The 227285-nt window shown below is 68.4% G+C and carries 221 protein-coding genes, 1 tRNA gene and 4 pseudogenes (2 of these 226 only partly in view); 102 read left to right on the top strand and 124 right to left on the bottom strand.

All coding sequences use genetic code 11. The features are described from left to right. A protein-coding gene (locus ACQEU1_RS04900) for a DinB family protein (RefSeq protein WP_433211328.1) crosses the window boundary here: on the bottom strand, positions 1-405 show its 5' portion. The gene continues 90 nt to the left of window position 1, outside the view; 405 of the gene's 495 nt are visible here — the first part of the coding sequence; the start codon lies at positions 403-405; its stop codon lies off the left edge, out of view. Between the two features lie 772 nt (positions 406-1177). Between ACQEU1_RS04900 and ACQEU1_RS04895 the strand changes: the two genes are divergently transcribed. From ACQEU1_RS04895 to ACQEU1_RS04875, 5 genes are all read left to right on the top strand, one after another. Beyond that, positions 1178-2155 carry a tyrosine-type recombinase/integrase gene (locus ACQEU1_RS04895; protein WP_433196648.1) on the top strand — a complete coding sequence of 326 codons (978 nt, stop codon included), beginning with the start codon at positions 1178-1180 and terminating at the stop codon, positions 2153-2155. Positions 2156-2284: 129 nt separating this feature from the next. After that, positions 2285-3109 carry a Ku protein gene (locus ACQEU1_RS04890; protein ID WP_433196646.1) on the top strand — a complete coding sequence of 275 codons (825 nt, stop codon included), beginning with the start codon at positions 2285-2287 and terminating at the stop codon, positions 3107-3109. Next, the gene (ligD, locus tag ACQEU1_RS04885) at positions 3110-4552 is read left to right on the top strand and encodes a non-homologous end-joining DNA ligase (protein ID WP_433196644.1); all 1443 of its coding nucleotides are present in this window, start codon (positions 3110-3112) and stop codon (positions 4550-4552) included. Further along, a complete protein-coding gene (ligD, locus tag ACQEU1_RS04880) occupies positions 4542-5414 on the top strand; it encodes a non-homologous end-joining DNA ligase (protein ID WP_433196642.1) in 873 nt (290 codons plus the stop codon). Before ligD (ACQEU1_RS04885) ends, ligD (ACQEU1_RS04880) begins: the two co-directional genes overlap by 11 nt. 1 nt (position 5415) lies before the next feature. Beyond that, positions 5416-5952, top strand: a complete 537-nt coding sequence (locus ACQEU1_RS04875; RefSeq protein WP_433196640.1) for a GrpB family protein — start codon at positions 5416-5418, stop codon at positions 5950-5952. Here ACQEU1_RS04875 and ACQEU1_RS04870 read toward each other — a convergent pair. Next, positions 5930-6901, bottom strand: a complete 972-nt coding sequence (locus ACQEU1_RS04870) for a GlxA family transcriptional regulator (RefSeq protein ID WP_433196638.1) — start codon at positions 6899-6901, stop codon at positions 5930-5932. The two genes, ACQEU1_RS04875 and ACQEU1_RS04870, sit on opposite strands and share 23 nt — an antisense overlap. A 62-nt stretch (positions 6902-6963) precedes the next feature. On the opposite strand from ACQEU1_RS04870, the gene ACQEU1_RS04865 reads away from it, so the two are divergent. Beyond that, positions 6964-7344, top strand: a complete 381-nt coding sequence (locus ACQEU1_RS04865) for a cupin domain-containing protein (RefSeq protein WP_433196636.1) — start codon at positions 6964-6966, stop codon at positions 7342-7344. Between the two features lie 31 nt (positions 7345-7375). On the opposite strand, the gene ACQEU1_RS04860 is transcribed toward ACQEU1_RS04865, so the two are convergent. Then, on the bottom strand, positions 7376-9484 hold the full coding sequence (locus tag ACQEU1_RS04860) for a choice-of-anchor P family protein (RefSeq protein ID WP_433196634.1): 2109 nt from the start codon (positions 9482-9484) through the stop codon (positions 7376-7378). A gap of 164 nt (positions 9485-9648) precedes the next feature. Between ACQEU1_RS04860 and ACQEU1_RS04855 the strand changes: the two genes are divergently transcribed. Continuing rightward, on the top strand, positions 9649-12369 hold the full coding sequence (locus tag ACQEU1_RS04855; protein ID WP_433196632.1) for a BTAD domain-containing putative transcriptional regulator: 2721 nt from the start codon (positions 9649-9651) through the stop codon (positions 12367-12369). Positions 12370-13055: 686 nt separating this feature from the next. Here the strand turns inward: ACQEU1_RS04855 and ACQEU1_RS04850 are convergent. Genes ACQEU1_RS04850 through ACQEU1_RS04835 form a run of 4 tightly spaced genes read right to left on the bottom strand, consistent with a single transcriptional unit; the run spans position 13056 to position 18080 of the window. Then, entirely contained in the window at positions 13056-14579 is a 1524-nt protein-coding gene (locus ACQEU1_RS04850) for an ATP-binding cassette domain-containing protein (RefSeq protein WP_433196630.1), read from the bottom strand. Between the two features lie 4 nt (positions 14580-14583). Further along, entirely contained in the window at positions 14584-15429 is an 846-nt protein-coding gene (locus ACQEU1_RS04845; protein ID WP_433196628.1) for an ABC transporter permease, read from the bottom strand. Further along, positions 15426-16376, bottom strand: coding sequence for an ABC transporter permease (locus ACQEU1_RS04840; RefSeq protein ID WP_433196626.1), 951 nt, complete (start codon positions 16374-16376; stop codon positions 15426-15428). Before ACQEU1_RS04840 ends, ACQEU1_RS04845 begins: the two co-directional genes overlap by 4 nt. Continuing rightward, complete coding sequence (locus ACQEU1_RS04835) at positions 16377-18080, bottom strand: ABC transporter substrate-binding protein (protein WP_433196624.1); 1704 nt, start codon at positions 18078-18080, stop codon at positions 16377-16379. 95 nt (positions 18081-18175) lie between these two features. Here ACQEU1_RS04835 and ACQEU1_RS04830 point away from each other — a divergent pair, with 95 nt between their 5' ends. Next, a complete protein-coding gene (locus ACQEU1_RS04830) occupies positions 18176-19003 on the top strand; it encodes a M55 family metallopeptidase (RefSeq protein ID WP_433196622.1) in 828 nt (275 codons plus the stop codon). Positions 19004-19072: 69 nt separating this feature from the next. Next, positions 19073-20359, top strand: a complete 1287-nt coding sequence (locus ACQEU1_RS04825; RefSeq protein WP_433196620.1) for a M20/M25/M40 family metallo-hydrolase — start codon at positions 19073-19075, stop codon at positions 20357-20359. A 219-nt stretch (positions 20360-20578) separates the two neighbouring features. On the opposite strand, the pseudogene ACQEU1_RS04820 reads toward ACQEU1_RS04825, so the two are convergent. The 6 genes and pseudogenes from ACQEU1_RS04820 to ACQEU1_RS04795 form a co-directional block, all read right to left on the bottom strand. Continuing rightward, positions 20579-20839 (bottom strand): annotated as a pseudogene (locus ACQEU1_RS04820) (pyridoxamine 5'-phosphate oxidase family protein); the annotation flags it as partial. A 62-nt stretch (positions 20840-20901) separates the two neighbouring features. Continuing rightward, positions 20902-21477 (bottom strand): pyridoxamine 5'-phosphate oxidase family protein, encoded by a 576-nt coding sequence (locus ACQEU1_RS04815; protein WP_433196618.1) that lies wholly within the window; start codon positions 21475-21477, stop codon positions 20902-20904. A 197-nt stretch (positions 21478-21674) separates the two neighbouring features. Next, a pseudogene (locus ACQEU1_RS04810) lies at positions 21675-22217 on the bottom strand (DinB family protein); the annotation flags it as partial. Between the two features lie 41 nt (positions 22218-22258). Continuing rightward, positions 22259-22441 (bottom strand): hypothetical protein, encoded by a 183-nt coding sequence (locus ACQEU1_RS04805; RefSeq protein ID WP_433211325.1) that lies wholly within the window; start codon positions 22439-22441, stop codon positions 22259-22261. A gap of 97 nt (positions 22442-22538) precedes the next feature. After that, positions 22539-22850 (bottom strand): annotated as a pseudogene (locus ACQEU1_RS04800) (DUF664 domain-containing protein); the annotation flags it as partial. A 13-nt stretch (positions 22851-22863) separates the two neighbouring features. Beyond that, positions 22864-23586 (bottom strand): class I SAM-dependent methyltransferase, encoded by a 723-nt coding sequence (locus tag ACQEU1_RS04795; protein ID WP_433196616.1) that lies wholly within the window; start codon positions 23584-23586, stop codon positions 22864-22866. A gap of 104 nt (positions 23587-23690) precedes the next feature. Between ACQEU1_RS04795 and ACQEU1_RS04790 the strand changes: the two genes are divergently transcribed. Continuing rightward, a complete protein-coding gene (locus ACQEU1_RS04790) occupies positions 23691-25352 on the top strand; it encodes a M14 family metallopeptidase (protein WP_433196614.1) in 1662 nt (553 codons plus the stop codon). A 13-nt stretch (positions 25353-25365) separates the two neighbouring features. On the opposite strand, the gene ACQEU1_RS04785 is transcribed toward ACQEU1_RS04790, so the two are convergent. Beyond that, positions 25366-26577 carry an FAD-dependent monooxygenase gene (locus tag ACQEU1_RS04785; protein ID WP_433196612.1) on the bottom strand — a complete coding sequence of 404 codons (1212 nt, stop codon included), beginning with the start codon at positions 26575-26577 and terminating at the stop codon, positions 25366-25368. An 85-nt stretch (positions 26578-26662) separates the two neighbouring features. Between ACQEU1_RS04785 and ACQEU1_RS04780 the strand changes: the two genes are divergently transcribed. Beyond that, complete coding sequence (locus ACQEU1_RS04780) at positions 26663-27202, top strand: TetR/AcrR family transcriptional regulator (RefSeq protein WP_433196610.1); 540 nt, start codon at positions 26663-26665, stop codon at positions 27200-27202. Between the two features lie 17 nt (positions 27203-27219). On the opposite strand, the gene ACQEU1_RS04775 is transcribed toward ACQEU1_RS04780, so the two are convergent. Continuing rightward, the gene (locus tag ACQEU1_RS04775) at positions 27220-28038 is read right to left on the bottom strand and encodes a sulfite exporter TauE/SafE family protein (RefSeq protein ID WP_433211322.1); all 819 of its coding nucleotides are present in this window, start codon (positions 28036-28038) and stop codon (positions 27220-27222) included. A gap of 433 nt (positions 28039-28471) precedes the next feature. On the opposite strand from ACQEU1_RS04775, the gene ACQEU1_RS04770 reads away from it, so the two are divergent. Continuing rightward, complete coding sequence (locus ACQEU1_RS04770) at positions 28472-29236, top strand: alpha/beta fold hydrolase (protein ID WP_433196608.1); 765 nt, start codon at positions 28472-28474, stop codon at positions 29234-29236. Here the strand turns inward: ACQEU1_RS04770 and ACQEU1_RS04765 are convergent. The 4 genes from ACQEU1_RS04765 to ACQEU1_RS04750 form a co-directional block, all read right to left on the bottom strand. Beyond that, a complete protein-coding gene (locus tag ACQEU1_RS04765; RefSeq protein WP_433196606.1) occupies positions 29233-29790 on the bottom strand; it encodes a TetR/AcrR family transcriptional regulator in 558 nt (185 codons plus the stop codon). The two genes, ACQEU1_RS04770 and ACQEU1_RS04765, sit on opposite strands and share 4 nt — an antisense overlap. An 8-nt stretch (positions 29791-29798) precedes the next feature. Next, entirely contained in the window at positions 29799-30884 is a 1086-nt protein-coding gene (locus tag ACQEU1_RS04760) for an agmatine deiminase family protein (protein ID WP_433196604.1), read from the bottom strand. 81 nt (positions 30885-30965) lie between these two features. Then, entirely contained in the window at positions 30966-31754 is a 789-nt protein-coding gene (locus ACQEU1_RS04755; RefSeq protein WP_433196602.1) for a pentapeptide repeat-containing protein, read from the bottom strand. Positions 31755-31760: 6 nt separating this feature from the next. Continuing rightward, positions 31761-32165: a winged helix-turn-helix domain-containing protein gene (locus ACQEU1_RS04750; RefSeq protein WP_433196600.1), complete on the bottom strand. Its 405-nt coding sequence runs from the start codon at positions 32163-32165 to the stop codon at positions 31761-31763. Positions 32166-32209: 44 nt separating this feature from the next. Here ACQEU1_RS04750 and def point away from each other — a divergent pair, with 44 nt between their 5' ends. From def to ACQEU1_RS04735, 3 genes are all read left to right on the top strand, one after another. Beyond that, entirely contained in the window at positions 32210-32794 is a 585-nt protein-coding gene (gene def / locus ACQEU1_RS04745; RefSeq protein ID WP_433196598.1) for a peptide deformylase, read from the top strand. Positions 32795-33133: 339 nt separating this feature from the next. After that, entirely contained in the window at positions 33134-34528 is a 1395-nt protein-coding gene (locus ACQEU1_RS04740) for a hypothetical protein (protein ID WP_433196596.1), read from the top strand. 150 nt (positions 34529-34678) lie between these two features. After that, positions 34679-35056: a hypothetical protein gene (locus ACQEU1_RS04735; protein WP_433196594.1), complete on the top strand. Its 378-nt coding sequence runs from the start codon at positions 34679-34681 to the stop codon at positions 35054-35056. 69 nt (positions 35057-35125) lie between these two features. On the opposite strand, the gene ACQEU1_RS04730 is transcribed toward ACQEU1_RS04735, so the two are convergent. Further along, positions 35126-36220, bottom strand: coding sequence for a hypothetical protein (locus ACQEU1_RS04730; protein WP_433196592.1), 1095 nt, complete (start codon positions 36218-36220; stop codon positions 35126-35128). A gap of 285 nt (positions 36221-36505) precedes the next feature. Continuing rightward, positions 36506-37765, bottom strand: coding sequence for an ArgE/DapE family deacylase (locus tag ACQEU1_RS04725; RefSeq protein ID WP_433196590.1), 1260 nt, complete (start codon positions 37763-37765; stop codon positions 36506-36508). A 103-nt stretch (positions 37766-37868) separates the two neighbouring features. Between ACQEU1_RS04725 and ACQEU1_RS04720 the strand changes: the two genes are divergently transcribed. Beyond that, positions 37869-38306: an Lrp/AsnC family transcriptional regulator gene (locus ACQEU1_RS04720; RefSeq protein WP_433196588.1), complete on the top strand. Its 438-nt coding sequence runs from the start codon at positions 37869-37871 to the stop codon at positions 38304-38306. Here ACQEU1_RS04720 and ACQEU1_RS04715 read toward each other — a convergent pair whose 3' ends face one another. Next, a complete protein-coding gene (locus tag ACQEU1_RS04715; protein ID WP_433196586.1) occupies positions 38307-39227 on the bottom strand; it encodes a helix-turn-helix transcriptional regulator in 921 nt (306 codons plus the stop codon). It lies immediately after the preceding gene. Positions 39228-39290: 63 nt separating this feature from the next. On the opposite strand from ACQEU1_RS04715, the gene ACQEU1_RS04710 reads away from it, so the two are divergent. Next, entirely contained in the window at positions 39291-39659 is a 369-nt protein-coding gene (locus ACQEU1_RS04710; RefSeq protein WP_433196584.1) for a VOC family protein, read from the top strand. A gap of 40 nt (positions 39660-39699) precedes the next feature. Here ACQEU1_RS04710 and ACQEU1_RS04705 read toward each other — a convergent pair whose 3' ends face one another. Then, on the bottom strand, positions 39700-40269 hold the full coding sequence (locus ACQEU1_RS04705) for a TetR/AcrR family transcriptional regulator (RefSeq protein ID WP_433196582.1): 570 nt from the start codon (positions 40267-40269) through the stop codon (positions 39700-39702). Positions 40270-40336: 67 nt separating this feature from the next. Here ACQEU1_RS04705 and ACQEU1_RS04700 point away from each other — a divergent pair, with 67 nt between their 5' ends. Continuing rightward, positions 40337-40828 carry an FBP domain-containing protein gene (locus ACQEU1_RS04700; RefSeq protein ID WP_433196580.1) on the top strand — a complete coding sequence of 164 codons (492 nt, stop codon included), beginning with the start codon at positions 40337-40339 and terminating at the stop codon, positions 40826-40828. A gap of 3 nt (positions 40829-40831) precedes the next feature. Here ACQEU1_RS04700 and ACQEU1_RS04695 read toward each other — a convergent pair whose 3' ends face one another. The 3 genes from ACQEU1_RS04695 to ACQEU1_RS04685 form a co-directional block, all read right to left on the bottom strand. Next, entirely contained in the window at positions 40832-41008 is a 177-nt protein-coding gene (locus ACQEU1_RS04695; protein WP_285639828.1) for a hypothetical protein, read from the bottom strand. Between the two features lie 109 nt (positions 41009-41117). After that, entirely contained in the window at positions 41118-41276 is a 159-nt protein-coding gene (locus tag ACQEU1_RS04690; protein ID WP_433196578.1) for a DUF397 domain-containing protein, read from the bottom strand. Next, the gene (locus ACQEU1_RS04685; protein WP_433196576.1) at positions 41239-42117 is read right to left on the bottom strand and encodes a helix-turn-helix domain-containing protein; all 879 of its coding nucleotides are present in this window, start codon (positions 42115-42117) and stop codon (positions 41239-41241) included. The genes ACQEU1_RS04690 and ACQEU1_RS04685 overlap by 38 nt, the downstream gene beginning before the upstream one ends. A gap of 127 nt (positions 42118-42244) precedes the next feature. On the opposite strand from ACQEU1_RS04685, the gene ACQEU1_RS04680 reads away from it, so the two are divergent. Continuing rightward, positions 42245-42811 (top strand): TetR/AcrR family transcriptional regulator, encoded by a 567-nt coding sequence (locus tag ACQEU1_RS04680; protein ID WP_433196574.1) that lies wholly within the window; start codon positions 42245-42247, stop codon positions 42809-42811. Positions 42812-42813: 2 nt separating this feature from the next. Then, on the top strand, positions 42814-44259 hold the full coding sequence (locus ACQEU1_RS04675; RefSeq protein WP_433196572.1) for a carboxylesterase/lipase family protein: 1446 nt from the start codon (positions 42814-42816) through the stop codon (positions 44257-44259). Here the strand turns inward: ACQEU1_RS04675 and ACQEU1_RS04670 are convergent. Continuing rightward, positions 44256-45062: an NAD(P)-binding domain-containing protein gene (locus ACQEU1_RS04670; RefSeq protein WP_433196570.1), complete on the bottom strand. Its 807-nt coding sequence runs from the start codon at positions 45060-45062 to the stop codon at positions 44256-44258. The genes ACQEU1_RS04675 and ACQEU1_RS04670 overlap by 4 nt on opposite strands. On the opposite strand from ACQEU1_RS04670, the gene ACQEU1_RS04665 reads away from it, so the two are divergent. The 3 genes from ACQEU1_RS04665 to ACQEU1_RS04655 are packed head-to-tail and all read left to right on the top strand — an operon-like array spanning position 45063 to position 46627. Continuing rightward, positions 45063-45440 carry a hypothetical protein gene (locus ACQEU1_RS04665; protein WP_433196568.1) on the top strand — a complete coding sequence of 126 codons (378 nt, stop codon included), beginning with the start codon at positions 45063-45065 and terminating at the stop codon, positions 45438-45440. It begins immediately after the preceding gene. Positions 45441-45497: 57 nt separating this feature from the next. Beyond that, a complete protein-coding gene (locus ACQEU1_RS04660; RefSeq protein WP_433196566.1) occupies positions 45498-46094 on the top strand; it encodes a DsbA family protein in 597 nt (198 codons plus the stop codon). After that, a complete protein-coding gene (locus ACQEU1_RS04655) occupies positions 46091-46627 on the top strand; it encodes a vitamin K epoxide reductase family protein (protein ID WP_433196564.1) in 537 nt (178 codons plus the stop codon). Before ACQEU1_RS04660 ends, ACQEU1_RS04655 begins: the two co-directional genes overlap by 4 nt. Here the strand turns inward: ACQEU1_RS04655 and ACQEU1_RS04650 are convergent. Further along, complete coding sequence (locus tag ACQEU1_RS04650; protein WP_433196562.1) at positions 46606-47433, bottom strand: SDR family NAD(P)-dependent oxidoreductase; 828 nt, start codon at positions 47431-47433, stop codon at positions 46606-46608. The genes ACQEU1_RS04655 and ACQEU1_RS04650 overlap by 22 nt on opposite strands. 102 nt (positions 47434-47535) lie before the next feature. Here ACQEU1_RS04650 and ACQEU1_RS04645 point away from each other — a divergent pair, with 102 nt between their 5' ends. Next, positions 47536-48342 (top strand): helix-turn-helix transcriptional regulator, encoded by an 807-nt coding sequence (locus ACQEU1_RS04645; RefSeq protein WP_433196560.1) that lies wholly within the window; start codon positions 47536-47538, stop codon positions 48340-48342. On the opposite strand, the gene ACQEU1_RS04640 is transcribed toward ACQEU1_RS04645, so the two are convergent. Next, positions 48319-48864, bottom strand: coding sequence for an HAD-IA family hydrolase (locus tag ACQEU1_RS04640; protein ID WP_433196558.1), 546 nt, complete (start codon positions 48862-48864; stop codon positions 48319-48321). The two genes, ACQEU1_RS04645 and ACQEU1_RS04640, sit on opposite strands and share 24 nt — an antisense overlap. Then, positions 48861-49598 (bottom strand): DeoR/GlpR family DNA-binding transcription regulator, encoded by a 738-nt coding sequence (locus ACQEU1_RS04635; RefSeq protein WP_433196556.1) that lies wholly within the window; start codon positions 49596-49598, stop codon positions 48861-48863. Before ACQEU1_RS04635 ends, ACQEU1_RS04640 begins: the two co-directional genes overlap by 4 nt. Positions 49599-49672: 74 nt before the next feature. On the opposite strand from ACQEU1_RS04635, the gene ACQEU1_RS04630 reads away from it, so the two are divergent. From ACQEU1_RS04630 to ACQEU1_RS04605, 6 genes are read left to right on the top strand one after another with little or no spacing between them, the layout of a single operon-like run. Next, positions 49673-50833: an MFS transporter gene (locus ACQEU1_RS04630; protein ID WP_433196554.1), complete on the top strand. Its 1161-nt coding sequence runs from the start codon at positions 49673-49675 to the stop codon at positions 50831-50833. A gap of 10 nt (positions 50834-50843) precedes the next feature. Beyond that, positions 50844-51515, top strand: a complete 672-nt coding sequence (locus ACQEU1_RS04625; protein ID WP_433196552.1) for an RraA family protein — start codon at positions 50844-50846, stop codon at positions 51513-51515. 4 nt (positions 51516-51519) lie between these two features. Next, positions 51520-52098, top strand: a complete 579-nt coding sequence (locus ACQEU1_RS04620; protein WP_433196550.1) for a TIGR03086 family metal-binding protein — start codon at positions 51520-51522, stop codon at positions 52096-52098. A gap of 45 nt (positions 52099-52143) precedes the next feature. Then, entirely contained in the window at positions 52144-52542 is a 399-nt protein-coding gene (locus ACQEU1_RS04615) for a VOC family protein (RefSeq protein ID WP_433196548.1), read from the top strand. Between the two features lie 5 nt (positions 52543-52547). Then, the gene (locus tag ACQEU1_RS04610; protein ID WP_433211319.1) at positions 52548-52958 is read left to right on the top strand and encodes a YciI family protein; all 411 of its coding nucleotides are present in this window, start codon (positions 52548-52550) and stop codon (positions 52956-52958) included. 5 nt (positions 52959-52963) lie between these two features. Further along, positions 52964-53866 carry an AAA family ATPase gene (locus tag ACQEU1_RS04605; RefSeq protein WP_433196546.1) on the top strand — a complete coding sequence of 301 codons (903 nt, stop codon included), beginning with the start codon at positions 52964-52966 and terminating at the stop codon, positions 53864-53866. 36 nt (positions 53867-53902) lie between these two features. Here ACQEU1_RS04605 and ACQEU1_RS04600 read toward each other — a convergent pair whose 3' ends face one another. The 3 genes from ACQEU1_RS04600 to ACQEU1_RS04590 form a co-directional block, all read right to left on the bottom strand. Further along, complete coding sequence (locus tag ACQEU1_RS04600; RefSeq protein ID WP_433196544.1) at positions 53903-57055, bottom strand: S8 family peptidase; 3153 nt, start codon at positions 57053-57055, stop codon at positions 53903-53905. An 88-nt stretch (positions 57056-57143) separates the two neighbouring features. Further along, on the bottom strand, positions 57144-57845 hold the full coding sequence (locus tag ACQEU1_RS04595; protein ID WP_433196542.1) for an aspartate/glutamate racemase family protein: 702 nt from the start codon (positions 57843-57845) through the stop codon (positions 57144-57146). A 4-nt stretch (positions 57846-57849) separates the two neighbouring features. Continuing rightward, positions 57850-58404: a TIGR03086 family metal-binding protein gene (locus tag ACQEU1_RS04590; RefSeq protein WP_433196540.1), complete on the bottom strand. Its 555-nt coding sequence runs from the start codon at positions 58402-58404 to the stop codon at positions 57850-57852. Positions 58405-58471: 67 nt separating this feature from the next. Between ACQEU1_RS04590 and ACQEU1_RS04585 the strand changes: the two genes are divergently transcribed. Next, positions 58472-59239, top strand: a complete 768-nt coding sequence (locus ACQEU1_RS04585) for a DUF6597 domain-containing transcriptional factor (RefSeq protein ID WP_433196538.1) — start codon at positions 58472-58474, stop codon at positions 59237-59239. Here ACQEU1_RS04585 and ACQEU1_RS04580 read toward each other — a convergent pair. After that, the gene (locus ACQEU1_RS04580; RefSeq protein WP_433196536.1) at positions 59232-59669 is read right to left on the bottom strand and encodes a VOC family protein; all 438 of its coding nucleotides are present in this window, start codon (positions 59667-59669) and stop codon (positions 59232-59234) included. The two genes, ACQEU1_RS04585 and ACQEU1_RS04580, sit on opposite strands and share 8 nt — an antisense overlap. Before the next feature lie 108 nt (positions 59670-59777). Between ACQEU1_RS04580 and ACQEU1_RS04575 the strand changes: the two genes are divergently transcribed. After that, positions 59778-60368: a LysE family translocator gene (locus ACQEU1_RS04575; protein ID WP_433196534.1), complete on the top strand. Its 591-nt coding sequence runs from the start codon at positions 59778-59780 to the stop codon at positions 60366-60368. Positions 60369-60469: 101 nt separating this feature from the next. Here the strand turns inward: ACQEU1_RS04575 and ACQEU1_RS04570 are convergent, their stop codons facing one another. The 5 genes from ACQEU1_RS04570 to ACQEU1_RS04550 form a co-directional block, all read right to left on the bottom strand. Next, complete coding sequence (locus tag ACQEU1_RS04570; protein WP_433196532.1) at positions 60470-61714, bottom strand: RNA polymerase sigma factor; 1245 nt, start codon at positions 61712-61714, stop codon at positions 60470-60472. Between the two features lie 7 nt (positions 61715-61721). Next, positions 61722-61952 carry a hypothetical protein gene (locus ACQEU1_RS04565; RefSeq protein WP_433196530.1) on the bottom strand — a complete coding sequence of 77 codons (231 nt, stop codon included), beginning with the start codon at positions 61950-61952 and terminating at the stop codon, positions 61722-61724. Between the two features lie 59 nt (positions 61953-62011). Continuing rightward, entirely contained in the window at positions 62012-62848 is an 837-nt protein-coding gene (locus ACQEU1_RS04560) for an NAD(P)H-binding protein (protein WP_433196528.1), read from the bottom strand. Beyond that, the gene (locus ACQEU1_RS04555; protein ID WP_433196526.1) at positions 62845-63600 is read right to left on the bottom strand and encodes a TetR/AcrR family transcriptional regulator; all 756 of its coding nucleotides are present in this window, start codon (positions 63598-63600) and stop codon (positions 62845-62847) included. Before ACQEU1_RS04555 ends, ACQEU1_RS04560 begins: the two co-directional genes overlap by 4 nt. A gap of 66 nt (positions 63601-63666) precedes the next feature. Next, complete coding sequence (locus ACQEU1_RS04550) at positions 63667-64293, bottom strand: SGNH/GDSL hydrolase family protein (protein ID WP_433196524.1); 627 nt, start codon at positions 64291-64293, stop codon at positions 63667-63669. 182 nt (positions 64294-64475) lie between these two features. Between ACQEU1_RS04550 and ACQEU1_RS04545 the strand changes: the two genes are divergently transcribed. Next, entirely contained in the window at positions 64476-65474 is a 999-nt protein-coding gene (locus ACQEU1_RS04545) for an IS481 family transposase (RefSeq protein ID WP_433211316.1), read from the top strand. Here the strand turns inward: ACQEU1_RS04545 and ACQEU1_RS04540 are convergent. From ACQEU1_RS04540 to ACQEU1_RS04515, 6 genes are all read right to left on the bottom strand, one after another. Next, complete coding sequence (locus tag ACQEU1_RS04540) at positions 65471-66160, bottom strand: hypothetical protein (RefSeq protein ID WP_433196522.1); 690 nt, start codon at positions 66158-66160, stop codon at positions 65471-65473. The two genes, ACQEU1_RS04545 and ACQEU1_RS04540, sit on opposite strands and share 4 nt — an antisense overlap. Positions 66161-66229: 69 nt before the next feature. After that, a complete protein-coding gene (locus ACQEU1_RS04535; RefSeq protein WP_433196520.1) occupies positions 66230-66451 on the bottom strand; it encodes a hypothetical protein in 222 nt (73 codons plus the stop codon). Next, positions 66448-66957, bottom strand: coding sequence for a general stress protein (locus ACQEU1_RS04530; protein WP_433196518.1), 510 nt, complete (start codon positions 66955-66957; stop codon positions 66448-66450). Before ACQEU1_RS04530 ends, ACQEU1_RS04535 begins: the two co-directional genes overlap by 4 nt. A 39-nt stretch (positions 66958-66996) precedes the next feature. After that, a complete protein-coding gene (locus ACQEU1_RS04525; protein WP_433196516.1) occupies positions 66997-67695 on the bottom strand; it encodes an arylamine N-acetyltransferase family protein in 699 nt (232 codons plus the stop codon). Positions 67696-67750: 55 nt separating this feature from the next. After that, positions 67751-68260 carry a GNAT family N-acetyltransferase gene (locus ACQEU1_RS04520; RefSeq protein ID WP_433196514.1) on the bottom strand — a complete coding sequence of 170 codons (510 nt, stop codon included), beginning with the start codon at positions 68258-68260 and terminating at the stop codon, positions 67751-67753. Next, positions 68257-69876 carry an MFS transporter gene (locus ACQEU1_RS04515; RefSeq protein ID WP_433211313.1) on the bottom strand — a complete coding sequence of 540 codons (1620 nt, stop codon included), beginning with the start codon at positions 69874-69876 and terminating at the stop codon, positions 68257-68259. Before ACQEU1_RS04515 ends, ACQEU1_RS04520 begins: the two co-directional genes overlap by 4 nt. A gap of 306 nt (positions 69877-70182) precedes the next feature. Here ACQEU1_RS04515 and ACQEU1_RS04510 point away from each other — a divergent pair, with 306 nt between their 5' ends. Next, a complete protein-coding gene (locus tag ACQEU1_RS04510) occupies positions 70183-70614 on the top strand; it encodes a hypothetical protein (protein ID WP_433196512.1) in 432 nt (143 codons plus the stop codon). On the opposite strand, the gene ACQEU1_RS04505 is transcribed toward ACQEU1_RS04510, so the two are convergent. After that, the gene (locus tag ACQEU1_RS04505) at positions 70592-71854 is read right to left on the bottom strand and encodes a hypothetical protein (RefSeq protein WP_433196510.1); all 1263 of its coding nucleotides are present in this window, start codon (positions 71852-71854) and stop codon (positions 70592-70594) included. The genes ACQEU1_RS04510 and ACQEU1_RS04505 overlap by 23 nt on opposite strands. Then, on the bottom strand, positions 71851-72429 hold the full coding sequence (locus tag ACQEU1_RS04500) for an RNA polymerase sigma factor (protein WP_433196508.1): 579 nt from the start codon (positions 72427-72429) through the stop codon (positions 71851-71853). Before ACQEU1_RS04500 ends, ACQEU1_RS04505 begins: the two co-directional genes overlap by 4 nt. Positions 72430-72543: 114 nt before the next feature. Between ACQEU1_RS04500 and ACQEU1_RS04495 the strand changes: the two genes are divergently transcribed. After that, positions 72544-72789 carry a hypothetical protein gene (locus ACQEU1_RS04495; protein ID WP_433196506.1) on the top strand — a complete coding sequence of 82 codons (246 nt, stop codon included), beginning with the start codon at positions 72544-72546 and terminating at the stop codon, positions 72787-72789. A gap of 488 nt (positions 72790-73277) precedes the next feature. Beyond that, positions 73278-74009 (top strand): SDR family oxidoreductase, encoded by a 732-nt coding sequence (locus tag ACQEU1_RS04490; RefSeq protein WP_433196504.1) that lies wholly within the window; start codon positions 73278-73280, stop codon positions 74007-74009. On the opposite strand, the gene ACQEU1_RS04485 is transcribed toward ACQEU1_RS04490, so the two are convergent. Both ACQEU1_RS04485 and ACQEU1_RS04480 read right to left on the bottom strand, forming a co-directional pair. Next, complete coding sequence (locus ACQEU1_RS04485) at positions 73991-74494, bottom strand: DUF2087 domain-containing protein (RefSeq protein ID WP_433196502.1); 504 nt, start codon at positions 74492-74494, stop codon at positions 73991-73993. The genes ACQEU1_RS04490 and ACQEU1_RS04485 overlap by 19 nt on opposite strands. A gap of 63 nt (positions 74495-74557) precedes the next feature. Next, positions 74558-75034: a hypothetical protein gene (locus tag ACQEU1_RS04480; RefSeq protein ID WP_433196500.1), complete on the bottom strand. Its 477-nt coding sequence runs from the start codon at positions 75032-75034 to the stop codon at positions 74558-74560. Positions 75035-75083: 49 nt separating this feature from the next. On the opposite strand from ACQEU1_RS04480, the gene ACQEU1_RS04475 reads away from it, so the two are divergent. Continuing rightward, positions 75084-76049: a helix-turn-helix transcriptional regulator gene (locus ACQEU1_RS04475; RefSeq protein WP_433196498.1), complete on the top strand. Its 966-nt coding sequence runs from the start codon at positions 75084-75086 to the stop codon at positions 76047-76049. Here the strand turns inward: ACQEU1_RS04475 and ACQEU1_RS04470 are convergent. The 5 genes from ACQEU1_RS04470 to ACQEU1_RS04450 are packed head-to-tail and all read right to left on the bottom strand — an operon-like array spanning position 76037 to position 80985. After that, positions 76037-76696 (bottom strand): DUF3626 domain-containing protein, encoded by a 660-nt coding sequence (locus ACQEU1_RS04470; RefSeq protein ID WP_433211310.1) that lies wholly within the window; start codon positions 76694-76696, stop codon positions 76037-76039. The genes ACQEU1_RS04475 and ACQEU1_RS04470 overlap by 13 nt on opposite strands. Positions 76697-76726: 30 nt before the next feature. Then, on the bottom strand, positions 76727-77380 hold the full coding sequence (locus tag ACQEU1_RS04465; RefSeq protein ID WP_433196496.1) for a DUF2238 domain-containing protein: 654 nt from the start codon (positions 77378-77380) through the stop codon (positions 76727-76729). Beyond that, a complete protein-coding gene (locus ACQEU1_RS04460; RefSeq protein ID WP_433196494.1) occupies positions 77370-77909 on the bottom strand; it encodes a sugar O-acetyltransferase in 540 nt (179 codons plus the stop codon). Before ACQEU1_RS04460 ends, ACQEU1_RS04465 begins: the two co-directional genes overlap by 11 nt. Further along, a complete protein-coding gene (locus tag ACQEU1_RS04455; protein ID WP_433196492.1) occupies positions 77906-78664 on the bottom strand; it encodes an SWIM zinc finger family protein in 759 nt (252 codons plus the stop codon). Before ACQEU1_RS04455 ends, ACQEU1_RS04460 begins: the two co-directional genes overlap by 4 nt. Further along, positions 78664-80985 (bottom strand): DEAD/DEAH box helicase, encoded by a 2322-nt coding sequence (locus tag ACQEU1_RS04450; protein ID WP_433196490.1) that lies wholly within the window; start codon positions 80983-80985, stop codon positions 78664-78666. Before ACQEU1_RS04450 ends, ACQEU1_RS04455 begins: the two co-directional genes overlap by 1 nt. 41 nt (positions 80986-81026) lie before the next feature. Between ACQEU1_RS04450 and ACQEU1_RS04445 the strand changes: the two genes are divergently transcribed. From ACQEU1_RS04445 to ACQEU1_RS04415, 7 genes are all read left to right on the top strand, one after another. Further along, positions 81027-81782, top strand: coding sequence for a TetR/AcrR family transcriptional regulator (locus ACQEU1_RS04445; RefSeq protein WP_433196488.1), 756 nt, complete (start codon positions 81027-81029; stop codon positions 81780-81782). 106 nt (positions 81783-81888) lie between these two features. Next, positions 81889-83130: a hypothetical protein gene (locus ACQEU1_RS04440; RefSeq protein ID WP_433196486.1), complete on the top strand. Its 1242-nt coding sequence runs from the start codon at positions 81889-81891 to the stop codon at positions 83128-83130. Then, the gene (locus tag ACQEU1_RS04435) at positions 83127-84083 is read left to right on the top strand and encodes a glutamate ABC transporter substrate-binding protein (protein WP_433196484.1); all 957 of its coding nucleotides are present in this window, start codon (positions 83127-83129) and stop codon (positions 84081-84083) included. The genes ACQEU1_RS04440 and ACQEU1_RS04435 overlap by 4 nt, the downstream gene beginning before the upstream one ends. Before the next feature lie 13 nt (positions 84084-84096). Then, positions 84097-86223 carry a tetratricopeptide repeat protein gene (locus ACQEU1_RS04430; RefSeq protein ID WP_433196482.1) on the top strand — a complete coding sequence of 709 codons (2127 nt, stop codon included), beginning with the start codon at positions 84097-84099 and terminating at the stop codon, positions 86221-86223. Then, positions 86223-87191 carry a PP2C family serine/threonine-protein phosphatase gene (locus ACQEU1_RS04425; RefSeq protein ID WP_433196480.1) on the top strand — a complete coding sequence of 323 codons (969 nt, stop codon included), beginning with the start codon at positions 86223-86225 and terminating at the stop codon, positions 87189-87191. Before ACQEU1_RS04430 ends, ACQEU1_RS04425 begins: the two co-directional genes overlap by 1 nt. A gap of 20 nt (positions 87192-87211) precedes the next feature. Beyond that, the gene (locus ACQEU1_RS04420; RefSeq protein WP_433196478.1) at positions 87212-87961 is read left to right on the top strand and encodes a dienelactone hydrolase family protein; all 750 of its coding nucleotides are present in this window, start codon (positions 87212-87214) and stop codon (positions 87959-87961) included. A gap of 45 nt (positions 87962-88006) precedes the next feature. Beyond that, the gene (locus ACQEU1_RS04415) at positions 88007-88780 is read left to right on the top strand and encodes an alpha/beta hydrolase (protein WP_433196476.1); all 774 of its coding nucleotides are present in this window, start codon (positions 88007-88009) and stop codon (positions 88778-88780) included. On the opposite strand, the gene ACQEU1_RS04410 is transcribed toward ACQEU1_RS04415, so the two are convergent. Then, positions 88770-89801: a LacI family DNA-binding transcriptional regulator gene (locus tag ACQEU1_RS04410; RefSeq protein WP_433196474.1), complete on the bottom strand. Its 1032-nt coding sequence runs from the start codon at positions 89799-89801 to the stop codon at positions 88770-88772. The two genes, ACQEU1_RS04415 and ACQEU1_RS04410, sit on opposite strands and share 11 nt — an antisense overlap. Before the next feature lie 135 nt (positions 89802-89936). Between ACQEU1_RS04410 and ACQEU1_RS04405 the strand changes: the two genes are divergently transcribed. Genes ACQEU1_RS04405 through ACQEU1_RS04395 form a run of 3 tightly spaced genes read left to right on the top strand, consistent with a single transcriptional unit; the run spans position 89937 to position 92711 of the window. Continuing rightward, positions 89937-90950, top strand: a complete 1014-nt coding sequence (locus ACQEU1_RS04405) for a sugar ABC transporter substrate-binding protein (RefSeq protein ID WP_433196472.1) — start codon at positions 89937-89939, stop codon at positions 90948-90950. Between the two features lie 4 nt (positions 90951-90954). Then, the gene (locus ACQEU1_RS04400) at positions 90955-91953 is read left to right on the top strand and encodes an ABC transporter permease (protein ID WP_433196470.1); all 999 of its coding nucleotides are present in this window, start codon (positions 90955-90957) and stop codon (positions 91951-91953) included. Next, a complete protein-coding gene (locus tag ACQEU1_RS04395) occupies positions 91950-92711 on the top strand; it encodes an ATP-binding cassette domain-containing protein (protein WP_433196468.1) in 762 nt (253 codons plus the stop codon). The genes ACQEU1_RS04400 and ACQEU1_RS04395 overlap by 4 nt, the downstream gene beginning before the upstream one ends. Here ACQEU1_RS04395 and ACQEU1_RS04390 read toward each other — a convergent pair. After that, complete coding sequence (locus ACQEU1_RS04390) at positions 92680-93039, bottom strand: YybH family protein (protein ID WP_433196466.1); 360 nt, start codon at positions 93037-93039, stop codon at positions 92680-92682. The two genes, ACQEU1_RS04395 and ACQEU1_RS04390, sit on opposite strands and share 32 nt — an antisense overlap. 24 nt (positions 93040-93063) lie before the next feature. Between ACQEU1_RS04390 and ACQEU1_RS04385 the strand changes: the two genes are divergently transcribed. After that, the gene (locus ACQEU1_RS04385; protein WP_433196464.1) at positions 93064-93405 is read left to right on the top strand and encodes a winged helix-turn-helix transcriptional regulator; all 342 of its coding nucleotides are present in this window, start codon (positions 93064-93066) and stop codon (positions 93403-93405) included. Here ACQEU1_RS04385 and ACQEU1_RS04380 read toward each other — a convergent pair. Genes ACQEU1_RS04380 through hrpA form a run of 3 tightly spaced genes read right to left on the bottom strand, consistent with a single transcriptional unit; the run spans position 93366 to position 99252 of the window. Further along, positions 93366-94787 carry an amidase gene (locus tag ACQEU1_RS04380; RefSeq protein ID WP_433196462.1) on the bottom strand — a complete coding sequence of 474 codons (1422 nt, stop codon included), beginning with the start codon at positions 94785-94787 and terminating at the stop codon, positions 93366-93368. The genes ACQEU1_RS04385 and ACQEU1_RS04380 overlap by 40 nt on opposite strands. Positions 94788-94829: 42 nt before the next feature. Continuing rightward, positions 94830-95339 (bottom strand): hypothetical protein, encoded by a 510-nt coding sequence (locus ACQEU1_RS04375; protein ID WP_433196460.1) that lies wholly within the window; start codon positions 95337-95339, stop codon positions 94830-94832. 46 nt (positions 95340-95385) lie between these two features. Beyond that, a complete protein-coding gene (gene hrpA / locus ACQEU1_RS04370) occupies positions 95386-99252 on the bottom strand; it encodes an ATP-dependent RNA helicase HrpA (RefSeq protein ID WP_433196458.1) in 3867 nt (1288 codons plus the stop codon). A gap of 214 nt (positions 99253-99466) precedes the next feature. Here hrpA and ACQEU1_RS04365 point away from each other — a divergent pair, with 214 nt between their 5' ends. The 3 genes from ACQEU1_RS04365 (at position 99467) to ACQEU1_RS04355 (ending at position 101449) form a co-directional block, all read left to right on the top strand. Continuing rightward, on the top strand, positions 99467-100048 hold the full coding sequence (locus ACQEU1_RS04365) for a DUF4240 domain-containing protein (protein WP_433196456.1): 582 nt from the start codon (positions 99467-99469) through the stop codon (positions 100046-100048). Between the two features lie 532 nt (positions 100049-100580). After that, entirely contained in the window at positions 100581-101123 is a 543-nt protein-coding gene (locus ACQEU1_RS04360) for a DUF4240 domain-containing protein (protein WP_433196454.1), read from the top strand. Further along, positions 101123-101449: a hypothetical protein gene (locus ACQEU1_RS04355; protein ID WP_433196452.1), complete on the top strand. Its 327-nt coding sequence runs from the start codon at positions 101123-101125 to the stop codon at positions 101447-101449. Before ACQEU1_RS04360 ends, ACQEU1_RS04355 begins: the two co-directional genes overlap by 1 nt. On the opposite strand, the gene add is transcribed toward ACQEU1_RS04355, so the two are convergent. Further along, positions 101359-102393, bottom strand: coding sequence for an adenosine deaminase (gene add, locus ACQEU1_RS04350; RefSeq protein ID WP_433196450.1), 1035 nt, complete (start codon positions 102391-102393; stop codon positions 101359-101361). The two genes, ACQEU1_RS04355 and add, sit on opposite strands and share 91 nt — an antisense overlap. A gap of 301 nt (positions 102394-102694) precedes the next feature. Beyond that, positions 102695-103447 carry an alpha/beta hydrolase gene (locus tag ACQEU1_RS04345; protein ID WP_433196448.1) on the bottom strand — a complete coding sequence of 251 codons (753 nt, stop codon included), beginning with the start codon at positions 103445-103447 and terminating at the stop codon, positions 102695-102697. Positions 103448-103659: 212 nt separating this feature from the next. Between ACQEU1_RS04345 and ACQEU1_RS04340 the strand changes: the two genes are divergently transcribed. From ACQEU1_RS04340 to ACQEU1_RS04325, 4 genes are all read left to right on the top strand, one after another. Further along, positions 103660-104031, top strand: coding sequence for a DUF4180 domain-containing protein (locus ACQEU1_RS04340; protein ID WP_433196446.1), 372 nt, complete (start codon positions 103660-103662; stop codon positions 104029-104031). Between the two features lie 81 nt (positions 104032-104112). Next, complete coding sequence (locus ACQEU1_RS04335; protein WP_433196444.1) at positions 104113-105159, top strand: threonine aldolase family protein; 1047 nt, start codon at positions 104113-104115, stop codon at positions 105157-105159. Then, positions 105156-106274, top strand: coding sequence for a site-specific integrase (locus ACQEU1_RS04330; RefSeq protein ID WP_433196442.1), 1119 nt, complete (start codon positions 105156-105158; stop codon positions 106272-106274). Before ACQEU1_RS04335 ends, ACQEU1_RS04330 begins: the two co-directional genes overlap by 4 nt. 365 nt (positions 106275-106639) lie before the next feature. Next, the gene (locus ACQEU1_RS04325) at positions 106640-108151 is read left to right on the top strand and encodes a M4 family metallopeptidase (protein ID WP_433196440.1); all 1512 of its coding nucleotides are present in this window, start codon (positions 106640-106642) and stop codon (positions 108149-108151) included. A 135-nt stretch (positions 108152-108286) separates the two neighbouring features. On the opposite strand, the gene ACQEU1_RS04320 is transcribed toward ACQEU1_RS04325, so the two are convergent. Continuing rightward, entirely contained in the window at positions 108287-108736 is a 450-nt protein-coding gene (locus ACQEU1_RS04320; protein WP_433196438.1) for a YybH family protein, read from the bottom strand. 103 nt (positions 108737-108839) lie between these two features. Between ACQEU1_RS04320 and ACQEU1_RS04315 the strand changes: the two genes are divergently transcribed. After that, the gene (locus ACQEU1_RS04315; protein WP_433196436.1) at positions 108840-109214 is read left to right on the top strand and encodes a YciI family protein; all 375 of its coding nucleotides are present in this window, start codon (positions 108840-108842) and stop codon (positions 109212-109214) included. After that, a complete protein-coding gene (locus ACQEU1_RS04310; RefSeq protein ID WP_433196434.1) occupies positions 109211-110386 on the top strand; it encodes an RNA polymerase sigma factor in 1176 nt (391 codons plus the stop codon). Before ACQEU1_RS04315 ends, ACQEU1_RS04310 begins: the two co-directional genes overlap by 4 nt. On the opposite strand, the gene ACQEU1_RS04305 is transcribed toward ACQEU1_RS04310, so the two are convergent. From ACQEU1_RS04305 to ACQEU1_RS04295, 3 genes are read right to left on the bottom strand one after another with little or no spacing between them, the layout of a single operon-like run. After that, positions 110358-111044: a histidine phosphatase family protein gene (locus ACQEU1_RS04305; protein WP_433196432.1), complete on the bottom strand. Its 687-nt coding sequence runs from the start codon at positions 111042-111044 to the stop codon at positions 110358-110360. The genes ACQEU1_RS04310 and ACQEU1_RS04305 overlap by 29 nt on opposite strands. Before the next feature lie 10 nt (positions 111045-111054). Continuing rightward, positions 111055-111882, bottom strand: coding sequence for an undecaprenyl-diphosphate phosphatase (locus tag ACQEU1_RS04300; protein WP_433196430.1), 828 nt, complete (start codon positions 111880-111882; stop codon positions 111055-111057). Next, positions 111879-112928 carry an LLM class F420-dependent oxidoreductase gene (locus ACQEU1_RS04295; RefSeq protein WP_433196428.1) on the bottom strand — a complete coding sequence of 350 codons (1050 nt, stop codon included), beginning with the start codon at positions 112926-112928 and terminating at the stop codon, positions 111879-111881. Before ACQEU1_RS04295 ends, ACQEU1_RS04300 begins: the two co-directional genes overlap by 4 nt. A 72-nt stretch (positions 112929-113000) precedes the next feature. Between ACQEU1_RS04295 and ACQEU1_RS04290 the strand changes: the two genes are divergently transcribed. The 3 genes from ACQEU1_RS04290 to ACQEU1_RS04280 all read left to right on the top strand — a co-directional run bounded on the left by ACQEU1_RS04290 (position 113001) and on the right by ACQEU1_RS04280 (position 115069). Further along, positions 113001-113966 carry an aldo/keto reductase gene (locus tag ACQEU1_RS04290; RefSeq protein ID WP_433196426.1) on the top strand — a complete coding sequence of 322 codons (966 nt, stop codon included), beginning with the start codon at positions 113001-113003 and terminating at the stop codon, positions 113964-113966. A gap of 261 nt (positions 113967-114227) precedes the next feature. After that, positions 114228-114860 carry a YncE family protein gene (locus ACQEU1_RS04285; RefSeq protein ID WP_433196424.1) on the top strand — a complete coding sequence of 211 codons (633 nt, stop codon included), beginning with the start codon at positions 114228-114230 and terminating at the stop codon, positions 114858-114860. After that, the gene (locus ACQEU1_RS04280; protein ID WP_355296552.1) at positions 114857-115069 is read left to right on the top strand and encodes a DUF5703 family protein; all 213 of its coding nucleotides are present in this window, start codon (positions 114857-114859) and stop codon (positions 115067-115069) included. The genes ACQEU1_RS04285 and ACQEU1_RS04280 overlap by 4 nt, the downstream gene beginning before the upstream one ends. Here the strand turns inward: ACQEU1_RS04280 and ACQEU1_RS04275 are convergent. Further along, entirely contained in the window at positions 115062-115994 is a 933-nt protein-coding gene (locus ACQEU1_RS04275; protein WP_433196421.1) for an aldo/keto reductase, read from the bottom strand. The two genes, ACQEU1_RS04280 and ACQEU1_RS04275, sit on opposite strands and share 8 nt — an antisense overlap. Positions 115995-116215: 221 nt before the next feature. Here ACQEU1_RS04275 and ACQEU1_RS04270 point away from each other — a divergent pair, with 221 nt between their 5' ends. The 3 genes from ACQEU1_RS04270 to ACQEU1_RS04260 all read left to right on the top strand — a co-directional run bounded on the left by ACQEU1_RS04270 (position 116216) and on the right by ACQEU1_RS04260 (position 121258). Then, a complete protein-coding gene (locus ACQEU1_RS04270) occupies positions 116216-116938 on the top strand; it encodes a helix-turn-helix domain-containing protein (RefSeq protein WP_433196419.1) in 723 nt (240 codons plus the stop codon). A 46-nt stretch (positions 116939-116984) separates the two neighbouring features. Next, complete coding sequence (locus tag ACQEU1_RS04265) at positions 116985-120626, top strand: hypothetical protein (RefSeq protein ID WP_433196417.1); 3642 nt, start codon at positions 116985-116987, stop codon at positions 120624-120626. 188 nt (positions 120627-120814) lie between these two features. Next, positions 120815-121258 (top strand): hypothetical protein, encoded by a 444-nt coding sequence (locus ACQEU1_RS04260; protein ID WP_433196415.1) that lies wholly within the window; start codon positions 120815-120817, stop codon positions 121256-121258. On the opposite strand, the gene ACQEU1_RS04255 is transcribed toward ACQEU1_RS04260, so the two are convergent. The 9 genes from ACQEU1_RS04255 to ACQEU1_RS04215 all read right to left on the bottom strand — a co-directional run bounded on the left by ACQEU1_RS04255 (position 121239) and on the right by ACQEU1_RS04215 (position 129504). Next, complete coding sequence (locus tag ACQEU1_RS04255; protein WP_433196413.1) at positions 121239-122336, bottom strand: hypothetical protein; 1098 nt, start codon at positions 122334-122336, stop codon at positions 121239-121241. The genes ACQEU1_RS04260 and ACQEU1_RS04255 overlap by 20 nt on opposite strands. Before the next feature lie 16 nt (positions 122337-122352). Continuing rightward, positions 122353-123186 (bottom strand): alpha/beta fold hydrolase, encoded by an 834-nt coding sequence (locus ACQEU1_RS04250; protein ID WP_433196411.1) that lies wholly within the window; start codon positions 123184-123186, stop codon positions 122353-122355. Positions 123187-123250: 64 nt separating this feature from the next. After that, positions 123251-124039 (bottom strand): SDR family oxidoreductase, encoded by a 789-nt coding sequence (locus ACQEU1_RS04245; protein WP_433196409.1) that lies wholly within the window; start codon positions 124037-124039, stop codon positions 123251-123253. A gap of 12 nt (positions 124040-124051) precedes the next feature. After that, positions 124052-125377, bottom strand: a complete 1326-nt coding sequence (locus ACQEU1_RS04240; RefSeq protein ID WP_433196407.1) for a M20/M25/M40 family metallo-hydrolase — start codon at positions 125375-125377, stop codon at positions 124052-124054. Positions 125378-125396: 19 nt separating this feature from the next. Further along, complete coding sequence (locus tag ACQEU1_RS04235; RefSeq protein WP_433211307.1) at positions 125397-126287, bottom strand: glutaminase; 891 nt, start codon at positions 126285-126287, stop codon at positions 125397-125399. Between the two features lie 27 nt (positions 126288-126314). Next, complete coding sequence (locus tag ACQEU1_RS04230; RefSeq protein ID WP_433196405.1) at positions 126315-126908, bottom strand: DUF6801 domain-containing protein; 594 nt, start codon at positions 126906-126908, stop codon at positions 126315-126317. A gap of 143 nt (positions 126909-127051) precedes the next feature. Further along, positions 127052-128209, bottom strand: a complete 1158-nt coding sequence (locus tag ACQEU1_RS04225) for a PucR family transcriptional regulator (RefSeq protein ID WP_433196403.1) — start codon at positions 128207-128209, stop codon at positions 127052-127054. Positions 128210-128284: 75 nt separating this feature from the next. Next, a complete protein-coding gene (locus ACQEU1_RS04220; protein ID WP_433196401.1) occupies positions 128285-128953 on the bottom strand; it encodes a GAP family protein in 669 nt (222 codons plus the stop codon). Further along, positions 128950-129504: a TetR/AcrR family transcriptional regulator gene (locus tag ACQEU1_RS04215; protein WP_433196399.1), complete on the bottom strand. Its 555-nt coding sequence runs from the start codon at positions 129502-129504 to the stop codon at positions 128950-128952. Before ACQEU1_RS04215 ends, ACQEU1_RS04220 begins: the two co-directional genes overlap by 4 nt. A gap of 91 nt (positions 129505-129595) precedes the next feature. Between ACQEU1_RS04215 and ACQEU1_RS04210 the strand changes: the two genes are divergently transcribed. Together ACQEU1_RS04210 and ACQEU1_RS04205 are read left to right on the top strand one after the other, a co-directional pair. Beyond that, on the top strand, positions 129596-130000 hold the full coding sequence (locus tag ACQEU1_RS04210) for a hypothetical protein (RefSeq protein ID WP_433196397.1): 405 nt from the start codon (positions 129596-129598) through the stop codon (positions 129998-130000). 18 nt (positions 130001-130018) lie between these two features. Continuing rightward, positions 130019-130900: a LysR family transcriptional regulator gene (locus ACQEU1_RS04205; RefSeq protein ID WP_433196395.1), complete on the top strand. Its 882-nt coding sequence runs from the start codon at positions 130019-130021 to the stop codon at positions 130898-130900. Between the two features lie 12 nt (positions 130901-130912). Here the strand turns inward: ACQEU1_RS04205 and ACQEU1_RS04200 are convergent, their stop codons facing one another. Together ACQEU1_RS04200 and ACQEU1_RS04195 are read right to left on the bottom strand one after the other, a co-directional pair. After that, positions 130913-133489, bottom strand: coding sequence for a hypothetical protein (locus ACQEU1_RS04200; RefSeq protein ID WP_433196393.1), 2577 nt, complete (start codon positions 133487-133489; stop codon positions 130913-130915). Then, a complete protein-coding gene (locus ACQEU1_RS04195) occupies positions 133486-135819 on the bottom strand; it encodes a helix-turn-helix transcriptional regulator (protein ID WP_433196391.1) in 2334 nt (777 codons plus the stop codon). The genes ACQEU1_RS04200 and ACQEU1_RS04195 overlap by 4 nt, the downstream gene beginning before the upstream one ends. Positions 135820-136037: 218 nt before the next feature. Between ACQEU1_RS04195 and ACQEU1_RS04190 the strand changes: the two genes are divergently transcribed. From ACQEU1_RS04190 to ACQEU1_RS04175, 4 genes are read left to right on the top strand one after another with little or no spacing between them, the layout of a single operon-like run. Beyond that, positions 136038-136922 carry an ABC transporter ATP-binding protein gene (locus ACQEU1_RS04190; RefSeq protein WP_433196389.1) on the top strand — a complete coding sequence of 295 codons (885 nt, stop codon included), beginning with the start codon at positions 136038-136040 and terminating at the stop codon, positions 136920-136922. Then, a complete protein-coding gene (locus tag ACQEU1_RS04185; RefSeq protein ID WP_433196387.1) occupies positions 136919-137626 on the top strand; it encodes an ABC transporter permease in 708 nt (235 codons plus the stop codon). The genes ACQEU1_RS04190 and ACQEU1_RS04185 overlap by 4 nt, the downstream gene beginning before the upstream one ends. Then, the gene (locus ACQEU1_RS04180) at positions 137599-138765 is read left to right on the top strand and encodes a sensor histidine kinase (protein ID WP_433196385.1); all 1167 of its coding nucleotides are present in this window, start codon (positions 137599-137601) and stop codon (positions 138763-138765) included. Before ACQEU1_RS04185 ends, ACQEU1_RS04180 begins: the two co-directional genes overlap by 28 nt. Further along, complete coding sequence (locus tag ACQEU1_RS04175) at positions 138762-139367, top strand: response regulator (protein WP_433196383.1); 606 nt, start codon at positions 138762-138764, stop codon at positions 139365-139367. The genes ACQEU1_RS04180 and ACQEU1_RS04175 overlap by 4 nt, the downstream gene beginning before the upstream one ends. Here ACQEU1_RS04175 and ACQEU1_RS04170 read toward each other — a convergent pair. Then, positions 139364-140290, bottom strand: coding sequence for a squalene cyclase (locus ACQEU1_RS04170; protein ID WP_433196381.1), 927 nt, complete (start codon positions 140288-140290; stop codon positions 139364-139366). The genes ACQEU1_RS04175 and ACQEU1_RS04170 overlap by 4 nt on opposite strands. Positions 140291-140421: 131 nt before the next feature. On the opposite strand from ACQEU1_RS04170, the gene ACQEU1_RS04165 reads away from it, so the two are divergent. After that, positions 140422-140507: transfer RNA gene (locus tag ACQEU1_RS04165), tRNA-Leu, on the top strand. Here ACQEU1_RS04165 and ACQEU1_RS04160 read toward each other — a convergent pair. The 5 genes from ACQEU1_RS04160 to ACQEU1_RS04140 all read right to left on the bottom strand — a co-directional run bounded on the left by ACQEU1_RS04160 (position 140486) and on the right by ACQEU1_RS04140 (position 145717). Beyond that, positions 140486-142234, bottom strand: a complete 1749-nt coding sequence (locus tag ACQEU1_RS04160; protein ID WP_433196379.1) for a recombinase family protein — start codon at positions 142232-142234, stop codon at positions 140486-140488. The two genes, ACQEU1_RS04165 and ACQEU1_RS04160, sit on opposite strands and share 22 nt — an antisense overlap. A gap of 150 nt (positions 142235-142384) precedes the next feature. Beyond that, positions 142385-144463, bottom strand: coding sequence for a cell division protein FtsK (locus ACQEU1_RS04155; RefSeq protein ID WP_433196377.1), 2079 nt, complete (start codon positions 144461-144463; stop codon positions 142385-142387). Further along, entirely contained in the window at positions 144460-145053 is a 594-nt protein-coding gene (locus ACQEU1_RS04150; protein ID WP_433196375.1) for a hypothetical protein, read from the bottom strand. Before ACQEU1_RS04150 ends, ACQEU1_RS04155 begins: the two co-directional genes overlap by 4 nt. Next, on the bottom strand, positions 145050-145223 hold the full coding sequence (locus ACQEU1_RS04145) for a hypothetical protein (protein ID WP_433196373.1): 174 nt from the start codon (positions 145221-145223) through the stop codon (positions 145050-145052). The genes ACQEU1_RS04150 and ACQEU1_RS04145 overlap by 4 nt, the downstream gene beginning before the upstream one ends. Before the next feature lie 155 nt (positions 145224-145378). Beyond that, complete coding sequence (locus tag ACQEU1_RS04140) at positions 145379-145717, bottom strand: WhiB family transcriptional regulator (RefSeq protein ID WP_433196371.1); 339 nt, start codon at positions 145715-145717, stop codon at positions 145379-145381. Positions 145718-146065: 348 nt separating this feature from the next. Between ACQEU1_RS04140 and ACQEU1_RS04135 the strand changes: the two genes are divergently transcribed. The 3 genes from ACQEU1_RS04135 to ACQEU1_RS04125 all read left to right on the top strand — a co-directional run bounded on the left by ACQEU1_RS04135 (position 146066) and on the right by ACQEU1_RS04125 (position 148490). Continuing rightward, on the top strand, positions 146066-146449 hold the full coding sequence (locus ACQEU1_RS04135; protein ID WP_253325605.1) for a helix-turn-helix domain-containing protein: 384 nt from the start codon (positions 146066-146068) through the stop codon (positions 146447-146449). Between the two features lie 128 nt (positions 146450-146577). Then, positions 146578-148143, top strand: coding sequence for a transcriptional regulator (locus ACQEU1_RS04130; RefSeq protein WP_433196369.1), 1566 nt, complete (start codon positions 146578-146580; stop codon positions 148141-148143). Continuing rightward, the gene (locus tag ACQEU1_RS04125) at positions 148140-148490 is read left to right on the top strand and encodes a signal peptidase I (protein ID WP_433196367.1); all 351 of its coding nucleotides are present in this window, start codon (positions 148140-148142) and stop codon (positions 148488-148490) included. The genes ACQEU1_RS04130 and ACQEU1_RS04125 overlap by 4 nt, the downstream gene beginning before the upstream one ends. Here the strand turns inward: ACQEU1_RS04125 and ACQEU1_RS04120 are convergent. Then, the gene (locus ACQEU1_RS04120; protein ID WP_433196365.1) at positions 148479-150029 is read right to left on the bottom strand and encodes a transcriptional regulator; all 1551 of its coding nucleotides are present in this window, start codon (positions 150027-150029) and stop codon (positions 148479-148481) included. The two genes, ACQEU1_RS04125 and ACQEU1_RS04120, sit on opposite strands and share 12 nt — an antisense overlap. 205 nt (positions 150030-150234) lie before the next feature. On the opposite strand from ACQEU1_RS04120, the gene ACQEU1_RS04115 reads away from it, so the two are divergent. The 8 genes from ACQEU1_RS04115 to ACQEU1_RS04080 all read left to right on the top strand — a co-directional run bounded on the left by ACQEU1_RS04115 (position 150235) and on the right by ACQEU1_RS04080 (position 156294). Then, entirely contained in the window at positions 150235-150420 is a 186-nt protein-coding gene (locus ACQEU1_RS04115; RefSeq protein ID WP_433196363.1) for a hypothetical protein, read from the top strand. Further along, complete coding sequence (locus ACQEU1_RS04110; protein ID WP_433196361.1) at positions 150417-150545, top strand: hypothetical protein; 129 nt, start codon at positions 150417-150419, stop codon at positions 150543-150545. The genes ACQEU1_RS04115 and ACQEU1_RS04110 overlap by 4 nt, the downstream gene beginning before the upstream one ends. 75 nt (positions 150546-150620) lie before the next feature. Continuing rightward, positions 150621-151499 carry a helix-turn-helix domain-containing protein gene (locus ACQEU1_RS04105; RefSeq protein ID WP_433196359.1) on the top strand — a complete coding sequence of 293 codons (879 nt, stop codon included), beginning with the start codon at positions 150621-150623 and terminating at the stop codon, positions 151497-151499. 112 nt (positions 151500-151611) lie between these two features. Continuing rightward, positions 151612-152484 carry a DUF5753 domain-containing protein gene (locus ACQEU1_RS04100; RefSeq protein ID WP_433196357.1) on the top strand — a complete coding sequence of 291 codons (873 nt, stop codon included), beginning with the start codon at positions 151612-151614 and terminating at the stop codon, positions 152482-152484. Positions 152485-152712: 228 nt separating this feature from the next. Next, on the top strand, positions 152713-153201 hold the full coding sequence (locus ACQEU1_RS04095; protein ID WP_433196355.1) for a hypothetical protein: 489 nt from the start codon (positions 152713-152715) through the stop codon (positions 153199-153201). Positions 153202-153321: 120 nt separating this feature from the next. Continuing rightward, positions 153322-154275: an ABC-three component system protein gene (locus ACQEU1_RS04090; protein WP_433196353.1), complete on the top strand. Its 954-nt coding sequence runs from the start codon at positions 153322-153324 to the stop codon at positions 154273-154275. Continuing rightward, positions 154262-154501 (top strand): ABC-three component system middle component 8, encoded by a 240-nt coding sequence (locus ACQEU1_RS04085; protein WP_433196351.1) that lies wholly within the window; start codon positions 154262-154264, stop codon positions 154499-154501. The genes ACQEU1_RS04090 and ACQEU1_RS04085 overlap by 14 nt, the downstream gene beginning before the upstream one ends. Before the next feature lie 71 nt (positions 154502-154572). Then, complete coding sequence (locus ACQEU1_RS04080; RefSeq protein ID WP_433196349.1) at positions 154573-156294, top strand: DUF2326 domain-containing protein; 1722 nt, start codon at positions 154573-154575, stop codon at positions 156292-156294. Between the two features lie 94 nt (positions 156295-156388). Here ACQEU1_RS04080 and ACQEU1_RS04075 read toward each other — a convergent pair whose 3' ends face one another. The 6 genes from ACQEU1_RS04075 to ACQEU1_RS04050 all read right to left on the bottom strand — a co-directional run bounded on the left by ACQEU1_RS04075 (position 156389) and on the right by ACQEU1_RS04050 (position 164844). Next, positions 156389-157171, bottom strand: coding sequence for a Shedu anti-phage system protein SduA domain-containing protein (locus tag ACQEU1_RS04075; RefSeq protein ID WP_433196347.1), 783 nt, complete (start codon positions 157169-157171; stop codon positions 156389-156391). A 983-nt stretch (positions 157172-158154) separates the two neighbouring features. Beyond that, a complete protein-coding gene (locus tag ACQEU1_RS04070) occupies positions 158155-158508 on the bottom strand; it encodes a Pepco domain-containing protein (RefSeq protein WP_433196345.1) in 354 nt (117 codons plus the stop codon). Further along, positions 158509-159750, bottom strand: coding sequence for a CHAT domain-containing protein (locus ACQEU1_RS04065; RefSeq protein ID WP_433196343.1), 1242 nt, complete (start codon positions 159748-159750; stop codon positions 158509-158511). After that, positions 159743-161692, bottom strand: a complete 1950-nt coding sequence (locus ACQEU1_RS04060) for a hypothetical protein (protein WP_433196341.1) — start codon at positions 161690-161692, stop codon at positions 159743-159745. The genes ACQEU1_RS04065 and ACQEU1_RS04060 overlap by 8 nt, the downstream gene beginning before the upstream one ends. A 170-nt stretch (positions 161693-161862) precedes the next feature. Continuing rightward, the gene (locus ACQEU1_RS04055; RefSeq protein WP_433196339.1) at positions 161863-162972 is read right to left on the bottom strand and encodes a DUF3644 domain-containing protein; all 1110 of its coding nucleotides are present in this window, start codon (positions 162970-162972) and stop codon (positions 161863-161865) included. A gap of 1386 nt (positions 162973-164358) precedes the next feature. After that, on the bottom strand, positions 164359-164844 hold the full coding sequence (locus ACQEU1_RS04050; protein ID WP_433196337.1) for a hypothetical protein: 486 nt from the start codon (positions 164842-164844) through the stop codon (positions 164359-164361). A 292-nt stretch (positions 164845-165136) separates the two neighbouring features. On the opposite strand from ACQEU1_RS04050, the gene ACQEU1_RS04045 reads away from it, so the two are divergent. After that, positions 165137-165964, top strand: coding sequence for a deaminase (locus tag ACQEU1_RS04045; protein ID WP_433196335.1), 828 nt, complete (start codon positions 165137-165139; stop codon positions 165962-165964). A gap of 342 nt (positions 165965-166306) precedes the next feature. Here ACQEU1_RS04045 and ACQEU1_RS04040 read toward each other — a convergent pair whose 3' ends face one another. The 12 genes from ACQEU1_RS04040 to ACQEU1_RS03985 form a co-directional block, all read right to left on the bottom strand. Next, the gene (locus ACQEU1_RS04040; RefSeq protein WP_433196333.1) at positions 166307-167269 is read right to left on the bottom strand and encodes a hypothetical protein; all 963 of its coding nucleotides are present in this window, start codon (positions 167267-167269) and stop codon (positions 166307-166309) included. 26 nt (positions 167270-167295) lie between these two features. Continuing rightward, positions 167296-170709, bottom strand: a complete 3414-nt coding sequence (locus ACQEU1_RS04035; protein WP_433196331.1) for a tetratricopeptide repeat protein — start codon at positions 170707-170709, stop codon at positions 167296-167298. Between the two features lie 16 nt (positions 170710-170725). Next, the gene (locus ACQEU1_RS04030) at positions 170726-171376 is read right to left on the bottom strand and encodes a hypothetical protein (RefSeq protein ID WP_433196329.1); all 651 of its coding nucleotides are present in this window, start codon (positions 171374-171376) and stop codon (positions 170726-170728) included. Beyond that, positions 171373-171744 carry a hypothetical protein gene (locus ACQEU1_RS04025; RefSeq protein ID WP_433196327.1) on the bottom strand — a complete coding sequence of 124 codons (372 nt, stop codon included), beginning with the start codon at positions 171742-171744 and terminating at the stop codon, positions 171373-171375. The genes ACQEU1_RS04030 and ACQEU1_RS04025 overlap by 4 nt, the downstream gene beginning before the upstream one ends. After that, positions 171741-173051, bottom strand: a complete 1311-nt coding sequence (locus ACQEU1_RS04020) for a CHAT domain-containing protein (RefSeq protein ID WP_433196325.1) — start codon at positions 173049-173051, stop codon at positions 171741-171743. Before ACQEU1_RS04020 ends, ACQEU1_RS04025 begins: the two co-directional genes overlap by 4 nt. A gap of 216 nt (positions 173052-173267) precedes the next feature. Continuing rightward, positions 173268-178757, bottom strand: a complete 5490-nt coding sequence (locus ACQEU1_RS04015; RefSeq protein ID WP_433196323.1) for a DEAD/DEAH box helicase — start codon at positions 178755-178757, stop codon at positions 173268-173270. A gap of 18 nt (positions 178758-178775) precedes the next feature. Beyond that, positions 178776-179696, bottom strand: a complete 921-nt coding sequence (locus ACQEU1_RS04010; protein WP_433196321.1) for a hypothetical protein — start codon at positions 179694-179696, stop codon at positions 178776-178778. Continuing rightward, positions 179686-181791: a hypothetical protein gene (locus ACQEU1_RS04005; protein ID WP_433196319.1), complete on the bottom strand. Its 2106-nt coding sequence runs from the start codon at positions 181789-181791 to the stop codon at positions 179686-179688. Before ACQEU1_RS04005 ends, ACQEU1_RS04010 begins: the two co-directional genes overlap by 11 nt. A 400-nt stretch (positions 181792-182191) precedes the next feature. Then, entirely contained in the window at positions 182192-183406 is a 1215-nt protein-coding gene (locus ACQEU1_RS04000; protein WP_433196317.1) for an HNH endonuclease, read from the bottom strand. Between the two features lie 19 nt (positions 183407-183425). Further along, the gene (locus ACQEU1_RS03995) at positions 183426-183725 is read right to left on the bottom strand and encodes a DUF4760 domain-containing protein (protein WP_433211304.1); all 300 of its coding nucleotides are present in this window, start codon (positions 183723-183725) and stop codon (positions 183426-183428) included. Between the two features lie 954 nt (positions 183726-184679). Beyond that, positions 184680-185297 (bottom strand): hypothetical protein, encoded by a 618-nt coding sequence (locus ACQEU1_RS03990; protein WP_433196315.1) that lies wholly within the window; start codon positions 185295-185297, stop codon positions 184680-184682. A gap of 1032 nt (positions 185298-186329) precedes the next feature. Next, positions 186330-186662 carry a hypothetical protein gene (locus ACQEU1_RS03985; RefSeq protein WP_433196313.1) on the bottom strand — a complete coding sequence of 111 codons (333 nt, stop codon included), beginning with the start codon at positions 186660-186662 and terminating at the stop codon, positions 186330-186332. Between the two features lie 252 nt (positions 186663-186914). Here ACQEU1_RS03985 and ACQEU1_RS03980 point away from each other — a divergent pair, with 252 nt between their 5' ends. Continuing rightward, on the top strand, positions 186915-187631 hold the full coding sequence (locus ACQEU1_RS03980) for a hypothetical protein (protein ID WP_433196311.1): 717 nt from the start codon (positions 186915-186917) through the stop codon (positions 187629-187631). A 1511-nt stretch (positions 187632-189142) separates the two neighbouring features. On the opposite strand, the gene ACQEU1_RS03975 is transcribed toward ACQEU1_RS03980, so the two are convergent. Next, positions 189143-189391, bottom strand: coding sequence for a hypothetical protein (locus tag ACQEU1_RS03975; protein WP_433196309.1), 249 nt, complete (start codon positions 189389-189391; stop codon positions 189143-189145). Between the two features lie 288 nt (positions 189392-189679). On the opposite strand from ACQEU1_RS03975, the gene ACQEU1_RS03970 reads away from it, so the two are divergent. Beyond that, a complete protein-coding gene (locus ACQEU1_RS03970; protein WP_433196307.1) occupies positions 189680-190303 on the top strand; it encodes a hypothetical protein in 624 nt (207 codons plus the stop codon). Further along, the gene (locus ACQEU1_RS03965; RefSeq protein ID WP_433196305.1) at positions 190291-190608 is read left to right on the top strand and encodes a DUF7669 domain-containing protein; all 318 of its coding nucleotides are present in this window, start codon (positions 190291-190293) and stop codon (positions 190606-190608) included. Before ACQEU1_RS03970 ends, ACQEU1_RS03965 begins: the two co-directional genes overlap by 13 nt. A gap of 861 nt (positions 190609-191469) precedes the next feature. On the opposite strand, the pseudogene ACQEU1_RS03960 reads toward ACQEU1_RS03965, so the two are convergent. Together ACQEU1_RS03960 and ACQEU1_RS03955 are read right to left on the bottom strand one after the other, a co-directional pair. Beyond that, positions 191470-191802: pseudogene (locus ACQEU1_RS03960) on the bottom strand (zinc-binding dehydrogenase); the annotation flags it as partial. A gap of 102 nt (positions 191803-191904) precedes the next feature. Continuing rightward, entirely contained in the window at positions 191905-194619 is a 2715-nt protein-coding gene (locus ACQEU1_RS03955) for a helix-turn-helix transcriptional regulator (RefSeq protein ID WP_433196303.1), read from the bottom strand. Positions 194620-194746: 127 nt separating this feature from the next. Between ACQEU1_RS03955 and ACQEU1_RS03950 the strand changes: the two genes are divergently transcribed. Genes ACQEU1_RS03950 through ACQEU1_RS03940 form a run of 3 tightly spaced genes read left to right on the top strand, consistent with a single transcriptional unit; the run spans position 194747 to position 196934 of the window. Beyond that, positions 194747-195430, top strand: a complete 684-nt coding sequence (locus tag ACQEU1_RS03950; protein WP_433196301.1) for an alpha/beta hydrolase — start codon at positions 194747-194749, stop codon at positions 195428-195430. Between the two features lie 47 nt (positions 195431-195477). Next, the gene (locus tag ACQEU1_RS03945; protein ID WP_433196299.1) at positions 195478-196293 is read left to right on the top strand and encodes an alpha/beta fold hydrolase; all 816 of its coding nucleotides are present in this window, start codon (positions 195478-195480) and stop codon (positions 196291-196293) included. Positions 196294-196349: 56 nt separating this feature from the next. After that, a complete protein-coding gene (locus ACQEU1_RS03940) occupies positions 196350-196934 on the top strand; it encodes a TetR/AcrR family transcriptional regulator (RefSeq protein ID WP_433196297.1) in 585 nt (194 codons plus the stop codon). A 4-nt stretch (positions 196935-196938) separates the two neighbouring features. On the opposite strand, the gene ACQEU1_RS03935 is transcribed toward ACQEU1_RS03940, so the two are convergent. Further along, on the bottom strand, positions 196939-197571 hold the full coding sequence (locus ACQEU1_RS03935; protein WP_433196295.1) for a MerR family transcriptional regulator: 633 nt from the start codon (positions 197569-197571) through the stop codon (positions 196939-196941). A gap of 153 nt (positions 197572-197724) precedes the next feature. Between ACQEU1_RS03935 and ACQEU1_RS03930 the strand changes: the two genes are divergently transcribed. Continuing rightward, positions 197725-198690 carry a hypothetical protein gene (locus ACQEU1_RS03930; protein WP_433196293.1) on the top strand — a complete coding sequence of 322 codons (966 nt, stop codon included), beginning with the start codon at positions 197725-197727 and terminating at the stop codon, positions 198688-198690. On the opposite strand, the gene ACQEU1_RS03925 is transcribed toward ACQEU1_RS03930, so the two are convergent. The 6 genes from ACQEU1_RS03925 to ACQEU1_RS03900 are packed head-to-tail and all read right to left on the bottom strand — an operon-like array spanning position 198691 to position 205429. After that, a complete protein-coding gene (locus tag ACQEU1_RS03925; RefSeq protein WP_433196291.1) occupies positions 198691-199413 on the bottom strand; it encodes an ABC transporter ATP-binding protein in 723 nt (240 codons plus the stop codon). Then, positions 199410-201125, bottom strand: coding sequence for a branched-chain amino acid ABC transporter ATP-binding protein/permease (locus ACQEU1_RS03920; protein ID WP_433196289.1), 1716 nt, complete (start codon positions 201123-201125; stop codon positions 199410-199412). The genes ACQEU1_RS03925 and ACQEU1_RS03920 overlap by 4 nt, the downstream gene beginning before the upstream one ends. Beyond that, positions 201122-202006 (bottom strand): branched-chain amino acid ABC transporter permease, encoded by an 885-nt coding sequence (locus ACQEU1_RS03915; RefSeq protein WP_433196286.1) that lies wholly within the window; start codon positions 202004-202006, stop codon positions 201122-201124. Before ACQEU1_RS03915 ends, ACQEU1_RS03920 begins: the two co-directional genes overlap by 4 nt. A 1-nt stretch (position 202007) precedes the next feature. Then, positions 202008-203231 carry an amino acid ABC transporter substrate-binding protein gene (locus ACQEU1_RS03910; RefSeq protein WP_433196284.1) on the bottom strand — a complete coding sequence of 408 codons (1224 nt, stop codon included), beginning with the start codon at positions 203229-203231 and terminating at the stop codon, positions 202008-202010. A 27-nt stretch (positions 203232-203258) separates the two neighbouring features. Next, the gene (locus ACQEU1_RS03905; RefSeq protein WP_433196282.1) at positions 203259-204365 is read right to left on the bottom strand and encodes a DUF5624 domain-containing protein; all 1107 of its coding nucleotides are present in this window, start codon (positions 204363-204365) and stop codon (positions 203259-203261) included. Beyond that, complete coding sequence (locus ACQEU1_RS03900; protein WP_433196280.1) at positions 204362-205429, bottom strand: hypothetical protein; 1068 nt, start codon at positions 205427-205429, stop codon at positions 204362-204364. The genes ACQEU1_RS03905 and ACQEU1_RS03900 overlap by 4 nt, the downstream gene beginning before the upstream one ends. A 97-nt stretch (positions 205430-205526) precedes the next feature. On the opposite strand from ACQEU1_RS03900, the gene ACQEU1_RS03895 reads away from it, so the two are divergent. Genes ACQEU1_RS03895 through ACQEU1_RS03880 form a run of 4 tightly spaced genes read left to right on the top strand, consistent with a single transcriptional unit; the run spans position 205527 to position 208119 of the window. Continuing rightward, positions 205527-206297, top strand: coding sequence for an HpcH/HpaI aldolase family protein (locus tag ACQEU1_RS03895; protein ID WP_433196278.1), 771 nt, complete (start codon positions 205527-205529; stop codon positions 206295-206297). After that, positions 206294-207139: an amidohydrolase family protein gene (locus ACQEU1_RS03890; RefSeq protein WP_433196276.1), complete on the top strand. Its 846-nt coding sequence runs from the start codon at positions 206294-206296 to the stop codon at positions 207137-207139. Before ACQEU1_RS03895 ends, ACQEU1_RS03890 begins: the two co-directional genes overlap by 4 nt. Further along, entirely contained in the window at positions 207136-207708 is a 573-nt protein-coding gene (locus ACQEU1_RS03885) for a TetR/AcrR family transcriptional regulator (protein ID WP_433196274.1), read from the top strand. Before ACQEU1_RS03890 ends, ACQEU1_RS03885 begins: the two co-directional genes overlap by 4 nt. 24 nt (positions 207709-207732) lie before the next feature. Then, positions 207733-208119 (top strand): limonene-1,2-epoxide hydrolase family protein, encoded by a 387-nt coding sequence (locus ACQEU1_RS03880; RefSeq protein WP_433196272.1) that lies wholly within the window; start codon positions 207733-207735, stop codon positions 208117-208119. On the opposite strand, the gene ACQEU1_RS03875 is transcribed toward ACQEU1_RS03880, so the two are convergent. Beyond that, entirely contained in the window at positions 208088-209641 is a 1554-nt protein-coding gene (locus ACQEU1_RS03875; protein ID WP_433196270.1) for a CocE/NonD family hydrolase, read from the bottom strand. The two genes, ACQEU1_RS03880 and ACQEU1_RS03875, sit on opposite strands and share 32 nt — an antisense overlap. Positions 209642-209697: 56 nt before the next feature. On the opposite strand from ACQEU1_RS03875, the gene ACQEU1_RS03870 reads away from it, so the two are divergent. Then, positions 209698-210600 carry an RNA polymerase sigma factor gene (locus tag ACQEU1_RS03870; RefSeq protein WP_433196268.1) on the top strand — a complete coding sequence of 301 codons (903 nt, stop codon included), beginning with the start codon at positions 209698-209700 and terminating at the stop codon, positions 210598-210600. A 70-nt stretch (positions 210601-210670) separates the two neighbouring features. Then, positions 210671-211516, top strand: coding sequence for an alpha/beta fold hydrolase (locus ACQEU1_RS03865; protein WP_433196266.1), 846 nt, complete (start codon positions 210671-210673; stop codon positions 211514-211516). Here ACQEU1_RS03865 and ACQEU1_RS03860 read toward each other — a convergent pair. Beyond that, a complete protein-coding gene (locus ACQEU1_RS03860) occupies positions 211497-211856 on the bottom strand; it encodes a TetR/AcrR family transcriptional regulator C-terminal domain-containing protein (RefSeq protein ID WP_433196264.1) in 360 nt (119 codons plus the stop codon). The two genes, ACQEU1_RS03865 and ACQEU1_RS03860, sit on opposite strands and share 20 nt — an antisense overlap. Before the next feature lie 177 nt (positions 211857-212033). Here ACQEU1_RS03860 and ACQEU1_RS03855 point away from each other — a divergent pair, with 177 nt between their 5' ends. Then, positions 212034-212741: a TetR/AcrR family transcriptional regulator gene (locus tag ACQEU1_RS03855; RefSeq protein WP_433196262.1), complete on the top strand. Its 708-nt coding sequence runs from the start codon at positions 212034-212036 to the stop codon at positions 212739-212741. Between the two features lies 1 nt (position 212742). On the opposite strand, the gene ACQEU1_RS03850 is transcribed toward ACQEU1_RS03855, so the two are convergent. From ACQEU1_RS03850 to ACQEU1_RS03835, 4 genes are read right to left on the bottom strand one after another with little or no spacing between them, the layout of a single operon-like run. Beyond that, positions 212743-213567 carry a PhzF family phenazine biosynthesis protein gene (locus ACQEU1_RS03850; protein WP_433196260.1) on the bottom strand — a complete coding sequence of 275 codons (825 nt, stop codon included), beginning with the start codon at positions 213565-213567 and terminating at the stop codon, positions 212743-212745. A 17-nt stretch (positions 213568-213584) separates the two neighbouring features. Further along, entirely contained in the window at positions 213585-214424 is an 840-nt protein-coding gene (locus ACQEU1_RS03845) for a fumarylacetoacetate hydrolase family protein (protein WP_433196258.1), read from the bottom strand. Further along, a complete protein-coding gene (locus ACQEU1_RS03840; RefSeq protein ID WP_433196256.1) occupies positions 214421-215707 on the bottom strand; it encodes an amidohydrolase family protein in 1287 nt (428 codons plus the stop codon). Before ACQEU1_RS03840 ends, ACQEU1_RS03845 begins: the two co-directional genes overlap by 4 nt. Positions 215708-215736: 29 nt before the next feature. Beyond that, entirely contained in the window at positions 215737-216900 is a 1164-nt protein-coding gene (locus ACQEU1_RS03835) for a trans-sulfuration enzyme family protein (protein ID WP_433196254.1), read from the bottom strand. A gap of 145 nt (positions 216901-217045) precedes the next feature. On the opposite strand from ACQEU1_RS03835, the gene ACQEU1_RS03830 reads away from it, so the two are divergent. Next, positions 217046-217492 (top strand): Lrp/AsnC family transcriptional regulator, encoded by a 447-nt coding sequence (locus tag ACQEU1_RS03830; protein WP_433196252.1) that lies wholly within the window; start codon positions 217046-217048, stop codon positions 217490-217492. A gap of 28 nt (positions 217493-217520) precedes the next feature. Here the strand turns inward: ACQEU1_RS03830 and ACQEU1_RS03825 are convergent, their stop codons facing one another. Continuing rightward, a complete protein-coding gene (locus tag ACQEU1_RS03825; RefSeq protein ID WP_433196250.1) occupies positions 217521-218396 on the bottom strand; it encodes a LysR family transcriptional regulator in 876 nt (291 codons plus the stop codon). 107 nt (positions 218397-218503) lie between these two features. Here ACQEU1_RS03825 and ACQEU1_RS03820 point away from each other — a divergent pair, with 107 nt between their 5' ends. Beyond that, the gene (locus ACQEU1_RS03820; protein WP_433196248.1) at positions 218504-218935 is read left to right on the top strand and encodes an EamA family transporter; all 432 of its coding nucleotides are present in this window, start codon (positions 218504-218506) and stop codon (positions 218933-218935) included. A gap of 39 nt (positions 218936-218974) precedes the next feature. Beyond that, on the top strand, positions 218975-219451 hold the full coding sequence (locus ACQEU1_RS03815; RefSeq protein ID WP_433196246.1) for an EamA family transporter: 477 nt from the start codon (positions 218975-218977) through the stop codon (positions 219449-219451). Between the two features lie 20 nt (positions 219452-219471). Here the strand turns inward: ACQEU1_RS03815 and ACQEU1_RS03810 are convergent, their stop codons facing one another. Next, complete coding sequence (locus ACQEU1_RS03810; protein WP_433196244.1) at positions 219472-219945, bottom strand: Lrp/AsnC family transcriptional regulator; 474 nt, start codon at positions 219943-219945, stop codon at positions 219472-219474. A 112-nt stretch (positions 219946-220057) separates the two neighbouring features. On the opposite strand from ACQEU1_RS03810, the gene ACQEU1_RS03805 reads away from it, so the two are divergent. Continuing rightward, on the top strand, positions 220058-221404 hold the full coding sequence (locus ACQEU1_RS03805) for an aspartate aminotransferase family protein (RefSeq protein WP_433196242.1): 1347 nt from the start codon (positions 220058-220060) through the stop codon (positions 221402-221404). 77 nt (positions 221405-221481) lie between these two features. Then, positions 221482-222270 carry a hypothetical protein gene (locus ACQEU1_RS03800; protein ID WP_433196240.1) on the top strand — a complete coding sequence of 263 codons (789 nt, stop codon included), beginning with the start codon at positions 221482-221484 and terminating at the stop codon, positions 222268-222270. Positions 222271-222814: 544 nt separating this feature from the next. On the opposite strand, the gene ACQEU1_RS03795 is transcribed toward ACQEU1_RS03800, so the two are convergent. Then, a complete protein-coding gene (locus tag ACQEU1_RS03795) occupies positions 222815-223066 on the bottom strand; it encodes a hypothetical protein (protein WP_433196238.1) in 252 nt (83 codons plus the stop codon). On the opposite strand from ACQEU1_RS03795, the gene ACQEU1_RS03790 reads away from it, so the two are divergent. Continuing rightward, a complete protein-coding gene (locus ACQEU1_RS03790; RefSeq protein WP_433196236.1) occupies positions 223065-223208 on the top strand; it encodes a hypothetical protein in 144 nt (47 codons plus the stop codon). The genes ACQEU1_RS03795 and ACQEU1_RS03790 overlap by 2 nt on opposite strands. 104 nt (positions 223209-223312) lie before the next feature. On the opposite strand, the gene ACQEU1_RS03785 is transcribed toward ACQEU1_RS03790, so the two are convergent. The 3 genes from ACQEU1_RS03785 to ACQEU1_RS03775 all read right to left on the bottom strand — a co-directional run. Further along, positions 223313-225130: an amino acid transporter gene (locus ACQEU1_RS03785; protein ID WP_433211301.1), complete on the bottom strand. Its 1818-nt coding sequence runs from the start codon at positions 225128-225130 to the stop codon at positions 223313-223315. Between the two features lie 277 nt (positions 225131-225407). Further along, a complete protein-coding gene (locus tag ACQEU1_RS03780) occupies positions 225408-226067 on the bottom strand; it encodes a potassium channel family protein (RefSeq protein WP_433196234.1) in 660 nt (219 codons plus the stop codon). Then, positions 226057-227285 carry the 3' portion of a TrkH family potassium uptake protein gene (locus ACQEU1_RS03775; RefSeq protein ID WP_433196232.1) on the bottom strand. Its footprint extends 97 nt past the window's final position, so the window shows 1229 of its 1326 coding nt (coding positions 98-1326); its start codon lies beyond the right edge, outside the window — the gene reads right to left on this strand; its stop codon occupies positions 226057-226059. Before ACQEU1_RS03775 ends, ACQEU1_RS03780 begins: the two co-directional genes overlap by 11 nt.

Below are 227285 nucleotides of genomic sequence, written 5' to 3'. Positions count from 1 at the left end.
CAACACGTTGAACAACATCACGTCAGGACGCGGCCACCACGGCACATGGCCGGGGGAGTCCACCGCCAAACCCTCGATCGTCGCGTCCGAATGCGCCCACGCCCGCCGATAACGAGCAACGACGTCCTCACGCGACTCGAACTCGTCAGCCCGCATGTCCAGACCACGCGCCGACAGATCGTCCCAGCGCGGCAACGGCTCCGGGAACGGCCGCCCGAACACCTCACCGAAGTACCGCGCCTCGGTCAGCGTCAGATGCTTCACCAGACCCAGCAGGTTCGTCCCGGACGCCACCAGCGGGCGCCGCACGTCGGCCTCCGGCAACCCGTCCAGCTTCCACACCAACACCTCGCGCAACTCACGCAGATCGCCGTGCAGGTACGCCTTCGCGAAGTCATCGATCACGAGCAGACAGCCTGCCACGCGCACACCTAACGCCACGGTGACGAAAGCAGTCGTGCGAGCGCGCAAGAGAGGCGACGGCCCACAGGAACCCGGCGACCGCGCCAGACGACGGATCCGGGACGACGCCGCGCGGGCAAACGTCAGCAGAAGCCGTCTGAGCGAACCAACGCGCACACGCCGACGTACGAACGGCCGCAACGAGGCTCAGGAGATCGCCGGGAGACATCCGCGGGGCAGACCCAGATCCACGTTACTTGACATAATGTAGATTATCGGCGAAACGGCGACCTGCGAAGATCGTCTCAGAAGGGGCCGCAACGCCCGTGTTGGCGCGTCTGCAAGTCACAGCCAACGGGCAGGCCGGCTGCGCTTGCAGACGCCACAACATCAGATCCACGGCGATGTCGGAGCGCGGTCGACACCGACGTGTCGTCAGTGAGACGTACGTGGCGGGGCGCCATTACGCTCACGATCCCCGACAAGTGACGCCGCCTGGTCCAGTGCCTCTGTGCGCCGTTTCCGAATCCGGCCAACCCGGATGAAACGGACATTTCATGCATAATCGCCATTATCCAGCACGGCACAAGGGGAGAAACGGCTCGCTCGCCGCCGCGCGTCATCGCGGGTCCCACGCCTGATCAGGACGGGTGACACTGCCCCGCCCCGGAGCGGCAGTGATCATCGACGACGGCCCGTCCGTCCCCGTTTGAGCAGCTCAGGACGTTGTGAGCGGCACCGCTCCCCTCCCCCTGCGGCGAGGATTGTCGGTGCCGTGCGGTACAAGATCCATATGCACGTGTTCGCCGCCCAGGACGCCTTCTTCCTCGCCCGCCGGACTCGCAAGGACTCGCCGCACACGACGGCCGCCTACCAGCGAGATCTCGCCGGCGTGAACGCTCTCCTGGCCGAGACGCTCGGCACGCCCGCCGAGGACCTGACGATCGGGCATCTGACGGGTGGCAACCTGCGGCAGGCGTTCGGGTTGTTCGCGGACACGCACGCCAAGAGCTCGGTGTTGCGGGCGTGGTCGACGTGGAACCAGTTCCTGACGTTCTGCGTGGCGGAGGACCTGATCGCGGGCAATCCGATGGGGGCGGTGGCGCGTCCGAAGACGCCTCCGCTGGTGCCCAAGCCGTTGAGGGGTGAGGACACGCCGGAGCAGTTGCTGACGGCCGCGGCGGAGGGTGCGCGGAAGGGGCGTGACCCGTGGCCGGAGCGGGACGTGCTGGTGATCGCGCTGGGGCTGGTGGCGGGTCTGCGGAGCGCGGAGATGCGGACGTTGACGCTGGCGTCGGTCGTGGGGCGTGAGGGTGACAAGAGGCTGCACGTGAAGGGCAAGGGGAACCGGGATCGGAGTGTGCCGATCGAGCCGCCGATGGAGCGGATCGTGGAGGCGTACCTGACGAGTTGCCGGCAGCGGTTTCCGCAGGGCAGGTTCGATCGGGAGAGCGCGTTGTTGCGGGATCGGCATGGTGAGCCGATCGGGCGGGGTGGGTTGGAGTACCTGGTGAAGCAGTGCTTCCGGTGGGCCGGGTTGAACGACCGGGTGCCGACGGGGGCGAATCTGCACGCTCTCAGGCACACGTTCGCGACGAGGCTGGCGGAGGACGGGGCGAGCGCGAGCGAGATCATGGCGTTGCTGGGGCATGCGAGTCTGGCGACGAGTCAGAACTACATCGAGGCGACGGCGCGGGAGCGGCGGGCTGCGGTGGCGAGCAATCGGACGTATCGGGCGCTCAAGGACATCTAGCGGTGTTCCACTGGGATGCGGCACTCTCGGCTGCAGGACGTGGGCCGGGGGTCGCTCAGTTGCCGGATCGTTAGGCCAAGTGGGTGACCTGATAGTGCGAAAACCGCATTTCAGGGGTACCCAATGAGAATGAGATCCGTGTGGCGTGGGGCCATCTCCTTCGGGTTGGTGACGATCGCCGTGCGCCTTTACTCGGCTGTCGAGGAGCACGACTTCCGTTTCAACCAGGTGCATCGGGCGGACGGTGGGCGCATCAAGTACAAGCGCGTCTGTTCGGTGTGCGGCGAAGAGGTCGAGTACGGCGACATCACCAAGGGCTACGAGCTGGACGACGGCCGGATGGTGATCATGGAGAACGAGGACTTCGACAAGTTGCCGGTGAAGACCGACAAGTCGATCGACGTTCTGGAGTTCGTGCCGGCGGAGGAGATCGATCCGATCTACTTCCAGAAGACGTACTACCTGGAGCCGGACAAGGCGGCGGCACGACCGTACGTGCTGCTGCGGGACGCGCTGGTGAAGACGGGTCAGCTGGCGGTCGTGAAGATCACGATCCGGCAGAAGGAGACCCTGGCGACGATCCGGGCGCGTGATGACGTGCTGGTGATGCACACGATGTTGTGGCCGGACGAGATCCGCAAGGCGGAGTTCGACTTCCTGGACCAGGCGGTCGAGGTGCGGCCGCAGGAGTTGAAGATGGCGACGTCGCTGGTGGAGTCGATGGCGGGTGACTTCGATCCGGACACGTTCACCGACGACTACCGGGATGCGTTGGAGAAGGTCATCGCGGCCAAGGCGGAGGGTGCGGAGCTGCCTGAGCAGCCGGAGGCCGAGGACAAGGGTGACGTGATCGATCTGATGACGGCGCTGGAACGCAGTGTGGAGAAGGCGAAGGCGGGGCGGAAGGGCGCGGAGAAGAAGTCGGCGCCGAAGAAGAAGGCCTCGTCGGCGTAGATGGCCGGGCTCGACGAGTACCGGCGCAAGCGGGATCCGGCCAGGACGCCGGAGCCCGTTCCTGCTGCTGATGAGTTGCCGAAGGGCAACAACGACACGTTCGTGATTCAGGAGCATCACGCGTCCAGCCTGCATTGGGATGTGCGGTTGGAGCGTGATGGCGTGTTGGTGTCGTGGGCGGTGCCGAAGGGGTTGCCGTCCACGACTGATGTGGTGCGTCTGGCCGTGCACACCGAGGATCACCCGCTGGAGTACGCGCAGTTCTCGGGTGAGATCCCGAAGGGTGAGTACGGCGGCGGCGAGATGTTCATCTGGGACCGCGGCCGCTACGAGACGGTGAAGTGGTCGGACCGCGAGGTCGACGTGGTGCTGCACGGGCATCGGACGCAGGGTCAGTTCGTGTTCTTCCGGTCGGGCAAGGACGAGAAGAACTGGATGATGAAGCGGCGGCACTCGGCGGTGCGGCCGGACTGGAAGCCTGCGCCTGAGCAGGTGAAGCCGATGCTGGCGGTGCCGGGGCCGCTCCCCCACGACGATGACGATCAGTGGGCGTACGAGTTCAAGTGGGACGGTGTCCGGGCGCTTCTGCGGGTCGAGGGTGGCCGGGTGCAGGCGTGGTCGCGGCTGGGCAACGACATCACGGTCGCCTACCCCGAGCTGCAGGGTGTCGGTGAGCAGCTGGGGTCGACGGAGGCGCTCCTCGATGGGGAGATCGTCGCGCTGCAGAACGGTGTGCCGAGTTTCAGCGCTCTGCAGAACCGGATGCACGTCACGAAGTCCGAGGCCGCGCGACGAGCCGCCCGGCAGTTCCCCGTCACGCTGCTGCTGTTCGACCTGCTGCACCTCGACGGCAGCTCCACTCTCCAGCTCCCGTTCCGGCAGCGTCGTGAGCTGCTCAGAGGCCTGGAGCTCAAGGGTCCGAACTGGCTGACTCCCCCGTCGTACGACGAGGACGGGGCGGCGGTGCTGGCGGCGAGCCGGGAGCAGGGTCTGGAGGGCGTGGTCGCGAAGCGCCTGGATTCGGCGTATCAGCCGGGGACGCGGAGCCCGGTGTGGCGCAAGATCACCGATCTGCTGGCGCAGGAGGTGGTGATCGGCGGCTGGCGGATGGGTGAGGGCAAGCGCGCGGGTGTGGTGGGGGCGCTGTTGCTGGGTATTCCGCAGGACGGTGGGCTGGCGTTCGCGGGGTCGGTGGGCACGGGGTTCAACGACGCGGAGCTGGCGGTGCTGACGCCGCGGCTCCAGGCGCTGGCCCGGAAGGCGTCGCCGTTCGTGACGGAGATGCCGCGGGAGCGGTCGAAGGGTGCGAGGTGGGTGGAGCCGGAGCTGGTGGCGGAGGTGGTGTTCCGGCAGTGGACGCCGGACGGGCGGATGCGGTTTCCGGCGTGGCGCGGGTTGCGGCCGGACAAGACTCCTGGGGAGGTGCGTCGGGTTGTCGAGTGACGCGACCGTGAAGGTCGAGGGCCGGGTGCTGAAGCTGACGAACCTGGACAAGGTGCTGTACCCGGAGTTCGGGTTCACCAAGGGTGAGGTGATCGACTACTACACCCGGATCGCGCCGGTGCTGCTGCCCCATCTGAAGGATCGTCCGGTGACGTTGAAGCGCTTCCCGAACGGGGTGGACGGGAAGTGGTTCTTCGAGAAGAACGCGCCGGAGCACCGTCCGGAGTGGGTGCGGACGATGCGGCTGGACTCGCCCGGTAGCTCGAAGGGCAACGAGACGGTCAACTACGTGATGGTGGACGAGTTGGCGACGTTGGTGTGGCTGGCGAACCTGGCGGCGCTGGAGTTGCACGTGCCGCAGTGGACGGTGGGGCCGCGCGGGGGCAAGCGGGATCCTGATCTGCTGGTGTTCGACCTGGATCCGGGGGCGCCGGCGACGATCGTGGAGTGTGCGCGGGTCGCGGAGGCGGTGCGGGTGGTGCTCGACGACGACGGGGTGGACTCGTGGGCGAAGACGTCGGGCAACAAGGGGATGCAGGTGTACGCGTACGCGCCGGCGAAGGACACGGCGGAGTACGCGAAGGCGGTGGCGCAGCGGTTGGCGCAGGAGCAGCCGAAGTTGATCGTGTCGACGATGGCGAAGGCGCAGCGGACCGGGAAGGTGTTCATCGACTGGTCGCAGAACAACCCGGCGAAGACGACGGTGGCGCCGTACTCGTTGCGGGCTCGGGAGCGTCCGGCGGCGTCGACGCCGTTGACGTGGGACGAGGTGGAAGACTGCGAGGCCGTGGAGGATCTGGTGTTCCTGGCCGACGAGGTGCTCGAGCGGGTGGACGAGGCCGGGGACCTGTTCGGGGGTTGATGTGGCGGATGTCGAGTACGTGACGGAGGAGCCCGCGCACAACGCGCCGGTGACGCTGGAGGACTACAACGCGCAGTGGCCGCGCTGGTACGAGCGCGAGGAGGCGAAGATCCGGGGCGCGCTGGGTGAGCGGGTGGTGCTGGTGGAGCACTGCGGGTCGACGTCGGTGCCGGGGCTGGCGGCGAAGCCGTTGATCGACATCTTGCTGGTGGTGCCGGATTCGCGTGATGAGGACGCTTATGTGCCGGCGTTGGTGGGGGCGGGGTACTACCTGCGGTTGCGGGAGCCGGGCTGGTACGAGCACCGGCTGGTCAAGGGCACGACGCCGAACGTGAACATGCACGTCTTCTCCCCCGGTTGTGTGGAGGTGGAGCGGATGCTGGCGTTCCGGGACCGGCTGCGGGCGCGTCCTGAGGAGCGTGCGGAGTACGAGCGGGTGAAGCGGGAGCTGGCGGTGCGGACGTGGGCGCGGGTGCAGGACTACGCGGACGCGAAGTCGCAGGTCGTGGAGGGGATCATCGCGCGGGCGCTGGGCTGAACCGGCGGCGGTACTGCGTGGGGGTGAGGCCGGTGTCGCGGCGGACGAGGGCGCGGACGTTGGCGGCGGTGCCGAGGCCGGTGCGGCGGGCGATGACGTCGAGGCGCTGCTCCCCCAGTTCGAGCAGGCGGCAGGCGAGGGTGACGCGTTCGCCGGTGAGCCAGGCGAGTGGTGTGGTGCCGAGTTGGGCTTGGAAGCGGCGGTGCAGGGTGGCGGGGCTGACGGCTGCCTTCTTGGCCAGTTCGGTGATGGTGATGGGCGTGTCGAGGTGTTGTTGAGCCCAGTGCAGGACCGGGGCGAGTGACTCGTCGGGGATCCGCGGTACGGGGCGTTCGACGAACTGGCGCTGGCCGCCGTCGCGGTGGGCGGCGAAGACGAGGCGGCGGCTGACGGAGGTGGCGGTCTGGGCGCCGTGGTCGCGGCGGACGAGGTGCAGGCCGAGGTCGAGGGCGGCGGCGCTGCCGGCGGAGGTGAGGATGTCGCCGTCGTCGACGAAGAGCACGTCGGGTTCGAGGGTGACCTGTGGGAACCGGGTGCGGAACTCGTCGGCCCACTGCCAGTGGGCGGTGGCGCGGCGGCCGTCGAGGACGCCTGCTTCGGCGAGGGTGAACGCGCCGGAGCAGAAGCCGACGAGGCGGGCGCCGCGGGTGTGGGCGCGGCGGATGGTGTCGAGGACGTCCGGGCGGCGTGGTGTCTCGACGTTGGGCCGGTTGGGCACGATCAGGGTGTCGGCGTGTTCGGCGGCTTCCAGGTCTGCGACGCCGGTGAGGGTGAAGAAGCCGTCGCGCATGGCGGTGTCCGGGGTGGGTGAGCTGAGGCGGAAGTCGTAGAGGTGGCCGCCGAGCTCGGGGCGGTGCAGGCCGAAGACCTCGGTGGCGCAGCCGAGTTCGAACGGGTTGGAGTTCTCGTCGACGATGACGACGACCCGGTGCGAGGATTCTTGCGGCATGTGCGATTCCTAGCACTCACGGCCGGGGCGTGTCAGCGGCGAGGCTGGGCCTTGTGACTGAGATGCCTGTTGTTCTGGACGAGGCGCTGGCCTCGTTCGACGCTCTGTGGAGTCCCCGGATCGTCGGCCGTGTGAACGACTACGACGTGCGGGTGGCGAAGGTCGAGGGTGAGCACGTGTGGCACGTGCACGACGACACCGACGAGTTCTTCCTCGTGCTGGACGGTGAGCTGCGCATCGATCTGCGTGCACCGGATCGCACGGTCGTGCTCGTGCAGGGTGCCGTGTTCACCGTGCCGCGCGGGACGTTCCACAAGCCGTCGGCGCCGCACGGCGCGCGGATCCTGATGTTCGAGCCGTCCGGCACGTCGACCGTGGGTGATCGGCACGACGAGGTGCCGGCGCACGTGGACGCGACGACGGGGCACGTGCTGGGGAGCTAGCGCGGTGCTCCCCAGCACGTGCCGGCGGATGTCAGCCCAGACGGCAGGCCGACAGGATGATCTCCTGGCCGAGCAGGGTGCGGACGCGGACGGCGTTCTGGATCAGCTGGCCGTTCGGTCCTGTCGCGGTCTCGTTGACGTGGACGGTCGCGACACCGGGGACGCCGATGGTGGCGGGGCCGGTGCCGATGGGCTGGCCGTTGAGCGTGCCGACCTTCGATGAGCCGACGACGCCGTTGGCGTCGCTCTCACACTTGGCCTCGATGGCGTTGAGCGTGATCGCGCCACCGAGCAGTGAGGCTCCCTCCACCCGTGCGCTGGCCACGGTGCGGCCGGTGTTCGGGTCGAGGGTGCAGTCGGCGTGCAGGGCGTTCACCGTGGCGAGTCCCAGCACGTTGACGGTCGCGACGGTCTTGTCCTCGTTGGGGGGACATTGCGCGTGCGGGGTCTTGGCGACGTTGATGAGGCCCGTGGCGTTGAGTGCCCACGCCTCACCGCGCAGGTAGACGACGACCTTGAGCACCGCGGTGGCGGAGCCTCCGTCGTCGTCGGTGACCTTGACCAGGACGTTGTGCGCGCCCAGGGCGGTGAAGGTGCGGGAGCCGGTGCACTTGCCCTGGTTGACGGTGCCGTTGACGATCGGCGAGCCGTCGTCGAAGTCGAACGTGCAGGTGTGGGTGTCGTTGGCGCCGATGTCGGTGAACGGCGCGGTGAAGTTGACCGTGGTGCCGCGCGTGACGAGGGTCTTGTCGGCGCTCAGCGTGGTCTGCGGGGCGACGTTGGTCAGGGTGAGGGTGGTGGTGGCGACGACGGCCGCGTTGACGCCGTCGTTGGCGGTGAGCTTGAGCTGCCACACGCCGTCGTCGGTGCACTTGACGGTGGTGGTCTGCGCGGCGGCGTTACCGAACGCGCAGGTGGCGCCCGCGTCGACGCCGGACTGCGGGGTCGCGGTCCAGGCCGTGGTCAGTGACGGGCCGTCCGGGTCGGTCACGGTGCCGGCGAGGCCGACGTCGGTGCCTTCCTGTCCGGAGTGCGGGCCGCCGGGTTTGACCACGGGCGGGGCGTTGATCTTGACGGTGACGCATTCGGTGACGTCACCGGCGCCTCCGCCGTCGGTGCCGCGGGCGGTGACGCACAGCTGGTGGTCGCCGGGCGCGAGGGCCGGGGTGGTGACGGTGTAGTCGACGGTGGCGGGGCCGTCCTGCGGCAGGCCCGGGGTGATCGAGGTGATCGGCAGGTCAGCGCCGCCGTCGACCTTGAGCGTCAGCGCGGTGAGCTTGGAGGCGATGACGCCGGGCACGACGTCGGGTAGCTGGGAGACGTCCGGGACCTCGGTGCAGGTGCCGCCGGTGGTCTCGGCGATCTTGCGCAACGAGTTGGTGCCCGCGATGTCGCAGCCGACGCTGCTGGACACGGCGAAGGTGAAGATCTTGACGCCGGCGGCGATCGCCTGCTGCAGCGCGGGGTCGACGTTGCCCGAGCCGGCGCCGTCGGACAGGAACACCATCAGCTTGCGCGACTCGGGCGCGGCGGTGGCCGAGGACAGACCGGCGGTCAGTGCCGCGACGTAGTTGGTGCCCCCGCCGGAACCGCGGTTGGTGAACAGGCCGACGCCGCTGAAGGTGACGCTGCCCAGCACCTCGGAGATGTCGTTGACGGCGTTGGCGTTGGCGTCGGCGGTGGGGGTGGTGGTCTTCTGGTCGCCGGCGGCCGGTCCGACGTCGGCGGTCGTGCCGTCGGAGCCGAACACGGCGACGCCGACGCTGCCGACGACGGTGTTCGGGACCGCGGCCTTGGCGTTCAGCGCCCTGGCCGCGGCGATCTCGCAGTCGAGGATCGAGGCGGGGTTGCCGTCGCCGTTCTGGTCTCCGCCGCAGCCCGCCGCCACCCCGGTCTGGGTCGAGCCGGACACGTCGAGCACGTAGGTCAGCGCGGTGTCCACGACGGCGACACCCGTGCCGATGGTGGCCTTGCCGGCGACGTTCACCGTGCCCGGCGGGTGGACGCTGTTGTTCGCGGGGCTCGTGATGGTGACGCCGATGCTGGTGCCGCCCGGCAGGTTCCCGGTGGCCGCGTGCGCGGGTAGTGCGAGAGCCACGGTGGTCACCAGCGCGGTGCCGACCGTGATCATGGGTCTCATGCTGTGCCTTCTCCGCTCGTGAGTTCGTCCCCGACCGAACGGAAGGAGACCGCACGTGGCCACACGGATACGGCTGGTCACCTAAATGCATAGATAGTCGACCTAAGTGGAGCAGTGCGGGTTCCGGCCTCGTGGATCTTGGGACTGCGGGAGAATCGTGTCTCGTGAGGTTCGGGGTGCTCGGTCCGGTGCAGGTGGACGGCGTGGAGGTCGCGGCGCCGCGGCAACGCGCGTTGCTGGCGATGCTCGTGCTCGACGCTGGGCGGATCGTGGGCCACGACCAGCTGATCGGCGGCTTGTACTCGCAGCCTCCGGCGGGGGCGGCCAACGCGCTGCAGTCCCAGGTGTCGCGGTTGCGCCGCGCGGTGCCGGGGCTGGTGATCGAGCACCACCCCGCGGGGTACCGGCTGGTCGCCGACCCCGCCGAGGTGGATCACCTGGTGTGCTCGTCGTTGCTGGACGCCGGGCGGGCCGCGGAGGCGCTGGCGTTGTGGCGCGGGCCCGCCCTGGCCGATGTCGAGGCGCCGTTCGTGCAGGTGGCGCGGCAGAACCTGACTGAGGTGCTCATCACCTGCGCGCTGTCCGGCGGGAACGAGAAACACCACCGCGACCTGCTCGCCGAGCACCCGTTGCGGGAGGACCTGCGGGCGGCGCTGATGCTGTCGCTGCACCGCGCGGGACGGCAGACCGAGGCGCTGGAGGTGTTCGCGCGCGGCCGGGAGCTGCTGGCGCGGGAGCTCGGCGTCGACCCCTCCCCCGTGCTGGCGGACGCGCACCTCCAGGTGCTGCGGGCGGGCTCGCCGCACCGGGGTGTGCCGGCGCAGCTGACCAGCTTCGTCGGGCGCGACGAGGACCTGCGGCGGGTGTCGAAGTGGCTGCGGGAGAGCCGGCTGGTCACGTTGATCGGGCCCGGCGGCACCGGGAAGACGCGGCTGGCCGTCGAGGTCGCCCACCGGGAGGCCGGTGAGGTGGCGTTCGTCGACCTGAGCGCGACCGCCGACGTGGTGCGGGCGTTGCTCGACGGAGCCGGGGTGCGCGAGGCCGGGATGTTCACGGGCGGGCCGGGCGCCGAGCAACGGCTGCGGGAGGCGCTGGCGGTGCGCGACGTCGTGCTGGTGGTGGACAACTGCGAGCACGTCATCGACGAGGCCGCCCGCGTGCTCGGCGGGATCCTGGCCGCGTGCCCGGACGTGCGGGTGCTCGCGACCAGCCGCGAACCGCTCGGGATCACCGGGGAGACGCTCAGCCCGGTCGGCGCCCTGGACTCCGAGGCGGCGGTGCGGTTGTTCCTCGACCGGGCGCAGGCGGTGAAGCCCGGTTTCCACGCCGACCCCGAGCTGATCGCGGAGGTGTGCCGGCGGCTCGACGGGATCGCCCTCGCCGTCGAGCTCGCCGCGGCGCGGGTGCGGTCGCTGCCGCTGGCCGAGATCGCGGCCCGGCTGGACGACCGGTTCCGGTTGCTGTCGAAGGGCTCCCGCACGGCCGCGCCCCGGCACCGCACGCTGCACGCCGTCGTGGAGTGGAGCTGGGACCTGCTCAGCGACGCCGAACGCGACCTCGCCGCCCGGTTCACCGTGTTCGCGGGCGGCGCGCGCCTGGACGCGGTGACGGCGGTGTGCGAGTCCGCCGTGGACACGCTGGAGTCGTTGGCGGACAAGTCACTTGTGGAGGTGGTCGACGACCGGTACCGGATGCTCGACACCATCCGGGCGTTCTGCGCCACCCACGCGCCGGACCTGGCCGAACGGCACGCGCGGTGGTTCCTGCGCCTGGCCCAGGACGCCGAACCGCACCTGCGCGCGCACGAGCAGATCGAATGGCTGCACCGGCTCTCTGCCGACCACGACAACCTCGTCGCCGCCGTCGGCTGGGCCACCCGCCACGACCACGCGCTGGCATTGGAGCTCGTGGCGGCGCTGGCGACCTACTACTGGTGCCGCGGGCTGCGCACCGAGGCCGCCCAGCTGGCCGAGGCGGTGCTGCACGCGTGCGGCGAGACCCCGCCGGCGGACCGGGAGCAGGAGTACGCGTTGTGCCTGCTGATCGCGTGGCCCGTGGCGGCCGGGGACCAGAGCGCCCGCATCCGCCAGGCCGACGCGCTGCTGGCCGAGCTGGAGGCGCCGCCGCGGTACCCGATCATGACGATGATGTGGGGCATGGCGCTGGGGGCGCCGGAGAACGACTCGCAGGTCTGGCACCGCCGCAACCGGCTGCTCAACGACGATCCGTGGAGTGCCGCTCTGGCGCTGGTCGGGGACGGCCTGGTCGCGCGGATGGGCGGGGACCCGGAGACCGGCAGGGCGATGCTGCGCCAGGGCGCGGAGGCGTTCACGCGGGTCGGTGACCGGTGGGGCGCGGCGCTGGCGTTCAACCAGCTCGGCGAGATGGCGCTGTTCGACGGCGACCACGCGCACGCGCTGGAGCACATCGAACGGGCGCGGGCGTTGCTCGCGGAGCTCGGTGCCACCGAGGACACCGCCGAGGCCGTCACCGGGCGGGCCCAGGCGAAGGTCGCGGCCGGGGACCTCGCCGGGGCGCGGGAGGACTTCGGGCTCGCGCTCACACTGGCCCGCCACTCCGGAGCGCTGGTCGTGCAGGCCGGGGCGCACCTGGGGCTCGCGGCACTCGCGCGGGTCAGCGGCGACCACGCGCTGGCGGCGGCGGAGTGCGAGCAGGCGTGGGAGCTCACGCCCGGCGGCTGGTACGGGCCCGACGAGATGCGCTGCCACATCGCCCGCGAACGCGGCCGGATCGCCGCGGCCCGAGGAGATCTCGCCGCGGCGCGGGACCACTTCGAGGACGCTCTGCGCCGGGCGGCCGGGCAGCGCAACCAGATAACCGAGACCGCCGTGCGCGCGGAACTCGCCGCCCTGGCCGGGTCGTGACGCGCCGCCACCACAGCCACGGCGGGAGCCTGCGGTGCGCGACGAACGTCCACAGGTCGTCCTCGGCGGTGTCGTCGCGGTGCCGGCGCAGCACCTCCAGGCACTCCCGCGACACCACACCGTGCAGCCGTGCCACGTGCGCCAGCGCCGTGGCGCCCTGCCGGCGGACCTCGAGGCGGTTGTGGTCCAGCGCGCGGGCGACGAGCGGTAAGACGATCAACGGGTCCGGGCACGACATCGCCAGGCCGATCACCGCGACCCCGACCATGTCCTCGTCGCGGTCGAACGCCGCGGCGACCTCCTCTGGCCGGACGATGCCCATCAGCGCCGCGTAGTCGTGCCAGTCGACGCCCTCGCCGCGCATCGCCCGGTCCAGCAGGAACCGCTGCCGCCCGTCCGAGCGCTCGCCGGTGCGTTCCCAGTCCGCGGCCAGGTACCGCCACACCGCGGCGGTGTCGGCGCGGGAGGTCGAGGCCAGGATCCGGCACAGCTCCCGCACGTGCTCCGGATCAGCGGCCTGGGCGAGCTCGGCCAGCACCCCGGGCGGGCGGCCCAGGTCGTGCCACGCCAGCCTCGCCAGCGTCGGCACCTCGCGCACGTCCACCCAGCCGTCGGCCCCGCCCCGCCCGATCTCGGCAGGCGTCAGCGAGGCCCGCGACCGGGCGTGGTCGATCGGGATCACCCGGCTAGACCCGGGGCACCGCGCGCACCAGGGCACGCGTGTAGTCGTGAGAGGGGGTGAGCAGGACCTTCTCGACTGAACCTTGTTCCACGATTGTCCCCTGATGCATCACCGCGACCCGGTCGGCGATCTGCCACGCCAGCCCTAGGTCGTGCGTGATGATCAATGAAGCAAGGCCCAGTTCCGCCCGCAACCGGAGCAGCAACGCCACGATCTCCCCGCGCACCGAGGCGTCCAGCGACGCGACGGGCTCGTCGGCCACCAGCAACCGGGGCCCCAGCACCAGGGCGCCGGCGATCACCACCCGCTGCTGCTGACCCCCGGACAGCTCGTGCGGCAGGGCGTCCAGGTACAGGCTCGCCGGACGCAGCTCCGCCCGTTCCACAGCGGCCGTGACCTGCGATTCCTCGTCGTCGCGAATCCCGTGGACCCGGAGTGCCTCGGCGACCGCGTCGTACACGCGGTGGCGTGGGTTCAGGGCACTGGACGGATCTTGGAGGACCAGCTGCACCTGACGCCGGAACGCCTTGAGCGCCCTGCCTTTCCGAGGCACCTCGGAGCCGTCGAAGATCACCCGACCGGAGGACGGCGCCCGCAACCCCATTATGGTACGAGCCAGTGTCGTTTTTCCGGAGCCGGACTGGCCGACCAGCGCCACGATCTCCCCGCGCCCGACCGTCAGGTCCACGCCGTCGACCGCGCGGGTGCGGCCGTAGTCGACGGTCACGTCCCGCACCTCCAGCAGCGGCGGCGGCGTCGGTTCGGACGAGACCCAGCGGTGCGCCGGGTCGCCGATCACCGGGAACGCCGCCGTCAGCGCCGCGGTGTGCGGGTGGCGCGGGTTCGCGATCACCTCACGGGTGCGGCCGCGTTCCACCACCTCGCCCGCCTGCATCACCGCGAGGTCGTCGCAGGTCTCGGCGAGCACCGACAGGTCGTGGCTGATCATCAGCAGACCGAGGTCCTGCTCGGCGACCAGGCGTTTGAGCACGGAGAGGACCTGCGCCTGCACCACGACGTCGAGCGCGGTCGTCGGTTCGTCGGCGATCACCAGCCGCGGCCCGCACGCCAGCGCCATCGCGATCATGACCCGTTGCCGCTGCCCGCCCGACAGCTCGTGCGGATACGCCCTGGCCTTGGCTTGGGGCAGTTCGACCTGGTCGAGGAGGTCGGCGACGCTGCCGGGCGTGCCGTGCAGGCGCATCGGCTCGGCGATCTGGTCGCCGACGCGGTGCACGGGGTTGAGCGAGTGCATCGCGCCCTGGAACACCACCGACGCCGACGCCCACCGCACCGCCCGCAGCCGGCCCCACGCCATCGTCCGCACGTCGTCGCCGCCGAGCAGGATCTCCCCGTCGACCCGCGCCGCCCTGGGCAGCAGCCGCAGCACCGACATCGCCAGCGTCGACTTGCCCGACCCCGACTCGCCCGCCAGGCCCAGCGTCTGACCGGGCGCCAGCGTCAGGCTCACGTCGTGCACGACGCGGGTGGGTCCGTAGTGGACGGTGAGGTTCCTCAACTCCAGCACGGGGTCACCTCTTCGGCGTCACAACGGCTTCGAGCGCCCGCCCGACGAGCGTGAACGCCAGCACCACGGCCACGATCGCCACCCCCGGCGGCAGCAGGTACCACCACGCGCGCTGCGGCACCGCGCCGTGCAGCTGCGCCTGGTGCAGCAGCGCGCCCCACGAGATCCGCGTCGGATCGCCCAGCCCGAGGAACGCCAGCGTCGACTCCGCCACGATCGCCGACGCCACCGCGAGCGTCGCGTTCACCAGCACCAGCGGCACCACCGACGGCAGCACGTGCCGGCCGATCACGTGCGCGTGCCCGCCGCCCAGCGCCCGCGCGCGTTCCACGAACGGCCTGGCCTCGATCGTCAGCGTCTGCGCCCGCACCATCCGCGCCGTGGACGGCCAGCTGGTCAGCCCGATCGCCAGCACGATCGTGCCCAGCCCGCGCGGCAGCACCGTCGACAACGCGATCGCCAGCACCAGAGCGGGCAGCACCAGGAAGAAGTCCGTCACCCGCAGCAACGTCCCGGCGACCAGCCCGCCGAAGTGCCCGCTCGTGATCCCGACCAGCGTGCCGATGCCGACCGACAGCACCGCCGCCGTCAGCCCGACGAACAACGACGTCCCGGCCCCCTGCGCCATCAGCACCGCCACCGACCGGCCGGTGTGGTCGGTGCCCAGCCAGTGCCCGGCACCCGGTGCCTGCCACGCCGCCGCCGTCACCCGCGTGACGTCCAGCGCGTCGGCCGGGATGAACAACGGCGCCAGCACCGCGACGACCGCGGCCGCCACCAGGATCGCGGCGCCCGCCACGCCCGCGCGGTGCTCCAGGAACCGCGCCACAGCCGGACTCCGGACGCTCATCCGACCCTCACCCGCGGATCCAGCACGCCGTGCAACAGGTCGGCCAGCAGGTTCATCACCACGACCGCGCCCGCCGTCACCACCAGCAACCCCTGCAGCAGGAAGTAGTCCGGCCCGGTCAGCGCGTCGTAGAACAGCAACCCCAGCCCCGGCCACGAGAACACCGTCTCGGTCGTGATCGCCCCCGCCACCACCAGCCCGAACCGCAGGAACACCAGCGTGATCGCCGGCAGCACCGCGTTGGGCACCGCGTGCCGGCGGCGCACCAGGTCGTCGCGCAGCCCCTTCGCGCGCGCCGTCGTCAGGTACGGTGCGTGCATCTCCTCCAGCAACGAGGACCGCATCACCAGCACGTACTCCGCGCACACCACCGCCACCAGCGTCACCGACGGCAGCACCAGGTGATGGGCGACGTCGAGCGCCTGCGACACGAAGTCCGGCGCGGTGTCGGTGTCGCGCATGCCCCGCGACGGGAACAGGTCCCCGGTCACCATCATCAGCAGCATGCCGAGCCAGAACGTCGGCACCGCCCACAACGTCAGCGACACCCCGGTCGTCACCCGGTCCAACGCCGAGTCGCGCCGCCACGCCGCCCGCACCCCGAGCCACAGCCCCAGCAGCACCGCGATCAGCGTCGCCGTGCCCACCAGCAGCAGCGTCGGGCCCAGCCGCTCCAGGATCACGTCCGCGACGGGCCTGCGGAACGTGAACGACGTCCCCAGGTCACCGCGCAGCAGCGAGGTGAAGTAGCCCCAGAACTGCTCGTGCAGCGGACGGTCCAGGCCGAACTGCGCGCGCAGCTCGGCCTGCAGCGCCTCGGTGGTCGGGCGGCCCCGCGTCATCGAGACCACGGGGTCGCCCGGCACCACCCGGAACAGGAAGAAACCGAGCACCGCGACCATCAGCAGGCTGAGCGCGGCACCACCGAACCGACCGGCCAGACGCACCTACTCGCGCTCCCCCGCCGTGGCCCTGCGGCGCCGGGCCAGCACGACGAGCAGGACCGCCACCGCCGCGACCGCGGTACCGGCCAGGGCGAACCCGGTCCAGCCCGTGCCCGAGACCGCGGCGCGCTCGGCGGGTTCGGCGGCGTAGTAGCCCCACATGCCGTTCTGCGCCATGATCACGCCGCCCTGCGCGGGCTGGGTGGTGAACCGGGCGAAGTGGTCGGAGCGGTAGCCCTCCAGCGCGTTGTCGTAGGCGAGCACCACCGCGGGCACCTGGTCGTAGAACCGCGCCTGCATCCGCTTGACGATCTCCACGCGCCTGCCCTCGTCGAACTCCGAGAGCTGCTGGGCGTAGAGCTTGTCGTAGGCCTCGTCGCAGAAGTACGTGTCGGTGGTGCCGCCCTTGCCGTCCGCGCCGGGGCGTTGCGCGCAGGTGTGCAGGCCGAGCACGAAGTCCGGGTCGATGTTGGTCGACCAGCCCGAGAACGCCAGGTCGTAGGTCGCGGCGGTGGTGGCCTCGTTGAGCTGGTTGTCCGACACCAGCCGCACGTCCAGCGCGATGCCGATGTCGCTCATCGACCGCTTGAGGTACTCGCTGGCCTGCTCGTCGTAGGCGCGCCCGGCCCGGCCGATCAGCCGCAGCCCGAACCGGGTGCCGTCGGCCTTGCGGGGGTGTCCGGCGGCGTCGAGCGCGGCGTTGGCGGCGGCCGGGTCGAACCTGCGCAGCTCCTGCTCGCTCGGCTGCCAGTGCCACTTGCCGAACACCGGCGGCACCAGCCCGCCGCCCTTCTCCGCGTAGCCGAGGTTCACCCGCTGCACGAGCGCGTCGAGATCGACGGCCTGCGCGATCGCCCGGCGCACCGCGACGTCGCGCAGGGCCGGGTTGCCGTCGCCGATCGGCTCACCGGTGCGGGTCTGCGCACCGGGGTTGATCATCAGCTCGGTGAAGCGGCGGCCCTGCGCCTTGTTGCGGGTCACGCCCGCCTTGCCCGCCAGGGAGTCGAACTGGGCGGGCGCCATCCGGTTGACCAGGTCGACCTCGCCCTTGCCCAGCGCCTGCACCGCGGCGTCGGAGTTCTGGAAGTACACGAAGTGCAGCTCGTCGTACTTCGGCGCGCCCCGCCAGTACTGCTTGTTGGCCTTGAGCTTGATGAACTGCCCCGCCACGTGCTCGGTCAGCACGAACGGGCCCGACCCGACGACCGGCATCTGGTCGTTGGCGTAGTCCTTGACGCTGCCGACCTTCTCCCACACGTGCCGCGGCACGATCGGCACGTCCAGCGCCAGCATCGTGACCTGCGGCGTCTTCGTGCGGATGACCACCGTGCGGTCGTCGGTCGCGGTGACGGTCTGGAAGTTGGCGACGAACCCGCCGTTCGCGGTGCGCGCGACCTCGTCGGTCATCATCAGGTTGTAGGTGAACGCCACGTCGTGCGCGGTGATCGCCTGCCCGTCGGACCACTTCTTGCCCTCCGGGACGGTGAACGTCCAGGTGAGCTTGTCTGCCGAGGGCTCCCACCTGTTCGCGAGGCCCTCGGTCACCGACTGGTCGTCGGCGGCGTAGGCGGTCAGGTAGTCGTACATCAGCCGGCCGATCTCCGTGCTCGACTGGAACACCGCGAGGAACGGGTTCATCGAGTCGATCTGCTGCACGATCGCGACCTTGAGGATCACCGGCTGCTGCGCCGCCGCCGGTGGTGTCACGAACCCCAGTGTCGTTGCGACAGCAAGCAACGCGCACAACTTCACCCGCACGAAAACCCCTCTTCCCCAGCAGCCCACCGCTAACTTACCGAGATGTGCGGATCATGATCTCGGCGGACATGGAAGGCGCCACCGGAGTCACCTGGACCGGGGACGTGGTCCCTGGAACGGAGCAGTGGCAACGGTTCCGGCGCCTGTTCACAGCGGACGTCAACGCCTGCGTCGCCGGACTCGTCGCGGGCGGGGCGGAGCGGGTGCTCGTCAACGAGGCGCACTCCTCGCAACGAAACCTGCTGCTCGAAGACCTCCACCACGCCGCACGCCTGCTCACCGGCCGGCACAAACCGTTGTCGATGATGCAAGGTATCGACTCCGAAGTGGACGGTGTGGTCTTTCTCGGCTACCACACCGGCGCCGGCGCGCGCGGCGTGCTCGCGCACACCTACCTGGAGAACTCGATCACCGGCGTGTGGCTCGACGGCGAGCACGCCTCCGAAGGCCGCCTCAACGCCGCCCTCGCCGCCGAACACGGCGTTCCGGTGCTGCTCGTGACCGGTGACGACCTCACCTGCACCGACGCCACCGGCTACGCACCGGACGCCGCCGCGGTCGCCGTGAAGGAGTGCGTGTCGCGCTACGCCGCCGTGTGCCTGCCCCCGGCGGTGACTTCTTCACAGATCACAGAAGCGTCACTTTCGGCCATGTCCCGTGCGGGCCGAACGGCGCAATCCGTGACACCGCACCGCATCGAGATCGAGTTCGACGCCACCCACCTCGCCGAGGCGGCCGCCCTCGTGCCCACCGTCGACCTGGTCGGCGAACGGCGCGTCGGCTTCGACGCCGCGTCCATGACCGAGGCCATGAAGGCGTTCAAGGTCGTCACCCACATCGCCGCCGCCGCGATCGAGGACCTCTACGGCTGAGGCCCCACACCCCGGCCGGCACTCGCGGCTGTGCGATTCCACATCGGACGGGCGGCTACCGTGGGATTCATGTCGCTCGACGTCGCGCAGGTGTGCGCAGACCTGATCCGGTTCGACACCACCAACCGCGGCGGCGGCGACAGCGCGGGCGAACGCGAGGCCGCCGAGCACGTCGCGGGCCTGCTGCAGGACAGCGGCGTGCCGTCGACGTTGCTCGAACCGGCCCCGCGCCGCGCCAACGTGCTGGCGCGCGTGCCCGGCACCGACCCGTCGCTGCCCGCGCTGCTGGTGCAGGCGCACCTCGACGTCGTGCCCGCCGATCCGGCCGAGTGGAGCTTCGACCCGTTCGGCGGCGAGATCCGCGACGGGTTCGTGCACGGCCGCGGCGCCGTGGACATGAAGGACATGGCCGCGATGACGTTGACGGTGCTGAGCCGCTGGCACGCCGAGGGCCGCCGTCCGCGCCGCGACGTCGTGCTGGCGTTCGTCGCCGACGAGGAGGACCAGGGCGTCCACGGGGCGCACTGGCTCGTGGAGCACCACGCGGCGCACTTCGCCGGGGTCGAGGCGGCGATCAGCGAGTCCGGCGCGTTCTCCTACGACGTCGGCGGCGTGCGGCTCTACCCCGTCGGCACCGCCGAGCGCGGCACGTCGCACATGAGGCTCACCGCCACCGGCCGCGCCGGGCACGGGTCGCGCCGCAACGACCAGAACGCGGTGACCGCCCTGGTCACGACGCTGGCGCGGATCGCGGCCGTGCGGCACCCGGTGAGGCTGACCCCGACCGTGGAGGCGTTCCTCGTCGGCGCGGGCAAGGCACTGGGCGTCGAGGTCGACCTCGACGACGTCGACGGCACCCTCACCCGCCTCGGCCCCGCGGCGAAGCTGGCGGAGAACACCGTGCGCTGCTCGGCCACCCCGACCATGCTGCAGGCCGGCTACAAGGTCAACGTCATCCCCGGCACCGCGACCGCCCAGCTCGACGTCCGCACCCTGCCCGGCACCGTCGACGAACTGGTCACCACCCTCGACGCCCTGCTGGAACCCGGCGTGACCCGCGAGTTCCTGGAACACCAGCCCCCGGTCGAGGCGCCGATCGACACGCCCTGGTTCACCGCCATGGCCGACGCCCTGCGCGCCGAGGACCCCGCCGCGCACGTCCTGCCGTACTGCCTGGGCGGCGGCACCGACGCCAAGGCGTTCAGCCGGCTGGGCATCCACTGCTACGGCTTCTCACCGCTGCGGCTGCCCAAGGGCTTCGACTACCGGGCGATGGCCCACGGCGTCGACGAACGCGTCCCCGTCGCCGGCCTCGAGTTCGGCGTCCGCGTCCTGGACCGCTTCCTGTCGAGCTGACCGGCGCTCCACCAGCTCCTGCACCGCGCTGGGCAGCGTCGACTCGAAGTCGATCAGCTTCGCCCACGTCGGCGTCACCACGATCCGCACCATGCCGTCGACATACAGCGACCGCACCTCGCGCTCCCACTCCACCCGCTGCTCCGGCGACATCTCGTAGCTGCCGTTCATCTGCAGGTACTCCTCCGGGATGCCGTCGACGTGATCGAGCTCGACGGTGCCGCGGACCAGCAGGATCTTCGGCGGGTGCACCTCGGTGTCGATCGTCAGCGCCACCGCCGGATTGGCCTTCAGCGCGTGCAGCTTCGGCGCGTTCTTCGTCGTGCACAGCACGACCTGCTCGCCGTTCCAGGTGAACGCGATCGGCACCACCCGCGGTGTGCCGTCCTTGGCCACGTACGCCATCCGCAGCACGTCGCGCCGCAACAGCTCCGCGCTGTGCGGCCGGCCCAGAACCTCGGTGATCTCGTCCCGCGTCATCGTCGTCATGCCCAGGGGACGGAGCCGCCCCGCCGTTCTCGACACCGCCCCGGAAAACTTCGTCACCGCGGCGGCAGCGGCAACTCCATCGCCGGCAACCCGTCGATGCTCGCGATGTTGTACGGCTTCTTGTCGGTGTACTCGCGGAACTCCTCGTCGGTCTTGCGCCCGAAGTAGTCCGCGTGCAGCTCCCGCTCGCTGCGGTAGTCCATGAACGGCACCGCGAACCCGCACGTGTCGCTGATCAGTTCCGCCGTCACCACGATCACCGCCCGCAACGCGGGCCCGTCCGCCTCCCCGAACCCCGCCACCAGCTCGGCGAACCGCGGGTCGTCCCGGAACACCGGCTCACCCCGCCCGTGCACGCGCACGATGTTCGGCGGCCCCTCGAACGCACACCACATGAGCGTGATGCGGCCGTTCTCCCGCAGGTGCGCGATCGTCTCGGCGTGACTGCCGCCGAAGTCCAGGTAAGCCACCGTGCGGTCGTCGAGGATCCGCAACGTGCCCTGCCGGCCCTTGGGCGAGAGGTTGACGTGCCCGTCACCGGCCAGCGGGGCGCTGGCCACGAAGAACACCTTCTGCCGCTCGATGAACTCCCACAGCCGCGGCTCGATCCGCTCGTATTCCTTACCCATGCTCAGCAGTATCGATCGCCGGGTGTCGCCTGTCAGCGTGATTCCCAGGTGGCGATACCGCTTGGGCCGAGCCGAGAGGGAAGGACGCCTCGCCTTCGGCTTTGCCAGGCCCTGAAGACATCCTTGACCCGTCTTGGCTCGACACTTCAGGCATGGGCCGCCGCCTCGCGCCTAGCCCACACCTGGCCTGATGCGCGTCAGGCCAGGCCCGACGCCCGCAGCGCCTCCTGCTCCACCCGAGCCCGGTAGGCCTGCCAGTCCTGGTCCGGCAGGTTCGAGTTCCCCGACCGCAGCCCGGCCGCCCCGTCCAGCCCCTCCCGCAGGATGTCCGCGTGCCCCGCGTGCCGGTTCACCTCGGCGATCTCGTGCACCAGCAGCAGCTGCAGCGTCACGTACCGCCGCTCCTCCGGCCACCACGGCACCACGCCCGGCGCGTCCAGCGGCAGTTCCTCGATGCTGGAGTCCGCGAACGCCGTCGCCCGCGCGAAGAAGCCCAGGATGTCCTCGCGCGTCTCCGACGCGGTGGCGAACATGTCGGAGTTCGGGTCGGCGTCGACGTCGAACGGCAGCTTCTCCGGGAACGGGCGGCCCAGGCAGTCGCCGAAGTAGCCCACCTCGACGCCCGCCAGGTGCTTGGCCAGGCCGAGCAGGTTCGTGCCGGTGGGGGTGAGCGGGCGGCGGACGTCGTACTCCGACAAGCCGTCGAGCTTCCACAGGAACGACTCGCGGGCGGTCTTCAGATAGCGGTGCAGGTAGGTCTTCGGATCAGCGGCCATGGCCCTCACCCTGGCAGAGCCCGGTCCGCAGCGGCGGCGATTTCCTCCAGCCGGGCGTGGTGCCCGGCCCACCACGAGGCCTCCACCGCGGGCATGTTCGTGTTGCCGTCCTGCATGCCCACCGCGCCGTCGATCAGCTCGCGCACCACGTCCGCGTGCCCGGCGTGGCGGTGCAGCTCGATCGACACCTGCACCAGCACCTGCCGCAACGTCACATCGCGGGCGGCCCTCGCGCCACCACGAGACGTGGCCCGCGGCGTCCAGCGGCAGCGCGGCGATCGTCGCGTCCGCGAACTCCCGCACCTCGCCGTAGAACGCGACGACGGACTCCCGCGTCTCGTCGGCAGAGGCGTACATGTCCGACGCGGGTAACGCGTCGGCCGTCGACCACAGCGGCGGCGACGGGAACGGGCGGTCGAACACGCGGCCGAAGTAGTTGAGCTCCACGCCGGCCGCGTGCTTCACCAGGCCCACCAGGTTCGTGCCCGTCGGGGTCAGCGGGCGGCGCGCGTCGTACTCCGAGAGGCCGTCGAGCTTCCACAGCAACGCCGAACGCGCCGCGTTCAGATACCGGTGCAGGAGGTCCTTTTCGTCCACACCCGACAGCGTCTCAGACGGCACCGACAGTTCTGAGCACCAGCAGGTCGAGGTGGTCGACCACCGGGCCGGACTCCACCTCGGCCGCCGCGCGCAGCCGCCGCAGCCCCGCCGCGAACTCCGCCGCCGTCAGCGACCGCAGCAACGTGTCCGCCTCCTGCCGCACCGTGGAAGCCCTGTCCGCCAACGACGACGCCGTCACCTGAGGCACCGGCGACAACAACTCCACGCCGAACCCGAGACCGTCCGCCACCTCGGCGACCGAGGGAAACCCGGACAGCGCCCGCTCCGCCTCGGGGAAGAACCGGAACAACCCGATCCCGGAGTGCCGCTCGCGGAACAACGACCGCACCAGCACGACCCCGCCCGGCCGCAGCACGCGCCGCAGCTCCGCGCCGGCGGCCGGCAGGTCGCGGACGTGGTGGATCACCGTCGACATCCACACCACGTCCACCGACTCCGCCGCCAACGGCACCGAGCACGCGTCCCCGGCCAGCATCGGCACCCCGGAGGCCGCGCGCATGTCCGAAGACGGCTCCACCGCCACCACCGACACATCCGGGAACCACGCGCCGAACGCCCGCACGAACAACCCGGTCCCGGCGCCCAGGTCCAGCACCACCCGGCCCGGCGTGAGGTACGGCGCCACCGCGTCCCGCCACGACGACAACCCCTCGAGCGCGATCTCCCGCGCCACCCGGTAAGAACCCGCCTCCACGGCGTCGTAACGCGTCATCCCACCACATAACCCCATACGAATGGCGGGCTGACAGTGAGCCTTCACACGGACTAAACATCGAGAAGCCATGTCCCTGCCGTGGTACGAAAGGGTTGCCCTGCATGCGAAAGAGCCATCTCAGACCCCTGATCGGGGTCACCGTCGCCGCGAGCGTCGTGTTCGCCATGGGAGGCGTGCCCACCGGCGCGGCCCCCGACGCCTCGGAAACGTCGACGAACTACCAGGTCAGCAACGTTCGCACCGCTGAACAGCGCACCAAGCTCGCCAAGTCGGGTGCCGCCATCGACTCGGTCGAGGAGCACGGCATCGTCGTGATCACCGCGACCGGCCGCGAGGTCAGGAACCTGAAGGCGCAAGGGTTCGAGGTCACCGAGCTGCCCAAGCGGATGGAGGCGAACGCGGCCATCGGGCCGTTCGACTTCCCCGCCGCGGACTCGAACTACCACAACTACGCCGAGATGACGACGGAGATCAACAACGCCGTCGCGGCGTACCCGAACCTGATCAGCAAGCAGGTCATCGGCAAGTCCTACGAGAACCGCGACATCGTGGCGCTCAAGATCAGCGACAACGTCGGCGTGGACGAGAACGAGCCGGAGGTGCTGTTCACGCACCACCAGCACGCCCGCGAGCACCTCACCGTCGAGATGGCGCTGTACCTGGTCAACCAGTTCACCACCCAGTACGCGACCGACGCGCGCATCAAGGGCCTCGTCGACACCCGCGAGATCTGGATCATCCCGGACGTCAACCCCGACGGCGGCGAGTACGACATCGCGACCGGCAGCTACCGGTCGTGGCGCAAGAACCGCCAGCCCAACGCCGGGTCGTCCAACGTCGGCACCGACCTCAACCGCAACTGGGACTACAAGTGGGGCTGCTGCGGCGGTTCGTCGGGCAGCACCGGCTCTGAGACCTACCGCGGCCCGAGCGCGGCGTCCGCGCCCGAGGTCAGGGTCGTGGCCGACTTCGTGCGCAGCCGCAACGTCGGCGGCAAGCAGCAGATCGGCGCGTCCATCGACTTCCACACCTACAGCGAGCTCATCCTGTGGCCGTGGGGCTGGACCTACGACGACATCGCGCCCGGCCTGACCCAGGACCAGCGCGACACGTTCGCCACCATCGGCCAGTCGATGGCGGCCAGCAACGGCTACACGCCCGAGCAGTCCAGCGACCTCTACATCACCGACGGGTCCATCCCCGACTGGCTGTGGGGCACGCAGGGCATCTTCGCCTACACCTTCGAGATGTACCCCGGCAGCGCCGGTGGCGGCGGCTTCTACCCGCCCGACGAGGTCATCCCCGCGCAGACCTCGCGCAACAAGGAGGCCGTGCTGCAGCTGCTCGAACGCGCCGACTGCCCGTACGAGGCCATCGGCAAGGAAGCGCAGTACTGCGGCGTCAACCCGCCCGACCCCGGCGGCAAGTTCTTCGAGAACGCCGCGGACTTCCAGATCCTCGACAACACCACGATCAACTCGCCGATCACCGTGGCGGGCGTGACGGGCAACGCGCCCGCCACCCTCAAGGTCGCCGTCGACATCAAGCACACCTACAAGGGCGACCTGAAGGTGGACCTGGTGGCGCCGGACGGCACCGTCTACGTCCTGCACAACCGTGCGGGCGGCAGCGCGGACAACATCCTGCAGACCTTCACCGTCAACGCCTCCAGCGAGGTCGCGAACGGCACCTGGAACCTGCGGGTGAACGACAACGCCAACCAGGACACCGGATTCCTCGACAAGTGGAGCCTGCAGTTCTAGCCGGCTGAACGGGTCAGGGCGCCGGTGTCGCGGCGCCCTGACGCCCGTAGTCGGGCACCGGGAACGAGTCGTGCATCCGCACGCCCTTGGAGTTCAGCTTCGCCAGCGGCCGCACCAGCCACGACGGCAGCGCCGTCACCACCTGCATGCCGCGCGTCAGCCCCCACACGCCGGCCCTCGTCGCCGGGATCAGCGTCTTGGCCACACCGAGCGCGAACGCCCTGCTGTCGTGCACGATCCCGCGCATCTCGTTCTCGTACCGGGCGAACGCCGCCGAGTGGTCGCCGCCCCGGGACAGCTCGCCCGCCAGCACGTACGCGCCCAGCACGGCGAGGCTCGTGCTGCCGCCGATGGCCGGGCCGGGGCAGTAGGCCGCGTCCCCGACGAGCGCCACCCGTCCCCGTGACCAGGTGTCCTCGCGCAGCTGCGTGATCGAGTCGAAGTAGAACGCCCCGCCGGCGTCCAGGAACGACAGCCAGTCGTCCACCTGCGGGTGCAGCCGGGCGAACGCCTCGCGCAGCAGCTCCTTCTGCCGCGCCACGTCCCGGTGGTGGTAGCTCAGCTCCGGTGAGCGGAACAGGAACACCGCCCGCGCGTCGTCCAGGTGCCGCGCCCCGTACACCGCCGCACTGCGACCAGGCCCGATGTGACCGGTCATCGCCCCCGGCACACCTTCCTCCCGAGGCACCGACAGCACCGCCAGGTACGCGCCCGTGAACGACTTCGCGACCTCGCCGAACACCAGCCGCCGCACGGTCGAGTGCAGCCCGTCCGCGCCGATGACCAGGTCGAACCGCCGCGGCGTCCCGGCCTCGAACGTCACCTCGCCGTCCGCGCCGATCGACGTGACCGAGTCGCCGAAGACGTACTCGACGTCCGCGCGGGTGGCGTCGTAGTAGATCTCGCTCAGGTCGTCGCGCATGATCTCGACGTGCCGGTCCGACGCGGCCGCGTAGATCTTCGTGACGTCCCCGGTGATCGGCGTGCGCGTCCCCTCGCGCAGGAACGACAGCCGCGTGGTCCCGGTCGCCAGCGACTCGACCCGCTCCAGCACGCCCATGCGTTCGGAGATGTCCATCGCGGGCTTGAACAGGTCGACCGCGTGCCCACCGGTCTTGCGCAGCACCGGCGAGCGTTCCACCACGGTCACCTCGTGCCCGTACCGGACGAGCCAGTAGGCGAGCACCGGACCGGCGACGCTCGCTCCGGAAACCAGTATCCGCACGTCACACCCCCTTACTTAACGGTCGGTAAGTCACGTGGCCGACTCTAGCACCACAACTGACCGATCGTTAAGTAAGATTTCCGCCGTGGCCCGACAGTCCGACACCAAGCAGCGCATCCTGCAGACCGCCCGCGACCTGTTCGCCCAACGCGGTGTGCAGCAGACCAGCCTGCAGGACATCGCCGAGAGCCTCGGCATCACCAAGCCCGCGCTCTACTACCACTTCGCCTCGCGCGACGACCTCATCCGCAGCATCGTCACCCCGCTGCTCGACGACGGCGAGACGTTCCTGGCCCGCATGGAACAGCGCGAGGACGTGGCAGCCCGTGAGCTCGTCGAGGGCTTCTTCGACTTCCACCACCGCCACCGCGCGGACATGATGCTGCTGCTCACCGAGCTGACCACGCTCGCGGAGCTCGGCCTCATCGATGTCGTGCTGGCGTGGCGCGCCCGCCTCACGACCCTCGTCTACGGGCCCGCCGCCACCCTGGAACAGCAGGCCAGGGCGGTGCTGGCGTTCGGCGGCATGCAGGACTGCACGATGCAGTTCCCCGACGCCCCGGTCGAGCAACTGCGCGCCGCCACCGTCACCGCCGCCTGCGCCGCCCTCGGCATCGACGACTGACCCACAGAGCCCGCCCGTCAGGCGCTGGTGGCCTCGCCCTTCGCCGCCACGTCCACGCGGTCCAGGTCGCGCGTGGCCAGGTGCTGCCGGATCGAGTACGCGAGCGCCGCCGCCCACGCCACCCAGATCACCGCGTAGACCGGCCACTTCACCGCGTCGCTCGCGTCGATCCAGTCGCTGCGCAGCAACGTCCGCGTGTTGGTCAGCACGATCAGGCCACCGACCGCCGAGCCCAGCACGCGCGGCGGGATGTGCCGCTCCAGCCACGCCGCGACCGGCGCCGCGATCAGGCCACCGGCCAGCAGCGCCAGCACCCAGGAGAAGTTCACGCCCTCGTTGCCGATGCCGACGAAGAACCCGGCGCTCGCCGCCACCGCCACGAGGAACTCGCTGGTGTCGATCGACCCGATCGTCTTGCGCGGCTCCAACCGGCCGCTGGCGAGGATCGCGGGCGTGCCGACCGGGCCCCAGCCACCGCCGCCGGTCGAGTCCACGAACCCCGCCACCAGGCCCAGCGGTGCGAGGAACCTCGTGCGCAGCGGCTTGCCGAGGTTGGTGCGCGGCAGCCCGAACGTCGTGAACCTGACCAGCACGTACAGGCCCTGCACGAGCAGCACCAGCGACATGATCGGCGCCGCCACGTCGGTCGACAGGCTCGACAGGAACGTCGCCCCGGCGAACGCGCCGGCCGCGCCCGGGATGCCGATCTTCGCGACGACCTTCCAGTCGACGTTGCCGAAGCGCCAGTGCGAGAACCCGGACGCCAGCGTCGTGCCGATCTCCGCCAGGTGCACCGTCGCCGACGCCGCGGCCGGGTTGGTGCCGATCGCGAGCAGCAGCGTCGTCGAGGTTGACGGTCATCGTCCGCAGCCGGACGGCGTCGGCCAACGACGCCCACATCGCGGAACCCAGGACGTCCGCCGCTTGTCAGAACCCGCGCGCGGGCGCTAAAAGCCGCCGTTCGGTCGCTGTCGATCGCCGCCGCGAAGGACGAGCATCACGCGATGGCACTTCGCCGCGCCTGGGTCCTGCCGCCGGCCCCCACCGCCACGCCGTTCGACGTCGGTGCGCCTGTGCGAGGGAGCACGCTCACGACCCCCGCACGCCGCCATAGGATTCCGCTACACCTTCGTGTTCACCGCCGTGACGCTGTCGCTCGCGGTGGTGTGCGCACGGCTCGTTGACCAACCGAGAACGGACTCTCGAAACCGCTCTCGGTCGCTCGGAGCGCGAGGTAGGGTCCGGAAACCGATTACCGCCGGGAGAGACATGCGCGCCGTCGAGATCAGACCTGGGGTCCGGATCCGCTGGGTCGAAGTGCCGGGAGCCACACCCGCACGCGTCTACCTGCACGGACTGGGCGCCTCGTCGGCTCCCTACTACGCCGAGGCCGTCGCGCACCCGCTGCTGGCGGGCCGCCGCAGCCTCATGATGGACATGCTGGGCTTCGGCATCAGCGACCGCCCCAGCGGGTTCGCCTACTCGCTGGAAGGCCACGCCGACGCCCTCGCCGTCGCGCTCGCCAAGATCGGCCTGCGCCGCTGCGAGATCATCGGCCACAGCATGGGCGGCGCCGTCGCCATCGTGCTCGCCGCGCGCCACCCCGAGATGGTGCGCTCGCTCGTCCTCGTCGACCCCAACATCGACCCCGCCACCCCGTCGCTGGGCGCGCCCGGCAGCCGGGGCATCGCCGCCTACGGCGAGACCGAGTTCCTCAGCCACGGCTTCGACCGCGTCCTGCGCGACGTCGGCCCGCACTGGGCCGCCACCATGCGCATGGCGGGCCGCGAAGCCCTCTACCGCAGCGCCGTCGACCTCGTGCGCGGCACCTCGCCGACGATGCGCAAGCTGTTGCTGGAACTGGAGATCCCGCGCGTGTTCCTGCACCCCGAGGACGCGCAGCCCAGCGGTGGCCGCGAACTCGCCGCCGCCGGTGTCCAGCTCGTCTCCGTGCCCAACACCGGCCACAACATCATGATCGACAACGTCGAGGGCTTCGCACGGGCCGTCGCGCAGCAACGCCTCGCCGTCTAACGCGCCCGGTCGAGCTCCCGGGAGATCGCGCCCGCCAGCAGTTCCCGCGCCCGGTCGAGGCTCAGCGACCCGCTGTGCCAGCGTTCGCTGAGGCCCTCGACCAGCGCGGTGAGCCGTTCCGCGACCGCCGCGGCGTCCACGTCCGCGCTCACCTGGCCCACCAGCGCCGCCACGTCGTCGTTCCACGCCTCGGTCGCCACGCGCAACGGCTCCCGCAGCTCCTCGTGGAACGCCGCGCTGGCCCGCAGCTCACCCCACGCGACGCTGGTCTCGCGCACCCGGTCGTCGTCGCGCAGCTCGCCCAGCAGCATCTGCTCGACCTGCTCCCGCGGGTCGTCCGACCGCGTCTGCTCGTCGGTGTAGGTCAGGGCGCGGTGGTTCACGTGCTCCAGCGCGGCCCGCAGGATCCCGGCGCGGTCCTTGAAGTGGTAGTAGATCAACGCCGTGGACACCCCGGCCTCGGCCGCGAGCTTCTCCACCCGCAGCCCGCGCACGCCGTCCTGCGCGATCACCCGCACCGCGGCTTCGAGCATCTGGGTCCTGCGGTCCGACACGGGCGCCCTCACTTCGGTTCTTGCTGCGTGGTGCAGTGGATGCCGCCACCGCCCGAGGCGATGCCGTCGATGTCGATCTGCACCACCGTACGTCCGGGGAACAGCCGCTCCATCGTCGCCTTCGCCGCCGCGTCCGCCCGCGCGTCCCCGAACTCGGGCCCGATCACCGCGCCGTTGCACACGTAGAAGTTGATGTACCCGGCCGCGAAGTCGTCGTCCTGGACGCGCGTCCGCTCCGGCCCCTCCAGCACCTCCACCCGCAACGGCCTGCCCGCCGCGTCCGTCGCGCCCCGCAGGATCTCCAGGTGGCGGCGCGTGACGTCGTAGTCGAACGAGTCGGGATCGTTGTCCAGGCCCGCGACCACGACACCCGGCCCGGCGAAGCGCGCGTAGAAGTCCGTGTGGCCGTCGGTGATGTCGCGCCCGGCGATGCCCGGAAGCCAGATCACCTTCCTGATCCCGAGCAGGTGCGCGAGCTCTTCTTCGACGTCGGACTTCTTCCAGCCGCGGTTGCGGTTGCTGTTGAGCACGCAGCTCTCGGTGATGATCGCCGTGCCCTCGCCGTCGACCTCCAGCGCGCCGCCTTCGAGCACCAGGTCCGTGCGGACGTGCTCGGCCTTCGCCTGACCTGCGACGAAGCCCGCGACCCTCTGGTCACGGTCGTGCTGCTGCTTGCCGCCCCAGCCGTTGAAGTTGAAGTCGACGGCGCCCCCGTCGCGCACGAACACCGGACCGGTGTCGCGCACCCACAGGTCGTCGAGCTCGGCGGTCACCAGGTCCACGCCGGGCAGCAGCGGCCGGGCGATCTCCAGGTCCTCGGCCCGCACCAGCACCGACACCGGTTCGAACCGGGCGATCGTGGTCGCGATCCTCGCCTGGTCCGCCCGCACCTTCGGCAGGTCACGACCCCAGATCCGGTCGCTCGCGGCGAACGCCATCCACGTCCTGCGGTGCGGCTCGCCCTCCTCGGGCATCACCCACTGCCTGCCCGCGTTCGCCTTGGTCACGGTGTCCCCGCCCGTTCCGCTCGCGCAGCCGGCGAGCACGCCGCTGATGGCCGCGGCTGCCGTCTGCACGAAGTTGCGCCTGTTCATGCACCCCACCCTAAGCCTGACTGAAATTTCAGTCAAATCGAAACCGCTGGTCAGACCCATTCGTGGGGTAGCAGGTGTGTTCTAGCGGCGCCGGGCGGGCTGGGCAGACCAGTGCGGGGGACGGGACAGCGCCTGGGGCAACTTCGTCCTCGCGTTGCCGCGCGCGGCGTTGACCTGAGGCTGGGTCAGGAACAGGCACGTGCTCAGATCCGCACCCGACAGGTCCGCTCCGCGCAGGTCGGCGCCGATCATGTCCGCCCGCGACAGGTCGGAACCGGTGAGGTCCGCGCCGATCAGGTAGGCGCCGCGGAAGTCGGCGCTCGCGAGGTTCCTGTTGCGCAGCCGGGCGCCGATCAGGTCGGCGCCCCGGTACGACTTCGCGCTGGTCCGCAGCCGTTCGCTGGTGCGCAACAGCAGGACGTTGACCTTCGCGCGGATCTCCGCGACGTCGAGCGCCAGGATGTCGTCGGGCCCGGCGACGGTGTGCCGTTCGACCTCGGCGAACGCCTCGGCGAGGTCGTCGTGCGGGTCCAGGCGCTGGGCCTCGTCGAGGTAGAACAGCAGCTCGTGCAGCTGCCTGACCACGGGGAACACCGCGAACATCTTCTCGCGCTCGGCGGTGCGCCAGTCCGTGCCGCCGAAGACGGTCTGCGACACCCGCTGGCCCGCGCCGAAGCAGTCGTAGACCGTGCAGCCCGGATACCCGTTCTGCCGCAGCTCGTCGTGGATCCCGCACCGGTGATCGGCCAGCAGGTTGCGGCACGGCGTGCCGGCGTCCTTGGTGGCGGCGAAGTCGGCGGACCGGGCGAACGGCAGCGCGACGCAGCACAACCCGAAGCAGTTGGCGCAGTCACCCTTCAGCTGAGACATCGCGGCTCAGCCTACTGGGTCGCCGTTCAGCAGCCGGACCTCCGCGGTCACCGCCACAGCGCTGGTCGGCCGAGTCCCCCGGTCGCGGTACCGGAACAACAACCGCCGGATCGACGCCCCGATCTCCGCCATCTCCTGCGGCGTCACGTGGATGAGCGCGCTGAACGTCTCCTCGGACGGCTCGGGACCGTCCGCCTCCCACCGCAGCTGCCACGGCCGCGCCTTCCCGCCCTGGTGCGGGGCCTCCTCGATGAGCCCCAGCTCGGCGAGCTGCCGCAGGTGGAACGAGCACAACCCCGAACTCTGCCCGAGCAGCGCGGCGGCCTGCGTCGAGGTCAGCGTGCCGTGCTCGGCCAGCAGGTCCAGCAACGCCACGCGCACGGGATGGTCGGGAAGAGGCCGTCGAGACATGCCCGACACCCTACCGCTTTGCAAACCCTGCTACTTTGCAAAGCATGTCCGAGGCTTTCCGCGGCACGCCGCGCCGCATCACCGTCGTAGGCGAGGAGATCCTGGCCCGCCGCTGCCGCGAGGTCACCGAGTTCGGCACGCCTGAGCTCGACCAGCTCATCGACGACATGTTCGCCACCAACCACGTAGCCGAGGGCGCCGCGATCGCCGCCAACCAGGTGGGCGTCGACCTGCAGCTGTTCGTGTGGGACATGACCGACGACCGGGGCACCCACCACCGAGGCCACATCTGCAACCCGGTCCTCGACGACCTGCCACCCGACCAGCGCACCCTCCTCGAAGAACCGGAAGGCTGCCTGTCCGTCCCGGGCCCGTACCGCACGGTGGCCCGACCCGACCGCGCGATCGTGCGCGGCCAGGACAAGAACGGCACCCCTATCGTCGTCGAGGGCCGCGGCTACTTCGCACGCTGCCTGCAACACGAGACCGACCACCTCCACGGCCGCCTCTACCTGGACCGCCTCACCAGCCGCGAACGCAAGTCGGCACTGCGCGAGATGGCCGCCTCTCAGGACGAGGTCTTCGCCCGCCGCGCAGCCCGCAGCTCCTCACTGGCCTCGTCGAGCTGACGTTCGGCCCGCTCGGCGTCGTGCCGACACCGGCCTGCGTAAACCCCGCGACCATGGTCGAACTTCTCGTCGATCTCCGCGGGCTCGGCACTGACAAACGGCTTGTACGCCTGCATGTGCCGGACCGTCGCAACGTGAACAGCTCATACCGTCGGCGTCCTCTATGGACAAATAGGTGGCAGCCGTTCGCCGAGTCCAACAGCGCGGACGTTCTTTCGCCCGTCTGCAGCGCTCTTGATGACTCGCGAAACGCCTACAGGTCACTCATTTGCAGGCAGGCGCGTGTGCGGCTGGGGCGGTAAGACTTGATCGCTGATGCCTGAGACACAGGGAGTGGTCTTGGCGGACATGGTCGAGGCGCTACGGCGGCTGTTCGAATCGTCGTCGGTGACCTTTCAGTCGGACACGCGACTCGTCGGGAAAGTTCTTCAGAGGGCAGCCAAGATCGACCTCGATCGGAAGGCGAAGCAGCACGAGGTTCCCGAGCGGAAGCCGCAGCTGACCCCGGTCGCCAGGAACGAGCACGGCGGCAGCATGTCGATCACGCCGTGGGAGTTGCTGCACACCCTCGGCCGGGCGACCGTGCTGTCCGGTCACGGGTCGTCGCGTGCGTTGGCTCAACACTGGAGCTGCCTCAAGTACATCACGACCCTGCAGGCCAACTACCAGGGACGAATGGAATTGTCGGCGGACGGCCGCGATCCTCGTTACCACCGGAAATCCGTCCAGGCCGAGGATCTGGGGATCGCGTTCGCCCTCGCCGCGTCACTGCGCATCGTCCAGAAAAGGCATCCTGACTACCAGTTCCAGATCGTCGATGCCGATGTCGCGCTGGAAGCCGGGTGGGCGCTCAGAGGCGCGGAGGTCCGGTCGCGTGAGAACACCCTGCTCCGCCCGGACTACTTCCTCGTCGGTCTCAAGGACGATCAACCGGCACGGCTTGTCACGGTCGAATGCAAGGGATCGCACGGCAGAGCGGTAGCCCAACACGAACAGCTGGCCAAGGCATCCGCTCAGGTCAATGCGGTAGTGGTGGGGCGTAGCGACGGGAGTGCCGCGCCGCCACCGAGTCTGCTGATGGCGACCGCGCTGGCCGGCAACGGCGGCATCGAGATGCTGATCCTCGATCCGGAGGGCGATGGCGTGCTCGCGGTGCCAGAGGAACGTTCCCTGTCACTGAACGGGCCAGTTGAGGAACTCCACGAGTTCGCTGGCATACCGGTCAAGGCGTCGGACGGTTCGGACGACACACGGCCTGGGTTCTACATTCCCCCGCAACGCTCGGAATGGTTCTCGCGCGTGCTGACTCGGACTTCCGCGGCCAGTCTGCTCGCCTTCGTCGGCGATAGAAGGTCCGCGCGAGAGTTGTTGACGCCCCGTCAGCAGGCCCGTGTCGGATCCGAGTACACGCTTCCCGGCACCGACACGGTCTTCGACACCAGTGTCGTACTGGGCGGCATGCGGTTCATCGGTACCGACCACGTCTTCCGGTTCGGAACGCAGCGGATGGAAGCTTTCTCCGGAGCGCTGGTCGGGCTGCATCAGCTGCTCGCAGAAAAGGATCTTCAGGGATACCAGTCGGCTCTCCCGAGCGTGCAGGCGGTGTGGGCCGGGAAGCGCCACCAGGCCGAGGAAGAATGGGGTGGAGTGATCGCCATGGACACTGACGGCGCGTTACTCGGGCTACGGCCCGTGGGCGTTGGCCGAGAGCTGGAATACCCCAGTTCTTTATGACAGCATCAACCTAGTTCTGCCACCACTACACGCTGGCAACCACACGCACCCGTCAGCTGCAGATCTTGCCGAGTCCGCAGCACCTTCTACTGCGGTGTGACGACACGGTCGATGGTTGCGGCCATGAGCTGATAGGGAAAGAATCCGGCCATGTCGGGTCCCGTCGAAGCCGCCATTCGCGCACAGATCCCGCCCGGCACACGCCTGCCAACGCCGAGTGGGCGAGCCACATTCGTTGTCCACGAACTCGGCGCATCCGAGCTGGTCCTGTTGTTCGGCCCAAAACAAAACCGGACAACGTTCACTTGGGCGTGCCTGGAAGGCCTCATGGACTTCCTGCGAAAACGCGATTGGATTCGCATTGGCGCCAATCGCGACGTACACGGTGACCAGGCAGCCCTCGACGGGTATCTGAAGCGCTACGTCAAACGACAGACGGCCAACTACGTGGCCGTCGTGCTGGAGCATGCCGGACTCGTCGAACTCGATCCGGCACCTCCAGCCCGAGTAAGGCTGCGGCAGCGGTAACGCGGCGTGAGCAAGGTTCGTGGTTCACTGCGTTCGCTCGAGAGGCTGCCCACACGACGGCAGCGCCTCTCAGGACGAGGTCTTCGCCCGCCGCGCAGCTCGAAGCTCCTCACTGGCCTCGTCGAGCTGACGTTCGGCCCGCTCGGCCCGCGTCACCGTCTGCGCCCGCGCGTCCTCCACCACGGCCAACGTCTGCCGCACCGCCGCCACCTGCTCCGCCGACTCCTGCCGAACCTGCGCGAGCCGCACCTCGAACTCGGCCCGTGACCGTTCCAACTCGGCCTTCGCGTCGTCGGCGGCCTGCTCGGCCCGTTCCGCCCGCACCACGGCCAGGTCCCTGGCCTTGGCGGCTCGGCTGATGGTGTCCGCCGCCTCCTGCCGCGCCTGCTCAGCGGCCTGCGCCGCCGCAGACGCCTCGGCTTTGGCCTGGTCAGCAATGGTCTGAGCCTCGGCGCGTGCCCGCGTGGCCTCCTCGGCGGCCAGGGCTCGCACCTGGTCAGCCTCGTCCTGCATGCGCTCGATCTCCGCAGTGGCCCGAGCTCGCGCGGCGTCGATCTCCGCCGCCGCTTGGGCCCGCGCCTCTTCGACCTGCCGGACGGACTCGCCCCGCACGCGTTCCACCTCCTCGGCCGCCGACACCCGTGCCTGCTCGATCTCCTTGGCCGCCTGCCGCCGAGCCTGCTCCGCGTGCTTCACCGCGTCGTCCTTGGCCTGCGCCGCCTCGGCCCGGATCTCCTCGACCACCGTCGCCGCCTGCACCCTGACCTCGGCGACCGCCGCCTCGGCCCGTTCCTGCGCAACTCGCGCCGCCTCCAGCGCCTCGTCGCGCTCGGTCAACGCCCGGTCCGCGGCCTCGTCGGCTTCCTCCGCCGCCCGCACCGCCTGCTCGGTCACCGCCTCGGCGGCCTTGCGCGCCTGCTCGGCGTCGTGCCGGCGCCGTTCCGCGGACGCCACGTCGGCCTGCGCCTCCGCCACCCTCCGAGCCGCCTCGGCCTCCGCCGCCTGGACCAGGCTCTCCGCGACGCTCGGGTCCGCCATCGCGTTCAGCTCACCGACGGCCCGCCCGAGCGTCTGCGTCATCTGCTCGGACAGCACCCGGAACCGGTCGAGGAGCTCTTCAGCCCTGATCTTGGAGGTACCGGAGACCCTGGGGAGATTCGTCACGGTGACGACCTCCAGGTTTTGGTCGGGGGTCTCAGCCAGTCGCTGCCGTTCCCTCCACGCCCGCCACCGCGTGTGCTCCGGCAGGTCGCAGTACTCCGAAGGCCGGCCAGGCCCGCCACCTCGAAAAACGGGGCGCTCACAGCCGGGGAAGTTGCAGCTCGTCTCCACTCGAATAGCGTAGCAGAGTTACGTGTGGAATAACGCTACCAAACGCAACGCTACCTAATCGGGCACGAAAATGCTGGGCGCCGATAAGTGAACATTATCGGCGCCCAGAAACGGCGGTCAGCGAGTGCCGACGCAACGTAAAGCGGTGAGGACCAGGGCACGGGCGACGGTGACGACCTCGCTCAGAAAAACGTGCTCCTGAGGACCGTGGGCGAACCGCACCTCCCCGGGTCCGTACTGGAGCGTCGGAATGCCCTCCCTCGCGTACAGCCGCAGATCGCTGCCATAGGGCGCCCCACGCTCGGCCGGATGTGAAGTCCGTGTCATGTCAGCGTGCGCATCGCCCACCAGACCAGCCAGCGGGTGCCCGGCCGGCAGTCGTCCGCTCGCGAACTGGCCACCGGGCCAGGTCACGACCGCTGGGTGCTCACGTAGCCACGGATCCCCGGCGCACACCTCGGCCACGCACGCCTCCAGGTCGGCGCGGGCCTGGGCCGGGTCCTCCCCCAGCGCCACCCCGAGCCGTCCCTCGGCGACGAGCAGGTCGGGCACGCTGCTCGCCCAGTCACCTGCCTGGACCGTGCCGACCGACAACGGGTACGGCACGGGGTAGTCCGACAGCAGCGGGTCCGCGCCGACGTTGCGACGGGTTTCGAGCCGGGCGAGCGCGGCGTGGATCGGCAGGTAGGCGTCGATGGCGCTGACGCCGGCGTACCGGGTGCTGCCGTGCGTGGCACGGCCGGGCACCTCGACGCGGAACGTGAGCGCGCCGGCGTTGGCGACCATGAGCGCGCCACTGGTCGGCTCGGTGATGACGCAGGCGTCGCCGGTGTGCCCGCGCTGCAACGTCCCGAACGCGCCGAGCCCGCCGTCCTCCTCGCTCACCACGAAGTGCGCGGACACCTTGCCGCGCAACGGAACCGTGCGGATCGCCGCCAGCGCGACGAGGATCGCCACCACGCCCGCCTTCATGTCGCACGCCCCGCGCCCGTGCACGGCGTCGCCCTCGACGCGGGGCCGGAACGGATCACCCCGCCACTGCGCGAGGTCGCCGGGCGGCACGACGTCCACGTGTCCCTGCAGGATCAGCGTCGGCCCGTCGCCAGCGCCCCGCGTGCCGACCAGCCCCCACGCCTCGGTGCGCGGTGCCTCGCCACCGGGGAAGTCCGGGTGCGCCCGCAGCGCGTCGAGGTCCATCAACCACAGGTCGACGTCCAGGTCCAGTCGTTCCAGGTGCCCGGCCAGCACGTGCTGCAGGTCGGACTCCGCCGCACTGCCCGTCACGCTCGGCACCCGCAGCAGGTCCAGCAGCAGCGGCCCGATCGCCGCCTCGTCCACCGCCGCCAGCGCGGCCGCCTCGACATCGTTGATGGTCACCAGCCGGACACTAGGTACGCCCGGCCACGCCAACAATCGCCATAGACGCCGTTCAACAGCGAAAACTTTGCAAAGAACAGCCCGGTGTGGCAGATCTTTGCGCATGGACAGCATCGACGAGGCGATCATCCGCTGCGTGCTCCGCGACGCCCGCGCCACCTACGCCGAGATCGGCAAGGAGGCGGGCCTGTCACCGTCCGCCGCCAAGCGACGCCTCGACCGCCTGGTCGCGACCGGCGCCATCCGCGGCTTCAGCGCCGTCGTCGACCCGCAGGCCATGGCGTGGCGCACCGAGGCGTTCGTCGAGGTCTACTGCAAGGGCAACCCCACCCCGGCCGAGCTCACCAAGGCGTTGAACGACATCCCCGAGGTCATCGAGGCGTGCACGGTCTCCGGCGCCGCCGACGCGATGCTCTACATGCTCGCCCGCGACATCCCGCACCTCGAGCAGGCCATCCAGCGGGTCCGCTCGGCGCCCCTCATCGACCGCACCGAGAGCGCGATCGTCCTGTCCAGGCTCCTGACCCGCCCCCGCCTGTGATCACTGGGAGCTCGCCCGCTCCACCAGCCGCCGCGCACTCGCCACCACGAGATCCCGCAGCTCTTGAGGCCTCTCGATCACGAACGGCAGGTCGAGCGACGCGAGCACACCCGGCAGCCAGTCGAGCCGTTCCACCCGCAGCTCCACGTGCGCCCACCCGTCGTCGCGCGGCTCCACCACCGCGACGCTCGCCGGCAGCCGGGCACGGATCTGCTCGACGGTTCCCTGGATCCGCAACGTCACCTCGTGCCGGTGCGGCGCGGTGGCGAACCCGGCCAGCAGCCGTTCGGCCGCGTCGAACTCCTCGGGCGGCTCGAACGAACCCGGCAACGTCCGCACGGAGGCGATCCGGTCGAGCCGGAACGTCCGCTCCTCGCCCAGCGCGGGATCGATGCCCGTCACGTACCACTTCCCGGCGTGCGCTACGAGCCCGTGCGGGTGCAGCGCCCGTTCGCCGGAGGGGTAGCGGATCGACACAGGCCGGTGGTGCGTCACCGCGTCGGCGAGCGCCAGCAACACCGCCGCCTCGGGCACGCTGGCCGTGCCTGGCGAGGTGAACGCCAGCGCGTCCAGCAGGCCGTCGAGCCGTCCGCCGAGCCGCGCGGGCAACACCCGGCGGATCTTCGCGGCCGCGGTCTCGCTCGCCGTCCCCGACACGGGCGCCAGCGCCACCAGCACCGCCAACGCCTCGTCGTCGCTCAACATCAACGGCGGCATCCGATACCCGGCAACCAGCCGATACCCGCCGTGCCGCCCCCGCACCGACTCGACCGGAACGTCCAGGTCGAGCAGGTGACCGACGTACCGGCGAACGGTCCGCTCATCCACCTCCAGCCGCGAGGCGAGCTCGGCGACCGTCCGGACGCCGCCGGATTGGAGCAGCTCCAAGAGCAGGAGCACACGCGCTATCGGCCGGGTCACACCGAGAATTCTGCCTGAAATACCGGGCGGATACCGTCCGGTATTGCTCCTAGCGTGCGGGTCATGAACTTCGCATCGATCCGCATCATCACCTCCGACGTCGCCCGCCTCGCCGCCTTCTACGAACGCGCCACCGGCACCTGCGCCGAGTGGGCCACCGACGACTTCGCCGAGGTCAAGCTGCCCGCCGCGACCCTCGCGATCGGCAGCACCCGCACTGTCGCGCTGTTCGCCGAGGGCAGCGCCGAGCCGGAGGCCAACCGCAGCGTCATCATCGAGTTCCTCGTCGACGACGTGGACGGCGTGCACCGGAACCTGGCGGGCGTCGAGGTCGTCCAGGAGCCCACGACGATGCCGTGGGGCAACCGGTCGTTGCTGGTCCGCGACCCCGACGGCAACCTGGTCAACTTCTTCAAGCGACCGGTCGGCTAGTTCCGGAGCGGGCCTGACTCTGTCGATCGTCGCTGAGTGCCTAACCCGCAGGCCAGGCGCTCAGCAACGAGTCCAGCGCGTCGAGCGCGCGCAGCCACGACGCCTCTACGCCGCGCGGATGGCTGTGGAACGCGCCCGCCCGTTCCAGCGACACGTACCCGTGCAGCGTGCTGTGCAGGAAGCGGACGGCGTCGGTCTCGTCCGGCTCCCACAGCCGGTAGCCGCGCAGGACGGCGCGCGTCAGGTCGGCGTGGCGTTCGGACGGACCGGTCGCGACCGTGTCCGGGTCCAGGGCCATCTGGGTCGCGGTGTACCGGCCCGGGTGTTCGTGCGCGTAGGTGCGGTAGGCGCCGGCGAACGCGACCAGGGCTTCCTTGCCCGAACGGCCCGCGATCGCCTCCGCCACGCGCTCGGCCAGTTCCGACAGGGCCAGGACGGCCAGGCGTACGCGCAGGTCCTGGGCGTTGCGGATGTGCGAGTAGAGGGAGGCGTCCTTCACGCCGAAGTGGCGCGCGAGGGCCGAGACCGTCACGTTTTCGAAGCCGACCTCGTCCGCCAGGACCGCCGCTGCCTCCGTGAGGCGGTCGGCCGAGAGCCCCGCACGTGCCATCCGTCACCCTTCCTAGGGGGCTTAATGATTTGCCTAGGACCTCTAGGTAAGCCTAGCGTTCCTGGTCATGAAGCCGCTGACCGAACACGACATCCGCGCGTCCTTCGTCAATTCCACCAAGGGCGAGGCGAAGCGCATGCACGTACCCAAGGATTTGGGCGAACGCCCGTGGGACTCGCTCGACTTCCTCGGCTGGACCGACCCGGCCGCGCCTGACCGCTCGTACCTCGTCATGGAGCTGGACGGGTCGCTCGTCGGCATCGCGCTGCGGCGGGCCGCGCAGGCCGGACGCGCGCGCAAGACGATGTGCACGTGGTGCCTGACCACGCATTCCGGCGACGGCGTGTCGCTCATGTCCGCGCGCAAGGCCGGCAAGTCGGGCCAGCTCGGCAACACGGTCGGCGTCTACGTGTGCGCCGACCTGGCGTGCTCGCTCTACCTGCGCGGCAAGAAGAGCGCCGGGCCTGGCTCGCGGTTCAAGGAGTCGTTGTCGCTCGACGACCAGGTCGAACGCATGACGGCCGGGATCAGCGCGTTCCTCGGCCGGGTGAACTCGTAGGTGTCAGAGCTCCAGGACCAACTCCGCGGTGCACGCTCTGGCGCACGGCCAGGGGTCTCCGCACTCGGTGCAACCGGTGGTGGCGGGCAGGTGCGTGTCGAGCACCTGGACCGCCCTGGTCCGGTAGCGCTCCAGGTCCGACTCCCAGTTGTGGCGGGAGCCCGCAGTCGCACTCGTCATGATCATCAGTCCTCGGCTCTGAGGTCGTCGGACCTTAGCATGCACCTGTGACGCCGCTCACGGGCGGCAAATCACCGAACGGGTACGAATGACAAGCGACAAGAAATTGTCAGACCGCCTTGACCAGGCGAAGCAGTGACGCCCACTGGCCGTCGCTGAGCGGCAGTTCCACGGACGGGGACTTGCTGTCGCGCACGCCGACGCCGCGGCCGACCTCGACGCAGTTGCCGTCACTCGCGCTGTAGCTGCTCTTCCGCCACCTGGTCATACCGCAACCCCTCACCGATGATGTCGGTGATCAGCTTCCTCGATTGCGACTCGTCCAACGCCGTCCGAGAGAGTGATGTGACCACGGTGTCGTAGAGCGCGACGGAAGGCTGATCTTCGAGGAAGACGTTAGCGCCCTCGCTCTCCACGTAGACGATCGGCGGGATCTTCTTGAAGTTCAGCAGATCGAAGTCACCGGCGAGCCCCGCGTGCGGCCCGAACTCCGTCGGGATCATGCGAACCGTCAGGTACGGCCTCACCGACACGCGCAACAGGTGGTGCAACTGCTCCGCCATGATCTCCGGGCTTCCGACCGGCAGCCGCAACGCCTGCTCGTGCATGAAGATCGTGACGGCCCGATAGCCGTCGAGGACGGCCTTCTGCCGGGCGCCCCGGTTCGCGACCAGCGGGTTGATCTCGTCGGCGGGCACCGGCTTGGCGATGGCGAGGTGGCGGGTGTAGTCGGGCACCTGAAGCAGTCCGTGCACGACGTTCATGGACCAGCCGGTCACACTGGACGCGATCTTCTCGTGCTCGCGCAGGGTGCGGGCCCGATCCGTGACGCCGGACTTGGCGGGCTGCAGCCAGTCACGCTGGTGCGTCTCCCGGTGCAACGCCATCAGGTGCGCGAACTCGGCGGGCGGCGTCCGCAACAACCCCAGCAGCTGGGCCAGTTCGACGTCGGTGACGCCTTCCTTGCCGTTGATCAGCTCGGAGACCTTGGCCTCCTGCCAGCCCAGCAACACGGCGGCTTCGCGGTTGGTCAGACCGGCCGCCCGCAGCAACGCGCGGATGGCGTCCCCGAACTCACGGCCGCGCACCGTTGATCTCCGCAATGGCATGCCGGAACGGTAGGGCCGCCATTCCGTTTGGCTCCACCCATTCGCCGCAGGTCAACCTGAAAGCATGCGTTTTGGATCGTTTCCAAAGTCCCCGGCACTTTTTGCTCAGGCGTGCTAAGTTTTGCTTGTGCGAGCAAAGTCGGTGACCGAGCAGGCTCGGCGGGCGCAGATCGTGAAGGCGGCGATCGCGACCGTGGCGGAGTTGGACTACGCGGAGACGTCGTTCAAGGCGATCGCCGCTCGGGCCGGGCTGAGCAGTACCGGGTTGATCTCGTACCACTTCAAGAACAAGCAGGAGCTTGTGGACGTGGTGTTCGCGGACATCTTGGAGCGGTTCCAAGGGTTCGTGGCGGCTCGGATGGGACAGGGGTCCGCTCGGGAGGAGTTGCGGGCGTTCTTGAGCGCCAACATCGCGTTTCTGCGGGAGCACCGGGACGACATGGTGGCGTTCCTGCGGATTCGGGCTCATTCGGCGGTGACGGACGGGGGCATCGCCGATTCCGATCACGTGGAGCTCGCCGGCTTCTTGCGCAGGGGGCAGGAGACCGGTGAGTTCCGCGTGTTCGACCCGGAGGTGATGGCGGTGTTCGTGCTGGCCATGCGCAACGGCGTGGTGTTGCGGTCCGGGGTACTCGATCTCGACGTCTGCGAGAGGGAGTTGATCGCGGCCGTCGAGCTGATGACGGGAGGGTAGGTATGCGTCGGGGGACGATGTTGTTAGCCGCGTTGATGCTGGTCGGCGCGTGCGGGACGGGGGAAGCGATGCCGTCGGACGTGGTGGAGCTGGACACCGGGCAGGTCCGGGGTGAGCAGCGGGACGGGCATCTGCGGTTCCAGGGGGTGCCGTACGCGGCCAAGCCCGAGCGGTGGAAGCCGCCGGTCAAGGCCGAGAGCTGGAGCGGGGTGCGGGAGGCCACGAAGCCCGGTAGTCCGTGTCCGCAGGTGGGGTCGAGCTACTCCGAGACGAAGTCGACCGAAGAAGACTGCCTGTTCGCCAACGTCACGACGGCGTCCACCAGTGGGCGCAAGCCCGTGCTGGTGTGGGTGCACGGGGACGGGGCGATCGGGGCCGGGCACTACTTCGACGCCGAACGCCTTGCGCGGCAAGGGGATGTCGTCGTGGTGACGTTCAACTACCGGATGGGCGTGTTCGGCGGGTTCGGGTTGCCGGGACTGGAGCACTCCGGGGAGTTCGGGTTGCTCGATCAGCGGGCGGCCTTGGAGTGGGTGCAACGCAACATCGCCGCGTTCGGTGGGGATCCGGGGAACGTGACGTTGTTCGGGGTGTCGTTCGGGGCCACGGCCGTGGGCGCGCACCTGATCGGGCAGCAGCCCCTGTTCCACAAGGCGATCATGCACAGTTCGTTCACGCTCGTGGACGTGCCCAAGGGGGCCTGGTTCCCGGATCTGGAGGCGTTGCCGTCGCTCGCGTGGCGGGCGGTGCCGGAGATCCAGGAGATCGGGAAGATGATCGGCGCGGAACTCGGGTGTGCCGATGTGGAGTGCCTGCGGCGGTTGCCGGCGGAGAAGCTGCTGGACTACCCGCAGATCATGAACATCTTCCAGCCGGTCGGGTACGGCGGTGAGCTGCTGCCGAAGCTGCCGGGTGAGTCGCTGGAGGCCGGTGAGTTCGCGGACGTGCCGATCCTGGCCGGGTCGACGCGCGACGAGCACACCAGCTTCGTGGAGCTGTTCCGCCCGGAGCCCATGTCGGCCGAGGACTACTCGCGGCTGGTGCGGGAGGCGTTCCCGGATCGTGCGGCGGAGGTCGAACGTGAGTACCCGGTCGGTGCGTACGCGTCGCCGAAGCAGGCGTGGGCGGCGTTGCTGACCGATCGCGTGTGGGCGCGGGCGACGTTCCGGCAGAACACGCTCTACGCGAAGAAGGCGCCCGTCTACGCGTTCGAGTTCGCGGACCAGGACGCGAGGCACTCGGCGGACATCGACTTCCTGTTCCCCGACGCGGACTTCGCGAAGGACCGCGGGCTGTCCGACCACATGATCAAGGCGTGGACGGACTTCGCCCGCACCGGGGACCCCGGCTGGCCGAAGTTCGACGGGAAGTACGTGCAGTCGTTGGCGCCGGGCGCGATCGGGCCGGTCGATTTCGCGGCCGAGCACAAGCTCGCGTTCTGGCGTTAGGGGCGGCGCAGGTCGGTCAGCAGGGCGTCGAGCGACTCCCGCAGACCGGCGGAGGCGGGGACGAACCAGGTGGTGCGGATGCGTTCGTTGCTGCCGTTCGGGGTTTCGTGGTCGGCGGCGAGTCCTGGCAACGTCCGGGTCTCGTCGCCGAGCGAGCGGCCCACGTTCTCGAAGAGGCCGCGGACGTAGCGGTCGGCGTCATCCGGGGCGATGCCGTGGCTCGACGCCCACTCGGCCAGCGTGACGAGGAACGCGTAGTGGCTGGTCAGGGTGCCGGTCAGCGCCGAGAAGACGTCGAACGCGGCCTCGTCGGCGACCGGCAGCGCTCCCCCGAGGACGTCGAACATCGCGTTCACGACCGGGTCGGACGGGTGCACGACGGTGACGGACATGCGTTCGCGCACGGCGGGCAACGGGATGGCGCGGACCAGTGGGGCGACGGTGTCCAGGATGGACCGCAGGTCGTCGTTGGAGATGCCCGCCATGACGTTGACGACGATCTTGTCGCCGGGGATGTGCAACCCGGCCAGCGAATGCCGGTCGGGGCCGCGCACGGCGATCAGCACGAGGTCGGAGCGGTCCACGACCTGCTGGTTGTCGGTGCACAGGTGGACGGCCTCGTAGCGTTCGGCCAGGTCAGCGGACGCGCCGCGGGGTGAGAGGTGGATCTCCGGGGTCGGGTCGCCGTCGTGCCGCAGGCCCTCGACGACGGCCTTGCCGATCTCGCCCACCCCGATGACGCCGACGCGTTGCAATGTGCCTACCCGCGCCAGCGTAGGCCGCAGGTCGCTACTCTGGATCACGTGCCTGGCACCCGCAGCTCGCGAACCCGCGCGTACGTCGCGCGGGTTTTCGCCGTGCTCGCGCTGGTGGCCGGGGTCGCGATGATGCAGGGCACTCCGTGCGAGTCGGAGTTCGCCTGGACCGCGCAGTGCCCGACGTCGGCGACCAGCTCGATCGCGTTCGTGGTCGACGACGTGGACGCCGGGTCGTCGGTGCTCGACGGCATCCTCGTCGCGGGGGCGTGCCTGGTGGTGGCGCTCGCCGTGCTGATCGGGTTCGCGGTGCTGCGCAGGTCCGGCTCGTTCCGGACGCTCGCGCTGCGGCTGCCCTCGGTGCTCTCTCCCCCGTCCCGCCGCCTGGAAGTGCGGCTGGCCCAGCTCTGCGTGCTGCGCGCCTAGACCGAACCCGTTCCGCGGTTCCTCGGTCCCTTTCGCGTACCTCGTGGAGGTTTTGTCATGTCCAAGAACGCTCGTCTGTCGTTGGTCATCGTGGCCGTGGTGGCGGTCGTGGTCGCCGGGTTCTTCCTGTTCAGCCGCACCGACACCACCGCGGCGCCGCAGTCGGCGGACGGGAAGGCGACCGTCGTCGAGTACCTCGACATGGAGTGCCCGTCGTGCCGCGCCGCCTATCCCGGCGTGGAGAAGCTCAAGAGCGAGTACGGCGACCGCGTGACGTTCGACGTGCGGCACTTCCCGATCCCCATGCACCGCAACGCCGAGCTCGCCGCCGTCGCGGTCGAGGCGGCCGGGGCGCAGGGCAAGCGGGACGAGATGATCAAGGTGATGTTCGAGGCGCAGCAGCAGTGGGGCGGGCAGCAGACGTCGCAGCGGGCGACGTTCAGGCTGTTCGCGGAGCAGCTCGGGCTCGACCAGGCCGCGTTCGAGAAGGCGCTGGACGACTCGGCGTTGCGCACGCGCGTGCTGGCTTCGCGGGACGAGGGCAGCAAGGCCGGCGTGACCGGCACGCCCACGTTCTTCATCAACGGCACCAAGTTCACCGGAGCGCCGTCGTACGACGCGCTGAAGAAGGCGATCGAGAAGGAGCTTTCGTGAACCGGATCGTCGCGTGGGTGCTCGCGGTCGGCGGCTTCGTCGGCCTGGTCGCGTCCTTCGTGCTGACGGTCGAGAAGATCGCGCTGCTCAAGGACCCGTTCTACGTGCCGACGTGCAGCGTCAACCCGGTGCTGAGCTGCGGTTCGATCATGAAGACCGCGCAGGCCGAGGTGTTCGGGTTCCCGAACCCGCTGATCGGCGTGGTGGGCTTCGCGGTGGTGACGACGCTGGGCGTGCTGCTGCTCGCCGGCGTGGAGCTGCCGTCGTGGGTGTGGATCGGGCTGCAGGTCGGGGCCACGTTCGGGGTGCTGTTCGTGCACTGGCTGATCGTGCAGTCGCTGTACGAGATCAAGGCGCTGTGCCCGTACTGCATGGTCGTGTGGGCGGTGACGATCCCGATCTTCTGGTACACGACGCTGCGCAACATCCGGCCGCAGTTCCAGTTCCACAGCGTCGTGCTGATCCTGTGGTACCTGGTGATCGCGGCCGGAGTGCTGCAGGCGTTCTGGTTCTACTGGTCGTCGCTGGTGTGACCTTGGGCGAGCCTGGCGACGTGGTCCCACGTTTCCAGGCTCGCGAGGCGGCCCGCGTACTCGGTGCGCAGGGCCTGCAGGCCGCCGGTCCCGAACAACGCGCGGATCGGCGGCTCGGGTGCGTCGACCAGGGTGAACAACGCCTCGGGTGTGGATGCGGGGTCGGCGGCGGTGAACCCGGTGGCGCCCGCGTACAGGGCCTCGCGGGCGTGTGCGTAGGCCGGGTCGGGGCTGACCTGCGGTGACGTCGCGGTGAGGCCGGTGGTGAACACGATCGGCTCGATCAGGGTGACGTGGACGCCGTGCGCGGCGACCTCGGCGGCGAGCGACTCGCTCAACGCCTCCAGCGCCCACTTGGTGGCGTGGTAGACGCCGAGCGCGGGGTAGGCGACCAGGCCGCCGAGTGAGGAGACGTTCAGGACGTGGCCCGAACGGCGTGCGCGCATGCCGGGCAGGACGGCCTTGATCGCCGCGAGCGCGCCGAAGTAGTTGACGTCCATCTGGGTGCGGGCCTGCTGTTCGGTGACCTCCTCGACGGCGCCGACGAGCATGTGGCCCGCGTTGTTGACCAGTACGTCGATGCCGCCGAACGTCTTCTCGGCGAGCCTCACCGCCTCGTGCACGGCTGCGGAGTCGCTGACGTCGAGCTCGATCGGCAGGAAGCGCTCGCCGTGCTCGTCGGCGAGCGGCTTGAGGGCGGTGGTGTCGCGGGCGACGGCGGCGAGCCGGTCGCCGCGGGCGAGGATGGCGCGGGCCCAGGCGGCGCCGAGGCCGCGGGACGCTCCGGTGAGGAACCAGGTCTTCATGAAACCCAGCGTCGCGCTGGTCGCGAGGGGTAGGCAGAGTCGGTCCACCCAGGGATTCGCGATCTCTGGCTGGGGCGTGCCCGCAGGCGCAGACTCGGTGGCGTGGACACGAAGCAGCTGGCGGACTTCCTGCGGGTGCGCAGGGAGGCGCTCGCTCCGAAGGACGTCGGACTGACCGGGAACGGGCGGCGCCGGACGCCGGGGTTGCGGCGCGAGGAGGTCGCGCGGCTGGCCGACATCTCCACGGACTACTACACGCGGATGGAGCAGGACCGGGCGCCGCAGCCGTCGCCGGGGGTGTTGAAGGCGATCACCAGGGCGTTGCGGCTGTCGCTGGACGAGCGCGACCACCTGTTCCGGCTGGCCGGGCACCCGGCGCCGGACCGCCGCCGAGCCGACGACCACGTGGCGCCGGCGTTGCTGGGGGCGTTGGACCGGCTGCACGACGTGCCGGCGCAGGTGATGACCGATCTCGGCGTGACGCTGGTGCAGAACGACCTGGCGCGCGCGGTGTTCGGCGACCTGGTCGGCCGGGAGTCGGTGGTGCACCGGTGGTTCACCGATCCGGCGGCACGGGCCGGGTACCCGGTCGCCGACCACGCGGCCGAGTCGCAGGCGCTGGTCGCGGACCTGCGGGCGGCGGCGGGACGCGGGGTGGACGCGCAGGCGCTGGTCGACCGGTTGACGCGGGAGAGTCCGGAGTTCGCGGCGTTGTGGCGGCTGCACGAGGTCGAGGTGATGCGCAACCGGCGCAAGCGGATCCTGCACCCGTCGGCCGGGTTGCTGGAGTTCGACTGCACGGCGTTGCTCGACGAGGACCGCTTCCAGCTGCTCGCGCTGTTCTCCCCCGTGCCCGGCACGGCGACGGCCGACCGGCTCGCGTTGCTAGGCCTTGTCGGCGCCGAGTAGGGCGCGCAGGCCGTCGATGCCGGTGAAGTGGTGCCCGCGCATGCCGACGAGCTCGGCGGCTTGGACGTTCTCCACGCGATCGTCGACGAACAGGATGTCGTCGTCCTGCAGGCGGTCGCGGCACCACTCGAACGCGGCGCGGTCCGGCTTGGCGTGGCCGATGCGGCACGAGAACGCGCACACCTCGAACAGCTCCAGCCACGCGTGGGTGCGTTCGAAGTTGCGTGCGTGGTCCTCGGGGATGTTGGACAGCAACGCGATGCGCTGGCCTGCGTTGTGCAGTTCGTGCAGCAGCGCGACCATCTCGTAGTCGACACGGCTCCAGCTGGCGACGTCCTGCTCCACGAGCGGTGGGTGGCCCACGCGCGCCCAGTACTCATCGGCCGTGACGTCGCCACGGTCGTAGGCGGGGCGGTGTGCCCAGTAGGCGTCCCAGAAGTCCTGCTCGGCGGACATCGTCGCCATGACCTCGGGTGACTGGTCGCGCGCGATGACGCCGAACATGTCGAACAGCACGATCATGCCGTCACCACCGTGACGCCCGCGGCGGTCAGGCCGTCGTCGCCGTCCGCGTCGGTGACCACGGCGTGCAGCGCGGACGCCGGTGCGACGTGGGCGAGCGCGGTGCGGGTGAGCTTGGAGGCGTCGACGGCGGCGATCACGCGCCGGGCCGAGGCGATGGCGGTGCGTTTCACGGAGGCGTCTTCCAGGTCGAAGGCGGTCAGGCCGTGCTCGGCGGACAGGCCGCAGCAGCCGATCACGGCGGTGTCGAAGCGCAGGGCCTGCAGCGAGGCGAGCGTCAGCGGTCCGGTGAGGGCGAGCTCGCCCGGTCTCGGACGGCCGCCGGGGACCAGCAACGTGACGGTGGACGACGACGCGAGCGCGGTGACCGAGTGCAGCGACAACGGCATGACGGTCACGCGCCGGTCGTGCAGCAGGCGGGCCACCTCGAGGCAGGTCGTCCCGCTGTCGAGGACGACGGACTCGCCGTCCGCGATGAGCGCGACGACGGCCTGGGCGATGCGGTGCTTGGCGTCCGTGTTCTCCTCCGAGCGCAGCGCGAACGGGGGCTCCTCGCCGCGCAGCAGCAGGCTGCGGGCGCCGCCGCGGTAGCGTTCGAGCACACCCTGCGAGGCGAGAACCTCCAGGTCACGGCGGATGGTCATCTCGGAGGCGCCGGTGAGCGCCGCCAGGTCCGCCACCCCGAGCGAGCCGGCGTCGCGGACCGCCTCGGTGATCTGCTTCAGTCGGGACACGACCGCGATTGAACATCAGTGGTGTTCGAAACACAACCTTTCAAACGCGCGGCATGTTCGTTAGCGTGCGATGTGTGAGCGCTCTCAAGGCCGCGCGGGTGGCCACCTTCACGTACTTCGGGCTCAACGGGTTCCTGCTCGGCTTGTGGCTCGTGCACATCCCCACGGTCGAGGACCGCACGGGCATCACGCACGCCGAGCTCGGCCGGCTGCTGCTGTTGCTCGGGCTGGGCGCGTTCGTCGGCATGCGGATCGGCGGCAGGATCACCGACCGGCTGGGTGTGAAGTTCATCGTGCCGGTGTCGGGTGTGTTGTGCAGCATCACGGCCGCACTGCCCGGTTTCGCCGTGAACCAGTGGACGCTCGGTGCGGCGCTTCTCCTCTTCGGCGTCGGCAACGGCCTGATGGACGTCACCATGAACGCCCACGCCGTGGTCGTCGAACGGCACTACAAGCGTCCGGTGATGTCGGCGTTCCACGCCACGTGGTCGCTCGGCGGTGTCGCGGCGGCATTGACCGGCGCACAGACGTTGGGCTGGGAGCTCTCCCCCGCCGTCACGCTCTCCGCGGCCGGTGTGCTGGGCATCGTCGTCAGCCTCGCCACGGGCCGCTTGCTGCTCAACGAGAAGGAGGAGCAGCACGCCGAGGCGCAGACCGCGAAGCGCAAGGTGCCGCGCAAGATCTGGATCATGGCCGTGCTCGCGGCGCTGGTGATGCTGAGCGAGGGCGCGGCCAACGACTGGAGCGTGCTGCACCTGCAGGACATCCTCGGCGCGTCGCCGCAGCTCGCCGCGTTCGCGTACGGCGCGTTCGCCACCACGATGACCGTCGGCCGCCTGCTCGCGGACCGGGTCACCGCCAAGGTCGGCTCGGTGCCGGTGCTGCGCTGGGGTTCCGCGATCGGCGCCGTCGGCATCGCGACCGCCGCGCTGTCACCGTGGATCTGGCTCGCCCTCGTCGGCTGGGCCATCGCCGGCATCGGCCTGTCGGGCACGGTGCCGCAGCTGTTCAGCGCCGCGGGACACCACGAACCGGGCGCGGCGGCGGCCAACGTCTCGCGCGTCGCGGGACTCGGCTACCTGGGCATCCTCGCCGGACCCGCGGTGATCGGCTGGCTCACGCACGTCATGCCGCTCAACTACGCGTTCCTGCTGCCGGTCGGTTTCTGCGTCATCGCGGCGTTGTCGGCCAACGTGTTGAAGACCGAGCACGCCGAGGAGAAGGTCGCTGCGTGAGAATGTCCGCATGGATCTTGCCGAACTGGATCTGACCACCGCGCACCTCGCCGACGCCTGCATCCGCTCCGGCGTGCCGGTCCGCACGGCCGTCGTCTCCCCCGTCGTGGCGGGCTGGAAGGCGTGCGGCCGGGTGCTGCCCGCCCGGCACGCCGGCAGCGTCGACATCTTCCTGGAGGCGATCGAACGCTCGCAGCCGGGCGACGTGCTGGTCGTGGACAACGAGGGCCGCCGCGACGAGGCCTGCGTGGGCGACCTGATCGTGCTGGAGGCGCAGGCCGCCGGGCTCGCGGGCGTGGTGATCTGGGGGCTGCACCGCGACACCCAGGACATCCGCGCGATCGGGCTGCCGGTGTTCAGCCTCGGCGCGAACCCGACCGGGCCGCTGTCGTTGCGCGACCGAGCGCCCGAAGCGTTGTCGACGGCCGAGGTGGACCAGTGGACGGTCACCTCCGACGACGTCGTGTTCGGCGACGACGACGGGGTGCTGTTCGTGCCGGCGGGCGACGCCGAGGCGTTGCTCGAGAAGGCACGCGGGATCCGGGACGTCGAACGAGCGCAGGCGAACCGGGTGCGGCAGGGTGAGTCCCTGCGCAGCCAGCTGCGGTTCGGCGAGTACCTCGCGAGCGGGGTCACGTTCCGCGAGCACCTGCGCCGGATCGGCGGCGCGGTCGAGGAGTGAGGCCATGATCGGTGAGCAGTCGGTTTCGGGCAGGTACCGGGCCAGGGCGGACGCCTTCGAGGCGAAGGTCGCCGCGGTGCTGCCGGATCAGTGGGACAACCCGTCGCCGTGCGCGCGGTGGACGGCGTTGGAGGTGGTGGACCACGTCATCGACATGCACGGCGTGATGGTCGGCCACGCGATCGCCCGCACCGAAGACCCGCTCACGGACTTCCGCGAGGCACGGCGCGTGGTCGAGGACGCGCTGGTCTCACGCGCGTCGGAGGAGGTCAGCACGCCCGGCGGGTCGATGACGCTGGAGGAGCACGTCGACCAGGTCGTGAGCGACGACCTCGTGCTGCACGGCTGGGACCTCGCCCGCGCCACCGGCCAGGACGAGACCATCCCCGCGGCCGACGTCGAACGGCTGTGGGCCACGGCCACCGCGGTCCCTGCCGAGCTGATGCACCGGTTCCGCACGCCCGGTGCGTTCGGCCCCGGCGTCGAGGTCTACGGGCCGGAGGTGCCGGTGCCCGCCGCCGCGCCGCTGCAGGACCGGCTGCTCGGGTATGTGGGTCGGGACCCCCTGTCGAAAAGCCTCTGAGCTGGTTCGACGGCTTGGCAAAAGGTCGCTGAAGGGAAAAACGCCATGGACTGGACCCTGGAAGTCATCGTCGTGCCGGTGTCGGACCTCGACCGCGCCAAGCGGTTCTACTCCGAGCAGCTCGGGTTCGCCGTGGACCACGACACGACGTTCAACGAGGACACGCGCGTCATGCAGCTCACCCCGCCCGGCTCCGGCTGCTCGATCGTCATGGGCAAGGGCATCGTCAAGGGCGAGCCGGGCACGTTGAAGGGCGTGCAACTCGTCGTCGCGGACCTGGAGAAGGCCCGCGCGCAGCTGATCGAGCGCGGCGTCGAGGTCGGCGAGATCGTGCGGATGAACGAGGCGGACGGAGGGTCGTTCATCTTCTTCGACGACCCGGACGGCAACAGCTGGGCCGTGCAGGAGATCAAGGCCCGCGCTACCGGTGGGGAGTGGAAGTGAAGTACATGCTGGTCAGCTACGGCGGCAGCCAGGAGGACTGGGAGGGCATCGCCGCGTGGGCGGACGAGGACATGCACCGCATGATCGCCTACATGCGCGACCTGGACGCCGAGCTGCGCGCGTCCGGTGAGCTGCTGCAGTCCGAAGGGCTGAGCGGTCCGGCGCGGGCGTTCGTGGTGCGGGGCAGCGACAGCGGCCCGCAGGTCGTGGACGGACCGTTCGCGGAGTCCAAGGAAGTGATCGCCGGGTACTGGGTCGTGGACGTCGCGAGCCGGGAGCGGGTGCTGGAGATCGCGCAGAAGGCGTCGGCGTGCCCCGGGCCGGGCGGGCGGATCCTGAACCAGCCGATCGAGGTGCACCCGATCATGTCGGCGCCGGACGTGGATCCGGAAACGCTGGCGCCGTACCAGAAGTAGCGCGAGTGCGACGTCTCGAGAGCGGTCCCGCCCTGGCGCGGCTGGAGTGGATTCTGGACGGCCTGGACGGGACGCCCGGCTGGGGAGCGGACGCCGCCGACGCGTTCGCTCCCGAGTTCGCCGCCGTCGTCACACCGGAGAGGTACGTCGAGGTCACCCGCGGTCGCGCGGCCGGGTACGCGCCGGTCGTCGTGGTCGGCCTCGACGTCGCCGAGACCATCGCGCGGGCGCGGATCCGCCGCCACGACGGCACCGTCGACGTCGTGGCCTGCGTCGTCGAGGTGACACGGCCGCATCGGATCACGTCCACGTGGCTGGCCGGGCTGGTGCCGGCCGACCTGACGCCTAGGTTGCCGGACGACTTCGCTGGCCACGACCTGCCGTCCGCCGCGAACGCCCGGCTGGTCGTGTTCTCCGGGATGCCCGGCAGCGGGAAGAGCACGCTGGCCGACGCGGCGGGGGCCGAGCTGGGGATCCCGGTCTTCGCCACCGACTGGCTGCTCGGCGCGCTGACCCCGTTCGGCGGCAGGCACTTCGACGGGGCGATGGAGATGGCGGAAGAGCTGCTGACCACGCTCGCCCTGCGGCAGCTCGGCGCCGGGCAGTCCGTGATCCTCGACCACCCCACCGAGCGGGTGGCGGTCCGGGATCGCTGGCGCAGCCTGGCGCGGCGGGCCGGGGCGCAGTTCCGCGCGGTCGAGGTCCGGTGTTCCGATCCGGAGGTCCACCGCGGCCGGCTCGAAGGCCGTGACCGGGGCATCCCCGGCTGGCACGACGCCGGTGACTGGGCCGACGTGCAACGGCGACTGGCCGGGTTTCCCCCGTGGCACGGGGAGGCGTTCGTCGTGGACACCGCGCGACCGCACGAACTGTGCCTGGCCGCGGTCGTGCGGCACATCACCGCCTGACGGTGAGGGGGCCGGTTCCGGCCCCCTCACCAGCACTCACTTCAGGTCGTACGCGCGGATGATCGTCTGCTGGACGTCACCGCCCGCGTCCGCCGCCCGTGCCTTGAACGACACGTTCTTGGCGTCGTGCGGGTGGATCAGCGTGACCTGCCAGCCGCCCCGCGTCTTGCGCAGCGACACCGGCTTCCACGTCTTGCCCTCGTCGTAGGACACCTGCACCGCCGGGTCCTTGATGTTCGTGACGGGGCCCGTTCCGTTGCGCTCCACCGTGATCGGCACGGTGACGACGCGTCCGGCGCGGTTGTGCAGGTCGAGCTGCGGGGCGAACCGGACGGCCAGCACCGGGATCGGCTTGAACTCGTCGTCCGGCACGTTCTCCGAGTAGAACGACCAGGTCGCGTCCACCTGCGACGACAGGCCGTCGCGGGACGAGGTGGTCTCGACCGTGTAGCGCTTCTTCGCCGCCGGCGCGTTCTGGACGTTCGCCGAGCCCGAGTACGGGACGTCGGAGACCACCTCGCCGTCGACCTTCACGACCGTGCGCCCGTTGCGTTCGCCGGTCGAGCCGGACGAGTTCTGCGCGCTGTGGAGCGGCAGGCTGAAGCGCAGCTGGTTGCCCACCCGGCCCGCGAACCGGACGTTCGCCCCGTCGAACGGCACACCGGGGCCGTACACGGCGCTGTTCCAGTGCTCGGTGACGGTCCTGCCCGTCTTGAACACGCGCGGCACCACGCCGAACTGGTAGCCGATCAGCTCGGGCCCGCCGGGCGTCGCCTGCTCGTTCAACGACCCCGTCCACGGGACGTTCGGCGTGTAGAGCTCCTTGAGGCGCAACGGGAGCGGGCCCGAGGCGCCGTAGTCGCGCTGGCCGCCGGACCCCGCCACGCGGGAGTGCACGACCGAGTCGACGCGGGCCAGGTCGCGGTCCTTCACGGTGCGCTGGACGTCGGCAGGGACGCGGGTCTTCTCGGCGATGCGGACGTAGTACTGGTACGGGCTGCCCGCGAAACCAGCCTTGCCGTCCGGCTTGGCCATGACGCTCTGCGCGTGGAAGCGGAACTCCGGGTAGCTCGTCGCGGACGGCCGGACGGCGATGCCGTCGAAGTTGTTCAGGATCCAGGTGGCGCCGGTGCCGCCCCACGGCGCCTCGAGGAGGAACGCCAGCTCGGCCTGGGCGGGCGCGGCCTCCTGCTCGACGCCGATCGAGGGTTTCTTGCCCTCGCGGCCGTCGACGGTGAGCGTCGTGTCGCCGGTGACGCTGAAGGCGGGTTCGATCGCGATGGTGGAGACGCCGCGCTTCGTCGGGTCGGCGTTGGGGGTGTAGACCGACGAGTCGAAGAAGTACTGGCCCTTGGGCAGGCGCTGCACGAGCGTGCCGGACGGGTCGAAGCGGAAGTACGCCATCGGTTCGGCGAGGCTGACGAACCGGTAGTTGTAGTCCGCGGTCGGCTGTGCGTTGCCGTCGACGAACTTCAGCGTGACGTTGTAGCTCTCGACCTCCTTCACCACACCGACGGGCACGCGGGTGCCGTCGGAAGCGAGCACCACGGCGCCGTAGATGCCGTCGGGCACGGACGCGCGGGTGTCGGCGGTGACGACGGCGTCCGCGGTGCCGCCCGCGGGGATGGTGAGCTTCGCCGGCGAGACCGTGATCAGGCCTCCGGCGGGCTTGGCCTCGGCGACGCTCAGGTCGAGCGTCACGGCGGTGGCGCCGGGGTTGCGGTAGGTCAGCTTCTGCGTGATGGGCTGGTCGTCGTCGTGCGGCCACAACGCGGTGCCCAGCGAGAAGCTGCCGTGGTTCGTGGTGACCGCGGCGGTCACGGCACGGGCCACGTCGAGCCGTCCGGCGCCCTGCTCGTAGATCGTGAGCGACGGGTTGGGCCTGGCGCTGTTCATCAGCGCGGCCTTGATGTCCTCTGCCTTCCACGCCGGGTTCTTCGAGGCGAGGATCGCCGCTGCGCCGGCCACGTGCGGGGTGGCCATCGACGTGCCGGACAGCGCGACGTGGCCGTCCCCCACCGGCGTGCCGATCTGGCCGTTCTTGGCCTTCGCGGCCACGATGTCGACGCCCGGCGCGGTGATGTCGGGCTTCACGGCGTTGTTCACCCAGCGCGGGCCGCGCGAGGAGAACGGCGCGAGCTTGTCGTCGCGGTCCACGGCGCCGACGGTGAGGGCCGCGTCGGCGGACGCGGGCGAGCCCATCGGGCCACCGGAGTTGCCCGCGGCGACGACGAACAGCGCGCCGGTCTGCTCGGTGAGCCGGTTGAGGGCGAGCGACATCGGGTCGGTGCCCTCCTCGGGCCACGAGCTGCCGAGGCTCATGTTGACGACCTTGGCCTTCGCCGCGGCCCACTCCATGCCGGCGATGATGTCGCTCTCGCGGCCGCCGCCGTAGTCGCCGAGCACCTTGCCGTTGATCAGCTTGGCGTCGGGTGCGATGCCCTGGTACTTGCCGGCGCCGGTGACCGTGGACGCGACGTGCGTGCCGTGGCCGACGCGGTCGTCGGTGGTGTCGCTGTCGGAGAAGTTCTTCGACTCCACGACCGCGCCCGCGAGGTCCGGGTGGGTCTCGTCGACGCCGGTGTCGAGGATCGCGACGGTGACGTCCTTGCCGGTGAAGCCCGTCTCCCACGCCTGGGGCGCGCCGATCTGCGCGGCGCTGCGGTCCAGGGACGCGGTCACCTCGCCGTCGAGCCAGATCCGGCCGGTGCCGGACGTCCTGGCTGCGGACCAGAACGAGCCGTCCTTGGCCACGGTGATCGCGCGGCCGTCGATGCTCGGCAACGCCTCCGCGTTCGCCGCGCTGATCCCCTGCCCCTGCACGATCAGCGGAAGCGTCTTGCTGGAGGCGTCGTCGTAGCCGGATCTGGCGAGCAGCGAGACGTCGAAGAGCCGCTCGTCGAGCTCGCCCGCGTTGAGCCTCGCCTGGGCGTCGAGCGGGATGACGTGCAGGTCGCCACGCGGGTCCGTGAAGGTGCGGAACCCGACGTTCTCCCTGCCTTTGGCGCCTCTGGCCTCGACGTGGCCCTTGTTCACGACGACCTGGTCACCGGTCACCAGCGTGACGGTGGTGGTCAGGTCGCCTGCCGCGCGCACCTGCTGTTCCTGCGGCGCCGCCGAGGCGGGAACGGCTGCCGTGGCGGCAACCACGACAGCCGTCAGCCCCAGGGCGATGTGTGATCGTTTCAACGCGAACTCCCCTAGTTCACTGAAGAAGGAATAGCCCTCAGTGACTAAGACACTTCGCTGCGTGGCCCGCGTTGCAACGCGGAGTGGATCAGTTGTTCCCAGTTTTCGTCTGGATTGCCCGATCCACCGCGGACTCGACGTGCAGGCGGGTCGTCGGGAACACCGGCAGCGGCACGTCCGCCTGCGAGATCAGCAGCTCGATCTCGGTGCAGCCGAGGATGACGCCCTCCGCGCCCTCGAACTTCGCGATCACGTCCTGGTAGGCGCGCCGTGACTCGTCGCGGACCACACCGACGCACAGCTCGTCGTAGATGATCCGGTGCACGGTCACCCGGTCCTCTTCCGATGGCACCAGCACCTTCAGGCCGTGCGACTCCAGGCGTTCGCGGTAGAACGGCTGGTCCATGGTGAAGCCCGTGCCGAGCAGACCGACCGTGGTGATGCCCGCGGCCCTGATCGCCGTCGCCGTGGTGTCGCCGAGGTGGATCACCGGGATGTCGACGGCGGCCTGGACCTGGTCGTACACCTTGTGCATGGTGTTGGTGCAGATCAGCAGGAAGTCCGCGCCGCCTGCCTCGACGCTCGCGGCGGCGTCGGCGAGCGCCTTGCCCGCGTCGTCCCAGCGGCCCTCGACCTGCATGCGTTCGATCTCGGCGAAGTCGACGGAGTGCAGGACGAGCTTCGCCGAGTGCAGGCCACCGAGGCGCTCTCGTACGAGCACGTTCGCCAGCCGGTAGTACTCCGCGGTGCTCTCCCAGCTCATCCCGCCCAGCAACCCGATCGTCAGCATGCGGTCAAGCATTCCACCTGGGGTCGCGGCCCGTCGCGGCCAATAGTTGCTCGAACGGCGACGCGTCGGCCGGTGCGGCGACAGCGGGCTTGAAGACGTTCATCTCGGTGGCCATCGGGCCCATCTGCGTGACCAGGGCGTGGACCTCGGTGAACACCTCGCCGTCCGGCTCGAACCGCTGGCCGGTGGCCTGGGCGAGGTCGGAGGCGTGGATGGTGAGGTCGAGCAGCACCAGGCCGCCGACGGTCTGCGCGGGCATGCCCATGTTGCCGGCGATGCCGTCCGTGGCGCCGGGTTCGCCCCACGCGTCGACGAGCTTCGCCGTCTCGGCCGGGTACCGCGCGCGCCAGTCCGGGTAGGCGGGGGTGTGGCTGAAGTCGGCGTCCTGCTTGGCGGCGAGCTTCTGGAACTCCACGACGACGTGCAGCAGGTGGTCGAGCAGCGCCTTGACGTCGTAGTCGGCGCACGGCGTGGGCCTGGTCAGGTCGTCGTCGGTGATGTTCGCGATGACGGGCAACGCGTGGTCGCGAGCACGGTCGAGCAGAACGCTGAGCTTCATGCCCGTCACGGTATTTCTCGGTGTTCCGGCGCTCTTGAAGAAACGCGCCAACCTAGGATCTCGGGTTGTGCAGCCGCGCCGGGACACTCGGGGGATCGTGGACGCGCGCGAGCTGTTCGCCCGCGTGCGGTTCCGCCGGCGGATGCCGTGCGCGGAGCTGCGGCCGTACCTGGAGCACTACTGGCTGATCGACGGTGAGCTGTCCGAGCCGTACACCTCGCACGTCGTGCCGCACCCGTCGGTGAACCTCGTCTTCGAGCGGGGACACGACCGCCCTGAGGTCGCGGGCGTGGGACTGGGCCTGTTCAGCCGGAAGCTGGAGGGGCGGATCCGGGTCGCCGGGGTGCAGTTCCGGCCCGGCGGGTTCCGGCCGTTCCGCGGCGAGCCGGTGTCGGAGTGGACGGGCCGGCACGTGCGGCTCGACGTCGACTCACGACTCGTGCTCGACGTGGAGGACGAGGACGCGCGGGTCGCGGTGCTGGACGCGTTCCTGCTGGGCATGGGACCGGTGCCCGACCCGCAGGCGACGCTGGCGATGGACCTGGTGCAACGGATTCGCGACGACCGGGAGATCCAGCGGGTCACGGACTTCGCCCGTGCGTGCGGCATGTCGGTGCGGTCGCTGCAACGGCTGTTCGCGGACTACGTCGGCGTCAGCCCGAAGTGGGTCATCCTGCGGTATCGCATCCACGAGGCGCTGGAGCGGGCCGAGTCGGACGTCGAGTGGGCTCATCTGGCCGCTGACCTGGGCTACAGCGACCAGGCCCACCTCGTCCGGGACTTCACGCAGACCGTCGGTGTCTCCCCCACGGCGTACGCGCGCGCTCTCACGTGAGGTACTCGCACAGCTCGATGAGCATGCCCTCGGGGCCACGGACGTAACAGGTCTTCAGCATGCCCTGGTAGTTCTCGACGTTGCGGACGACCTCGCCGCCGTGCGGCTTGAGGCGGGCGAGGGTGTCGTCGAGGTCGTCGACGGTGAACGCGACGTGCCGCAGGCCGAGGGCGTTGATCGGGGCCCGCGAGCTGCCGTCGATGGCGTCGGGCTTGGCGAACTGGCTGAACTCGATGCGGTAGGTGCCGTCCGGGGTCTTCAGCATCGCGATCTCGCTGACCGACCCGTCGAGGCCGATGACGCCGTCGACGAACTCGCCCTCCATGTGCGCCTTGCCCTCGAGCTCCATGCCGAGCTCCTCGAAGAACGCGACGGCGGCCGCGAGGTCGGTGACGGTCATTCCGACGTGGTGCATGCTCTTGATGCTCATGCTCCAGGGACGGTACTCACGCCGTGTTCTCGACATCGGAAGTGGTCCAAGTTCGCGGGCGTTTTGTGGACCTGTGAACTGGACCGGTTGCGCGGCAGGGTTGCCGGCATGAGCCTCGCATTCCTGATCACGACGTTGGTCGCGGTCGCCACGCCCGGCACCGGGGTGCTGTACACGTTGTCGGCCGGTCTGGCGCACGGACGCAAGGCGAGCGTGATCGCCGCGTTCGGCTGCACGCTCGGGATCGTGCCGCACGTGCTGGCAACCGTGACCGGGCTGGCCGCGTTGCTGCACGCGAGCGCGACGGCGTTCGAGATCGTGAAGTACCTGGGCGTCGCGTACCTGGTCTACCTGGCGTGGGCGACGTGGCGCGACCGCAGCGAACTGGTCGTGGACACCGCTTCCGCACCGGCGTCCGCACGGCGGGTCGTGGTGTCGGCGGTGCTGGTCAACCTGCTCAACCCGAAGCTGACGATCTTCTTCGTGGCGTTCCTGCCGCAGTTCGCGACCGGGTTCGGGCCGATGGTGACGCTGAGCGCGGTGTTCATGGCGCTGACGTTCGTGGTGTTCGCCGTGTACGGGGTGTTCGCGGCGTCGATGCGGGACCGCGTGCTGGCGCGGCCGCGGGTGGTGGTGTGGCTGCGGCGGTTCTTCGCGGCGTCGTTCGCGGCGCTCGGGCTGAAGCTCGCGCTCACCTAGAACGAGGCAGAGCGGTGAGCAGGGCCCTGCTCACCGCTCCGTCCCTCCCCACCCCCGGCCTGTGCCGCAACGGTAGGGCGGCGGGGTCGGGACGGGTCCCGTCAGCAGCTCGCGGCGCGTTCCAGCAGCAGCGTGCGTTCACGTTCGTTGCGGGTGAGCGAGGCGGCCTTCTCGAACTCGGCGCGTGCCTCGTCGGTGCGGCCGAGCTTGACCAGGAAGTCGCCGCGCACGCTGGGCAGCAGGTGGTAGCCCTGCAACGCCTTCTCGCCCGCGATCTCGTCCACCAGCGCGAGCCCGGCGGCCGGGCCGAACGCCATCGACAGCGCGACGGCCCGGTTGAGCTCGACGATCGGGGACGGCGCGATGCCCGCGAGCACCTGGTAGAGGGCGGCGATGCGCTGCCAGTCGGTGTCCTCGGCCCGGCGCGCGCGGCCGTGGCACGCGGCCAGGGCGGCCTGCACGTAGTACGGGCCGGGCGGCTGGTTGAGGGATTCGGCGCGTTCCAGCGCCTTCAACCCGCGGCCGATGAGCAGCCAGTCCCACTTGCCGCGGTCCTGTTCCAGCAGCAGCACGGGCTCGCCGCCAGGACCGGTGCGGGCCCTGGTGCGCGACGCCTGGATCTCCATCAGCGCGACCAGGCCGTGGACCTCGGCCTCCTTGGGCGCGAGCTCGGCCAGCACGCGGCCCAGCCGCAACGCCTCGGCGCAGAGCTCGGGGCGCAGCCAGTCGTCGCCCTGGGTGGCGGAGTAGCCCTCGTTGAAGATCAGGTAGAGCACCTCGAGGACGCTGGCGAGACGGGTGGCGAGCTCGGGGCCCTCCGGGACCTCGAACGGGACGCCGGCGTCGGCGAGGGTCTTCTTGGCGCGCACGATGCGCTGGGCGACGGTGGAGTCGCTGACCAGGAACGCGCGGGCGATCTCCTCGGTCTTGAGCCCGCCCAGCATCTTCAGCGTCAGCGCCACCCGCGCCTCGGTGCCCAGCACCGGGTGGCAGGCGGTGAAGATGAGGCTCAGCAGGTCGTCGCCGATCTCGTCGTCGATGCCCTCGCTGGCGTCCGGGGTGGCCTCCTGCACGTCGCGGCCGATCTCCTCCACCTTGCGGGTGAGGTTCTCGCGGCGGCGGATCTGGTCGATCGCGCGGCGCTTGGCGGCGGTGGTGAGCCAGGCGCCGGGGTTGCGCGGCACGCCCTCGACCGGCCACTGCTCCAGCGCCTGGACCAGCGCGTCCTGGGCCATCTCCTCGGCCAGGCCGACGTCGCGGGTGTACCGGGCGAGCGCGGCGATGACCTTCGCCGACTCCATCCGCCAGACCGCGTCGATGGTGCGGTGCACCGAGGTAGCCCCCATGGAGGCATCAGACCACAGCCACCTGACGTATTTCCACGACGCACGCCGGGAGCGCGATCCGTTTGACGCGTTCGACCGCTTCCTCGTGGTCGCGGACGTCGATCAGCCAGTACCCCGACACCCCGAACGCGGCGGGCGCGAGGTCGCCCACGTCGAGCAGCACGCCCGCCCGCGCCAACTCCCCGGCGTGCCGCACCGCCACCGCGTCCGGACTCCAGACGAACACCACGAATCGCACCGGCCCTCCTCGCTCCTACCGGTACGTCGAACGGGGAGGGGCCTGATTCGACGCGATGATCAGCCGCGGAAGTCGGCGGCGTGGTCGCGCGCCCACCGCGCGAACGTGCGGTACGGGCGGCCGGTGAGCGTCTCGTAGGCAGGGGACACCACGAACTCGTAGTCGGTGAAGTCGTCGGCGTCGCCGCCCTCGTAGCCGGCGACGCCGAGCACGTACTCAGCGATCTCGCGCGGCCAGCCGACGCTCACGTAGTACTCCAGCGCCTCGTCCACGGTGACGTCGCGGAACGTCAGGTCGCGGCCGAGCACGACGCCGATGTCGCGGGCCATGGCGCGCTGGGTGAGCGGCGGTGGTCCGGACAGGTCGTAGGCGCGGCCGGCGTGCCCGTCCTCCTCGAGGACCCGGATGGCGACGTCGGCGATGTCCGCCTCGTGGATGGGCTGGCCGAGCTCGTCCGGATTGGGGTGCACGATCGTGCCGTCCGCACGGATCGAGGGGCCCCACAGGTCGATCTTGTTGGCCGCGAACTCGCCGGGCCGAAGGTGCGTCCACTGCGCGCCGGACGCCTCGACGGCCTGCTCGACGGGCAGGTGGTGGGTCTTGTCGTAGCCGTAGGTCACCGCGCCCGAGGACAACGTGACGATCCGCCGCACGCCCGCGCGCACCGCCCGTTCGACCACCTCGGCGGCGGTCGGCGGGTGCACGAAGAGGTACAGCTTCTCGACGCCGTCGAACGGCAGGCTGTCCGGGTCGTCGAGGTCGGCGCGCACCGTTTCGACGTGCGCGGGGAACGACGCCTTGGCGGGGTCGCGGGTGATCGCGCGGACGTGGCCGGACAGCCCCCGGACCACCAGCCGGCCGACGTTGCCGGTCGCGCCGGTGACGAGCGTGGTCATCGCAGGCCTCCTTCGATGCCGTCGAGCAGCTTGGCGAGCCCGTAGTCGAACGAGTTGTGCACGTGCTCGGCGAGCGAGGCGTCGACCTCGTAGGCGCCGGCGTTCCAGAGGGTCGTCATCACCGGGTAGCGCTCGACGTCGAAGTAGTCGTCCCAGAACACCTGCCGCGCGCCCCACCACGAGTCGCCGGACTCGCCGGTGGACTGCGCGAGCTGTTGATCGTCCACTTCGGACGCCGCCGCGCCGTGCACGAAGCCCTCGACGGCGACGTGCGCGACGGTGACCTGGCGCGGTTCCAGGCCGGAGTCGGCGAGGGCGGCCAGCAGGAACTCCTGCCCGTCCATCAGCCCTGGCCCGAGCGGCGGCCGGACCATCGACACGTCCCGCATCCACGGATGCGCCTGGTAGACGGCCCGCGTGCGGTCGGCGTAGTGCTTGACGCGCTCCCGCCAGGTGCCGTCGGGCGTGAGGTCGCGTTCCTGCAGCACGGTGTCGGTCATCAGGTCGATGAGCTCTGCCTTGCCGGGCACGTGCGTGTAGAGCGACATCGTGCCGACGCTCAGCTCCTGTGCGACGCGGGCCATCGACATCGCGCCGAGCCCCTCGCGGTCGGCCACCGCGATCGCCGCGGTGACGATCTGGTCGACGCTCACCTTCGGCTTCCTGCCGACCGGTTTCGGTTCCGGAGGGTTGCGCCAGAGCAGTGCGAGCGTGCGTGCCGGGTCTCCCCCGCCGCTGCGTTCGGCGGCCATCCGTCCACCCCATTTCCGTAGGCCATACGGAAACAATACCGTACGACCTACGGAAACTAGCCGGGGTTAATCGACAAGGGCGTACCACGCCTCGGCGAGGGCGCTGTGACCTGCGGCGTTCGGATGGACGCCGTCGTCGGTCCAGTGCTCGGGACCGGTGCTCGCGGACAGCTCGGCGAACAGGCGGTCGGCGGCCAGCAGGGTGGCGCCGTGCGTGCCGGCGAGGTCGCGCACGACGTCGATCATCGGGTCGAGGGCCTCGCGCCACCGCGCGCGTTCGGGTGCGCCGATCAGGCCGCGCCGGGTCTGCACGACGGTGGTGACCGGCAGCAGGAACGGCTCGACGAGGATCAACGGCGTGCCGGCCAGCGGCGCGAGCAGCCGTGCGTAGGTGGCGGCGAACTCGTCGGGGGTGCGGCCGTTGCCGACGTCGTTGATGCCGGCGAGGACCGTGAGGACGTCGGGGCGCGCGGCGAGCACGTCGGTCTGCCAGCGTGCTTCGAGGTCTGCGGTCGAGTCGCCGGCGTGGGCGGTGTTGAGCCAGGTCAGCGGCCGGTCCGGGTGCTCGAAGCACCACCGGCCGACGGCCTGCAGCGGGTAGCCCGCGGGGTCGTCGCCGCCGTGGCGTTCGAAGCTGGTGATCGAGTCGCCGGTGAACATCGCGGTGCCGCCGGCCTTCAGGGTGATCGTCACGGCGGCCACGCTGCCCGGGGCGGCTGTCAGGTGCCGCTCATCGCGCTGGCAGGCGGGCTAGTTGTACTGACCCGAGACGTTGCGAACGGTCCGACACGTGATCGGATGATCTTGGAATGAGGGAGGGCCTCCGGGTTCGGTGTGGATTGCGACATCTGCACCGGCTACCCAGGAGGCCCTCGATTCCTCACGCTAACGCACCGCTGACTGAGCTGGGCAGGCTGCGCCTGGCCCGGTGTGTCGTCGACGACGGGTGGCCACTGCGGCGGGCAGCCGAGCGCTTCCAGGTCTCGGTGAGCACCGCGAAACGCTGGGCCGACCGCTATCGCACCGAAGGCACGCCAGGGATGACCGACCGTTCGTCACGCCCGCTGACCAGCCCGAATCGCACCACTGCCCGACAGGAACGACGAGTCGTCAAGGTCAGGCTGGACCGCCGCTGGGGCCCGGCCCGCATCGCCTACCTGCTCGACCTGAACCCATCGACCGTGCACCGCATCCTGCGCCGCTACCGGCTGGCCCGGCTGCGGCACCTGGACCGGGCCACCGGTGAGCCTGTCCGCCGCTACGAACATCCAGCTCCTGGCGATCTCGTGCACGTCGACATCAAGAAGCTGGGCAACATCCCCGACGGGGGTGGTCACAAGGTCCACGGCCGGACGATCGGAACGCGCAACAGCTCCGCCCATCGTGATCCGGCCCGGCCACGCAAGAACAGCAGCCGCGCCAACCTCGGCTACAGCTTCCTGCACAACGCCGTCGACGATCACAGCCGCCTTGCCTACACCGAGATCCTCGCCGACGAGACCGAGGAAACCGCCATAGCGTTCTGGTCACGCGCTCAGACCTTCTTTGCCGCCAACGGGATCACCGTCGCGCGAGTGCTCACCGACAACGGGTCCTGTTACCGATCCCGGCTCTGGCGCGACGCTCTGACCACAGCCGGGATCACCCACAAACGCACACGGCCACGCCGGCCTCAGACCAACGGCAAAGTCGAACGCTTCAACCGCACCCTGCTCGACGAGTGGGCCTACGCGCGTCCTTACAGCACCGAGACCAAGCGCCGCGAGGCCTTGCCCAGGTGGTTGCATCTCTACAATCACCACCGCGGTCACACCGCCCTCGCAGGCAAGCCACCCGCCAGCCGCGTTCCTAACCTGTCAGGGCACTACAGCTAGTCGACGTACCAGACGACCCTGACCTCGGCAGGCGTGATCGTGCGGGACTCCGCGCACACCTCGTGGGTGAAGACGAGCCCGTCCGCGCGGCAGACCCGTTCGTCACCCGAGTCGAGCGCGGGCCGGGGTGTGAACCCGCGGGAGGCGAGGTGCTCGCGCGTCGCGTCGGGCGCGCTCGTGCCGGTGAGCGTCACCTCGCGTGAGCAGTTGCCGGAACCGCAGTGGCCGAGCCCCTCGGCGACCTTCAGACCGGCGGGTCCGGGCAGCACGCCTTCGTCGCCGGGCTTGGACTCCAGCTGGCCGAGCAGCACGACGGCCGTCGCCAGCAATCCGGTGGCCACCATCGTCGTCAGCACGAGCACGGCTGACGCGATGCCGCGTTCGCGTGGCACGGCCGGCAGGCACACGAGCGCGGCGACCACCGGGTACAGCCAGAACAGTTCGATGTACGACGGCACCCACGGCCCGGCGAGCCCCAGTGCGCGCGGCAGCACGAACCACGCCAGCACCGCCACGAGCGCGCCCCCGACGACGAGGCCGGTTCTTCGCGTGCGGGCCAGCGCGCACCACAGCACGACCGGCACCAGCCCGAACAGACTCGACGTGGGCACGCACACCGCCGCGGCCGCGCCGACCGGCACGAACCGCCACCAGTGCGTGCGCACCGCATCCCCCAAGATCGGCATTCCGCCAGTAAAGCGGAAACGCCGCCCCGCGCGGGCGGGACGGCGTTTCCTGTGGTGGGAGCGAGGCTTTCAGGCTGCCAGGTCGGCTTTCGCCGGTTCCAGCAGCAACTGCGTGACCCGCAGCTGGCGGGCGGCCGCACGGAGGTCCTTCACGATCTCGGCGACGTCGCGACCCAGGTCGGTCTCGGCACGGGCGGCCAGGTTGGTGGCCTGCGCGCCGAGCCTGGCGCTGGTCTGCCGGATCTCGTCGAGCGCGGTGCGCAGCTCGTCGACGGTCAGCGGGGTGCTCATCCGCGCCACGCGAGCTTCGTGAGCATGTCCTTGCCCTGCTCGGCGCTGCGCGGGTGGCTCAGCACGTCGTAGCGACCGGCCACGAGCTGGGTGACGGAGGCGAAGTCGCGGCGGCCGCGCGTGGCGGCGTAGCGCATCGCGGCTCCGGCGAGGCCGAAGGCCGTACCGGCGACCAGACCCACGACGATCGGCGCGAGCGCGCCGCCGGTGGAGAACAGGCCGAGCAGCAGACCGACGAACAGACCGAACCAGGCACCCGACGCGGCACCCGCGCCGAGGACGCGGCCCCAGGTCAGGCGGCCGGTGACGCGTTCGACGATCATCGGCTCGACGCCGACGATGGTGACGTCCGCGACCGGGAAGTCGTTGTCCGCCAGGTGGTCGACGGCGCGCTGCGCTTCCTCGTAGGTCGCGTAGGAACCGATGGGCCAGCCCGAGGGCGGGGTGGGCAGTGCGTTGACGCCCGTGGAATTTGCTCCCGTGGCGAACGGAGTCGCGGTGGTCATTTCCAACACCTCCGAAATGCGATCCCCTTACACCCGGTATTACGAACTTGCGTCCGCTTTTGTTCCCGGAGTTGAGCCGATGTGACTCAGCTCCCCTTCGGTAAGGACGATGTCGAGCGATTCCAGCGTTTTTCCGAGGTCGTCAACCTGAGAATTCTCAGGTTTCTCCCCCGCGTGCTCGACGACGAACCTGCCGCCGATCAGCCGGCGGCTCAGACCGGGTTCGAGGCGCATGGCGACGAGCTGGTGGCTGAACGGCGAACGCGGGTGCGTGGCGACGTAGTAGTTGGCCGCTTCGTAGTCGACGGGCCGTTGCTCGACGCCGGTCTCGAACGCGTGCTGGAGCGTCCAGCCGTCCTCTTCGAGCTTCTCCAGCACCCACCGGCCGTCCTCGTGCCGCAGGCGGTGCGGCCATCCGGCCTGGTCGACCTCCGCGCCGTCGCGCAACGGCATGGGACGCAGCACGCCCGCGCCGAAGCCGACGTCGACGAGGTGGTCGTCCACGATGGACAGGAAGTGCGTGCGCGGGCCGGTGAACACGCGGCCCATCTGCCGGCTGACGGTGTGGCCGAGGCGTTCCAGGACCGCGGTGAACAGCAGCTGGTGTTCGTAGCAGTAACCGCCGCGCGGCTTGCGCAGCATCTTGTCCTGGATGTCGTCGAGGTCGAGTGACGGGATCTTGCCGAGCATCACGTCGACGTTCTCGAACGGAATGGCGAGCACGTGCTTCTCGTGCAACTCCGCGAGCGAACTCGACGCCGATGCGCCCGTTCGCGCGAAGTAGGCTTCCAGGTCAACCTTTTCCGTCTGCCACATGCGCGTCCCCCTGAGTCTGCGACCACTCCTCTCTCGTAAGCGCGTACTCGACCTCTCCGTATTCCGCGCCGGGCAGCGGATCGGGGAAGTCGAGGTGGAAGGTGCGGACGTGCCGCAGCCCGCACTTCTCCAGCACGCGCCGCGAACCGGCGTTGACGAACATCGTCGTGGCGACCACGCGCTCGACGTCCGCGCTGGTGAAGCCACGTGCGATCAATGCCCGGCCGCCCTCGGTGGCGTAGCCGCAGCCCCAGAACGCGCGGTGCAGCCGGTAGCCGAGCTCGACCTCGCGGTCGCCCTTGAACTCGAACCAGCCGACGAACCGGCCGGTCGCGTTCTCGTGCGCCGCGAGGAAGCTCTCGCCGAGGTAGTTCCCGACCGGGGCGGGGTCGAGGTAGCGCATGACCTCGGGGTCGGCGTGCAGCTCGGTCAGCGCGTCCACGTCGGCCGCGGTCATGGGCCGCAGGGTCAGGCGTTCGGTTCTCACGCTCGAATCGTGACGCGGTTGTCCACCGGTTTCCCGGCGGTCTTGAGCGACGCGAACGCGGCCAGCAGGCACAGCGCGATGGCGAACCCGAACGCGATCGCGAGGCCCTGCGCGAAGGGTCCGGAGATGAGGCTCGGGAAGAACCCGCGGCCGGTGAGGAACGCGGCCTGGTCCGGCGGCAGCGTCGCGAGCTGGTCGCCGAGCAGCTGCTGGATCGGGTTGTAGCCGAGGAACGCCGCGAACAGCACGGCCACCGCCGGCAGCGCCGCGACCTGGGCGGCGGCGGTCTGGGACACGCCGTGGTCGACCAGACCCGTGCGCATCGCACCGGGCAGCGACTGGGAGAACCCGACGATGATCAGGCTGAAGAAGAACCCGATCGACAGCACCATGGCGGTGTTCTGGAACGTGGTCATCATGCCGCTGCCGGACCCGCGGGCGTTGGCGGGCAACGAGTTCATGACCTCGGCGCGGTTGGGCGAGGAGAACATGCCCATCCCGATCCCGGTGAACACCAGGATCACCGCGAACTCCCAGTAGGGGAAGTCCACCGGCAGGGCGATGAGCAGCGCGAACGTGACGGCGGTCAGCACGTTGCCGCCGAACGCCAGCGCCCGGCTGCCGAGCCGGTCGGACAGGATGCCGGCCGTGGGCGCGGCGAGCAGGAACCCGACCGTCATGGGCAGCATGTAGATGCCCGCCCACAGCGGCGTCTCCTCGTAGGAGTAGCCGTGCAGCGGCAGCCAGATGCCCTGCAGCCAGATGATCAGGATGAACTGCAGCCCGCCACGCCCGAGCGCCGAGGCGAAGTTCGCGATGTTGCCCCAGGTGAACGACGGCAGCCGGAACAGGTGCAGGTCGAACAGCGGGTTCGGCACGCGGTGCTCGATGACGACGAACGCCACCAGAACGGCCAGTCCGCCGATGAGGCAGGTGAGCACGAACGGGCTGGTCCAGCCGGTCTGCGAGGTGCCGTGCGGCTGGATGCCGTAGGTGATCCCGACCAGCAGCACGATCAGCCCGACGGCGAAGGTGATGTTGCCCCACCAGTCCATCTCGGCGCGCCGGCGCTCCCCGGTGTCGCGCAGCTTGAGGTAGGCCCACACCGTGCCGAACAGGCCGAACGGCACAGACACGATGAAGATCAGGTTCCAGTTCACCGGCGCCAGCAGCCCGCCGATGACCAGCCCGAGGAACGACCCGGCGATCGCCGCGACGCCGTTGATGCCGAGGGCCATGCCGCGCTGCGTGACCGGGAAGGCGTCGGCGAGGATCGCCGAGGAGTTCGCCATCAGGAACGCCCCGCCCACGCCCTGCACGACCCGCCACCCGATCAGCCACAGCGCGGCGGCGTCCCCGTCGAACCAGGTGATCGCGAGCATCACCGAGCTCGCGGTGAAGATCGCGAAGCCGAGATTGTACATCCGGGCCCGGCCGTACATGTCGCCGAGGCGCCCGAAGCTCACCACCAGCACGGCCGTGACGACCAGGAACCCCATGATCATCCACAGCAGGTAGCCGGTGTTGGCCGGGTCGAGCGGGTTGATCGCGATGCCCTTGAAGATGTCGGGCAACGCGATCAGCACGATCGAGGAGTTGATCGTGGCGATGAGCATGCCCAGCGTGGTGTTGGACAGCGCGATCCACTTGTACCCGGCCTCGGCCGGCGCCTGCACAGTCACTTCGCCATGCTAACCAATCCGTCCAGGGAAAGATCCGCGTCGTGACGAACAGCGCGCAGCCCACCCGGCTCCCCGGTCGAGGAGCTGCTGTTCGGCGCCGACTACGAGGCCGCCACCAGCTACCACCAGGAGCTGCACCAGGCAGCGAACTGGCCGACGTTCACGGTTCCGCTGGCCGGCGGTCACCGGCTGCACGTCGTCTACCGCACGTTCGAGGGCGACTCCGGCACCAACTACCTCGTGCACCACCCCGACTGGGACGAGGCCGGGCTCCTCGCCGCGGACGAAGGCCACTTCATGGGACCAGGCCTGTCCTGGCCGGAGCTGGTCGGTGCCGCGGACAACGCACTGCCGGGTGGCAGCACCTCCGATCCGCACGCCCGTCTGCTGCTCCTGCTCCCGGCGTTCGGCGACGAGGACGTGCCAGGGGACGCGGTCGGCCGGCTGGCCGGCGCACTCCGCGCCCTGACCGCCGTGGCCGAGGCCGAGACCGCGGCCGCCGCCCTGCTGGAGGGTCAGGGGGCGACCGGTCCCGTGCGGTGGACGGACGGGCCGGGCCACGCCGTCAACAACGGCACCTACTCCTACCGCAACCCGGCCAACCACTTCGCGCTGCCGCCCGAGCGCGCGGCCAGGGTGGCCGCCGCCCTCAGGACGGGTTCTGCGGCGTGATCGTCTCCAGCACCTTGCCCGCCGCGTCCCGCACCACGACCCGCGCCTCGGGGCTGCGGTCGAGCAGGCTCGCGTCCAGCAGGAACGTGCCTCCCGCGATCGTGGCGGGCGCGTCGCCCACCCCGGGGCTCGTGTAGGTGATGGACGCGACCTTCGGGTCGAGGACCAGGCCGATCACCTTGGCGTCGGTGCTGTTGCCGCCGTGGTACTCGCCCTTGTCGTCGACGGTCGACGGCTTGAAGTCGTAGAATGCCGTCGCGCCCGCGATCGTGGTGCCCCGGACCTCCTTGAGGTCGTCCAGGTCGTACAGCACGCCGTCGTTCGGGTTCTCGCTCGCCTCGCGGCAGTAGAGCAGCAGGTCGGAGAAGCGGCCGAGCATCATCGTGTCGGTGGCGCTGACCTTCACGGTCTGGCCGTGGGCGAACTGGTCGGCGTCCGGGATCGGGCGGTCGCGCAGGCACTTCGCGAACTTCTGCTGTTCGGGCGTGGTGCGCTCGGCGGGCGGCAGGGGGCGGTCGACGACGGACTCGGCCGGCTTCGGCACGCCCCGCACGGCGAAGTCGTGGCCGTTGACCAGCGCCAACGTGCCGTTCTCGGCCTTGGTGAACCCGGTGGGCGCGAGGAACAGGCCGTCGAGGATGCCGGGGCCCGCGTAGTTGGTGCCCTGGTCGCCGACGCGGGACAGGCTGAGGATCTTCACGTCCGGGGAGACCAGGCCCGCCATCGCGCCGGTCGGGGTGGTGAAGAGGATCTTCACCTGGCGCAGGTCGTCGCTCACGGTCGCGGCGTCCGGGGCCGACAGCGTCGTGGTGGTGGCGGTGTTGGCGCAGAAGAACACGCCTGCGGGCACCCGGAACGCGGTGAGCACGGTGCCGTTCTTGCGGCTGGTGGCGATCGGCGCCCACTCGGCTGCGGGCGGGTGCGCGGCCGTGGCGGTCGCCGCGCACCGGGTCAGCACCTCGGGGGCGACCTTGCCGGGCTCGACGTTGTTGACGACGTTGCGGTCCTTGCCGACGAACTCGCCGTTGTGCTGCATCGGCGGGCCCGCGACCTGGGCCGAGGTGCCGAGCAGGGCCTGGCTCGCGAAGACGGTGCCGGCGGCGAGGAGGCTGACGCCGGCCGCGATGAGGACCGGCCTGCCGTTGCGGACGGGCGTGTCCATGCCCTCGGACAGGCGCTGGCGGGCACGCATGCGGACGTCCGCGGGCAGCGGGCGGTGGTCGGGCAGCTGGTCGATCATGCGTTGTCCTCGGGGGTGAGGTCGCGCAGCCGGGCGCGAGTGCGGGAGACGCGGGCGCGGACGCTCGACTCGGTGATGCCGAGGAGCGTGGCGGCGTCGGAGACGGACACGTCGCCGAGCAGGCAGAGCTGGGCGATCTCGCGTTCGGATGCCGGCAGCTTCGCGATGGCGGCCAGGACGTGGACGAGGCGGCGCTGCGCGTCGGTGCGCGCGGCGACCTCGTCGGCGTGGTCGCGCTCGTCCTGCGGCACCAGCTTCGTGACCAGCCGCAACGCCCTGCGCTTCGCGCGCCACTCGGTGCGGGCGCGGTTCGCGGTGACCGTGTAGAGCCACGGCAGCGCGGAGTCGCGCACGAGCTGGGCGTCGCCGCGTTTGCGCCAGGCGGTCAGGAACGTGGCGGAGAGCAGGTCCTCCGCCTGCGACCAGGACGCGGTGAGGCGGTAGGCGTAGTTCCAGACCGCTTCGGCGTGCCGTTCGAACAGCTCGGTGAACGCGGCGTGGTCGCCCCGCGCGATCTGCTCCCAGAGGTGCGTGTCGGGCGGCCCGACGTTCGCGCGCTCGGTCGTTTCAGTCATCACACTCCGCCTGGGGCCACCAAAGCCCAGTGTGCTGCGTGACCCCGGTCACCTCGTTACCGGGGAGTTACCCCTCATTCGAGGCGTGAATGACGCCGATGGCAAGATCTGCGCGTGCCGTTCGAGCAGCAGCAGCCCGGCAATGTCGAGGCGGAGACCCAGGTGTTCGCGAAGTTCCCGACGCACGAACCAGACGAGGCGACGATTCCCGGTGTAGAGCCGGTGCCCGCACCACCAGCCCCACCAGCGGCACCTGCCACGCCCGCGGCCGCCGCACCGGCGGCAGCGCGCAAGCCCAAGTCGTTGACCCGGCGGTTGGCCCGCCGGATCCTCGGCCCGACCTTGATGACGAAGAAATAGGCCCAGCTAGCGGTCGGGAACCTGACCCAAGCCTCCGCAGACCCGGCAGGCGGTCCGGTCCTCGTTGAGCCCAGAACCAAGGCAACGGCTGCACTCCTTCACAGAAGAACAGTGTCCGCTTCTACGCGGAGTGGTGGCAGCCGCCAAGCAGGGACCGTCCCGGCAATAATGGGTGACCCCCATCGTTCACGCTCGGTGATCAGGCCTGGGTGGACGGTCCGGCTGGAATCTCGTTGGCGCGTGCGACATTGCCTGCGACGATGCCTCTTCGTTCCCCGTTCGGAAGCTTCCACCAGCCGGAGCAGCCACGGGGGCACGGGTGCGACATCTCGTGCAGCACAAGGCCTTCCGGACCGGGAACGGGTTGCTGCCACGACATGGTCCCCGACCCCGCGCACAGCAGGCAGGTTCCCTCTTCACACTCCACACCTGGTAATTACTCCACACGGGACACTTCGGGCAATCGCTGGATCGAGGGGAGATCACCGATGGCGGTGGCGGTCGTGACGGGAGCCGGTTCGGGCGTGGGACGCGCGTCGGCGCGGACCCTGCTGGCGGCGGGATTCCAGGTGGCGCTGGCAGGACGGCGCGAGGACGCGTTGGCCGAGACCGGAGAGGGCTTTCCCGAGAGCGCTCTCGTGGTGCCCACCGACGTGTCGCAAGAGGACTCCGTCGTGCGCCTTTTCGACACCGTGGTCGCGCGGTTCGGGCGGCTCGACGTGTTGTTCAACAACGCGGGCATGAACGTGCGCGCGACGCCGCTCGACGAGTTCTCGTTGAGCGCGTGGGAAAAGGTCGTCGGCGTGAACCTGACGGGCGCGTTCCTCTGCGCGCGCGAGGCGTTCAAGGTGATGAAGACGCACGGCGGCGGCCGGATCATCAACAACGGCTCGATCTCCGCGTCGGTGCCGCGCCCGCACGCCGTCGCCTACAACGCCACCAAGCACGCGATGACCGGGCTGACGAAGTCGTTGTCGCTGGAGGGCCGCGCGCACAACATCGCGTGCGGGCAGATCGACATCGGCAACGCGGCCACGGAGATGACCGCGCGGATGGGCGGCGGTGTGCTGCAGGCCGACTTCGAGGTGCGGCCGGAGCCCACCTTCGACGTGCAGCACGTCGCCGACGCGGTGCTGTACCAGGCTCGGTTGCCGTTGAACGCCAACGTGCAGTTCATGACCGTGATGGCGACCGGGATGCCTTACATCGGCAGGGGTTGAGCCTGGTACATGCCGCCGCCGCGTTCGAGCAGGCCGAGGTCGACGAGGTAGCGGCGGATGGTGACGTGGTCGACCTCTCCCCCGTCGCACCAGGTCCTGAGCCGTTCGTTGATCTCCGTCTCCTCGTAGTACGTGCGCGCGGTGAAGGCGTGCGCGGCGACGTGTTCGAGGATCTTGCGGCGCCGTTCGTGGGCGACCGGCAGTGAGACGAGCCGGTCGTTCTGGATGAACGGCGCGAGCCCGTCGGCGGGCATGGACTCGGTGAGCGTCGCGGCGAGCGGCTTGAGGTCGGCGGGGCGGGCCGGGTCCCCGACGACGAGCCCGGCCTCCCTCAGCTTGTTCAGCGCCGTGCCGGCGTCCTTGGGCTTGAGCCCGGAGGCGGAGGCAACGTCGGTGAGCGTGCCCGCGCCGAGGACGACGGCGGCGAAGGCCCGCAGCCTCGCTGGTTCGGCCAGGGCGCGCACGACGTTCTCCGGTGTGGTCATGTCTGCGAACCTAACGCCGCCGTCCACCGGTTTACCGGGACGCGGCGCCCTGCCACTCGTCCTTCATCGGCCCACCAGCCCCGCGGCGAAGGAGTCGGCGAGGTAGCCGTCGAAGTCGGGCGCCTCGGGGTCGAGCACGTACCGCACCCAGGCCGACCGTTCGTGCTCCAGCGGCGGCAACTCCCAGACGCAGCCGATGAGGTCCTTGGGGATGATGCCGAAGCGCGTGAGGTCGGGATCGGTGCTGCCGAGGAACGGCTGGTCGCCCGACACGGCCGTGCGGCAGTGCAGCACGTTGTCCCAGACCCAGTTGTACGCGTTGAGGTACATGCCCGCCGCGCTGCGGTGCAGCACCGTCACGGTGGCGGGCGGCGTCGGGTCCTCGAAGTCGGGGTAGAGGCGCGGCAGGAACCCGTAGGCAGCCTCGCGGACGTCGTCGGTGATCTCCAGCCCGGGAGTGACCACCTCGTAGCGCTTGACGTGTCTGCCCGCGACGACCAGCGGTTCCTTCACCGCCAGCTGCTTCTCGTAGAAAGCCATGCGTCGAACGTATGAGCTAACCCTGACAACCTATGTCAGTGTAGTCCGCGTGCGTGCGAGTCGACTGGTGTCGCTGCTCCTGCTGTTGCAGACGAAGGGCCGGATGACGGCCTCGGCCCTGGCCTCCGAGCTGGAGGTCTCCGTCCGCACGATCTACCGGGACGTGGAGTCCCTGCACGCCGCCGGCGTCCCGTTGTACGGCGACGCGGGCCCCACCGGCGGGTACCAGCTGCTCGACGGCTACCGCACCCGGCTGACCGGGTTGACCGAGCAGGAGGCGGAGTCGCTGTTCCTGGCGGGGTTGCCGGGGGCGGCGGCCGATCTCGGGCTGGGCGACGCGGTGGCCGCGGCTCAGCTCAAGCTGATGGCGGCGCTGCCGTCGACGCTGCGCGACCGGGCCTCGCGGATGGCGACGCGGTTCCACCTGGACGCGCCCTCCTGGTACTACGACGCGGAGCGCTCGCCGTTGCTGGAGGTCGTGGCGGACGCGGTGTGGCGGGAGCGGTCGATCGAGGTCGGCTACCGGCGCTGGCGCGCACCAGAGGACGTGACGCGCGTCCTGCGGCCGCTGGGCCTGGTGCTCAAGGCCGGGCGCTGGTACCTGGTGGCGCTGGGGTCGTCGCGGATCTCGACGTACCGGGTGGCGCAGATCCAGTCGGTGACGGTGCTCGACGCTTTCGAACGGCCCGCGGACTTCGACCTGGCCGCGCACTGGGCGGCGTCGCTGGAGGAGTTCCAGGCGCGGCAGTACACGGGCACCGCGGTGATCCGGCTGTCGGCGCGCGGCTGGGAGGTGTTCGACTCGCACGTGCTGCCGGTGGTGGCGCGGGCGGCCGAGGAGTCCGTTGTGGAGGACGGCTCCGGGTTCCTCGTCACCATCCCGATCGAGTCGGTGTCGCACGCGGCCGGGATGTTGCTGCGGATGGGTGGCGAGGTGGAGGTGCTGGAGCCGGCGGAGCTGCGGGAGCAGGTGACGGCGGCGGTGCGCCGGCTGGCCGGGATCTACCTGGCGTAACCGAACCTGGCCAGGTGGTGCCACAGGTGCTTGATCACCTGCGGCGGCGCTGTCACGGCGTCGAGCAGGTCCGGCGTGAGGATGCCGTCGCGGGCCAGTGCGAGACCCAGCTCGACCGACTCCGGTGTGCGGTAGTCCTGGTGGCGCAGGAGGTCCGGTGTGGACAGCCGGAAGCCGGCTTCGACGTAGTCGTCGAGCGGGTCGCGGGGCGCGGCGTGGTCCAGGAGCGCGAAGCGCCGTGCCGTACCGAAGCCGACCGGGTCGAAGACGCTGTCGGGGTAGCAGAACGTGGTGCGGTCCAGGACGTCCTCGGTGAGCCTCAGGTGGGCGGATCCGAAGCGGGGCGCTCCCCCGCAGCCGCGCCGGTGGTGGTCGAGGGCGCCGTACTTGGGACGAGCGGAGGGTGCGGCCAGGTCGTAGGCGCCGCCGAAGAGCCTGCTCTCCCACTCCCAGCGATCGCCGCCGGGATGCGCGGTGAGGCCGCCGTTGCTGGTGCCGGTCTCGAACTGGGAGCGGTAGACGCCGTCACGGGTCAGCCGGTCGAGGACGCCTCGGCCTGGGTGGAAGTTGAGAGTGACGCGCAGGTCGCGGGGCAGCGGGCCGCCCGAGGAACGGGCTTCCAGGTGTGCGATCGCACGCTCACCCAGCACCCGCGCACCCCCCGGACCGTCCCCTGCTCACCTGGCATCCGTGTGTTCCCGGCCATCCTTCACGCCGGCTAGACCGGCCAGCTGGCGGTCGTGCACCCGCGCCAGCACCAGCTGCGCGACCACCGCCCCCAGCAGCGCCATGAACATGTCCCACTGGGTGTCCCAGACGTCGCCCTGCGTCCCGAGGAAGTCCCCAGCCGCCTCCCCGCCGAGCACCGCCGACAGCCACTCCAGCAGCTCGTAGCAGGCGCTGAACGCCAGGCACACCGAAGTGACCAGCACGAACAGCCAACCACCCGGCCGCAGCGGAGTCCGTCGCAGCAGCACTTCGCGGGCCAGCACAGCCGGCACGAAACCCTGGACGAAGTGGCCGAACCGGTCGTAGTGGTTGCGGGCCAGGTCGAACAGGTCCTGCGCCCAGAAGCCGACCGGCACGCGGGCGTAGGTGTAGTGGCCGCCCAGGATCAGCACCAGTGCGTGCAGGAACAGCAGCCGGTACAGCAGCGGTGTCAGCGGGAACCGGCGGTGCGTCGCGACCAGGATCGCGCCGCCGATGACGACGGGGGCGACCTCCAGGTACCAGGTGCCACGCGAGTACGGCCCGATCCCGGACACGACCAGGGCGACGACGGTCAGGCCGAGCAGGACCAGGGGTTCGACGACGCGCTTGTCATAGCTCACGGATCACCTTGCAGGGGTTGCCGACGGCCAGTGAGCGCGGCGGGATGTCGCGCGTGACGACGCTACCGGCTCCGATGACCGAGTTCTCGCCGATCGTGACGCCAGCACACACGATGACGCCGCCGCCGAGCCACACGTTGTCGCCGACGACGATGGGAGCGGCGGACTCGAAGCGCTGCCGACGGGCCTCGTGGTCCTCGATCGGGTGCAGGGCGGTGAGGAGTTGGGCGCGCGGTCCGATGGAGACGTCGTCGCCGATGGTGATGGTGGCGCAGTCCATCAGGATGGCGTCGTAGTTGAGGAAGCTGTTGGAGCCCAGGTGGATCTGGTAGCCGTAGTCGCACTGGAAGCGCGGCATGACCCACGAGCCCTCGCCGATCGAGCCGAACAGGCGGGTGATCACATCGGCCGAGCGCGTCGCGTTGAACTCGTCGACCAGCTGCTGCGCGGCCACCCGTTCGGCGACGAGTTCGGGGTCGGAGTCCTTGTACAGCCGGCCGGTCATCATCTTCTGCTTCTCGGTGATCACTCTTCGAGAGTGCCCGACCGCAGCAGCGAGCGGGCGCGGTTCGCGGCGATCTCCATCAACGCGACCAGGTCCGCGGCGTCGAAGCCGGGCGGCGGTTCAACGTGGAGCACCACAGGTGTGGTGGTCGGCAGCGCGGGACGAGTGGGCAGTTGACCTGCGGGTTCGACGGAAACCACCACAGGTGTTCTGGTCGCGAGTGGACCGGCGACGCGCAGGCGGAGGGCGTCGAGGAGTTCCTGTTCCGGTTTTCCCTTGAGCAGCAGCAGGACGAACGGGTCGGCGTCGAGCAGCCAGCCGACCTGGAACGCGAGGGCGGCGGCGTGGCGGCACGGGAGTTCCCAGCCGTCGCAGTCGCACTCGGGTTCCAGGTCGCCGATGCCGGGGACGAGGTCCACTCCGGACTCCTCGGCGGCGACGACGAGGTCGCGCGGCATGTCGTTGGCCAGCAACGCCGCGATGTGCGCGGGGTTCTCGGCGACGCGGTCGAGGAACCGTCCCCAGTGGACTTCGGACAGCACGGGGATCCGCACCGTCGTGCTGTGGACGGTGTCGTTGTCGTGGACCTGGGCGTGCAGGCGGCCGGGGCTCACGGTGATCGGGCCGACGACGCCGGCGTGGGCGTAGCGGCGGCCCAGGCGCAGCAAAGTGGTGTCGAGGGCGGTGTCCTCCAGCGCCTTGACCCACGTCTTGCCCCACCAGGTGGTGGCGACGCGGCGCTTCATCTTGGGGAACGCGGCGAATCCGCGGGCGGTCATCAGGTGCTCCTCAGCACGACGAGTTCGGCGAGTTCGGCGTCGGTGAGCTCGGTGAAGGCGGCCTCTCCCCCGTGCAGGACGGCGTCGGCGAGGTCGCGCTTGTCCTGCAGCAGCGCGGCGATGCGTTCCTCAACGGTGCCTTCGGCGACGAGCTTGTGCACCTGGACGGGCCTGGTCTGGCCGATGCGGTAGGCGCGGTCGGTGGCCTGGTCCTCGACGGCGGGGTTCCACCAGCGGTCGAAGTGGATCACGTGGTCGGCGCGGGTGAGGTTGAGGCCGGTGCCGGCGGCCTTCAACGACAACAGGAACACGGGCGCGCGGCCGTTCTGGAAGTCGTCGACCATCCGCTCGCGCTGCGGCACCGGGGTGCCGCCGTGCAGGAACCTGGTGGGCTGCTTGATGTGCTGTTCCAGCAGCCGGGCCATGCCGACGTACTGGGTGAAGATCAGCGCGGACCCGTCCTCGGCGACGATCGTGTCGAGCAGTTCGTCGAGCAGGTCGAGCTTGCCGGAGGTGCCCTGCAGCGACGGGTGCCCGAGGTAGTGCGACGGGTGGTTGCAGATCTGCTTGAGCCCGGTGAGCAGCTTCAGCACCAGGCCGCGGCGCGCCATGCCGTCCGACGACGCGATCTGGTCGAGCGTCTCGCGCGTCAGCGCCTCGTACAGCGCGGCCTGCTCGACCGACAGCGAGACGAACCGGTCGGTCTCGGTCTTGGCGGGCAGTTCGGGGGCGACGCCGGGGTCGGACTTGCGGCGGCGCAGCAGGAACGGCCGCACGACCTTCGTCAGCGTGTCGTCGGGCGCTGGCCAGCGGGTGCGGAACGCGCGGTGCGTGCCGAGCAGGCCAGGGGTCGTCCAGTCCAGAATGGACCACAGCTCCGACAGGGAGTTCTCGACCGGCGTGCCGGACAGCGCGACGCGGGCGGCGGAAGGAATCGACCGCAGTGCCTTGGCGGTGCCGGAGTGCGGGTTCTTGACGTGTTGCGCCTCGTCGGCGACGACCATCCCCCACTCGTGCGCGCGCAACGCCTCGACGTCGAGCCGCATCGTGCCGTACGTCGTGAGCACCACGCCGGACGAGGCCAGCGTCCGTTGTGGACCGTGGTAGCGGCTGACCGGCACGTCGGGCGCGAACCGGCGGATCTCGCGTTCCCAGTTGCCGAGCAACGACGCCGGGCACACCACGAGCATCGGCTGGTGGTCCGCCCGGTGCAGGTGCAGCGCGATCAGCGTGATGGTCTTGCCGAGACCCATGTCGTCGGCCAGGCACGCGCCCAGGCCGAGCCCGGTCATGTGGGCGAGCCAGCGCAGCCCGTGCAGCTGGTAGTCACGTAGCTGGGCCCGCAACGCCGGTGGCTGCGGGAACTCCGGCACGGCGGTGATCGCGGACGCCAGGCTGTGCGGGGCGACCTCGACCTGTTCGCCGTCGATCACGGCGACGCCGGTCAGCGCCGCCGTGACGGCCTGCACGGCGCTGATGGGCTTGAGCTGCTGCCGGGCCTTGCGCCGCAGCGACGGGTCGACCAGCACCCACTGGTCGCGCAGCCTCACGACCGGCCGCGAGGCCTCGGCGACGAGGTCCATCTCGGCCTCGGTGAGCTCGGCGCCGCCCAGGGCGAGCCGCCAGTCGAACGAGAGCAGGTCGCCGGCCTGGAACGCCCCCGAGGGCTCGCCGATCACGGCCCGCGCGGACAGCCCGGTGGAGAGCTCGCGCGGCCAGTGGACCTCGATGTCGAGCCTGAGCAGTTCGCCGACCTCGGTATCGCTGAGCTCGGCCTCGTCGAGCAGGCGCTGCAACGGCGGCCAGTCGACGCGGGCCATCGCCCGGATCGCGTCGAGCTCGCGGCCGGAGCCCCGCACGTCGCGCGGGGAGGGGTCGGTGACGGCGCGGACCTGCACGATCGCCCGGAACCGCTGCTCAGCGGTCATCTCGATGCGCAACGACAGGGTGATCTGCTCGTCGGCCCACCCCTTGAGCTCGGACACGTCGCACGCCTCGTGCCCCGCGAACGGTCCGGTACCGCCACCACGCGGGAGCACGTCCGCGACGGCGTCGAGGAACGCGCGCAGGGTGTCGTAGTCGCCGTGCGCGGCCAGCTGCCGCAGGTGCAGTTCGTCGGCGTGGTCGAGCGGCCCGACCCGCCAGGTGTCGAACCCGCCCGCCGTCACGTCGGGCACGATCCGCCCGCGCGCCACGAGAGCGAGCGCCGTCGCGGCCGCCACCGACCAGTAATCGGTGCCCTTCAGCACCCCGGGCAGGGCTTCGAGCAGGGGTTTTCCGTGGAGCTGACCGAATCTGGGTGGATCGGCGGGGACGAACATACCCTGTACCGTACAGCATACGGTACGGTAGTGTCGCGCTCGTGATCGAACACACGGGCAGCGGAGACCCGGCGCGGACGCTGGCGTTGCTGTGGCGCACGCAGGAACGGGTGTCGCGCAAGGGCAAGCCGGATCTGAGCGTGGACCGCATCGTGCGGGCGGGCATCGACCTCGCGGACGCGGACGGCCTGAAGGCGTTGTCGATGCGGCGCGTGGCCGAGGCGCTGGGCGTGGGGACGATGTCGCTCTACACCTACGTGCCGGGCAAGGGCGAGCTGATCGACGTCATGGTCGACACGGTGCAGGCCGCGACCGGGCGCGACGAGCAGGACAGCTGGCGCACCCACCTCACCTACGTGGCCAGGGAGAACCTGGAGCTGCACCGGCGGCACCCGTGGTTGTTGCAGGTCGCGCCGTCGCGGACGGTGCTGGGCCCGCAGGTCGCGGCGAAGTACGACTTCGAGCTGCGCGGGCTGGACGGGATCGGCCTGTCCGACGTGGAGATGGACTCGGTGCTCAACCTCGTGCTCGGGCACGTGCAGAACTCGGCGCGCGGGCTGACGGCGGCCGCGGTGACCGAGAAGGAGACCGGGCTGACCGACCAGCAGTGGTGGGACGCCGCGGCGCCGGTGCTGATGACCGTGTTCGACCCGGCGCGGTATCCGGTGGCGGCACGGGTGGGCGGCGCGGTCGGCGAGGCGCACCAGAGCGCCTACTCCCCCGAGCACTCGTTCGAGTTCGGCCTGGAGATGATCCTCGACGGCGTCAATCGGCTGATCGAGTCGCGCGCGCTGTAACACCTGAGTGACGCCTGCCGGGATGCGTCGTTAATTCCCACGCGGTGTCATCTGGGTGCCTACAGTTACGCCACGCCGATCAACTTCGTCGCTGGGAGGCCCGCTCGTGGTGATCGACTCCCGTCCCCGGCAGGCGCTGGTGCGCCGGGTCACCGGTCTGGCGCGGTCGACCCCCGGCCGGCTGAGCCTGATCGTCGTGGTGCTGGTGGTGGCGAGCCTGGCGAGCGGCTGGCTGACGACGTGGAGCGTGAACCGGCAGGAACGGGCGCTGGAGGACCTGGCGACGAGATCGGAGCCGCTCGCGCACGCCGCGCAGGAGGTCTACCGGGCGTTGCAGGACGCGGACGCGACGGCGGCGAGCGCGTTCCTCTCCGGCGGCCTGGAGCCTTCCGAGCTGCGGGAACGCTACGAGGCGGACATCGCGCAGGCCCAGGCCGCGCTGTCGGTGGCCACGGCGTCCTCGCCGGAGCTGACGGCGACGCTGGCGGCGCAGCTGCCGGTGTACACAGGGCTGATCGAGACGGCGCGCACGAACAACCGGCAGGGCTTCCCGGTGGGCGCGGCCTACCTGCGCGAGGCGTCGGGGTTGATGCGCACGCAGCTGCTGCCCGCGGCGCAGGAGCTGTACCGGGCGGAGACGGACCGGGTGGCCCGCGCGCAGGACGAGGCGACGTTCCCGTGGGTGTCGGTGCTGGTCGCGCTGGGGTTCGTGGTGGCGCTGGTGGGCACCCAGCGGTACCTGACGCGCCGGACGAACCGGCTGCTCAACGTCGGCCTGCTGGTCGCGACCGGGGCGGCGGCGTTGTCGTTGCTGTGGGTGACGACGGTGTCGGTGCTGGTGATGCACGACGTGTCGGACTCGCGGGCGGCGTCGAAGAAGGTCGACGTGCTGGCCCAGGCGCGGATCGCGACGCTGACCGCGCGCGGCGAGGAGACGCTGACGCTGGTCGCGCGCGGCGCGGGCCAGTCCTACGAGAAGAACTTCGTCGAGGTGTCGGAACGGCTGGAGGGGCTGCTCGACCAGGCGGCGAAGATGGGGAACACCGCGGCGGTGGACGAGGCGGTGCGGCACTTCCGGCAGTGGCAGCAGGTGCACCAGCGCATCCGCGAGGCCGACGACGCCGGCCAGTACGCCGACGCGGTGGCGTTGATCAACAACCCGTACTTCGACTCGCTGGACCAGGCGCTGGTGAGCGGGATCGGCGAGTCGCGGCAGGACTTCAGCGACGAGGTGGCGGTGGCGCGGGCGTCGCTCGCGGGCACGGTCGTCGGGGTGCTGGTGCTGGCGGCGATCAGCGCCGCCGGGTCGACGATGGGACTGTGGCAGCGGCTCAAGGAGTACCGATGAGGCGACTGACACTGGCGGTGTTGCTGCTGGTCGGGGCGTGTTCGGCGGGACCGCCGCCGAGCGAGGTGGTGCCGCGCACGGCCGCGGCGCCGCAGCCGGCGAACGCGAGCACGGTGTCGGCGGCGCCGTCGAGCTCGGCCGGCGCCGCCCCGGCGTGCGACGCGACGGCGAGCCTGCGGCCTGGGGCGTTGCCGCCGGCGAACCAGATGCCGGACGGGTCGACCATGGCCAGGATCGCGCAGCGCGGCCGGTTGATCGCCGGGGTGGACCAGAACACGTACCTGATGGGGTTCCGCAACTCGTTCACCGGCGAGATCGAGGGTTTCGACGTCGACGTGGCGCGGCAGATCGCGAAGGCCGTGTTCGGTGACGAGAAGAAGGTGCAGTTCAAGGTCGTCACGGCGGCGGAGCGCATCCCGATGCTGCAGCGCGGGGACGTGGACGTGGTGGTGCGCACGATGACGATCACCTGCGAGCGGCTCAAGGACGTGGCCTTCTCACAGGTCTACTACCAGGCCGGGCAGCGGGTGCTGGTGCGCCGCAACTCCGGTGTCACCGGCGTGGAGGGACTCGCGGACAAGCGGGTGTGCGTGGCATCGGGGTCGACGTCGCTGAACAACGTGGTGAACCGGGTGAAGACGACGGTGAGCGTGCCGAACTGGACGGACTGCCTGGTGATGTTGCAGCAGGGGCAGACCGACGCGATCTCCACCGACGACACGATCCTCGCGGGACTGGCGGCGCAGGACCCGTACACCGAGGTGGTCGGCGCGCGGTTCACCGACGAGTCGTACGGGGTCGGGGTGCCGAAGGGGCAGGACGACCTGGTGCGGTTCGTCAACGGGGTGCTGGAGCGGATGCGCGCCGACGGCACGTGGGCGGCGATCTACGGCCGGTGGCTCACGCCGCTGGGCCCGGCACCGGCGCCGCCCGTCGCGCGTTATCGGGACTAGGGGGTGTGCGCGAATGAGTGATGAGCTACCGGAGACGGGCCCGCAGACGGCGCCGGGGACCGCGCCCTGGTCGTCGTCGCAGGAGGTGTCGCGGTCGGCGTCCGGGCGGGCGCGGCGCGGCAGCGGCCGGTCGATGAGCCGCGGCCGGCTGGGCGCGGGCCTGGTCGAGGTGCCGCGGGTGCCCTACCGCGACCCGAAGACCGCCGTGCTGGAGCACCCCGAGGTGCCGGAGGCGAAGCGGTTCTGCTCGAAGTGCGGCAAGAAGGTCGGCCGCCGCAGCGAGACCAAGCCGGGCCGGGTGGAGGGGTTCTGCCCGCAGTGCGGGCACGCGTACTCGTTCACGCCGAAGCTGGCGCCCGGCGAGGTGCTGCACGACCAGTACGAGGTGCTGGGGTGCCTGGCGCACGGTGGCCTGGGGTGGCTGTACCTGGCGCTGGACCACGCGGTGAGCGACCGCTGGGTGGTGCTGAAAGGCCTGCTCGACTCGGGTGACGCGGACGCGATGGCGGCGGCGCTGGCCGAGCGGCGGTTCCTCGCCGAGGTCGAGCACCCGAACATCGTGAAGATCCACAACTTCATCCGGCACGAGAGCCGTGAGCTGAACAAGCTCGTCGAGTACATCGTGATGGAGTACGTGGGCGGCGAGTCGATCAAGGACATGATCACGCGCCGGCGCAAGGAGGGCAGGGGCGACGAGGCGTTGCCCCTGGCGCAGGCGATCGCGTACGTGCTGGAGATCCTGCCCGCGCTGGGCTACCTGCACGGGGTGGGGTTGCTGTACTGCGACTTCAAGCCGGACAACATGATCCACACCGAGGAGCAGCTCAAGCTGATCGACCTGGGCGCGGTGCGGCGCATCGACGACCACCACTCCCCCATCTACGGCACGATCGGCTACCAGGCGCCGGAGATCGGCACGATCGGGCCGTCGGTGTTCTCCGACATCTACACGGTCGGGCGGGCCCTGGCGGTGATGAGCTTCCCGTTCGACTTCCGGGGCCGCTGCAAGGACCGGCTGCCGACGGTGGCCGAGGAGCCGTTGCTGGGCCGGTTCGAGTCGTTCCACCGGCTGCTGCTGCGCGCCACGAACCCGAACCCGGAGCTGCGGTTCTCCTCCGCCGAGGACATGGCCGAACAGCTGACGGGCGTGCTGCGCGAGGTGCTGGCGCTGGAGGACGGGGTGGCGCGGCCGGGGCTGTCACGGCAGTTCACGCCGGAACGCCGCCGCTTCGGCGTGGAGGGCTCGCTGGACCTCGCGGAGGTGGCGCTGGCGCTGCCGGCGCCGTCGGTGAGCACCTCGGACGCGGCGGCCTCGTGGCTCGCGACGGCGACGACGTCGGATCCGGCGGGGCTGCGCAAGGCGCCGGAGCTGACGGTGGAGGTGCGGCTGCGGATCGTGCGGGTGCTGATCGAGTCCGGCGACACCGAGGCGGCGTTGCGGGAGCTGGAGGCGTTGACGGCGCCGTCGATGTTCGACGAGCCGGAGCTCGACCCCGCCGAGGACTGGCGGCCCGACTGGTACCGGGGGCTCGCGGCGCTGGTGGACGGGCGTGCGGGCGACGCGCTGGGGTTCTTCGACGCGGTGTGCTCGGCGGTGCCGGGTGAGGCGGCGCCGAAGCTGGCTCTGGGCGTGTGCTTCGAGGCTCTCGGAGACCTGAAGCCGGCGGCCGCGTGGTACGAGCTGGTGTGGCGCACAGATCACTCGTTCGTGTCCGCCGCGTTCGGGTTGGCGCGGGTGCTGCTCGCGTGTGGTGACCGTGCGCGAGCGGTCGAGGTGCTGTTGTCGGTTCCGGACACGTCTTCACAACACTTGCCGGCCCAGGTGGCGGCGGTGCGCGCGCAGCTCGGCGACTGCGCGGCGGAGGACCTCGTGGCGGCCGGGGAACGCTTGCACGCCTTGGACATCGACGTCGCCTCGCACACGCAGTTGTCGGCGGAGGTGCTGGAGGCGGCGTACGACTACGTGACCCGCAATCAGGCCGCCGAGGGCAAGGTGCTGGACTGTGCACTCTCCGAACACGAGCTTCGGCTGGGTCTGGAGCGTCGCTACCGCACGCTCGCCCGGTTCGCGGCCACGCCGGAGGAACGGATCGCATTGGTGGACCGCGCGAACGCGGTAAGGCCTAGGACGTTGGTTTGATGGACACCCTGAAGTGCCCGGAGTGCTCCGAGCCGGTGGCGGCGGAGGACCGGTTCTGCGAGGCGTGCGGACGCAACCTGCTGGTGCGCCGCACGCCGCTGGGCGGACCGACCGGTCCCGCGCAGGCCTCGTGCATCCTGTGCGGGTCGCCGGACATCGATGACGAGGACTACTGCACCCAGTGCGGCCGGCACCAGCCGTCGGCCCGCGACCGCGTCGAGTACGCGCTGGGCGCCGTGTCCGGAGTCTCGGACCGGGGCAAGCGCCGCGCGCGCAACGAGGACTCGATGGCGTTCGGGCACGTGGCGGGCAAGGGTGTCGCGGCCGTGGTCTGCGACGGCGTGGCGTCCTCCGAACGCGCGGAGCAGGCCTCCCAGGCCGCCGCCGACGCCGCGGTCGACGTGCTGCTGAACGCCCTGATCGACACCGCGGACCCGGAGCAGGCGATGATCGACGCCGTCTCCGCGTCGTGCTACGCGGTGGAGAAGCTGGTCGAGAACGAGCCTCTCGAAGCGGGTGGGCGGGGTGTCGCGCCGTCGTGCACGTTCGTCTCGGCGCTGGTCACCGAGACCGCGGTGACGATCGGCTGGGTGGGCGACTCGCGCGCGTACTGGCTCGCGGACGAGGGCTCCGAGCAGCTCACGACCGACGACACCTGGGCCGCGCAGCTGGTCGCCGAGGGCGTGCTCACCGAGGAGCAGGCCCGCACCGACCGCCGCGCGCACGTGCTGTCGCGCTGGATCGGCGCCGACGCGGGCCAGGTCGTGCCGCAGGTGGCGACCATCCGCCCGACCTCGGCGGGCGTGTTCCTGCTGTGCTCGGACGGCCTGCACAACTACCGCCCGCAGCCAGAAGACCTCCAGCCGCTGCTGCCGTGCGGCCCAGAGGAGTTCGTGAAGGTCGCCCTGGACGCGGGCGGCCACGACAACATCACCGTCGTCCTGGTGCCCTTCGCACCGGCCGACTGACTTCCTCCGGAAGGACTTTCATGCCCGGCAAGACCGTGGACGTGACCACCGCGGACGGCGTCGCCGACGCCTACCTGGCCCGGCCGGAAGGCGACGGCCCGTTCCCGGCGGTCCTGTTCTACATGGACGCCTTCGGCCTGCGCCCGCACCTGACCGCGATGGCCGACCGCCTGGCCGCCTCCGGCTACGTGGTCCTGGTGCCCAACGTCTTCTACCGAGCGGGCCGCACACCGCTGTTCGACCTGCCGGACTTCATCGACGCGGACTCCCGCCCGGCCCTGTTCGAGAAGATCATGCCGATCATGCAGTCGCTCACGCCTTCCGGCCTGATGAGCGACGCCTCGGCCTACCTGCGCCACCTGGCCGACTCGCCGCTGACCGCCGACGGCCCTGTCGGCGTCACGGGCTACTGCATGGGCGCCGGCATCGCCCTGCGCACCGCCGGCACCTACCCGGACCGGGTGGCGGCCGCGGCGGGCTTCCACGCCGCCAACCTGGCCTCCGAGGCCCCCGACAGCCCGCACCTGCTCGCCGGCAACGTCACGGCCGAGCTGTACTTCGCGCACGCCGACCAGGACGCGGCGATGCCGGTGGAGCAGATCGACCGCCTGGAGAAGGCGCTGACCGAGGCGGGCGTGACGCACCGCTGCGAGGTCTACGAGGGCGCGCACCACGGCTACACCCAGTCGGACACCTCCGCTTACAACGAGGAGGCGGCGGAGCGGCACTGGGCGGAGCTGCTGGCCCTGTTCTCGCGCACGCTCAGCTGATCATCCACAGCCCCGGTGCCGGGCCTGTCCGGGCGGGAGGTGGGGGTGTTGCGGAGGGCGGTGTTGATCGCCGCGGCGGTGCTTGTCACCATCTTCGCCGTGGTCTTCAGCTTTCAGCGCAAGCTCGTGTACTTCCCCTCCCCCGGCCCGGTGCCGTCCGCGGACGAGGTACTGCCCGGTGGCCGTGACGTCCGGCTGGTGACGGCGGACGGCCTCATGCTCGACGGCTGGCACTTCGAGCTGCCCGACGCCCCGGCCACGGTGATCGTGTTCCCCGGCAACGGCGGCAACCGCGAAGGGCGCTTGTCGCTCGCACAGGGGCTGACGGCGCGTGGGTTGTCCGTGTTGTTGTTCGACTACCGCGGTTACGGCGGCAATCCCGGACTGCCGTCGGAGGAGGGGCTGACCTACGACGCACGGGCTGCGCTGGACCTGATCGACGGGCCGGTCGTGTACTTCGGGGAGTCGCTGGGGGCGGCGGTGGCGGTGGAGCTCGCGACGTTCCGGGCGCCGAAGGCGTTGGTGCTGCGGTCGCCGTTCACGTCGCTGGCGGCGGCCGGGTCGCACCATTACCCGTGGCTGCCGGTCAAGATGTTGTTGCAGGACAAGTACCCCGTGCTGGAACGGGTGTCCGGTGTGGACGTTCCGGCGGTCGTGCTGCTCGGGACGAAGGACTCGGTGGTGCCGCCCGCGCAGAGCCGTGAGGTGGCGAGCGCGGCGAAGGCACGGCTGGTGGAGATCGACGGGGCGGACCACAACGACGAGGTGCTGGTGTCGGGGCCGCAGGTGATCGACGCGGTGGTGTCGGTCAGCCGGTAGGGGTGATCTCGCCGGAGCCTCGGCGGATCAAGGCAGCGGGGACGACGGCGTGCACGGGTGGTGAGGTGTCGCCGTCGACGCGGGCCAGGACGAGTTCGGCGGCTTTGCGGCCGATGCCGGGGACGTCCTGGCGCACGACGGTGATCGCGGGGTCGAGCAGGTCGGCGAGCGGGAAGTCGTCGAATCCGATGACGGCGACACGGCGGTGCAGGTCTCGTGCGCGCAGGACGCGCAACGCGCCGACGGTGACGAGGTTCTGGGCGGTGAACAACGCCGTGGGCGGCCGGTCGAGGTCGAGCAGCGCGGCGGTGGCGTCCGAGGCGAGGCCGGCTCCGTGCAGGTCGCCGCGGACGAGTTCGGTGCGCAGTGCGACGCCGGCGTGGGCGAGGCCTTCGAGGTAGCCGGTGTAGCGCTCCTGGCTGGTCCACAGGGTGCGGCGGTCGCCGAGGAACGCGATGTCGCGGTGCCCGAGCGCGGTCAGCGACAGCACGGCGTCGCGCGCGCTGTCGCGGTTGGTGGTGGTGACGCAGTCGGTGCCGCCGAAGGTGGGGGGCCGGTCGACGAGCACCATCGGGGTGCCGCGCTGGCGTTCGTGCTGCAGGGCGTCCTGGTGTCCGCCGGCGGCCATGACGACGACGCCGTCGACACGGCGCGCGGACAGCGACAGCAGCAGTTCGCGTTGCAGGCCGTGGTCGTCCTCGTTGCTGCCCGCGAGGACGAGGACGCCGTGGCGGCGGGCGTGGTCCTCGACGGCGCGCAGCAGGGCGGCGTCGAAGGGGTTGGAGAGGTCTTCGAACAGCACGCCGATGGTGGCGCTGCGGCGGTCGGAGCGGCGCAGCGCGCTGGCGGTGAGGTTCGGCCGGTAGCCCAGGGTGCGGGCGGCGGCGCGGACGCGGTCGGTGACCTCGGCGCCGGCGCCGGGCAGGCCGTTGATGACGCGGGAGACGGTCTTGGTGCTGACCTTCGCCAGCGCGGCGACGTCGCGCATGGTGGGTTCGCGTCTTCCTGCTCCAGGTTCCACGCACACGTCCTTGGCCTCTTGCGTCAACGATGACGCAAACGGTATACCCGATCGATATCACGCGTAGCCGCTCTTCCGTTACTCACGGTGATACAGCGGAGGGCCGGATACGTCAACGTTGACGTAGGAGTTGTCATGCGCAGAACGGTCGGGGTTTTCAGCGCAGCGGCGTTGCTCGTGCTCACCGCGTGCGGAGGTGGTGGCTCGTCCGGCGGCGGCTCGACGCTGGTGGGGCTGGTGACGAAGACGGACACGAACCCGTTCTTCGTGAAGATGAAGGAGGGCGCGCAGCAGGCGGCGGGGTCCTCCGGGGTGACGGTGCAGTCGTTCGCGGGCAAGCAGGACGGCGACAACCAGACGCAGGTGGACGCGATCGAGAACCTGATCGCGTCGGGCGCGAAGGGCATCCTGATCACGCCGAGTGACTCGAAGGCGATCGTGCCGTCGGTGGACAAGGCGCGGGCGGCGGGTCTGCTGGTGATCGCGCTGGACACGCAGCTCGAACCCGCGAACGCGGCCGACGCGACGTTCGCGACGGACAACTACAAGGCGGGGCTGCTGATCGGGCAGTGGGCGAAGGCGAAGTTCGCGAAAGAGGGCAAGCAGGCGAAGATCGCGTTGCTGGACCTCAACCCGAACCAGGTGTCGGTGGACGTGCAGCGCGACCAGGGGTTCCTGGAGGGCTTCGGCGTCGACGTGAAGGACAAGGCCCGCATCGGGGACGAGTCGGATCCCCGGATCGTGGGGCACGACGTGACCGACGGTGACCCGTCGGGTGGGCGGCGGGCGATGGAGAACCTGCTGCAGAAGGACCCGTCGATCAACCTCGTGTACACGATCAACGAGCCCGCGGCGGCGGGCGCGTTCGAGGCGTTGAAGGCGGCGGGCAAGGAGAAGGACGTCACGATCGTGTCGGTCGACGGCGGCTGTCCGGGCGTGAACAACGTGAAGGCCGGCGTGATCGGCGCGACGTCGCAGCAGTACCCGCTGAAGATGGCGCAGCTCGGCGTGGAGGCGGTGGCGAAGTTCGCGAAGGACGGGTCGAAGCCGCAGAACACGGACACGGGCGTGACGCTGGTGACCGACCAGCCGGCGGACGGCGTCGAGTCGAAGGACTCGGCGTGGGGCCTGCAGAACTGCTGGGGCTGATCGCATGGCCGTGGTGGAGTCCCGGGAACGCTCGCCGCTGACGCGTCTTCAGCACCTGCTGCACGCGCAGGCGACGATCGGCCCGGCGGTGGTGCTGCTGGTGGCGGTGGTCGTGTTCGCGCTGCTGTCGGAGCGGTTCCTGACGCCGGGCAACATCTCGCTGATCCTGCAGCAGGTGGCGGTGGTGGGCACGCTCGCGGTGGGGCAGACGATCGTGATCCTGACGGCGGGCATCGACCTGTCGTGCGGGGCGATCATGGTGCTGACGTCGATCGTGATGGCGAAGGTGGCGGCCGAGACGGGTCTGCCGGGGTTGCCGGCGCTGCTGCTGGGGTTCGCGGTGGGCACGCTGTGCGGGCTGCTCAACGGGCTGCTGGTGACGCGGCTGAAGCTGCCGCCGTTCATCGTCACGCTGGGCACGTTGAACGTGTTCTTCGCGCTGAACCTCTGGTACTCGGGCAGTGCGACGATCCGCGGCACGGACATGCCGTCGTTGTTGTTGTGGACGGGCCAGACGTTCACGCTGTTCGGCGCTCGCGTCACGTACGGCTCGGTGATGCTCGTGTTGTTGGTGGCGGCCATGGCGTTCGTGTTGAAGAACACCGCGTGGGGCCGGCACGTGTACGCGACGGGTGACGACGGCGAGGCGGCGCGCTTGTCCGGTATCCGCACGACGCGGGTGCTGATCGGGGTGTACGCGACGGCGGGGTTGATCTACGCGCTGGCGGCGTGGACGTTGATCGGCCGGATCGCGTCGGCGAGCCCGCAGGCGGGGCAGACCGACAACCTGGACTCGATCACGGCCGTGGTGATCGGCGGGACGTCGCTGTTCGGTGGCCGTGGCGCGGTGGTGGGGTCGCTGATCGGCGCGTTGATCGTCGGCGTGTTCCGCAACGGCCTCGCGCTGGCGGGCGTGGACGTGCTGTGGCAGACGATGGCGGTCGGTGTGCTGATCATCGTGGCGGTGTCGCTGGACCAGTGGATCAGGAAGGTCAGGTCATGACGGCGGTGCTGCGGGCGTCGGGCCTGGTCAAGCGGTACGGGCGGGTGACGGCGCTGGCAGGTTCGGACCTGGAGCTGCTGCCCGGCGAGATCCTGGCGGTGATCGGCGACAACGGCGCGGGCAAGTCGTCGCTGATCAAGGCGTTGTCGGGGGCGGTGGTGCCGGACGAGGGCGAGATGTTCCTCGACGGCTCCCCCGTGTCGTTCTCCACCCCGCTGGACGCGCGGCGGGCGGGGATCGAGACGGTGCACCAGTCGCTGGCGGTCGCGCCTTCGCTCGACATCGCCGCGAACCTGTTCCTGGGCCGCGAACGGCGCCGCAAGGGGGTGCTGGGGTCGGTGTTCCGGATGCTCGACCGCGCGGGCATGCGGGAGGAGGCGCGCCGGCAGCTCGACGCGCTGGGCATCATGACGATCCAGCACCCCGGCCAGGCCGTGGAGACGTTGTCGGGTGGTCAGCGCCAGGCCGTGGCGGTGGCGCGCGCGGCGGCGTTCGGCAGCCGTGTGGTGATCATGGACGAACCGACGGCGGCGCTGGGTGTGCGGGAGTCGCGCGCGGTGCTGGACCTGATCCTGCAGGTCCGCGAGCGGGGGCTACCGGTGATCCTGATCAGCCACAACATGCCGCACGTGTTCGAGGTGGCCGACCGCATCCACATCCAGCGCCTGGGCCGCCGGATCGCCGTCGTCGACCCGGCTCAGGTGTCGATGTCGGACGCGGTGGCGATCATGACCGGGGCTCTGGAGCCGCCTGGCTGATCCCGAAGGGGTTGTCGATCACGTACCGCCACCGGCCGTCCGCGCCTCTGCGGGCGACGTCGGTGGCGGTGCCTTCGATGTCGCCGATGGTCCAGTCGACGATCAGCAACGCGATGCCGTCGTGTTCGTAGACGTGCCGCGGGGTGATCCGGATGGGCTGGCCCGTGGCGAGGAACCGCTGGTTGGCGTCGCGGCGGGCGTCCCCGGTGACGGTGAGGCCGGGTGCGGGGACGAACAGGCCGCCGGGTTCGTAGACGGCGTCGACGGCGGCGGGATCGCCCGCGTTGAAGGCGGCGGCGAAGTCGTGGGCGACACTGGAGGGGTGCATGCCGACAGCGTTGCGTTCGCTTCCGTGGGTCACCAAACGGTGACGTGGGACCGCCCGAGTGCGGACTGCCCGGTGGAGGTCGCGCTGGCGGCGATCAGCGGCCGCTGGGCGACGCTCGTGCTGCGGGACCTGATGCACGGGCCGCGGTCGTTCTCCGAGTTGAGGGCGGGGTTGCCGTCGTTGAGCGCGAAGGTGCTGACCGAACGGCTGGAGTCGCTGGTGGCGCAGGGGCTGGTGTCGTGCACCCGCTCCCCCGGCTTTCCCGTGCGGACGACGTACGCGCTGACGTCCGCCGGGCTGTCGCTGCGGCCGTTGCTGGTGGAGCTCTACCGCACGGGTGAGGCGTTGCTGGCCGAACGCGGCTGAGGCGCCCGGAAGCCGCCGATCTCGGGTTCGAGCAGTGCGGCGAGCTTGAGCGGGGTGCGGTCCTCGAACATCGGGCCGATGAGCTGCACGCCGACCGGCAGGTCCTGGTTCTGCCCTGCGGGAATGGCGGTGGCGGGCAGTCCGGGCATGGTGGCGAGGCCCGCCCAGGCGAGCTGGTCGAAGTACGGGCGCCGGTCGCCGTCGATGTCGATGAGGCGTGCCATCACGTCGGGGTGCTGGTCGTGCGGGAACGCCGGGGTGGGCGTGATCGGGCAGACCACGACGTCGTACTGGTCGAAGAACCGCCGCCACCCGTGCCGGTGGACCTCGCGGCGGGCGGTGAGGGCGAGCCAGTCGTGGTGGCTGAGTTCCAGCTCGCGCAGCTGTTGCTCGTCGATGCGGAACCTCGCGACCGAGCCGGAGAACAGCAGTCCCAGGTAGGTGGTCGCGGCGTCGGCCAGGTCGGGCAGCAGCGGGCTGTGCCGGTCGACGCGGGCGCCGCCGTTCGTGAGGGCGTCGGCGATTCGGTGCACGGCCGCGCGGACGGCGGCGGAGGTCGGGACGAGCGGGTGGTCGTCGAGGACCAGGACGCGGAAGTCGGCGAGTCGTGCGTGGCGGGCGGGCGGCAACGTCAGCGTGTAGGCCTTGCCGTGCGTGAGGGGGTCGGGGCCTGCCATGACGTCGAGCAGGAGTGCGAGGTCGCGGGCGCCGCGGGCCATGGGGCCGACGACGGCGAGGTCGTGCTCGGCGGGTGAGGGCGGGTTCGGGGGCGCGCCCATGCCTCGGGTGGCGGCGAGGCCGAGGGTGGGTTTGTGGGCGTGGACGCCACAGAAGTGTGCTGGGGTGCGCAGTGATCCGCCGAGGTCGGAGCCGATGGACAGCGCGCCGAACCCGGTCGCCAGCGCCGCCGCCGACCCACCGGACGAGCCGCCCGGGGTGCGGTCGGTGTCCCAGGGGTTGCGGGTGGTGCCGTGCAGGTCGTTGAAGGTCTGGATGTCCTGCAGTCCCAGGGGGACGGTGGTCTTGCCGAGGATGACGGCGCCGGCGTTCTTGAGCCGGGCCACCTGGACCGCGTCCTCGGCGGGCCGGTGGTCGTGGTGCTCGGGCATGCCCCAGGTCGTGGGCAGTCCGGCGATGTCGTAGGACTCCTTGACCGTCACCGGGACGCCGAGCAGCGGGCGGTCCTCGCCGCGGGCGCGGGCCTGGTCGGCGTGGCGTGCGGCGGCCCGTGCGCGGTCGAAGTCGGGCACGCAGATCGCGTTGATGGTGTGGTCGTCGCGTTCGATGCGGGCGATCGCCTCGTCGGTCAGCTGCTGCGAGGTGACGTCTCCGGCGCGCAGGGCGGTGAGGAGGGCTTCGGCGGTGTGCAGGCTCCAGTCCATGTTCCCGACCGTATTTCACCTGGTCCGAAGCCATAAAACGCGTCAGCGGGCAAGCTCTCGCAGCACTGATTCCAGGGGTGCGATGAGGTTGCGCGACGCTCGGAGCTCGTCGGACACCAGCGCTGTCGTGGTGTTGACGCGCCGCCAGAACTGGCCCCGCACGGGGATCTCGACGAGCTTGAGGGAGAACACCGGCGCGTGGCCGAGTTCGGTGGTGAGCTGTTCGACGATCTCGCGAAGCAGGTCGGACATGTCGGCGCGGGCGTTGTCGCGCGACCGGGTCTGCTCGGGTGAGGTGTGGTCGGGCCGCCACCGCCGGTAGGCCTCGCGCAGGTGTTCTGGCACGCCGACGGGCGGTCTGCCTCCGCCGCCGGTGATGAGCGACTCGGTCCACCACCGGTCCCACCCCGACCCGAACGTCTCCGGCACGTACACGTCGTGCAGGCGTTCGACGTCCGGGGTCAGGGGTGGGATGGAGTCGGCGGTGGGGGTGCTGACGCCGAGCGCGTCACGGACGTAGAGCACGAAGGTGTCGGCGCTGCCGCTGGACACCTGCCACGTGGAATCCCCAGGAAAGTGCATGTTCCACGGTATCGGGCTACAACGGCACGGCGTCGAGCGCTTTGAAGATGCGCTTGTCGCTGACGGTGTAGCGGGTCTTGATGGTCTGGGCGAAGTAGGACAGCCGCAGTTCCTCGATCATCCAGCGGATCTCGTCGAGCTCGGGCGCGGGTTCGTCGGCCGGGGTCTGCGTGCGCAGGTCGCGGTACTCGGCGTGGACCTGGTGGACCTTGTCGGTCCAGTCGAGGTCGCGGCGCGGGTTCTCGGGCAGCTTCTCGATGCGCCGGGACACGCCCTTGAGGTACCGGACGAGGTCGGGCAGCCGGTCGTAGCCGGTGTGGGTGACGAATCCCTTGTACACCAGCGAGTCGAGGTGTGCGCGGATGTCGTTCGCGGAGTCGGGGGCGCCTTTGAGGCCGGAGAGCTTCAGCTCGGCCTCGTGGTGGGCTTCCAGGACCTTGCGGACCTCCTGCACGACGACCCAGGTGGTGTCGTTGAGCGCCGCCTGCACCTTCTTGAGCTGCGCGGCGTAGGCCTTGGCGTCCCAGGCCGGGTCGCCCATGAGCCGGTCGACGGCCGCCATGATGCAGTCGGACAGGAGCGCCGCGACGCCGCCGTGCGGGTTGCGGGTGAGCGCGAGCTTGGCGGAGTTGTCGAGGTGGCGTTGCAGGTGTTTGACGGGTGAGTTGACGCCGAGCAGCAGGAGCCTGCGCACGCCGCGGCGGTGGGCGTAGGTCTGCCGTCCGGGGGTGTCGAGGACCTTGATCGCGACGGTCTCGCCGCGGTCGAGCAGCGCCGGGTAGGCGGTGACGGTGATACCGGACTGCCGTTGCTCGATGGTGCGCGGCAGGGCGTCGAAGTCCCAGGTCGTCAGCCCGGTGCGTTCGAGGTGCCCGGCGGCCTGCGACAACGACTCGCGGACCTCGTCGCGCAGTTTCTCCTTGAGCGCGGCGATGTCCTTGCCCTCGGCGAGGGTGCGGTTCTGCTCGTCGACGACCTGGAAGGTGAGCTTGAGGTGGTCGGGGACGGCGTCGAACTGCCAGTCCTCGCGGTGCACGGTGACGCCGGTGAGCGCTTTGAGCTCGCGTTCGACCCCGCCGAGCAGGGAGGTCTCGCCGGGTGTGATGCGGGCGAGCACGGCGGTGGCGACGTCGGGGACGGGCACGAAGTTGCGGCGGATCTGCTTGGGCAGGCTGCGGATGAGCGCGACGACGAGGTCGTGGCGCAGGCCGGGGATCTGCCAGGAGAACGCGTCGTCGTCCAGGGTGGTGAGCGCGGGCAGCGGGAGCTGGACGGTGACGCCGTCGTTCTTGGTGCCGGGTTCGAAGTGGTAGCTCAGCGGCAGCGTGAGTTCACCCTGGCGCCACTGGTCGGGGTAGGCGTCGGGGGTGATGTCGGCGCGGTCGTTGACCAGCATGTCCTTGGTGAAGGTGAGCTGGTTCTTGTCCTTCTGCTTCTTCCACCACGAGTCGAAGTGCCGTGCGGACACGACCTCGGCGGCGACGCGTTTGTCGTAGAAGTCGAACAGCGTCTCTTCGTCGACGACGATGTCGCGCCGGCGCGCGCGGTTCTCGAGTTCGCCGACCTCGTCGAGCAGCGCGCGGTTGGTGTGGAAGAACCGGTGGTGGGTGGTCCACTCGCCCTGCACGAGCGCGTGGCGGATGAACAGCTCACGTGAGAGCTCGGGGTCGATGCGCCCGTAGTTGACCTTGCGTCCGGCGACGATCGGCACGCCGTAGAGGGTGACCTTCTCCAGTGCGACGACGCTGCCGCGTTTGGTCTCCCAGTGCGGTTCGCTGTACTGGCGTTTGACGACGTGTTCGCCGAGGCGTTCGGCCCATTCGGGTTCGATCTTGGCGACGATGCGGCCCCACAGGCGGCTGGTCTCGACGAGTTCGGCGGCCATCACCCACTGCGGTGGTTTCTTCGCGAGCGCGGAGCCGGGGAAGATCGCGAACTTGGCGTTGCGGGCGCCCAGGAACTCCGTCAGGGGACGGCGTTTCTCGTTCGGTGCCTGCTTCTTGAGGACGTCCTTGACGCCGATGTGGCTGAGCAGGCCGGACAGCAGGGCGATGTGGATGTTGCGGGGGTCGCCGGGCTGGTCGTTGACGTGCATGCCGATCTGTTTGGCGACCTGCCGCAGCTGCAGGTAGATGTCCTGCCATTCGCGCACGCGCAGGTAGTTGAGGAACTCGGCCTTGCAGCGCTTGCGGAACTGGTTGCCGGACAGCTCCTTCTGCTGTTCCTTGAGGTACTGCCAGAGGTTGAGGAACGTGACGAAGTCGGATTCCTTGTCCACGAACCTCGCGTGCTGCTGGGTCGCGGCCTCCTGCTGGTCCGCGGGCCGTTCGCGGGGGTCCTGGATGGACAGCGCCGCGGCGATGATCATGACCTCTTGCAGGCAGCCGGTCGTGTCGGCTTCCAGCACCATGCGGCCCAGGCGCGGGTCGACCGGCAGCGCGGCGAGCTTGCGGCCGGTGGGGGTGAGCTTCTTCTCGGCGGCGTTGATGGCGCCGAGCTCTTGGAGCAGGCCGATGCCGTCGTTGATGTTGCGCGAGTCCGGCGGGTCGATGAAGGGGAACTTCGCGACGTCGCCGAGGCCGATGTTGGTCATCTGCAGGATGACGCTGGCGAGGTTGGTGCGCAGGATCTCCGCGTCGGTGAACTCCGGGCGCGCCTCGAAGTCCTCCTCGGAGTACAGGCGGATGCAGATGCCCTCGCTGACGCGGCCGCAGCGGCCCTTGCGCTGGTTCGCGGACGCCTGGGAGATCGGCTCGATGGGCAGGCGCTGGACCTTGAGGCGGTGGCTGTAGCGGGAGATGCGCGCGTTGCCGGGGTCGACGACGTACTTGATGCCCGGCACGGTGAGGCTGGTCTCGGCGACGTTGGTGGCGAGCACGATCCGCCTGCCGCTGTGCCTTTGGAAGACGCGGTGCTGCTCGCCCACGGACAGTCGTGCGTAGAGCGGGAGGATCTCGGTGTTGCGGAGGTCCTCGGCCTTGAGGGCGTCGGCGGTGTCGCGGATCTCGCGTTCGCCGGACAGGAACACCAGCACGTCGCCGGGACCTTCGGCCTGCAGCTCGTGGACGGCGTTGATGATGCCCTGGGTCTGGTCGTCGTCCTCCTCGAGCGGCCGGTAGCGGGTCTCGACGGGGTAGGTGCGGCCGGAGACCTCGATGACCGGGGCGTCGGCGAAGTGCTGGCTGAAGCGCTGCGGGTCGATCGTCGCGGAGGTGATGACGACCTTGAGGTCGGGGCGGCGCGGCAGCAGCTGCTTGAGGTAGCCGAGCAGGAAGTCGACGTTGAGGCTGCGTTCGTGCGCCTCGTCGATGATGATCGTGTCGTAGCGGCTGAGGTCGCGGTCGGTCTGGATCTCGGCGAGCAGGATGCCGTCGGTCATCAGCTTGACCAGCGTGTCGTCACCGGACTGGTCGGTGAACCGCACCTTGTACCCGATCGTGTCACCGAGCTTGGTGCCCAGCTCCTCGGCGACGCGCTCGGCGACCGTGCGGGCGGCGATCCGGCGCGGCTGGGTGTGCCCGATCTGCCCGGTGATGCCGCGCCCGAGCTCCATGCAGATCTTGGGCAGCTGCGTGGTCTTGCCCGACCCGGTCTCGCCGGCGACGATCACGACCTGGTTGTTCGCGATCAGCTCTTTGATGTCGTCCTTGCGCTGGCTGACCGGCAGCTCGGCGGGATAGCTGATCTTGGGAACGGACTCCCGGCGCAGCGCGACCTTGAGCGCGGCCTCGTCGATCTGGGCGGCGATCTCCTCGGTGATCTTCTTGCGCGCGAGCGGGTCCTTGACCCGGCGTGCGCCGTCGAGGCGCCTGGCGAGCCGGCGTTGATCACGCGGCATGAGCTCGGGCAGGCGTTTGTGCAGTTCAGCGCGCGGGGTGTCCATTTGGGCTCAAGGATAGTCAGCCTCCGCCACTTCGTTCGCCTCAATAACCGTGTGCCGCGTCTCGGCCTGTGCTCGCGCGACCCTGGCTCGCGCGCCGTGACGGGGTGGCGGGCTTTTTTGTGGCTGGCTTGTGTTTGTCCGTGTGCGTGTTTCTCGGGTTGCTCCGTCCGGTGGCCCCCCGGAATTGTCGGACCCTCCCGATAATGTCGTTCGCATGGATCTCGACTTGTTCTGGGCTCTGCTGGACGAATCCGCCTATGCCACCTCTGATCAGCGCGAACGCGCCGCCTGGCTGGTGTCGCGGCTGTCCTCGCTGCCCGCTGGTGACATTTGTGGCTTCGAGACCCTGTTAAGCGCCACGCGTGGCCGATTGAACACGTTCTCGCACTGGCACGCGGCTTATGTTCTGTGCGATGGATTGTGTTCCGCCGACCGTTTCTTCGCGGTCCAGTCGTGGCTGATCGGTCTGGGCCGGACCGTGCTGGCGTCGGTGGCGTCGTGTCCGGACGCGCTGGCCGACGTGCCCGCCGTGCGCACTCTGCTCGCGGTCGGCGCGGAGTCGTGGCCGGACGCCGCGTGGCCGACGTGGGACGGTCTCGCCGGTGTCGCGCGGGAGGCGTTCTTCGTGGTGACGGGCCGTTCGCTGGACAACGCGCTGGCGATCCTGGGCCACGTGCCGGTGGCGGACGCGGGCCCGTTCGCCGGCGAGGTGTGGGACCTGGACTCGCCGGTGGAGGCGGCGGTGCGGTTGCCGCGGCTGTGGGAGCTGTCGAGAGGACTGGAGGAAGCGGCCTGACCCCCTCCGGGGCCTGCAGGCCGCTGTTTCTGGCGCTCCCGCTGCCTTCTCCGCACAGCCGGCCCACCTCCTTCCCCCTGCCGTCTCGCCACTTCCCCCTTCCACACGCGCGCCTTGCCCTCTCGCTTCCGCCGCCACCCTCTACCCGCTCCCGTCCTCTCGCTTCCGCCGCCACCGCTTCCCCGAGCCACTCCCCTCATGCGCGGATCCCACTCGCCACCTCACCCCTCCTCGTCCCGTTCGCACGCCCGTTCCGTCCGCCTCGTGCTCTCGCTTCCACGCCCTCCACCTCCTGCCCCTCTCCCTTTTTCCTCACTCCCCACCTCCACCCCGACCCCGGCCGCCTCTCTTCGCGCGTTCCCCGCCCTCGTCTGTGCTGTCTCCCCTCACCCGCCCGTCTGCGGCTCCCGCAGCCCCCCGGCTATCCCCCTCTTCTCGCTCCAGGCCCTGCCGCTCCCCCGTTCCGAGCCCCTGACCTGCGGTGACGTGGGACCGTCCAAAATTGTCAGACCCCCTCGCTAGCGTCTTCGGCATGGACCTGAACGCGTTCTGGGTCCTGGTCGAGGGCTCCGCCGCGCAGGGCTCCGATCAGGACGTTCGGCAGGAGTGGCTGGCCGCCGCTCTGGCCGGGCTGCCTCCCGGTGAGGTGGTGGAGTTCGCGGTGCGGCTCGACGAGGTGCGGCGCCGGGTCGACACGTGGGCGCTGTGGCACGCGGCCGCAGTGATCCACGGCGGGTACTGCGGCGCGGACTCGTTCTTCTACTTCCAGTCGTGGCTGGTCGGTCTGGGCCGGGAGGTGTTCGAGTCGGTGGCCGCCGATGCGGACGCTTTGGCGGACGTGCCGGAGGTTCGGGCGTTGGCGGCGTGCGGCGGCACGCACGCGTGGAGCAGTGCGCAGTGGCCGGAGTGGGAAGGCCTCGCCTACGTGGCGGCCGAGGTGGTGGGTGAGGGCGCGTTGCCGCCGGGCCTGCTGTCGGATCCGGCGCCCGCGGGTCGTCCTTGGGATTTCGCGGATCCGGCGGAGATCGCCGCTCGGGTGCCGCGACTGGGTTCGTTGTTCGGAAAGGTGGCGTGATGGACGTGCCGGTGGATGTGGTGGTGTGGCGGGCTCCCGGGCCGGAGTCGTTCGCGGAGGCGGCGGCGCGGTACGCGGAGTTGCGATCGTCGCCGCTGGGCGCGTTCGAGCCGGCGGTGGCGGCGTTCGTGCGCGAGTTACGCCAGACCTCGCCGGATCCGTCGTCCGCGGTGTCGTGGGACGACGCGCTGACGGTGGGGGTGGACGCGGTGATCGTGCACGTGGTGTGGCCGGGTCAGCGGCAGGTGCTGGAGCTGGTGGCGTTGCTGGCGTCCCGGCACGGGCTGGTGTGCTTCGAGCCGGCCCGCCAGGTGGCGATGTCCTGACGCAGCAGGGTTTTCGTGGCCTGCGGGGCGAACGAGGCGTCGACGGCGTTGGTGGCGATGCGCGCGAGGGTGTCGTCGTCGAGGCCGAGGTGCTCGCGCAGCAGGCGGTACTCGTCGGTGAGCGTGGTGCCGGTGGAGGCCGGGATGTCGGTGCTGAGCGTGACGGTCAGCCCGGCGGCGAGCAGGTGTGGCAGCGGGTGAGAGGAGACCGATTCGACCAGTCCCAGCGCGACGTTGGACGACGGGCATGACTCGAGCGGGATCGCGCGGTCCCGCAGCAGGGCGACGACCTCGGGGTCTTCCAGTGCCCGGAAGCCGTGCCCGATGCGGTCGGCCAGCCCGACGGTGACGGCCTCGGCGACGCTGGCGGCGCCGCACGACTCGCCGGCGTGGTGCACGAGCCCGATCCCGGCGTCCCGCGCGGCGCGGAACACGTCGGCGAACGGGGTGAGCGGGTGGTCTTCCGCTCCGGCCGTGCCGATCGCCACGACGTGCGGGTGTGCCAGCGCGAGCCGCAACGAGTCCTGAAATCGCGCGACAGATCGCTTCCTGGGGTGGTCCACGATCACACGGCATTCGATGCCGTGGGCGGCCTGTCCTGCGGCGAGCCCGGACAACACCGCTTCGAGCGGCATGTCCGGATCACCGAGCCGTTCACCGTGCGCCGCGGCGGTGAACGTCACCTCGGCGTACCGGGTCCCCTGCGCTGCTTCCTCGGCGCAGAACTCGTACGCGATCCGGTGGAAGTCCTCGGCTCGCCGCAGGCAGTCCCGCACGGCCCCGTTGTGGGCGGCGAACCGCGCGAAGTCCGCGAAGGCGCCGACCTGGACGGCCGGCACGTCGACGCCGTGGTGCGCGGCGAGGTCGGCGAGGGTGTCCGGGCGGACAGTGCTCTCGAGGTGGACGTGCAGGTGGGCCTTGGGCAGTGCCGCGAGGTCGAGCATGATCACGACGCTACCCAGGCCCCGCGACCGCACGCCCGCGATTTACCGCCGGGTGCCGCGTTCGGCCACCCGCACGCCTGATGCCCTGGCTTGGACCTATCTGGCCTGGCTTCGCAACGGCGCCCGGCGCTGGACGCCGTTCCGAACCCAGGTGCCATACCCGGCACCGTGCACCGCGTTTCGCCGGGCTTCTGCACCTGGCACTGTGCGCCGCATTCCGCCGGACCGCGCCATCCGGCACCGTGTTCCGCGTACCGCCGGACCTCGTCACGCGGAACCGGTCACCCCAGTGCGGCCGCTCTTACCGCAGCGCGGGTGTGGCGGCTTCGCGTGCCTGGTCGGCGAGGAACCGCACGGCTTCGTCGAGTTCGTGGCGGGGCACGTCGCCGTGGCCGCCGGGGTTGGCGTGCAGGGTTTTGCGTGGTGTGGCGAGGGCGTCGAACAGGGCGAGTCCTGCGGGGCGGGCGATGAGCTGGTCGTCCCACTGCAGCAGGAACCGCACCGGCACGGTGATCGACGCGGCGGCGGCCGCGAGGTTGTCGGTGGCGCCGATGAGCCCGAACACGGCGCTGTGCACGCGGGGTTCGGCGGCGGTGAGCGGGATGCCGAGGGCACTGCCCATGGACACGCCCCAGAACCCGGCGCCGGGCAGGTGCGCGAACTCGGGCCGGCCGAGCAGTGCGTCGAGCACGGAGCGCCATTCCGGGATCGCGCGAGCGGACTGCAGGGCGTTGTACTCGGCGACGAGTGGTCCGGCGTCGGCGCCGGTGGTGATGCGGGCGCGGATCTCGGTGGCGTAGTGGTCGTCGTCGGGGGTGCGGGGCCGGTCGCCGTGGCCGGGTGCGTCGAGGGTGACGGTGGCGAGTCCGGCCGTCGCGCACGCGTGGGCGCGGGCGGTGATGCCGGGGGCTCGTTTGTGCTGGCCGCCGCCGTGGGCGCTCAGGAGCAGGCCGGTGGCGGTGCCGGGCGGGGTCCACAGGACGCCGGGGACGCCGTCGTGGACGAAGTCGTGGGCGGTGACGCCGTCAACGGACGCGGAGGAGGTGATGTGCATGGTCGTTCGCCTTTCGGGACGCTGGTGGAGCGCTCCCGTGGCGACGCGCGCGTGAAGGCGTCAGGCCGTGGGGTGGAGGGAGCGCCCATTCGGGGTGACCGCGTTGATGGGACTCACCTCCTCTGGCCGGTCGCGACGCCGATCACCCTAGCAAGGGGTGCACGAGGTATTCGGGCGACATCGGGTGTGGGGCGCTACTAGGTTTCGGTGCCATGCCTGATGTTGTGCAGACGCGCCATGGCGCGACGGTGCTGATGTGCGCCGCGGACGGTCCGACGATCGGTGACGAGCAGTCCGCTGTGGACTTGATCGGCACGTTGTGGGGGCAGGACGTGCAGTGGATCGCGTTGCCCACGCAGCGGTTGTCGGAGGACTTCCTGGTGTTGCGCACGCGGGTGGCGGGTGCGGTGGTGCAGAAGTTCCAGCAGTACGGGTTCAAGGTCGCGGTTCTCGGGGACGTGGCGGAGCAGGTGGCGGCGAGCACGGCGTTGCGGGACTTCGTGTACGAGTCGAACCGCGGCCGGCAGTTGTGGTTCGTGGCGGACGAGGCGGAGCTGGACGCGCGGCTCGGGGCCGCCGCCTGACCGATAGCGCGCCTGGTCAGAGTGACCTGACCAGGCCAAACGAACCTATTGCAACTTGCTTGCAATAGGTAGGGTCGGGGCATGGACGTCCTTCGCTCGTTGTCGCAGCACAGTGGTCCGCGCAAGTCGCCGTACGAGGTGCTGCGCAGGCTGGCCGAGCACGTCACGCCGGAGACCCGGCCGGAGGATCCGGTGCGGGAGCTGGAGGAACGGGTCGCAGGGCTGCTGGGCAAGCCGGCCGCGTTGTTCTTCCCGTCGGGGACGATGGCGCAGCAGGTGGCGTTGCGGGTGCACGCCGAGCGGACGGGACGCAGGGCGTTCGCCGGGCACCCGCAGTCGCATCTGCACGTGTGGGAGAACCAGGGCTACGCCGCGCTGCACGGTCTGCGGTTTCACCCGGTGGGTGACCGCAACGAGCTGTTCGGGCTCGACGACCTGAAGGCGGTGCACGAGCCTCTCGCGGCGGTGGTGTTCGAGCTGCCGCAACGTGACATCGGCGGTGTGCTGCCGGAGTTCGCGGACCTCGCCGCCCAGGCGGGGTGGGCGCGGGACACGGGGGCGGCGGCGCATCTCGACGGGGCGCGGCTGTGGGAGGCGCAGACGGGCTACGACGCGTCGTTCGCTGAGATCGCGGCGTTGTTCGACACGGTGTACGTGTCGCTCTACAAAGGACTCGAAGGCGTGCGGGGCGCGGTGCTGACCGGGGACGCCGGCACGATCGCGCAGGCCGCGGTGTGGCGGCGCCGGATGGGCGGGGCGATCGTGGACGCGTGGCCGTTGGCGGCGGTCGCGTTGATGGGCATGGACGTCAACCTGCCGCGCATGCACGAGTTCCGCGACCACGCCCAGGCCCTCGCCGCGGCGATCAACGCGGACGGGTTCGCGCACACGGTGCCGCGGGTGCCGTGCACTCCCCTGTTCCACGTGCACCTGCCGATGTCGCGTGTGGACGCTCAGCGGGCGTCGCAGAGGCTGCTGGAGGAGACGGGGATCAAGTTGTTCCTGTACGCCAGGTCGAACCCGGATCCCGGCCGGTGCGCGTTCGAGGTGAGCGTGGGGATCAGCGGGCTGGAGTTCGCGCCGGGCGAGGTGGTGGAGTTGATCAGAGGACTACCATCGCGGGTGTGAGCCTGCCCGAACCCGTTGTGCACGCGCTGGTCAGGGTGTCGCACTCGGTGCTGATCGACACCGGGGCGCTGCAGAGCGTGCGCGAGCGGTTCGACGACGAGCAGGCGGCGTCGCTGGGCACGTACCTGCGCAGCGCGCAGTCGCCGAACACGGTGCGGGCGTACCGGTCGGACTGGATCGCGTGGGCGGGGTGGTGCCAGGCGGAGGGCCGGCAGGCGTTGCCGGCGGATCCGCTGGACGTGGCGGTGTACCTGGCGGTCGCGGCGGACACGGTGAAGCCGGACGGGTCGCCGGCGTTCGGGGCGTCGACGCTGGAACGCAAGTCGGCGGCGATCTCGGCGGTGCACGCGGCGAACGGGTTGCCCAGCCCGACGCGCAGTGACGTGGTGCGGTTGACGTTGCGCGGTATCCGCCGCACCCGCAAGGCGCAGCCCCAGCGCAAACGGCCGGTGCTGCTCGACACCCTGGAAGCGCTGCTGGCGGAACGGCCGCAGGACGGCCCGGCACGCGCGCGGGACGCTCTGCTCCTGCTGGTGGGGTTCGCCGGGGCGCTGCGGCGCAGTGAGCTGGCGGCGATCGAGTTCGAGGACGTGTCGGTGGACGTCGATCCGCGCACGCACGAGCCGTTGCTGCTCATCCGGCTGGGGACGACGAAGACCGACCAGACGGGTCGCCATCAGCAGCAGGTGGTGCTGCCGCGCGGGAGCAGGCGGCCGACGTGCCCGGTGTGCGCGTTCGCGGACTGGTCCGACGTGCTCGACGGCAGGCAGGTCAGCGAGACCGGCCTGCACCGCTGCCACGGCTTCGGGCAGCCGGCCCGGCAGGGCGCGGTGTTCCCGATCATCAACCGCCACGGCGGGGTGAGCGGCAAGGCGATGTCGGGCCGGGCGGTGGCGGAGCTGGTGAAGCGCTACGCGGTCAGGGCGGGGCTGGATCCGGCGTTGTTCGGCGGGCACTCGCTGCGGGCGGGGTTCGCGACGCAGGCGGCGCTGGGCGGGGCGAGCGACCGGGAGATCATGCGGCAGGGCCGGTGGACCAACCCGCGCACGGTGCACCGCTACATCCGCACGGCGAACCCGCTCGAGGACAACGCCGTGACCCGCCTGGGCCTGTGAATCTGTGACTCACCTCTCACTCTGCGTGGTTAACTGTAAACAAGATCCCCTCCGGCAGGACTGAACCGGACGGCCTAGCGCACTACGCCGACAGCACGGTCGGACCGGGAAGTTTCCGTCGTGTTTCCACGCCGTTTGAGCTGCTCTTTTGTCCCGCCATCCGGACAAAACCCGGCGTCCTGACCAGCGGCTCCGCGCAAATCGTGAATCGATCTCGCACTCTGGGAGTGGCTGGTCGCATGCACCCAGAGCAATACGATCACCACGCCCGGTCATCGACGATGGCCGGGCTGTTCCACGGTGACCGGCCCGGCACCCCTGTAACGCCGGAGCGATCACTCCCTGCACCGGAACAAGGAGCGTTCATGAAGCGCAAAACCCTGGGCATCACCACCGCCCTGGTGGCCGGAGCGGCACTGGCCGCGTCGGGCACGCTGGGAGCCAACGCCGCACCGCAGCCGAGGCCCCAAGAGGAAGCTCTGCACGCGGCGGCCGAGCAGGCGGGGACGATCTCCTCCGCCCTCGGCCTGTCCGGCGGCGAACAACTCGTCCCCCGCGACGTCGTCCGCGACGCCGACGGCACCCACCACCTCCGCTTCGACCGCACCCTCAACGGCCTGAAGGTCATCGGCGGCGACCTGGTCGTCGCCCAGAAGGCAGGCCAGGTCACGGGCGTGACGAAGGCGTCGGAGGCCTCCCTCGCCGGCCTCGACACCTCCGCCCCCACCACCGCCTCGAACGGCACGCTCGTGGTGTTCGCCGTCGACCGCACCCCCACGCTCGCCTGGGAAACGGTCACGCACAGCGTCAAGGACGACCAGACGCCCAGCGAACTGCACACCTTCACCGACGCCCGCACCGGCGAGACGCTGCTGACCTACGACGGCGTGCACCACGTCGAAGGCACCGGCCAGTCCACCTACAGCGGCACCGTCCCGGTCAACACCACCCAGTCCGGCGCCACGTTCCAGCTCAAGGACCCCGCGCGCGGCAACCAGGCCGTCAACAACCTCAACAACGGCTCGGGCACCGGCACCCTGTTCACCGACGCCGACAACAAGTGGGGCAACGGCACCTACACCGACAAGGCCACCGCGGGCGTCGACGCCGCGTTCGGCGCCGCCAAGACGTGGGACTACTACAAGGACGTCCACGGCCGCAACGGCATCAAGAACAACGGCCAGGGCGCCCTGAGCAAGGTCCACTACGGCAACAACTACAGCAACGCCTTCTGGACCGACTCCTGCTTCTGCATGACCTACGGCGACGGCGCCCAGAACCGCAACCCGCTGACCAGCATCGACGTCGCCGCCCACGAGATGAGCCACGGCGTCACCTCCGCCACCGCCGGCCTGATCTACTCCGGCGAGTCCGGCGGCCTCAACGAGGCCACCAGCGACATCTTCGGCTCCACCACCGAGTTCCACGCGAACAACACCGCCGACGCCGGCGACTACCTGATCGGCGAGAAGATCAACATCCGCGGCGACGGCAAGCCGCTGCGCTACATGGACAAGCCCAGCAAGGACGGCAAGAGCCTCGACTACTGGACCTCCAGCGCCGGCAGCGTCAACGTCCACTACTCCTCCGGCATCGCCAACCACTTCTTCTACCTGCTCGCCGAAGGCAGCGGCCAGAAGACCATCAACGGCGTCGCCTACGACAGCCCCACCGTCGACAACCAGCCCGTCACCGGCATCGGCCGCGCCAAGGCCGAGAAGATCTGGTACCGAGCCCTGACCACCAAGTTCACCTCCAGCACCAAGTACGCCGCCGCCCGCACCGGCACCCTCGCCGCCACCGCGGACCTCTACGGCGCCACGTCGCCCGAGTACGCGGCGGTCAACCGGGCCTGGGCCGCGGTCAACGTCAAGTAGCTCCGCCGCCAGAAAGCGCCGAGGCCCGGACCGACCCCCTGCACGGTCCGGGCCTCGGCATGTTCCCGCAAGGTGCGGCAGGTGCGGGCTGCACGCCTTCGAGCTGGGCGAACAGGCCTTCGTCGTGCTCGACGGTCAGGGCTCCAGGTCCGTCGCCGCCAGGAACGACCCGTCCATGTGAAACGGCACCGAGTCGTGCGCGTGCGTCACCAGCCACCGGCCGTCACGCTTCTCCAACCCCACGGTCGTGCGCATCCACATCGAGAACCCCTCCGGATAACCGACCGGCACCGCCGCCAGCCGCGCCAGCCCGTGCGCGAACGCCACCTCACCCGACACCACCACCGCGAGGTCGCGGTACTCCAGGGTGATCGGCCCCTCGAACCCGGCCATCCACCCCGCCAGCGACTCCACGTCCCGCGCGTCCGCCGGCGAGTTGCGCAACGGCGGCGCCAACGTCGCGGTGACAACGTCCGGCGCGTAACGGGCCACGATCCGCGCCGGGTCACGCAGCCGCATGCCCTCCTCGTGCTCGGCGAACGTCTCCCGGATCGCGGCCTCGTCCACAGTCAGCGTGCTGGTCATCTCAGTACCTCCGGCTCGTTGTGACACTCCGGTGTCGAGACACGGCCCGCGGTCTCGACATGGCGGTGAGAAGATTTTTCGCAAGCCACGAGCGGAGGCCGCAGTGAAGTACCTGATCCTCATCTACAGCAACCCGAAGTCGCGGGCAGCCTGGGAGAAGCTGACCGAGGAACAGCAGATGAAGTTCGGCCAGGACCACTACGACCTCACCGACAAGCTCCGCGCGAGCGGCGAGCTCGTCGTCAGCGAAGGCCTGCCGGGACCCGAGACCGGCAAGGGCGTCAGCATCAAGAACGGCGAGGTCGTCGTCACCGACGGGCCCTTCGCCGAGGCCAAGGAGTACCTCGCCGGCTTCTACCTCGTCGAAGCCGACACCATCGACCAGGTCATCGCCCACGCCGCCACCCTGCCCGACGCCCACAACGACGGCATCGAGGTCAGGCCCGTGTGGGACATGTCCATGCTGGACGGCGCGTGAACCGACAGATCGAGGACCTGCTGCGCACCCTCGCGCCGCAGGTCCTCGGCGTCCTCGTCCGCCGTCACGGCCAGTTCGACGTCTGCGAGGACGCCGTGCAGGAAGCCCTCCTCGCCGCCACCCAGCAATGGCCCCAAGAAGGCATCCCCGACAACCCCAAGGGCTGGCTCATCACCGCGGCCTCACGACGCTGGATCGAGCAGTACCGCTCCGAGACCGCGCGCCGCCAGCGCGAGGACAAGGTCGTCGCCCTCACGCCACCACCACCCGACCCCGTACCCGCACAGGACGACACCCTCACGATCCTCGCCCTGTGCTGCCACGAGTCCCTCACCACAGCATCGCAGACAGCACTGACACTCCGGGCCGTCGGCGGACTCACCACCGCCGAGATCGCCCGCGCCTTCCTCGTCCCCGAGACCACCATCGCGCAACGCATCAGCCGCGCCAAGCAGAAGATCAAACAGTCCGGCGCCAAGTTCCGCCCGCCCCAGGACCTCACCGCCGTCCTGCACGTGCTCTACCTGATCTTCACCGAGGGCTCCACCGCCAGCTCCGGCGACGACCTGCTCCGCGTCGACCTCACCGCCGAAGCCATCCGCCTCACCCGCCAACTGCACAAACGCAGACCGGAAGGCGAAGTCACCGGACTACTGGCGCTGATGCTGCTCACCGACGCCCGCCGCCCCGCCCGCACCGACCCCCACGGCGCCCTCGTCCCGCTCGCCGAACAGGACCGCACGCAATGGGACACCGACGCCATCAAAGAAGGCACCGAACTCGTCCACAGCGCCCTCACCACCGCACAGATCGGCCCCTACCAGCTGCAGGCGGCGATCGCGGCCGTCCACGCCGACGCAACCACAGCGGAAGACACAGACTGGACCGAGATCCTCGGCCTCTACGACCTGCTCACCGTCACCGCACCCGGCCCGATGGTCTCACTCAACCGCATCGTCGCCGTCGCCATGGTCCACGGACCAGACCAGGCACTCGACGAACTGTCCACACTGGACCTCGACCACTACCGGGTCCACGCCGTCACAGCACATCTGCTCGACCTGCAAGGAAAAAACGCCGAAGCACGCGAAGAGTACGAGAAAGCCGCCGCGAAAACCCTGAGCGTGCCGGAACAGCGTTACCTCAGGACCCGGTCGCGCCACCCACGGTAGCGTCCGACGACGGCGCCTCCTGCGCGGCCGGCACCACACCCGACAGATCCCCGCCGTTGTCGTTGGTCCGCAACACAAAAGGCCGCGTCGGCGTGTACTGCACCACCGACACCGAACACGGGTCCACCACGATCCGCTGGAACCCGTCCAGATGCACACCCAGCGCGTCCGCCAGCACGGCCTTGATCACATCACCGTGCGAACAAAGAACCCACACCGCCGAAGGACCGTGCTCCTCGGTGATCCGCGCATCATGCGCCCGCACCGCCGCGACCGCACGCGCCTGCACGTGCGCGAGCCCCTCACCATCAGGAAAAACAGCGGCGGAAGGATGCTGCTGCACAACCGCCCACAACGGCTCGCTGTACAGGTCCTTCAACGCCTTACCGGTCCACGCGCCGTAGTCCACCTCGGACAGATCCGGCTCCGTCACCGCCACCAACGAACGATCGGCCAGCAACGGCGCCAACGTCTCCTCACACCTCTGCAGAGGAGACGACACCACCGCGCTGACCGGAACGTCCTTCAACCGACCCACGAGCGCCCGAGCCTGCGCCTGCCCCCGCTCGTCCAAACCCACACCCACCGAACGCCCGGCGAGCACACCGGAACCGTTGGCAGTCGAACGAGCATGTCGAAGCAGGATCACCGTGGCCACGGCACCCACCTTAGATCGGCTGCAACAACCCCATCGACAGCAGCCCCATCAGCACCAGACCCAGCATCAGCCGATACCAGACGAACACCGAGTAGGAATGCTTCGACACGTACTTCAGCAACCACGCGATCGTCGCGTACCCCACGACGAACGAGATGACCGTCGCCACGACCATCTGCGGAATCGACGCCTGCACACCCTCCCCCGAGCGCTCCAGCACGTCCGGAATCGAGAACAACCCCGCCCCGAACACCGCCGGAATCGCCAGCAGGAACGAATACCGCGCCGCCGCCTCACGCGTCAGACCCAGGAACAACCCGGCCGTCAACGTGCCACCCGAACGCGACACACCCGGGATCAACGCCAGCGCCTGCGCCAGCCCCATCCCGATCGCGTCCTTCATCCGCAGCTCATCACGCTGCTGCTTCGCCAGATGATCCGCCAAACCCAGCAGCAGACCGAACACCACCAGCATCGTCGCCGTGATCCACAGGTTCCGCGCCGACGTCCGGATCTCGTCCTTGAACAAGTACCCGAGCACCGAGATCGGCACGGAACCGATGATCACGTACCAGGCGAGCTTGTAGTCCTTCTCCTTGCGCGCCTGCGCGTTGAACAAGCCACGGAACCAGGCGCTGATGAAACGCCCGATGTCCTTGGCGAAGTAGATCAGCACCGCCACCTCGGTACCCAGCTGGATGACCGCGGTGAACGAAGCGCCCGCGTCGTTGCCGAAGAACAGCGTCGACGTGATGCGCAGGTGCGCACTGCTGGAAATCGGCAGGAATTCCGTCAGTCCTTGGACGAGTCCTAGGACAAGAGCCTGCAACCAGCTCAACTACCCACTCCTGCCAGATCCAGAGCCTCGGCCGCGGTGCGAAGGCCCGCGATCCCCTGCTCCAGATCTTGCAGCATCGGCGAAACGGACAGCGTGGTGACCCCCGCAGCGGCGAGAGCCTTCATCTTGTCTGCTATGCGCTCCTTCGGCCCCAGCAACGACGTCGCGTCCAGGAACTCCAGCGGGATCGCCGCCATCGCACCCGCGTAGTCCCGCGCCAGGTACTTCTCCTGGATCTCCTCCGCCTCAGCCGGGAAACCCATGCGCACCATCAGGTTGTTGTAGAAGTTCTGCTTCCGCGAACCCATACCGCCCACGTACAACGCCGTGTACGCGCGAACCGGGTCCGCACACGCCTTCCAGTCATCCCCGACGATCAGAGGCACCGTCGGAACGACGTCGAAGCCCTCCATCGTCTTGCCGGCCTTCTCCCGCCCGGCCTTCACCGACGCCAGAGACTCCGCCGAGTACTCAGGGGAGAAGAAGATCGCCAGCCAGCCGTCCGCGATCTCACCTGTGAGCTCCAGGTTCTTCGGACCCACCGCCGCCAGGTAGATCGGGATCTGGTCGCGCACCGGGTGGACGGTCAGCTGCAAAGCCTTACCGGGACCATCGGGCAACGGCAGGGTGTAGTGCTCACCCTCGTACCGCAGCTTCTCCCGCGTCAAAGCCTTCTTGACGATCTCCACGTACTCCCGCGTGCGCGCCAACGGCTTGTCGAACCGCACACCGTGCCAGCCCTCCGACACCTGCGGACCCGACACGCCCAGCCCCATCCGGAACCGGCCACCCGACAACGTGTCCAAAGTGGCCCCGGTCATCGCGGCCATCGCCGGCGTCCGCGCCGGAATCTGGAAGATCGCGCTACCCACGTCAATGCGTTCGGTCTGCGCGGCCACCCACGCGAGCACCGTCGGCGCGTCGGAACCGTAGGCCTCCGCGGCCCACACCACCGAAAAGCCGAGCCGGTCGGCCTCTTTGGCCAGCTCAAGGTTCGCGGCGTCGTTGCCGGCGCCCCAGTATCCGAGGTTCAATCCGAGCTTCACGAACCGTGACCCTACCGGTCAGTAACACCGATTGCCAGGCTCAGCCGATGATCACCCCTTAGCATCGCGCACGTGGAACAGCGATACCTCGGCCGCAGCGGCCTCCGCGTCTCCAGGACGGCACTGGGCACCATGACGTGGGGACGCGACACCGACGCGGACGAGGCCGCCACCCAGCTCATGGCCTTCGCCGACGCCGGCGGCACCCTCGTCGACACCGCCGACGTCTACGCGGAAGGCGAAGCCGAACGCATCCTCGGCACCCTCCTCGGCGAGATCGTCCCCCGCGACGAACTCGTCCTCGCCACCAAGGCCACCGCCCGCCGCACCGAAGGCCCCTTCGGCGGAGGAGCCTCCCGAGGCGCACTTTTGTCCGCTTTGGACGGATCACTGCGCCGCATCGGCGTCGACCACATCGACCTCTGGCAACTCCACGCCTGGGACGCCGGCGTCCCCGTCGAGGAATCGCTGTCCGCACTCGACCTCGCCATCACCAGCGGCAAGGTCCGCTACGCCGGCATCTCCAACTACAGCGGCTGGCAACTCGCCACCGCCGCCATGACCCCCACCACCTACCCCCTCATCTCCACCCAGGTCGAGTACTCCCTGCTCGAACGCGGCATCGAACGCGAAGCCGCCCCCGCAGCCCTGCACCACGGCCTCGGCCTCCTCCCGTGGGCACCCCTCGGCCGCGGCGTCCTCACCGGCAAGTACCGCAACGGCACCCCACCCGACTCCCGCGGCGCCTCCGCCCACTTCGCCGGCTACGTCGAACAACACCGCAACGAACGCGCCGCCCGCATCGTCCAGGCCGTCGCCACCGCCGCCGAAGGACTCGGCACGTCCGCGCTGTGCGTCGCCCTCGCCTGGGTCCGCGACCGGCCCGGCGTCATCGCCCCCGTCGTCGGCGCCCGCGACACCAACCAGCTCATCGCGTCCCTCGAAGCCGAGGCGCTCACCCTGCCCCCGGCCATCCGCGCCGCACTGGACGACGTCAGCGCCATCGAACTCGGCTACCCCGAACGCCCGATGCCCTGATCAGCAGCTCTTCGAAGAAGGGGGTCGACCCGGCTGGCGGGTCGCCCCCCTTCTTCGTTGTGTTTGTGTTTGTGGCTTGCTTCGGTAGACCGATAGGCATTAATTTTGGTCTACACTGAAGCTATAGAGATAAGTGCGTTCAGGCGGCCGAACGGGGTTTCACCCCACCCCTTGCGTGACCTCCGAGCGAACGTGAGAGATGCTGGAGACCTCGACGTTTCACAGGAGGAACCGATCTTGCGCCGGCTCGCTGCTCTGATCTTGACCACCGCCACGCTGACGGCGTGCGGCCAGAGCGAGGGGTCACAGGACCCGCTGCAGGTCGCGGAGACCCTCGAAGCCGCCCGACCGGCCCACTCCCCCGCCCAGAACGCCACCCCGCCCGGCGAGATCGCTCCCGGCGGCACGTTCACCGAAGGCGACACCACGCAGAAGTTCCAGGTCAACGGCCGCAACGTCGAACTCGACCGCCTGCGCAGCGCCGTCTTCGAGATGACCACCGACGACAAGGGCGCCGAAACCCGCGGCGCCGGCCTGCGCGCGGGCGACGGCGCCACCAACGGCGTCGCCGACCGCTACGGCCGCCTGCTCGTCGTCGACACCCGCGGCGGCGAGTTCATCGCGTTCTCGGTCAACCCGCTGATCATGCGCCAGCGCTACCCCATGCCCGGCACCCCCTACGGCATCGCCTACGACGCCAAGCGCGACATCGCGTGGATCACCCTCACCGAGCGCAACGAGGTAGTCGGACTCAACGTCGCCGCTGGAGAGCCGGCCGAGAAGTACCGGTTCCCCACCGTGCGTCAACCCAACACCGTCAGCGTCGACCAGGAATCCGGACGAGTCACCGTGACGTCCGGCGACAACGGAGGGGTACAGGTGATCTCGCCATGACCGAAGGGGTGATCGACGGAGACTGGGAGTACAGGCCACTGCGCCTGCCGCCCGGCATCTCCCGCCGCGCCGCGACCACGCAGCTGGCCATCCAGGCCGAGTTCTCCGGATGGGAGCTGTCCCGCACGCTGCTCTACAGCGACGGCTCCCGCAAGATGTGGCTGCGCCGCAAGGTCCAGCCCGCCCTGGTGCCAGGCCTCATCACCTGACCACCAGCCCCTCGCCGAACGCGACAGGTTCGCACTCGGCGACGAAGTCCGCCGGAAAGCCCCGCACGAACGGGGCCGCCGCCTCCAGGCGCGCGACCGATTCCGGCGGCAACACCACCTCGCCCAGGCAGTCCCGCACCTGCTCCGGCGTCCGCGCGCCCACCAACGGCAACGCCCCGTTCCCGCGCACCCACGCCAACGCCACCTGAGCAGGCGTCGCCCCCAACTCGCCGGCGACCTCCCGCACGGCCCGCGCCACGGCTTCCTCCCGCTGGGACAGCTGCCCCGAGCGTTGCGCACCGCCGGACAGCTTGCCCGCGGCCAACGGCGCCCACGCCGCCACCGAAAGCCCCAGCGCCGACGCCATCGGCAGCAACTCCCGCTCCACGTCCCGCCACAACAGGCTGTACGGCACCTGCAGACCCGCGAACGCCGTCCAGTCCCGCCACTCGGCCAGCGTGTTGGCCCGCGCCACGAACCACGCCGGCGCGTCCGACACCCCGACGTAGAGCACCTTCCCCGCACGCACCACGTCGTCCAACGCCCGCATCGTCTCCTCGACCGGCGTGTGCCGATCCCACACGTGCACCCACAGCACGTCGACGTAGTCCGTGCGCAACCGCCGCAACGACCGCTCCAGCGACGACACCAGGTTCTTGCGGTGGTTCCCACCCGCGTTCGGATCGCCGGGATCCCGCGACAACGAGTACTTCGTCGCCACCACGAACCGGTCCCGCCGCCCCAGCACCGCGCCCAGCACCTCCTCGCTCTCCCCGTACGCCGAGGCGGTGTCGAGGAAGTTCCCACCGGCGTCGGCGTACGCGTCGACCACCGGCCGCGCCACCTCCTCCGAACGCAACGTCATCGTCCCCAGCAACAACTCCGAGACCCGCAGACCGGTCCGCCCGAACAGTCGGTATCGCATGATCCACAGCATCGCCGCACCCCGCCGAGCACAGGGAGACCCGCCCAGGGCCCCTCTGAGGACCGGCCCCGATGCGTCGACAGCGCCGTCGGCTCTCGGCACAGAGGACGTCCGGCTGGCCGGGTCGCGGACTGGGACAGGACTCCCTTCACCCAGGACTCCGCGAAACACATCTCCGTGTGGCGCAAGCCGGTGCGGAACGAGGCCTAGGCTCAGCCGCCATGGCCGACAACGCACTGGGCCGCTTCCTGCGCGCCCGCCGCGAAGCCACCACTCCCCCGACCACCGGACGCCGCCGCACCCCGGGCCTGCGCCGCGGCGAGCTCGCCGACCGCGCCGGCATCAGCGTCGAGTACCTCACCCGCCTCGAACGCGGCACCGACCGCTCCCCCTCCGGCCAGGTCCTCACCGCCCTGGCCGACGCCCTCACCCTGAGCGCCGACGAACGCGTCCACCTCTACCGCCTCATCAAGGCCGGCTCGACCTGCTCCCCCGCCCCACCGCCACCGCTGCGCCCGACGATCCTCGCCACACTCGGCGCCCTCGAACCCGCCGCGGCCGCCGTCCTCACCCCCGCGCTCGACGTGCGGGCCTGCACCAGCGGGTTCCGCGAGATCTCCGGCCTGGGCGACGAGCAGAACCTCGCCCGCTTCGCCTTCAGCGAGCCCGCGAAGACCCACTACCCCGACTGGGACGCCATCGCGACGAGCCGAGCCAACGCCCTGCGTGCCGCCGCTGACCTGGGCGATCCCGCCGCTGCGGCGCTCGCGTTCGAGCTGTCCGTCACCGCCGGAGCCGCCTTCACCGACCGCTACGACACGGCCTCCTCCCTGCCCTCAGCCACCGGCACCGAACGCTGGGGCGCCCATCTCCTGGCGTTCGAGTGTCTGTACGTGCCAGGAGAAGCAGAACATCGATTGATGATCTGCTTCAGTCAACACTGAAGCTATTGAGCATGACGATATTCCGGCGGATGGAAGAATCGCCGTCATGCCCCGCCCGGAGAAACCGCTCGACCCGTTCGCCGGGCCCGTCCAGCAGTTCGCGTTCGACCTGCGCAAGCTCCGCGAGAAGGCCGGCTCCCCCGGCTACCGCGAGCTCGGCAGGCTCAGCCACTACTCCGCCAGCACCCTCGCCGACGCCGCCCGCGGCGAGCGCCTTCCCAGCCTCGCCGTCGCCCTGGCGTTCGTGCGGGCCTGCGGTGGCGACGAGGAGCGCTGGGAACAACGTTGGCGCGAGATCGGCGAAACCGAAACCAAGACCGCGGCCACCAACTCCCCCTATGTCGGCCTCAAGGCCTTCACCGTCGAGGACGCCGACCGCTTCTTCGGGCGGGAACGGCTCCTCGGCAAGCTGCTGGGCAAGCTGGAGCACCAGGACGTCGTGCTGGTCGTCGGCGCGTCGGGGTCGGGCAAGTCGTCGCTGCTCAGGGCCGGTCTGCTGGCCCGCGCGGGCGGCGAGCTGATCACCCCTGGCACCCACGACACCCTGCCGGACACCGAGGAACTCCTGGTCGTCGACCAGTTCGAGGAGATCTTCGCCCTCCCCCACGAGAACGAGTTCATCGCCGCGCTCACCGAACGCAGGGCCAAGACCGTCATCGGCCTCAGGGCCGACTTCTACGGCCACTGCGCCCGCCACCCCGACCTGGTCAAGGCCGTCGAGGACGCGCAGGTCCTGGTGGGGCCGATGACGACCGACGAGCTGCGGAAGGCCATCACCCAGCCGGCCGTCGAGGTCGGGTGCGCGCTCGAGACCGGCCTGGTCGCGAGGCTGATCGCCGACGCCACCGGCGAGGCGGGCGTGCTCCCCCACGTCAGCCACGCGCTGCTGGAGACGTGGCAGCGCAAGCGCGGCAACACCCTCACCCTCGCCAGCTACCACGAGAGCGGCGGCATCGCCCGCGCCGTCGCCAACACCGCCGAGAACGCCTACACCGCCCTCGACGAACGGCGGCAGGCCCAGGCCCGCCAGGTCTTCCTGAGGCTGATCACGCCCGGCGAAGGCACCGAGGACACCAAACGGCACGTCAAACGGTCCGAGCTCGCGGCCGACGAGGTCGTCGAACACCTCGCCGAAGCACGCATCCTCACCGTCCACGACGACAGCGTCGAGATCAGCCACGAAGCCGTCATCCGCAGCTGGCCCCGCCTCAAGGACTGGATCGCCGAGTCGAGGGACGACCTCCGCACCCACCGCAGGCTCACAGCCGCGGCCGCCGACTGGGAGGCCCACGACCGCGACCCCGGCTCGCTCTACCGCGGCGTCCCGCTCACCCAGGCCACCGACTGGACCCAACGAGACCCCGGCGCGCTCAACACCCAGGAACAGGCCTTCCTGGCGGCCAGCAAGGCCGCGGTAGAACGTGACCTCGCCACCGACCGACGCCGCACCACGAACCTAAGGCGCGTCGTAGCCCTCCTGGCCGCGCTGCTGCTCGTAGCCACCACAGCGACCGTGTTCGCGATCAGAGCGCAACGCCAAGCAACCGAGCAACGCACCATCGCGCTCGCCCAGAAGGCCATCGCCGAGGCCAACGACCTCCAGGACCGCGACCCCGGCCTGGCGAGCCAGCTCCGGCTGGCCGCCTACCGCCTCACCGGCATCCCTGCGGCACGGGACAGCCTGCTGAGCACGTTCGCCGGCCCGCAGGTCACCGTCGTCAGCGGCCACGCCGAGCCGGCGTCGTTCGCCCTGTTCAGCCCGGACCAGAAGCTGCTCGCCACGGCGGGCGACGACCGGATGCTGATCATCTGGGACTTCCAGGACCCCCACCACCCCACCGAGATCGGCCGCGTCCGCGCCGGCGACCAGGCCACCCACGGCCTGGCGTTCAGCCCGGACGGCAGGACCATCGCCGCGGCCGGCTGGGACGGCCTCATCCGCCTGTTCGACGTCAGCAACCCCCGCAGGCCGTTCGAGAAGGCCAAGATCGGCGGGCACGACGGCCAGGTCCAGGCCGTGCTGTGCACGCCTCAGGGCCGGCTGGTCAGCAGCGGCGAGGACGGCACCATCCGCGTCTGGGACGCCACCGGCACCCCGGTCCGCACCCTCCGGGGCCACACCGCGCTGGTGCACGCGATCTCCCTCGCGAACGACGGCACGCGCCTCGCGTCCGCCTCCTGGGACGGCACGGTCAAGCTCTGGGACCTCACGACCGGCGAGGTGCTCTCCACCATCGCCCCGCCCACCCGCGCCACCAACGCCGACACGGCGATGTACGGCGTCTCCTTCTCCCCCGACGGCCGCACGGTCGCCACCGGCGCCGCCAACGACGTGCGCCTCTGGGACGTCACCGACCCCCGCTCCCCCACCCAGATCACCGAGCTGACCGGCCACACGTTCAACATCCACACCGTCGAGTTCTCGCCCGACGGCCGGTACCTCGCGACCGGCGGCGGCGACAAGACCACCCGCCTCTGGGACGTCAGCGACCCGCGCAACGCCCAGCTCGCGTCCCTGCTCGGCGGCCACAGCGACGCACTCTGGTCGGTCGCGTTCAGCGCCGACTCCCGCCACATGGTCACCGCCACCACCGACGCCGAGGTCAGGGTCCTCGACCTCGCGAACCTCACCGTCCCCCGCCACCGGCAGACGGTCTGGAAGCTCGACTACGACCCGCGCGGCCGCTTCTTCGCGACCGTCTCCTCCGACAGCGACATCAAGCTCTGGCGCCACGAGGAACGCCACGCCGAAGCGGTCTCCACCCTCCCCGCGCTCGCGCCGGACGACGAGGGCCAGACCGTCGACATCAGCCCCGCCGGCGACGTCGTGTTCGCCTCGACCTCGGCGGGCACCGCCCTGTGGGACGTCCGCGACCCCGCCAGGCCGCGCGAGCTCAGCAAGACCGTCAAGCCCGCCGTGCCGATCGTCGCCGCCACCTTCAGCCACGACGGCAGGACCCTCGTCACCGCCGACGAGGACGGCACGATCACGCTCTGGAACGTCACGGACCCGGTGAACCCGGTCAGGACGGGCGGCTTCACCCTCCCCAAGACCGACACCGTGTGGCAGGTGGAGCTCTCCCAGGACGACCGCACCGTCGTCATCGCCAACGGCAGCCGCGAGCTCCACCTCTGGGACATCAGCGACCCCGCCGACCCGAAGGCCCACCCGCCACTGCGGACCGACGACAACCCCAGCCCCATCCGCCGCGGCGGCCAGGCGGGCCGCGAGGAGGTCCTCACGGTCGTCATCCACGGGAACGTCATGGCGATCGCGAACCAGGGCGCGAGCGGCGCGCTGTACGACATCAGCGACCCCGCACAGCCGCGCGAGCTCGGCACCCTGCCCAACGACGGCGGCCCGCTGCAACGCCTCGCCTTCTCCCCCGACGGCACGCTCATCGCGGCCGGCACGACCGACGACGTCGTCCGCGTGTGGGACGTGCGCGATCCCCGCAACCCCCAGGTGCGGGCAGTGCTGCACGGTCACACGGAACGGGTGTGGGGCGTGGCGTTCGCACCGGACAACCGGACGCTGGCGACGGCGGGCGCGGACCGCTCCGTCCGCGTCTGGGACCTCGACGCCGAGGCCACCGCCGCCCGTGTGTGCGCCACTACGACGGCGCACCTGCCCAGTCGTCACTGGGACCACTACTTCCCCGGCGTCGAGCCGAGGCCACTCTGCTGAACAAGGACGTCCACCTCTCTTCCACACCGTCTTTGTACTGCGAGAACGTTGTGCGGTGCCGGGATCGGGGCGCCTTACAACAACGATCGTTCAACGCGAGGGCCCGAACCGGGAGAGGCGCCGCTTCAGTCAACACTGAAGCAATAAAATGTACCGAACTGGTTGTCGATGTGATCAGATTCTGGGTCATGGAGCTCGTGCCGCACGAAGTCGGGGTCGCTCACAGCGCACTGCCGCACGACGAAACGTCCGCCCGTGCCCTGCTCTTGGAAGCCGCGGAGCAGGGCCTGCACACAGTCGTCGTCACCGCGGAGGAAGGTGACGAACGCGCGATAGCCGTGCTGCGTGAACTGCGCGCGGAGTACCACACCGAGGACGGCCGCATAACGGCTCAGCTCGACACGGACGCCGAGGGCCAGTTGCGGCACCTCTGGGGGCTCACCGCGGACGAACGGGCCACCTGGCTCGCCGCGTTCCCCCGCAACGAGGACCCGAACTGGTGGATGCACCGCCTGCTGGTGCTCAACCACCACCCGGAGTGGGCGCCGCTCAAGGACTGGCTGGTCGACGAGCACGTCCGGCTCTTCGGCCGCCCGCCCGGCCGGCGTCGTTCTAGCGCGGCAGGCCGCTGAAGTCAGGCTGGGTGAACCGCTGGATCCACGGGATCGGGTCCTCCTTCGGGGTGTCCCGATCCGGCTGGACCGCGGCGAACGTCAGCACCGGCACGCGCGGCACGCCGACCGCGATCACGTCGTCGTGCGTGCCGGCGATCCACATGACGCCGGTGTCGGCGATGTTCGCGATCACGCTCAGCTCGGGCAGCACGAACTGCACCAGCGCGAGCCCGCCCGGCATCTCGGCCAGCCCGGCGACGTGGTCACCGGCCTCCCACGGCAGCAGCGTGGTCGGCACGGGAGTCCACCGCGCCGAGCCCTCGACGGCCAGGACCGCGTCCCGGTGCCACCGGCTGATCTCGAGCAACGCCGGAACGGCGAGCAGCGCGGGCACCAGCACGAGCCCGCCGACGACCAGTCCGGCGGGCGCGAGCGGGAAGAAGCTCAGCAGGATCACCAGCGCCCCGACGCCCGCGGGCACGACGGCCAGCAGCCACGCCCGCGCGCCCCGGCGCAGCCCCTTGAACGCCCTCGCCGTCGCCGGGTGGTCGAGCGGCCTGCCGAGCGGCCGTTCCTCCCTCGGACGCACCGGGAACGCCGCGGACTTTCCCGAGCGGTCGACCTTGACGTGCTCCATCCGCGCGAAGCCCGCGAACCTCAGCACGGCACGCCCGTCGGCGTCCGGCCCGCAGAGGAACGCCTCACCGCGTTCGAGCAGCACGGACGCGTAGTCCTCGAACCAGCCCTTCAGCACGAGACCGTCGGCCCGCAACCACCCGGTCCCGCCGGGGGCGTCCAGCAGCTCGACCGGCACCCGCCGCCACGGCCCGTCGAGCAGCCCGGAGCGTTCCGACCTCGTCTCCACCCACGACACCAGCGTCCCGAGGCCGCCGAGCAGCGCGACCAGCGCCAGCACGACGCCCGCGCTCACGGTGCCGGGAGACGACGGCAGCAGCCAGCACGCGACCGCACCGGCCGCCGTGAGCACCGCGACGACGCCGAGCGCCAGGGACCCGCCGCGCATCTCCTCGAGGATCAGGCCGGTCGACCAGTCGTCCTTCGCCGGCCCGTCCGTGCCCGGTTCGAGGTACCGCACCACAGCCGACCCCCAGCTAGGCCTTGGCGGCGACCTCCCGGATCAGGTTCGCGAGCTCGGCCGGCCGCTCCAGGGGAAGCATATGTCCCGCGTCCGGCAAGATCACCGACGTTCCGCCGAACCTGACCGCGTCCGACTCGGGCACCAGCCGGTCCTCGTCCCCCACCACGGCGACGACGGCCTTCTCCTTCGCCACGGTCAGCCCGGCCTCGCGGTCGTAGCGGTCGACGGCGGGCCGGAACAACGCGACGGTCTCCGGCCAGTGCGCCCACACCATGTCCGCGGTGAGGTCGACGTCCTCGGGCGCGGGCTGGTCGCCGAACAGCCACCAGCGCAGCCCGGCGGTCTTGGTCGGCTCGATCTTCTCCCGCACCGCCCGCACCAGCGGCCCGAACGCCCGTTCCAGCTCCCGCACGAGCTTGCCCACCGCCTTGGGCCACGCCAGCGACGTCTCGGACATGCCGCTCGCCGCCGTGGACACGAACACGTGGCCCAGCACGCGCTGCCGGAACAGCCGGGGCCTGCGTTCGGCCATCGCGAGCGCCGCCATCCCGCCCATCGAGTGCCCGGCGATCACGACGTGCCCCTGCGGCACGGCGCGTTCGATCAGCTCGCCGAGGTCCTCCCCCAGCTGCTCGATCGTCGCCGTCTCCTTGGTCGCGCCGGACGACTCACCGTGGCCGCGGTGGTCGTAGGCGATGACCTGGAAGTCGGCGCTGAGCTGCGCCACGACCTTGTGCCAGCTGCGGTGGTCGAGCGCGTAGCCGTGCGCGAGCACGACCGTCACCGGGGCGCCGGGGTCCCCCGCGCGCACCACGTTCAGCTCGGTCCCGTCCTCCAGCCGCACCATGCGCGAGTCCTTTCGCCGTGTCGTCTGTTCGTCCTAACGAGACAACCCGGTTCCAGGACACGGTCTAAACGTGGCCGAGCACCACATCGGGTGGCAGCTGCCCGCCACCGACGCCCGGCACGCCGCGGAAGCCGTACGCGGTGGCCTTCCCGCCGGGCTGGATGATCCACGCCTCCCCCGGCTGCCCGTCCGCGAGCACGTTCTCCACGGCACCGGCGACGTCGGACGGCGTGAGCAACGGGAACCCGGCCGCCGCGAACTCCTCCTTGGCACCGCCGAGCAGCAGGGTGTCGACGAAGCCGGGGCACAGCGCGGAGACCGTGATCCCCTCCCCCGCCAGCGCCTGACCGGCCGCCCGCGCGTATCCGACGACCGCGTGCTTGGTCAGCGTGTACAGCGGATCGGCCGGCATGGCCGTGAGGCCCGCGAGCGACGCGGTGATCACGATCTTGCCGCCGCCCTGCCGCCGCAGCGCCGGCACGGCCGCGCAGAGCCCGTACACGACGTGGTCGACGTTCACGCCGACCAGCCTGCGGTAGCGGGCGACGTCGAGCGCGTCGTCCACGCCGGTCTGCCCGCCCCCGGTCCCGGCGTTGAGCAGCGCGACGTCGAGGCGGCCCAGGTCCCGTTCGACCTGGGCCACGACGGCGGGCATCGTCGAGGGATCGGTGACGTCACCGGCGATGGCGACGCCGCCCACCGCGGACGCGACCCGCTGGGCCCCTGGCCCGTCGAGGTCGAGCACGGCGACCTGGGCGCCCAGCCGCGCGAGGAGGTGCGCGACGGCCGCGCCGATGCCGCGCGCGCCTCCGGTCACCAGCGCGACCTGCCCGGTCAGGTCCACAGTGGACACGGCGATCACCTTCTAGCTGTTGCGCAGGAACCTGTCGAGGACCCGGACGCCGAACTTCAGCGCGTCCACCGGCACGCGCTCGTCCACGCCGTGGAAGAGCCCGGAGAAGTCGAGGTCGGCCGGCAGCCTCAGCGGGGCGAAGCCGAAGTTGCGGATGCCGAGCTGCTGGAACGACTTGGCGTCCGTGCCGCCGGAGAGCATGTACGGCAGCACGCGGGCACCGGGGTCCTCCGCGGTGATCGACGCCGTCATGGTGTCCACCAGGGCGCCGTCGAACGTCGTCTCGACCGGCGGCAGGCCGACCCACTCCCGTTCCACGTCGGGTCCGAGCAGCTCGGCGAGCTCGCGGTCGAACGCCTCCTCGCGGCCCGGCAGGATGCGGCAGTCCACAGTGGCCTCGGCGGTCGACGGGATGACGTTCGCCTTGTAGCCCGCGGAGAGCATCGTCGGGTTGGCCGTGTCGCGCAGCGTCGCGCCGATCATCCGCGACAGCGCGCCGAGCTTGCCGATCGAACCCTCGACGTCGTCGTCCGGGAACTCGAGGCCGGTGATCTCGGTGACGCCGTCGAGGAACTCGCGCACGGACGGCCGGATGATCAACGGCCACTGGTGCTGGTCGAGCTTCGTGACGGCGGCGGCGAGCTTCGCCACGGCGTTGTCGCGGTGGATCATGCTGCCGTGCCCGGCGGTGCCCTTGACCCGCAGCTTGAGCCAGCGGATGCCCTTCTCGGCGGTCTCGACGAGGTACGCGCGCACGTCGTCCTTCAGCGTGATCGAGAACCCGCCGACCTCGCTGATCGCCTCGGTGACGCCCTCGAACAGCTCCGGCCGGTGCTCCACCAGCCACTTGGCGCCGAACAGGCCGCCCGCCTCCTCGTCGGCGAGGAACGCGAACACGATGTCGCGCGGCGGCACGACGTTCTCGCGCTTGAAGTGCCGCGCGAGGGCCAGCGTCATGCCGACCATGTCCTTCATGTCGACGGCGCCGCGACCCCAGACGTAGTCGTCCTGCACGGCGCCGGAGAACGGGTGCACCGACCACTCGGAGGCGTCGGCGGGCACGACGTCGAGGTGCCCGTGCACCAGCAGCGCGCCCCGGCTGGGGTCGGCGCCCGCGAGGCGCGCGACGACGTTGCCGCGGCCTTTCGCGCCGGACTCGACGTAGGTGGTCTCGTAGCCGACCTCGGACAGCTTCTCGGCGACCCACTCGGCGGCGGCCCGCTCCCCCACGACGGTGGCGGGATCACCCGTGTTGGTCGTGTCGATCCTGATCAGCTCGCTGACGAGCGTGACGGCCTCTTCTTCTGCCAGTGCCAGTGCGTTCCCCGTTGTGCTCACCCCGTCGTTCTATCACTGTTCAGAACACGCTCCACCCCGTGAGAGTGGTGAAACGGTCCAGCGCGTCGACTCCCGCGACGGAGTTGCCGCGTGCGTCCAATCCTGGACTCCACACGCAGATCGCGCACTTCCCGGGAACGACGGCGATGATGCCGCCTCCTACCCCGCTCTTGCCGGGCAGGCCGACGCGGTAGGCGAACTGGCCGGCGGCGTCGTAGGTGCCGCACGTGAGCATGACGGCGTTGACGCGTTTGGCGCCGCTGACGCCGAGCAGCCGGGTGCCGTCGTTGCGGACGCCGTGCCGGGCGAGGAACAGGGTGGCGCGGGCGAGGTCGGCGCAGCTCATGGCGATCGAGCACTGCCGCACGTACTCGCGCACGACGACGTCGACCGGGTTGCGCATGTTGCCGTAGGAGGCCATGAAGTGCGCGAGCGCCCGGTTGCGGTCGGAGTGGTCCAGTTCGGACTTGGCGACCTCGGGGTCGACGTCGAGGTCCGGGTTCCCGCTCTCCCGCCGCAGGAACTCCAGCAGCCGGTCGGACGCGCCGAGGCCGAGGTGGTCGGTGACGACGACGGCACCGGCGTTGATGAACGGGTTGCGCGGGACGCCCTGCTCGGTCTCCAGCTGCACCAGCGAGTTGAACGGCGACCCGGACGGCTCGCGGCCGACGCGGGACCACACGTCGTCGTTCTCGGCGAGGGCCAGAGCGAGCGTGAACGCCTTGGAGATGCTCTGGATCGAGAACGGCCTCTCGTACCGCCCGGCGCCGAAGACCTCGCCGTCCAGTGTGGCGACGGCGAGGCCGAAGGCGTGCGGGTCGATCCTGGCCAGTGCCGGGATGTAGTCGGCGGCGGCACCACCTGGTGTGACCTCGGACGCGATGCGGTCCACCAGCTGCTGGAGCTCCATGCCGCTCATCCCATCACGGGACGAGCCTTACGCCACCGGGAACTCGTGGAACTTGGTGGCCTCGCCCGCCTTCACGGTGCACGGCGAGTTGACGGTGCCGATCCACGTCGGGTCGCCGTTGGCGTAGCGCGGCGTCAGGGCGAGGGTCGCGTTGCCCAGCGAGATCGTGGCCGTGCCCGCGTTGGGCAGGGTCAGCGCCGGGAACGTGCCGGTGGCGACGACCTGGAACGTGCCCGACGACGGCACCGCGGTGTTCGGGATGGTCGACGTCGCGGTGATGTTCTGCACGCTGCTGCCGTTGGTGACCGTGATGGCGGTGCTCAGCGTGCCGTCGACCGAACGGCCGCCGATCCACCACAGCGTGTTGCGGATGTCGTCCGACACGGTGGCGGTCACGCTCGTGGACGCGGGCGCGGTCGGCACGCCGGCGGTCGCCGAGTCCGGCACGTCCGGCGAGGTGACCACGGTGGGCACGTCGTGGGTGCCGGTGATCGAGAACTCGCACAGGTAGGTGATGTTCAGCGAGGCGGTCGCGGCGGAGCTCGTGCCGGCCGTCGCCACGCTCAGCGCTCCGGCGACCAGGGCTACAGCGGCGGCGCGCGCGAAAAGTCCGGTCTTCATCTGCAGGGACCTCCTGAGTACGACATTGAACTGCAAGAAGGCGGTGTTGCTTTACTCGCCAGTAAAGTAGCCAGGCCGGTTTCTTCGTGGCAAGCAAAAATCTGCTTTTGTCACTTGGATGCGAAATGCTTTGCGGCGATTTGTCAGTCGCGCCGCAACAAATAATGCGCGCGCAGCGCGAGTTCGAGGGTGAACCGCTGTTCGGCGTCGTGCATCCGGTCGCCGAACAGTTCGTCCAACTGGTTCACCCGGTAGCGGACGGTCTGCGGATGCACCTGCAACCGTGCGGCGACCTCGGGTGCGCCGCCACGCGCCGACAGCCACACGAGCAACGTCTCGGCGAGCTTGGTCCGCTGCCGTTCGGTCAGCGGGGCCAGCGGCGCGAGCGCCCTCTGAGCCAGCTGGCGTGCGAGGAACTCGTCGGCGAGCACGGTCAGCTCGACGAGGTGGTCGGCGCAGTCGAGGACGGGTCTGCCGGGCAGGACGCCCTCCTCGGCCAGCGCGAGCACCCGGCGTGCGCTGACCAGCGATCTCGGCGTGTCCTGCGGGGTGACCGGGACGCCGACCGCGGCGCGCCAGCCCGGCAGGGCGCGGGCGAGCCACCGGGCGACCGCGGCCGGGTTCGGCACCAGCAGGTACGGGGTGGCGTCCTCGAAGTCGACCAGCACGTCGGCCGGCAGGTCGTCGGCGTGCGCGGCGGACGGCTCCAGCGCCACCGCCACCAGCCGTTCGGGCATCGGCCAAGCCGCCGCCCGGGCCGCGTCGAGCACCGCCTGCCAGTTGCCCGCAGGGTCTCCGACCAGCAGTTCCAGCAGCTTGCGCCGCCTGCGTTCGAGCGTGCCCGCCGCACTGGCCTGCGCGGCCGCGTAACCCTCGACCGAGAGGCTGACGAGCTCGTCGACGTGCGCGATCATCGCCTCGCCCAGCACGGACATCTCCCGCAGCGACAGTGCGCGCTGCTCGGCGAACCCGCAGACGTGCCTCCAGGCCACCCGCGCGCCGATGCGGTAGGCGGCCTGGAGGCTGTCGAGGCTGCGGCCGGACTTGAACTCCCACGCGCCGAGCTTGCGGTGGATGTCGTCGTGCGGATCGGGCTCGGATTCCGGTGCGGCGATGCGGTCGACGAACTTCACCAACGCCTGCCGGATTCCGTCGACGACGTTCTCGCGGAACTCGCTGTATTCGGGAATCGATTTCTCGATCGCCTCGAAAATGCCGACCGCGACCGGCGCCACTTCCATTCGGAGCAACGGTGCCAGCTCACGCGGGACCGATCCGCGCGGATCGTCCAGGCCGGTCATCCTGGCGAGTGTAGGAGGAAAACGAAACCGGGTCGTTCAGCCAACCGGACGAAGTGGTTCACTTGACGAACCGGTTCACGCGAAGAACAGCCTGACCACGGCGTCGCGGGTGACCAGGAACCCGGCGATGCCGAGAATCCAGCCTGTCGTGCTCGCGCCCTTCTCCGCGAACCAGGTGCTGATCTTCGTCAGGAACGGTTCGACCCGCTGCCGCAACGCCAGCCGCGCCACGAGCAGCACCAGCGCCGGCACGATCATGACCAGGCAGTACCCGGCCAGCAGCAGCCCGATCTGGGCCGGCTCGAGGTCGGCCGCGCTCATCATCCCGATGGCGCCGAGGTACGGCAGCATCGTGGCGAGCTCGACGACGCCCGCCAGCACCGCGATGCCCGCGAGCGCCGCCGCGGACCCGTTGGCGTTGATCTTGACCTGCCACCTGCCGGTGTTGGGCTTCTTCTTGCTGTCGAAGCGGAAGCTCACCGCGAACAGCAGCACGCCGATCACCAGCTGGACCCACAACGCCACCGGCCCGTCGAGGTGGTCGATCACCTGCGTCGCGCCGAGCACGATCAGGATTCCCACCGCGAAGTAGAAGACGGTGATCGTGCCCAGGTAGACGGCGAACCTGCTCAGCCTCAGCCTGCCGGGCGTCAGCATCAGCCAGATCGGGACGAACAACGTCCCGATGCTCGTCGAGTCGAGCAGCGCCAGCCCCGCCAGCGCCGCTATCAGTCCTAACGTCACGTGCTCCCCCACAGTCGTTCGAGGTGGCGTGCGATCACGTGCGTCGCCACCTCCTCCGTCATCACTTCGGGCTCCAGCGCGCGCTGCGCCGTCACGCCGTCCACCAGCGCCGCGAGTCCGACGGCCTCCCCGCCGTCCAGACCCGCTCCCTCCAGCACCGTGCGACACAGGTCCCTGATCAACCGTGCGCCTTCCACATGCCGTTGCAACAACACGGGATTCGCCGCCGCACGAGCCGCGAAGGCAAGCCAGACCCGTGCGCGCGCTGCGTCGCCCACGAGCGCGATGGCACACAACGAGCGATGCAGGCGGTCCTGGAGACTCCCCTCCTGGTCCAGGACCGCCTGCACGCTCGCAGTGAGCTCCTCCAGCAGCTGGTCCTGCGCGAACAGCAGCAGCTCGTCCTTGCTGCGGAAGTACTTCTGCAGCAGGCCGGTGGTGGCGTTCAGCTCCCTGGCGATCCTGGGCAGGCTCGCCGCGTCCAGCCCTTCGGCGTCGACCACCCGGTACAGGGCGGCGACCACCTGCCGGCGCCGTTCGACAGGGTCCACGCTTTTTGGCACGACCGTAAGATTACGACCTTGATCTGATCTCCGCAACCGGCCGGGCAACCCCTCGGGCGGATGACGCGTCGAACAGCTCGTGAAGCGATGGATCTGGGCGGCCGCGGCCGCGGTCCCGGTCGTGGCCGGTGCGATCTGGTGGACCCTGCCGGACACGACGGACGTCGCGGTGATCACCGCGATCAGCCCCGAAGGCACGGTGACCTGGGTAGACGGTGAGATCAGGCCGGCCGAGGAGAACAACTCGGCCGTGCACGAGCTGCCCGGCGAGAAGCACATCTCCCGGCTCGCGGACGACGTCGTGATCCGCACGCCGTTCGGGTGCGGGCAGGCAGAGGGACTGACGCTCACGTGGCTCGGCATGGGCGACGCCCCGTGCGCGCGGGCCGACTTCCTCGCGAAGAGGGAACCCGTCTACGCGCCGCGGCTGACGTTCAACGGCGACGGCGAGATCACCGAGATTCAGGGGCGATACCACCCGTAGCCCGTATACAGGTCTGTCATGGACCTGAGTGCGGTGCCGCTGGTGGCGTTGCGGGTGTTCCAGGAGGTGGCCGAGCGGGGCTCGCTGAGCGCCGCGGCCGCCGCGCTGGGGTACACGCGCTCGGCGGTGTCTCGGCAGATCGCCGCGCTGGAACGGGTGGTGCGCGCGCCGTTGTTCGACCGTCAGCTCGATGGCGTGCGTCTGACCGATACCGGGCATGTGCTGCTGCGGCACGCAGGCCTGGTGCTGACGCAACTCGACGCCGCGAGCCGGGAGCTGTCCGGGTTGCCGGCGACCGCGGGCACCGTGCGGCTGGGGTGGTTCACCAGCGCGGGCGGCACGTTGGTCCCGTCCGCGCTGGCGGCGTTGCGGCGCAGTCATCCCGCGTTGACCGTGACGACCCGTGACGGCACCACGGCGTCGTTGGTGCGGGCGTTGCGGGCGCGCACGGTGGACATCGCGGTGCTGGCGTCCGAGCCGCCGTTCCCGCCGCTGGACGACGAGACGCCGGCGTTGCGGACGAAGGTGCTCGACGAACGCGAGCTGCTGCTGGCCGTGCCGTCGACGCATCCGCTGGCGCACAAGGACTTCATCGACGTGGCCGATCTGCGCGGCTGGGCGTGGATCGCCGGGCCGCCGGGGTTCGGCGTGTGGCCGGGCCTGGACGAACGGGCCGTGGTCGCCCATGTGGCCCGTGACTGGCTGGCGAAGCTTCAGCTCGTGGCGACCGGTGCGGGCATCACGACGCTGCCCGAGCCGTTGGCGACGTTGGTGCCCAACGGCGTGCAGGTGATCCGTGTGCGTTCACGGGAACGGCAACGCGTCGTCGTCGCGTGGCTCAACCTCTCCGAACCGGCGTCCGTGGTGGTGGACGCGCTCGTCGGCGGAACGCTCTCCTGAGCATCAAGCTCGTCAGTGGTACTCCCCCGTGAGCATCGCCGTCGCCAGCTCCACCCGCGACCGGTAGCCGGTGCGCTGGAACAACCGGGTCAGCCGCGCCTCCACGCTCTTCTCCGTCGTCCGCAGCACTCCGGCCAGCTCGCGGTTCGTCAGCCCTTCGGCCACCAGCGAGGCGAGCAAGCGCTCCTGTTCGGCCGTGGTCGCCGCACGGCCGGGAACCGCCACACCGTTCTCGCGCATCATGTGCCGCAGCAACGCCCTGGGCAGCAACGCGTCCATGGAGCCGCACAGCTCGTAGGCCTCGCGCAGCAGCTGCGGTTCGACGAGCCGGAACGCCACCAACGTCGTCCACGTCCGCGCCATCTCGTGCGGCTGTCCCCGTTCCACGACGATCCGCCGCACCTCCTCGACGGCCGCCTCGTCGCGCCAGGTCACAGCACGTGCGAGCAGGTGGTTGCGGTGGGCGCGGCCGGTGTCCATCCGCTCGGCGATGCCGGCGAGCTGTTCCACGCGGGCCGCCGCGTCCTCGTGGTCGCCGTCCTCCACGGACAGGACCGCGAGCCGCAGGTGCAGCTCGTCGGTGCCGAGGACGATGGCGTGCTGGGCCGCGTAGGCGAGCCCGCGGCGCAGCACCTGACGGCCCTTGTCGCGGGCGCCGAGGACCAGTTCGAGATCGGCTTCGGGTGCGTCCAGGACGTGCGGCAGGACGTTCTGGCCCGCGCGCACCTCCGCGATGACCTCGCGCGCACGGGTGAGCTTCGCGCGGGCGAGCAGCATCGTGGTGAGATCGCGGGCCAGTGCCGTGTGCGCGATGACCGCGCCGAGCGTCGAGCCGGTGACCAGCGCCTTGCGGGCGTGCCCGAGAGCGTCGTCCCAGCGGCCTTCCGCGACCTCCAGCAGTGCCTGGTCGGAGGCGAACAACCGCTCGCCCTCGAGGACCCGGCGCGCCCTGGCCGCCTCCCCCGCCAGCAGCAACGCACGTGCCACGGACGACTTCACGGCGGGCCGGTCCCGTTCGGTGGCGTGCAGCGGGCACAGCGCGGGGTCGGTGACGATCCGTTCGAACTCGGCCATCCGCCCGGTGATCAGCGCCGCGCTCATGCCGAACAGCTCGCCGAACGTCACCGTGGCCGCATTGCCCAGCCGCCACATCGTGCGCGTGCTCGCGAGCAACGTCGCCGCTTCATCCCATCGGTCCGTGTAGCACAGCGCCACCGCACGGTCGATGAACCGCGCGGACGCACCGCCGGGCAAGGTGCGCCACGTGGTGTCCGCGACTTTGCGCAACCCGGCCCGGTCCCCCGCCGCGCACATGCCCACGAGCCGGATGAGGTGCAGTTCCTGCAACTGGTCCGGGGCGAACTCGTCGGACCGTTCGAGCGCGACCTCGACACTGGCACGTGCGGCTGCCATGTCGTTGTGCACGCTGCACGCCACGGCGTGGGTGAACAACGCCTCGGCCCGTTGCGCGGGGCTCGTGGCCCGGTCGGCCGCCGCGTGCAGCCAGCGCCGGGCGGACGGGTCGCGCAGCACGCCCGCGCGTCCGGCGGCCAGCAGCTGGCTCGCGGCCTTCTCCCGGTCGGCGAACCCGCCCGCGTCGATCAGGCGGTCCGGCAGGTAGCCGGGGTCCTGGACGAACGCCCTGCCGTCCCAGATCGCGCTGACCGCACGCCATCCGAGGTCGTTGCGCTCGTACGGGCCGATGCTCGCCATCAGTGCGTGGGCAAGCACGGGCGCACGGAACCGCCAGCCGCCATCGCGCCGTACGAGCACACCTTCCGCTTCGAGGTCGGGCAACGCGCCGGCGTCGTCGAGGAGCTCTGCGGCGACCGGGCCGAGTGGGTGCAGCACGGCCATCGCCTTCGCGGTCCGCCAGTGCAGGTCGCCGAGCGCCCTCACCCGCTCGACGGCCGCGTGCCGGTGGCCGGTGCCGCGCGGCTCGCCGACCAGGTAGGCGGTGCGGTCGATGATCCGCAGCGCGTCACCGCGCAGGTAGGTGTCGACGGCCAGGTCGACCAGACCGGGCACCCCGCGGCTGTCCTCGTGCAGCCGGCCCACCAGGTCGGCGTCCGCGGCGACGTTGAGCAGGCCCGTGACCATGTGGCTGACCTCGGACCGGTTCAGCGGCGCGAGCGGGACGACCTCGGTCAGTCCGTTCGTGTGCAACGCATCGGTGAGATCGGTGTGTTCGAGACGCACGGGCGTGCGGTAGCTACCGACGACGCTGGTGCCCAGTCCGGGTAGGGCGTCGAGCAGCGCGCGCAGCGTGTCGTGGTCGAGGCGGTGCAGGTCGTCGAGGAAAAGCGCGGGCGGCCGTGTCCACCGTGCGAGCTCTTCGGTGACACGGGCGACCACGGCCTGAGGGCGGCCGCGGTCGGCGCGCAGCAGAGGAACGTCCGCTGTGCGCACGCGCTGTTGTTCCAGCGTGTCCCTGACCTCGTTGAGCAAGGCGGTGCGGCCGATGCCCGCGGACCCGGTGACCAGGACCAGCCGCGTGCTCCCCGACAGCAACGGCCACACCACGCTTGTGTGCGCGTCCTCGCGCGCAATGAGGGCCGAGGCGCCGGTGGGGTTGAGCGTGCCCATCATCCGGTGGCTCCTCGGTCATCGAGCCTGCCCGCCAGGCTCGCGGCGGCCAGTTCCACGCGGGACCGGACGCCGGTGCGCAGGAACAGGCGGGTGAGGTGGTGTTCGACCGCCTTCTCGCTGACCTCCAGCTCCGCGGCGATCTGGCGGTTCGTCTGACCCGCGCGCACGAGCTCGACGATGCGCAGCTCCGTGGTGGTGAGGCCGCTCTGGGTGGCTTTCGGCGCGGCCACGCCGAAGCTGCGCATCAACGCCGACACCTTGGCCGGCAGCAGGAACGCCGCCCCGCCCTCCCTGGCGATGGCGTGCAGCTCGCGCACGACCTGGCGCGGGTCGTCGCAGAACTGGGCGAGGACGTGGCACGCCCAGAGCAGGTCGGGCTTGTGGCCGCGCTGGCGCACGAGGTCGGCGCCCCGCGCGGCCTCTGCCGGGTCGCGGTTCAGCAGACCCCTGCCCAGCAACAGGATCTGGTGCGTCGCGCGGCAGTCGTCCTGCCGGTGCAGGGCGGTCATGTCGGCGAGGGCGGCGCGGGCGATGTGCTCGTCGCCGTTGCGCAGCGCCAGTTGCAGCGTGAGAAGCATTAATCGGCCGATGCCGGGCCTGACGCCCGCGTGCTTGGCCAGGCTGATCGTGCGCCAGGCCAGGTTGACCGCGCCCTCGGAGTCGCCCGCGCGGTGCTGGAGCCTGGCCTCGACCATGGCCTTGACCGGCGCGTACCGGATGTCGTTGCTGACCCTGGCGAGCCAGCCGTGCGCCTGCCGGTTCTCCCCTCGCGCCGTGTGCATCGCCGCTGCGAGAACGCGCGCCAGGTGGTGGGTGGGCATCGGGCGCGTGAGCTCTAGTTGGCGCATCGTCTGCAGTGCGGTCGTGAAGTCGGCTTTGGCGTAGGCGCGGACCACGCGCTGATAGAGCTTCAACGGGCCGTGGTCGGGTGTGCGGTACCGCGTGCCGAGGACGAGTTCGAGGACCGTGGCGACGTCACCGGCCGTGCCGGCCTCGGTTAGTTCGTCGAAGCGTTCCTTGGCCTGGTCGTGGCGGACGAACTTCAGCGCCGTGCGGAGAGCCTGGGCGTCGAACCTGAGTGCGTGGTAGATCGCGTTCAGCTCGGCGTGGGTGATGACGGCGTCCTGGTGGTCAGCGTTCATCGGCAGAGGCGTCCAGTCCGGGCGTTCGCCGATCCACCACCGTGCGAGGTCGGAGGCAGGGCCATCGGCCGTGTCGACCGTCTCGCCGTTGAGCAGCAACAGCATCGTCGCGGCGTCGGTGGTCGTGTCGTCGTCCGGGCGATCGTCCAGGACGGTGCGCATCAGGTCGTCCTGGCCGGTGGCGACGAGCGCGGTCATCGCGCTGTGGAAGAGCCTGCCGCACGGCTGCGAGTCGGTCATCCGGACCGCGGCCGCGAGCCAGCGCCCGGCCCGTTGCGGATCGCTGGACTGGATCTCGACGGCGCGGTTGCCGAGCCACGCGGCCCACTTCCGCGCTTCCGGCAGGTCCGGGCCCGCGAGTGCGATCAGGTCCGGGTCGGCGGTGCCGGCGGCGAGCGCGACGTGCACGCGGCGGACCGTGTCCTCGCCGCTCTGGTCCACGACGGCGTTCGCGAGCGCCGGGCACAGCACCTTGAGGTCGTGCGTGAGCACACCGCGTTCGACCAGGTCGTCGAGGGCGCGGCCGCAGCTCGCCTGGTCCTCGGCCAGCAGCCTGAGGTCCGAGACCTCGATGCCGTCCCGGACCACGCACAGCAGCGCGACGCGCTGGGCGAGGCCGTGGACGTGCTCGAGCAGCGGGTGGTCGCCGGGCAGGCTGATCCGGTCGTGCGTGAGGAACACGCGGTCGCCGACCCAGGTCAGGTCCGCGTTCCTGAGCGTGGCGAGGACCGTGCCGGGGTTGCCGTAGAGGGGGCCGAGCGCGGTTCTGAGCCCTTCGACGACGCTGATGTCGAGCGGGTCGCGCGTGGTGATCAGCTCGGTGACGACGTCGTCGGGCAACGGCGACAGGTCGATCACCACGTCCGCGATCTCGGCCAGCTCGGCGTTGTCTCGGGTGACGGCGACGACGAGACAGCCGGGCATGCGCAACGCGGTGGCGGAGAGCACCGGCTCGGCGAGCTGGTCCGCGTCGTCGAGCAGCACGACCGCCCGTGATCTGGGCCGGAGCGCGGCCACGACCGCGACCCCCTCGGCGCGCCACAGCGCCGCCGCCTGCCGCAACAGTTCGGTACGTCCGCTCCCCGGCTCACCGCGCACGACCGCGAGCCGTCCGCGTGAGGCGGTGGCCTCGAACGCGGCCCGCAGCGCGGCGAGCTCCCCGTGGCGTCCGCGCAGAAGTTCCTGCACGTGACGACTCCCCTCGGATCTGACGGGATCCGGCGAGCCCCTGCCACTCGCCGGATTCCGATGGTGACCACCGGTCACCGGAATCGAGACTAGGGGAGATCGGGACCGTCGAGAGTGGACGCGGGGAAACCCCTCAGATGGCGACCATGACATCTGTCATGGGCATTTGATGTGGGACCGCACTGCCGATTCCCGGTGTTTCCCGAGATCGTGGGCTCATGACAGCGATCGAGGTGCGGGGGCTGACCCGCCGGTACAGCGGAGGATTCGAAGCTGTCCGGGGCGTCTCATTTGAGGTCGAGCGGGGCGAGATGTTCGCGTTGCTCGGCACGAACGGTGCGGGGAAGACCTCGACGGTGGAGGTGGTGGAAGGGCTCTCACGTCCGGCGGAGGGGACCGTGCGCGTGCTGGGCCACGACCCGTTCGCGGAGCGCGCGGCCGTGCGCCCGCGGATGGGCGTCATGCTGCAGGAGGGCGGGTTTCCGCCTGATCTGACCGTGTCCGAGGCGGCGCGGATGTGGGCGGGGACGCTGACGTCGCCGCGGCCGGTCGACGAGGCGTTGTCGATGGTCGACCTCGCGCACCGGGCGTCGGTGCGGGTGAAGCAGCTGTCCGGGGGTGAGCGGCGCCGGCTCGATCTCGCGCTGGCGTTGCTCGGAAAACCCGAGGTGCTGTTCCTCGACGAACCGACCACCGGACTCGATCCGGAAAGCCGCCGGAACACTTGGGAACTGATTCGTGCCCTTTTGCGCGAAGGCGTGACCGTTCTGTTGACAACGCATTATCTGGAGGAGGCGCAGGCGTTGGCCGACCGGCTGGCGATCATGCACCGCGGCCGGATCGTGGCGCAGGGAACGGTCTCGGAAGTGGTGGACGCGTACCCGTCCCGCATTTCTTTCGTAGCGCCGGCGGGGGTGACGCTGCCGTTCGTGGTCGACGCCGAGTCGTCGGGCCGGGTGACGCTGCGGACCAACTCGCTGCAGTCGTCGCTGCACGAGCTGCTGGCGTGGGCACATGTGAACGACGTGGAACTGTCCGGTCTGGACGCCCGTTCGGCGTCGCTGGAAGAGGCGTTCCTGGCGATCGCGGAGGAGGCGGCATGAGGGCCGTTGCTGTGGGGCAGGCCGAGCTGAAGTTGTTCTGGCGCAACCGGACCGCGCTGTTCAACTCGTTGCTGATGCCGTTGCTGCTGGTGCCGGTGCTGATCTCGGTGAACGCCTCTGGCGTGCCGCTGGTGGTCGGCCTCGTCGGGTTCGCGCTGCTGATGGCGGTCTACTACAACCTCGTGACCACGTTCGTGGCCCGGCGCGAGGAGCTCGTGCTGAAGCGCCTGCGGGTCGGCGAGCTGACCGACCCGGAGATCCTGGTCGGCGCCGCGCTGCCGTCCGTCGTGATCTCCCTGGGCCAGATGGTGCTGTACTGCGTCGTGGTCGCCGTGATCACCGGCGTCGACCTGCCGTCCCGCCCGTGGTTCCTGCTGCTCGGCGTGCTGGGCGGTGTCGCGGTCTTCGTGCTGCTGGCCGCCGCGTCGTCCGCGTTCACCCGCACCGTGGAGATGGCGCAGGTGACGTCGCTGCCGATCCTGATGGCGTGCCTCTTCGGCTCCGGGATGATGTTCCCGCTCTCGGCTCTGCCGGACGTGCTCGCCAAGGTCCTGCAGTACCTCCCGCTGACCCCGGTGCTGCAGTTGCTGAACGCCGCGTGGGCCGACGGCCCGGTGGTCAAGCCGCTGACCGTGCTGGCGGTGTGGATCGTGCTCGGCACCTACGCTGTGCGGAAGTGGTTCAGGTGGGACCCGCGGAGGTGAACTTGCTCGGCTGGTGGCGCAGGCGTGGCAACGCGGCGCGGTTCGACCTGTTCGTCCGCTACACGTTCTACCTCTCGTACGTCTTCCTGCCGCCACTGCTGCTGATCAGCTTCGCCAACGAGGTCAGCACCGTCGCCGTGATCGTCCTGGTCGCGACGGTGCTGGCCTACACGGTCGTGAGCGTCCGCCTGGTCCACCTGGGACTCGAGTTCAACCTCGGCCGCACCGAACTCCCCCGCCGCCTGCTGGTCGCGCACCTGGTCGTCACCGGCGTGATCCTCGTGGCGGGCCAGGTCGCGTACCCGGACCCGTTGCCCGGCAAGCCCGACAGCCCGGGCGACGGCATCTCGGTGATCTTCCTGGTCCTCGCGATCACCACGTACTCCGCCGTCCTGCGCCCCCGCACCCTGGTCCTGGTGGCCCTGGCCGGCGGCGCCTGGATGTTGCTCACCGCACCTCCTGGCCACGCCCTCTTCCTGTCGCTGATGCTCCAGTTCCTGGTGGCCGCGTTCCGCTCCACGCTCTGGATGCTCAAGATCGTCTGGGAACTCGACCGCTCCCGCGAGGTCCGCGCCAACCTGGCCGTGGCCGAAGAACGCCTCCGCTTCGCCCGAGACCTCCACGACGTGGTGGGCCGCAACCTCTCCGCCGTCGCTCTCAAGGCAGACCTGGCGGCCCAACTGGCCCGCCGCGACCGTTCCACCGCGGCCATCGACGAGATGCTGGAGGTCCGCCAGATCGCCCAGGACTCCCTGGACGAGCTGAGGGCCGTCGTGAGCGGCTACCGCACCGCGGACCTGACCGTGGAACTGGCAGGCGCCCGTTCCCTCCTGGCCTCGGCCGGCATCGACTGCCGCGTGATCGGCGACGTCACGTTCGCCGGCGAACCGGCAGGCGCCCTGGGCTGGGCGGTCCGCGAAGGCGTGACCAACGTCCTGCGCCACAGCGAGGCCACAACCTGCACCATCACGCTCCGAGGCAAGGTCCTGACCATGTCCAACGACGGCGCGTCGCCCTCCCCGTTCCGCTTCGGCAGCGGCCTGACGGGCCTCCACGAACGAGTAGCGGCCCTGGGCGGCTCGGTCACCGCCACCCCGGAACCCCCGAACCGCTTCGTCCTGACCGTGGAGCTCCCATGATCCGCATCCTCCTGGCCGACGACGAACACCTGATCCGGGGCGCGATGGCCGCCCTGCTGTCCCTGGAGGACGACCTGGAGGTGGTGGCCCAAGCCGCCACCGGCAAAGAAGCCCTGGCCACAGCCCGAGTGGTCCGCCCGGACGTGGCCGTGATCGACCTGCAGATGCCAGACCTGGACGGCGTCTCGGTAGCCCAGTCCCTCGCCACCGAACTCCCCACCTGCGGCACCATGATCGTCACCAGCCACGGCCGCCCAGGCCACCTGAAACGAGCACTGGCAGCAGGAGTACGAGGTTTCCTCCCGAAAACCGTCTCCTCAGACGTCCTGGCCACCGTCGTCCGCACCGTCCACACAGGCGGCCGCTACGTGGACCCGGCCCTGGCCGCGGAAGCCATCAGCGCAGGCGACAGCCCACTCACCCCACGCGAAGCAGACGTACTGGAGCTGGCGCTGGAAGGCGCTCCCATCGACGAAATAGCCCGCCGCGCGTCCCTCTCCCCAGGCACGGTCCGCAACTACCTGAGCTCAGCCGTGGGCAAAACCGGCGCCGCCAACCGCCACGAGGCAGCCCGCTTCGCCAGAGCCAAGGGCTGGATCTAGCTCCCCCACCACCCCAACACCCGCAACGCGAAGAACGTCAACCACTTGGACGGCTCCCCAGCCTCCACGTCAACCTCGAACCACACCTCCCCAGGATGCCGCCCGAACTGCAGCCAGGTCCCGTCGTCCTGCCGAGCAGCCCGCACAACCGACACGGCCTTCTCCATCCGAGGATCCTTCCGCCCAACACCCCGGAAGTAGTCCAACGCGTTCAACACGCTGTACCCCCACCGAAACGGCGACCGGAACTCACCGACGAAGTCCCCCACCACCTCCCCGGTGGACAACCGCCGTATCAACCCCCGCTCGAGCAGGTACTCCTCCCCACGCTCCCGAGCACCCTTCACCGCGTCCGTCCCACCGGTGGCAACCTCGTACGCCCACAACCCTTTCAACGAGTTGAGCGTCGAGTGAAACGAGGACCGAACAGACCCCTCGACCCACTCGCAGTTCCACCCACCATCCCCAAGCTGATGGTCGACGAACCACTGCGCGATCCCGTCAACAGGAGCCCCAAGCCACACCCCGTTGGCCAACGTCCACGAGTTGATGCAGCAGTCAACCTCCCCCTCCCAGTAGGCCCGCCCCTCGTACTCCCACCGAGCGTTGGCCGCCAACAACCCAACGGTCCCCTCAAGCCGCGAGGCCTCAACCCCCCACTCCCGCAAGGACGTCAACGACCACGTAGTGGCCGTCCAAGGCTGCCCAACCCCCACCCCGTCAAAGCCGGCAGGAAAGAAGGCCCCACCAGCCCACATCCCGTCCTCCCCCTGCAAGGCAAGCAACCGAGCCCCAAACCCCTCAACCCCCACCAGCGCACGAGTAGCCCGCCAAACCCCCTCAGGCGCCAACACAAGATCCCGCTCAACCTGCCACCGCAAGGCAGGGTCAGAGCCCAACAACCACCCAGTCAGCTCCCGCATGCCAGGACCCTAACCAACCCACAAGCCCCCAACCAGCACAAACACAGCACCAGCCCCCCGATTTTGGCACGCGCTGACGATCATGTAACCTATCCACACACCACGGCGCGAGCCGAGGCACAACTAAACAAGTCCGGGTGGCGGAATGGCAGACGCGCTAGCTTGAGGTGCTAGTCCCCGAAAGGGGGTGGGGGTTCAAGTCCCCCCTCGGACACCAGCGTTATTCACCCCCACGGGGTTGATGGAAACATCAGCAACGTGGGGGTTTTGCTTGTACCGAACTTGCAGGTCTATCGCTTCGTACAGCTCTTCCAGTCTCGTCGGCGCGCTGCCTCTCAACGCCGCGCTGACATCTCCTATCAGGTCGATCGCTGCGTAGATCTCGGCAACGTCCACCTCCACCGGTGCTGGGACGTTGTCCAGGGCCGCGCGTGACGCGAGCCGCTCGGCCTGAGCCTCGTTGATCGCCTCGACCAGCGCCGCAGGATCCACACCGGCCATGATGGCGTTCTGGAACCTGGTCAACTTGGCTTCCGCCTCAGCGAGTCGTTTCTTCGCCGCGTCACGACCGATCTGGATCACCGGCTCTTGCGAATCCATCAACGCTGCGACCGTCCGATCACGGTTCTTCCGATCGAAGACGTGCCCGAGCCAGCCGTTCACCGCGTCTTGAAGAGCGTCCTCTCTCAAATAGACCGCTCCGGGATGCGACGTGAGCACGGGAGATCCCGGAGCCAGCGTGCGAGCAGGACACCGGTAATACATAGCTTTCTTTCGCGGGCTGCCTTCCATCTTCCGCCCGCAGATGTCGCACCGGATGCGTCCGCGGAACAGGTAGCGGTGTTTCATCGCACGCCCGGACCGCTCCGCCTTCCGCGCGCTCCGCAAGCTGCCCTTCGACTTCCGCATGAGCTGAGCGGCCGTGAAGTCCTCAATCTCCACGATCTTCGGATGCGCCGGATTACGCGACCTGACGACTCGATCCGGACTGGCCTTCCTGAACCGCACCACGTGACCAGCCGACACGTCATCGGGATCGAGCAGCGTCTCGAACTTCGTAGAGCGACCAAAGAACGCATAGCCGGTGTAACGGGGGTTCTCCACGATCGCCCGCACGGTGCTGCCCTGCCAGCCGTCGCCAAGCCGATGCTTGTTTTGATCCGGTCGCCGCGCTGACGGGCACAAGATCCGGTCACGGTTGAGCCCGTTGGCAATGGCCCGGTCACCCATTCCGCTCAAGTACTCGGCAAAGATGCGCTGAACAACCCAAGCGGACTCGTCATCGATCGCGAGCACCCGCAGCCGGTACCCCTCCGCCGACTTGCGCGGATTCGGATGCGGCCCGCCGTCCACCGTCACGTACCCGTACGGCGCTCGACCGCCCTGGTGCCGTCCTTCGTTGAGCACCTGCGTGTCCATCGCTGCCCGAACACGGGCTTGCACGTGCTGACGCTCTGACTCGCTCATGCCACCGAGCACGCTCATCAGCATCTTGTGCGACGGGTTGCGCGGGTCGTACTTCCCACCCAACTCCGGCACCCACAGATCGACCCCGTACGCCTCGAACCGCGGAGCGATCAACGAGAACTGGTTACCGAACCAGCACCTCGTCCCCTCCCCCACGACAACGGCGTTCCAACCGCGGTGAGGGTTCTTCAGCGCAGCCAGCAGCCGTGACGCCTCGTCTCGACGCTCCCACGGCACCGACCGCGACTTCCCGATATCGAAGTACTCCTCAACGATCCGGCCACCCAACGGCCCAACGAACTTCTCCGCGTTGCCGAACTGCCAGCCGCGCGACGTCGCCGGGTCCTGGTTGTCCTCCGTCGAACACCGGCCGTACCCCGCGAGCGGACCGATACCGTCATCGAGGACTTCGCTGACCTCGATCCCCCACAGGTCGTCGAGCGTCGCCCACGGGTCCCGGCTGATTTCAACAGTCATCGCACCGCCCTTCCGGAAGCCCGTTCAGGGCCTCCGCCTCGCTCAGCTCGAACAGGATATCTAGCAGTATGCGGCTTACTCTCCTGGTGAGGACAGGTAGCTCCGCCGGAAGGTTGACCTTCAGCTCTCCAAGTTCCTGATCGTCACCGGTCATAGCCGGTCCACGTTCGGTAGCGCCGACGAGCCGATTTCAACAATCGCAGCTCGGATGTCCGCCGTCAGGTAGCCCCTGACCCTCCGCGTGCCCTCGTCTTCCTGCACGTACTGCCTCGTTGGCCGGCATCCGAGGTCGCCCATGTCCTTCCCGAACGTCGTGGGCTCGACCTCCAGCGCCTCGACCAGCTCGGCCGTGGGCACGAACTCGCGCTCGTCCAGCTCGTCACCGAGGTAGTCCACAACCGCGGACAAAGGCTCTGGCAGTTCGATCTCGTCGCGACTCGGCCCGCCGAGCTCCTCCGCGACCTCCGCGCGATGGAGCAACGGCGCGTCCTGCCCGGCAGCCTGGCCGGTCAGGGTGCCTTCGACTTCCCGGAGCGCCCGGCCTCGTTCACAGATCGCCCGCCAGTCCTCGTTGGGCATGTAGAACGTCCGCACAGTCAGCGCGAGCACATCAGCCCCGGCTTGCGTCTCTCCGTCTGGCCGCAGGATGCCGACGCCCTTGTGCGACGGGAGCAGCCTGCTGCTGTCATACCCACGGGTGTTCATCTGCTCCCCGAGGACGATGTTGCTGTCCCGCCAGTCCATAACCCGCAACGCGAACCGCGACCCGAGCACCGCCCGCAACTTCGACGGAATCGTGTTGCTGTCCGGGCGTTGCGTCGCGAGCACCAGGACCAGCCCAGCCGCCGGAGCCTTCTTGGCGAGCCACGTCAGCAGCTCGCCGATCTGCTCCCCTGCCGTGAGCTTCTTCCCCTGCACCACAACGGGAGTTCGATCCTCCAGTGCAATGTGGACCTCATCAACAACCAACGCCGTGATCGGCATGTCCAGCGACGGATCACGCGACATAGCCGGCGTCACCTTCGACTCGGGACACGTCACGTCATCCAGATCCTGCATCCGCCGATAGCGCCGCTGGACGTCCGCGACCAACTCAACGAGCCAGTCCAGGAACTCCAGCACGTGCTCACTGTCGTCACCGGCCATGAACCGATGCGCGACCTGCTCCGCGGCCTGCCAGTCCTTCCCGTTCTTGAAGTCGGCGACGTACAACCGTGCGTACGGATCGAGGATCAGCCCGGCCGCAGCCAGCCGCTCAGCCATCGTCTTACCCTGCCGCGGAATCGCACCGATGAGCACGGACGTCCACACGAGAGGCAAGTCGATCCGCCGTCCACGTGCATCGGTGCCGAAGGGCACCGGGCGCCACGCGTCCCACCGCTCGACCGCGAGCAACGGTGTCCCGATCGGCGGTGAGGCGTATGGGTCCTCGTCGGCTACCCAAATCGCCACCCGACCAGCGTGACCTCCGTTGCCGCGCACCCGTTCCACACTCAGCTGGATCTCGTCCACCGCGAGCGCCGATGCCAGGTCCTCCCGGTGCTTCACGACGTCAGCAGCCTTGCGCGTGGCCGGAAGATCCACTGTGATCGCCCACCCGGCGCCCTGCCGAGATGCACGCTCGACCAGCCGCAGTGACTCGTCCTTGCCGATGAGCTTCGCGTCCCGGAACGCGTCGACCAGGACCTGAGAGTCCATCGTCCAAGTGAGCGTTCGCGGCCCGGCGAGTACTGACTTCCGTCCTGGTGATCCGTCCTTCGCCCGCCCCACGATTGCCAGCGCCGCCGCACCAACGGTTCCAACGCTCCACAGCACGAGGTCTCCGTAGAGCAGCCACGCCACCGTCATCGCCGCGCCGCCAGCGAGCAACACGGTCCCGGTGACCTTCCACCGGAACAGCGTCAGAGCACGGATCTCAACGAACTTGTCCGCCAACTTCTCCGACTGCTCGGCAGCGTCGCGGTAGTCCCGCACCCGAACCCAATTCCGCCAGCTGCGCGCCGCGAGCACCAGGCCTCGACCGACAGCGCTCGCACACCGAAGCGGAGCCCGAAGCACCCAAGCAAGCGCGTCCTTCGCGGCAAGCTTCAACGCCTCCCGAGACTTCAGCGCCGGAGGCACCACCCGCGAGTAGCGCCAAGTCATCTCGATCCGCTGGACGAGCGCCGCACGCTCGTCAACCAACTCCCCTTCCAACACCCGCTCGGCAGGAACCAGTTCGCCGTTCACGACTGGTCTCCGTTCAACGCGGCCGCCAGCTTCGAAGACAGCCCGCGCGAGCACCCGGTGACCTCACGGACCCATGCCGGCGAGACCTTGGCGCTCGACTTCCGCGCCTTCCGAGCCACCGCCAGGTACTCCGCGAAGGATGTCCGCGGACCGGGTGCCACGGCCTCCGCCGTGGCACCCGCAGCAGTCCCAAGCTTGTCCCGGAGATCCGTCACAGCCTCAGCAGCGACGAACACAACGAGCGGCGGCACGGAATGCAGCACCACGAGCGCTGCGGACCCGGCCACGAACGCACTCCAGGTGTTCATGACGTACGTGGCCCCGAGCGTGAACCATTTCGCAGCTCGCACCCATCCACCGAGCCGCACTCCGTGCCGAGCCGTCACCTGCTCGGCACGGAGTATCGCCAGCAGCACCAACGACACCATCGGGTCCAACAACCACGCCGCAAACCAGGCGAGCGACCACACGGCCGCGCCAGCCGCAGCGAACTGCTGAACGTTCGTCATCGTGAACGCGAGCCCGAGCAGAATCCCGGTCCAGCACAACCGGTCCACCTGCACAGCAACCCGCTCGATCGGCTCGCTCATTTCCGGTCACCACCACGGCCACGAGGCTCGTACGTGGTCACCGTGAGCGCCTTCGTCAACGTGTACGACGCGAGCAACGCCGGCACTCCGAGCACCGCGAACAACAACCAGCCGTTCGCGCCGTGCGTGACGACCACCCACTGAACGATGACGATCAGCACGGCGTTCACGACAACTCGCCCGCCAAGCGACATGAGCCGAACGCCCGTCCGAGCCGCGTTGGCCGCCGCCTTCGCCCGACGAGAACCAGCCCGCCAGACCAACACCAGAACCAAGAGCACACTGACCGCGGCCAGCACCTGAGTGGGCGTGACGCTGATGGCGTTCATGAACGCGGCCCCCTCTCGGCCCGTTCACCGCGTTGGAGCCAGTGCTGGTGGACCTCGCGCCGCTCGTCTTCCGGCAGCGCTCCCCACACCCCGACCGTGTCAGCGCCAGCGGTGCGCAACTCCAGTTCCAGGCACTCGTCGCGTACGGGGCACCCGGCGCACTGTCGTTCAGCCAGCTCGCGATCGGTCAGTTCCTCCTCCGCCCACGGCGGTTCGTCCGTGAACGCCCACATGCACAGTCCGTCGCTCTGAACGACGTCGGTCAACTCATCGGTCGGCACCCATCGCAGGTGGTCCAGCGACCAGGCGATTCCGACCAGCCGCAGATCAGTCACGGAGCACCCCCGGCTCCGAGAGCACTCGCCGCAACGAGCTGCCGGAGACGACGAGACGTCCGTACTGACGCTCAGCGGTCAGGAGCCCGAGCCGGATCGCCCGAAACACGAGTCCCTGGCTGATACCGAGCACCCAAGCGGTCTCGCGGATGGTGTGAACAGAAGACACAGAAGTACGCATAGGAATAGGCCCTTCAAAGAATGAGCTGATGATTTCAGCTCTATGTAGCTGATTTCAGCGCGCACGAAGGCGCGTTTGTTCGCGCACAGCGCCGAATGCGCCGTGTCGCGTCACCGAAGAACGAAAAGCGGCTAATCTCAGCGCTGAGGCGGAGCGCGGAGGAATACGTGTCGGAGGATTGGGCGGCAGTCGCCAGAGCGATCAACGAGCGCGTGAACGAGCTCGGCTGGCGTCAACGGGAGCTCGCGGAGCGTTCGAACGTCTCGCAAGCCATCGTCCGCGAGATCCAGCACCACACGGTGGAACGCAGGCGGGGCCCGCGAACGCTGGAATCCTTGTCTACAGCCATGGGCTGGCACCCGCTGCACCTCGACGCCGTCCTTCACGGCCGCCGCCCGCCAGAGCGAGACGAGCCGATCACGGACCCCGGCGACTCGCTTTGGTCGCGTTTGGACAGTGTCGAACAGCGTCTGATCGACATCACCGAACGCCTCGACGACCTGAAGTCCGATCTCGCATCCGTGGCGAAGCAAGTTCGCGAGAACCGGTAGCGCGGTGCGTTTCTGCTGGTTGAGTGCCCTGATTTCCATGCACCAATTCCAGCGCGCGACGCCGTGCAAACCCATGCATGAGCGATGCATGTTCAATGCAAGTTCAGCGCTCCGGGGGTAGCGCAAACATGAGCGTGGACTGGACCGGCGAAACGGCAAGTGCCCTGCAACACGCAATGAGACTCACCCACGAAGCGTTCGCCGAGCACCTGGGCATCGGCGTTCGCACAGTCGCCTCCTGGCACCAGAAGCCGGACACGAAGCCCCGCGCGGACATCAAGAGCATCCTCGACACCGCGCTGGAGCAGGCCCCGGACGACGTCAAAGCCCGCTTCGCCAAGCTGATCAGCGGCGGCCCGCTCGACCTCCCGACAGGCGCAGCCGAAGACGCCGAACTACGACTCACCGCGGACGCAACGATCGTCGCCGCTCTGAACTGGCTCGACGCCCATACCGGCTGGGACCCCGGCACCGCGCGCCGCGAGGTAGCCGCTCGGCTCGCAGCGCTCGACATCCGTGACTTGCAAGACCGCGGCGTGCGGCGCGGCAGGCTGAACCAACGCGACACAGTCCGCGCGCTGGCGGACTTCTACGGCACCACAACCACCGGCCACGGCCGCTACACCGCCACGTTCGGCCAGGACACCACGGCGTCAACGACGGTGCTGACCCACCCAGACTGGCTCGACCTCGACTGCCCGCTGTTCCCGAAGCACGACAAGCTGAAGCTCTCCGGCGTAACCCCGTCAGACAACGTCACCATTGGCCAGGCGAACGCAGACCGCGCCACACAACGACTCGCCGAATCCCTTGCCCTCGGACACCGCATCGTGAACATGCCGCTGTTCCGGCTGCTCGACGTGGACATGCGGAAGCACCAGATCGCCGGCACCGTGGGCATCAGCGACTTCGTCGGCTACGTCGTAACGATGGACTTGCTCGAAGGTGAGCTGATCGACGCGCTCACCGCAGGCAAGCCGGCAGACGCCAGTTCGCTCCCCATCCGCAACGCCTACATGCCGAACCTCTCGGCCGTGCTGAACGTCGGCGAGCGCCTTTGCGCAGGCGGAGCCCTCGCTCTGACCGCCATCGCCCGCCCAGCGGACGCGTTCCGCAGCGAACCGGACTTCGTGCTGCTGGTCCAGGAACGCTCAGGTCACGTGATCAACGCCGCGCGCCGCCTGGCCGTGATCCCCAAGGGCTTCCACCAGCCGCTCACCGACGTCCGCGCTGACACGCAGGTGGGCGCCACCCTCCGCCGCGAGATGGAGGAAGAACTGTTCGACCGCATCGACGTCGACAACACGCTGACCGAGCAGCGCCACGCGGACCCAATGCACCCAAGTCGGCTGTCCGAGCCGATGCGGTGGCTCCTGGCCGAACCCGGCCGCCTCCGCATGGAGTGCACAGGCTTCGGCCTCAACCTCGTGAGCGGCAACTTCGAGTTCGCCAGCCTGATCGTCATCGAGGACGAGGAGTTCTGGAACCGCTTCGGCGGCGAAGTCCAGGCGAACTGGGAAACGTCCCGCCTGCACCAGTACTCCAGCCACGACAGGGAGCTGCTGGACGAACTCGTGAACGATGTAACTTGGAGCAACGAAGGGCTGTTCGCCCTTCTGCAGGGCCTGCGCCGCCTCCGCGAGATCGGCGGCGACCGCGTAGACCTGCCCAAGATCGAATGGGAGATCAGGTGACCGTGAACTGGCAAGCCGGAAACGCCGCGGACGACAGCACGGAGACCCGCGGCTGGCTGGTCGGACACTTCATCGACCCGTCGATCGGCGTCCGCTCCCAAAAGGACGTTGAGGTCAAGTGGGGAACCCACCCCGCTGGCGACAAGCGTCCGGAGTGGACCGCAGACGACCAGCGCACGACGCTAGTTGTGTTGGTGGAAGGCAACTTCCGCGTAGACACCACGGACGGCAGCAAGACCATGAGCCGTCAGGGCGACTACATCATGTGGGGCCCTGGCGTCGACCACTCGTGGGAGGCACTCGCGAACTCCGTCGTCATGACCGTTCGCTGGCCGTCACAGACCTGATAGCTCGAAGTTCGGCAGGCTCACCCGCGAGCCGCCGATCTCACGCAGCCGCCGAAGTCCTTGGAGCAACGCGAACAACCCTTCGTTGCTCCAAGCCTCCTGTTGCACCAGGTCCGTGATGAGTTCGCCGTCCAGGCTTGAGTACAACGCCAGCCCGGCTGCCTCCCAGTTCGCCTCAAGCTGCCCGCCGAACCGCGGCCAGAACTCCTCGTCCTCGATCACGACGAGGGTCGCGAACTCGTAGTTGCCGCTTACGAGGTTCAGTCCGAACCCGGTGCACTCCATCCGCAACCGGCCCGGCTCGTCCTCCAGCCACCGCATCGGCGCCGACCAGCGACCGGGGTGCATCGGAGCTGCCGCCCGCGTTGTCACTTCGCTGGTGTCCACGTCGCTTCGGCCGAACAACTCCTCTTCGAGCTCGCGGCGGAGCGTGGCGCCGATGCGTACGTCAGCACGGTGATCAGTGAGTGGCTGGTGAAAGCCCTTCGGGATGACCGCCAGCTTTCCGGCGGCGTTTACCACCTGGTCCGACCGCGTCTGCACGATCAGGGCGTAATCCGCGGCACCGCGGAACGGGTCTCCTGGCCTTGCAATCGCCACAAGCGACAGAACGCCGCCCGCACTGACGCGCCCGGCCAAGTCAAGCACCGCGTCTAGATCCGGCAAGTACTTGTCCCGCAAAGGATTCAACGTGCCAGTGCCGCTCGTCGCCGTATCTGCCAGCTCCGCTTCGAGCAGGTCCATCGTCAGTGCGTACTCGACGAACCACCCCACATCGACAGCCCCGCCGATGCCCTGCCTGGTGACGTCGATCTCCGCCAGTCGATACAGCGGCAAGTTCGCGAACCGCACACCGAGCGCCGCAGCCGCTACAAGCCGCTCAACGGCTGCCTGCGCGCATCCGTCGTCCATCGCGAGTGCGGCCGCGGTTCGTTGAACGAGCTCCAGCCGGTCGTGATCCGCGTCGAGCGACAACCTCAGGTCAATCCATTCGGGCTTGGTGAACACGCTGGTCCGGACGTCCAGGCCTGGACTGCGGACGCCGAACGTGCGAGGGGTTCCGTAGTACCGCCCGACCGCATCGACGACCTGACGTCGACCAGCCCTGCCGCGCCGCGCGCGGTCGTTCTGGAGATCCCTGACGTCAGTGGTCCTCAGCCCGGCGCCGACCTTCGCGAGCGTCGCACCTGGCCGCCAGCCAGCCGAGCTGTCAAGCCACTCGAACGCACCCACTAGGCCAGGTTCAATGGGAACGCCAGCCGCGACCCTCGCAACGCTGCGCTCCATCGGCGGGGACAGCAACTCGTCAACCGGCGAGCCGAGCATGCTCTCCAGCAGCCGGGCAGTACTCGCCTTCACCTGGCCGAGAGTCTCGCCGGCCGACCGTCGACCAGCGACAAGCCGCTGAAGGTGCCGGAGTCCGAGCGTGCCGGGCTCCCGATGCTCGCGCGCGTACAGCTCGGCTTCCTGGACAAACTCCTCCAGCGTCAGCCGGCGTTCCCATATCCGCTGCTCAAGCACGGTGCGAAACGTCCGCATCGCCCCTCCTCGCTCCCCAGGTCGCAGCAGGTCGTCCCATGTCACCCGCGGGCCGTACCGCTGATCGAGCGCTGATGAAATCTTGATTTCAGTCTGACATGCCTGCTCGGCAGCCGTCAGACCGTCCGGTGACGTGAGGACTCCGCGTCCGCCTCAGACACGTCACCGGACACCTCAAGCACATGGCGACCAGGAAGGAGCCGCGATGACCACTCTCGCGGCAAACGCGCAGCTCTGCGTCTGCGGGCTTTCGACCGTCCTCGTGCTGATCATCAGCGTCGTCATCGCAGTCACGTACGGCGAATTGCTCGCTCGTTCCGCCGTTAAGCGCGCTCTCCCACGCGAGGGCAGCCACCGCGCTCCGGCCGTTCCGCGCGGGCACGAGCCATGATCGCGATCACGGTCATTCTCGGCTTCATCGCCGCAGGAACATGGACCTGGATCATCGGCGACCACTTCGATTGGTGGCAGCGAGCAGCCGCGCATCGCCGCTACCGACACCACAGCAGCCGCTGAGTTTGGGGCGCGTGAAGCCCTACAGCAGGCACTCGAAGGCGTTCGAGTTCTTCGAGCTGACGCAAGGAACTAGTGATGCCAAAGAGGATGTCTACCGCGCGTGGCCGGGAGTTCGGTGCTGGCGTTCGAGCAGCCATCGCAGGTGCGGGCCTGACCTCGCGCGGGCTCGCCGAAATCGTGGACTGGGATGAAGCGAAGCTCTCGAATGTCGTGAACGGCAAGGGCGGGGCCAGTCAGCTCGAAGTTGCCGCACTGCTGGGCATCTGCCGAGTTGGTGCCGCCGAACGTGCCCACGTGCTGTCGCTGTACCCGGAGACTGAGATTAAGGGCTGGTGGCAGCAGCACGGCACGTGTGCGCCGATCGAGCTTCGTACGTTCGTCGAAAACCTAGCCGCGGCCGAGTCGCTGACGAGCTGGCACACGCACATGGTGCCGCTGCTTCTTCAGACGGTCAACTACATGCGTGAGGTGCTACTCGCATCCGCTACGGTGCCGGAGGCCGAGCTGCAAGTTCGACTGAAGGCGCAGCTTGCGATGCAAGAGTCGCTTCGCGGCGGCAAGACGTGCACCTTCTTCATCCACGAGTTGGCATTGCACCTGCAAGTCGGTGGTGCCGAGGTGCACGCCGGGCAGCTGCTGCACCTCCTGCTCATGGCGAAGTGGGCGAACACCACGATCCGGATCGTGCCCGCCGCACTTGGTGCGCACGCCGGCCTTGCCGGGCCGTTCACCCAGCTGACCTTTGCGAAGTACGAATCGCTGGTGTGGGTGGATACCGAGAACTCCAGCCTGCTCGCTGAGTCGACGGATGCGATCACGGGCTACGAGAAGGTCATTCGCGCGCTACACGCGCAGAGCTTGGATGAGGCCGACTCCAAGAAGTTGATCGTCCGCCTGTACGACGCCTCATGTCCGGCCGAAGGTGAAGCGGCAACACGTAGAACTGTCCCTTGAGGACACAAACCGCCAGCCTCCGGATTCCGTCCTCACAACCTGGGTTGACTGGTGAAGCCGACGCGGTGCTGGTCACTGCGTCGGCTTCACCCATGTACTGAGCGAGCTGACCATGCCGAAAACCTTCAAATCCAACCTTCAGAACCGTGCGGTTGGGCGCGCGCTTGCGTTGTGGCGCAAGGAAAGCGTCTTGAGCCTGGCGGAGGCAGGCGAACGCGTTGGCTGGTCGCCGGCCAAGACGTCGATGATGCAGAACGCGCTGGTCCCGATCGTTGACACTGATGTTGTCGCGCTCGCCCTGGTGTACAAGGTCAGCGGCGAGCAGCGGGCGCCGGTCGTACTGGGGGCACAGCGCGCACGCGACCCCCTGAGGTTCGATCTGCTGACCGGCGACGCATCGTCCTGTGTCGGCTGGACGTATGCCGAAGTGGAGGCCGAAGCGAGCTGCGCGCGGGTGGTCGCGCTGGACGTGCTGCCCCCACTCGTCCGGACACCGGAGTATGAGGCCGCGCTCCGCGGCGCTCAGGTGGAGGCAGTGTCCGAGCAGGACCACCGCCACTACAGCGACGCGCACCGCCAACGAGCGACGCAGCACCTCAGCAAGGGGCCATCGCTGCGGCTGGATCTCGTCGTGGGTGAAGCGGTCCTGCGGCGGCCGATTGGGGGCGCGCCGGTGATGGCAGATCAGTTGTTGCGGCTAGCTGCATTTGCAGAGCTTCCCGGTGTGCGGATGTGGCTTGTGCCCGACGAAGTGGGCGCGTTCTCGGGGATGACGTCGTTCACCCTGCTGTCCTTCCGACAGGACGAGTTCGAGGACGTGGTGTACCTCGACACCCTGCACGCCGGGACGTGGCTGGAGGAAGAACGCGAACGGCGGCCGTACGCGGAGACGTTCGAGCGGCTGACCAACGTGGTGCGCCCCGCCGGGGACACCTCTGCCCGGTTGATTGAGGCCGCTCAGTTGCTGAAGGACAGCGCGGACTGACCGGACATGCGTTTCGTGACCCGTTTCGTGACGCATCCTGTTACGCTCGCTCGTGCGTCACGAAACTAGTCACGAATCGGATGGTGTGTCGTGAAGTGCACGGGATGCGGGCAACCCTTGGCGGCAGGGTCGAACCGTGGGCGACCAGCCCGCTATCACAACGCGGCGTGTCGACAGCGCGCCCACCGCGCCCGTGTTGCCACTCGACACGGAGATGTTCTGGCGGCCGTGGCCGCTGTCGAGGCGGCGGCTGCCGAGGTACGTCACGCCGTACTGGCGGATAGTGACGCGAGCCACGCCGCTCAGCGGCTCGCGCGTGCCGCTGCCGAACTCGCCCGACTCGCGCCAGCCGCTCCCGCTGCCGAGACGGACCAGCCACCCGTCACGAAACCTGTCACGGAAGACAGGCCGCGAACGAGCCGCGCGAAGCGACCGGCCCCACTGGATCTGGATACCGTCCGACTCGAACGTTCGTCGGACCCGACACGAACGGGCTGGCGGGTCTTGGCAGGGCAGGCGGACGCGCCGATCCTGTTGGGGTTCCTCGAACCGATGCTGTCAGTGACAGGGCGACGTAGTAGCCGCTGGGAGGCGCAGACCTCCAGCATGACGCGCGTGCATGGTGGCCCCTGGCGAAACCGGATCGACGCTCTTGCGCGGCTGGTGGACGACTACCAGCAGGCCGCGTCGCGCCTACAGCGGCGCACGATCACGTAGTGGCCGGTCGGTCAGCCGTGGGCGGTCCCTGTCCCGAACAGGGCACTGCACGGCACGACACGGTGTCGCAACCCACCTCAACTGCGTTCACAACGGCACAGCCGTCAGTAGGATCGCAGGATGGGCTACGCCTACGAAGATCTCGATGACAGCCAGTTTGAACGACTTGTCGTCGAGTGCGCACGCAAGCTCTTCGGTATCGGTGTCCAGTCCTTCGCGGCGGGCGTCGATGGCGGCCGCGACGCTCGCTTCGAGGGCACAGCGGAACGGTTCCCTAGCACCGCGGAACCGTGGACCGGGCTCACAATTGTTCAAGCGAAGCATACAAACGCCACAAACGTTCACTACAGCGACAGTGAATTCAGCGGCACAGCTAAATCAAGCACGCTGAGCGAAGAAGTTATTCGCATCAAAAAGCTCGTTGACGCCGGCGAGGTCGACAACTACATACTCTTCGCCAACAGGCGATTGGGCGCAGTTACTCATGAAAAAGTAAAGAAGCAGATAGCGGCAGAGTCCGGACTCGATCCGAAGAAAGTATTTCTTGCTGGTACCGAATATCTCGAAGACCTACTACACAGATTTCCGGATCTCGTCCTACTTGCCAGGATAGACCCGATCGACGGTCCGCTTCTAGCATCAAGCAAAGACCTGGCCGAGGTGATTATCGCAATCGCAAGGGAGTTTAATCTCCCGTTGCTCGACAATGATGCGCCTGTGGTCGATCGGGTTACGTATGCGAAGAAGAATGAGTTGAACAACATGTCAACTGCGTTCGCAAAGACCTTAAGTGACAGGTATCTTCCATACACCTCGCAGATAGGACGCTTTCTGGCGAATCCAGCCAATGTTGAGCTCCGCGAGCTCTACGAGAGCGCAGTAGAGGATTTCCAGCTCAAGATCGTTGCACATCGAAGTGAGTTTCAGTCATTCGACAAGGTCTTCAACTATCTTATCGACCTACTGATTCACCGAGACGTTGTCCTTTCCCGAAACAAGAGACTGCTGCGCGCAATGCTGTTCTACATGTACTGGCACTGCGACATCGGGGAGACCGAAGATGCTTCTTCCTAATAAGCACTCTCACCCGGACGAGACGGTGCTTGCGGCCGCCACCCTGTTACTTAGATCGTTGCGTCGCAAGCGCGCCGTCCGATATGACGAGCTAAAGGAAGTTCTTAACCGCAAATCGGGATCCGCCGACTATCTATTTACACCAGCAATCAGCCTTTTGTATCTACTCGACCTTGTGGACTACAAAAGAACGGTTGACACCTTCGAATACACGGGTCAATTGTGAAACTCCGCAGGCTTTACAGCAATAAACCGGCGGTTTTCGAGCCACTGGTATTCAACGACTCCCTATCAGTCGTGCTTGCTGAGATCCGCGTTCCTGCCAACAAGCTGCTCGATACCCACAATTTGGGCAAGACCACTGTCGGTGAGCTGCTTGACTTCTGCCTACTCAAGGGAAAAAGTAACTCGTTTTTCCTCTTTAAGCACGAGCAGCAGTTCAAAGAGTTCGCTTTCTACCTAGAAGTTGAGCTCCGAGACGGCTCATTCTTGACCATCGGCCGTGATGTTGATCCCGGCACGAAGATCGATTTTCTGCAAAGCGACTCCTCCATCCCCGACGTGACAGAAGCTAAACCAGAAGACTGGGATCACCTGGGCCTTTCGTTTGATCGCGCCCGCTTGCTACTTGATGGATACCTTCAGCTTGAGGCACTGAAACCCTGGGGATTCCGCAAGCTGGTCGGATATCTCATCCGATCACAAGCGGACTATCAGGATGTATTTCAGCTCAATAAGTTCTCGGGCAAGCATCAAGACTGGAAGCCCTTCGTCGCGCATCTTCTCGGTATGGACTCCCAGCCCGTGATTAGCTTGTACGACAAACGCGAGCAATTGGCACGTGCAACTGCACATCTCAGTTCCGTCAACCAGGAATGGGGAAGTGAGGCAGCAGACCCGACTGTTCTCGACGGACTCATCTCAGTGAAGCGGCGCGACATAGCAGCACGTCAAGAAGCGCTTGATACGCTTGACTTCACAGATGACGATAGTCGCGTGACCACAGAAGTTGTTGAGGATGTTGAAGCTCGCATCGCAGGGCTTAACGAAGAAAAATACCGCCTATCACAACTTCTATCGAGGATCGCGAACTCACTGGAGGAGGAGCGGGTAATCTTTCGACCGTCAGACGCCGAGAAGCTATTCACTGAAGCCGGCGTGACGCTCGGAAATCAGATCAAGCGTACCTACGAGCAACTCCTTGCCTTTAACCGTGCGATTACACAAGAACGACGGGAAGCCCTGGAAAAGCAGTCTGGCAATGCACGCGAACGACTAGAGTCAATCGAAGCTGAAACCAAAGATCTCAACGAAGCTCGCGCACGCTCGCTTGCCTACCTTCGAGAATCCGAGGCTCTCGCGAAATATAAAGATCTAAGTCGAGAACTTACCGTGATGCGATCTGATCTCATTGGATTGGAAAATCGCAGACAGGCGGCAGCCAGAATTGTGGAGCTACGTCGTGAAGTGCGCACTCTAGGCGAGGAACACAGCCAGCTGGTGACGACGGTAGAAGACCAGCTTGAGTCGCTTAGCCAGAACGAGGCAAGCCGATTCGGGCGGATGCGCCGGTACTTTACTGAGATCATTTTTGAAGTGCTAGGTCAAAACGCAATTCTGGCCATCAAAGTCAACCAGTCAGGCGGGATCGACTTTAGCGCTGAATTCATTGGGGATTCAGGTACTGCAACGAGCGGCGATAAGGGGACGACCTACAAGAAGCTACTCTGCATCGCGTTCGATCTTGCCTTTCTTCGAACATACCTCGACACCCCCTTCCCTCGATTCGTCTACCACGACGGTGCACTGGAACAGCTGGAGCCCCGAAAGAGAGAGAGTTTGATCAATGTGTTCCGCGCCTACGCTACGCTCGGAATTCAGCCGGTGATCTCGGTTCTCGATAGCGATGTCCCAACTCGCGCTGGGTCTAGCGACAAAGCTATCGTTGATGACGACATCATCGTTCACCTTCACGACGAAGGAGACGACGGTCGGCTATTCAAGATGGCAGCGTGGTAGGTGGCTCCTCCCAGCAAAGCTGCGTCTCGCCCAGGTCAGGCATGTCACCACAACCCATAAAGGGAGAGGTATGCGAGTATCGATACTCGATGAGTCAAGCGTCGCCCTCATCTTCTGACAGAACCGAATCAAGGAGGAGCTTTAGGCCATTAAAGAGCTCATCAAAGGTCACTACTGTCACATCTCTCAACGAGGAACGGAACAACTCAAATGAGTTTCTCCTCCCAGAGTCCATCTGCTCTCGCTCTAGATTCCCGATAATAACGTAACACGCAGGACTGGGCGCCATGACACGCCCTTCTGGTGGCTCCGCATAGTTCAGGGACATTAGATTCTCAACAAGGCGTCGCCTCGATTCCAGGACCTGAGTGCAGGCACCAACCAGCTCATCATGCGGCAGATAGACGTTGTTCCGATACGCAGGCTTTCCTGACATCAATGCCGTACCGGGCGTCTTTATTTCGATGCACGCAGAATTTCCAGGATACGTTGCCAGGAAGTCTAGGATATTACCGCCAATATTTCGGAAGCCCTTGCCGCCTACATAACACTTTCCTTTGAGCTCATATGCGCGTCCACCCAGAAGAGGAAGCAGACAGCCTGGCGTATCACTGAAGAGTTGCTGCCAAAACTCTTCCTTGTGTTCGTAATCCAGACGTTCCCACACGCTCAGCGCGACTGCCATTCCACTAACTGCTCGGGAATTTACATCAGTCGAGCGCAAAGCAGCCGATATCCCCTGCTCAACATCAGCGTAGTGTTCGTCGCGTATCCTGCGGAGCTCCTCTGCAGGATAGTCATCAACTCGACGGTCTATGAGGCGGTGATGGTTCGGACAGACCAAGATGTAGTTGTCAGGGTCGGTCGCTTCCAGCATCAGGTTGGAGTCATATCGCGCCCCGCGCCGGGTCGGAGAGTTGATGTAAGCTACTTCGAGAAGCATGAGATCGCTGTCCGCCCAGGTCCATGTTTCGCACCCTCGGAAACTACACTTTCCTCCTCCGCGGACGAACGCTAGACGCCGAGCAATCGCACCGCGCCGCTGCCTGTCACGACTCACCTGACCTGGATCACTCTCTGGGTTCATCCCGATGACTCACCAATCCTCGCTGCAGTACCACGCTGTTCACATGCTGAGCGCTCCAGCGCCCGCAGCGGCTGGAGCGAAGCTTTGGTCGGGCACTGTACTCGAACACCGGTTCTCACATATCAGCCGAGCCGAATCGCTTATGCACCTCAAGTTTCATCGGTTTGAGAAGCCGGGACCGCGGCTGTCCTGCTCAGCTGTCCGGTGCTCCACCTGCACCGGCCATAGGCCTGGTGCGCGGGTAGGCACGTCAGCCGTCCGTCCCGTCGCGCAGCTGCCCCCCGTTACACCCGGTCTGCTCGCGAATCTGCCCTCGGGACGGGTACGGCCCGGTGCTGTCCCTTGTCCGGTGTTTGCCTTGTCAGCCCGTGACGAGCTCAGAAGCACCGATAGCGTCCGTCCCGCAGGACCACCGCGGGACGGACGCCGGACAGCAGGCGGAACAGGTGACTCACACGGGACCAGGAAGCACTACGTGGGTGAATAGTGTGCGACTTCGTCCTCGGACATCGAAGTTGATCAAGCGGATGAGGTTTTCGATCCTCATCCGCTTTTCGTTCATAGACCTATACTGAGATCAGAACGATCAACGTAGAGTGCTGGCGCGAATGGACTAAGCGCTTTTCGGAAACTCCTGTGCTCACCAGGACTGCAGAATCCCGGTCACTGTCGAAACGTCCTTCGCCAACAGGCTCCGCCAGTTCAGCAGGCGGTCGTTCTGCAACCTGCCCACCACGACGGCCGGCACGTTGCTTGTTGTGCATATCCGAACGTTAGTCGGTCCCCCTCAACCGGACTTCCTGAACTTGGCCACGCTTCTTGAACTTGAACGTCATCGCGCCCTTGCCGGCCAGCTCCCCACCCGTGCCGAGCAGCGACAACGTGCCCTTCGCGCTCACCTCGACCGCGACCTGCACCTCGTCGAGGTCGTACTCACCGGCGGTGGCGGCGATGTCGTGGATTACGTTCTCGATCCCGCTCACGAACTCGGCGACGCGCACCCGGAACTCGTCCACGGGAATGGCGCTGCGCGCGTACCGCAGCTCGTCGGCGCGACGGCCGCCCGCCCGATCCTCCTCATCGCCGTCGTCCTCGATCCCGAAAATCCTGATCACGTCGTCCGCCACTCAGACCACTCCGTTCACGATGCGCAGTTCTGTGTTGCCATATACCGAGTAGGCGAGCCCCAGCGGGTTGCGGGATTCGGTCAGCATGTGGTCGTGGGCCTCGTACGCGGCGACGCCCAGCGGTTCGCCCTTGAGCAACAGCAGTTCGTAGAACTTGCGAGAGAACGCCGCCGCCATCCGGTCCGGGATGGCGACCTCGGTGCCGATCACCGCCCGGTTCTCGTTCTCCAGGAAGAGACGCGGGAACGACGTCGCGGTCACCGGGTCAGCCGCCGATGTGCCGCACGCGTTCAGCACGACCATCGGCATCGCCATGTCCGAACGGCCCTCGCCCGCGAGGCGCGTGAAGTGATCCTTGAAGTCCCTGACGCGCACCCGCACGTCCGTCGCGCCGCGCAATTGGAGCGCGTAATCCAGCGGATCCTTTGTGGTCGTGTCGCAGTGGCAGGAGAAGTGCTGAATCTGCTCGGGTACGGCGCGGCGGCCGCCACTGGGCAACCACCGCGGGTCGAAGACCTGCGCAGCGATGTCCGCCGCCTTCTCACCCTCTGCCGGGAACGGGCCGAGCACGTCCACCTTGTCCCTGCCGTCCGACATCAGCCAGACGTACTCGGCGGTGGCGCCCTTCAGTTCGCTGTGCCGCAGGAACCTCATCTCTATCCTGCCCTGCTCAGATGGCTGAAGCTCGTCGCACTGCGGGATGGGGCTGTCGAGCAGCAGCTTGCGCCGCACCACGCACGAGAAACCGACGAACGCCCGGCACTGCTCGATGAACCTGATCGGGTCCGCGGTCGGCCTGTCGCAGCCAGACAGGTCCAGGAACGGCATGTGCTCGAGGGGAATCACGTACTCGGGATGCCCGACGTACTCAACGACGGGAACGGGCCGGCCGGGCACGTTCCAGCGGATGGCACGCCGCCAGAAGTCCTGTAGCTGATTAAGCAACCGCGCGTTCGGCGGGCAAAGCGTGGAGATCATCAACCGGCCGGTGGTACCCATCTGCGCTGCGATCTCGGCGAGCCCCTCGGTACGCACGCGTTCGTCATCGGAGTGCTTGACCACCAGGCGTTTCAGCTCACGCAACCCGTCCCGCAGGACGCCGCGTGTCGCCGCGATCCGGCTCGTGTCGGAGAGGTTGAACGTCGGCCGCAGCGTCGTGTGGGGCGAGGAGAACTCCAGCTCGACGCCTCCCAGGACCGGGACGAACCGCACCGTCACCGACGGCGCCTGCCGTTCAGGCATGACCCGCCTCGACGACCACCGCGATCGCCTGCACCAGTTGCCCCGACTGGAACAGCTGCAGCCATGCCTCGTGCCGGCCGGTCTGGTCCGGCACCAGTAGATGGACGTCGACCTGATCCTGACCGCTCGGGGCCACGCGCATCGTGTGCCGCCGCGGTGTCGGGCGCAGCGTGGCGCTGTCGACGACCAGTTCGAACTCGGCCTCCGCCGCCGTTCTGCCGCCCTCGATGTGGATCGGTTGCAACACCATGAACTGGTCGGTGTCGGTGCCGCGTTCCGGTGCGGTGTCTCGGGCTCTGGGGTCGGCGAGCACCGAGACGACCACGCCGACCTGGGAGGCTGGCTCCGCGAGGATCGTGCTGCCGTTGACGAACGCGTCGTCGTCCAGGTGCTCCACCGCCAGGTAACCGGCGAAGGTCATCATGGTGGGACCCGCGAGCACCTCGGCAACCGTGGCCTTGAGCAGTGAGGGAAGCACGGACAGGCGCTCGTCGGTCATCGTCTGCCACTCGCGCTGGGACTGGCCAGCCTGGCCCTTCTCCAACTGTCGCGACACCTGACGCACCTCGCGCGCGAGTTCGTTCTGCGCGGCCAGAAGCTGCTCCTGCTTCTCGGCGAACTTGTCGTCCGTCTTGCCATCGTGCGCACCGTAGTTGTGGACGACATCGCCGTGGATGGCTCCGATGCTCCCGTCCGCAGTGACGGCCAGCCGCCAGTCCGTGCTCTTGCCGGTGAGCACCGCGCCCAGGCGGGCGAAATCCGCCTGCGACTCCGGCAGGGCGATGCGCAGCCGCTTGGCCAGTTCGAACCGGTAGACATCCGCGGTCGCCGCCCGCATCTCGTAGGCCTGCACCAACCTGGTGCGGCCGGATTGGAGCGCCGCGACCGCCAGCACGGTGGGCACGATCGCGAGCACCGGGCTCACGTCGAGGCAGAACACGACCCAGCCCACCGCCACCGCGAACACCAGCCGGGACCACATCACCGCCTGGTCCGCCAGCAGGTGCCTCCGCCGGACGTCGCCGGGTAGCACCAGTTTCAGCAGGGGCCACGCGTCGTCGACGACGAACCCCGCGCGGACCGCCAGGTCCCTGTTGACCCGGAACGCGGAGGCGGTCGCGAGCAACCCGCCGCCAACATGCTGTCCTGACACCCTTCGAACAGGCCGGCGCGCCTCTCGAACGATCTCCCAGACGTCAGACTTCATCCTCTCGGCGGTGACGGGGTCCAAACCGCCGCGATACATCTCGCCAAGCCACTCCAGCATCTTCGCCGGCGTGCGCCACGGCACGTGCCCGTCGATCTCAGCCCATCCTGCGACAAACGGCAGGTGCCACTCTTCTCCGAGTTTGCTGGTCCGTGGACGGCCGCCCCTCGGTCGGATGCCATCCGGGTAGCGGCTTGTGTAGTACTCGATGACATCGCCAGGAGTCAATGGATGGTCGGGCGTGCCGTGAACTCCGGCCTCCACGGCGAGCGAACGGAGAACTCGCAGGTTCCCAGGCGCCGGACGGGTGAGCCACAACGCGAATGTCTGTGCGAGGAACTGTCCAGCCACCAGCAACGCGAAGCCAGGGCTTCTCACGCTCGTGAGCTCCGCGAACCACGGCGGCACGTAGTACGCGGTCGCGCCTGCTGCCACAAGTGCTCCAAAACGAAATACCAGCGGAACCGTTTGTCCTGGAGCGTTCAGATGTTCGGAGGCGTCCGCGGTCCGCCGCGCGATCCTGCCCACATCGGCGAAGTAGTTGAGCATGTCATCGCCGTAGCGAACGACCACCACGGTGAGTAAGGACACCGCACCAATGCCGGCCGCGACCCACGTGAGCACAAGCTGGCCGCTTCGGGACGACAGCACCGCTGTCACCGCTGCACTCACGATGAACAAGCCGATCAGCCACGGCAGCAGGCGTGACCACGCGCGCCGCAGGTTCGTAACCATCGGAACATGATGTGCACGGGCAGGCAACACCGACAGGGCCGAACGAGTGGAACCAAACAACACGAATGGACGCTGGCAAGAATAAGCCCTGCGGGTTCGGGCCATCAGACCGCGTGGTCATGGTCGACCAGTCCGCACGGAATGGTCCAGGTCGTCTGACTTTTGCTGTTTCATGCGGCTGCTGCGCATCCCTCCAACTTGCACGGTCTTCTTGCTGGCGCTCGACCGACCCGCTTGTGGGCGTGCCACACCGCGCCCATGTCGAGTTCCTGTAGCGCGGACCTCATCAACACCAACGCCTTGTCCGAGTAGCAAGTGTGACGCTGTGCCCCGAAGGTGAAGTCACGCCTGCAAGCCGGATCATCATCGATCCCAAGGTGTTCCTTGAGCGCTTTGGCCTTCGGCACTGTCAGTCCAAGCGCCTCCGCGAGTTCTGAGGCTGAGCGACGGAACGTGTCCCGCAGGTCCACCTGACGTACGGCGGCCGCCGGGACGTTCTCGTCGGCGGTGTACTGGACCGCTAAGCCCTCCTTCTTCGTGAAGTGGACCTTCAGCGTGACGCCGCTACCGTCGATCGCCGTCGCGATCGCATCGAGCGTGGGGAACACACGATCGCGACTCTCCCCACTCCGCATGCCCCGCGCGACACGTTCAACGTCCTGTTTGGACACCTGAGCGTCTGGCTTGACGTGCGCCTCCATGGCGAGCAGCGTCCGGATCCGTGCCCGTGCATCATGTCCTGCCCGACGTCCGGGCTGGAGCAAAACGGCGATCTGGCTGTACTCCTCGTCCAGTAGGACATTCAGCTCCCGAGGAGGATCGACGGACAACGGAAGCACTCGGCCGGCCAGGTGACTTGTCAGGTGCTCCGTGAACACGCGCTGTAGAAGATCGTCGAACAACGTGATGCCTGCTCGGCAGTGCAGGTAGAGCAGCTGCTCGGAGACAATGTTCCACCAGTGCTGCTCGTCGTCCCGCATGGCGTCGATCGCCCGCAGCGCACCAGCGTCTGCCTCGGACAGCCTGATCGTTGCATTCGCCATCGAAAGACCGAGACACCGTTCAAATCCGATCGAACGGCCCGACACCGCGTCGAAGATCTTTTTCTCGCCGACCTGCACCAAAGCGGCCTTGAGCAACATCTCGAACGCATGCTGGATCAGCAGCAGAACCTTGGTCGCCCGCCCGAGGTCATTCGGCGAGTTGAACGCCTCCACAGCGGAGACCAGTGACGCAACGGCCTTCGCCTTCAGCTGACGACTTTCCTGCTTCAACTTCATGGGGCACCCCCGGACCGCCCCCGATCGCTTGCCCAGGTCATCGCCAGCACAGGCCGCAGTGTTTCATCGATCGCGGCCCCGCTAAAGTCAGATCGGTTCCGGAGACCGCGCTTGATTGGGTCGAGAGTTGGGTCCACTTAGCTCACTTCGACCTGAGTACGTGCCAATCCACGACCTCAGAAGCGCTGCTGTGTGAGTGCGTTGCTCCTCTAGCGACATGATCACCAAGCTGTCGTCCACGTCCGCGTGACGTCCGCCCGCAAGAGGCGACAGGTTGTTGGCCGACTTGCTAAGGCGCGCCAGAGCACCCAGCGACATCCCTAGTGCATCCCTGATGCCCCTTGGACCTCCGAGCTCCAACTCTGCGTACTCGTGGATCATGTAGTAGTCCGCCGCGTTGCGGTTAGGTCTGCCGGTAAGCCACAGAGCGTTGCGCAGATTCTCGCTCCGAGCGATTCCACGTCGAGCTTGTGCCGCGAGTGGTGCGACGCTGCTGGTGTCCACATACTCGATGGCCATTCCGAGAGTGATGTACTGGTTTCCTTGCTCGTCTCGCACAGAGCCGACGCCCACGCCAGCACGGCTCTCGTCGGCCAACTCGCCCGATTCCGGCCGCCATGTTCGCAGCACACCTAGAGCGGTCTGGAACCTTCCAAGAGCCTGAATACGACTTGCAGAGTCTGCTCGATCTCCTTCAACCCATATCCGAAGCCCGTTCTCACCTGGCCATCTCATGAAGCAGCCCGGAAAGATGATCTCACCGATCACTAGGACCAGGTCTTCATCTGAATACTGGCTCAGCACGGGAGCAGGAAACGAGATCATGTACTCCTCCGGCAGCGGGTGTAGGCGCGAAGGTATTGCACGGCTCCACCGTATGCACATCGCAAGCGAGCAACCAGCTACGGCAACCGTCCCAGCACCAGGGGCTCTCTCACCCATCTGCTCGACCAGCATCTCCACAGTTCGGGACAGGACAGGCGCGAGGCCGTCCCCCGTCCTGCGCACGCACATCTGCTGGCAGGAAGCCTCAGGCGCAACGTGTACGGCCCGTCCTGCGGGACGGGCCTCATGGACGGAACGGGCCAGGTGGGTCTACTCAGGGCCAGGCAGAGCTACGTGGGTGAATAGTGTGCGACTTCGTCCTCGGACATCGGAGTTGATCAAGCGGTGAGGATTATTCAATCCTCACCGCTTTGTCGTTCGTTGCGTCCGCTGCCGGGGTACATAGACCCGCTGTCGCGCAGACATTTCGACGCAATGCGGTCCCGCATCATATTGGACAGTGCAAGCTCGCTGCCCGAGCCAACTGAGCAGCAATCACAGACCGGCGATGGGATCAGTTCGAATTCCGACTCCACGGTCTGAGCGACTTAGTCACTGGGGTCACCGGTAGGTGCCGATCGTGTCGACTTTGAACCAGGTGTCGGTGCGCGCGACGTCGAGCAGTGGAGGCGGCATCGTCAAGGGTGCCGGCTTGAGGTCATATATCTGTCGCGGGAGCGATGCTGGAGGACCAGTACGTCTCCCTCGGTGTACGAGAAGCGCACCGATGACGCGGTCAGGCTCGGCGGCTACGTCGGTAAGGCTGTCAAGCCATCCATAGATACCGATGCGTTCGGCGGCATCCGCCACCGCATAGCGTCGTCCAGAGGGAAGCCGTTTAAACTCCGCTTTCCACTCATCGAACAGCAGCGTGAGCACTCTCGTGTGTCCGACACACCACAGCGCCAGCACCCATTCGGCGCGTGAGAGGTCACCGGCTGCGGTTGGTTCGCCTGAGGAGTCCGTATACGTGTCGATAAGTTCAAGTTGGTCGCGCCACCACTGTGGGTTCGCGGCGTTGGCTCGGCTCTGGGCCAGCAGGGTCACAGGGTGGGCGTCAGGGCCGGTCCGCGGGCTCGTAACGAACCGGGTCGGTCAACTGCCGACGAAGCACGACGTTCTCGTGCCGCAGCACGAGAACCTCCGCGTCCCCGGCCGTCTCACAGCGAAGCAGCCCCGCCGGAGCAGACAGCAACTTGCACAAACCTGGTACAACAGCGAACTGATCACCCGCACATGCTCGCAGCTGACAGGACTTCACCGCCCAGAGCAGCGATGACTTTCCTGGCGGCACACGTAAGACGTGAGTTGGTCGCGACGAGGATGACGGAGCGATGAAGTGGATGAAGCCACTGCACGACAGCACATGGAGCGAGCTATCGCGGAGATGTGGCGATCGCCGAACACGGCCAGGATCGGTGTGGTTCTAGCGCGCGGCGACAAGGTTCTAGCGTCGGCCCACAAGGGCCAGGATCTCAATCACCACGCAGAGGTCATCGCTCTGAAGTTGGCCGGCGCTGCAGGAGTCGACCTGCGGGGTAGCACCGCGTTCGTGACGCTGGAGCCGTGCGCAAACCTGGAGAACGCACGCATCCCGTGCGCTCAACTGCTCGTGGATGCAGGAGTCACCGAGGTCTGGATCGGCCGCTTCGATAACAACCCACGGATCTACCGGCGAGGCTGGAAGTTACTGCGCGATCATGGGGTGAGCCTCCGCGACTTCCCAGCTGACCTACGCGCGATCTGCGAGGATGGTAATAGCACGTTCAGCGGACACTTTTACAAACGCATAGGGGAACGGGGCACGGCGAAGTTCGACTTCCAGCAGAACGGGGGTCGATATCAGCTGGTTCTCACCGATTCTCCCGACTCGCCAGCATGGGAGACGCGCTGGTCAACATGCGGAGCGACCTCAATGTACGCCAATGGTGGCCGTCGCGGAGTGGTGTCCCACGCGCGCTACGCCGAAAAGTTCTCCGAAATTGATGATCCTGATGCACTAGACTGGGAAAACCATTCACCAAGAATCGACATCGGCGAAATAGCGATTTTCCGGAACGAGTACGGATATGCACTGTGCCAGCTGAAATCCGTTGATCCACCGGAGAATCACGGCGGGACAGGACACACATCCATGAAATTCGACTATGAGCTGCGACTAAGGTGAGGCCTACCTGATTTCTTACAGGACGTTCAGATTGACAATTCTCGAACAGTTTGACGCACAAAACCACCGGATCCGATTCCAGCACCTAACCCTATCCCTGTGCGGAGACCACGACGAGTTCCCCCTGCACGCGACGGCCTCATCACGTACCCTAGGCGAAGCTGTCCGTACCACTCTCATCAAATTCCAAGTCGCTTCCATTGACACCGCGCTCCGTCGGCACGACTTTCGTGAGACTTGCGCTTTCAGCGACCCGCCCACGAAGCACTTCCGCATACGTGTCGGCCACAAGGGCGTCAGCCGACCGCAAGCTCTCGACACTTTCTGCAAACATGCTGAGCGCTACATACCACTCCCCCCGGCCCAAGGCGGTTCTACCACGCTCCGCCAGCAGGTCACTTGACACAGCCAACGTCGAAGCAACCAAGCTGTAGATGGAGCTGTCAGACCTTGCCGCACGCTCGTACAGCTGGATCGCGGCTCGCGCTGCCGCAAGGCACTCCACCCGTCCTCCGGGTCAGCGGCGAGGGCATACACATGAAGGGCAGACGCCAACGGCATCGTCGACTCGTTGCTGTTGAGCTGCTCGAGACGCCGGAAGGCCGCAACGGCCTTCCGGGCTGATGTCGCCGCGTCTCGCTGCCCTCCAGAACCGAGGCTCAGCCAAGCCTGGCGATACAGGGTGTCGGCCAACTCACGCAGGTAGGAGTCGACGCTCACCTCGTTCAGCTCCTCGTAGATTTGCACGGCCTCGGCGATCTCCGTCAATGCCCGCTCAAAGTGACCGACGTCCACCAACAGATCTGCCGAGACGCGCTTGGACCGTCCACGCCGCGTGAGCTCGGCGACACGGCTCCGCAGCAACTGAGCAACCTCCACATCGCTCTGCCAGCCCGGTCCGTCCAGCAGTACACGCACTGCTTCAATGCGGGTTGCCAGATCGTTCGTCTCCGCTCCGATGTCTGGTAGTTCTGCACGGAGATTCAGTAACTGTTGCCACAGCACAGAGCGGCATTGTTCGAGCACCTCGACGCTGCGCTCAGGACGTCCGGCAGCGAGCATGGCGGCGGCGGCGTCAGAACCCGCACCGCTGAGGTTCTGCAGGTTCTCCCGGCGGAGCCGAGTCGCGAACTGCAAGCCCGCCACACGTGGAACGAGCTCTGCGGCGATACTGAAGGCGTGTGCGGCTGTGTCGTAGGCGCCGGCCCCCATTGCCGCCTGTCCCATGGACAAGGCCCCCAATGCGCGATAGTAGGGACCGGCAGTTTCCATCGCCGCCGTCTCGCTCCAGAGCTGGATCGCCATGTCGAAGTCCGTTCTCCCGCCGTGCCTCAAGTGACGCCGGTACAACGAATCGGCAAGGACCCCTGGTTTCTCGCCTTTCTCGGGCTTCCGGAGGAGAAGACACCGACAGCCGTCTGGAACGCGTCGATCGCCGCGCCAAGGTCACGATCTTCTCCGCTAATCTCGTGACGGAGCAATAACCCGTCACCGAGCAACGCGAACTGGACCCCACGATCCGCGTGCCGAGGGCCGGTGGTCACCTCTTGCATCAACCGGACCAATTCGTCGAGGTCCGCTTCCCTGCGGGAGTATGAGAACCGCCTCAACAACCCCGTCGCCAGCGCCGTCGCGCTTTCGGCGCGGGCGATGAAGCTCTCCGCCGTCTTCACACACTCCCGTGCTAGCGAGATGGCTTGCTCAAGGTCAGCTCTATCGTCCAGGTGTGTTGACCGGTAGAAGAGGGAATTGCTCAGCGCCAGCGTCACCGCCGTCCTGTACGAGGCCGGAAGGTCCTCCAAAGCGAAAGCCCGCCGATGCGCGCTCAGAGCCCCTTCGAGGTCGGCTTCCTCACCGAACGCGTCGAAGCGCATCCGAAGCCCGACGCCCAGGTTGTGCAACAACTCGCACATTTGCACGTTGGACCGCACCATCCCCAGTCCGTCCCGACACAACGCGACGCTCTTCTGGATGTCAGCGACATCTGCGCGCTCCCAGTACCTCAGGCGAAGAGCGGTGGTGTACGGGCCGATCACCGGGTTCAGAGTGTCTGAATGCACCTCCAGGTCAGCCTCGTCGCATAGATCAATGGCAGCCTCCAACCAGGCTATGTCACCCCCTGACCTGAACGCGTCCAACCGTGTGTAAAGCAACCTAGCCAGGACATCTCCCCGGCTAGTACCAGCAGGCTCCTCGAGAAGGCGGCCATAGACGCTGTCCGCCTCTTCGCCCGCACCGGGCAAGTGCGTCCGCGCGGTCTCGAGTTCCAAGGCGCTCAACAGCCCCACCATCGCGGACGCTCTCGAGAAACGTGAGGCTGCCACGTCGACCGCTCGACGGTAGTGAACCAGCGCGGTCTCGAGATCGGACACCTCTTCGTGGACGCGGAACCGGACCAGGAGAGCGGCCGCTAGGTTGACCAGCGCAGCGTTCTCGCCGTCAACCTCTTCGCTGCCCGTTGCGAGAACGTCCCGATGTAAGGCGATAGCGGCCTCCAGGTCCGCGTCGTCTCCAGTCAGCTGAAAGCGAAGCTCGTGGGCCACGGCGAGGCACTCCGCCCGAGCCGTACCTTCCGCACATCCGGTGTCTCGCACCGAGGCGACCAGCCGATCGACCTCTTCCGAAGAAGGAAAGCCTAGCGGCATCTCGATCATGCGACGGAAGAGCGGTTCCGGGTGATCGACCTGGTCACCCTCGGCGGACGACATCAGGCTGTCACCACCGCGTGCCCCATAGCTATGGACGGCATTCCACACCGATCGCAGCAGGCTCTTGAGCGCCCGCAGTTGCGGCGGATCTCGGGGATCCATGCGCCCGGCACCGTTCCAGGCCTCAGCCACGAGCTCAGCACTCGCGACGTCCGCGTACGGCGCATCTGCCAGAAGATCACTCCACAAAGCCAGTATGCCCGCGGCGTCCCCAGTCTCGACCGGGGCCAAGGCGGCGCTTCGCCGGTACGCATTCACGGCGTTCCCCAGGTCAGCAATGTTCCGGCGCGTCCGATACCGCGCTTCCAAAGCTTTTCCGTAGTTTCTAAGGCTGATCCAGTGGAACAAGTGCTCGTCGTCGGCCACGCCGACTGCCTCGGTTGCGAGCTGGACGCTCTCATCCAGATCGTCTCGCCGACCGTGCACTTCGAACCGATGCAGCAACAGGGCGCTGGCATTGGACAGAACCGCTGCCATTCCCGGTGTGCCGGGCGGTGCCGTGTCCAAAGCGGCTCGCGACCACGTGATCGCCTTTTCAAGATCGTCCGTGTGGCGAGTCGCCTCGTAGTACTCCCCCAGTACCATGGCGATGCTGGTCATCAACACATACGCATGTGGCTGCTCGGTGTCGACCAGCTCGACAGCCTTCTTCACCTCGACCAGCGCGGCGTCCAGATCGTTCCGATTCTTGGTCAGGCGATATCGGGTGAGGAGTCCGATCGCGAGATTGCGCAGCGCCATGACCTCCGGCCGACCTCGAACCACCGACACGGCCCGTTCAGCCAGTTCAATCGCCTCGTCGAGGTCGGCCCGACTGCCGCGACGGTCCGAACGTTGCCGAAGCGCGTTCGACAGGTTTGACAGCGCGGCGCCGTCATCGCCCGATAACTCGACTACCCGGCCGTAGACCTGAATAGACCGCTCCAAGTCGGGCAGGTCGCCGGTGAACTCGTATCGCTGGTAGTACGTGTTGCCGAGAAAGGTCATCACCGCTGACGCGTCGAGTCCTTCACGTCCGACCAGGTCTTGCACGACGGCGGCCTTCACGTCGAGAGTCGCGACACCGCCGCCCGCGTTGACAAGCATGTCGCAGGCTGAGACGAACTCCCCCACATGCGCGGCGGTGTCGGCATCCGTGACAGACAAGGCTTCGCGGACTGTTTCCGCGCGTGTGTCGACAGCTTGCGCGAGAGCCGAGCGGTCGCCGATGAGCAAGAATCGGAGAACCAGTGCCTCGGCGAGGCGGGCCAGCCTCGCCGCCCGATACTCTGCACCGGTTGGAGTGCGTTCAGCGGCCCATCGTGCTGCGGCGACAGCCTCATCGAGGTGATGAGGGTCGCGTGTCCGCTTCATCAGCTTGATGAGGCCGGACGCAAGCATCGTGCGCGCCACAACTGCGTTGGGGTCGTCTTCCGACACCGCGGCGACAACCGCACGCCGCACGGCTGACGCACGAACGATGTCATCAAGTCCGCCAGATACCGCGAAACGCATGTTGAGCGCGGAAGCGAGCGTCTGCATCCACCCGATCGACCTGTCCAGGCGCACCTGAGGTGTAGCGTCAACAGCGAGCGTCAGTTGGTCGATTGCGGTGTCGAGCGCCGCATCGTCCCCGCCGTGTTGGAACGCCTGAAACGCACGCGCGCCTGCCACGGCGTGAACTGCAGCCGCCCGCCACCACAGCTCCCCCGCGACCTCATAGAGGAGCTCGCTCCCAGCACCGGATCTGCCGCGAGCCGCGATCGCGACCCAGGTCGCAGCCGCACGAAGATCAGGTATTCGCTCCGGTCCCGCGTGGCGGTAGAGCAGGAAGTAGTTGTCGCCCAAGAGCTGTGCTCCCGGACCAAAGATCATGACCTCGCCGTCCGGCCGGCGGCTCATGGTCGCGGCGGCGAGCGACGCGGTGTCGGCCAACGCTTCCTCGGTCAGCAGAATCTCGATATCACGCTCTGCCGTGCAACGCACCAGCCGTTCGCGCGTCCTGGCGAACAGTTCTGAGATGAGCGCTGCCTGTGCCCGGTCGTCGTGTTCGTCCACTTAGCGCCTCGCCTGCTCAGGGCTTACCCGATATGGGGCACGAGTCGACGGCCGTCACGCTGCCTGCTCGGCTGAGGTCGACGGTGACCTGACCGCGAGCGGTCTTGAGCGTCAAGCTGCCCGAGGCCGTGGTCACGGCCTCGCCGCACTCAACAGATCCGTTGACCGTGCGGACCTCGATGCGTGGACCGTCTTTCGCAGGGCCATACCAGGTCACCGCCACCGCTGCGACGAGGAAGACGGCGCAGACAAAGGACAGCACCACGCCACGACTCAACGCGCGCTGAGACCCGTCGGCCTCGGCCAGCCTCCCGATCAGTGCCGGATCGTCCTCATCGCTGAGCACCGTGGTCAACGAGACGGCATGCGGACGTCCATGTGCTGCTCGCATCATCAACACTGCTGCGATCGCGCCAAAGATCAAAGCAGCGAGCAGCAGAGCTCCGGCCAATGCGGCGACACCCGGTTTGAGCTGGGTGACCTCGGTACGTCCTTTGAGCAGACCGAAGCCGATCAGTCCCGCCAGCAGCGCTCCCAGACCGTTCCGCCAAGCGAGTGCAGCTGCTCGCACCCTCGCCAGCTCGTCGGTGAGCAGCGTGCGAGTGAGTTTGGCAGCCCGGCGGTCACGTGGCTGCGCTGGTGAGCCTGCGGAAATCTGAATGCTCATGACGACTCTTCGGTGGTCAGCCTGACATTCCAGTACGCGCCACAGCCTTCCTCGCGGAACGGCTTGCCAGGGTGCGTGCCGTCACAGGTGCAGAGCACAGGCTTGTCCTCTTGCCCCTCCGCCGTGGTGCCGCGCTCCGTCTCGGCACCGCCGGTCTGAAACACCCTTGTGATCAAAGGAAAGCTCATGCCGTGTCTGCAACGCGGGCAGGTTCCACGCAACAACACGCCACGGCGCATCGGGGTGCCGGCGCTGCTGGCCGCGAAGTCACGTCCGTATGACTCGGCAGTGACCTCGGCGTAGGGAATCGGCTCTGCGTCGACGGGATCGGTCATGGCGACTTCCTCCTTCTCCACTGCGGTGGTCATGGGCCTGTGTGCGTGAAGGGGCTCCACAAATGAGGCCAGCCGGCCGCGCTGTCCCGCATCGTCCGGATCACGCCGTGCAATGCTGCCGGAGCGTCGTCCGGCGACAACCGGCCGTCGGCCGCGATAGTCCGGTACACCTGTCCGAACACCTCGGCGGACGCCTTGTTGTCCACCGACCACAACGCCGCGATGACATGGCGGTAGCCGGTGTGGTGCAGAGCAGATGCGAGTGTGATGGCCTCGTCTAGCAGAACAACGCCACCGACGGCCGTCTTGCAGGCGGACAGGCCGGCGAAGTCACCGCGAAACCGTCCGCTGACCAGCGCCTCGACCGTGAGCATCCCTCCACGAAGGAGAAGTCCTCCGCGTACGGGATCGGCGAGGTCCTGGTCACCGTGGCAGCTGAAATGCACCCATCGGTGGTGCGGCAAGGCTGCGAGGACGGCCTCCGGTGTGGCTTCGTTAGACCCTAGTACCTTTCTGCGATCAGCAGGAAAAGCGGCGAACAGGGCTGCTCGCTCAGCCGTGTTGTCGATCGGGACCTCGTCCGGAAGATCAGGAACGTCAACGAACAACAATCTGTCGAAGTCACCGTCGTCGTCAACCAGCCGCCCGTGCGGGCGTCGTGCCTCGAGCAAAGCTCGCACGCTTGGCGTGTAAGACGAGATGACGCGGTCCATGACCGTTCGGGGCGACGCCTCGTGAAGCCGATCGTGGTACCCAGCGGTGTGAACGGGCAGCACGGCGAGCGGACCTGTTGCGCACCACCACATCCGCTGCCACGCCGTGCCGTCATCAGGTGTCGTGGTGAAGCCGAGTGCCTCAACGATCGGCCCAGCGAACGCGTTCCACATCCACTCCTGGAGATCTTGGAGCAGCTCGTCGACACGTTGGTGTGCTCGTTCCAGGACAGTGCCCGCCACAAGGACCCTCCGTGCGACGACACGTGATTTCTCACCTGCGACAACGGCTTGCGCCCGCACGTATGCCACATCGGCGGCCTCTGCCGCTCTCAACACCGACAGGTACCGATCAGCGCGCTGTGTTGCTTCCCAAAGCGACAACGCGGGCAGTTCTATGGTGCTGACGCCCTCAAGTGTCAGCAGAAGCGCGTCGCATCGCCAGCGACTCGTATTGACGATGGCTACCGGTCCGCGTTCAGCGGCGGTCACCAGGTCACTGATCTTCTGCGAACCAAGCAGTCCTTCGCGTCCCACCAGTTCGCTGGCTTCCGCGAGCAAACGATCAAGCTCGTGAACCAGGGCGATCCGTCTGGCAACCGGATCAGTTGGTGAGTCATGCGCCATTTGCCCTCCGACGCTGCGCTGTAGGTGTCGTAAGCCAGCCGCGCCGCCAAAGGATTAGCTGTTCACCCATCTGGACCAAGCACTTTGAAGTTGGTGCGGCAGCAAGCCCGAGGGTTTGACGTTCGGCCACTTCAACTTCAATGCGGTGAAGAACCACATTTCGCCTGTTCGGTCAGCTCCGACAAATTCCGAGAGACTCCCTTAAAGGTATTGCCGTCAATGAGTGTTGACTGCCTCCTCGCACATCTCGGCTACTCGCCCAGGATCCCGATCAAAAGTGAACGTATCGATAAAGACGACCGCGGCTTCGGAATGCTGAGCCTTGCCAACCGCAAGGGTGTCAGCAAGGCGTGGCGCCACGAGGGCGCGATCGGATGCTTCGAACGGGTGGCGAGCAATCACCACACACTTACCGACGTAGGGATCGTCGTACAGGGCCGCTGCTGCCGGCGTGCCCTTGAGCATCGTTGCGCTGTACGCCTTCGCCCACCGTTCTAGCACCTTGGACTCCTCGGCGACCTGAGTGCGCAGACCTCGCCCCATCAGCACACCGAACAGGTCAGACGCCAGCCTCCAGTCGAGCAGTGCATGGTAGGCCATGTTGCCGTAGTCGCGGATACACCTATAGCACGAAGAATCACACTCCGTGGAGTGGGCAGCCCCAGACAGTTCTTCCAGGTAGACGTCGATGCGGCTCAGGAGATCGGGGAGCACCGCTTCGCTGCCAAGGTGGCTGCTGAATCCGGCGCCGTTCTCCAGGGTGTCCGCGATGAACGCGAACGGGACTGGCGTGCCATTGATGCTCCCTGCATAGATTCCGGCGTTCAGCTCCCGTGGCTCCACGTCTAGGAGGGCTGCCGCCGTGGTGCGCAGCAAGAACGCTAGCGAGTACCACGCTCCGCGCCGTCCGTCGGCCAAGTCTCGCGCGCCTGAAGGCTGTCGCCGGCTGACCGACAGGTCGAGCCTCATCCCGTGGTCCGAGGTTGAACGCTGTGGCCCGATGAAGAGGAAGTCTGTTGGTTGCACTGCGCCGAGGGCGACGTGGAAAGGATCGCCACCAGCGGCGTTCGGGTGCAGCAAGCCCTTTTCGATCGCGTCGAGTGAGACGTACCCGCCCCAGTCGAACTTGTCGTCAGAGACAGCGCTAAGGGCGAACAGCTGGCCGCTGTTGTCATTGATCACGAATCGGCGGCCAGGTCCGGAGTAGACGACCGCGGCCTTCTGCTGAACCTGAGTGAGGGCAGCGAGGTCAGTGTGCGCGCGCGACGAGATGGACTTGGGCGACCATGAGAAGTTGCCGTCGAAGTCACGAGCCTTGCCCGCGCGGAACCCGAGCGGCTCCCTCAGCGGCATCGTGCTGTAGGTGCCGGACGGTGCACCGCATTGCGGGCAATCAGCCGCGTCCACCGGGTCGTCAGCGCTGGATGGCGCCTCCGTGAGGTAAGAACAGGAGCGGCAGACGCTGATCTGCCGCTGCGGTCCCAGTGGCTCTGCTTCCGGCTTCGGGGTGGGGCGTATGGGCCGGAATGCCGTTATGCCGACCACCGGATGGACTTCACCGTCGCGAACGACTTCGCTCAGGGGCGCGAACTGCCCCACAGCCATGGCCAGGTCGCGGTCGATCACGCCACGCGGTGGCCATGGGTAAGCCTTCTTCGGGCGTTGCAAATGCAGGTAGCGGACGCTGGACGGGAATCCGAACATCGGTAGCACTCCGTGGCCGGCGAGTCGCTGGCTCAGTTCATGATGCCCACCCGGCGTGTCCACGGCCTCATCGATGACCGATACAAGGCGCTCGCTGCACCCGCGTGCTACTTCTGCAGAGCTGTCGGCGAACGGGGTGTGTCCTGCCAGCGCTGCTGCTGCACGCTCCACAACCTCGGTGTTGTTGCGTAGCCAGTGGTCCAGCTCAGCGCGCAGCCTGGGCCAATCGGACACCAGGCCGAACTGGCCGTGGACATTCGCCGTGAAGTCCAGCGCCTCACCGTTTCCGATGATGTCAGCAGAGATGTCCGCCATGGCAAGACGCAGGACCTCGCTGCGCAGTGACCGGATGTAGATCTCGTTCCGGTCCAGCGTCAGGTACGGCTTGGGCGTGGGCTCGTTCGTGATCGCTTCTGGACGGTCGAAGTAGTACTCGTCATGACTACGGCCACGACACACGGTCAGTGCAACGGCTACCGGTGTATCCCGGCGTCCTGCGCGTCCGACACGTTGCTGGTAGTTGAACCTCGTGGGGGGCATGTTGCCAAGCACCACAGCGGACAACGCGCCGATATCAACACCTGCCTCCATCGTGGTGGTGACGGAGAGGAGGTCGACCGCGTCGGGCAGCTTGTACTCGTCCCGCTCGAGAAAGACGCCTTGGAATCGTGACTGCCGCGACTGTGCGTCGACGCGATCGGTCTGTCCCGTGAGCTCAGCGCAGTTGAGCCTGAAGCGCCCGTCCCCGGTGATCGCCTTCCACGCGTAGTAGTCATCGTCGGTCTGCAACACGGAGGGCTCTGTCGGCAAAGGGGCATGACATTTTGTGCATCTGCCGCACCCCACGTTGAGATGTTGCCGCTGGCAAGAGGTGCACGTCCAAGCCTGTCCCGCTGCTGCTCTCAGTGTCACCTTGCGTGGATCGATGACGTAGTCGCGCACTGCATCGCCCCACCTGGCGATGACCATGTCGCGCATGTCGTCCATAGCAGGACCACCCCGGTTTTCGATCTCCTTCCACAGGTCACGCAGCTTGGCAGTGGGTTCGGGCCTTCCGTCGCGCAACCCGTTGAAGCGCCGCTGGTCAGCCAACACTCGCAACGCAGCTCTGGCGTACGCAGTTGGCGTGTCTGAAGAAGAGTCTGCAGGCTCCTGGTCGTCGTCGACGGACAACCATCCCAGTCCAAGCGACTCGAAGTCCCTGCCGCTTCCCGAGAACAGACCTTGGAGCATCTCTGTCAGCAAGGAATCCTGAATCGAGGACAGCAGAGCGTCTTGCTCAGCACTCAGGTTTCCTCGGGGCCTCGGCGGCTTCAATTCCCAGTCGTACAAACTGGTCCATCGCACCTCGGTGGCGCCCCGCCCACGCTTCTGCAGACTGGCTTGGGGTCCTCCGGGGTTGATTCCCATCGACAGCAGGTCACCGGCAAGGGCGCCGGACAACTCCGCGAGCGTGAGCGGCCGCGCCAACTGCGCGACGAGTGATCGTTCCTGCTCAGCAGTGGTGCCTGGTGCACCCTCCCAGACATCACGCAAGGCGTTGAAGGCAGCGCTATCGCGCTCACGCAAGCGGCGCAACGCCAGGAACGAGGCGTCAGTGCGAACGCCGTTGACAACATGCTCGCGCGCCAAGGCCACATCGTCAGCAGAAGTGGCGCCTTGTCGCAGCTGTGTATAGAGGAGTAGCCGCAGCAGGTCCTGATAGTGACGCAGGCCCAGGCCGGCCGACAGCTTCGCTGCGTCCTGGCGGCTGTCGGTGAACACGATGACCTTGCGCTCGTCCTCAACGAGGTCGGTAGCCAGTTCAGTCGTGAGCACCTGATTGATCTTCTCGAAACCGGTGCGCATCCCGCGGATAGGCGAGCGCTGCCGCCTCCGATCAGTCAATGGGAGCGGCCCAGGCCCGTACTTGATCTCCCAATCGTCTCCGCACGAGGGACAACGGGTGGGATACGGGCTGAGCGCCTCCGGGTTGATCCGGGCGCTGCCGGCCTTGCTCCGGCTGGCGGTGACGTGGAAACTCCAGCCGGTGAACCCATCCGGATCGTTGCGCAGTTCACCCTTTTGCGGGTCTAGGACACTGCGGCGGAACGCGTAGCTCACGGCGTTCTTCTCGGCGGCCCACTTGATGTCATCCAGCTGGGTCAGCGCGGCGGCGGCACGAGGCCAATAGACCAGGTAGTTCGCAGCGGTGCGGTCGAGCTTGACCTGGTCTGGCAGCTTGGCCAGCTCGGGGATGTCGGCTAAGAGCATCGTATCCACGCTGGAGCGTTGTGTAGCGCCTGAGGGCGCAAACCCGCCTAGCAGTACGTCGCCACAGTTCTGGCAGTACAACAACTCGAGCACTCTCGCACCGCAGCTGCAACGCGAGACTGGTTCGGAAAAGAGCCTGCCCACAGTGCGATCTGGGTAAGCACCTCCAGGTACATCGGGGCAACGCGAGTCGGTGCATGCCCACATGCCAGGCACGTTGCGGAAGAACAGATGTGCTCGCAATCGCGGATCGCCAGACTCCGGGTCTCGTGCAAGTTCGTCGAGCATCCGCTCTAGAGCTGCCTCGGCGATCTCTGTCTGACGACCTGGAAACAGCCGCCGGGCCAGAGCCGCTGCGGGTTTGGCGACAGCAGTCGTACCAGTTTCGCCAGCAGGGTCGTAGAACGCACGGCGCAAGGCATCGACAACGCCGAGCTCGCGTGCCAGTGGCGCGGCGTGACCGGGCGCTGCGGCCGCGATCTTCACCGCGTCAGCCAGGGTCCCGCCCGCCCCATCGGCGGGCCTCACCGTGTCACCACCAATGAAACGGAAGGTGCTGGCGTCCACGCCGAAGAACTCCTGCAGATATCCCCTGTCTCGATGTGGATCCAGCGATGCGCTCGCTGCCAGCACACGCAACTGTCCGGGCCGCTGGTCCAGTCCCAAGCGGCTCTTCAGCGTGCGGATCAAGTAAGCGACTTCAGTTCCAGCGGTACCGCGGTACATGTGGAGCTCGTCCACGACGAGCGTGAACCGGTTGTCCAAGCTCTCGTCGAGCCATTTGCGCGTCGATTCGAAGAAGTGTCCGTCACGCTCGCGCAGCAGCATGACGTTGAGCATGGAGTAGTTGGTGATGAGGATGTCGGGCGGTGCTGCCGACATGTCCCAGCGCGAGCGCATTTCGGCGCCGTCGAGGCGCGGCACGAAGTACTGGATGTCCTCGCGCCCCGACTGGTAGAACTCCGCACGCGCTTGAGTACCGCGCTTTTCGGTTTCGCGCAGGTAGGTACGCAAGTCCTTCACGGCAAGGTCGTTGTCCGGCCTGCCGGTCACTGGCGTCGCGCCGGTGTAGCGGCCGAAATAGAACCGGTGTCCGCGGCGGTTTGCGTCCAGCCACTGTCTCGCCATGTCGCTGTCTAGCGCTTTGCGCAACCTGGTGAGCTGGTCGTCCACCAACGCGTTCATCGGATAGAGGATCAAGCCGCGAACGGCTGCCGAGCGCCCGGTTTCGCCGTTGCGCTGCTCGGTGAACCGTGCAGTGTCCGACCGCCACCAAGGCTTCGTGGGTTTGGCCGGCCCGCCGTTCCACTGCTTGGACTCGTGCAGGAGGGTCGCTACCAGGGGCAGGAGGAACGACTCCGTCTTGCCTGACCCCGTTCCGGCGGTGATCACCATGTTCTGACCACGCGTCAGGCCTGCGGTGAGTGCCTCTTCCTGATGCTGGTAAAGCGGGCGTCCCGCTGGGATGAGGCCTGCGTTCGCGAACTCCGCGAGCTCGGGTGGCGCACCGGCAGCTGCGGCGGATTCTGCGAGTGACCGCTGCGCGGTCACGTACTCCGGCCGCAGTTCCAGCAGCGGAAGGCGGTAGATGCCTCCATCGCGGTCCAGCAGGTTGCGTCGCTCCTGTTCCAGCCGGCGGTCAGCGAGCCCGAAGGGCGTGTCGTAGTACCTCAAGTACGCATCGCGCAGGCGCTGGAAGGTTGCCAGCGCACCAAGGTGGCGCTGAGGTTCATCGTGCGGAGAGCTCACTCGCTGCTCGCTTCCCGTTCATCTGACTTCTTCGAGGTACTGGCTAAGCGATGCCGCAATCTGGCCTGCCACGGTGCGAGGCACGTTGCCGTAGCTGAAGGTCTGTGCGGACTGGTTGAGGTGGGGAGCGAAGCCGCTGCACAACGTGGCGGCTCGCGCGTGCAGAACGGGTAGTGGGGCGCTCCGATCCACGAAGAGCGTGCCGGCTGTTTCGCGTCCGCGACCTTTTTCACGACGCCACCGCAGGACAGATGTCCCGCGCCGAGCGAGAACCAAGTAGATACCCGTCGAGCGCTCGCAGTGGTACCAGTCGCCGTCTAGTCGATACAGATGTACCCGCCGGTTGTTCACGCGCATGCGGTATAGGCCGTCCCGCGCCGGATTCGGTTCGGCAGAGCTGAATTGGCCGTTCGGCTGCAGCTGCTCCAGGTCCAGTGCGACCGCCGACGGCGGCGCAGCGGGACGGCCCAGCGCGAGCGAGGGCAGGCGGTTGGACAGCCGCACGGCGGCACAGCCTCCGTATATGGCTCCGACCTCCTCCGCGATCTTCTGCAGCGTCGGGACATCATCGAACTGGATGATCCACGTCTCTGGCGAGGGCAGATGGTCAGCAACGCGCTCTGCCGCGCAGGCGAGGAATGAAACGTTGCTTTCCTCCAACCTCTCACGCAGACTCGCTGGTCTCGCGCCGACCACGACTGCCGAGCCGTCAGCAGCGGGAAGTCTGGTGATCACGGTTGGTGCGATGGCCCACCGGTCCGTGTCCCAGCGCACCTCGGCATGCGCCAGCACGGACGCATCGCGCAGCCATTGTTCGCCAGCAAACGAGTGGATGCTTAGATCCGACGTGCATGCCAGCCATCGCAGCTTGTCGCCGAGGTCGCGAATGCTGCCCGCGCCTGTTTCGCTCATCCAACGCAACATCAACTCAGCGTCCACAGTGGCGCTCCCACTGCTGCACATACTTGGCCCACAACGGTTCTGTTGGCTGTCCATGGCCAGATATGCGTGCCCACAACGACGCGGACACGGCATCCAAATATCCGAAGGCCGGCAAGTTTGGCTGCAGCAAGCGAACCTGCCAGGTGTTGCCACGTCGCTGCGCTAGCCATGTCACTGACGGAATGGCGTTCATTTCGAAGTAGTAGGGCATGATTCCGTCGACCCGCGCCAGCCCCTCAGCAGGCTCTGGCTCTTCTATCTGTGTGCAGATGCCGTCCTCGCTCAACAGCCAGGTCTCGTCTTGACCCCGGCGAGCGAGCACGGGCTCGGTGTCAGGAGGCCCATGAACGTCGGCTCCGCAGATCTCGAAGCGGTCCGGGTCGTCGCAGAGGACAGCGTTGCCGTTCCAACCGAGTTCACCCTGACTGGTTCCGTCTCCGCTGGGCTCCGCATCGATTACGTGGAAGACCAGTACTTCTCCGTCGACACGCAACTCGTGTCTACCTGCGGTCAGCGGGCCTATGCGCCGAAGGGAAATCGGGAAGCCCGAGGCGACGAACGGCGGTTGCTGAGCTACACCGTCGAGCGCGGCCTCCACTGTGCGGGCCTGTTGTCCAGATGGCAGAAGTAGGTCGGGTTCGCCGCCACTCAGATATGCAAAGCGCGTGACGTGACGTGCTAGCCGCAATCCGTTCCTCAGCTGCGGTCGGACGACCAGGTCTGGCCGCACCGGGCTCGTCCGCAGCACTGGTGTCCGGCTCAGCGCGGCATCTAGGCGTCCCGCGTCGGCAAACACCACGGACCTGTACAGCTTCCAGCCCGGCAACAGCTGTGTTGCGCCTACACGGCCGACACCCCGCCAGCCAGGTTCTGCAGCTTCAACGAGCACGCGCTCCAACGCAGCGGCGACGTCGTCCCGTACAGCGATCAGGTGTTCCTCGTATGGGTTGATCGACTGGCAAGAAAGCCAGCAACCCGCGTCGGGATCTTCGGCGAAGACAACGACATCCGCGGGCGAGAACCGCGCGGAACACTGTTGCCCTACCAGACGGAGCCCCCGTGTCAGGTCTTGAGCAGTTGTCGGCACGTTTCGGTCCAGCGTGTACAGCGAGCTGTAAGGATCCCGGAAGATCGCCACTTCACACTGCTCGGCTGCGATCTCACCCCGCAATACGTCCTCGTCTACGCCGTCTGCGGTCGTGATCACCCAGCTGACCCGCTGGCGTTTGATGTCGAGGGCAACCTTGATGTCCAGGCGGCGCAGGCCATCCGCGGTGATGACGCGCCCATCCCAGTCTTCGGCGAGTCCGACGAGCAGCTGACCCACCAGTTTCGCCTGCAGTGGATCGCTGACCAGCTGCTGGAAGGCCGGGCTGAGACCACGTGGTGTTGACATCCACATTTTCAGATAGGACAGAAGAGCGTCGGCGCCAGGTACGTCGGCGGTCCTCAGGTCGAGCTTCGCGAAGAACCTGGTCAGCCGAGCACGATCAGAACGTCGCAGCACTGCTTGCGAGAGCGGATAGCCGATGCGGGTCAAGCCTGGGTGATCACGGATGGTCGAGATGCCGCGAGCGCCACCGAGACTCTTGAGCCAGTGGTCAAGGACTCGCCACATGTCAGCCACATCGGCGAACGCGCCTGCCTCTCTCAGCGCAGCCCGAACATTCGCCGTCGACTCTTGATCAGCATGCGGGACAAGGGCCTGGGCCAGGCGGGTGTAGAAGTTGTTCGCAGCTACCTCGGAGTCACGGTGCATCCGAGACGCGGCAAGGACACTCAACGCCAGAACTGGCAGCGTGGGCGGCGGCAGCGTCCGATCACCCTGCTGCCAGACCGTCTGCATATGGCGCACACGGCTGAAGGTGTTGCGTCCACCGCTGAAAAATAGCAACTCACCTACGGCAGCGGCGAGTGAGTCGGCTGGATGCAGCTCGGCCGGCGCGATGCGTGCAAGCTCGTCGTCATCGATGAACAAGACAACGGGCACCTTCGGGCGGCTAAGGAACGTCTCTGCGAGCAGCTGCTGCCAATACCCGTAGTCAGCCGTCTTCACTCGTGCCCCGATGCCGGGCGTCTCCAGTGACAGCACCTCGCGATGACCTCCCCGTGTCCGATTCCGCGTGATACCGCCACGGCGCCCAAATCTCCGATAGCCGACCGGTTGACCGTTGGGACAGCCCGTGACCACCGTGCGTGCGCTAACGCCTTCCGGCGCCACCGCCAGACGGATGTGCGCGTTCATCCAACGCAATACGATCGGCGTTCGCCGTCTGTAGTCACGACCTCGCAAACTGCACACCGAGCCCTGTTTGCATGCGCGGCGCACGACTGAGCGTGGACGATCTTCACGATCCTCTTGCGGTGACTTTCGCCGATCGCTGTTCGCGCGTTACAACGCGAACTCTTCATGTCACAGGCGGCCTCCACACCGGCCTTCGCAACCGCGCCCTACCTCCCACAGGAGCAAGCAGCCTGCTGCGGTTCGCCCACTACGACGTGACTGCCCTCCGCGCTTCAACCATGTCGCGGAGTTCGGACGGAGTGAGCCAGTCGATACCACGGTGGATCATGCGATGGCAGTTGGCGCATAACACTGCCAAGTCCTTCAGCTCCGTCACGATCTCACCCGAGGCGTGCAGTGGTACGACGTGGTGACACTCGGCGTAACCCTCTCCTCGGGCACCGTAAGCGAGCTCGAAGTCGAATCCGCAGACCTGGCAGGCGAGAGTGCCGCGCTCTTGCAGTACCTTCTTGATCTTCCTAGCGCGCAGGCGTGGGTTGCGCTCACGGCGCAAGTGGATGCGTTCCAACAGCCGGCCTTCGAGCGCTCCTTCTCCATCGCCGACCACTTCTTCGGTCGCAGGCAGGTTGTCGAACTCGCCCGCCACGGCAGCAGACCGCAGTCGATCAGCGATTGCGTGCATCTCCCCGGGACGCTTAAGAAACGCCATCAGCACTTCAACGTCCAACTTGCCACCGTTGGTGGGTTTGCGTGACGAGTCAGGGTGTCGAGTGGCGATGTCAGCCATCTTCCGCCGGACGCTGTATGGGCTTCGGAACTTCGGGCCGCGCAGCTCGTGAGCGTGAATTGGCAACGACTGCAGCAGGGCCGACAGCTCCGCTACCTCGGGATGCTCAGCAGGTAACTCGTGCCATTCGCTCCGGGCGACGAGATCACAGGCCAGGACGAGTTCGTCCCATGCCCATGCCGGGTCACGTCCTGGTTGGGTGCCCTCTGTCACCTGGTCGATACCGTCCAGGCCTACCAGTTCCATTGCCTTGGTAGCTGGCCCGTCATGGAAGAAGCGGTCGATCAGCGCCTGAACCGCCTCGGCTCGCGCGGCAGCGTCTTCCGCCATCAGGTTGTAGACCTCAATCCGCAGGCCACCCTGAGGGTTGTGCTCTCGCAGCCACTTCAACGGAGCCGAGCTGTGCGCTACCGGGATCTCATCGACTGTGTCCGTCAGCTCCCACCAGGGCGTCCCGGCTAACGCCACGAACGGGTACTCCGGGGTCGGTCGGCTGCCCTCCCGCCCCAGCGCTGCAAACAACAAGCGGAGCTGCTCTTGAGCCTCGTGCCACCGCAGCAGTCTCGGCAACTGGCGCTTCGCTCTGCCTATCGCCCACAACAACAGAATTCCCTGGTGCCGGACCGGACGATCAGCAGTGCCAGCGGGAGCCAGTTGGTCAACCAGGGCCACCATCTCGCGCGTTCTCCCTACGTCAAGCACCAGGCCTCCAGATACGAAGGGATTCGCGATAGAGCTGACTAAAGTTGTTCCAGAAGTCTGGCCCGCGCACCCGCCGTATCTCCTCTAGATACGGCTCACACAGCTCGTGCAAACGAACGATGGAGTTGCCCCATTCAGCGGCTATAATGTTGTGAGGAAGCATGCCGTTGTGACCGGCAATCCCTACGAGATCAAAAGTACGGCAGACTCTCTCAAACTTCTCCTTTAGCTCAGCACCCATGTCTTCGTAAGTGCCGCCAGTCTCGCGATAGGCGCCGAGATCACGGAACAGATCGCGCCTGGCGCTTACGATTTCGTCGTTTGACAGCAGGTCGGCAGCCTAAGTGAAGACGCCACTAATTCCGTTGCGCCGAGCAATGCGAGCCAGACTAATGGCGATAACAAGGTTTACAATCGCCGCCAAACCACTCGCACATGCCGCTATCGCCGCGATAGTTGTCGACATGCAACTCCTTCATCCTGGCGACAGGACCGGACGATGCACCCAAGGTCAGTGGGTCACCAGCACTATCGAACTGCCTTCAGTCATTGATACAGCGACGACCCAGCATCCCCCGAACGGCGCAGCCGCTGGCAGTGGCCTGGTCTCGTGCTGCCAGTAGAGGCATCCCCGCCGCGCTCGCCAACGTGCCCACAGACAGCTCAGCCGTCCCGCAACACTCCCTCGTCCATCGGCCTCCGAGACGCGTGACTTCACGTCAGGTCGGGTGTGGATCGAGCTGTCCCACGTCCTACGGCGCGAATATCTGCAGCTAGCGGCCGACGAACACAACGTGCGAGGCCCGTCCCACGTGATCGCCGCGGGACGGGCCTCCTGCACAGAACCGAACAGGTGGCCTACTCAGGGCGAGAAAGAGCTACGTGGGTGAATAGTGTGCGACTTCGTCCTCGGACATCTGAGTTGATCAAGCGGGTGAGGATTCTTCAATCCTCACCCGCTTTTTCGTTGATATCTCTACTCTTGCGCTCTGCCGCCTTATGCCGCGTCGCGTCCCTCCGAACGCCGTTCCACGAGACCACTCGGACGCTAAGATGCGCGAGGGTTCGACGGGGATATCCGTTGCCCCTTCCCTATCAAGCTGTCCGTCGAGGCAGAGGACTCGTTCTGGGTGCCCTCTTACCTGCACAGTCCACGACGTCCTTTGGGCCGCCGGGCAGGTCTCTGGACCTGACCAGCTAAACGCGGAATCCAGTTGCCTATCAGCATCGCAACAGAATCTCTCAACTACCTCATTCGCCTACCAACAGTTGTTGCACCCACTAACAGCTGTCCGCCCCAGGTGATAAGGCCACCCACCAAGCCAACAATCGCACCGGCGAGAAAGATGCCGCGCTGGGCTCCGGTCTCGCCTTCAAGCATCGTTAGGCTTGCCTGCTGAACCAAGACCCCATCAATTTTTCCCTGACCCACTTCTCTAGCAACGCCATTACTCGCGAACATCAAGCCGTTATTCGTCACAACACCGTTACTAGCGCTGTCAATCTTGAATTGCTCGTCGATTCGAAGATAGAATGCGCTCGACCAGGATACGGCCGAATCGGGCTTCACGAATCCCACTTCCGGCATCGTGAACGAAAGGCGGTGACCCCGCCTCGCCAATTGCGGATCAACCCCCTCCACCGAAGCCAGTCTTTCATTGACCTCCTTACCGAAGGCACACGCCGCTACTCGACGCACGGAACTTGGTATCGGTTCACCGGGCAGCCGATTCGCGATGTCCAGAATTTCCAACTCCACATCGAAGCAATTCGGCGAGCCGTCCGGAACATTAAATTTGAGAAATCCTCTTGCTGGCTCCCCAATTTTATCGGTCCAAGAATTGAAGCTAGCATCAGCAGCCACTGAAGGCAGCGTAAAAGTCAGGATTCGAGGCTTAGGTGGACGTGGATAATCCGGATACCCTGCCACATAAAGACTCCAAGCGACAAAAACTATTGAGATCCCCAAGGAGATGATCACCAGAGCTAGCGCTACAACAGGACCGCGACTCGACTTTTCTTCTCGCTGATCTTCGAATCCGACAGCATTAGCCCTAGAGAGAGTACCTCTCCTCTCGGGACGCACTTCTCGCGCGCGATATCCGCGATTCCGGCCTCTAAATAACGCGACAACTACCGCGCCGGCGGCGGCAACGAGGCCCCACGCCAGCCTTCGATGACTACCTCGACAGCGCCTCATGCCAGCCTCTCAGGACTCACTCAACTAGTTGTCTAAATTACGACGGTTACACCGGCCATCCCGTCGCAGGACGCGGGTTCTCAGGCTCCTGGCTGCCGTCGTTTCACCCAGATGATGTAGCCGCACGCCCCCTCTTCGCATTCTGCCGAACTAGACATTCGCAGCGCACAACACCAGTCGTCGCCAAGCAATCTGAACCAGCCGCTGACGCACCACCCAGTTAGCCGCGCTAACAGGCAGGAGAGTCTCGGCAGTTCCAGCCGTGGACGAACTCATCGCCGCAATCCTTCTCGATGGACCAACCATCCCGGGAGCCGCAGAGTCGCGCGTGCCATGGCTGAGTTGGTCTCACTCGCATACCTTCGGTCTGTGGAACCGTCCCGACGACACCGCTTCTGCCGAACTTCCCTACAGGTCTTTCTGCGCAACGGGACACGTTAGGTCGCACCTGTCCCCCTGTCCCCTAAGCGCCTACCAGCCAGCAAATTCCAACGACGAAACGCGCAAGGCCCGTCCCGCATGACCACGCGGGACGGGCTCGATGTGTCGGACAGGCCAGGCGGACCTACTCAGAGCCAGGAAGAACTACGTGGGTGAATAGTGTGCGACTTCGTCCTCGGACATCGGAGTTGATCAAGCGGATGAGGATTTTCAATCCTCATCCGCGTTTTCGTTCATGGCTTGAGCTTTCGTGATCTACACGTTCCTAAGCTGTCTCACGGCATCGGACACACTTGCTAGCGCTTCCGCAGCCTTACACCAAGTCCGGAACTTCACTTTGCTCACCGGTCGCGCAAAGTTACGGTAGGCATCGATGATACGCCGGAAGTGATCGACGGGATCGCCAGGCTCCGGCGCTTGGAGCAAGCCAACCACAGAAATAGAATCCCAGCCAGCACGGTTTGTGTCGTTACGAGTCGAAGCGATGAACTCGATCGAATCCGCGATCTCGTCTATGCGATAGATGACATGCTCGGCAAGCACCTCGCCAAGGTTCATCTGTTCGGCGATGCCGGAACCTTCGAGCAACGCGCGACCGACAGATAGAGGTCGTCACGCCACCTAGATCGACGACCTTCCCTGTCCGAGCGATCAGCGCGATGCCCGCCGCCACGCAACTCCGGTATTCCCGATAAACGGGAATATTGGAGCCCATGCAGAAATCCGATGACCGTCCAGCGCAACACCTCGCCGCATCTAGACGTCTCCAGGGCAAACGTCGTTCATCGGAGGAGGCGCGACATGACGAGCGGGCGCAAGAACGGCAGGCGGTGGAGACCGGTGACGCCCAAGAAGGCGGCGGCAGGACCACGAGCCGAGAAACATGCCGCCGTGACGGCTGTTCAGGTCCTGGAACGAGAGGAATCGGCAGAGGAGGCTAGAAATGAAGCAGGTCAGCCGGACCAGTCCTTTGCACTACCCGAACGGCCCAGCCAAGCGGTGGCGGGTGTGCTGCTCGCCTTGATCATCGTCTTCGGGCACCGGGCCGCGCCCGCCGTGCTCGACCCGACCACCGTACCGGCGAGGTGGTTGCCGGTCGTCGCTTGGGTTTGCGCGGTGACGGCCGGTGCCGCCGCTGCCACACTGACGACCCTCGTCTACAGCATGGTGTACTTCCGGGACTCCGAGCAGTCGCGGGCGTTTCTGAAGTGGGTTGCCCACGTCGCCGGTGTCGGCGCCGCGCTTGGTCTTCTGCTGGGACTGCGGGTCGCGTGGCCGCTGGTGGACGCCGGGAAGCCGTTCACCTTCCTCGATCTCATGAGCGAGGTGAGCAACACCGCCACGTTCATGACGCTGTTCATGATCGCGGTCGTTTGCTGGTGGCGTCTGTACCCGGTGGTCCGCAAGATCTCCCGTGCCAGCGCGCGGCAGCCCGGGACGGGGTTCTGGGCGCGGCCGCCGCGGTTCGTCGTCAACGGCCAGGTGGCGATCTGCCTGGGCATCGGGAACTTCACCGGGCTCTGGGTCACGCTGGCGGTCCTGCGGATGTTCGCCTGAGCGGCCGGGCGGAGCAGCACCGGATCCCCTCTCGGTCCGGGGCTGCTCCGCATCGCAGGACGCCGCTCGCCGGCCTCCAATAAGAAGTGCCTGCTGTGGCTTAGCCGGGTGACGCCTACCTCGCGTCCGTCGCGCTGCCGATGCCCTTCCTCGGCGTCGGTCAGGGGCTGGCTTTCACCCCGCTCACCAGTGCGGGCATCGCCGGTGTGCGGGCCGAGGATGCCGGCGCAGCCTCCGGCTTCGTCAACACCGCCCACCAGCTGGGCTCGACACTCGGCCTGGGGCGTTCTCGCGACCATCGCGGCCAACATTGGCACACCGCCGACCTCGACGACGCGTCCGCCGTCACCGCCCACGTGAGCGCCGCCCTCGTCAACCATGATGGCGCCACCGAGCACGCTCGTACGCAGCCATGTGAAGCATCAGGCTGCAGCACAGTCGTACGCGGGTGTGCGCTGCGCGGTGTTTCTGCCTTTCAGGCCTACCCAGCAACAGGCCTCAGCACGAGTGCGCCTGCGACGGTGGTTGTCGCGCAAGCTTGCAGCGTGCCAGCGAGCCGTTCGAACGAGCCCGCAGCAGCCAGGCACGCATCAGCGTTCCCGTCCTCTCCGGACGAGACTGCGGACACGCCAGCTAGCGCCGGGCGACGTGCCTACACAGAGGCATCCAGGGCTACGTGGGTGAATAGTGTGCGACTTCGTCCTCGGACACCAAAATGTCGCAAATTTGCGACGTCTACGTGGCAGGTGCTCAAGTCCACTTGAGCACCTGTTTTGCGTTCCCGTGCCACCTGCGGGTGGCGTTCGATGACCGTTTCCTACATCCGCCCGATCGTCCCGGACACGGCCCCAGGAAAAGCGCCGGACACCGCGTCCCGCGCCGCTGCGCAGCCTCTTCCACTCATCGCGGTCCCCGCGTCACACCACAGCGGCTGACGAACGTCCTGTACCGGATCGCCGCTGTCGACCACCGTGGACGAGCCACAGACCGCCACGTCACAGCAGCGCTGGACTGGAACGCGGGCACCCGCCTCAGCATCCACGAACACAACGGCCTGCTGGTCGTCAACGCCGACCCGCACGGCCTGTTCACCCCGACCAAACAGAGCTACCTCCGGCTACCCGCAGACACACGACGCGTCGCGGGCGTGAGCGTCGGCGATCGGGTGCTCCTGACCGCCCACGTCAACCGTCAGACCGTGACGGTGTTCCCGCCGACCGCCCTGGACGAATCCGGACCGAGATCGAGGCGGTCAGGGAAGTCCTCGCCAGGCTCAAGACCCTGTGCAAGCAGCTGCTGGACTCTACGCGCGAAGCCGTCTGACCCGAGGTGATGGCCGACCTGCGCCGCAAGATCCTTCCCGACTACTGACGCACCGAGCAGTTGCCCCAGTGGGCACGACCGGGCATGCGTTGACGCGGCGACTTCCGGACCGCGGTGGTCGGCAACTCTATGCCGCCCGAGAAGTCACTACTGCAGCGCCACATCTACACGGCCAGCTAATTGGCCCTCTAGTTTGGCGGCGAGCTATCCATACGCACGTGAACACACAAACAGCGCAAGCTTGCTACCCGTGGGGGTTCAAGTCCCCTCTCGGACATAACATTACCCACATTGGCCGTGAGATTGATGGAAACATCAGCCTCACGGCCAATGTGCGTATCGAGGAATTGCAGGTCAAGCCGCTTGTAGAGGTCAGCGAGTCCCTCCGGCTTGGCTCCCACCAGCTTGGCGCCCACGTCGCCGAGCGCATCGATCATGGCGTGGATCTCGGCACCCTCGAACCGCCCGCGCGGTCGGCACGTCCACGAGTTCGGCCTGAGCAACCGCCCGACTCGCCTGAGCCTCGGCCACCGATCGGACAGAGGCCGCTGCCCGATCAGGCGCGAGGTTGCGGGCGGAGAGATGGGCGATCACCGCAGCGAACACGCACTGGCGTCGAGACCACGACGGGGCAGCGCAAGTGGTATCAGACCGGCGGCTAACGGTCTTCCAGCCACGGACGACGTAGACCGCATGGCGCAGGCATCCTCGCGATGGTCCGATGCATGTGGGCTTCACTGGTTGATGAGCTGCGCGGCCACCTGGAATGCGGGCTTCGCGGGATGCTCACCGAGGACGTCGTGCGGTTCGCCACCGCCAAAGCGTTGGTGGCACATGGTATCGAGGCGACAACGCTGTGGGCCGAGGCGCCAAACCCGACGTTGAAGGGCTCCCGCGTCGACCTCGCGGTCGGGCGGCCCCGCCCGAGCGCGTTGATCGAGTTCAAGTTCCCTCGAGAGCCGAACGTGATGAATGCGGCGTGGACCATGGCTTTGGGCGAGGTTCTCAAAGACTTCTACCGCCTGGCCTCCTATCCCGGCGACGTCGATCGGATCTTCGTTCACGTCGAGAGCGGCCCCTTGCGCCGCTACCTGGCCGGTGTCGCACGACGCTGCGGCGTCGATCTGGACACCGATGGTGTCGAACTCGTGCCTACCGCCGTCGCCGGCCTACCCGCCACGGCCCTGAAGGCCATCGGCACCGACCTGGCCCGACATCGCGTCACAGCGACTCGTGTCGCTGTCATACCCATCGACGACACCCTGCGCCTGAGCGTCTACCGGGTCGCCCCGCTCGCCGACGCGCGGACCAGAGACCATCCCGAGCCGAGCGACCGATGCCGCCGTTAGAAACCGCGTGGCATACGGCTGGAACGACAAGCGGCATCGTCCCTGCGACGCGCACTGCCAGAGACGGTGCACGCCGTGAGATTCTCGACGCGGTCCGAGCCGCGCTGGCCAAGTCTGGCGCTTCGACCTTCACACTGGCAGAGGTGCTCAACGAGATGTCTCGCCGGAACACCGGCTATGCGGCCAACACTATCCGCACGATGTTCACTTCGCACCTGTGCCGCAACGCCCCCGATCATGCCTCCGTCACCTACGCCGACTTGGAACGTGTGGACCGCGGCGTCTACCGGTTGGCGATCGACTGAATAGCGTGCAGGCCGTAGTTCTCTCTCCGAACAGCTGACGTTCACCACGGAAGATGTCCTTGAGCGCGTTCAAGCTGTTGGGGACCTGTTCGCGCCCGTCGTGCAAGAGAGGTCCGCACTGTCCGGCTGACCAGGCTCGTCGGTTCCAACCTGGCCCGGCGTCACCGAAAGCCACCGAGCGCATGCCGACCTTCCGATCTCCGGTCTATGGTTTCCCAATGGTTGTTCTACAGCCGGGAGCAATGGGTGGGACATCGGTCGCTTCGGTTGCTGAACTGGCAGCAACCTCCGGGGACTGGCTCGTGCAGTACAGCGACTTCTGTCGACGGGTCACGGCCGAGCGCGTGATCGAAGGACATGGCCGCAGGTGGCGGATCGGCCTCACTCCCATCACCGCCGAAGTGATCGCGTTGATGATCTGGTCAGGCGACGTCGTCGTGGAGCACCTCCGGGGCTCGGAGGCGACTATGTGTGCGTACGCCAGCCTTCGAGAAGCCGACCTTGCTTCGTCCGCTCGTCGAGCCTCGGCCGCCGGATCACGAATGGAAGTCGACACTTCCGGGAACCTGAGGTCTTCAAGGGCGTGCGAGCCAGATCCGGGCGTCCAACGGATCCGATAAGGAACGGCGTTCTCTCACGATGAAGACACGGAGCAAGGGATTCTGGATTCTCGTTGTGCTCGGCCTCTTGCTGGCAGGGGTGGCCGCAGGCGTTGTCGGCTACTTCCTGCAGCAGGCGACCGGCCAGTTCTGAGTGCGGTACCTGCCCCTGTCCGTCGTCATCGCCGCGACTGTGGTCGTGTTCTCCCGCGCGGGACTGATTCCGCCGAAGAAATGAGCTCGTGGAATGCGCATGCCGAGCCTAAGCCCGACTTACGCCTCGACGTTGCCCGGTCTGCCACCATCCACGGTTGATCAGCAGCACCAGTTCTCCGGTTGTGCGTCTTGCCTGGAGATCCTCGTGGGCCCGCCGGGCGTGCGCCAACGGGTATCGATGACCGATTCGGATCTCCAGAGCACCCGACTCGATGGCACGGAACACCGAGTTCGCGTGGTGTTCGAGCTCCTCACGGGTCACGATGTAGTCGTACAACGACGGCCGCGTCAGGTACAGGGAGCCGTTGCTGAACAGCCTTTGCGGATCTACCGGGAGCGCTTGGCCGCTGGCCGCACCGAAGAGCACGAGCGTTCCGCGCTGCCCTTCGACCACCGGGTGATCGACGGCCAGGAAGGCTCGCAGGTGCTCTCTGACACGGCGGCGTTGCTCACCGAACCCGGACTGGCCCTGCTGTAGGGCTCACCGCTCCTGATCGTGCGGCTGAGCGGACAACGCGTCGCGCAGTGCGGCCCTGGAGGAGACTCCCAGCTTGGGGAAGATCTGGTAGAGGTGCGTGCTGATCGTCCGCGAGGACAGGAACAGGCGCGCCCCGATCTCCTTGTTGGTCAGGCCGCTCGCCGCGAGCTCCGCGATCTCGCGCTGCTGCGGTGACAGCGTGCCGCCCTTGCCCGTGCCGGTCCGCAGTTCGTGGCGGGCTCGTGCCGCCCACGGTTCCGCTCCGAGCTGCTCGAACGTCTCCAATGCCTCGGTCAGCTGCCGGCGCGCGTCGGCCTGAGCCTTGGCGCGGCGGAGCTGTTCGCCGTACGCGAGCTGGATCCGGGCACGGTCGAACTGCCAGAGGGCCGCCCCCTCGACCGACAGCGCGGCGTCGAAGAGAGCCGGTTCGAACGAGCTCGCGGCCATCGCCCGCGCACCAGCGGTGATCATGGCGAGCCTCGGGGAGAGCCCAACCAGTTCGCCGGCGGCGGACACGTGGCTTGCCGCGACTTCACGCCGCCCTCGGCGCAACGCCGCGTCGGTGAGATCGAGGACCGTCCACAGCGCGTGCGGCACGTGCGAGGCCAGCGCGCCAGGTGGACTCACGAACCCGACGTGGTGCAGTGCGGCGGGGTGGTCGCCGTCGGCGAGCGCGGCCATCGTCCTGACGTGGGCGGCATATGCCTGTACGGCACCGACTCGGCGTGGGGCCGCCCAGCGTTCCATCTGGTCGGCGAGCGCGTGGGCGTTGTCCGTTTCACCGCGGCAGGCGGCGATCATGGCCTGGATGAACGTGCCGGGCCACGACAGGAGCCGGTAGTCGTTGGTACGGCTCAGTTCCAGCCCTTCCTGGCACAGTTCGAGGGCCTCGTCCCACTCCCCCGTCAGATAAGCGTGGTTGGCCAGCAGGAACAACGCCTGGATCGCCGCTGTGACCGCGCCGCCGGAGCGGCCGTCGCGCACCACGCGGCGCAGTGCGGGCCGGCAACCGCCGAGCCGGTCCAGGTAGGAGGCGGCGAGTCCGGTCCGGACGATGCGGACGGGGTCGTTCTCGCCGGGCAGATCCGTGATGGCGGCGTCGAGGCGGGCGAGCGCGGAAGCACCGGTCCTGACTGGGTCGCGAAAGGTGTCACGCTGCAAGGCGAGCAGCGGCGGAACCTCCGGTGCCAGGTGGGTGAGCGCGGCGTCGAAGAACGACCAGAGAGCCGGGCGTCCGCCGAAGAAGCACAGAAGCAACAACGTGTGCAGGGCTTCGATCAACGCGGGATCGGTGGCGTTGTACGGGCGCGGCAGCATGTCGATGGAGCTGCTCAGCAGGCGGTGTGCGGTGTCGAGATCACCGTCGCCGTTGAGCAGCAGGTGCGCGGCGGCGACCGTGATCTCCATCGACCCGGAGGCGGTGGGGTCCGCGACGCGGGCGGCGGCGAGCAGGCGGGGCACGTGCCGCAGGTGGCCCGTGACGTTCGAGCCCAGGTAGGCGGCCATGGCCAGGCGTCGTGCGCGGTCAGGGCCGTTGGCGCCGAGTTCGGCCGAGCGGGTCAGGCCCGCGACGGCACCGGTGGAGTCGCCGCGGTTGAGGCTCTGGTGAGCGGCCCATTCCAGCAGCTTGGCCACTTCCTCGTCGGGGCCGAGCGTGGCCTCGGCAAGGTGCCAGGCACGGAGTTCAGGGCGGTCGACGAGCTGGTCAGCGAGCGTCTGGTGTGCCTGTCGCCGTTCCTGCGCGGTCGAGATGTCCACGACGGCCGACCTGGTCAGCGGGTGCCGGAACGTCAGCCTGCCCCGGTCGACGCGGATGAGACCGACGCGCTCAGCCGGACCGAGATGTTCCAAGCCGCCCGGCCCGAACGCGCCGAGGAACCTCGCTGGATCCCCGATTCGGTCAAGTGCCGCGATCAGCAGCAAAACCCGCGTGGCGTCCGGCAGCTTGCGCACCCGGTCGGCGAACAGCCGCTGAAGTCGTCCGGTGATGGGCAGCACCTCCGGCAGCTCCGCTTCGGCGGTCTGCTGCTCGCCGGTCAACGCCACCGGAAGTTCCAGCAGCGCAAGAGGGTTGCCTCGCGCCTCGTTCCGCAGTCTCCTGCGCACGGACGCGGCCATCGCCGGGAACCGGTGCCGCAGCAGCTCTTCGGCAGCGTCGTCGGCCAGCGGGCTGAGCACGTACGCAGGCAGGTCGTCCTGGTCGAAGAAGCTCGCCTCGTCCACACGAGACGCCGCCAGGAAGCCCACCCGGCTACCGCGCAGCCTCCTCGCCACGAATCCCAGCGCACCCGCGCTCGGCCGGTCGAGCCAGGACAGGTCGTCGACGATCACCAGCACTGGCCCTGATTCCGCGGTCTCCAGCAGCAGCGAGAACGCGGCGTGCGCGATGACGATCGGCTCGTCTGCTCGCTCATCGCTCAGACCGATCGCGGCCCGCAGCGCCCGTGCCTGGGTCTTTGGCAATGCGTCCAGCTTCTTCACCAGCGGGTACAGCACCTGGTGCAAACCCGCGAAGCTCAGCCCGGCCTCGAACTGCGACCCAGTCGCCCGCAGCACCAGGGTGCCGCGCTGCCGTGCGTGGGCCGCGGCGAACTCCAGCAACTCGGTCTTGCCGATGCCCGCTTCACCGGACAGCAGGAGGGCGCCGCCTTGCGTGGACGCGCTGTCGACGAACGCCCGTACGCGTTCGATGTCTTCCTCGCGCCCCACCAGTTCCATGACCGGTGAGTGTAAGTCGCACAGCACATACGTCACGACAAACCGTCATCTGACGTATGTGGCGGCCGCCGCGCGAACGTAGCTTTCGAGCCAACGAATTCCCATCCCCTCGCAGGAAGAAGCTGTCATGGCTCCCGTGCACAACGTCGTTCTCGTCCACGGCGGTTTCGTCGATGGTTCCGGCTGGCAGGGTGTGTACGACCTGCTGACCGAGGACGGCTTCACCGTCAGCATCGTGCAGAACCCGACCCTCTCGCTCGAAGACGACGTAGCCGTCACCAAGCGGACGCTCGACAAGCTGAACGGCCCGGCCGTCCTCGTCGGCCACTCCTACGGCGGCGTCGTCATCTCCGAGGCGGGTACGCACCCGAACGTCGCGACGCTGGCATACATCGCGGCGTTCGCGCCGGACAAGGACGAATCGGTCAACACCCTGATCGCCAACCCCGCGCCCGGTGCGCCGGTGCCGCCGATCCTGCCGCCGGTCGACGGGTTCCTGTTCCTGGACCGCGCCAAGTTCGCCGACTCGTTCGCCGCCGACCTGCCGCCGAAGCAGGCCGCGTTCATGGCCGACTCCCAGGTTCCGTGGGGTGTCGACGCGCTGGGTGGAGCCGTCACCGAGCCGGCGTGGCGGGTCAAGTCCAGCTGGTACCTCGTCGCCACCGACGACCGCATGATCCCGCCGCCGGCCCAGCGCGCCATGTCCGAGCGTGCGGGCGCCACCGTCACCGAGACGCCGGGCAGCCACTCGATCTACGTCTCCAACCCCAAGGCGGTTGCCGACCTCATCAAGCAGGCCGCCGGGCACTGACCCATCCCATCCCATCCCATCCCATCCCATCCCCCAGGAGCAACACCGTGAAGCGTCCATTCAGGAGACTGGCGGCATTCACCGTCGCCGCACTGCTCCCCGTGGCGCTGATGCTCGGCGGCGGTCCCGCCAGCGGCAGCGCCAGCCACACCAAGCCGACCGTCGTCCTGGTCCACGGCGGCTGGGCCGACTCCTCCGGCTGGAACGACGAGATCAGCCGCCTGCAGGAGGCCGGATATCCGGTCATCGCGCCCGCCAACCCGTTGCGCGGCCTCTCTTCTGATGCCGCCTACGTCCGCAGCGTGCTGCAAACCATCACCGGACCGGTCGTGCTGGTCGGGCACTCCTACGGCGGGGCTGTGATCACCAACGCCGCGGTGGGCGCCCCGAACGTGAAGGCGCTCGTCTACATCGCGGCCTTCGCACCGGACAGCGGAGAGTCGCTGGCCCAGCTCGTCACGAAGAACCCCGGCACCAAGATCACCCCTGACGCGCTCCTCGAACGGCCGTACCCCCTGCCCGGCGGCGGCACGGGCACGGACCTCTACATCAAGGAGTCCGTCTTCCGCGAGGCGTTCGCCGGCGACCTCCCCTCCCGCACCACCCGGCTGATGCAGGCCACCCAGCGGCCGTTCTCCGTGGCCGCGTTCACCGAGGCCTCCGCGGCACCTGCCTGGAAGTCCGTTCCGTCCTGGTACCTGGTGGCCACGAAGGACAACGCCATTCCTCCGGCCACGCAGCGCTTCATGGCACAGCGCGCCCGTGCCACCACCGCAGACGTCGCGGCGTCACACGTTCCGATGATGTCGCGACCTGCGGAGACGACCGCGCTGATCCTGAAGGCAGCTCGCTCGGTCAGGTGAGTCGAGCTACCCTGGGGTTGAAAGTGACTTCACTTTCAACCCTAGGAGGCGCAGCAGTGACCCTGTCCAAGTCCGACCGCACGGCAGAGGAGTTCAAGGCCGCGGCTCGGCGCGTGTTCGCCAGGCAGGGCTACACCGCCACGAAGATCACCGACATCACCGCGGAGGCCGGCCGGGCCACCGGCGGCATCTACCGCTACTTCGACTCCAAGGCCGCGGTGCTGCGAGCACTCGCCGACGACTTCCTGCAGGCGCGGCATGAGAACGTCGTGCACTCGTCCGGCCACGGCCATCGGATGGAAACCGAGCAGGACGTGCGTGATCACGTCAAGGCGTACTGGAAGTCCTACGGCGCCCATCTGGCGGAGATGGTCGCGATCTACGAGGCCGCGGTCGCCGACGAGGAGTTCGCCGAGGTGCAGAGGAAGATCCGGGCCAAGGACCTCACGATCTGGGGCGACCACATCAAGGAGCTCCGGGAGCACATCGGCAAGCCCGGCGGTGATCCGGCGGCGCTCGCCACCATGGTCGTGAGCCTGCTGGAGAGCTACTGCTACGCCACGCTGCACCTCGGCAAGGGCGGTACGCGCGAGAACGTCGACACGCTCGCCGGTTTCGTCTACGGCGGCATCACGAACTGATCGTTCAGGACTCCGTGCGCGCCGCGCCGTAGAGCTTCTTCGACTCGTTCTGCTGGCCGAGCTTGCGCAGGGAGCTGAACAGCGCGTCACCGAGCACGGTGCCGACCACGGCCTGCTCCACAATGGACTCCGGCGCCTCCGGGGCGCTCAGGGTAGCGAGATCGAGCTGTGCCACCTGGGCCGCCAGCTCGACGTAGCCGCCGAACTCCTCCAGCAAGCCACCGTGCCCGATCTCCCGGAACGTGCACAGCACCCGGACGATCGCGTCCGTCGACCTGTCCTCCGGCTCGATGACCCAGTCGACCCTCCGCGCGGCCTCCTGCAGCAGGGACAGCGCCCACGCGCGGTCTTCGTCATCGACCTCGCTCTTCAGCGTGATCAAGGTGCTGTGCGCGACGTCGAGGATGTCGATCGTGGGCGCCTTGCCGTCGATGGCCTGCGCGACGTCGCGAACTTCCGCGATGGAGAGGCCCCCGATGTCGAGGAGCGCGCGGACCAGCTTGAGCCGCTGCACGTGCGTCTGGTCGTACCGCGCCTGGTTCGGGCTCGTGTACTCACCCGGCGGCATGATGCCTTCGCGCTGGTAGTACCTGATCGTCGGGATCGGGACGCCCGACTCCCGACTCAGCTCCGTCATGCGCACGCGCACGTTCTCCTCGTCTTGCGACCGGCAGCCCACAGCCCGGCCCCTCGGTGATCAGCTCAATCTACCCCGCTCCTTGCAGCTCGAATATCCATAGTCTAACTTCACGCTATCTATAGTGTCACTACTCATTTAGGGCGGAGTACCTTGACCACGCTGTCTGAGCTGCGCGAACGCACCCATGACTGGCACCGGCCGATGCTGGCGGTGGCCGTCGTCATGGCGGGACTCGCGGCTGTGTCGGTCGCAGGGCTGTTCCTCGACGACCGGGTGCTGCTCGGCGCGCCGATCTGGCTCAAGCCGTTCAAGTTCGCCGTGTCCAACTCGGTCTACGCCGTGACCTGGGCCTGGCTGTTCTCGCTGTTGAGGACCAACCGGAGGCTCGCCAACGGCACGACCAACGTGCTGGTCGCGATCATCTACCTGGAGTTCGTGCTGATCCTGATCCAGGTCGTGCGCGGACGACCCAGCCACTTCAACTTCTCCACCCCGGCGGACTCGGTCATCTACTCGATCATGGGTATCTCGATCGGTGTGCTGTGGACCGGCGCGCTGATCCTGACGATCCTCGTGCTCCGGACGCCGATCGCCGACATCGCCAGCCGCTGGACGCTGCGCCTCGGCGCCGGGATCTCACTGGTGGGCATCAGTCTGGGCGCACTCATGGTCACGCCCACGTCGTCGCAGGTGAGGTCGATGAGCGACGGCACCTTCCAGGGCATGGTCGGCGCTCACACGGTCGGGTCTGCGGACGGCGGACCGTCGATGCCGCTCACCGGCTGGAGCACCACGGGTGGCGATCTGCGGATTCCGCACTTCTTCGGCATGCACGCCCTGCAGGCCCTGCCGATCGTGCTCGCGTTGCTGACCCTGCTCGCCACCCGCGTCCCCCGGCTGCGCGCCGCCGAGACCAGGGCTCGCCTGATCATCGTCGCCGCAGGGGGCTACGCGGGCGTCCTGGCCCTGGTCACGTGGCAGGCCGAACGAGGGCAGGCACTCATCCGGCCGGACGCGTTGACGCTGACCGCGCTCGGCGTGCTGGTGCTGGCAGTCGGGATCGCTGCGGTGTGGGCGCTCGCCAGGCCCGTCCACACCGCGGCACAGCGGGGGTGATCAGCTCGCCACCGTGCTCCCACCGAGGAACAGCTCGCCGATCTCCTCGTTGGCCAGCAGCCCTGCCGCGGTGTCTGCCAGCAACACCCGCCCGCTCTCCATCACGACCCCGTGCGTCGCGAGGCCCAGGCCGAACCTGACGTTCTGCTCCACCACCAGGATCGTCATGCCGGCCGCTCGCATGGTGTTCACCGATTCGCTGACCAAGCTGAGCGATCTGGGGTCCAGGCCGAGGGACGGCTCGTCGAGGAGAACCACTCGCGGGTCGACCATCAATGCGCGGGCGAATTCCACCATGCGGCGCTGGCCGCCGGACAGATTGCCGGCAGGCTGACTCGCTCGCTCGGCGATGATCGGGAACATCGCGACCAGCTCTTCGTACCGGCGGCGCAGCAACGCCTTGTCGCGCCGCCGGACGTAGCCGCCGAGCAGGACGTTCTCCCGCACGGTCATCGCCGGGAACAGACCGTTCTGCTGCGGGACCTGCACGACCCCCGCGCTCAGCACGTCCGCCGGGTGCAGGCCGCTGATCACCCTGTCCCCCAGGCGGATCTCCCCGGCGCGCGGCTTCAGCAGGCCGCTGATCGTGCGCAGCACCGTTGACTTCCCAGCGCCGTTCGGCCCGACGACGCACGTCACCGAGCCTTCCTCCACCACGTGGTGCAGTCCCTGGAGCACGTCTCCCCCGCCGTAACCGGCGAACACGCCGTCGAGGGTGATCATGAGCTCGTCCCGTGCAGTTCGCGGTATCCCTCGCCGAGGTAGGCGTCGAGCACGAGCGAGTTCTGCTGGATCTCGCGCGGTGTGCCGGACGCGATGCAGGAGCCGTTCGCCAGCACGTGCACCGAGTCGCACAGGCTCAGCACCAGGGGCATGTTGTGCTCCACGATCAGGAAGGTGGTTCCGGACTGGTTGAGTCGGCGGATCAGTCCCGCCAACTGCTCGATCTGGGTCGGGTTGATGCCGCCCGCCGGTTCGTCGAGCAACACGAGTTCCGGGTCGGGCATCAGCACCTGGGCCAGCTCCACGAGCTTCTGCTGACCGTAGGAGAGGCTGGAGGCAGGCCGATCCGCGTAGTCCGCGAGACCGACGAAGTCGAGCAACTCCTGAGCCTTTCCCGGTCGGCGGGCTCCGACCAGGACGTTCTCCAGCACGGTGAGTCTGGGGAACAACCTGGTCAGTTGATAGGTGCGGGCGAGGTCCCTGTCCCATCTGGGCAACCCATCGATCCGGTTGCCGCGCAACGAAATCGTGCCACCGTCGGCGCGCAGATCGCCGTCGATCAGGTTGAACGCCGTGGTCTTGCCAGAGCCGTTCGGGCCGATCAGCCCTGTGATCGAGCCTCGCATGACGGTGAAGGAGGTTCCGTCGAGCACGCGCAGTCCACCGAAGCTCTTGCGCAGTCCGGCCACTTCCAGCAGCGGCTCATCGGTCTGCTGAGTCCGCGCGGCGACCTCGACTGGACGATGGTCGAGCCGTTTGCCGACCGGCGCTGTCACCGGTGTCCGGACCAGCCGCTTCCTGATCTCCGGCAGGATGCCGTGCGGCAGGAACAACACCACGATCAGCAACACACCGCCGAAGAGCACCAGTCGCCACGCTCCGGCGTCGGGTCCGGTGAACTGCTGGTTGGTCCACTGCGAGAACGGTTCGACGAGCACGGCGCCCAGGACCGGACCCCACAGCGTGCCGGCGCCACCGAGCAGGGCCGCCAGGACGAGCGTGATGCTGGTGATGATCGTGAACATCGCCTTGGGATCGAGGAAAGACAGGTAGTAGCCGTAGATCCCGCCCGCGACACCGATGGGCACGCTGCTGGCGACGAACGCGAGCAGCTTGTAGCGCGGTGTGTTGACACCCAGGCCGGCCGCCTTCTCCTCGTCGTCGCGGATCGCCAGCAGACCGATGCCGAACCGGCTGCGGCGGATCCACCACGACAGCGCCAGGGTCAGCACCAGCACGCCGAGCAGTGCGTAGAAGAACGGCCAGTTCGCGAGGGAGCGGTCCCAGTCCGGGATCGCCAGGACGAGGCCGTGGCTTCCGTTGGTCAGCGACGTCCAGTTCACCGCGACGATGCCGAGCAACGCGAGCAGCGCGAAGGTCACGATGATGAACACCGTGCCCCTGGCGCGTGCCGTCACCATGCCGAGCAACGCCGCGAGAACGCCTGCCGCGACACCGCCGAGCGGCGCGGTGAGGAAGGGCGAGACGCCCCACGCGTTGGCGAGGATCCCCGAGGTGTAGGCGCCGACGCCGAGGAAAGCGCTCTGTCCCAACGAGATGTAACCGGTGTATCCGCCCATGATGTTCCACCCGCTGGCCATGATCGCCAGCAGTAGCACCATGATCAGCATGTTCTGGTAGTAGCTGTTGGCGACCAACGGCGGCACGGCGGCGACCACCGTCAGCGAGCCCAGCGCGAGAAGTGGCTTCATACCGCCATCACGTCCTTTCGGACCGCACGACCGAAGATCCCTTGTGGACGCAGCAACAGCACGAGGATGATCAGGACGAACGGCACCGCGGTGGCCCACGCACTGGAGACGTACGTTGTGGTGAAGGTCTCCGCGAGCCCGAACAACAGCCCCCCGGCCAGCCCTCCTGCGAGGCTGCCCATCCCGCCGAGCACCACGATCGCGAGCCCGATGCCGATCCACCGGTCACCGGAGTCCGGCATGAAGGGCGCGAGCACCGCCACGATCGCCCCGGCCGCGCCGGTCAGCGCGACGCCGATCGCGTAGGTCGCGAGGCTCACCCGCTCAACGCGGATACCGGTCAGAGTCGCCCCGCTCGGGTTCGCAGCGGCCGCCCGCACTCCCCTGCCGAGCCAGGTCCGGTTCAGCACCAAGTACAGGGCTCCGAGCAGGACGCAGGCGATCACGAACCCGATCGCCTGCACGGTCGGGATCACAACACTCCCGACCCGGACCGCGGAGTTCACGTAAGACGGTGTCACGTTGTGCGGCTCCGCGCCCCAGATCAAGGCGAGCACCCCTTCGATGATCATCGCGAGCGCGAGCGTCGCCAGGATGATCGACGCCTCGCCACCGCGGGCCGCGAACCGCATCAACCCCTGGTAGAGCACGCACCCGACGAGGAACAACACCAGGCACACCAACGGAATGGCGAGGAACGGGTCGAGTCCGGTGGACTGCCAGATCGTGTAGGTGAGGAACGCCGCGAAGACCATGAGACCGCCGTGCGCCAAGTTCACGATCCGCATGACCCCGAAGATCAGCGTCAGACCGGACGACGCCAACGCGTACACGCCGCCGACGAGCAACCCGAAGACCAGCGTCTGCAGGAAGGTGCCCACGTCAGCTCGTCCATCCCGGCTTCGGGCGGACCACCGAGCTCGTCGTGGCAGCCTCCGCCGGAGCGACCACCTCGATCTTTTCCTTCTGCCACTGCACGAGCAACATCGATGCCTTCGGCACGCCGCGTTCGTCCCAAGCCAGCGTGCCCGAAACGGTCGGCACCGAGTTCGCGTGCAGCCACTCGGCGATGGCGTCCTGGTCGATCCGCCCAACCGCCTGAACACCGGCTTCCAGCACCTGGGTCGCGGTGTACGACGACGCCGCGTCCTCGGTCGGATCCTCGTTGAACTGTGCCTTGTAGGCCGCGACGAACTCGGCGTTGCCCGGTGTCTTGGCGCTCGGGTGCCAGGCCGCCGTGGTGAAGATGCCCTCGGTGTTGCCGGTGCCGATGCCGTCGGGAAACGTCAGCGGGTCGGACGGCGACTTGGTCTGGAACAGGAACTTCGGGCTGAACCCGACCTTCTGGAACGACCGGATCATGCCCACCCCGTCCGCGGTCACCGCGCCGTGCACGACCAGGTCCGGCGCCGCCTGTCCGATCGCAGCCGCCAGCGTGTCGAAGTTCGCGGTCTCGGCCGGGTAGTCGGAGCGGTGGACGGTCCTGATCCCGAGCTTCTCGAACCGCTCCTGGAACAGCTTGACCGGCACGTCCGCGCTCGGGTCGTTCTGCGTCGAGTACGCGGCGGTGGCCGGACGATCCGCGGCGGGCAAGGACGTGATGTAGTCGACGAACCGGTCCGGCACGTCCTCGGTGGTGCCGGGCTGGGCGAAGAACAACCGCTTGAGGCCGCGCTCGAAGATCTCGGCAGCACCACCGGAAGGTTCGATGTAGAGCATGCCGTGCCGTTCGGCGACGGTCGACGCGGGCAGGTTCAGGAACGACGAGAACGTGCCCAGCAGCAGGTCGACCCGGTCCTGGCTGATCAGCCGGTTGTAGTTGGCCACCACGGTGTTCTGGTCGAAGCCGTCGTCGAGCACCACGAACTCGACCTGCCTGCCGAGCAACCCGCCGGATGCGTTGATCTTCTTCTGCCACGCCTGGTAACCCTGGTAGCCGGGCTTGGACACGTCCGCGACGGGACCCGTCAACGGCAGCGATGCTCCGATCCTGATCAGTCCGGTGCCGCCTGCGCCGGACGCCCCGGAGCCGCACGCGGACAACAGGACTGCGCCGGTGCCGAGGAGAAGTGTTCGCCTGCTGAGTTGGGGGATGCGCCTTTGCATGCTGTTCTCCAGTCAGGGCCGGATAGGTCAGTCTTGGGTTGGGTAGTGCACTCCGGTGAGCCCGGGAACGATCACCCGCGCCGGATCGTTTCCGTTCGCCACCAACTGGTCCACCGCGTAGTCGGTCACCGCCGCGGAGAGCAGCTGGCGCGGGTCTTCGAGCACCCTGCGCAACCGTCCGACCAGCGCATCGAAGTCGTGCGCGGATCCGATGGCGGACAGTGTGCGCCCATCGGGCACGAACCGCGGGTGGGCCGGGAACATCGTTGCGCCGAGCTCCACGGTCGCTCGGATGCTGGACCACAGCGAGCGCAGCTCGGTTTCCATCGCCGCCACGTGCGCGACATCGCCGTCGACCGGTGTGGCGAAGACGGGCGCGTGCGGTGCCATGTAGAGGCGTTCGAGCGGAAGCCGGCCGCGGGCGGCACCGAGGACGAACGTCGCCACACTGCTGGTGTTCCAGGTGACTCCAGCGGTCGGCCTGCCCTGACGGCCGGCGATCAGCACCATCGCGTTGGGCCAGTCGAGGTCCCAGGCGTCGAGCCAGCGCAGCACCCGATGTGCGGCGTCCATGCCCGCGAGGAAGAACGTCGCCACCATCATGTGGTTGATCGGTACAGGCGAGCCGTCAAGGTAGTCCGCGGTCAGCGACTCGGCCGAGAGGTAGTCCTCTTCGGACAGCGCGCGGCGGAGATAGCGAGCGGTGACCGCGCACGAGTAGTCGACCATGTCGGCGATCTCCTGCTCGATGCCGCGGAAGGCGCCGACCGCGATCTCGTCCCGCCACAGGGCCAGGCCGTTGGCGACACGGGCCTTCTCCACGTCGGCCAACAGCTTCTCGCCGTCGGGTCGCCACGCGTTGCCTCGCATCTCCCGGATGCTCACCAGCGACCCGACCGCAGGGCCGAGGTGCGAGATCCCGGTGAGCTCCTTGAACCCGCGCGCGCCCAGGCGAAAGCTCTCCACCTCGGGCGGGCGTCCGGAGCCGGGGAACAACGCCAGGTCGCGGCCGGTGGCGACGATCAGCGGATCCTTGCCGGCGAGCTCACGATGAGCTTCGGCCAGCCGGGCGCCGATGGTGTCGGGACCTCCGGTGTAGGTCTCGAACAGCGCGACGAGTTCGGGGCTCGTCACAGCGTTCCCCCGAACCGGTAGATCACCGTGTCAGTGCGGAAGCGGACGTCCTCGGTCAGGCTGTTGGAGACGGCGACCAGGGGTTCGGCACCGAACACCGCGACCGCGGTCCCGCCCGAGGTCGGAAAGTGCTCGACCTCGACGAGGCGCTTCCCCTTCCACTCGTAGATCTGGGACTCCAGCCGGGTCACCGGGTTCTCGCGCGGCCCGACGATGAAGTTGACCCGGAACAGGTAACCGCCGACCACCGCGAACTCCCGGCCTCCCGGGCCGTCGAGCACCTGGTGCAGCGTGAACATGCCGCCGTTCCAGCGGTACAGCAACGAGTCGTTGTCGATCACGGCCACCGCGAGGTGGAGCCGGCCATCCGCGTGGAAGGTCGCGAACGCACGCCCACCGGACACGGCCAGCGCCTGGTGCTCGACGAACCGCTCTCCGTCCCAGCGGAACAGCACCGACCGGGCGACGTGGTCCGCGTGCGCGAGGAAGTGTGTGCCGTCGACCTCGAAGTGATGCCAGTTGTAGGACCAGCTCGAGTCGATCGTCTGGAACGGCTCGAAACCGCTTCCGGTCCACTCGAAGATCACCGATGCCCGGTTCTCTTCCGGCCGCACGGTCACGCCCTGAGCCAGCGCGAGGAAGTTCCGCCCGCCGATCCGGAAGTGCCGCCACTGCTTGGCCGCGTACGTCGGGATCTCCTGGAACGGCAGGAACTTCTCCCCATCCCACCGGTGGATCACCGAGTCGGTGGCGTAGTGGTACGGCCCGCAGCCGGTCCTGATGCTCGCGACCGCCAGGAAGACCTCGTCGCTGATGGTGAAGAACTCGGCATCTTCTCCGCCAGGCGCCGGGATCCGCTGGTACTCGACGTAGCCGTCCGCTTCGCGGCTCAGCACCAACAGGTCGGTACCGCTGTCACCACCGTTCATCCCCGGAGGCGTTCCCTCCGCGTCCAGCGCGAGCTGGGGAATCGCCAGGAAGTCCCGCTCACCGATGGTGAACGGGGTGACGCCGCGCGCACCCGACGTGGGCAACCGCCACACCTCGGTCAGCAGAGGACTCACTTAGGTCACCTCACCCGTGCTTCAGTGTTGAATTTGAATTCATTTTCACGGTAGCGTCGGGTGCGCCGGTGACGCAAGCAACGATCGGAGGCGCGCCGTGAACGCGTTCCTGGAGCGGCTGCACGACGGCAAGGTGACGCTGATGCTGGCGATCCGCAGTGCCCGGACACCCGACGTCGTGCGCATCGCGAGAGCGACGGGCCATCACAGCGTGCTGATCGACCTCGAGCACTCCGCCATGTCCCTCGACGTGGCCGCCAGCCTGTCTGCGGCAGCCGCAGATCTCGGCCTGACCCCGTTCGTCCGGATCCCGGAACGCGAGTACGGCGCGATCGGCCGGCTGCTCGACTGCGGAGCGCACGGCATCGTCGCGCCCCGCGTCGACACCGCCGCGGAAGCCGAGACGATCAGCCGCGCCTGCCGGTTTCCGCCACGCGGTCAGCGATCCCAGCTCGCAATGGTGCCGATGCTCGACCTGCGGCCCACCCCCGCGACCGAGCTCAATCCGTGGCTCGACGCGGCCACGATCGTGCAGATCCTCGTGGAGACACCGACAGGCATCGCCAACTCCGGCTCCATCGCGGCACTCGACGGTGTCGACATGCTCGGCATCGGCGCGAACGACCTCACCGCGGAACTGGGCACACCCGGCCAGTACGAACGAATCCGTTCGCACGTCGCCACCGCGGCCGAGGCCTGCCGGACCCACGGCAAGCTCCTGCAACTCGGCGGCATCGGCGACCTCGGCCTGATGAAGGACCTCCTCCCGCTGGGCGTCTGCCCGCTGTTCATGACCGGCACCGACACCGAACTACTCCACTCCGGCGCCTCGACGCGTGCCGGTCTGGTCCTGAAGGAGTTCGCATGAGCATCCCCGCGCAGACCACGCCGATGCGGCCGGCGTTCAGCAATTCCCTGCCCGCGTTCACACTTCCGCGCGGCGCCTGCGACACGCACTTCCACGTGTTCGAGGCCGGCTACCCGCACGTCCTGGAGCCGCTGTACACGTTCCCGGACGCCACGCTCGACCAATACCTCGCGGTCACCCGATTCCTGGGCATCGAGCGCATGGTGCTGGTCCAGCCGACGTTCTACGGCAACGACAACAGCCTCACCCTGGACGTGCTGAAGAAGGTGGGCGACCGATGCCGCGCGGTCGTGCGCATCGAGGACGACACCTCCGACGCAGATCTGGACCTGTGGCACGAACTGGGAGTCCGCGCGATCAGGCTCGACCTCTTCGCGCGCGCCGACTGGACCCCGTCCGACCTGATGGCCTACATCGAAGCCATGGCGGCACGCGCCGCGTCACGCGGGTGGCATGTGCAGTTCTACACGCCGGGCGCGGTGCTCTCCAGGTTGCAGGACTTCCTCCCACGCCTGGAAGTTCCCTACGTCGTCGACCACATCGGTTACGGCCTCGGCACCGACCAGCTCCTGACCTTGATGGACAGAGGAAACTGCTGGATCAAGCTGTCCGGCGCCTACCGGCTCGCCAAGACCCAGCCGCTGTCCGCTGTGGAAACACTGGCACGTGCACTGGCGGAAGAACATCCTGACCGAATGTTGTGGGGTTCCGACTGGCCCCACCTGCCCGACGGCCAGCGGGACACCGGCGAACTGCTCGACCTGCTGGCCGCCTGGGTGCCGGATTCGGCGGACCGGCACCGCGTCCTGGTCGACTCCCCCACCGAGCTGTTCTTCTCATGACCCGGTCGGACCGCGCGACCGAGGATTTCAAGGCGGCCGCTCGACGCGTGTTCGCACGGCAGGGTTACGCGAGCACGAAGATCACCGACATCACCGATGAGGCCGGACGTGCCGCCGGTGGCATGTACCGGTACTTCGACTCGAAGGCCGCGCTCCTCAAAGCGCTCGCCGACGACCTCCAGGATTCCCGGCGCGGGCACATCGTCCACGTGGCCGGCGACGGACACACCATGACGACCGAGGCCGACGTCCGCGACCACGTCCAGGCGTACCTGCGGACGTACCGCGACCACCTCCCGGAGATGGTCGCGATCTCCGAAGCCGCCGCCTCCGACCCGCAGTTCGCCGACATCCGCGCCCAGATCCGCGCGACGGACGTGCGGATCTGGCGCGACCACATCGCCGAGACCCGTGCTCACGTCGGCAAGCCGGCGAGCGATGCCGCCGAGGTCGCTCTCATGGTCGTCTGCCTGCTGGAGCTCTACTGCTACAACGCCCTGCACCTAGGCACCGCCAAGGCGGACGTGGACGCGCTCGCCGCGTTCGTCTACAACGGACTGACCGGATAGCCCTGAGAAAGGAAACGACCGAACGTGACGCGCACCCCCGAAGAACTGGTGACCGAGTTCTGCGGCCTGTGGGCCGCACCGGACCCGGAGGAGCTGGCCTCCTACTTCACCGAGAACGCCATCTACCAGAACATGCCGATGCCACCGATCCACGGCCGCGAGGCGATCAAGGAGTTCCTCGCCGTCTTCACGGCGGACTTCTCCGGGATCGACTTCGACGTGCACCACCAGATGAGCAACGGGGGCGTCGTCATGAACGAGCGCACCGACACGTTGCGCCGCAAAGACGGCACCGCGGTCGACCTGCCGGTCATGGGTGTGTTCGAGATCGTGGACGGTCAGATCGCCGCCTGGCGCGACTACTGGGACATGGCCACGTTCACTCGGGCGACCACCGCGCCGGAAGGATGAGCGTCGTTCCCGCGCAGTCGATCGCGTAGTGACAAGGCTCTGGGTTGCGGGCGTATCGCGGGTACGCCCCACCCGAGATCTGCAACCGGATGCGGTGCCCAGCGCGGAACCGGTGCGCGCACGAGCCCAGCGTCAACCGTCCCGAGCCGGGCCGGCCGAACGTCTCGGTCACGTTCCACGACCGGCCACGACTGTCCACATCGCACAGTCGCACGAAGACGTCGCGGTCGAGCTGAAGTTCGATCACGGGCGCTCCGACGACCTCGACGTCCTCGTCCAGCGGCGCGGTGGTGAAGGTGACGACGTCGGGACGGCGCTCGAGCTCGCGGTTGTCTTGACGACCCGCCTTGGCCGACATGTGTCTGCCGCCCACGGAGGGCGTCGGATCGGCGGGGTCGTAGGAGAACTCGACCACGCCGCTCCCCGGCTCGGCGCCGAGCACCCCGGTCGCGTCCGGCCGGAGTCTGAGCGCGCCGGTGTGCGGTTGCCAGGACTGCATCGCGCGCCACTCCTCAGCGCCCGTCACGTAGACGCGCACCCGCGCGTCGCGCGTCGCAGCCTTTCCGGCGACGTGCTGATCGAGCCACGTCAACGCCTCGGCATCGACGACTCGCGACGCCCTGACCGCGGTGTCCAGGTGGGTCCACGGGCCGATCGTCATGGCCACGTCGACCTCGCGCTCGTCGAGTGCCTGGAACTGTGCCAGCGTCTGGTCGACGAAGACGTCGTGCCAGCCGCCGACCACCAGCGTGGGCACCTTCGTCACGGTCAACGCCGACCCGGCGTCGTACCCCCGCCAGAACGGATCGTCACGATCATGGCTCAGCCACTCGTCGAACCACGGGGCTTCGTCGCCCAGCGCGACCTTCGCTGCCCGCGCGGGCGTCTGTTCCCGCAACGCCGCCGACACTCTCCGGCGGGAGGCGACGACATCGCGAACACCACCCCGCCGCATCGCCCGCATGCTGGCGCTCCAGCCGAGCCAGTCGGCGAGCGCGAGCGACCCCGTGCCGCGGATCGCTTCCGAGAAGTCGTGCGGCCCCACGAGAACCACCGAAGCGCACAGCTCCGGCGGAGGGTCCTGGAGCAGCGCCCACTGGGCCCAGCCGAGGTAGGAGCCGCCGAGCGTCGCGAGCCGCCCGCTGAACCACGGCTGGCGCCGCAGCCACGCCATCACGTCCTGGGAGTCCGAAGTCTCCTGCACGATGGGACGAAACGCCCCGGTCGAGCCTCCGGTACCGCGCACGCTCTGGATCAGCACCTGGTAGCCCTGGGCGGCGAACGCGCGGCCGTGGAACAAGCTCTCCGGCAGGCCGCGACCGTAAGGAGTGCGGACGAGGACCGTGCCGTGCGACGCACCGATCGGCGCGTACAGATCGGTCATCAGCTCCGCGCCGTCCTTCATCGGGACCCGGATCCCGCGCTCGACCGCGTACCGCACTCCCCCAGGCGGCAGGCCGAAAGCCCTGCCGTGCACAGCTCCGGCCGCGCGGGCGAGCAGGCCGGCGGGTTTCGGTTTCACAGGCGCCTCTCCACCCAGGATTCGGAATAGCTATTCCGGATACTATCATCGGGCTGGTGGACGCGCTCTCAGACGCTGAGCTGACCAGATGTGCCCAGGCGGGGGATGCCACGGCCGTGGGCGTGCTGCTCCAGCGACACCACGCCTCCATGCGCGCCGTTGCACTGAGCGTCGTCGGCTACGACGCGGAGGACCTCCTCCAGGACTCGGCGCTGATCGCGTTGCGCCGCATCGGCGATGTGCGCGACCCGTCAGCCGTGGGCGCGTGGCTACGCGCGATTGTGCGCAACACGGGGCGGATGCGGCTCAGGCAAAGTCCTTCGGCGCCGTTGGTCGACTGGGCCGGCGACGAGACTCCCGAGAGCGTGCTCGACACCCACGCACTGCGAGACTGGATCTGGACCGCTCTGGACCGGCTGACCCCCACGTTGCAGCTTCCGTTGCTGCTGCGGCACTTCAGCGGTGTCACCAGCTACGACGACATCGCGAAGGCGTGCGGACTACCGGTCGGCACCGTGCGCAGCCGGCTCAACGAGGCACGCGCGAAGCTCTCCGCCGCCCTGCTCGCCACCGCCGACCGCGGGCACGACGACGCAACGCGACGGCACCTCGCCAGCCGCGCGGAGGCCGTGGACACCCTCGCCGCAGCAGAAGCCGGGCGGTTCGGCGAGATCGTGGCGGATCGGTGGTCGCCACACGTGACGCTGACCGCCGGACCGATCACCGGCGGACAGGACCTCGTGCTGGCCGGAATGGAGGGTGACCTCGCCGCAGGGGTGCGGCAGCGCCCGGTCAACATCATCGCGGGCAACGACATCGCCATCTGGGAGATGGACCTGGTCAACCCGCCCGACAACCCCGGCCACTGCCCGCCTTCCGTGGTCTGGCTGATGTCGTTGCGAGGAGGGCGGGTCGAGCGGCTTCGCCTCTTCCACCCCGACGTGACGCCGATCACGTGAACCCGATCGAACTTCGCCGCCGATCCCGCATCTCGTTCACGTCCAGACCCATCGCGAGATCGGAACCAGCATGAACAGCCACACCACCGCGGTCGACGGCATCCCGGTGACCTATCACGTCGCCGGACAGGGCCCGGTGTGCCTGCTGCACCCCGGCGGACCGGGCTTCACCTGGGAGTACCTGCGCTCGACCGCTCTCGAGGAGCACCTCACCACCGTCTACGTCGAGCCGCTCGGCACCGGCGCGTCAGGTCGGCTCGCCTCGCACCCGCACGGCTACACGCGGGCTCTCCACGCTCGTGCGGTCGAAGCGGTGCTCAACGACCTGGGCGTGGAGCAGGCCCACCTGCTCGGCCACTCCTACGGCGGGTTCGTCACCCAGTACTGCGCGACGCACCTGGCCGACCGGTTGTCCGGCGTGATCCTCTACGACAGCGCGCCTGCCTCCGACGCACCGTTCTTCGCCGAGGCGAGCCGCGGCGTAGAGGAGTTCCTGCGCCGCCACCCCGATGCGACGGCGGTCTCCGAGGCCTGGCAGCAGGTTCCGACCATCGGTGACGACGAGACGTTCGCCCGCGTCGCCCGAGCCATCCTGCCGCTGTACTTCGCGGACTTCCGCGGCCACGAGGCGTTCGAGGACGTGGTGCACGGCGGCCACGTGACCGGCCTCGACGAGCTCGGCGTCCCCGACCTGATCGACGACCGCGGCACGGTGGAGACGATCACCGTGGACACGCTGGTGCTGGTGGGGCAGCACGACTTCATCTGCGGTCCGAGGTGGGCGCAGGAGCTGCACAAGCGCATCCCGGGCGCCGAGCTCGTCACCTTCGAGAACAGCGGGCACTTCGCGCACGTCGAGGAGCCGGAGAAGTTCGCCTCGGTCGTGGCCGGGTTCGTCAGCCGAGCAACCGGCTGATCCCGTAGTCGAACCTGGCGTCGAAGTCGTCGCTGATCATTGCATCGCCGACCTTCGCCAGCGCCGGAAAGGCGCCCGTGGCCAGCATTTCCGCGAACCGGTCACGGGCGTCGCCTGCCGGCGTCTGCTCCTCCTGAGTGAGGCCGAGCGTGAAGTACACGATGGACCAGCACAACCGGGCCGCGCCGAGTTCGGTGTGGCCGGCCTCCAACAGGCTGCCGACGATCGCCTCGCCCACCCGGAGCGTCCTGCCCGTACCGGAGAAGGTCCCCGCGACCAGGCGACCGCCGTCGCGGTGCGCGAGCAACGCCGTGCGGTAGCGGGTGGCGAGGACACGCACTCGTTCGACGGGGTCTGCCGGCAGGTCATCGGTGCTGACCGAACCGACGATGGTGTCCGCCAGGTCTCGATCAGCGCCTGTTTGGTCTTGACCTGCCAACTGACGGGGTTGAGGTGCACGTCGTAGGAGCCGGGCCTCACCCTGATCACGTGCACCACCGCCGGTAGCATCCGGGAGATGACCACCGCGGGACCACGCAGGCGCGACGCACAGGCCAACCTGGCCCGCGTCCTCGCCGCCGCCGCGGACGTCTTCGCCGAACGAGGATGCACGGCGACCCTCGCCGACGTCGCCAAAGCCGCAGGTGTCGGCGTCGCGACCGTCTACCGGACCTTCGCGACCAAGGACGACCTGATCCACGTGGTGTACGAGCCGAAGTTCGAGCTCGCCCAGCAGCAGGCACAGGACGCCAGCAACAACCCTGACCCGTGGGCGGGCATCGTCACGTTCCTGGAACTCGCCGTCCCCACGATCGCTAAAGACCGCGGCCTGCGAGAACTTCTGAGCGGCTCCTACAGCGAGACGCTTGGCTGGTCCCGCCCCCGAACACCGCACCAGCTGGCCAAACTGGTGGAGGACAGCCACAACCGCACGGGCGAGCACCTCGAACGCCTCGTCCGCCGCGCCCGCGAGGCCGGCGTCGTCCGCGACGACCTCGTCGCCGGGGACATGCTGCTGCTGTCGATGGCCGTGCACACCGCCGTCGAGGTGGGCGGCCCCGGCCACCCGTTGCTGTACCGGCGAATGATCGGCTTCCTGCTGGACGGCCTGCGCCCCTCCCGCGAAGCACCCACCTCATTGCCGGAACCCGGCCTGACCAGTCCGCAGATCGCCGACCTCGAACGGCAGCGACGCGAGCGAATCGCAGGCGAGTCCGAGGCGTAGTTCAGATCCGTGCGGTGCCGTGGAAGAGCGTCTTCGTGGCGCCGCCGACCCAGACGGTTCCGTCGGGTTCAGAGGTGATCGCGATGTCACCGGCGCGTCCCAGACGGCTCCCCTGCGAGACCCGATACGCAGCTGGCGCCACTCCTGTGCCGATGAGCCACTGCGCCACGCCGGCGTTCATGCTGCCGCAGACCGGGTCCTCGGGCACGCCGGCACCGGGCGCGAACGTGCGCAGCTCGAACGCGTGCGGGGAGCCGTGGGGGTGGGCACCGACAGCGCCGACCATCGCGTGCGGAAGCCGCGAGAAGTCCGGTTCCAGCGCGAGCACTTCCTGGGCGGTCGCCAGCCGCACGACCGCCCAGCCCGGCCCGTTGTCCACCCACTGGTGCCCGATCACCGGGCCGTCGATGCCCAGTGCCGAGACGATCTTCTCCAGGTAGTCCTCTTCGATCGGGCCGCTGCGAACGGGAGGTGGCGCGGCGAAGCACAGCGTTCCCTGCCGCCGCCGCACTTCGACCAGACCTGCCGCGCACTCCTGCACGACCCTGTCCCGCGACGAGCCCGTGTGCTGAAGCCAGGCGTGCGCGGAACCGAGGGTGGGGTGCCCTGCGAACGGCAGCTCGCCACCTGGAGTGAAGATCCGCACCCGGTAGTCGGCTTCCGGAGTGGTGGGAGGCAGCAGGAACGTGGTCTCGGACAGGTTCGTCCACCGGGCCACCGTCTGCATCATCTCGCCGTCGAGCCCCTCGGCGTCGAGGACGACGGCGACGGGGTTGCCGAGGTAGGGCTCGGCGGAGAAGACGTCGATCTGGGCGAACGGGCGCATGCGGATGTCCTTGGGTGTCAGCGAACGCGGTTTCGCAGGGTGCCGAGCCCGGTGATCGTCACCTCGACGACGTCGCCGCTGCGCAGGAACATCGGTGGGTCGAGGCCGAGCCCGACCCCGGCCGGAGTGCCGGTCGCGATCACGTCTCCAGGCAGCAGGGTGATCCCTGCGGACAGGGTCGTGATCAGCTCGGGCACGTCGAAGATCAGGTTCTTCGGGCTGCCGTGTTGTCTGGTCTCGCCGTTGACCTTCGTCTCGATCTCCAACGAGTCGACGGCCCCGATCTCGTCGGCGGTCACCGCGTACGGCCCCATCGGGCAGAACGTGTCCAGCGACTTTCCCAGCAGCCATTGCTTGTGCGCGTGCTGGAGGTCTCGTGCGGTCACGTCGTTGATGATCGTGTAGCCCCACACCTGTCCGCCGGTGCCCAGGATGACGGCGAGCTCACCCTCGTAGTCCACTTCGGACGTGACACCGGGGTGCAGCGAGATGCCGGCTTCCGGCCCGATGACCGAGGTGGTGGCCTTGGAGAAGAAGACAGGTCGTTCGGGTAGCCAGCTACCCACGCCGTAGTCGCTGTCCTCGTACTCGGTCACGTGGCTGTGGTAGTTCAGGCCGACGCAGAAGATGTTGCGCCGCGGGCGTGGGATCGGCGCGAGTAAACCGATCTGTTCCAGGGGAATCTCCGGCCCGGCGGCGTTCTCCAGCAGCGGCCGGACCGCGTCCCAGGACTCGATCACGCCGAGCATTCCGTCGCCGTCCGGCAGCAGGTCGGTCACGTCCCGGACGACCTCGCGGTCGACGTCGACCACACCGACCCGTTCGCCTGCCTCGGCACGGAAGGTCGCCAGCTTCACGACGGGCTCCAGGTGCCGTCCACGGCGATGCCCGCCGCTGCGGCGATCCGGTCTCGCGACTCCAGCAACCGGGCCTTCAACGCGGTCAGGTCGACGTCGACGAGCACGCCGTCGCGTTTCACGACACGTCCCGCGACGAGCACCGTGTCGACCAGGCCAGGGTGTCCGGCCGTGACGAGCGCGCCCGCAGGGTGGTTGAGCGGGAACATGGTCAGGTCGTCGGCGCGGACCAGGATGATGTCGGCGGCCTTGCCCGGCGTGAGGCTACCGATTTGCGAGCCGAGCCCGCAGGCGTGGGCGCCGTCGACCGTGGCGAACGACAGCACGTCGCGGGAGCTGAGACCGCCGTCGAGGCCGCGCTGCGCCGACAACGTGGTGCGCATGGTGGAGAACATGTCGCCACCGACCGCCGGGCAGTCGTCGATGGACAGCGCGGGTCGCAGTCCGGCGGCGAGCATGCGGCCGGTTTCCGGCCAGCCGAAGCCCATCTTCAGCTCCACGTCCGGGCTGATCGACACCGACGCGCCCGCGTCGGCGATCATCCGCAGCTCGTCGTCGGCCAGTCCGTTGCCGTGCACGAAGGTGGTGGTGTCGCGGAGCAGGTCACGGCGCATCAGTTCGGTGATCGGACGGTTTCCGTTGAGGCCGTCCACGTGCACGGTGGTGCGCAGGCCGAGCTCATCGGCCAGCTGCACGTCCTCGGCGACGGTGCCCATCGGCGCCTCGCCGGGTCCGCGCAGCGCCAGCGCCAGCGTGACCAGGCCGCCGGCCGAGACCCCGCTGTGGACGCGGCGGACCTCGGCGGCGATCCGTTCCTCGGTGCGATAACCCGCGCCGTAGCCGAAGATCGACCGGCCTGGCGCGTCGCGCAGTCCCGCGAGTGCGGCGTCGGCGTGCGCGGGGGTCAGCGCGGCGTGGAACCAGTCGAACATCGTGGTGACGCCGGAGTGCAGCGCCTCCAGTCTGCCGAGCAGGTTGCCGAGGTAGACGTCCTCTGGCTGGTAGTGCGGCTTCACCGTGCCGTGGACCGCGATGAGGTAGTCCTCGAACGACCAGTCCGCGCCGAGGCCGCGGAACGCGGTCTGCCAGGTGTGGCGGTGGGTGTCGACGAAACCGGGCAGCACGATCCGGCCGGTCGCGTCGATCACCTCGGCGTCCGCTGCCTCGATCCGATCGGCGATCTCGGTGATCACACCGTCGGTGATCAGCACGTCGCCGCGGCCGAGGTCGCCGATCGCCGGGTCCATGCTGACCACGGTGCCGCCGGTGATCAGAGTCCTCATCGGGTGAGCTCCTGTTCCAGATTGGTTCGTCACGCGGAGACCGCTGCCACGACGTCGGCGACCAGGTCGGGGGTGTCCTCGATGCCCGCCGCGAGCCGGACGAGGCCGAGCGGCACGCCGGACTCGGCGATCTGCTGGTCGCTGAGCATTCCGCGCCACATGGAGGCGGGGTGGACCGCGAGGGACTCGACGCCGCCGAGGCTCGCCGAGCGTCGCGAGTACTTCAGGTGCCCGAGGAAGGCGTCCGCCGCCTCGAAGCCGCCGTTCAGTTCGAGGGCAAGCACGCCACCGAAGCCGGTCATCTGCTTGCCCGCCAACTCGTGCTGCGGGTGGGAGGCGAGACCCGGATAGTGCACCTTCGCGATCGCCGGATGGTTCTCCAACGCCTGCGCGATCGCGAGCCCGTTGGCGTTGTGTCGTTGCACGCGCAACGGCAGGGTTCGCATGCCGCGCAACAGCAACCACGCGTCGAACGGCCCCAGCGTCGCCCCGGTCAGCACACCCGTGTCCCAGACCTTGCCCAGGATCTCGGCGGGGCCGGCGAGCACTCCGGCGGACACGTCGGTGTGACCGTTGAGGTACTTCGTCGCGCTGTGCCACACCACGTCGATGCCGAACTCCACAGGGCGTGAGTTCATCGGAGTGGCGAAGGTGTTGTCCGCCAACGTGATCACGCCGTGCGCCTTCGCAAGGGCCGCGACCGCGCCCAGATCCGTGATCTGCAGCAGCGGATTGCTCGGCGACTCGACCAGAATCAACCGCGTCTTCGGCGTCAGCGCCCGCTCGAACGCGCCCACGTCCGTCTGGTCCACCACCGTGGTCGAGATTCCCAAGCGCGGCAACAGGTTCAGCAACACCGACGCCGTCCCGCCGTAGGTCGCCTTCTGCCCGATGACGTGATCACCAGCGGACACCAGGCCCAGCACCGTCGTGGTGAGCGCCGCCATCCCCGAGGCCGTGACCATCGCGGCCTCGGTCCCTTCCAACTCCGCGACGACAGCGGCGACCTGCGCGTGGTTCGGGTTGCCGTAGCGGGTGTAGAAGTCCTTGCCCCGCGACTCGGCCGCGACCCGCGCGAACTCGTCCGCGTCCTCGGCCCAGAACGTCGCCGTCTGGTAGATCGGCGGCACCACCGCACGACTCGGGTGGACGTCCCGATCAGCGTGAACGACGACCGTGCTGCTGCCTGCCATAACGCTCCCTCCGCGGCTTTCGACATGAACAGCGTGGCCGACCGCGACACGACCAGGAGCGATCTGACGCAACTTTGGCAGCAAGTTGCGCAGGACGGGAGCCAACAGATTGTGCTAGCGGCATTGATCCAGCAATAATCTGCCAATGGACGACGTGGACAGGGCCATCCTGGCCGTGCTGGCGAAAGACGGTCGGATCAGCAACGCCGACCTGGCCGACCAGGTCGGCCTGTCACCCTCACCGTGCCTGCGCCGCGTGCGCCGTCTTGAGGAGACTGGAGTGATCCGCAGCTACCAGGCGCTCGTCGATCCCTCGGCGCTCGCCCGGGGGCTGCGGGTGTTCGCCGGCGTCCGGCTGATCCGTCACGCCCGCGAGGACGTCCTCGCCTTCGAACACGCCGTCGTCGAACTGCCCGAAGTCGTGTTCTGCCACCACATCACCGGCAACTTCGACTACCTGCTGCACGTCGAGGTCGCCGACCTGCCCGCCTACGAGAACTTCCACGCCACCAAGTTGGCCAGCGTCCCCAACATCGCCACGGTCAACAGCTACATGACCATGAAGACACTCCCAGGCCAGTCATCGCACTGAGCGAACGGCGCGGCGGGCAGAAGTCGATCTACGCGGCGGATTCGCCTAGGAGAGCCAGCAAGGCAGCAACGGAGAGTCGTTCTGCTCCCGCTGACCGGACCACGGCGACGACGTCACGCCCGAAAGGCTCACGGAAGTCGACGCGATCCAGTGTCGATGGACGCAAGCGCAGCATCGCGTCGGTGATGGGTGTGACCCCGAGTCCGGCCTCGACGAACGCCAAGGACACGGCGGTGTCGGCCACCTCGTGGCGTACACGGAGCTCAACGCCGTGGCGTGGCCAGAAGTGACGCATGGCGAACCCGAAGACGGTGGTAGGAGGCGGAAGGATCCAATCGAGTTCACCGGTGGCGGCGAAGTCGATTTCGTTCGTCTCGGCGAAGGACCCCGCGGGAACGGCCAGCCGGAACGGCTCGTGCCGCAGCCGGACCGTGCGCAGGGCTGGATCTTGGGGAACGGGGCTGTCCGGGTAGTCCAGGCCGATGGCGAGGTCGACGGACCCGGTTGCGACGCTGCGGAGCATGGCGTCCACCTCGACCTCGCGGGTGTGCACCGTCAACTCCGGATAGAGCGCCTGGGCGCGGGCCAGCACGCCGGGGAGGATGTCGACCGCAGCCGTGGCGAACACGCCGACGTGAAGCGCTCCGCGCACTCCTTGGCCACGTTCGATCGCGTTGAGCGCCTCGGTTTCGACGTCGAGGATCCGCTGTGCGTGGATCGCCAGTTCCCGCCCGGCGTCGGTGAACTCGACCCGGCGGCCGACCCGCAGCAGCAATGCCGTGCCCACAGCGCGTTCCAGGGCGGTGAGCTGTTGTGACACCGCACCGGCGGTGTAGCCGAGAACCCCGGCCGCGCCGCGCATGGTGCCTTGCCGCCGCAGTTCGACCAGCGCCCGGAGCTGCACGCTGCTCCACTCCACCGCGGCCTCCCAAGGTGTGTTTAGCTTCGCTATACAGGCTTGCATAGAATGTTTCGATTTTCTAAACGACAATCTGACCACACGCTTGGGGCATGAGCTCCGCAACCGGCCTCGCCACGCCTCCGACGTCCGCCCTGTCCGAACCGCGCTCGACGTGGTCCGTCGATCGACTCGATGCCCGAGTGGCGCTCATTCTCGGAGCGGCCACGTTCGGCCTGACCGGGCCGCTCATCGCCCTGTCCAGCACGACCGCCAGCACCTCGGCCTTCTACCGCGCGCTGCTCGCCGTGCCGCTGCTGATCGTCATGCGCGCCATGAGACGCCGACACGGGGAGAGGCCTGTTCAGCGCACCGCTTCCCAGCGGTGCACCGCTCTTCTCGCCGGCGCCTTTCTCGGCGTGGACATGGTGCTGTGGACCAAGTCGATCCTGGCCGTCGGAGCAGGAGTCGCGACCGTCTTGGTTCACGTCCAAGTCGTTGCGGTCCCACTGGCCTGTCTGATGCTCTACGGCGAGCGCGTGTGACGGTCTTTCTGGGCGCTGGCCCCGATCCTGCTGTGCGGTGTGGCAATCGCCGGCGGCGCGATCGGCCAGTCCAGCACCGCGGCGGCGCCGTGGTACGGAACTCTCATGGGCGTCGCGGCCGGCGTCGCCTACACCGGATACCTGCTGCTGTTCCGGCGGACGAGCTCTGACGCGCGCCAGCGTCTCGCCAACCTGACCGACATCACGATCGCGGCGGCCGCTGTGGCGGCGATCGGTGGCGTGTTCACCGGTGACCTGGACCTGACTCCCAGCTGGAGCACCCTCGCCTGGTTGCTGGTCGCCGCGGTCACCGGGCAGGTCATCGCCTGGGTCCTGGTCGGCTCGGGTCTTTCCCGCCTGGCACCGAGCACGGGCAGCGCGCTCCTGCTCGTTCACCCGATCGCTGGTCTGGTGCTCTCCGCGCTGCTGCTCGCCGAGGTGATCTCCCTCGTGCAACTGCTCGGCTGCGCGATCGTGCTGGTGACCGTCGCCCTGCTGACCCGGCCGCGGCCGTGACGTTCTCCCAGCAAGATCGGCTACCTGTTCGCTCCATCCGGTGCTGCGTTGGCGGGAACGTTGGCCTTCAACGTCTTCATGGTGAAACGGGACTGGAGCTTGGCCAGGCCCGGCAGATCCGCCAGGTGCTCGGTCATGAACAGTTCGTAGGTCTGCAGGTCCGCCACGGCAACGAGCGCTTGGTAGTCGGGAGCCCCGAAGGTGCGGCGGGCCTCGATCACCTCGTCGAAGGCGACCAGAGCAGCCTCGAACTCGCGGATGGTCGACTTGGCCTGGTCCTTGAGCTCGAAGTCGACGTGCACCTCGAACCCGCGGCCGATCGCGACCGGATCGACGCGGGCGTGATAGCCCTGGATGATCCCGTCCTCCTCCAGCCTTCGTATCCGGCGCAGGCACGGAGACGGCGTGAGGCCGACGAGGTCGGCGATCTCGGTGTTGGACTGGCGGCAGTCCCGGCGCAGCTGTTCCAGGATTGCGCGGTCGATGCGATCCACGCACAAATTGTGCGCCAGCCGAGCCGCCTCCGGCAATCTTCGCAATCGCATGCCAAGCCCAGATCCCTAACGTGATGACCAGCCACTGCGACGGAAACCCAAGGGGCACAACATGAGCGCTTCCACCGACAGCCGCGCCACCGGACAGGCCGGCACGACGCCGGCAGAGTTCTGGTCCACCGCTCGCCGCCGGCTGATCCGCTACTCCGGCAGCGACTTCGTCCCCGCGATGATCGAACGCGCGGCCGGGTCGGAGGTGTTCGACCACGAGGGCCGCGCGATCCTGGACTTCACCTCGGGGCAGATGAGCGCGCTGCTGGGGCACTCGCACCCCGAGATCGTGGCCACCGTGTCGGAGTCGATCGCGACGCTGGACCACCTGTTCAGCTGGATGCTCTCGCGGCCCGTGGTCGAGCTGGCCGACACGCTGATCGGGACGCTGCCCGAGCCGTTGAGCAAGGTGCTGCTGCTCAGCACCGGCGGCGAGTCCAACGAGGCCGCCATCCGCATGGCCAAGATGTACACCGGCGGGCACGAGATCGTCGCGTTCGACCAGTCCTACCACGGCGTTACCCACGCCTCCGGCGCCGCGACCTTCGCCGTCCCGCGCCGCGGCTACGGACCCGTCGCCCCAGGCAACATCTCCATCCCCTCACCGAACGCCTACCGGCCGCTGTTCAGCCGCGACGGCCAGTACGACTGGCAGTCCGAATTGGACTACGCGTTCACTCTCGTCGACCGGCAGTCGGTCGGGTCGCTCGCGGCGTTCATCGCCGAGCCGATCCTGAGCACCGGCGGCATCATCGAGCCCCCGCCCCGCTACTTCGCTGCCCTCAAGCGCAAGTGCGAGGAACGCGGCATGCTCCTGATCATCGACGAGGCCCAGACCGGCCTGTGCCGCACCGGCGACTGGTACGCCTTCCAGCACGACGGCATCACCCCCGACATCCTCACCCTGTCCAAGACCCTCGGCGCCGGCCTGCCGCTGTCGGCGGTGATCACCAGCGACGAGATCGAACAGGTCAGCCACGAACGCGGCTTCTACTTCGGCACCACCCACGTCAACGACCCACTGCCCGCCGCCGTCGGACTCACCGTCATCGACGTCCTCACCCGCGGCGCCTACGACCAGATCGCCCGCCGCCTCGGCGACCGCCTGCGCACCGGACTGCTCGACCTGCAAACCCGCCACGAGGTCATCGGCGACGTCCGCGGCCGCGGACTGCTGCAGGGCATCGAACTGGTCACCGACCGCACCACCAAAACCCCGGCCGCCGAATTCGGTTCCAAGGCCATCAACCGCTGCCTGGAACTGGGCCTGCACCTCAACATCGTGCAATTCCCCGGCAGCAGCAGCATCTTCCGCATGGCACCGCCCCTGACCATCACCGACGCCGAACTCGACCGCGGCCTCGACATCCTCGACACCGCCCTCACCGACACCGCCCGCGGCCTCTGATCAACCTCACCCGGTAGTCCGCGTCGAGCCCAGAGCCCGACGCGGACACCAACCCCTCCACCAGAGCAAGACATCAAGTGCACACCCTCGTGCTCAAAGCCGTCCTCACCCCACTCCTCATCGGTGCCGCGAGCGCAGCCGGACGCCGGTGGGGCCACCAGATCGGCGGCTGGCTCGTCGCCCTCCCCCTCACCTCCGGACCCGTCGCCTACTTCCTCGCCACCGACTACGGCACCGACTTCGCCGCCCAGGCGTCCACCGGCATGCTCGCCGCCACCGCCTCCCAAGTCCTTCTAGCACTCGCGTATCGCAGCACCGCCACGCGGGGAGCGCTCACCGCGTTCATCGCCGGGACCGCAGTGTTCGCCGCTGCCACCCTCGCGCTCACGTACTTGCAGTGGCCGGCGCTACCCACGTTCTTGCTCGTACTCGGCACGATCGGCGTGGCCGTCGCGCTGACCCGACGAACTCGGGCGCAGCATGACCGGCAGCCTTCTGTGGCAAAGCCACCATGGTGGGACATGCCCGCCCGGATGGTCGTGGCCACCGGGGTCGTACTCACGATCACCACGCTCGCCCCGATTATCGGCCCGCAGCTGGCAGGCCTGCTGTCACCGTTTCCCGTCTTCGGCGTCATCCTCGCGCTGTTCACCCACCTCACCCACGATCACCATGCAGCATCAGCGGTCCTCGACGGCCTCGTCCTCGGCCTCGCAGCACCAGCAGTGTTCTTCCTCGTTCTGTCACAGGGCCTGGCTGCGCTCGGCCTGTCGGCTTTCGTGCTGGCAACCCTCGGCGCGCTGCTGACACAACTGGTGACCATGATCGCGATGGAGCGCGCCGCGCCGCGCCAACTTGCAACCTGAGCGGCATCGCTCTTCGCACCAGACGGCGAGGATCGCTCACGGAGCCGAAACGTCTGCCGCGGGTTCACCACGAACACCCGGTAGCCGGCAGCCACCAGTGCTCCCACCCACGGGCCGCGATCGGTCTCGATCCAGATCAACACCTGATCTGGACCAGCGTCTGGGCTGAGCCGTTCAGCGATCAACGCATGGAGACGCCCGATTCTCTCCTCCCATCAGGTAACCGGACCTTCCCGAGCACTCGACCGTTCTCGTTCATGATCTCTATGTCGTGAGGACCCTCAGCCCGGTCATCACCGACGAACAGCACGCCACACCTCCAGCGACTCACACGGAATCGGGAGAACGCCGTAGCCACCAGCGGGCGCACGAACCTCGGGCGGACTCACCAACTCCGAATGCGCCAAGTGCTCACCCGCAAGGCAGCCATCTCGTAGAGGGCTGACGGTCGCCCGGCGCGGCATCCTCTGACTGCCGCGCGAAGGTGCACTAAATCGTGTGACACCGCCCGCGGGAAAGCGAGATCGCCCGCCAGCCGCGAGCGCTAGTCCCGTAGTTCCGCGAGGACATCGGCGGCATCGGTGTTGCCCAAGTCGGCCAGTCTGCGGAGCTCGTCGACGTCCTCGCGTTCACCTGCCAGTTCGACGAGCACGTCGACGGCGTCGGTGCTGCCCGAGGCCGCGAGGCGGCGCAGCTCGTCCATGTCGCCGGCCTCGCCGGCGAGCTCGACCAGCTGGTCGACGGCGTCCTGGTCGCCGGCATCAGCTCGGCGTCGCAGCTCGTCCCGTTCATCCATGGCACACCTCTTCGAGTTCGCGACGGTCCGGGCGACGGCCGGGGAGTCGTCGCCCAGGATCTTGCTGTGGTTGCTCGCGACCTTCGCGCTCAGTGTGACGTTCAGGTTGGCGGCCAGTTCGTTGAGCTCGATGGTGACGTGAGCGTGCTCGTCGAAGGTCCGGGCACCCGCGCCGATCGTTTCCCGCGGGAACGCGGCCGGGCAAGGCCGCGGGCGTAGAGATGGCGTCAGGAAATCTTTACGCCGTCAGCCACCCACGTGGATGCCTGGCCGTCGTTCCGGATCCGGCTCGCCCGCTCGGATGATCTCCCGCACGACCGGCGCGGTGTCGCCGCGGCCGAGGAGCAGGTACCGGAAGAGGTGGCCGAGCGGATTGCCTTCACTCCAGGCGAAGTGGCAGTGCGGGCGGACACCGGTGCAGTCGCGCAGGGCCAGCAGGATGGCGGCGATGGCGTTGGGTGCGGCAGGGCTGCCGGCCCGCAACACCCGGTGCCCGTCGACCTCGACGCCACGCACCTGGAGCACGTCGCTGAAGCCGGACGGATCGACCACGTCGATCTCCAGGAACAACACGTCGGCTCCGCCGGGCACGGGGTTGGCCTCGCGTTGTTCGGCTTCCTTCTCCGCGTACTCGGCGGCGTCACCGGCCTGGCGCCGGTTGGCGATGAGGGTCAGGCGGCCGTCGTGCACGAGCGAGTCGGTGACGAACCGGCGGGCGGCCTCGTCGAGTTCGATGTGCTCGACCCGCAGTTCGGTCGTGCGGGTCACGCGGGACACCAGGGAGATGGCGATGATGCCGAGGATGAAGAACAGCGAGATCGTGATGCCGTCCGGCTTCTCGATCACGTTCTCCACCAACGCGTAGAGCAGGATCAGCGTCAGCGCGGTGAACGCCAGCGCGGCCACCCGTTGTTTGCGCCGCAACGCGGAGATGGCGACGGCGACCGATGCGGACACCATCATGGCCAGGATGCCGGTGGCGTAGGCGCCCGCCTGGGCGTTGACGTCGGCGTTGAAGATGATCGTGACCAGGATGCAGATCGCGGTGTAGACGATCACCACGGGACGGACCGCGCGCGACCACTCCGGTGCCATGCCGTAGGAGGGCAGGTAGCGCGGCACGATGTTGATCAGGCCCGCCATCGCCGACGCGCCCGCGAACCACAGGATCAGGATGCTGCTGATGTCGTAGGCAGTGCCGACGCCCTCGCCGAGGAGTTCGTGCGCGAGGTAGGCGAGCGCGCGGCCGTTGGCCTCGCCGCCGGGCCGGAACTTCTCCGCCGGGATCAGCACGGTCGTGACGAAGCTCGTTGTGACCAGGTAGACCGACATGATCAGGGCGGCCGCGGTGAGCAGCTTGCGGGTGTTGCGGATGCGGTCGCGCAGGCGTTCCTCGGCGGTCTCGCCCTTGGCGGCCACCAACGGCATCATGCTCACGCCGGTCTCGAAGCCGGACAGGCCCAGCACGAGCAGCGGGAACGCGAGGATCGCCGGCCCGGCCACGCCGGCCAGCCCGTCACCGCCGGAGGTCAGCGCCTCCAGCCACCGGTCCAACGCGATCGGCTCGCTCACCACCTGCGCCACGCCCGCGACCACGATCACGGCGTTGAGCAGCAGGAACACGGCGACCAGCGGGATCGCGACGCCGACGGCCTCGCTGAACCCCAGCAGGAACACGCCGCCCAGCACGAGCAGCAGCACCACGGTCACGAGCACCTCGTGACCGTGCAGGAAGCTCGGCGTCAACGGGTTCTCGATCAGGTGCACCGTCGCGTCCGCGGAGGACAGGGTGATGGTGATGATCCACGAGGTGGCGACGAACCCGAGCAGGACGAGGACGAAGAGCTTGCCGCGCCAGAACGGCAGCAGGTGCTCGAGCATCGCCACGGAGCCCTGGCCGTGCGGGCTTTCCTTCGCCACCCGCCGGTACATCGGCAGCATGCCCAGCAGCGTCAGCGCCACGATCAGCAGCGTGGCCAGCGGCGAGACCGCCCCGGCCGCCAGCGCGGCGATGGCGGGCAGGTACGACAGGGTGGAGAAGTAGTCCACGCCGGTCAGGCACATGACCTTCCACCACGACTGGGGCTCGGCGTGGGACTCGTCGCTCTCCGGGCCGACCACCGGCTGGACCCGGTGCTTCAGCATCCACCGGCCCAGCCCGGTCGCCGGTGCCTGCGGCCGGACCGGGCTGTCCAAGCGCGCGGGCACCTCTAACGACGACGTGCCGGTCGTGCCTGGTCCCGGATGGTGATGTTCGCTCACGACACGGAAGTCAACTGACCGCGAAGTCCCACACATGTAAAGACACGAGGTGACCGGCGTTAGGATTCCGTAAAGATCCTCAGGCCAGGTCGTCGAGCCTTTCGACGTCGGCGGTCCGGCCCGCGACGATCAAGACATCACCGCGGTTCACCACTGTCTCCGCCGTGGCGTACGTGAACCCGTCACCGACACGTTTCACGCCGACGACGGTGACGCCGTACTTCGACCGCAGCTTGCTGGAGCCGAGTGGCTGCCCGACGGCCTCCTCCGGCGCACGGGTCTTGGCGATGGCGTAGTCGTCCTCGAACTCGATGTAGTCGAGCAGGCGACCGGTCACCAGATGCGCGACGCGTTCGCCCATCTCGTGCTCGGGCAGCACGACGTGGTGTGCGCCGATGCGCTCCAGGATCCGGCCGTGCTCGCGGCTGATCGCCTTGGCCCAGATGGTCGGCACGCCGAGGTCCACCAGCAACGCGGTGGTGAGGATGCTCATCTCCAGGTTCGTGCCGATGCCGACGACCGCGCGCTCGAACTCGTCCACGCCGAGTTGACGCATGACCTCGGCATCGGTGCTGTCGGCGATGACCGCGTGGGTGAGGTCGTCGGCATACCGCTGGATGATCTTCGGGTCGGAGTCGACGCCCATCACCTCGACTCCCTTGGCGACCAGCTCCAGCGCGAGCGAGCTGCCGAACCGGCCGAGGCCGAGTACGACGACGCGGGATGCCTTATCCGACAATGGGACGCTCCTCAGGTAGTTCGTAACGTCGTTTGCGCTCGCGCAACGCCAGCGCGGACACGAGAGTGATCGGGCCGAGCCGCCCGACGAACATCAGCACGATGATCACCAGCTGGCCGGTCGTGGACAGCTTCGGGGTGATGCCGGTGGACATGCCGACACCGCCGAACGCCGACGTCGTCTCGAACAGCACGTCATCGAGGCGGAACGAGCTCGTCGCGAGGATCACCATGGTCGCCGCCATGACGAGTCCGACGCCCAGCAACGCCACCGTGACGGCCTGGCGCTGCACGTCCGCTCCGATCCTGCGGCCCATGACGTGCACCGACGGTTCCGCTCGCACCTCGGCGTAGAGCACGAAGGCGAGCAACGCGAACGTCGTCACCTTGATGCCGCCGGTCGTGCCCGCGCTGCCGCCGCCGATGAACATCAGCACGTCGTTGACGAGCAGGGTCGCCGGTTGCAGCTGGGCGATGTCGACGGTGTTGAACCCCGCCGTGCCAGGCATGACGCCGTGGAAGAGCCCGATCAGCAGCTTGTCGCCGAACCCGAACGGCCCGAGCGTGCCAGCGCGGCCCCACTCCACGACGAGCACCACGAGGGTGCCGAAGGCCATGAGCGACAGGTAGACCGGCACGGTGATCCTGGTGTGCAGCGACCAGCGTTGCTTGCGGCGGCGCAGGATCTCGAACAGCACCGGAAAACCGAGTCCGCCGGTGACCGCGACCGCCACGATCGTCAGGCACACCCAGGGATCGGTCGCGTATCGCATCAGGTTGTCCGGGTAGAGCGCGAGGCCGACGCTGTTGAACGCCGACACCGAGTGGAACACCCCGGAGTACAGCGCCCGACCGAAGGATTCGCCGTAGCCGAGCCAGAACCGCAGCGCGAGCAGCACCGCGCCGACGGCCTCCACCGCGAGGCTGATGATGACGACGCCCGCGATCACCCGGCGGACGTGCCCCAGGTTCAGCGTGTTCGTCTCCGTCTTCACGGTGAGCTGCATGTGCAGGCCGAGCCGATGCGAGACCAGCAACGCCAGGAGCGAGGCGAGCGTCATGATGCCGAAGCCGCCGATCTGGAACAGCAGCAGCACGATCACCTCGCCGAACACCGACCAGTGCGACCCGGTGTCGACCACGGCGAGCCCGGTGCCGGTGATGCCGGAGACCGAGGTGAACAACGCGACCATGAAGCCAGTCGAGCGACCGGACTCCG

The sequence above is a fragment of the Lentzea sp. CA-135723 genome (assembly GCF_050936595.1).
Classification (GTDB): Bacteria; Actinomycetota; Actinomycetes; order Mycobacteriales; family Pseudonocardiaceae; genus Lentzea.
This window is presented reverse-complemented; position numbering and strand designations above follow the sequence as displayed.

Coding starts and splice junctions, on each gene's coding strand:
- ACQEU1_RS04205 (WP_433196395.1), top strand. CDS start 130,019: ATGGACCTGAGTGCGGTGCCGCTGGTGGCGTTGCGGGTGTTCCAGGAG.
- ACQEU1_RS04450 (WP_433196490.1), bottom strand. CDS start 80,985: ATGTTCGTCCCCGCCGATCCACCCAGATTCGGTCAGCTCCACGGAAAA.
- ACQEU1_RS04090 (WP_433196353.1), top strand. CDS start 153,322: ATGGGCTACGCCTACGAAGATCTCGATGACAGCCAGTTTGAACGACTT.
- ACQEU1_RS04275 (WP_433196421.1), bottom strand. CDS start 115,994: ATGCGATACCGACTGTTCGGGCGGACCGGTCTGCGGGTCTCGGAGTTG.
- ACQEU1_RS04675 (WP_433196572.1), top strand. CDS start 42,814: ATGCGTCGGGGGACGATGTTGTTAGCCGCGTTGATGCTGGTCGGCGCG.
- ACQEU1_RS03975 (WP_433196309.1), bottom strand. CDS start 189,391: ATGATCGATGCGCTCGGCGACGTGGGCGCCAAGCTGGTGGGAGCCAAG.
- ACQEU1_RS04405 (WP_433196472.1), top strand. CDS start 89,937: ATGCGCAGAACGGTCGGGGTTTTCAGCGCAGCGGCGTTGCTCGTGCTC.
- ACQEU1_RS04150 (WP_433196375.1), bottom strand. CDS start 145,053: ATGAGCGAGCCGATCGAGCGGGTTGCTGTGCAGGTGGACCGGTTGTGC.
- ACQEU1_RS04590 (WP_433196540.1), bottom strand. CDS start 58,404: ATGAAGCTCAGCGTTCTGCTCGACCGTGCTCGCGACCACGCGTTGCCC.
- ACQEU1_RS04710 (WP_433196584.1), top strand. CDS start 39,291: ATGAACTTCGCATCGATCCGCATCATCACCTCCGACGTCGCCCGCCTC.
- ACQEU1_RS04025 (WP_433196327.1), bottom strand. CDS start 171,744: ATGACCACCGCAGTGGAGAAGGAGGAAGTCGCCATGACCGATCCCGTC.
- ACQEU1_RS04640 (WP_433196558.1), bottom strand. CDS start 48,864: ATGATCGTGCTGTTCGACATGTTCGGCGTCATCGCGCGCGACCAGTCA.
- ACQEU1_RS04620 (WP_433196550.1), top strand. CDS start 51,520: ATGATCGGTGAGCAGTCGGTTTCGGGCAGGTACCGGGCCAGGGCGGAC.
- ACQEU1_RS04265 (WP_433196417.1), top strand. CDS start 116,985: ATGCCCCGCCCGGAGAAACCGCTCGACCCGTTCGCCGGGCCCGTCCAG.
- ACQEU1_RS04890 (WP_433196646.1), top strand. CDS start 2,285: ATGAGATCCGTGTGGCGTGGGGCCATCTCCTTCGGGTTGGTGACGATC.
- ACQEU1_RS04535 (WP_433196520.1), bottom strand. CDS start 66,451: ATGAGCACCCCGCTGACCGTCGACGAGCTGCGCACCGCGCTCGACGAG.
- ACQEU1_RS04040 (WP_433196333.1), bottom strand. CDS start 167,269: ATGGCGATCCAGCTCTGGAGCGAGACGGCGGCGATGGAAACTGCCGGT.
- ACQEU1_RS04755 (WP_433196602.1), bottom strand. CDS start 31,754: ATGTCTCAGCTGAAGGGTGACTGCGCCAACTGCTTCGGGTTGTGCTGC.
- ACQEU1_RS04825 (WP_433196620.1), top strand. CDS start 19,073: ATGTCGCTCGACGTCGCGCAGGTGTGCGCAGACCTGATCCGGTTCGAC.
- ACQEU1_RS04065 (WP_433196343.1), bottom strand. CDS start 159,750: ATGCCTGAACGGCAGGCGCCGTCGGTGACGGTGCGGTTCGTCCCGGTC.
- ACQEU1_RS04425 (WP_433196480.1), top strand. CDS start 86,223: ATGGACACCCTGAAGTGCCCGGAGTGCTCCGAGCCGGTGGCGGCGGAG.
- ACQEU1_RS03865 (WP_433196266.1), top strand. CDS start 210,671: ATGAACAGCCACACCACCGCGGTCGACGGCATCCCGGTGACCTATCAC.
- ACQEU1_RS04660 (WP_433196566.1), top strand. CDS start 45,498: ATGTCCAAGAACGCTCGTCTGTCGTTGGTCATCGTGGCCGTGGTGGCG.
- ACQEU1_RS03805 (WP_433196242.1), top strand. CDS start 220,058: ATGAGCGCTTCCACCGACAGCCGCGCCACCGGACAGGCCGGCACGACG.
- ACQEU1_RS04560 (WP_433196528.1), bottom strand. CDS start 62,848: ATGACCACGCTCGTCACCGGCGCGACCGGCAACGTCGGCCGGCTGGTG.
- ACQEU1_RS03920 (WP_433196289.1), bottom strand. CDS start 201,125: ATGAAGCCACTTCTCGCGCTGGGCTCGCTGACGGTGGTCGCCGCCGTG.
- def (WP_433196598.1), top strand. CDS start 32,210: ATGTCCGAGGCTTTCCGCGGCACGCCGCGCCGCATCACCGTCGTAGGC.
- ACQEU1_RS04420 (WP_433196478.1), top strand. CDS start 87,212: ATGCCCGGCAAGACCGTGGACGTGACCACCGCGGACGGCGTCGCCGAC.
- ACQEU1_RS04695 (WP_285639828.1), bottom strand. CDS start 41,008: ATGACGAGTGCGACTGCGGGCTCCCGCCACAACTGGGAGTCGGACCTG.
- ACQEU1_RS03790 (WP_433196236.1), top strand. CDS start 223,065: ATGGCACACCTCTTCGAGTTCGCGACGGTCCGGGCGACGGCCGGGGAG.
- ACQEU1_RS04280 (WP_355296552.1), top strand. CDS start 114,857: ATGACCGAAGGGGTGATCGACGGAGACTGGGAGTACAGGCCACTGCGC.
- ACQEU1_RS04110 (WP_433196361.1), top strand. CDS start 150,417: ATGATCGCGATCACGGTCATTCTCGGCTTCATCGCCGCAGGAACATGG.
- ACQEU1_RS04400 (WP_433196470.1), top strand. CDS start 90,955: ATGGCCGTGGTGGAGTCCCGGGAACGCTCGCCGCTGACGCGTCTTCAG.
- ACQEU1_RS04685 (WP_433196576.1), bottom strand. CDS start 42,117: ATGCCATTGCGGAGATCAACGGTGCGCGGCCGTGAGTTCGGGGACGCC.
- ACQEU1_RS04320 (WP_433196438.1), bottom strand. CDS start 108,736: ATGACCAGCACGCTGACTGTGGACGAGGCCGCGATCCGGGAGACGTTC.
- ACQEU1_RS04790 (WP_433196614.1), top strand. CDS start 23,691: ATGCGAAAGAGCCATCTCAGACCCCTGATCGGGGTCACCGTCGCCGCG.
- hrpA (WP_433196458.1), bottom strand. CDS start 99,252: ATGGACACCCCGCGCGCTGAACTGCACAAACGCCTGCCCGAGCTCATG.
- ACQEU1_RS03830 (WP_433196252.1), top strand. CDS start 217,046: ATGGACGACGTGGACAGGGCCATCCTGGCCGTGCTGGCGAAAGACGGT.
- ACQEU1_RS03885 (WP_433196274.1), top strand. CDS start 207,136: ATGACCCGGTCGGACCGCGCGACCGAGGATTTCAAGGCGGCCGCTCGA.
- ACQEU1_RS04485 (WP_433196502.1), bottom strand. CDS start 74,494: ATGACCACACCGGAGAACGTCGTGCGCGCCCTGGCCGAACCAGCGAGG.
- ACQEU1_RS04865 (WP_433196636.1), top strand. CDS start 6,964: ATGCCTGTTGTTCTGGACGAGGCGCTGGCCTCGTTCGACGCTCTGTGG.
- ACQEU1_RS03935 (WP_433196295.1), bottom strand. CDS start 197,571: ATGACGGAGCTGAGTCGGGAGTCGGGCGTCCCGATCCCGACGATCAGG.
- ACQEU1_RS04170 (WP_433196381.1), bottom strand. CDS start 140,290: ATGCGGGAGCTGACTGGGTGGTTGTTGGGCTCTGACCCTGCCTTGCGG.
- ACQEU1_RS04390 (WP_433196466.1), bottom strand. CDS start 93,039: ATGCACCCCTCCAGTGTCGCCCACGACTTCGCCGCCGCCTTCAACGCG.
- ACQEU1_RS04430 (WP_433196482.1), top strand. CDS start 84,097: ATGAGTGATGAGCTACCGGAGACGGGCCCGCAGACGGCGCCGGGGACC.
- ACQEU1_RS04270 (WP_433196419.1), top strand. CDS start 116,216: ATGGCCGACAACGCACTGGGCCGCTTCCTGCGCGCCCGCCGCGAAGCC.
- ACQEU1_RS03955 (WP_433196303.1), bottom strand. CDS start 194,619: ATGGAACTGGTGGGGCGCGAGGAAGACATCGAACGCGTACGGGCGTTC.
- ACQEU1_RS04200 (WP_433196393.1), bottom strand. CDS start 133,489: ATGATGGGCACGCTCAACCCCACCGGCGCCTCGGCCCTCATTGCGCGC.
- ACQEU1_RS04325 (WP_433196440.1), top strand. CDS start 106,640: ATGAAGCGCAAAACCCTGGGCATCACCACCGCCCTGGTGGCCGGAGCG.
- ACQEU1_RS04085 (WP_433196351.1), top strand. CDS start 154,262: ATGCTTCTTCCTAATAAGCACTCTCACCCGGACGAGACGGTGCTTGCG.
- ACQEU1_RS03850 (WP_433196260.1), bottom strand. CDS start 213,567: ATGCGCCCGTTCGCCCAGATCGACGTCTTCTCCGCCGAGCCCTACCTC.
- ACQEU1_RS03855 (WP_433196262.1), top strand. CDS start 212,034: ATGACCACCGCGGGACCACGCAGGCGCGACGCACAGGCCAACCTGGCC.
- ligD (WP_433196644.1), top strand. CDS start 3,110: ATGGCCGGGCTCGACGAGTACCGGCGCAAGCGGGATCCGGCCAGGACG.
- ACQEU1_RS04355 (WP_433196452.1), top strand. CDS start 101,123: ATGGACGTGCCGGTGGATGTGGTGGTGTGGCGGGCTCCCGGGCCGGAG.
- ACQEU1_RS04130 (WP_433196369.1), top strand. CDS start 146,578: ATGAGCGTGGACTGGACCGGCGAAACGGCAAGTGCCCTGCAACACGCA.
- ACQEU1_RS04505 (WP_433196510.1), bottom strand. CDS start 71,854: ATGATCGACCAGCTGCCCGACCACCGCCCGCTGCCCGCGGACGTCCGC.
- ACQEU1_RS04625 (WP_433196552.1), top strand. CDS start 50,844: ATGGATCTTGCCGAACTGGATCTGACCACCGCGCACCTCGCCGACGCC.
- ACQEU1_RS04610 (WP_433211319.1), top strand. CDS start 52,548: ATGCTGGTCAGCTACGGCGGCAGCCAGGAGGACTGGGAGGGCATCGCC.
- ACQEU1_RS04530 (WP_433196518.1), bottom strand. CDS start 66,957: ATGACCACCGCGACTCCGTTCGCCACGGGAGCAAATTCCACGGGCGTC.
- ACQEU1_RS04595 (WP_433196542.1), bottom strand. CDS start 57,845: ATGCTGACGATCGGGTTGCTGGGCGGGATGAGCTGGGAGAGCACCGCG.
- ACQEU1_RS03795 (WP_433196238.1), bottom strand. CDS start 223,066: ATGGATGAACGGGACGAGCTGCGACGCCGAGCTGATGCCGGCGACCAG.
- ACQEU1_RS04250 (WP_433196411.1), bottom strand. CDS start 123,186: ATGGTGCGGCTGGAGGACGGGACCGAGCTGAACGTGGTGCGCGCGGGG.
- ACQEU1_RS04845 (WP_433196628.1), bottom strand. CDS start 15,429: ATGAGCGTCCGGAGTCCGGCTGTGGCGCGGTTCCTGGAGCACCGCGCG.
- ACQEU1_RS04750 (WP_433196600.1), bottom strand. CDS start 32,165: ATGTCTCGACGGCCTCTTCCCGACCATCCCGTGCGCGTGGCGTTGCTG.
- ACQEU1_RS03970 (WP_433196307.1), top strand. CDS start 189,680: ATGTGGGCTTCACTGGTTGATGAGCTGCGCGGCCACCTGGAATGCGGG.
- ACQEU1_RS04105 (WP_433196359.1), top strand. CDS start 150,621: ATGCCAAAGAGGATGTCTACCGCGCGTGGCCGGGAGTTCGGTGCTGGC.
- ACQEU1_RS04860 (WP_433196634.1), bottom strand. CDS start 9,484: ATGAGACCCATGATCACGGTCGGCACCGCGCTGGTGACCACCGTGGCT.
- ACQEU1_RS04490 (WP_433196504.1), top strand. CDS start 73,278: ATGGCGGTGGCGGTCGTGACGGGAGCCGGTTCGGGCGTGGGACGCGCG.
- ACQEU1_RS04700 (WP_433196580.1), top strand. CDS start 40,337: ATGAAGCCGCTGACCGAACACGACATCCGCGCGTCCTTCGTCAATTCC.
- ACQEU1_RS04235 (WP_433211307.1), bottom strand. CDS start 126,287: ATGGAGCTCCAGCAGCTGGTGGACCGCATCGCGTCCGAGGTCACACCA.
- ACQEU1_RS04115 (WP_433196363.1), top strand. CDS start 150,235: ATGACCACTCTCGCGGCAAACGCGCAGCTCTGCGTCTGCGGGCTTTCG.
- ACQEU1_RS04615 (WP_433196548.1), top strand. CDS start 52,144: ATGGACTGGACCCTGGAAGTCATCGTCGTGCCGGTGTCGGACCTCGAC.
- ACQEU1_RS04455 (WP_433196492.1), bottom strand. CDS start 78,664: ATGACCGCCCGCGGATTCGCCGCGTTCCCCAAGATGAAGCGCCGCGTC.
- ACQEU1_RS04815 (WP_433196618.1), bottom strand. CDS start 21,477: ATGGGTAAGGAATACGAGCGGATCGAGCCGCGGCTGTGGGAGTTCATC.
- ACQEU1_RS04575 (WP_433196534.1), top strand. CDS start 59,778: ATGAGCCTCGCATTCCTGATCACGACGTTGGTCGCGGTCGCCACGCCC.
- ACQEU1_RS04190 (WP_433196389.1), top strand. CDS start 136,038: ATGACAGCGATCGAGGTGCGGGGGCTGACCCGCCGGTACAGCGGAGGA.
- ACQEU1_RS04480 (WP_433196500.1), bottom strand. CDS start 75,034: ATGGCTTTCTACGAGAAGCAGCTGGCGGTGAAGGAACCGCTGGTCGTC.
- add (WP_433196450.1), bottom strand. CDS start 102,393: ATGCTCGACCTCGCGGCACTGCCCAAGGCCCACCTGCACGTCCACCTC.
- ACQEU1_RS04175 (WP_433196383.1), top strand. CDS start 138,762: ATGATCCGCATCCTCCTGGCCGACGACGAACACCTGATCCGGGGCGCG.
- ACQEU1_RS03950 (WP_433196301.1), top strand. CDS start 194,747: ATGGCTCCCGTGCACAACGTCGTTCTCGTCCACGGCGGTTTCGTCGAT.
- ACQEU1_RS04335 (WP_433196444.1), top strand. CDS start 104,113: ATGGACGTCCTTCGCTCGTTGTCGCAGCACAGTGGTCCGCGCAAGTCG.
- ACQEU1_RS04075 (WP_433196347.1), bottom strand. CDS start 157,171: ATGCTGGAAGCGACCGACCCTGACAACTACATCTTGGTCTGTCCGAAC.
- ACQEU1_RS03835 (WP_433196254.1), bottom strand. CDS start 216,900: ATGGCAGGCAGCAGCACGGTCGTCGTTCACGCTGATCGGGACGTCCAC.
- ACQEU1_RS04340 (WP_433196446.1), top strand. CDS start 103,660: ATGCCTGATGTTGTGCAGACGCGCCATGGCGCGACGGTGCTGATGTGC.
- ACQEU1_RS04555 (WP_433196526.1), bottom strand. CDS start 63,600: ATGGCCGCCGAACGCAGCGGCGGGGGAGACCCGGCACGCACGCTCGCA.
- ACQEU1_RS04795 (WP_433196616.1), bottom strand. CDS start 23,586: ATGACGCGTTACGACGCCGTGGAGGCGGGTTCTTACCGGGTGGCGCGG.
- ACQEU1_RS04760 (WP_433196604.1), bottom strand. CDS start 30,884: ATGAACAGGCGCAACTTCGTGCAGACGGCAGCCGCGGCCATCAGCGGC.
- ACQEU1_RS03890 (WP_433196276.1), top strand. CDS start 206,294: ATGAGCATCCCCGCGCAGACCACGCCGATGCGGCCGGCGTTCAGCAAT.
- ACQEU1_RS04100 (WP_433196357.1), top strand. CDS start 151,612: ATGCCGAAAACCTTCAAATCCAACCTTCAGAACCGTGCGGTTGGGCGC.
- ACQEU1_RS04395 (WP_433196468.1), top strand. CDS start 91,950: ATGACGGCGGTGCTGCGGGCGTCGGGCCTGGTCAAGCGGTACGGGCGG.
- ACQEU1_RS04540 (WP_433196522.1), bottom strand. CDS start 66,160: ATGCCGATCTTGGGGGATGCGGTGCGCACGCACTGGTGGCGGTTCGTG.
- ACQEU1_RS03820 (WP_433196248.1), top strand. CDS start 218,504: ATGAGCTCCGCAACCGGCCTCGCCACGCCTCCGACGTCCGCCCTGTCC.
- ACQEU1_RS04580 (WP_433196536.1), bottom strand. CDS start 59,669: ATGAGCATCAAGAGCATGCACCACGTCGGAATGACCGTCACCGACCTC.
- ACQEU1_RS04770 (WP_433196608.1), top strand. CDS start 28,472: ATGCGCGCCGTCGAGATCAGACCTGGGGTCCGGATCCGCTGGGTCGAA.
- ACQEU1_RS04260 (WP_433196415.1), top strand. CDS start 120,815: ATGGAGCTCGTGCCGCACGAAGTCGGGGTCGCTCACAGCGCACTGCCG.
- ACQEU1_RS04870 (WP_433196638.1), bottom strand. CDS start 6,901: ATGCCGCAAGAATCCTCGCACCGGGTCGTCGTCATCGTCGACGAGAAC.
- ACQEU1_RS04230 (WP_433196405.1), bottom strand. CDS start 126,908: ATGAAGACCGGACTTTTCGCGCGCGCCGCCGCTGTAGCCCTGGTCGCC.
- ACQEU1_RS04705 (WP_433196582.1), bottom strand. CDS start 40,269: ATGGCACGTGCGGGGCTCTCGGCCGACCGCCTCACGGAGGCAGCGGCG.
- ACQEU1_RS03840 (WP_433196256.1), bottom strand. CDS start 215,707: ATGAGGACTCTGATCACCGGCGGCACCGTGGTCAGCATGGACCCGGCG.
- ACQEU1_RS03965 (WP_433196305.1), top strand. CDS start 190,291: ATGCCGCCGTTAGAAACCGCGTGGCATACGGCTGGAACGACAAGCGGC.
- ACQEU1_RS04185 (WP_433196387.1), top strand. CDS start 136,919: ATGAGGGCCGTTGCTGTGGGGCAGGCCGAGCTGAAGTTGTTCTGGCGC.
- ACQEU1_RS04720 (WP_433196588.1), top strand. CDS start 37,869: ATGGACAGCATCGACGAGGCGATCATCCGCTGCGTGCTCCGCGACGCC.
- ACQEU1_RS04000 (WP_433196317.1), bottom strand. CDS start 183,406: ATGGTGGCCCTGGTTGACCAACTGGCTCCCGCTGGCACTGCTGATCGT.
- ACQEU1_RS04030 (WP_433196329.1), bottom strand. CDS start 171,376: ATGAGCATTCAGATTTCCGCAGGCTCACCAGCGCAGCCACGTGACCGC.
- ACQEU1_RS04735 (WP_433196594.1), top strand. CDS start 34,679: ATGTCGGGTCCCGTCGAAGCCGCCATTCGCGCACAGATCCCGCCCGGC.
- ACQEU1_RS04500 (WP_433196508.1), bottom strand. CDS start 72,429: ATGACTGAAACGACCGAGCGCGCGAACGTCGGGCCGCCCGACACGCAC.
- ACQEU1_RS04365 (WP_433196456.1), top strand. CDS start 99,467: ATGGATCTCGACTTGTTCTGGGCTCTGCTGGACGAATCCGCCTATGCC.
- ACQEU1_RS03910 (WP_433196284.1), bottom strand. CDS start 203,231: ATGCAAAGGCGCATCCCCCAACTCAGCAGGCGAACACTTCTCCTCGGC.
- ACQEU1_RS03925 (WP_433196291.1), bottom strand. CDS start 199,413: ATGATCACCCTCGACGGCGTGTTCGCCGGTTACGGCGGGGGAGACGTG.
- ACQEU1_RS04055 (WP_433196339.1), bottom strand. CDS start 162,972: ATGAAGTTGAAGCAGGAAAGTCGTCAGCTGAAGGCGAAGGCCGTTGCG.
- ACQEU1_RS04515 (WP_433211313.1), bottom strand. CDS start 69,876: ATGCTCATCGCCACGATCAACTCCTCGATCGTGCTGATCGCGTTGCCC.
- ACQEU1_RS04160 (WP_433196379.1), bottom strand. CDS start 142,234: ATGACTGTTGAAATCAGCCGGGACCCGTGGGCGACGCTCGACGACCTG.
- ACQEU1_RS04120 (WP_433196365.1), bottom strand. CDS start 150,029: ATGCGGACGTTTCGCACCGTGCTTGAGCAGCGGATATGGGAACGCCGG.
- ACQEU1_RS04380 (WP_433196462.1), bottom strand. CDS start 94,787: ATGGACTGGAGCCTGCACACCGCCGAAGCCCTCCTCACCGCCCTGCGC.
- ACQEU1_RS04345 (WP_433196448.1), bottom strand. CDS start 103,447: ATGCACATCACCTCCTCCGCGTCCGTTGACGGCGTCACCGCCCACGAC.
- ACQEU1_RS04225 (WP_433196403.1), bottom strand. CDS start 128,209: ATGACCGGCCTGGACGATCCGCGCGGATCGGTCCCGCGTGAGCTGGCA.
- ACQEU1_RS04360 (WP_433196454.1), top strand. CDS start 100,581: ATGGACCTGAACGCGTTCTGGGTCCTGGTCGAGGGCTCCGCCGCGCAG.
- ACQEU1_RS04690 (WP_433196578.1), bottom strand. CDS start 41,276: ATGACCAGGTGGCGGAAGAGCAGCTACAGCGCGAGTGACGGCAACTGC.
- ACQEU1_RS04570 (WP_433196532.1), bottom strand. CDS start 61,714: ATGGGGGCTACCTCGGTGCACCGCACCATCGACGCGGTCTGGCGGATG.
- ACQEU1_RS03785 (WP_433211301.1), bottom strand. CDS start 225,130: ATGTGCCTGACCGGCGTGGACTACTTCTCCACCCTGTCGTACCTGCCC.
- ACQEU1_RS04435 (WP_433196484.1), top strand. CDS start 83,127: ATGAGGCGACTGACACTGGCGGTGTTGCTGCTGGTCGGGGCGTGTTCG.
- ACQEU1_RS04650 (WP_433196562.1), bottom strand. CDS start 47,433: ATGAAGACCTGGTTCCTCACCGGAGCGTCCCGCGGCCTCGGCGCCGCC.
- ACQEU1_RS04020 (WP_433196325.1), bottom strand. CDS start 173,051: ATGGCGCATGACTCACCAACTGATCCGGTTGCCAGACGGATCGCCCTG.
- ACQEU1_RS04060 (WP_433196341.1), bottom strand. CDS start 161,692: ATGGTTACGAACCTGCGGCGCGCGTGGTCACGCCTGCTGCCGTGGCTG.